The 179,525-nt window shown below is 59.9% G+C and carries 170 protein-coding genes, 1 tRNA gene and 1 pseudogene; 79 read left to right on the forward strand and 93 right to left on the reverse strand.

Features of this window, described 5'->3' with window-relative positions; translation table 11 throughout:
- Positions 1-100: 100 nt before the first annotated feature.
- From C5748_RS28215 to C5748_RS14510, 7 genes are all read right to left on the reverse strand, one after another.
- Entirely contained in the window at positions 101-244 is a 144-nt protein-coding gene (locus C5748_RS28215) for a hypothetical protein (protein ID WP_158259863.1), read from the reverse strand.
- A complete protein-coding gene (locus tag C5748_RS14485) occupies positions 245-1,261 on the reverse strand; it encodes an ABC transporter ATP-binding protein (RefSeq protein WP_105742652.1) in 1,017 nt (338 codons plus the stop codon). It lies immediately after the preceding gene.
- Positions 1,262-1,289: 28 nt separating this feature from the next.
- The gene (locus C5748_RS14490; RefSeq protein ID WP_105742653.1) at positions 1,290-2,360 is read right to left on the reverse strand and encodes a Gfo/Idh/MocA family protein; all 1,071 of its coding nucleotides are present in this window, start codon (positions 2,358-2,360) and stop codon (positions 1,290-1,292) included.
- Entirely contained in the window at positions 2,357-3,196 is an 840-nt protein-coding gene (locus tag C5748_RS14495; RefSeq protein ID WP_105742654.1) for a carbohydrate ABC transporter permease, read from the reverse strand. Before C5748_RS14495 ends, C5748_RS14490 begins: the two co-directional genes overlap by 4 nt.
- Before the next feature lie 10 nt (positions 3,197-3,206).
- Positions 3,207-4,136 (reverse strand): carbohydrate ABC transporter permease, encoded by a 930-nt coding sequence (locus C5748_RS14500; protein ID WP_105742655.1) that lies wholly within the window; start codon positions 4,134-4,136, stop codon positions 3,207-3,209.
- Between the two features lie 273 nt (positions 4,137-4,409).
- A complete protein-coding gene (locus tag C5748_RS14505; RefSeq protein WP_105742656.1) occupies positions 4,410-5,669 on the reverse strand; it encodes an ABC transporter substrate-binding protein in 1,260 nt (419 codons plus the stop codon).
- A 76-nt stretch (positions 5,670-5,745) separates the two neighbouring features.
- On the reverse strand, positions 5,746-6,669 hold the full coding sequence (locus tag C5748_RS14510) for an N-acetylmuramic acid 6-phosphate etherase (protein WP_105742657.1): 924 nt from the start codon (positions 6,667-6,669) through the stop codon (positions 5,746-5,748).
- A 167-nt stretch (positions 6,670-6,836) separates the two neighbouring features.
- Between C5748_RS14510 and C5748_RS14515 the strand changes: the two genes are divergently transcribed.
- From C5748_RS14515 to C5748_RS14535, 5 genes are all read left to right on the forward strand, one after another.
- Positions 6,837-7,742 (forward strand): glucosamine kinase nucleotide-binding domain-containing protein, encoded by a 906-nt coding sequence (locus tag C5748_RS14515; RefSeq protein WP_105742658.1) that lies wholly within the window; start codon positions 6,837-6,839, stop codon positions 7,740-7,742.
- Positions 7,735-8,535 carry a GntR family transcriptional regulator gene (locus C5748_RS14520; RefSeq protein WP_105742659.1) on the forward strand — a complete coding sequence of 267 codons (801 nt, stop codon included), beginning with the start codon at positions 7,735-7,737 and terminating at the stop codon, positions 8,533-8,535. The genes C5748_RS14515 and C5748_RS14520 overlap by 8 nt, the downstream gene beginning before the upstream one ends.
- Complete coding sequence (locus tag C5748_RS14525) at positions 8,532-9,563, forward strand: SIS domain-containing protein (protein WP_425350254.1); 1,032 nt, start codon at positions 8,532-8,534, stop codon at positions 9,561-9,563. Before C5748_RS14520 ends, C5748_RS14525 begins: the two co-directional genes overlap by 4 nt.
- Entirely contained in the window at positions 9,560-10,729 is a 1,170-nt protein-coding gene (nagA, locus tag C5748_RS14530) for an N-acetylglucosamine-6-phosphate deacetylase (RefSeq protein ID WP_105742661.1), read from the forward strand. The genes C5748_RS14525 and nagA overlap by 4 nt, the downstream gene beginning before the upstream one ends.
- A 121-nt stretch (positions 10,730-10,850) precedes the next feature.
- The gene (locus C5748_RS14535) at positions 10,851-11,285 is read left to right on the forward strand and encodes an RrF2 family transcriptional regulator (protein WP_105742662.1); all 435 of its coding nucleotides are present in this window, start codon (positions 10,851-10,853) and stop codon (positions 11,283-11,285) included.
- Between the two features lie 69 nt (positions 11,286-11,354).
- On the opposite strand, the gene C5748_RS14540 is transcribed toward C5748_RS14535, so the two are convergent.
- Positions 11,355-12,428, reverse strand: a complete 1,074-nt coding sequence (locus C5748_RS14540; protein ID WP_105742663.1) for a zinc ABC transporter substrate-binding protein — start codon at positions 12,426-12,428, stop codon at positions 11,355-11,357.
- Positions 12,429-12,545: 117 nt separating this feature from the next.
- On the opposite strand from C5748_RS14540, the gene C5748_RS14545 reads away from it, so the two are divergent.
- From C5748_RS14545 to C5748_RS14565, 5 genes are all read left to right on the forward strand, one after another.
- Positions 12,546-13,403, forward strand: coding sequence for an ATP-binding cassette domain-containing protein (locus C5748_RS14545; RefSeq protein WP_105742664.1), 858 nt, complete (start codon positions 12,546-12,548; stop codon positions 13,401-13,403).
- Entirely contained in the window at positions 13,396-14,208 is an 813-nt protein-coding gene (locus C5748_RS14550; RefSeq protein WP_105742665.1) for an iron chelate uptake ABC transporter family permease subunit, read from the forward strand. The genes C5748_RS14545 and C5748_RS14550 overlap by 8 nt, the downstream gene beginning before the upstream one ends.
- A 4-nt stretch (positions 14,209-14,212) precedes the next feature.
- Complete coding sequence (locus C5748_RS14555) at positions 14,213-14,611, forward strand: Fur family transcriptional regulator (RefSeq protein ID WP_105742666.1); 399 nt, start codon at positions 14,213-14,215, stop codon at positions 14,609-14,611.
- Between the two features lie 243 nt (positions 14,612-14,854).
- On the forward strand, positions 14,855-15,457 hold the full coding sequence (locus C5748_RS14560) for an acyl-homoserine-lactone synthase (RefSeq protein WP_105742667.1): 603 nt from the start codon (positions 14,855-14,857) through the stop codon (positions 15,455-15,457).
- Positions 15,458-15,515: 58 nt separating this feature from the next.
- Positions 15,516-15,851 carry a PilZ domain-containing protein gene (locus tag C5748_RS14565; RefSeq protein WP_105742668.1) on the forward strand — a complete coding sequence of 112 codons (336 nt, stop codon included), beginning with the start codon at positions 15,516-15,518 and terminating at the stop codon, positions 15,849-15,851.
- Between the two features lie 22 nt (positions 15,852-15,873).
- On the opposite strand, the gene C5748_RS14570 is transcribed toward C5748_RS14565, so the two are convergent.
- From C5748_RS14570 to C5748_RS14740, 35 genes are all read right to left on the reverse strand, one after another.
- Entirely contained in the window at positions 15,874-16,353 is a 480-nt protein-coding gene (locus C5748_RS14570; RefSeq protein WP_105742669.1) for a hypothetical protein, read from the reverse strand.
- Entirely contained in the window at positions 16,350-16,763 is a 414-nt protein-coding gene (locus C5748_RS14575) for a flagellar protein FlgN (RefSeq protein ID WP_245581811.1), read from the reverse strand. The genes C5748_RS14570 and C5748_RS14575 overlap by 4 nt, the downstream gene beginning before the upstream one ends.
- A 34-nt stretch (positions 16,764-16,797) precedes the next feature.
- A complete protein-coding gene (locus tag C5748_RS14580; protein ID WP_105742671.1) occupies positions 16,798-17,385 on the reverse strand; it encodes a rod-binding protein in 588 nt (195 codons plus the stop codon).
- Between the two features lie 47 nt (positions 17,386-17,432).
- Complete coding sequence (locus C5748_RS14585; protein ID WP_105742672.1) at positions 17,433-17,804, reverse strand: hypothetical protein; 372 nt, start codon at positions 17,802-17,804, stop codon at positions 17,433-17,435.
- Positions 17,805-17,839: 35 nt separating this feature from the next.
- Positions 17,840-18,610, reverse strand: a complete 771-nt coding sequence (gene fliR, locus C5748_RS14590; RefSeq protein ID WP_105742673.1) for a flagellar biosynthesis protein FliR — start codon at positions 18,608-18,610, stop codon at positions 17,840-17,842.
- A 12-nt stretch (positions 18,611-18,622) separates the two neighbouring features.
- Positions 18,623-20,713, reverse strand: coding sequence for a flagellar biosynthesis protein FlhA (flhA, locus tag C5748_RS14595; RefSeq protein WP_105742674.1), 2,091 nt, complete (start codon positions 20,711-20,713; stop codon positions 18,623-18,625).
- A gap of 71 nt (positions 20,714-20,784) precedes the next feature.
- On the reverse strand, positions 20,785-21,051 hold the full coding sequence (gene fliQ / locus C5748_RS14600; RefSeq protein WP_105742675.1) for a flagellar biosynthesis protein FliQ: 267 nt from the start codon (positions 21,049-21,051) through the stop codon (positions 20,785-20,787).
- A 21-nt stretch (positions 21,052-21,072) separates the two neighbouring features.
- Positions 21,073-21,483 (reverse strand): flagellar hook assembly protein FlgD, encoded by a 411-nt coding sequence (gene flgD, locus C5748_RS14605; protein WP_105742676.1) that lies wholly within the window; start codon positions 21,481-21,483, stop codon positions 21,073-21,075.
- Positions 21,480-21,938, reverse strand: coding sequence for a flagellar biosynthesis repressor FlbT (gene flbT, locus C5748_RS14610; RefSeq protein WP_105742677.1), 459 nt, complete (start codon positions 21,936-21,938; stop codon positions 21,480-21,482). Before flbT ends, flgD begins: the two co-directional genes overlap by 4 nt.
- A gap of 2 nt (positions 21,939-21,940) precedes the next feature.
- Complete coding sequence (gene flaF, locus C5748_RS14615) at positions 21,941-22,285, reverse strand: flagellar biosynthesis regulator FlaF (protein ID WP_105742678.1); 345 nt, start codon at positions 22,283-22,285, stop codon at positions 21,941-21,943.
- A 75-nt stretch (positions 22,286-22,360) separates the two neighbouring features.
- Positions 22,361-23,410 carry a flagellar hook-associated family protein gene (locus tag C5748_RS14620; RefSeq protein ID WP_105742679.1) on the reverse strand — a complete coding sequence of 350 codons (1,050 nt, stop codon included), beginning with the start codon at positions 23,408-23,410 and terminating at the stop codon, positions 22,361-22,363.
- Positions 23,411-23,412: 2 nt separating this feature from the next.
- The gene (gene flgK / locus C5748_RS14625) at positions 23,413-24,885 is read right to left on the reverse strand and encodes a flagellar hook-associated protein FlgK (RefSeq protein ID WP_105742680.1); all 1,473 of its coding nucleotides are present in this window, start codon (positions 24,883-24,885) and stop codon (positions 23,413-23,415) included.
- Between the two features lie 32 nt (positions 24,886-24,917).
- Positions 24,918-26,168 carry a flagellar hook protein FlgE gene (locus tag C5748_RS14630; RefSeq protein ID WP_105742681.1) on the reverse strand — a complete coding sequence of 417 codons (1,251 nt, stop codon included), beginning with the start codon at positions 26,166-26,168 and terminating at the stop codon, positions 24,918-24,920.
- A gap of 131 nt (positions 26,169-26,299) precedes the next feature.
- On the reverse strand, positions 26,300-26,983 hold the full coding sequence (gene ftcR / locus C5748_RS14635) for a flagellar transcriptional regulator FtcR (RefSeq protein ID WP_105742682.1): 684 nt from the start codon (positions 26,981-26,983) through the stop codon (positions 26,300-26,302).
- Positions 26,984-27,218: 235 nt separating this feature from the next.
- On the reverse strand, positions 27,219-27,689 hold the full coding sequence (locus C5748_RS14640) for a transglycosylase SLT domain-containing protein (protein WP_245581807.1): 471 nt from the start codon (positions 27,687-27,689) through the stop codon (positions 27,219-27,221).
- A gap of 55 nt (positions 27,690-27,744) precedes the next feature.
- Positions 27,745-29,079, reverse strand: a complete 1,335-nt coding sequence (gene fliK, locus C5748_RS14645) for a flagellar hook-length control protein FliK (RefSeq protein WP_105742684.1) — start codon at positions 29,077-29,079, stop codon at positions 27,745-27,747.
- Positions 29,076-30,347 carry a chemotaxis protein MotC gene (locus C5748_RS14650; RefSeq protein WP_105742685.1) on the reverse strand — a complete coding sequence of 424 codons (1,272 nt, stop codon included), beginning with the start codon at positions 30,345-30,347 and terminating at the stop codon, positions 29,076-29,078. The genes fliK and C5748_RS14650 overlap by 4 nt, the downstream gene beginning before the upstream one ends.
- Entirely contained in the window at positions 30,344-31,543 is a 1,200-nt protein-coding gene (locus C5748_RS14655) for a MotB family protein (protein WP_105742686.1), read from the reverse strand. The genes C5748_RS14650 and C5748_RS14655 overlap by 4 nt, the downstream gene beginning before the upstream one ends.
- Complete coding sequence (locus C5748_RS14660; protein ID WP_105742687.1) at positions 31,540-32,199, reverse strand: hypothetical protein; 660 nt, start codon at positions 32,197-32,199, stop codon at positions 31,540-31,542. Before C5748_RS14660 ends, C5748_RS14655 begins: the two co-directional genes overlap by 4 nt.
- On the reverse strand, positions 32,196-33,929 hold the full coding sequence (fliF, locus tag C5748_RS14665) for a flagellar basal-body MS-ring/collar protein FliF (protein WP_105742688.1): 1,734 nt from the start codon (positions 33,927-33,929) through the stop codon (positions 32,196-32,198). Before fliF ends, C5748_RS14660 begins: the two co-directional genes overlap by 4 nt.
- Before the next feature lie 157 nt (positions 33,930-34,086).
- Complete coding sequence (locus tag C5748_RS14670) at positions 34,087-34,932, reverse strand: flagellin N-terminal helical domain-containing protein (protein ID WP_105742689.1); 846 nt, start codon at positions 34,930-34,932, stop codon at positions 34,087-34,089.
- Between the two features lie 220 nt (positions 34,933-35,152).
- Positions 35,153-35,890 (reverse strand): flagellar type III secretion system pore protein FliP, encoded by a 738-nt coding sequence (gene fliP, locus C5748_RS14675; protein WP_105742690.1) that lies wholly within the window; start codon positions 35,888-35,890, stop codon positions 35,153-35,155.
- Positions 35,887-36,399, reverse strand: coding sequence for a flagellar basal body-associated FliL family protein (locus C5748_RS14680; protein ID WP_105742691.1), 513 nt, complete (start codon positions 36,397-36,399; stop codon positions 35,887-35,889). The genes fliP and C5748_RS14680 overlap by 4 nt, the downstream gene beginning before the upstream one ends.
- Before the next feature lie 10 nt (positions 36,400-36,409).
- Entirely contained in the window at positions 36,410-37,126 is a 717-nt protein-coding gene (flgH, locus tag C5748_RS14685) for a flagellar basal body L-ring protein FlgH (RefSeq protein ID WP_105742692.1), read from the reverse strand.
- The gene (locus tag C5748_RS14690) at positions 37,123-37,677 is read right to left on the reverse strand and encodes a MotE family protein (RefSeq protein WP_342588361.1); all 555 of its coding nucleotides are present in this window, start codon (positions 37,675-37,677) and stop codon (positions 37,123-37,125) included. Before C5748_RS14690 ends, flgH begins: the two co-directional genes overlap by 4 nt.
- Entirely contained in the window at positions 37,677-38,861 is a 1,185-nt protein-coding gene (locus C5748_RS14695) for a flagellar basal body P-ring protein FlgI (protein ID WP_199194803.1), read from the reverse strand. Before C5748_RS14695 ends, C5748_RS14690 begins: the two co-directional genes overlap by 1 nt.
- A gap of 32 nt (positions 38,862-38,893) precedes the next feature.
- Positions 38,894-39,355 (reverse strand): flagellar basal body P-ring formation chaperone FlgA, encoded by a 462-nt coding sequence (gene flgA, locus C5748_RS14700; RefSeq protein ID WP_105742694.1) that lies wholly within the window; start codon positions 39,353-39,355, stop codon positions 38,894-38,896.
- Between the two features lie 38 nt (positions 39,356-39,393).
- Complete coding sequence (gene flgG / locus C5748_RS14705) at positions 39,394-40,182, reverse strand: flagellar basal-body rod protein FlgG (RefSeq protein WP_105742695.1); 789 nt, start codon at positions 40,180-40,182, stop codon at positions 39,394-39,396.
- 54 nt (positions 40,183-40,236) lie between these two features.
- Entirely contained in the window at positions 40,237-40,590 is a 354-nt protein-coding gene (gene fliE / locus C5748_RS14710; RefSeq protein WP_105742801.1) for a flagellar hook-basal body complex protein FliE, read from the reverse strand.
- Positions 40,591-40,592: 2 nt separating this feature from the next.
- Positions 40,593-41,009, reverse strand: a complete 417-nt coding sequence (gene flgC / locus C5748_RS14715; RefSeq protein WP_105742696.1) for a flagellar basal body rod protein FlgC — start codon at positions 41,007-41,009, stop codon at positions 40,593-40,595.
- Positions 41,010-41,012: 3 nt separating this feature from the next.
- Complete coding sequence (gene flgB / locus C5748_RS14720) at positions 41,013-41,393, reverse strand: flagellar basal body rod protein FlgB (RefSeq protein ID WP_105742697.1); 381 nt, start codon at positions 41,391-41,393, stop codon at positions 41,013-41,015.
- 99 nt (positions 41,394-41,492) lie between these two features.
- Positions 41,493-42,068 carry a hypothetical protein gene (locus tag C5748_RS14725; RefSeq protein ID WP_245581808.1) on the reverse strand — a complete coding sequence of 192 codons (576 nt, stop codon included), beginning with the start codon at positions 42,066-42,068 and terminating at the stop codon, positions 41,493-41,495.
- Positions 42,065-43,453 (reverse strand): flagellar protein export ATPase FliI, encoded by a 1,389-nt coding sequence (fliI, locus tag C5748_RS14730; protein ID WP_105742698.1) that lies wholly within the window; start codon positions 43,451-43,453, stop codon positions 42,065-42,067. Before fliI ends, C5748_RS14725 begins: the two co-directional genes overlap by 4 nt.
- Entirely contained in the window at positions 43,453-44,178 is a 726-nt protein-coding gene (gene flgF, locus C5748_RS14735) for a flagellar basal-body rod protein FlgF (RefSeq protein WP_105742699.1), read from the reverse strand. The genes fliI and flgF overlap by 1 nt, the downstream gene beginning before the upstream one ends.
- A gap of 7 nt (positions 44,179-44,185) precedes the next feature.
- On the reverse strand, positions 44,186-44,974 hold the full coding sequence (locus C5748_RS14740) for a DUF1217 domain-containing protein (protein ID WP_105742700.1): 789 nt from the start codon (positions 44,972-44,974) through the stop codon (positions 44,186-44,188).
- 188 nt (positions 44,975-45,162) lie between these two features.
- Between C5748_RS14740 and motA the strand changes: the two genes are divergently transcribed.
- The 7 genes from motA (at position 45,163) to C5748_RS14775 (ending at position 50,479) form a co-directional block, all read left to right on the forward strand.
- Positions 45,163-46,035: a flagellar motor stator protein MotA gene (gene motA / locus C5748_RS14745; RefSeq protein WP_105742701.1), complete on the forward strand. Its 873-nt coding sequence runs from the start codon at positions 45,163-45,165 to the stop codon at positions 46,033-46,035.
- Between the two features lies 1 nt (position 46,036).
- Positions 46,037-46,975 carry a FliM/FliN family flagellar motor switch protein gene (locus tag C5748_RS14750; RefSeq protein WP_105742702.1) on the forward strand — a complete coding sequence of 313 codons (939 nt, stop codon included), beginning with the start codon at positions 46,037-46,039 and terminating at the stop codon, positions 46,973-46,975.
- The gene (locus tag C5748_RS14755) at positions 46,956-47,438 is read left to right on the forward strand and encodes a BAB2_0123 family type IV secretion system effector (protein ID WP_105742703.1); all 483 of its coding nucleotides are present in this window, start codon (positions 46,956-46,958) and stop codon (positions 47,436-47,438) included. Before C5748_RS14750 ends, C5748_RS14755 begins: the two co-directional genes overlap by 20 nt.
- Positions 47,439-47,461: 23 nt before the next feature.
- Positions 47,462-47,800, forward strand: a complete 339-nt coding sequence (gene fliN / locus C5748_RS14760) for a flagellar motor switch protein FliN (protein ID WP_105742704.1) — start codon at positions 47,462-47,464, stop codon at positions 47,798-47,800.
- 5 nt (positions 47,801-47,805) lie between these two features.
- Positions 47,806-48,849: a flagellar motor switch protein FliG gene (locus C5748_RS14765; RefSeq protein WP_105742705.1), complete on the forward strand. Its 1,044-nt coding sequence runs from the start codon at positions 47,806-47,808 to the stop codon at positions 48,847-48,849.
- Between the two features lie 28 nt (positions 48,850-48,877).
- Complete coding sequence (locus tag C5748_RS14770) at positions 48,878-49,951, forward strand: EscU/YscU/HrcU family type III secretion system export apparatus switch protein (protein WP_105742706.1); 1,074 nt, start codon at positions 48,878-48,880, stop codon at positions 49,949-49,951.
- Between the two features lie 90 nt (positions 49,952-50,041).
- Positions 50,042-50,479, forward strand: coding sequence for a hypothetical protein (locus tag C5748_RS14775; protein WP_105742707.1), 438 nt, complete (start codon positions 50,042-50,044; stop codon positions 50,477-50,479).
- Positions 50,480-50,512: 33 nt separating this feature from the next.
- Here C5748_RS14775 and C5748_RS14780 read toward each other — a convergent pair whose 3' ends face one another.
- On the reverse strand, positions 50,513-51,304 hold the full coding sequence (locus C5748_RS14780) for a helix-turn-helix transcriptional regulator (protein WP_105742708.1): 792 nt from the start codon (positions 51,302-51,304) through the stop codon (positions 50,513-50,515).
- A gap of 253 nt (positions 51,305-51,557) precedes the next feature.
- Positions 51,558-52,283 carry a TetR/AcrR family transcriptional regulator gene (locus C5748_RS14785; RefSeq protein WP_105742709.1) on the reverse strand — a complete coding sequence of 242 codons (726 nt, stop codon included), beginning with the start codon at positions 52,281-52,283 and terminating at the stop codon, positions 51,558-51,560.
- A 129-nt stretch (positions 52,284-52,412) separates the two neighbouring features.
- Here C5748_RS14785 and C5748_RS14790 point away from each other — a divergent pair, with 129 nt between their 5' ends.
- The 6 genes from C5748_RS14790 (at position 52,413) to C5748_RS14815 (ending at position 59,576) form a co-directional block, all read left to right on the forward strand.
- Complete coding sequence (locus tag C5748_RS14790; RefSeq protein ID WP_105742710.1) at positions 52,413-53,702, forward strand: HlyD family secretion protein; 1,290 nt, start codon at positions 52,413-52,415, stop codon at positions 53,700-53,702.
- Between the two features lie 56 nt (positions 53,703-53,758).
- Positions 53,759-55,333, forward strand: a complete 1,575-nt coding sequence (locus C5748_RS14795; RefSeq protein WP_105742711.1) for a DHA2 family efflux MFS transporter permease subunit — start codon at positions 53,759-53,761, stop codon at positions 55,331-55,333.
- A gap of 316 nt (positions 55,334-55,649) precedes the next feature.
- Positions 55,650-56,753 carry an ABC transporter substrate-binding protein gene (locus C5748_RS14800; protein WP_105742712.1) on the forward strand — a complete coding sequence of 368 codons (1,104 nt, stop codon included), beginning with the start codon at positions 55,650-55,652 and terminating at the stop codon, positions 56,751-56,753.
- Positions 56,754-56,821: 68 nt separating this feature from the next.
- Positions 56,822-57,718 carry an ABC transporter permease gene (locus C5748_RS14805; protein WP_105742713.1) on the forward strand — a complete coding sequence of 299 codons (897 nt, stop codon included), beginning with the start codon at positions 56,822-56,824 and terminating at the stop codon, positions 57,716-57,718.
- On the forward strand, positions 57,715-58,503 hold the full coding sequence (locus tag C5748_RS14810; protein WP_105742714.1) for an ABC transporter permease: 789 nt from the start codon (positions 57,715-57,717) through the stop codon (positions 58,501-58,503). Before C5748_RS14805 ends, C5748_RS14810 begins: the two co-directional genes overlap by 4 nt.
- A gap of 11 nt (positions 58,504-58,514) precedes the next feature.
- A complete protein-coding gene (locus tag C5748_RS14815) occupies positions 58,515-59,576 on the forward strand; it encodes an ABC transporter ATP-binding protein (protein WP_105742715.1) in 1,062 nt (353 codons plus the stop codon).
- Between the two features lie 58 nt (positions 59,577-59,634).
- Here C5748_RS14815 and gndA read toward each other — a convergent pair whose 3' ends face one another.
- Together gndA and C5748_RS14825 are read right to left on the reverse strand one after the other, a co-directional pair.
- Complete coding sequence (gene gndA / locus C5748_RS14820; RefSeq protein WP_105742716.1) at positions 59,635-61,053, reverse strand: NADP-dependent phosphogluconate dehydrogenase; 1,419 nt, start codon at positions 61,051-61,053, stop codon at positions 59,635-59,637.
- Positions 61,054-61,202: 149 nt separating this feature from the next.
- A complete protein-coding gene (locus C5748_RS14825) occupies positions 61,203-62,054 on the reverse strand; it encodes a MurR/RpiR family transcriptional regulator (RefSeq protein WP_425350255.1) in 852 nt (283 codons plus the stop codon).
- Between the two features lie 149 nt (positions 62,055-62,203).
- Between C5748_RS14825 and C5748_RS14830 the strand changes: the two genes are divergently transcribed.
- The 5 genes from C5748_RS14830 (at position 62,204) to C5748_RS14855 (ending at position 68,932) form a co-directional block, all read left to right on the forward strand.
- On the forward strand, positions 62,204-62,968 hold the full coding sequence (locus tag C5748_RS14830) for an N-formylglutamate amidohydrolase (RefSeq protein ID WP_105742717.1): 765 nt from the start codon (positions 62,204-62,206) through the stop codon (positions 62,966-62,968).
- Positions 62,969-63,034: 66 nt separating this feature from the next.
- Entirely contained in the window at positions 63,035-64,561 is a 1,527-nt protein-coding gene (locus tag C5748_RS14835; RefSeq protein WP_105742718.1) for an amino acid permease, read from the forward strand.
- Between the two features lie 175 nt (positions 64,562-64,736).
- Positions 64,737-66,104 carry a glutamine synthetase family protein gene (locus C5748_RS14840; protein WP_105742719.1) on the forward strand — a complete coding sequence of 456 codons (1,368 nt, stop codon included), beginning with the start codon at positions 64,737-64,739 and terminating at the stop codon, positions 66,102-66,104.
- Between the two features lie 231 nt (positions 66,105-66,335).
- On the forward strand, positions 66,336-67,733 hold the full coding sequence (locus C5748_RS14850) for an aldehyde dehydrogenase family protein (protein ID WP_105742720.1): 1,398 nt from the start codon (positions 66,336-66,338) through the stop codon (positions 67,731-67,733).
- Between the two features lie 26 nt (positions 67,734-67,759).
- Positions 67,760-68,932 carry an iron-containing alcohol dehydrogenase gene (locus C5748_RS14855; RefSeq protein ID WP_105742721.1) on the forward strand — a complete coding sequence of 391 codons (1,173 nt, stop codon included), beginning with the start codon at positions 67,760-67,762 and terminating at the stop codon, positions 68,930-68,932.
- A 45-nt stretch (positions 68,933-68,977) separates the two neighbouring features.
- Here C5748_RS14855 and C5748_RS14860 read toward each other — a convergent pair whose 3' ends face one another.
- Entirely contained in the window at positions 68,978-69,562 is a 585-nt protein-coding gene (locus C5748_RS14860) for a GNAT family N-acetyltransferase (RefSeq protein WP_105742722.1), read from the reverse strand.
- Positions 69,563-69,734: 172 nt separating this feature from the next.
- Entirely contained in the window at positions 69,735-70,868 is a 1,134-nt protein-coding gene (odc2, locus tag C5748_RS14865) for an ornithine/lysine decarboxylase (protein ID WP_105742804.1), read from the reverse strand.
- Positions 70,869-71,484: 616 nt separating this feature from the next.
- On the opposite strand from odc2, the gene C5748_RS14870 reads away from it, so the two are divergent.
- The 3 genes from C5748_RS14870 to C5748_RS14880 all read left to right on the forward strand — a co-directional run bounded on the left by C5748_RS14870 (position 71,485) and on the right by C5748_RS14880 (position 74,304).
- Positions 71,485-72,384 carry a LysR family transcriptional regulator gene (locus C5748_RS14870; protein WP_105742723.1) on the forward strand — a complete coding sequence of 300 codons (900 nt, stop codon included), beginning with the start codon at positions 71,485-71,487 and terminating at the stop codon, positions 72,382-72,384.
- An 81-nt stretch (positions 72,385-72,465) separates the two neighbouring features.
- Positions 72,466-73,155, forward strand: coding sequence for a DUF1007 family protein (locus C5748_RS14875; RefSeq protein ID WP_105742724.1), 690 nt, complete (start codon positions 72,466-72,468; stop codon positions 73,153-73,155).
- A gap of 21 nt (positions 73,156-73,176) precedes the next feature.
- Positions 73,177-74,304 (forward strand): nickel/cobalt transporter, encoded by a 1,128-nt coding sequence (locus tag C5748_RS14880; protein WP_105742725.1) that lies wholly within the window; start codon positions 73,177-73,179, stop codon positions 74,302-74,304.
- A gap of 25 nt (positions 74,305-74,329) precedes the next feature.
- Here the strand turns inward: C5748_RS14880 and C5748_RS14885 are convergent, their stop codons facing one another.
- The 8 genes from C5748_RS14885 to trhO form a co-directional block, all read right to left on the reverse strand.
- Entirely contained in the window at positions 74,330-74,536 is a 207-nt protein-coding gene (locus C5748_RS14885; protein WP_105742726.1) for a hypothetical protein, read from the reverse strand.
- Entirely contained in the window at positions 74,514-75,566 is a 1,053-nt protein-coding gene (locus C5748_RS14890; RefSeq protein ID WP_105742727.1) for a cation diffusion facilitator family transporter, read from the reverse strand. The genes C5748_RS14885 and C5748_RS14890 overlap by 23 nt, the downstream gene beginning before the upstream one ends.
- Positions 75,567-75,582: 16 nt before the next feature.
- Entirely contained in the window at positions 75,583-76,266 is a 684-nt protein-coding gene (locus C5748_RS14895) for a GNAT family N-acetyltransferase (protein ID WP_105742728.1), read from the reverse strand.
- 85 nt (positions 76,267-76,351) lie between these two features.
- Positions 76,352-77,449 carry a molybdenum ABC transporter ATP-binding protein gene (modC, locus tag C5748_RS14900; RefSeq protein ID WP_105742729.1) on the reverse strand — a complete coding sequence of 366 codons (1,098 nt, stop codon included), beginning with the start codon at positions 77,447-77,449 and terminating at the stop codon, positions 76,352-76,354.
- Complete coding sequence (modB, locus tag C5748_RS14905; RefSeq protein ID WP_105742730.1) at positions 77,446-78,138, reverse strand: molybdate ABC transporter permease subunit; 693 nt, start codon at positions 78,136-78,138, stop codon at positions 77,446-77,448. Before modB ends, modC begins: the two co-directional genes overlap by 4 nt.
- An 11-nt stretch (positions 78,139-78,149) precedes the next feature.
- Entirely contained in the window at positions 78,150-78,902 is a 753-nt protein-coding gene (modA, locus tag C5748_RS14910) for a molybdate ABC transporter substrate-binding protein (protein ID WP_105742731.1), read from the reverse strand.
- A 257-nt stretch (positions 78,903-79,159) separates the two neighbouring features.
- The gene (locus C5748_RS14915; protein WP_105742732.1) at positions 79,160-79,858 is read right to left on the reverse strand and encodes a tellurite resistance TerB family protein; all 699 of its coding nucleotides are present in this window, start codon (positions 79,856-79,858) and stop codon (positions 79,160-79,162) included.
- 96 nt (positions 79,859-79,954) lie between these two features.
- Positions 79,955-80,872: an oxygen-dependent tRNA uridine(34) hydroxylase TrhO gene (trhO, locus tag C5748_RS14920; RefSeq protein ID WP_105742733.1), complete on the reverse strand. Its 918-nt coding sequence runs from the start codon at positions 80,870-80,872 to the stop codon at positions 79,955-79,957.
- A gap of 116 nt (positions 80,873-80,988) precedes the next feature.
- Here trhO and C5748_RS29320 point away from each other — a divergent pair.
- From C5748_RS29320 to C5748_RS14930, 3 genes and pseudogenes are all read left to right on the forward strand, one after another.
- Positions 80,989-81,576, forward strand: a pseudogene (locus C5748_RS29320) (N-acetylmuramidase family protein); the annotation flags it as partial.
- Positions 81,577-81,594: 18 nt separating this feature from the next.
- Positions 81,595-81,966 carry a peptidoglycan-binding domain-containing protein gene (locus C5748_RS29325; protein ID WP_342588362.1) on the forward strand — a complete coding sequence of 124 codons (372 nt, stop codon included), beginning with the start codon at positions 81,595-81,597 and terminating at the stop codon, positions 81,964-81,966.
- Between the two features lie 36 nt (positions 81,967-82,002).
- Positions 82,003-82,641, forward strand: a complete 639-nt coding sequence (locus C5748_RS14930; protein WP_105742735.1) for a 2-dehydro-3-deoxy-phosphogluconate aldolase — start codon at positions 82,003-82,005, stop codon at positions 82,639-82,641.
- Positions 82,642-82,724: 83 nt separating this feature from the next.
- Here the strand turns inward: C5748_RS14930 and C5748_RS14935 are convergent, their stop codons facing one another.
- Together C5748_RS14935 and C5748_RS14940 are read right to left on the reverse strand one after the other, a co-directional pair.
- On the reverse strand, positions 82,725-84,617 hold the full coding sequence (locus C5748_RS14935; protein WP_425350256.1) for a peptidoglycan L,D-endopeptidase MepK: 1,893 nt from the start codon (positions 84,615-84,617) through the stop codon (positions 82,725-82,727).
- Between the two features lie 161 nt (positions 84,618-84,778).
- Positions 84,779-86,377, reverse strand: a complete 1,599-nt coding sequence (locus C5748_RS14940) for a sigma-54-dependent transcriptional regulator (protein ID WP_105742736.1) — start codon at positions 86,375-86,377, stop codon at positions 84,779-84,781.
- A gap of 171 nt (positions 86,378-86,548) precedes the next feature.
- On the opposite strand from C5748_RS14940, the gene C5748_RS14945 reads away from it, so the two are divergent.
- The 7 genes from C5748_RS14945 to hemH all read left to right on the forward strand — a co-directional run bounded on the left by C5748_RS14945 (position 86,549) and on the right by hemH (position 95,848).
- A complete protein-coding gene (locus tag C5748_RS14945) occupies positions 86,549-88,408 on the forward strand; it encodes a M3 family oligoendopeptidase (RefSeq protein ID WP_105742737.1) in 1,860 nt (619 codons plus the stop codon).
- Positions 88,409-88,564: 156 nt separating this feature from the next.
- The gene (locus tag C5748_RS14950) at positions 88,565-89,761 is read left to right on the forward strand and encodes an aminodeoxychorismate synthase component I (protein WP_105742806.1); all 1,197 of its coding nucleotides are present in this window, start codon (positions 88,565-88,567) and stop codon (positions 89,759-89,761) included.
- Positions 89,710-90,369, forward strand: a complete 660-nt coding sequence (locus C5748_RS14955; protein WP_105742738.1) for an aminotransferase class IV family protein — start codon at positions 89,710-89,712, stop codon at positions 90,367-90,369. Before C5748_RS14950 ends, C5748_RS14955 begins: the two co-directional genes overlap by 52 nt.
- Before the next feature lie 178 nt (positions 90,370-90,547).
- Positions 90,548-91,993, forward strand: coding sequence for a homospermidine synthase (locus C5748_RS14960; protein ID WP_105742739.1), 1,446 nt, complete (start codon positions 90,548-90,550; stop codon positions 91,991-91,993).
- 194 nt (positions 91,994-92,187) lie between these two features.
- On the forward strand, positions 92,188-92,568 hold the full coding sequence (gene omp10, locus C5748_RS14965) for an outer membrane lipoprotein Omp10 (protein WP_105742807.1): 381 nt from the start codon (positions 92,188-92,190) through the stop codon (positions 92,566-92,568).
- 160 nt (positions 92,569-92,728) lie between these two features.
- Positions 92,729-94,633, forward strand: a complete 1,905-nt coding sequence (locus C5748_RS14970; RefSeq protein ID WP_105742740.1) for a bifunctional metallophosphatase/5'-nucleotidase — start codon at positions 92,729-92,731, stop codon at positions 94,631-94,633.
- 150 nt (positions 94,634-94,783) lie between these two features.
- Positions 94,784-95,848, forward strand: coding sequence for a ferrochelatase (hemH, locus tag C5748_RS14975; protein ID WP_105742741.1), 1,065 nt, complete (start codon positions 94,784-94,786; stop codon positions 95,846-95,848).
- A 113-nt stretch (positions 95,849-95,961) separates the two neighbouring features.
- Here hemH and C5748_RS14980 read toward each other — a convergent pair whose 3' ends face one another.
- The gene (locus tag C5748_RS14980) at positions 95,962-96,957 is read right to left on the reverse strand and encodes a KpsF/GutQ family sugar-phosphate isomerase (protein WP_105742742.1); all 996 of its coding nucleotides are present in this window, start codon (positions 96,955-96,957) and stop codon (positions 95,962-95,964) included.
- A gap of 129 nt (positions 96,958-97,086) precedes the next feature.
- On the opposite strand from C5748_RS14980, the gene C5748_RS14985 reads away from it, so the two are divergent.
- The gene (locus tag C5748_RS14985) at positions 97,087-98,826 is read left to right on the forward strand and encodes an outer membrane beta-barrel protein (RefSeq protein WP_245581809.1); all 1,740 of its coding nucleotides are present in this window, start codon (positions 97,087-97,089) and stop codon (positions 98,824-98,826) included.
- A 28-nt stretch (positions 98,827-98,854) separates the two neighbouring features.
- On the opposite strand, the gene galU is transcribed toward C5748_RS14985, so the two are convergent.
- Positions 98,855-99,751 (reverse strand): UTP--glucose-1-phosphate uridylyltransferase GalU, encoded by an 897-nt coding sequence (gene galU, locus C5748_RS14990; RefSeq protein ID WP_105742743.1) that lies wholly within the window; start codon positions 99,749-99,751, stop codon positions 98,855-98,857.
- A gap of 305 nt (positions 99,752-100,056) precedes the next feature.
- Here galU and C5748_RS14995 point away from each other — a divergent pair, with 305 nt between their 5' ends.
- Positions 100,057-101,253 carry a lytic murein transglycosylase gene (locus C5748_RS14995; RefSeq protein WP_425350257.1) on the forward strand — a complete coding sequence of 399 codons (1,197 nt, stop codon included), beginning with the start codon at positions 100,057-100,059 and terminating at the stop codon, positions 101,251-101,253.
- An 89-nt stretch (positions 101,254-101,342) separates the two neighbouring features.
- On the forward strand, positions 101,343-102,614 hold the full coding sequence (locus tag C5748_RS15000; protein WP_245581810.1) for an SGNH/GDSL hydrolase family protein: 1,272 nt from the start codon (positions 101,343-101,345) through the stop codon (positions 102,612-102,614).
- A gap of 20 nt (positions 102,615-102,634) precedes the next feature.
- Here C5748_RS15000 and C5748_RS15005 read toward each other — a convergent pair whose 3' ends face one another.
- The gene (locus C5748_RS15005; RefSeq protein WP_105742745.1) at positions 102,635-104,089 is read right to left on the reverse strand and encodes a glutamate synthase subunit beta; all 1,455 of its coding nucleotides are present in this window, start codon (positions 104,087-104,089) and stop codon (positions 102,635-102,637) included.
- Positions 104,090-104,309: 220 nt separating this feature from the next.
- Complete coding sequence (gltB, locus tag C5748_RS15010; RefSeq protein WP_105742810.1) at positions 104,310-109,070, reverse strand: glutamate synthase large subunit; 4,761 nt, start codon at positions 109,068-109,070, stop codon at positions 104,310-104,312.
- A gap of 589 nt (positions 109,071-109,659) precedes the next feature.
- On the opposite strand from gltB, the gene C5748_RS15015 reads away from it, so the two are divergent.
- A complete protein-coding gene (locus tag C5748_RS15015) occupies positions 109,660-110,709 on the forward strand; it encodes a threonine aldolase family protein (RefSeq protein ID WP_105742746.1) in 1,050 nt (349 codons plus the stop codon).
- Positions 110,710-110,766: 57 nt separating this feature from the next.
- Here the strand turns inward: C5748_RS15015 and C5748_RS15020 are convergent, their stop codons facing one another.
- On the reverse strand, positions 110,767-111,237 hold the full coding sequence (locus C5748_RS15020; RefSeq protein ID WP_105742747.1) for an Hsp20 family protein: 471 nt from the start codon (positions 111,235-111,237) through the stop codon (positions 110,767-110,769).
- 73 nt (positions 111,238-111,310) lie between these two features.
- Between C5748_RS15020 and C5748_RS28220 the strand changes: the two genes are divergently transcribed.
- The 3 genes from C5748_RS28220 (at position 111,311) to C5748_RS15030 (ending at position 113,106) form a co-directional block, all read left to right on the forward strand.
- Positions 111,311-111,487 carry a hypothetical protein gene (locus C5748_RS28220; RefSeq protein ID WP_158259864.1) on the forward strand — a complete coding sequence of 59 codons (177 nt, stop codon included), beginning with the start codon at positions 111,311-111,313 and terminating at the stop codon, positions 111,485-111,487.
- Between the two features lie 46 nt (positions 111,488-111,533).
- Positions 111,534-111,929 carry an antifreeze protein gene (locus C5748_RS15025; protein WP_105742748.1) on the forward strand — a complete coding sequence of 132 codons (396 nt, stop codon included), beginning with the start codon at positions 111,534-111,536 and terminating at the stop codon, positions 111,927-111,929.
- Between the two features lie 187 nt (positions 111,930-112,116).
- Positions 112,117-113,106 carry an alpha/beta fold hydrolase gene (locus tag C5748_RS15030; RefSeq protein ID WP_105742749.1) on the forward strand — a complete coding sequence of 330 codons (990 nt, stop codon included), beginning with the start codon at positions 112,117-112,119 and terminating at the stop codon, positions 113,104-113,106.
- Positions 113,107-113,114: 8 nt separating this feature from the next.
- Here the strand turns inward: C5748_RS15030 and hisN are convergent, their stop codons facing one another.
- A complete protein-coding gene (gene hisN, locus C5748_RS15035; protein WP_105742750.1) occupies positions 113,115-113,906 on the reverse strand; it encodes a histidinol-phosphatase in 792 nt (263 codons plus the stop codon).
- Between the two features lie 327 nt (positions 113,907-114,233).
- Positions 114,234-115,124 carry an N-formylglutamate amidohydrolase gene (locus tag C5748_RS15040; RefSeq protein WP_105742811.1) on the reverse strand — a complete coding sequence of 297 codons (891 nt, stop codon included), beginning with the start codon at positions 115,122-115,124 and terminating at the stop codon, positions 114,234-114,236.
- A gap of 348 nt (positions 115,125-115,472) precedes the next feature.
- Between C5748_RS15040 and cpdR the strand changes: the two genes are divergently transcribed.
- Both cpdR and C5748_RS15050 read left to right on the forward strand, forming a co-directional pair.
- Positions 115,473-115,835 (forward strand): cell cycle two-component system response regulator CpdR, encoded by a 363-nt coding sequence (gene cpdR / locus C5748_RS15045; protein ID WP_068882823.1) that lies wholly within the window; start codon positions 115,473-115,475, stop codon positions 115,833-115,835.
- 108 nt (positions 115,836-115,943) lie between these two features.
- Positions 115,944-116,018 (forward strand) — tRNA-Val (locus C5748_RS15050).
- A 60-nt stretch (positions 116,019-116,078) separates the two neighbouring features.
- On the opposite strand, the gene C5748_RS15055 is transcribed toward C5748_RS15050, so the two are convergent.
- Positions 116,079-116,990 carry a LysR family transcriptional regulator gene (locus tag C5748_RS15055; protein ID WP_105742751.1) on the reverse strand — a complete coding sequence of 304 codons (912 nt, stop codon included), beginning with the start codon at positions 116,988-116,990 and terminating at the stop codon, positions 116,079-116,081.
- A 307-nt stretch (positions 116,991-117,297) separates the two neighbouring features.
- Between C5748_RS15055 and C5748_RS15060 the strand changes: the two genes are divergently transcribed.
- The 9 genes from C5748_RS15060 (at position 117,298) to C5748_RS15100 (ending at position 126,397) form a co-directional block, all read left to right on the forward strand.
- Positions 117,298-118,506 (forward strand): ABC transporter substrate-binding protein, encoded by a 1,209-nt coding sequence (locus C5748_RS15060; RefSeq protein ID WP_105742752.1) that lies wholly within the window; start codon positions 117,298-117,300, stop codon positions 118,504-118,506.
- A 10-nt stretch (positions 118,507-118,516) separates the two neighbouring features.
- The gene (locus C5748_RS15065; RefSeq protein ID WP_105742753.1) at positions 118,517-119,332 is read left to right on the forward strand and encodes an ABC transporter ATP-binding protein; all 816 of its coding nucleotides are present in this window, start codon (positions 118,517-118,519) and stop codon (positions 119,330-119,332) included.
- Positions 119,325-120,035, forward strand: a complete 711-nt coding sequence (locus C5748_RS15070) for an ABC transporter ATP-binding protein (RefSeq protein WP_105742754.1) — start codon at positions 119,325-119,327, stop codon at positions 120,033-120,035. Before C5748_RS15065 ends, C5748_RS15070 begins: the two co-directional genes overlap by 8 nt.
- Positions 120,036-120,040: 5 nt before the next feature.
- A complete protein-coding gene (locus tag C5748_RS15075) occupies positions 120,041-120,928 on the forward strand; it encodes a branched-chain amino acid ABC transporter permease (protein WP_105742755.1) in 888 nt (295 codons plus the stop codon).
- 1 nt (position 120,929) lies between these two features.
- Positions 120,930-121,922: a branched-chain amino acid ABC transporter permease gene (locus C5748_RS15080; protein WP_105742756.1), complete on the forward strand. Its 993-nt coding sequence runs from the start codon at positions 120,930-120,932 to the stop codon at positions 121,920-121,922.
- 4 nt (positions 121,923-121,926) lie between these two features.
- Positions 121,927-123,522 (forward strand): GMC family oxidoreductase, encoded by a 1,596-nt coding sequence (locus tag C5748_RS15085; protein WP_105742757.1) that lies wholly within the window; start codon positions 121,927-121,929, stop codon positions 123,520-123,522.
- 197 nt (positions 123,523-123,719) lie between these two features.
- Positions 123,720-124,556 carry a MetQ/NlpA family ABC transporter substrate-binding protein gene (locus C5748_RS15090; RefSeq protein ID WP_105742758.1) on the forward strand — a complete coding sequence of 279 codons (837 nt, stop codon included), beginning with the start codon at positions 123,720-123,722 and terminating at the stop codon, positions 124,554-124,556.
- Positions 124,557-124,737: 181 nt separating this feature from the next.
- Positions 124,738-125,751: a methionine ABC transporter ATP-binding protein gene (locus C5748_RS15095; RefSeq protein WP_105742812.1), complete on the forward strand. Its 1,014-nt coding sequence runs from the start codon at positions 124,738-124,740 to the stop codon at positions 125,749-125,751.
- Positions 125,732-126,397, forward strand: a complete 666-nt coding sequence (locus C5748_RS15100; RefSeq protein WP_105742759.1) for a methionine ABC transporter permease — start codon at positions 125,732-125,734, stop codon at positions 126,395-126,397. The genes C5748_RS15095 and C5748_RS15100 overlap by 20 nt, the downstream gene beginning before the upstream one ends.
- 1 nt (position 126,398) lies before the next feature.
- Here the strand turns inward: C5748_RS15100 and C5748_RS15105 are convergent, their stop codons facing one another.
- Positions 126,399-127,433 carry a sugar-binding transcriptional regulator gene (locus C5748_RS15105; RefSeq protein ID WP_425350258.1) on the reverse strand — a complete coding sequence of 345 codons (1,035 nt, stop codon included), beginning with the start codon at positions 127,431-127,433 and terminating at the stop codon, positions 126,399-126,401.
- Between the two features lie 273 nt (positions 127,434-127,706).
- Here C5748_RS15105 and C5748_RS15110 point away from each other — a divergent pair, with 273 nt between their 5' ends.
- Positions 127,707-128,501, forward strand: coding sequence for a hypothetical protein (locus C5748_RS15110; RefSeq protein WP_146119529.1), 795 nt, complete (start codon positions 127,707-127,709; stop codon positions 128,499-128,501).
- A gap of 14 nt (positions 128,502-128,515) precedes the next feature.
- Here C5748_RS15110 and ptsP read toward each other — a convergent pair whose 3' ends face one another.
- From ptsP to C5748_RS15135, 5 genes are all read right to left on the reverse strand, one after another.
- Positions 128,516-130,483: a phosphoenolpyruvate--protein phosphotransferase gene (gene ptsP / locus C5748_RS15115; RefSeq protein WP_105742762.1), complete on the reverse strand. Its 1,968-nt coding sequence runs from the start codon at positions 130,481-130,483 to the stop codon at positions 128,516-128,518.
- A 45-nt stretch (positions 130,484-130,528) separates the two neighbouring features.
- Entirely contained in the window at positions 130,529-130,909 is a 381-nt protein-coding gene (locus tag C5748_RS15120) for a PTS glucitol/sorbitol transporter subunit IIA (RefSeq protein ID WP_105742763.1), read from the reverse strand.
- A 66-nt stretch (positions 130,910-130,975) separates the two neighbouring features.
- Complete coding sequence (gene srlE / locus C5748_RS15125) at positions 130,976-131,989, reverse strand: PTS glucitol/sorbitol transporter subunit IIB (RefSeq protein ID WP_105742764.1); 1,014 nt, start codon at positions 131,987-131,989, stop codon at positions 130,976-130,978.
- 74 nt (positions 131,990-132,063) lie between these two features.
- Positions 132,064-132,837 carry a PTS glucitol/sorbitol transporter subunit IIC gene (srlA, locus tag C5748_RS15130; RefSeq protein ID WP_105742765.1) on the reverse strand — a complete coding sequence of 258 codons (774 nt, stop codon included), beginning with the start codon at positions 132,835-132,837 and terminating at the stop codon, positions 132,064-132,066.
- Positions 132,838-133,011: 174 nt separating this feature from the next.
- On the reverse strand, positions 133,012-133,449 hold the full coding sequence (locus tag C5748_RS15135; protein ID WP_105742766.1) for a transcriptional regulator GutM: 438 nt from the start codon (positions 133,447-133,449) through the stop codon (positions 133,012-133,014).
- Between the two features lie 305 nt (positions 133,450-133,754).
- Here C5748_RS15135 and C5748_RS15140 point away from each other — a divergent pair, with 305 nt between their 5' ends.
- On the forward strand, positions 133,755-134,390 hold the full coding sequence (locus tag C5748_RS15140) for a hypothetical protein (RefSeq protein ID WP_105742767.1): 636 nt from the start codon (positions 133,755-133,757) through the stop codon (positions 134,388-134,390).
- 42 nt (positions 134,391-134,432) lie between these two features.
- Here C5748_RS15140 and C5748_RS15145 read toward each other — a convergent pair whose 3' ends face one another.
- The 3 genes from C5748_RS15145 to rpsU all read right to left on the reverse strand — a co-directional run bounded on the left by C5748_RS15145 (position 134,433) and on the right by rpsU (position 136,187).
- Positions 134,433-134,891: a VOC family protein gene (locus tag C5748_RS15145; RefSeq protein WP_425350259.1), complete on the reverse strand. Its 459-nt coding sequence runs from the start codon at positions 134,889-134,891 to the stop codon at positions 134,433-134,435.
- Between the two features lie 81 nt (positions 134,892-134,972).
- Entirely contained in the window at positions 134,973-135,821 is an 849-nt protein-coding gene (locus C5748_RS15150) for a tetratricopeptide repeat protein (protein WP_425350260.1), read from the reverse strand.
- A gap of 132 nt (positions 135,822-135,953) precedes the next feature.
- Complete coding sequence (gene rpsU, locus C5748_RS15155) at positions 135,954-136,187, reverse strand: 30S ribosomal protein S21 (RefSeq protein ID WP_105742769.1); 234 nt, start codon at positions 136,185-136,187, stop codon at positions 135,954-135,956.
- A gap of 380 nt (positions 136,188-136,567) precedes the next feature.
- On the opposite strand from rpsU, the gene C5748_RS15160 reads away from it, so the two are divergent.
- From C5748_RS15160 to C5748_RS15185, 5 genes are all read left to right on the forward strand, one after another.
- Positions 136,568-137,821, forward strand: coding sequence for a sarcosine oxidase subunit beta (locus tag C5748_RS15160; protein ID WP_105742770.1), 1,254 nt, complete (start codon positions 136,568-136,570; stop codon positions 137,819-137,821).
- A gap of 232 nt (positions 137,822-138,053) precedes the next feature.
- The gene (locus C5748_RS15170; protein WP_105742771.1) at positions 138,054-138,437 is read left to right on the forward strand and encodes a sarcosine oxidase subunit delta; all 384 of its coding nucleotides are present in this window, start codon (positions 138,054-138,056) and stop codon (positions 138,435-138,437) included.
- 5 nt (positions 138,438-138,442) lie between these two features.
- Complete coding sequence (locus tag C5748_RS15175) at positions 138,443-141,469, forward strand: sarcosine oxidase subunit alpha (RefSeq protein WP_105742772.1); 3,027 nt, start codon at positions 138,443-138,445, stop codon at positions 141,467-141,469.
- Positions 141,462-142,037, forward strand: a complete 576-nt coding sequence (locus tag C5748_RS15180; protein ID WP_105742773.1) for a sarcosine oxidase subunit gamma — start codon at positions 141,462-141,464, stop codon at positions 142,035-142,037. Before C5748_RS15175 ends, C5748_RS15180 begins: the two co-directional genes overlap by 8 nt.
- Positions 142,038-142,313: 276 nt before the next feature.
- The gene (locus tag C5748_RS15185; protein WP_105742814.1) at positions 142,314-143,504 is read left to right on the forward strand and encodes an alpha/beta hydrolase; all 1,191 of its coding nucleotides are present in this window, start codon (positions 142,314-142,316) and stop codon (positions 143,502-143,504) included.
- Between the two features lie 101 nt (positions 143,505-143,605).
- Here C5748_RS15185 and C5748_RS15190 read toward each other — a convergent pair whose 3' ends face one another.
- Complete coding sequence (locus tag C5748_RS15190; protein WP_105742774.1) at positions 143,606-144,079, reverse strand: MaoC family dehydratase; 474 nt, start codon at positions 144,077-144,079, stop codon at positions 143,606-143,608.
- A 492-nt stretch (positions 144,080-144,571) separates the two neighbouring features.
- Here C5748_RS15190 and C5748_RS15195 point away from each other — a divergent pair, with 492 nt between their 5' ends.
- The 4 genes from C5748_RS15195 to C5748_RS15210 all read left to right on the forward strand — a co-directional run bounded on the left by C5748_RS15195 (position 144,572) and on the right by C5748_RS15210 (position 149,413).
- Positions 144,572-145,891: an NAD(P)H-dependent oxidoreductase gene (locus C5748_RS15195; protein ID WP_105742775.1), complete on the forward strand. Its 1,320-nt coding sequence runs from the start codon at positions 144,572-144,574 to the stop codon at positions 145,889-145,891.
- Positions 145,892-146,010: 119 nt separating this feature from the next.
- A complete protein-coding gene (locus C5748_RS15200) occupies positions 146,011-147,054 on the forward strand; it encodes a thiamine pyrophosphate-dependent dehydrogenase E1 component subunit alpha (RefSeq protein ID WP_105742776.1) in 1,044 nt (347 codons plus the stop codon).
- Position 147,055: 1 nt separating this feature from the next.
- A complete protein-coding gene (locus C5748_RS15205; protein WP_105742777.1) occupies positions 147,056-148,054 on the forward strand; it encodes an alpha-ketoacid dehydrogenase subunit beta in 999 nt (332 codons plus the stop codon).
- A 3-nt stretch (positions 148,055-148,057) separates the two neighbouring features.
- Complete coding sequence (locus tag C5748_RS15210) at positions 148,058-149,413, forward strand: acetoin dehydrogenase dihydrolipoyllysine-residue acetyltransferase subunit (protein ID WP_105742778.1); 1,356 nt, start codon at positions 148,058-148,060, stop codon at positions 149,411-149,413.
- 187 nt (positions 149,414-149,600) lie between these two features.
- Here C5748_RS15210 and C5748_RS15215 read toward each other — a convergent pair whose 3' ends face one another.
- The 9 genes from C5748_RS15215 to C5748_RS15255 form a co-directional block, all read right to left on the reverse strand.
- Positions 149,601-150,998, reverse strand: coding sequence for an NAD(P)(+) transhydrogenase (Re/Si-specific) subunit beta (locus C5748_RS15215; RefSeq protein ID WP_105742779.1), 1,398 nt, complete (start codon positions 150,996-150,998; stop codon positions 149,601-149,603).
- An 11-nt stretch (positions 150,999-151,009) separates the two neighbouring features.
- Positions 151,010-151,429: an NAD(P) transhydrogenase subunit alpha part 2 gene (locus C5748_RS15220; RefSeq protein WP_105742780.1), complete on the reverse strand. Its 420-nt coding sequence runs from the start codon at positions 151,427-151,429 to the stop codon at positions 151,010-151,012.
- Entirely contained in the window at positions 151,429-152,706 is a 1,278-nt protein-coding gene (locus tag C5748_RS15225) for a Re/Si-specific NAD(P)(+) transhydrogenase subunit alpha (RefSeq protein WP_105742781.1), read from the reverse strand. Before C5748_RS15225 ends, C5748_RS15220 begins: the two co-directional genes overlap by 1 nt.
- 178 nt (positions 152,707-152,884) lie before the next feature.
- Complete coding sequence (locus C5748_RS15230; protein ID WP_105742782.1) at positions 152,885-153,106, reverse strand: aa3-type cytochrome c oxidase subunit IV; 222 nt, start codon at positions 153,104-153,106, stop codon at positions 152,885-152,887.
- Between the two features lie 126 nt (positions 153,107-153,232).
- Positions 153,233-153,379, reverse strand: a complete 147-nt coding sequence (locus C5748_RS15235; RefSeq protein WP_105742783.1) for a DUF3096 domain-containing protein — start codon at positions 153,377-153,379, stop codon at positions 153,233-153,235.
- Between the two features lie 94 nt (positions 153,380-153,473).
- Positions 153,474-154,223 carry an N-acyl amino acid synthase FeeM domain-containing protein gene (locus tag C5748_RS15240; protein WP_105742815.1) on the reverse strand — a complete coding sequence of 250 codons (750 nt, stop codon included), beginning with the start codon at positions 154,221-154,223 and terminating at the stop codon, positions 153,474-153,476.
- A 161-nt stretch (positions 154,224-154,384) separates the two neighbouring features.
- On the reverse strand, positions 154,385-156,694 hold the full coding sequence (locus tag C5748_RS15245) for a putative bifunctional diguanylate cyclase/phosphodiesterase (protein ID WP_105742816.1): 2,310 nt from the start codon (positions 156,692-156,694) through the stop codon (positions 154,385-154,387).
- Positions 156,695-157,022: 328 nt separating this feature from the next.
- Complete coding sequence (locus C5748_RS15250; RefSeq protein ID WP_105742784.1) at positions 157,023-160,493, reverse strand: indolepyruvate ferredoxin oxidoreductase family protein; 3,471 nt, start codon at positions 160,491-160,493, stop codon at positions 157,023-157,025.
- A 268-nt stretch (positions 160,494-160,761) separates the two neighbouring features.
- Positions 160,762-161,520 (reverse strand): SDR family NAD(P)-dependent oxidoreductase, encoded by a 759-nt coding sequence (locus C5748_RS15255; protein ID WP_105742785.1) that lies wholly within the window; start codon positions 161,518-161,520, stop codon positions 160,762-160,764.
- A 257-nt stretch (positions 161,521-161,777) separates the two neighbouring features.
- Between C5748_RS15255 and ilvD the strand changes: the two genes are divergently transcribed.
- The 3 genes from ilvD (at position 161,778) to C5748_RS15270 (ending at position 166,034) form a co-directional block, all read left to right on the forward strand.
- A complete protein-coding gene (ilvD, locus tag C5748_RS15260) occupies positions 161,778-163,451 on the forward strand; it encodes a dihydroxy-acid dehydratase (protein ID WP_105742786.1) in 1,674 nt (557 codons plus the stop codon).
- A 224-nt stretch (positions 163,452-163,675) separates the two neighbouring features.
- A complete protein-coding gene (locus C5748_RS15265) occupies positions 163,676-164,257 on the forward strand; it encodes a TRAP transporter small permease subunit (protein ID WP_105742787.1) in 582 nt (193 codons plus the stop codon).
- Positions 164,250-166,034, forward strand: a complete 1,785-nt coding sequence (locus C5748_RS15270) for a TRAP transporter large permease (RefSeq protein ID WP_105742788.1) — start codon at positions 164,250-164,252, stop codon at positions 166,032-166,034. Before C5748_RS15265 ends, C5748_RS15270 begins: the two co-directional genes overlap by 8 nt.
- A gap of 56 nt (positions 166,035-166,090) precedes the next feature.
- Here the strand turns inward: C5748_RS15270 and C5748_RS15275 are convergent, their stop codons facing one another.
- Positions 166,091-167,197 carry a TRAP transporter substrate-binding protein gene (locus tag C5748_RS15275; RefSeq protein WP_105742789.1) on the reverse strand — a complete coding sequence of 369 codons (1,107 nt, stop codon included), beginning with the start codon at positions 167,195-167,197 and terminating at the stop codon, positions 166,091-166,093.
- Positions 167,198-167,454: 257 nt separating this feature from the next.
- Here C5748_RS15275 and C5748_RS15280 point away from each other — a divergent pair, with 257 nt between their 5' ends.
- Positions 167,455-168,234, forward strand: coding sequence for a gamma-glutamyl-gamma-aminobutyrate hydrolase family protein (locus C5748_RS15280; RefSeq protein WP_105742790.1), 780 nt, complete (start codon positions 167,455-167,457; stop codon positions 168,232-168,234).
- Positions 168,235-168,238: 4 nt separating this feature from the next.
- Here C5748_RS15280 and C5748_RS15285 read toward each other — a convergent pair whose 3' ends face one another.
- The 4 genes from C5748_RS15285 to C5748_RS15300 all read right to left on the reverse strand — a co-directional run bounded on the left by C5748_RS15285 (position 168,239) and on the right by C5748_RS15300 (position 171,457).
- Positions 168,239-168,700, reverse strand: coding sequence for an AprI/Inh family metalloprotease inhibitor (locus tag C5748_RS15285; protein ID WP_146119530.1), 462 nt, complete (start codon positions 168,698-168,700; stop codon positions 168,239-168,241).
- A 93-nt stretch (positions 168,701-168,793) separates the two neighbouring features.
- Positions 168,794-169,768, reverse strand: coding sequence for a 2-hydroxyacid dehydrogenase (locus tag C5748_RS15290; protein WP_105742792.1), 975 nt, complete (start codon positions 169,766-169,768; stop codon positions 168,794-168,796).
- Positions 169,769-169,815: 47 nt separating this feature from the next.
- Positions 169,816-170,835, reverse strand: coding sequence for a LacI family DNA-binding transcriptional regulator (locus tag C5748_RS15295; RefSeq protein ID WP_105742793.1), 1,020 nt, complete (start codon positions 170,833-170,835; stop codon positions 169,816-169,818).
- A gap of 133 nt (positions 170,836-170,968) precedes the next feature.
- Positions 170,969-171,457, reverse strand: coding sequence for a MarR family winged helix-turn-helix transcriptional regulator (locus C5748_RS15300; protein WP_105742794.1), 489 nt, complete (start codon positions 171,455-171,457; stop codon positions 170,969-170,971).
- 161 nt (positions 171,458-171,618) lie between these two features.
- Here C5748_RS15300 and C5748_RS15305 point away from each other — a divergent pair, with 161 nt between their 5' ends.
- The 5 genes from C5748_RS15305 to C5748_RS15325 all read left to right on the forward strand — a co-directional run bounded on the left by C5748_RS15305 (position 171,619) and on the right by C5748_RS15325 (position 177,640).
- Entirely contained in the window at positions 171,619-172,956 is a 1,338-nt protein-coding gene (locus tag C5748_RS15305) for an 8-oxoguanine deaminase (RefSeq protein WP_105742795.1), read from the forward strand.
- Position 172,957: 1 nt separating this feature from the next.
- The gene (locus C5748_RS15310) at positions 172,958-173,707 is read left to right on the forward strand and encodes a creatininase family protein (protein ID WP_105742796.1); all 750 of its coding nucleotides are present in this window, start codon (positions 172,958-172,960) and stop codon (positions 173,705-173,707) included.
- A gap of 17 nt (positions 173,708-173,724) precedes the next feature.
- On the forward strand, positions 173,725-175,035 hold the full coding sequence (locus C5748_RS15315; protein WP_105742797.1) for an O-antigen ligase family protein: 1,311 nt from the start codon (positions 173,725-173,727) through the stop codon (positions 175,033-175,035).
- Between the two features lie 511 nt (positions 175,036-175,546).
- A complete protein-coding gene (locus C5748_RS15320) occupies positions 175,547-176,662 on the forward strand; it encodes a CobW family GTP-binding protein (protein WP_105742798.1) in 1,116 nt (371 codons plus the stop codon).
- A 3-nt stretch (positions 176,663-176,665) separates the two neighbouring features.
- The gene (locus C5748_RS15325) at positions 176,666-177,640 is read left to right on the forward strand and encodes a WD40 repeat domain-containing protein (protein ID WP_105742799.1); all 975 of its coding nucleotides are present in this window, start codon (positions 176,666-176,668) and stop codon (positions 177,638-177,640) included.
- Positions 177,641-177,844: 204 nt separating this feature from the next.
- Here the strand turns inward: C5748_RS15325 and C5748_RS15330 are convergent, their stop codons facing one another.
- Positions 177,845-178,960 (reverse strand): alkene reductase, encoded by a 1,116-nt coding sequence (locus C5748_RS15330; protein ID WP_105742817.1) that lies wholly within the window; start codon positions 178,958-178,960, stop codon positions 177,845-177,847.
- Between the two features lie 25 nt (positions 178,961-178,985).
- On the reverse strand, positions 178,986-179,279 hold the full coding sequence (locus C5748_RS15335; RefSeq protein WP_105742800.1) for an ArsR/SmtB family transcription factor: 294 nt from the start codon (positions 179,277-179,279) through the stop codon (positions 178,986-178,988).
- Between the last annotated feature and the right edge of the window lie 246 nt (positions 179,280-179,525).

Raw genomic sequence — 179,525 nt, forward strand, 5'->3', positions numbered from 1 at the left:
AAGTCGAAAACTCAAAGCCTGTCTCGAGGGCGAACTCTGCAACCGCCAGCGGCGCGCCGCCCTCGTTGTGGCGCTATATACGGCCCCCAATCCCAAACTGTCAACTCCATAAAACCGCTTTTTTCCAGTTTTTTTCTTCCACCGGGAAGATCGGCTTTTTGAAAGCCGGGTAATGAAAACGGACGGGCGCTGCCGCCCGTCCGTTTTTCGGCAACCCACCCGGCGAATCCGCATCGAGTTGCAATCAGGCCATGACCTGGCCCGCCGCATCGAAGCGGTAGGTCTTGGCAGGATCAGGCGTAGCGTAAAGCAGTGCTCCCGGCTCGGTCCTGTACTCGCCGAAAATCCGGATGGTGATGAGCCCGGCTTCCTTGCTGTCGAGATAGAGATTGGTATCGGCACCCAGATGCTCGACATGCATGACGCTGCCTTGCCAGGTGCCTGCCTTCGGGTCGACCGTGATGTGTTCCGGCCTGACGCCGATCGTCTTTACCCCATCCTGCCCGAAGCGATCATGTTTAAGACGCGCCGCATCGACGAAATTCATCTTCGGCGAACCGATGAAACCGGCGACGAACAGATTGGCCGGCGAATTATAGAGCTCCATCGGCGCGCCGATCTGCTCGATCCGGCCATTGTTGAGCACCACGATCTTGTCCGCGAGCGTCATCGCCTCCACCTGGTCATGCGTCACATAGATCATGGTCGCCGACAGCTCCCGGTGCAACCGGGCGATTTCGAGCCGGGTGTTGACGCGCAACGCCGCATCGAGATTGGAAAGCGGCTCGTCGAACAGGAACAGTTTCGGCTCGCGCACCAGAGCGCGACCGATGGCGACGCGCTGGCGCTGGCCGCCCGAGAGTTCCGCCGGGCGGCGTGCCAGATAATCGTCGAGCGACAGCATGGCCGATGCCTTGCCGACTCGTGTGGTGATCTCGTCCGCTGGCATTTTCGCCTGCTTGAGGCCGAGGCCCATATTGTCGCGAACCGTCAAATGCGGATAGAGCGCATAGGTCTGGAACACCATGGCGATGCCGCGTTTGGCCGGCGGGATATGGCCGGCAGCCTCGCCGTCGATCAGCACCTCGCCTGAGGTGGCGTCCTCTAGCCCTGCGATGATCCGCAGCAACGTCGACTTTCCACAACCCGACGGCCCGACGAAAACCACCAGCTCGCCATCCTTCACATCGAGGTCGATCCCCTTCAGCACATCGACCGAACCGAAGGACTTGCGGATATTTTCCAGTTTCAGCGTACCCAAATCGATATTCCTGTCTCTAAATTCGCTTTCAGGCGAGAATGACGGCCTTGCCCGTGCGCACGCTTTCATCCGCAGCCAGGCAGATGTTGAGCGACTGCACCGCATCGTCCATATGGCGGGTGAGATCGATATTCTCGCGGATTGCGCGCAACACATAGGCCTGTTCGAGATCGCAAAGCCCCTGATGGCCTGGCTCGCCCTCCATGGAGAGAAGCCGGTCGGCTTCCGCCGGTTTTCCCTCGGCGTCAAGCTTCGCCGAATGCACGCGGATGACGGAGGTCTTCGTATGCGTGTCGATATCGGCGGATTTGGCGCTCTCGTCCACCACGATGGAAACGCAGCCATTGGGCGAGATCACATCTTTTACGAAGAACGCCGTCTCCGAGATCATCGGCCCCCATGCGGCCTCATACCAGCCCACCGAGCCATCATCGAACAGCACCTGCAGATGGCCGTAATTATACATCGATGGGTCGATTTCGGCCGAAAGCCGCAGCCCCATGCCGCGCACCTCGACCGGCTTCGCGTCCGTGATCTGGCACATGACATCGAGATAATGCACGCCGCAATCGACAATCGGCGAGGTCGTCTCCATCAGCTTTTTGTGCGTTTCCCAGTGGTCGCCGCTCGATTGCTGGTTCAAATTCATGCGGAAGACATAAGGGCCGCCCAGCGCCCGCGCCTCGGCAATCAACCGCATCCATGAGGGGTGATGGCGCAGGATATAGCCGACCACCAGTTTGCGTCCCCTCGCCTTCGCCATTTCGACGACGCGCCTGGCATCCGCGACATTGGTCGCCAGCGGCTTTTCCACAAACACATCCGCGCCCGCTTCCATCGCCATCACCGCGTAATCGGCATGGCTGTCGGAATAGGTGGCGATGCAGGCGAGATCGGGTTTGAGCTTATCCAGCGCTTCTTCAAACGCGTTGAAGAACGGATAGCCCCTGAGCGCTTCAGGCAAATCAATCTTGGAACGATTGACGAGACCGACGATCTCGAAGCCCGGATTGGCGTGATAGGCGAGTGCATGGCTCAATCCCATATGCCCAAGTCCGGCGACCATGACCCGCACGGGCTGGAAATTCTTGTCGCTCATTTGACCGCTCCTGCCGTGATCCCGCGGATAAGCTGGCGGGAAAAGAAGAAATAAAGGATGAGCACGGGCAAGATCGCCAGCGACAGCGTGGCCAGCACCGCGTTCCAGTTGGTGACATATTGGCCGATGAACATCTGCGCGCCGAGCGTGACTGTCTTTGTCTCTTCGGACGGAGCGAGGATCAGCGGGAACCACAGATCGTTCCAGATCGGGATCATGGTGAACACGGCGACCGTCGCCATGGCGGGCCGGACCAGCGGCAGCACGAGGCGGAAGAAGATGCGGTATTCGCTCAGGCCATCGATGCGCCCGGCATTCTTCAGATCGTCGGACACCTGCTTCATGAACTCCGACAGGATGAAGACGGCAAGCGGCAAGCCTTGCGCGGTATAAACGAGGATCAACGCCGTCAGCGTGTCCACCAGTCCGCCCGCGACCATCAATTGCAAAATGGAAATCGTGCCCAGCCGGATCGGGATCATAATCCCCAACGCCAGATAAAGCCCCATCAACGTGTTGCCGCGAAAGCGATATTCCGACAGCGCAAAAGCAGCCATCGCGCCGAACACCAGCACCAGCGCGATCGATACCACCGTCACGATCAGGCTGTTCTGGAAATAGAGGAAGAAATTGCCCTGCTCGATGACGGTCTTGTAGCCGATCAGGCTGAAGGTCTCCGATGTCGGTATTTGCAGCGGCGACCGGAAGATCGCATTGCGCGACTTGAACGAGTTGATGACGATGATGGCGACTGGAAACAGCGCGATCAGCGTATAGGTGATGAGGATCGCGTGGGCGGCGACGGTGCGAGACCAGGATTGCGTGGCGCGGCTCATTGGGGCTTCCTCAGAACTGATAGCGGCGCATCCGCCGCTGGATGCCGAAAAGATAAAGGCAGACGCCGATGAGGATGATGAAGAACATCACCGTCGCGATTGCCGCGCCCATATTGCGGTCGCCGACCTGCAGCTGGAAACCGAAGAACGTCCGGAACATGAAAGTGCCCAGGATATCGGTCGAATAGTTCGGCCCGGCCAGCGCCCCTTGCGTCGTGTAGATCAGGTCGAACGCGTTGAAATTGCCCACGAAGGTGAGGATCGAAATGATGCCGATGGAAGGCAGGATCAGCGGCAGCTTGATCTTCCAGAACTGTGAGGCGCCGGTGATGCCATCGCATTCCGCCGCCTCAATGATCTCGTCAGGAATCGACAGCAGTGCGGCATAGATCAGCATCATCGGGATGCCGATGAACTGCCAGACGGAAATGAGGCTGAGCGCGGTGAGCGCATATTGTTCCTGGCCGAGCCAGGGCGCGAACAGGCTTTTCAGCCCGACCGCGTCGAGCATGTTAGGCGCGATGCCCCATAGCGGGCTCAGGATCAGCTTCCATGCGAAACCGACGATGACGAAGGACAGGATCGTCGGGATGAAGATCGCCGTCCGGTAAAAGGTGCTGAACCGCAATTTCGGATGGCTCAGAAGCGCGGCCAGCAGAACGCCGATCGGGTTCTGCACCAGCATATGGACAATGAAAAACCAGACATTGTTCTTGAGCGCATTCCAGAAGCTCGCCGCCCAGCGCGGATCGCCCAGCAATGTGCGGAAATTATCGAGGCCGACGAAAGCCGATATCTGGTTCTCGACCCGGAAGAGCGACAATTGCATTGTGCCGAACAGCGGCAGGATCATCACCGCCGTATAGATCAGCACTGCGGGCGCGAGGAATACCGCGATATGCCATCGCACGGGCCTGCTCTTTGCGGTGGTTGTGGTCATTCTTCGGTCAGCCTTTTAAATTCTTCACCGGGCGGGCCGCCCTCGCCCTTCGAGGCTCGCTTCGCTCACACCTCAGGATGAGGGCTACTGAAGCGTCGCGCCCTGTCACGCGTGGGGGGCGGGGCGGAGCCGGCAATCACCTACCTCTCAGAATGAGGAACGGTAGGTTCATCCCTCATCCTGAGGTGCGAGCGAAGCGAGCCTCGAAGGGCGAGGGATGAACCTAGCGCCAGCCAAAAATCCCGACCCGCGTTCGCGAGCCGGGACCATTGCTCACTTCGCCGGCTTGTACCAGCTATCGAGACCCTTCTGCAGCTTCTCGCCCGCCTGCTCCGGCGTATCCGTGCCGTTGATCACATTCGCCGACTCAACCCAGGTCTCATTCTCGAGATTGGGCGTTCCGCGCGACAATATCTGATACGTCGAGCGAATGGTCGACTGGCACTTGTCGCGCCATGAGACGAACTCCTGGGCCAGCGGGTTCTGCATTTTCACCTTTGCAGGCGACAGGCTGAAGAAGCCCGGCAGCGCATTGGAATAGATCTCCGCGAATTCGGGCGACGCCACCCATTCGAGGAACTTCTTCGCCGCTTCCGGATGCTTCGTCTTGGCGTTCATGCCGATGCCCAGATCGGTATGGTCCGAGATATAGCAGGTGTCGCCGGCCTTCTTCACCGGCGGCGGGAACGCGCCCATCTTGAACTGCGCCTGCGTCTCGAAGCCGGAGATTTCCCATGAGCCGGCCGGATAGATCGCCGCGCGGCCAAGCGTGAACAGGTTCTGGCTGTCGGGATAGGTCTGCGCCTCGAAGCCGTCGCCCAGATAATCCTTCCAGCGCGCCAGCGTCTTGAACGGATCGACCCACTCAGGATCGGTCAGCTTTTCCGTGCCTGCGATCAGCGCCTTGCGGCCTTCCTCGCCCTTCCAGTAGTTCGGGCCAATATTCTGATAGCCCATGGTCGCGGCTTCCCAGAGATCCTTGGTGCCCATCGCCATTGGAATGTAGGTGCCGTTCTTCTTGATCGCGTCGAGCACGGCGAAGAATTCGTCTTCCGTCTGCGGCACTTTCAGGCCCAGTTCTTCGAACGCATCCTTGTTGTAGATGAAGCCATGGATGACGGACGCGACCGGCACGCAGAAGGTGGTCTTGCCGTCATCCGTTTCCCAGGCCGACTTGGCGACCGGGCTGAACTCTTTCATACCGGGCAGATCGTTGAGCGAGGCAAGCTGCCCCTTCTGGAAAAGCGCCAGCGACTTGTCGAACGGGCGGCAGGTGATGATGTCGCCAGCCGTATTGGCATCGAGCTTGGCGCCGAGTGCTGCGTCATATTCGGTGGGCGCGGAAGGATTGAACTTGAGCTTGATGCCCGGATTAGCCTTCTCGAAGGCGGGGATCAGCTTTTCGTTCCAGATCGGCAGATCGTCATTGCGCCAGCTCTCGATGTTCAGCGTCACATCTTCCGCGTAAGCCGCCCCGGTCGAGCCGAGAACGCTTGACGCGAGCAACACTGCGATCATTGTCTTGCTCATCATGATAACTCTCCCCTTTGCGCCTTCAGGCGCGTTGTTCCTGCATAATCCCAAAAAGTTGCAGACTTTTTGGATAAGATTATGCAGATCTCAAATGGGAGCCGAAGCTCCCTTCCAATTCGACCAGCGCCGGACGCAGTTTCTGTCCGTTGCTATCGAGAAGCCGTAACGCAGCCGTCAGATCCACCGCGCCAGCCGCCAGAAGAACCGCCGGCTTGACCGAACCGCCGGCCTGTTCAAGACAGGCCCGCGCGCGTTCCTCGCTGCAATTCGTGATGGACGCCACGATATGCGTCGCCCGCGCCTTCAACTTGGCGTTATCGGCATGGAGATTGACCATGTAACCATCATGGACATGCCCCAGCCGGATCGCCGCCAGCGTCGACAACAGGTTCAGCGCGATTTTCTGGGCGGTTCCCGCGCCCATGCGGGTTGACCCCGCTATGATTTCCGGCGGCGTCGCCAGCAGGATACCGATATTGGCCAGCTCCAAAATGGGCGCGCCCGGATTATTCGCCATGGCGATGGTCTTGAGGCCACGGCTCTTGGCTGCGTGCAAAGCGCCCACGGCATAGGGCGTCGAGCCACTGGCCGAAATGGCGATCAGACAATCGTTTGAATTGAGATTTGCGGCAGTAACGTCGCGTACGCCATGCTCCGCATCGTCCTCCGGCGCGCCGGTCAGATGCGTCAGGCTTTCTATGCCGCCCGCAAGGAGAACGACGATGCGATCACGCGCAATGCCGAACGTGCCGGGCAGTTCCAGCGCATCGGCCAGCGCCATCAGCCCTGAGCTTCCCGCCGCCGCATAGACAAGCCGCCCGCCCTGCTCCAATGCGCTCGCAGCCAGATCGGCGGCGCACGCGATATCGGCGGATACATGAGTCACGACAGCGGCGGCCTCACCTTGAGCCTTGGCAAGGAGGGCTGCGATTTGGTGTGGCGGCTGATGATCGAGGCCCCTCGCCTCATCATGCAGCTGTTCGGTCCGATTGACGGCCATTGTCTTGTTCTCCCACTTTCTCGATAATGCCAAAAAAATACCACTTGTCCAGAGACCTTAACGATTTCTGTCATCAAATTTCCACAACAATGCAAATCTCCTTATTTCCCCGCATATTTTGAATTTGGCGGTTTTGCCCTCTTGGCTATTGGTGCTTTATTGGTATCATGATCGCGAGGAGACATAATCGCGTGGAATATCTTCTGGGGATTGACGGCGGCGGCACCGGATGCCGCGCGGCGCTTGCCGACAGGGCGGGCAGGATCATCGGTCGCGGCAAAAGCGGCTCCGCCAATATCATGACGGATATCGAGACGGCGCGGGCCAATATCCTGTCCGCGACCGGTCAGGCATTGCAGGAAGCTGGTCTCGACATAAGCGCGACAAGCGCGATCTCGGCAGTGCTCGGTCTTGCCGGCGCCAATGTGAACAACAATGGCGCGCGCCTCGAAAAGCTTCTGCCCTTTGCGCGAGCAGCCGTGAAATCCGATGCGGCCATCGCGCTCCAGGGCGCCTTGGGCGACGACGACGGAACCACCGTCATTCTCGGCACCGGCTCGGTGTTCATCACCCGCGAGAAGGGCCATGTCCGCACCATCGGCGGCTGGGGTTTCAGGGTGAGCGATCTGGGCGGCGGCGCGCGTCTGGGCCGCGACCTGCTCGAAGAGGCGCTGCTGACGCATGACGGCGTCCATCCCTCCTCAGCCCTGGCGGAAAAGACCATGGCCATGTTCGGCAACGATCCGCACAGGATCGTCGCCTTCGCGCATGACGCCAGGCCAAACGATTTCGGCACTTACGCGCCGCTGGTCTTCGAATATGCCGACAAGGGCGACAGGCTCGCCCTGCTACTCATCGACCGATCGGTCAAGACCATCGAGGAAGCGCTCGACGCGATCATGCCGCCGGAGCAGGACAGGCTCTGCCTGATCGGCGGCCTTGGCCCACTCTACACATCAAGGCTCTCGCCGAAATACCGCGCCCGCCTCCACCCGCCCTTAGGCGATGCGCTCAGCGGCGCCGTCAAGCTGGCGGTCGAGCTCTTTGCGCCTGAGGAGGCGGATCATGGCTGATCTCATGCAGACCATCTTCGCCGATATTGCGGCGCAAACATCGGGCGGCGGCCCGCTTTATGTCAAGCTCAAGCGGATCATAGAAAGCGCCGTCGCCCGCGGCATCCTCAAGCCAGGCGATGCCCTGCCGCCGGAGCGCGAGATCGCCAGCATGGCGGATGTCTCGCGCGTCACGGTGCGCAAGGCCGTTCAGGAACTGGTGAAGGAAGGACTGCTTGTCCAGCGCCATGGTTCGGGCACCTTCGTCGCCCCACGGGTCAAGCCGGTGGAACAATATCTGACCCAACTCACTTCCTTCACCGAGGATATGGCGCGGCGCGGCATGATCGTGCGCTCGGTCTGGCTTGACCGGGGCATTTATGCCCCCTCGCCCGAGGAGATGGTGACGCTGGGTCTTACATCAGGCGAAAAAATCGCCCGCATCAGCCGCCTGCGCGTCGCCAACGAGACGCCGATGGCGATCGAGCGGGCAGCCCTTGCGGCAAGTGTCCTGCCCCGCCCCGAAGATGTGACGACATCGCTTTACGCGGTTCTGGCCGATGGCGGAAATCGACCGGTCCGCGCGATTCAGCGTATTTCCGCCGCCATTTTGAAGGAGAATGATGCGCGTATTCTCGATGTGCAGCCAGGCTCGGCGAGCCTCAACATCGAGCGCATCTCCTATCTGGAATCCGGCAAGGTGATCGAGTTTACCCGCTCGATCTACCGGGCCGACGCCTATGAATTCATCGCCGAACTGCGCCTCAGCGGACCATCGGGACAGTCGGCGGAATCAGCGGGAGCCGTTCTTTGACCACACAACCCAGTCTCATGCATGCCGAGATCGCCTCCATTCCGGATGTCGTCGCGCGTCTCCTCGACGAATCGAGCGATGTCTTGCGCAAGGCAGGCAACTTGCTGCGCGAAAAGGATCCAGCTTTTCTCGCCTCGATCGCACGTGGATCGTCGGATCATGTGGCGACTTTTCTCAAATATGCGACCGAATTGACCGCCGGCGTTCCCGTCGCCTCACTCGGTCCCTCCGTCGCTTCGATCTATGGCGTTCAGCTCAAGCTTGCCAACGCCGCCTGCATTGCGATTTCCCAGTCTGGGAAAAGCCCTGATATCGTGACGGTGGCCGAACTGGCGCGCGAAAGCGGCGCACTGACATTCGCCATCAGCAATTCGCCGGATTCGCCCTTGGCAAAGACCTGCGATTTCCCGATCGATATCCTCGCCGGCCCCGAAAGAAGTGTCGCGGCGACAAAGACATTCATCGCTTCCGCCGTGGCGGGCCTCGGCCTCCTCGCCTACTGGACCAACGATACGGATCTTCTTTCCGCCCTCGATCAACTGCCGCGATGCCTCGCCGACGCGCTCACCTGCGATTGGTCGCCTCTGGCCGATGCACTGGAAGGCCGTGATTCTCTCTTCGTCCTGGGGCGCGGCCCGTCCACCGCGATCGCCAGCGAAGTGGCGCTCAAATTCAAGGAAACCAGTTCGATCCACGCCGAAGCCTATAGCGCCGCCGAGGTTCTGCACGGCCCGGTAGCCATCGTCGGCGAAGCCTTTCCCGTGCTTGCGCTGACCGCCCGCGATCAGGCGGAACAGTCGATCATCGAAACCTGCGACCGGATTGCCGCGCAAGGCGCATCGGTTTTCGTGACGTCGACCGCCAAGACCGCGGCGACAAACCTGCCCTTCATCGCCACACCGCACCGCCTGACCGACCCCCTGGCGCTTCTGGTCTCCTTCTACGGCTTCGTCGAAGCCCTGTCGCGTCATCGCGGCTTTAATCCGGACCAGCCGCCCCATTTACGCAAAGTGACCGAAACCATATGAGCGAACAATTCGCCGTAACCGCGCCGCGTATTTTCGATGGCGAACAATGGCTGCACGATGCAGCGCTGATTCTGCGCAGCGGCCTGATCGAGGCCGTCGTTGCCCAAAATGACATTCCCTCAGCGATACGCATAGTCTCTATGCATGACGGGATGATCGTACCCGGCTTCATCGACGTGCAGGTCAATGGCGGCGGCGGGGTCATGCTCAATGAAAAACCCGATGTCGATGGCATACACGCAATTTGTGCTGCGCATGCCCGGTTTGGCACGACCGGATTGCTGCCGACGCTGATCACCGACACGCGCGAGATAACGGCCGCCGCCATCGCCGGCGGTAAAGAGGCTGAGCGCACAAAGGTGCCGGGCTTCCTCGGCCTGCATCTCGAAGGACCGCATTTGTCGGTGAAGAGAAAGGGCGCGCATGATCCAGCCCTCATCCGCCCCATGGATGACAGCGATTTCGCACGGCTGGTCGAGGCGCGAAAGCATCTTTCCGTCCTGCTGCTGACCGCCGCTCCGGAAAGCATCACCAACGAACAGATCAGGATGCTCGTGCAGGCCGGCATCATCGTCAGCCTCGGCCATTCCGACAGTTCTTATGCCGTCGCTTCGCAGGCTGCAGCATCAGGCGCCTCGATGGTGACCCATCTCTTCAACGCGATGAGCCCGCTTGGTCATCGTGAGCCGGGCATGGTCGGCGCCGCCCTCGGTATCGGCAGCCTCAATGCCGGTTTGATCGCCGATGGCCTCCATGTCGATCCCGCGGCCATCGGTATTGCGCTGCGGGCAAAGACCGGCCCCGGTCATATCTTTCTCGTTACCGACGCCATGTCGACGATCGGTACGGATCTGACGAGCTTCACGCTTAATGGACGCACCATCTACCGCACCGATGGCCGGCTGACGCTTGAGGACGGAACGCTTGCCGGCGCCGACCTCGACATGATCTCGGCGGTCCGCTTCATGCACCGGACGATCGGCCTGCCGCTTGACGAAGCCTTGCGCATGGCATCGCTTTATCCCGCCAACAGCATCGGGCTTGGCGATCAGCTTGGCGCACTGCGCGAGGGAATGCGCGCCAGCTTCCTGCATCTCGACAACGGGCTCGACATCAAGAGAACCGTCATCGACGGAGAAATCGTCTTCGGGAATCCTTTCGACTAGGAAAATGCTTGCCGTGCGGCGAGTGAATTCTTAATTCTCATGGGGATAAGAACGCACAGGCGTGAAGACCGTCGTCCCACGACGGCCATAAGAAAGATCGCATATTGTCCCAGGAACGGCCATGCTGACCAAGAAGGGAAAATACGGTCTCAAGGCAATGGTTCACCTGGCCGAGATCGAAAAAGGCGAACTTGCATCGGTCAACGCGATTGCGATTGCACGGCAAATTCCGCGAAAGTTTCTCGACAATATCCTGACCGAATTGCGCAATGCCGGCTTCGTCCACAGCCGCAAGGGAAAAGGCGGCGGCTTCTGTCTGGCGAAGCCCGCCAATGAGATCCGTATCGGCAATATCATCCGCATCCTCGACGGACCGCTTGCGCCGATTTCCTGCGCCAGCAAGACGCGTTACCGCCCATGCGACGATTGCAATGAAGAAAATTGCGAGGTCCGGCTGATGATGCTCGATGTGCGCGAGGCGATCGCAACGGTTCTCGACAACAGAACGCTTGCGGAAACCGGCGCACCCGTCATGGACGAGCTCTTGAAGATATAAGGCGCCGCTCTCTGGACGCCGCTTGCATGATATGGCGGGATCAGCCACGCCATATCATGCCAAGGATTTTCAGCTCGCCTCCGAGAGGCAGGCTTTCAACGAGCCCGCCAGATTGCGGATAAGCTGCGGATAGAGATCGGGACCGTCCTTCAGCGATGCCCCGAGCGGATCGAGCACACCGGATTTTGCCGTTGTGCCTTCGGTGACCGTCTTGACCAGGCGCGGCTCGAACTGCGGTTCCGCAAAGACGCATGTCGCGCCGAGCTGCTTCACCTTTTCGCGGATTTCCGAAACACGCTGCGCTCCAGGCACGTTTTCGGGGCTGACGGTGATCGAACCCACCGTGTTCACGCCAAACCGCTTTTCGAAATACTGATAGGCATCGTGGAAGACGATGAAGGGCTTGTCCTTGACGGGCGCAAGCTCAGCGGCGATGTTCTTCGTCAGAGTGTCGAGTTTCGCCGAATAGGCTTCCGCATTGCTCTTGTAACGTTCGGCATTGGCGGGATCGGATTCCGACAGCGTCTCGGCAATGTCCTTTACGAGAACCTCAGCATTTTCCGGGTCGAGCCAGAAATGCAGATCGTACTCGCCATGCGCTTCATGGTCGTGATGCTCATGGCCTTCCTCATGCCCGGCTTCCGCCGCATGATCATGCTTGCTCTCCGCACTATCGTGGGCATGCCCTTCGCCCTCCGCATGGCCATGCCCGTCATGGCCTTCCTCATGCGCATGATCATGGCCTTCTTCCGCCTCATCATCATGCTTGTGCGCTTCGAACGCACCGCCTTCACGGAATTTGAGCTTCGTCAGACCGGGAGCATCTTCCAGCGTCACGATCTCCGCGCCGGTTGCAAGCGTCTCCAAAGGCTTTTGCAGAAAGGTCTCCATTCCAGGCCCGGCCCAGAAAATAACCTTGGCGTGCTCGATTGCCTCCGCATCGGAAGGCCTGAGGCTGTAGGCATGCGCCGAACCGGTGCCCCGAACGAGGAGCGTCGGCTCGCCGACGCCCTCCATCACGGCGGCGACCAGCGAATGGATCGGCTTGATCGAGGCGACAACACCTTCCCTGTCCGCGGCAAAGGCAGATCCCGCACATGCAACAACGACGGAGGTGAGCAGAAGGGAGCGGAGAATTTTCATGGTACCTCTCATTGAATTCGGATGTACGGCAACTGATATGTTATCTTATTACATAAGTTGCGTAACCCTATACCGTCTGCCATAAGGCATGACAAGTGCTCACTGGAAAATATCGATATGCCGACCGGCCAAACGGCCCCAGCGCCTCTCATAGAAATCAGAAATGCCGGCGTCTTCCGGGGTGGCAAATGGCTTGTCCGCGATATCGATCTCGAATTGAGACGCGGCGAGATCGTCACCCTGATCGGGCCGAACGGATCGGGCAAGAGCACGACGGCCAAGCTGGCGATCAAGGTTTTGAAGCCGGATGAAGGGCGGGTGATCCACGCGCCTGATCTGCGCATCGGCTATGTGCCCCAGAAACTGGCGATCGACTGGACGCTCCCGCTTTCCGTCGAGCGGCTCATCACGCTGACTTCGCCACAGAAGAAACAGGATATTCTACAGGCGCTCGAGGCTGTCGGCATTCCCCATCTTGCAAAGGCGGAGATGCGCCATCTCTCCGGCGGCGAGTTCCAGCGCGCGCTGCTCGCCAGGGCCATGGTGCGCAAACCGGACATTCTCGTTCTCGACGAACCCGTGCAGGGTGTGGATTTCATCGGCGAAGCAGCACTCTATGAACTGATTGAGAAACTGCGCGACACGGCCCATTGCGGCGTGCTCTTGATCTCGCACGACCTGCACCTAGTGATGGCCGCAACCGATCGCGTCATCTGCCTCAACGGCCATATATGCTGCAGCGGCACGCCAAAGGACGTCGCGTCAAGCGAGGAATATGCAAGGCTCTTCGGCCCACGGGCCAGGGGTCCGCTTGCCGTATATGAGCATCGTCACGATCATACCCATCTTCCCGACGGGCGTGTCCGCCATGCGGACGGATCCGTCACCGATCACTGCCATGAGCATGACGGCCATCATCATGACCATGACCACACACAAACCCTGAAGGCGGGAGGAGAAAGCACCCATGCTTGATGATTTCTTCACCCGCGCGCTTGTCGCCGGCGTTGGCCTCGCGCTCACCACGGGGCCGCTCGGCTGCTTCATCGTCTGGCGGCGCATGGCCTATTTCGGCGATACCATGGCCCATTCCGCCCTTCTCGGCGTCGCATTGGCCTTCTTTTTCGAGATCAATGTCATGATCGGCGTCTTCGCCGTTGCCATGATGATTTCCGGGCTCCTCCTGCTTCTGCAGCGCCGCGATTCGCTCTCCACAGATTCGCTTCTCGGCATTCTTTCCCACTCGACCTTGGCTCTGGGATTGGTCATGGTCGCCTTCATGACGTGGATACGTGTCGACCTCCTGGGTTTTCTGTTCGGCGACATTCTCGCCGTTTCGAAAACCGATATCGCCTTCATCTATGGCGGCGGTCTGGCCGTCCTGCTGGTCATGCTATGGCTTTGGCGCCCCCTGCTCGCCGCGACCGTCAATGAAGATGTGGCAAAGGCGGAAGGCCTCCACCCGGAGTTCTCGCGCATCGTCTTCATGCTGCTCATGGCCATCGTCATCGCCATCGCGATGAAGATCGTCGGCATACTTCTGATCACAGCACTCCTGATCATTCCGGCCGCAACCGCCCGGCGCCTTTCGGCAACGCCGGAACAGATGGCGGTTTTTGCGTCTCTCATCGGTGCGGCCGCGGTGGTGGCCGGCCTTTTCGGATCGCTGCGCTTCGACACCCCATCCGGCCCGTCCATCGTCGTTGCCGCTTTGGGGGTTTTCATTTTGAGCCTGTTGCCACTACATATGTTCCAGCCATCAACCGCGCGCGGACGCTAAGCCAATGACAGCCACTCACGAGCTCACCCGCAATCAGGCCCTTGTCTTCAACGCTCTGACGAAAGCCGAAAGCCCGTTGAGCGCCTATACCATCTTGGACCGGCTACGCGACGATGGCTTCCGCGCGCCGCTACAGGTCTATCGCGCGCTCGATAAGCTCCTGGACTACGGCATGGTTCACCGGCTCGAAAGCCTCAACGCCTTCGTCGCCTGTGCACATCCTCATTGCGGGGAACACGGGCTGATTGCATTCGCCATTTGCGAAAAATGTGGTCAGGTATCGGAATTCTCGGATGTCGTCATTGAAGAACAGGTTAGAGACTGGACCGGCCAGAATGGATTCAAACCCTCCAAGACAACGGTAGAAATCCGCGGAACCTGCGCTAGTTGCTTAAACAGTTGATATCCTCGCATAGTGTCGCATTGAAAACTTGCAACTCATGCGCGAAATGCGCTACAAAACTATTTTTAGTCGTTACAATCTTTAAAAGATACAACTCTAACTATTAACTTAAATCTCTTTTCACATTTGCCCTGCAAATATCCGCACATGGCGGACGGACCGGCGCTTTGTTCGGAATTGCGGTAGGCGGGGCTCGTCAATTTCGCCTCAACCATCTTGCTTAGGCGAATAAGGGGGACAATCATGCTTCACTATATCCATCCGCAACAAAGGCCACAATACCGTTCGTTGCTTGACGATTATTTTCGTCTGCGCAAAACGATATTTCACGACAAGCTCGGCTGGAGCGTGAACGTCACCGGAGATACCGAAAGAGATATCTACGATACGATGGACTGTATGTACATTCTGTCGACTACGGCGGACGGTCAACTGCTCGGCGGCCTTCGCCAGATGGTCACGACAGGTCCAACCCTGACATGGGAAGTCTTTTCCGATCTTATCCCGGATCGCACCAGCATCATGTCGCCGCGTGTATGGGAGACGACACGTTTCTGCGTTTCCCCCTCCGCCTCACATCTTAAGTTCAACAGCGGCATCAATCGCGTGGCCATCGAACTCTCGCTCGGCGCCATCGAATATGGCATCCAGCAGGGCGTCAACCGTCACATCGCTGTCTGCGAGCGCACAGTATTCGAATTGTCCCGTTCGCTGCGGGTCCCCTCCGAAATTCTCGGCTCGCGGATCGAACCTAACGGTTCCGAAATCCTTTGTGTGGCATGGGAAGTCAACGAGGAATCCGCGGCGAGGCTGAAATGGGCAGGATCGATGACGCAAGTGGCGTAACGGGATATTCCGGTAAAACGGAAGGCCCCGCCAGTCTCGATCTTGCAGGTTTTTGCCGATGACCGGCCCTGCTTCTGTGCCAGAGAAACGTGGCTCCGAGCGCCGCCGCACACGGCTGCGTTCGGGAAAGCTCGTGAATATCGATGGTCATTTCCTGATCGAATGCCAGCTGCACGATATAGCCGGAGGCGGTGCGAAGATCCGCGTCGCCGATCCGCAGGGCTTGCCCGACCGCTTCTGGCTTTTCGACGACCGCCACAACCAGGCGCTCATCGCTGAAGTCGTCTGGCGCGACGGCCTGGAGCTGGGCGTCAGATTTTGCCATGATCCCACCGTTCAGCCGCTGGGCAACGCGCGCCTTTCGGAACTGGCCAGCAAATATTATTCCCTTTGATCCGTTGTCATGACCTGAAGAGCTATTTTCCTCCGGTGCCCTTCAAGTTCATTTCGCGGATTTCGGCGGCCGAAATATAGCTGAACTGTTCGACCAGGAGATCCTGGATCACCGGTTCGGGGAACCGCTGATTGATACCATCGATCACGGATTTTCGAACCATCTCGAAATTCACCTTTTCGACCTGCCGCGTATCGGAATAGCTCCCGTAGAACTGCCGGAATATCTCGTCATTGATGAAATATTCCAGCGGAACAGTGAGCCGTGACTTCGCATTCGAATCGATGGTGTAGACCAGTTGCGCGACGATATAGCCGGCCACCGAACCGCCGGTCATGATCGGCACGCTGAACACGTCGGTTTTGACATAGTCCATCCCGCCGAGATAACTCGCCTGCCCGCCCTTTTCTGTCGATGCGGGCGCGTGACCACGCACCGCGATAAACAGCGAACCGAGAGCGACGGCGCAAATCCACAAGCCTATCAGGACAATGCGGATCATAGGGCGTGACCGGCCCGTGCATGCTGCATGCTGTAGGTGCCGTCCGCCTCCTGCGTTTCGAGCGCCGTGCGGATGATGTCGGAGAGTTCACCGACAGCACGCAGATGCAGTTGCAGCGCCTCACAATTGCGTTCGAGCTTCTGCTTCAGCCGGTCGAGCAGCGGCTGAAGCGTCCTGAGCGCCGCTGCGTCGGCAAGCGCCCCCGCCTTGTTCATCGCCCGGGTAAAGTCATAGAGCCCCCTGCTCTTGCGGGCATTGATCTCGCCGAGATCAGGATTTGCGCCGTCGAGCAGGAGTTGCGTCTCCGTTTCGACCACATTCTCCAGACGCTGTATCGCAAGCACGACCGGCTTCAGGATGGCTTCCTTACCACCCTTGGTTGATGAGCCGGCTTCCGGCGTGGAAGGCATTTTTTCGGAAGAATTGGATGTCATTGGGGGTTCCTCAGGATGTGTGCGGGTTCGGATCCGTATCCGCATCGGTATTATTCAATTGTTGCTGTATGAGCTGGCGTTCGGCTTGACGGAGAATATCCGTGGAGAGAGATTGCGTGTCTCCCGATCCGGCCTCCAGCGATTTCACATTCATCAATGTGGCTGTAACGGGCATATCGGCCTGGGCGAGCCGCGTGCTTTGCGCCTGCAGCATGCGGGCAATGCCGATCCCGCCAGCATCGGCCATTTTCTGCGCTATTGCCTCCGCCATCATCGATTTCCAGTATTCGCCGGAAATGCCCTGCCCGAAAACCGCATTCGTATCCTCGGAAAACATCGACTGGACGAAAGATTGCAGCATGAAGGCTTCGAACTTCGTATAGGCAGGACTGTACCCGGTGCCCTTTGATACCGCTCTGTCCAAAGGAGCGGCCTCGACCGAAAAAGCTTCCTGCGCGGATGATGAAACGCTCGACGCCCGTGACGACACTTGTGACGACCCAAGCAAACGCAGCCGCTCGACGGAAGCCCTGAGTTTTTCAGGATCAGCCGCATTTGCAACATCGAGCACAATGTCTGACGGCGGATTTATCGCCATGTCGATGAATACCCTTTCTTATTCCAACTCACTTTATCCTGCCAAACTTACGGCAAGCTTGAGCCGAAACGCATTTTGCCGGCTATCAATTCCTCGATGATGTCAGTTTCAGCTTTTCTTTCCCGCTCTCGCCTGCAATCGGATATCCTGCTTTCCAGCACATCCAGCCTGCGCGACGCCTGAAGCAGAGCCTGCCGCTCGGCAGCAAGCTCATTTTCCAGCTGTGTCTTGCGGCGCATATTGGCATTGAGCCGCGCCAGGATTGCCGCTGCATCCACGAAAGCCGCACCACCCTCATAACGGCGATCCTGCATCGCGAATAATTCGCCGTTTTCGGCTGCGATCTCCGCCAGACCGGCGGCAAGATGAGAGATCGTCATCTCCAGCCGCGCTTTCAGCAGCGACTGAACGGCGGTCATTCTCTTCAAGCTCCCGATATCCTGCATGCAGACCCCTAAAAGCTGCGCAGATGAACGCCGACTTCCGAAATGAAGAAGCTCAGCAGCTCCGGCAGCAGGAAATAGATCAGCACCATGCCACCGGCCAGCACGAACGGCAGCGAAATGAAATAAACCGGGATTGTCGGCGTCAGCTTGTTGATGAGGCCGATCGCGATATTGACCAGGATCGCGAAGACAAGGAATGGCGCGGCGATCCGCAAGGTGCCGGTGAAAGCGTTGGAGAAGGCATCGGTTATATCCACCAGCGCCGCATCGGGCCGCAAACCGCTATCGATCGGGATAACGGAATAGGAGGACAGCAGCGCCCGCAACACCTCCTGATGCAGATCGGTCACGAAGAACAGGAAGAGTGCGGAAAGCGTGATGATGCTGGCGACGATCGCCTGTGGTTCAGACTCCTCGATCGTTCCGCCCGGCGAACCGGTATAGCCGATCGCCATGGCGATGACACCAGCCATGAATTGCAGTGCCCAGAAATAGATCCGCGCCAAAATGCCGATCAATCCGCCGACAATGCTTTCCGTCACGATCATCCGCAATATCGTCCATGACTGCGCGTTCTCAAGCGTGGTCTCCAATCGCGGCTGAACCAGTGGAACGACCATCAGCGAACAGGCAAGCGCCAGAAAAAGCCGGACAGGCATAGGAATGCGCGGGCTCGAAATCCCGGGCATCACCATCAGGCAGGCTCCCACCCTGGCAAAGACCAGAAATGCGGTCAGCACCATTTCATTGAGCGGTACCGAAAGCGCTGATAACAGCATGCCGCCGCGCTCTTACGAAATTGTCCCGAGCGACTTCACCTCGACGCCGCGCGCGATTTCCACATGGGACAGCACGGAAAGCGTGGCGAAGAGCCGCTCGATAATCATGCGGATATAGGGCCGCGCCTCGGGCGAAGCCACCAGCACGAAGCGCTCGCCGCTGTCCAGATGCTTGCGGATCGCCGTGCTCGCTTCGGTGCCGAACTGTTCGAGCAGACGCGGATCGATATCGAATTCGATCACCTCGCCCTTGGCATCCCGCTTGAGGCTCTGGTGGAAGACCAGATCCCAGCGATTGCCGAGGCGCAGCACATTGAGAATTCCGTCCTCCGAAAGATCGCCGCATATCTGCTGCGCCATGCGCATCCGCACGTGTTCGACGATCAGTTCGGAGCGCCGCAGATGCGGTGCGATCTCGGCGATGGCTTCCAGAATGAGATGAAGATTGCGGATCGAAACCCGTTCCGCGAGCAGGAGTTTGAGCACCGCCTGAAGCCCGGAATAGGAAAGGTGGCCGGGGCAGATATCGTCGAGAAGCTTGCGATATTCCGGCCCAAGCCTGTCGAGCAGGATGCGCATGTCCTTGTAGGACAGAAGCTGCGCCAGATTGTTGCGGATGATTTCGCTCAAATGGGTCAACAGGACGGAAAGATTGTCCACCGTCATATAGCCATCGCGCTTCAGCTCGGCCGCGAACGTCTCGGGCACAGAATAGGCCCTCATGCCGAAAGCCGGCTCGCGAACTTCCTCGCCCGGCACGTCGGGCGGCGTGCGCTCGCCGAGCACGACCAAGGTCTCGCCTACGCGCAATGCATTCGAGGCGACGGCGGTGCCGTGAATTTTGATCCGGTAAGCCTTGGGCCCGAGTAAGATATCATCCGTGACCTTGATCTCCGGAATGACGAAACCGTATTCGAGAGCGAACTTCTTGCGCATCTTGCTGACGCGATGAGCGAGCTCTTCCTGCGAGGCGAGAAGCCTTGTCGAGAGCTGCTTGCCGAGACAAAGCTCTATCTGGGCCGTCTCCAATGACGCCTTGACCGAATTTCGCTCCTCGTCCTCCGCCTTCCGCTGCTTTTGCGCCGCTTCCGCTTTGTCCGCCTCATGCTGTTTGGCCAAACGGCGCGGAACGGCAAAGCCGACGAAAGCCATGCTCGCGGCAAGCCCAAAGAACGGGAGGGCCGGAAGACCGGGCAGGACGCCCAGCACGAAAAGCAGAAATGCCGCGATGAACAGCGCCTTCGGGTAAGCGCCAAGCTGGCCGAACACCGCCTGGTCGGTCGAGCCGCGCGTGCCGCCCTTGGAAACCAGAAGACCAGCGGCGAGCGAAACGATCAGAGCAGGTATCTGCGTTACCAGGCCGTCGCCGACGGAAAGCTTGGTGAACACGTCGGCAGCCTGCGAGACATCCATTCCGTGGCGGGTGACGCCGATGATGATGCCGCCGAAGATGTTGACGGTCGTGATGATGAGACCGGCAATGGCATCGCCGCGAACGAATTTCGACGCACCGTCCATGGAGCCGAAGAACGAGCTCTCCTCCTCCAGCTCGCGGCGGCGGTGCTGCGCCTGCTTCTCATCGATCAGCCCCGAAGAGAGATCCGCATCGATCGCCATCTGCTTGCCGGGAATGGCATCGAGCGTGAAACGTGCGCCCACCTCGGCGATACGGGACGCGCCCTTGGTGATGACAAGGAAATTGACGATGATGAGAATGCAGAAAACGACAATCCCGATGACGAAATCGCCGCCCATGACGAATTGCGAGAAGCCATGGATGACGTGTCCCGCCGCCGTATATCCCTCATTGCCATGCGTGAGGATCACGCGCGTCGTGGCGATGTTGAGCGACAGGCGCATCATCGTCGCGATCAGGAGCACGGTCGGGAAGGCGGAGAAATCGAGCGGCCGCTGGATCCACAGCGAAACCATCAGGATCAGCACCGAGAAGGCGATCGAGAAGGCAAGGCCGATATCGAGGACCACCGCCGGCACCGGCAGGAACAGAACGGTGAGAATGATGACGATGCCGGCCGCGAAACCTATGTCGCTTCCCGTCAGGAATCCTTTGTCGCCGAATGATTTTGTCGCGCTCTGCTGCACACTGTTCTCCCACGATATTCGGGGAGACTAGACTACGAAGCTTGCGCGAGGGATTTGCTCACAAACGCTCCTCAAAACCCCTTTTCGATGCGCGAATAGGTGAGAAGCGTGAATGCGTTGATCTGCGCTCCGACGAATGGCGCGGTAAAGGCCAGGACGACGAATATCACCACGATCTTCGGCACGAAGGTAAGCGTGATTTCCTGCACCTGCGTCAGCGCCTGGAAAAGCGCAATGCCGATGCCCGCGACCATCGCGGCCAGGACGGCAGGACCGCTGGCGGCGAGAATCGTCCAGATCGCCGAATTGATGATATCGAGCGCATCGGCTTCGTTCATCGCCCGCCCCTTTCGCCCAACTCAGCTTATGGTGACGCCGGTCGTGATCGCCAGTTCGCTGCCGTCGGCAAGCTTCGCCACCATGCCGTCCTGCAGGATGCGTACGGATTCCACTTCGCCACTGATCGTTCCATCGGCGCTCGTGACGGTGCGGCCGATCAGACCGTCGGCCTGGGAAAGCGAGAAACTGCCAAGCAGTTGCTCAAGCTTGCTGTTCATCTGAACCGCCTGCTCGACATTTGAAAACGTCGCCAGCTGCGATACATATTGTGTCGAATCCATCGGCTCTGTCGGATCCTGGTTCTTCATCTGCGCGACAAGCAGTTTCAGGAAGGACTGATAATCCGCCGATGCCGCACTCGCGGTCGTGGAAGTCGTGGGCGATGTGTTGGTGTTCGTCGTCTGGTTGGAAACGCTCGGTGTCGTCGTCATGCCATGGCCTCCGAAGGCTGGGTCAGAATTGCTGGTTCACATCCAATACCGCCGCCGTCCATGATCCTTGCCTCGCCGGGATAAAGGCCACGAAGGGTTTTCAGCGCTTCGAATACACGGCCCTGGTGCACGAGTTCGTCGACGAGCTTCAATCCTTTCAGGATATCGGCATCCTCGAACGTGTTCAGCGTCGTCTTCAGCATCTTCTTGAATGTTTCGCGGGCTTCCGCGCCGATGGACGGATTGATGAGCATGATCTGGGCGGCGAAATAAAGCTGGCGCAGCGGCGTCGTCGTCTGCTCGGGCTGCAGGACATGGCTTTCCAGAAGAAAGGTGGCGTCGTTCAAAAGCTCGAGGGAAACCTTACGATCGGCGCGAAGTACCGCGCCATTGATGTAGATCTTCTCTCCCGCACGAAGCGAAAGACGAATGGTGTTTTTAGACGCCGGTGCCATATCTAAAGACTGTCCCTGATCGTGCGGGTGATATCGATGATGGAATCATAATCGTCGGATTGGCCCTGCCTTATCCGTTCCATTTCCTTGAGAATGAAAATGCCGATGGAAATGATCGCAGCCTTGAGTTCCTCCGGCAGTGCATTTTCGGCGCTGCCGAGATCCTCGATCAGCGTCGTCCACAGCCGCATCGTGAAATAGCCGGCGTTGATGCCTTCCCGGGAGGAGGCGCCATGTTCGCGCGCGGCCAAGAGCAGATCGATGGATCGATCGAAGAGCAGGCCCTCGCGCTCCTTGGCGCTTGCCGCATCTTCACTCATCACATCTTCATAGCGGATTTGATACATGTCATCTCCAGGGGTATTAAAGGCAAATGAATTCTCAAGTTTTACTTTAAATTCCCGAATCTTTACTTCAAATGATTACCTCAAGTAATTGAGGAGACTCATATTCATAAGCCTGACGGTCATCGCGTAGGAGGTCTCGATCTGCGACGTCAAAGCGCTGACCCGCGTCGCTGCCTCATAGGGATCGACGGCTTCGAGATCGAGAACCGAGTTGTTGAGAATATTGAGCTGCGCCGCAATGCGCGTATTGGCACTTGTCGTGCGGGCCTCGGCGATTCCGAGCGTCGACTGCGATTGCGAAACCGATGTGATCGCCCCGGTTGTCGTGGCAAGGGCCTTGTCGATCAAGGCGGAAAAGGCATTGTCATTCAGACCGATATTGCCAAACTCGGCGACCATGGTGAAGCTCATCGCCACCTTGCGGAAGCCCTCTCCATTGGCACTGACCGATGTCTCGGCGAGTTCGGTCGGCGCGATACGGCTCTTGACGACCGTGCTCGAAGCCGAGGACCAGTTGTCGCTCCAGTTCGTGCTGCTGAATTCATCGGCGAATGTCGTATCGAGGAACACCTCCATATCCGAAGCGGTGATGTCCGCGACCTGGGGATCATCCATCGCAAATCCGAAATGATTCTCGAACGCGGTTTGAATGGCCGGCCTGGCGGTGCTGTCGTCGGCCAAATAGTCGCCGACCGGCTTCACATCGGTGTTTACCCCGGCAAAGATATACTCGCCCGCATAGCTGCTGTTGAGGAGGCCCGTCGCCGTCTGAAGCGCTGACTTTGCACTCTGGACGATCGTGTTTTTTCCTGCCTCGGTCGATGTTGCGCCTGTCAGATTGGCCAGGAAATCCTGGGCCCCATCTATGATGCCGCTGATCGCCGTCTGTGACGTCTTCATCCGCTGGGATATGAGATTGTTCGTGTCGGTCAGCGATGACAGCCTGTCATATTCCTTGCGCAGCGAAATGGTCTGGCCGGAACGTGCGCCTAAGGCCAGCCCCACGTCGAATACCGCGCCTGTGCTTGCTTCCTGTTGCGCTTTCAATAACTCCGTCTGCGCCTTGGAAACGACTGAACGCAAGGCATTTGAAAGTGCGTAGGACGAGACAGATTGAGCTTTCATGATTACCTTACCGCAGCGAGAAGATCGTCGAGCATCGAGCCGACGGTTGACAGAACCCGGCTTGACGCCTGAAAGGATTGTTCGAGTTGGAGAAGGAGCGCCATCTCTTCGTTGATATCGACGCCCGAGGCATTGGAAAGTGCCTGCTCGGCACGCGATGACACGGTCGAATTATAGTCTTTGTTGGCCGATGCGGTCTGGCGCTTGCCTTCAAGCCAGCTTGTCGAAGCACTGCTGTAATCGATGACGCTGAGGTTCGTTCCGCCACCCGCGGCAGGATCATAACTGCGCGGTTCGCCTATGGACCCGATCAGTTGCTGTAACCGGTCCGAAAATCCGGCGGAATTCTCGCTGTTGTAGACATAGGCTGGGTCATTGTCCGGCCCACCTCCGTCACGCAATAACTCGGAGCTACCGCCTTCGGAACGGATATAAGCTGAAGAGATGCGGATCGTTCCCGCGATGCCGGGCAGAAGCGTTCCATCAGCCGGCACATCTGGCGAGCCCGAATAACTGAAAAGCCCCGTGATGGCGGGCAGACCGGAGGATGTCTGATCCGTCTCCGAAAAGAGGGTGACAAGACTTCTGGCGATTTCATCGAGCTGGCTTTGATAATCCGGGGCGACCTGATCGCGCAATTGCAGCAAGCCGCTCAGACGCCCGGTCCCATAAGGCTGCTCGAAGGTACTGTGCGATAGCGGCACCCCGTCCACATAGACATTGTTGCCGCTCGTTCCCGTGGCAAAAGCCACCGTTGGTTCGAAGCTCACCTTGCGCGCGGTCTTTTCGAACAGCGTCACGCCGGTTTCGGCAAAGATCACCATGTCGTTGTCGGCCCGGGACATGGTGGTGATGCCGATCTCACCTGACAATTGTTTCAGTATCGAATCCCGCTGATCGAGAAAATCCGATACATCGGCGCCGGATCGAGTGCCATTGACGATGCTGCTGTTGACCTGCTCGAACTTCGCCAACAAATCATTGATGCTATCGACCGAGGCGGCGATGTCAGCGTCGGCATCGGCGCGTAGCGTCTGGATCTGCGAGGTGCCCTCATTGAGCGCATTAGCAAGTCCCACGGCCTTGTCGACGACCGTATCACCGGCTGTCGTGCTCTGGCCGGGCTGAGCGGCGTATGTCTGCAGCGCATCGCGCAGATCGCCGATGAGGGCCGCGGGCGAGCCCGAATAATCATCGGCCGAATAGAGCGAGGATAAACGATTGAGCCCGGTGGTGAGTATGTTCGACGATGCGCTCTGGCTGTTTGTCTGGATATAACGTGTCAGCAGCGCCTCGTCAGCCGACCGGCTGACGTTCACATAGACCGAGCCGTAGGCGCCCGACACCAGCGACGCTGTGCGCTTGACATAGTTTGGATCGCTTGCGCCGGCTATGTTTTTCGATATCAACGCCGTTTGCTTCGACGTAGCCGAAAGAGAACTCTGGGCCGTAAGCAATGCAGAACTTAGTGACATCCTCTATCCAATCCCGCCCGCATCAAAAAGGGCTATCTTTTCAGGTTGACCAGCACATCCATCAAATCCGCGCCCGTCTGGAAGGCCTTGGAATTGGCGGTGTAGCTGCGCTGCGCTTCGATCATTTCGGTAAGCTCTTCGGCGATGTCCGCATTCGATTCCTCCAATGCGCCGGAAGAAATGCTGCCCATCCCGCCACTGTTGGGAAAGCCAAGCTGGACATCGCCAGATTTGCCGCTTGGCGCGAACACATTGCCACTCAACACGTCCATCTGGTCCGGGCTCGCCACATTGCCGAGAGCGATGCGATAGATTTCCCGCTGGGTGCCGTTCTCGTAACGGGCAACGACCGAACCATCGGCGCCGATATCGACGCTTTCGATCGCACTCGGCGACCGTCCATCGATATTCGCCTCGTAGACCGTGTAGTCGCCGGCAAGCTGCTTGGTCGCCGAAAGGTCGAGATCGAGCGTCTGGCCGTTCGGAATGGCGATCGCCAGATTGCCGGCCGATGTCAGCGCACCCGTCGTCGCGTCGAATGTCATGGTGGACGTGGTGAGCGGAGCCGACGCATAGGGGAAGCCGCCATTTGCGGCCCGCCCCGCGGAATCATAGACCGCAACCTGCCACTCATTATCGGCCGTCTTTGAGAAATAGACGTCGAGGACGACGGGATTGCCGAGATTGTCGTAGGAAACCAATGAAGTCTTGGCGGTATATTGCGAAGCCACATCATTGGCTGCAGGCAGCGGGGCGGCCACGATCTCGGCATTTGCCGGAAGATTGACGGTAAACTTGCCGGTTCGGCTCGGATCGGCAACGAGATCCATCTGATCTATGTTGATTTTCTCCAGCCCCTGAAAGCCGTTGGCCACGGTATTCACCTGGCCGTCGACGACGGGATAACCCATCAGATAATAGCCTGACGTGTTGACGAGATTGCCCACGGAATCCTTCACGAACGACCCGGCACGGGTCAGGTAGGACGTTCCGTCCGCATTGCTGACGACGAAGAAGCCGTTTCCGTCGATGGCGAGATCGGTCGATGATGCCGTGGAGCGAATGCCGCCCTGGTCGGAAATCCCGTAACGCACGTCGGTCTTGACGCTTCCGGAATTATATTGCCCCTCGGAGCTCGACAGCACGAGCGAGGAAAACTGCGTACTGGCGCGCTTGTAACCGACGGTGCTGGCGTTGGCGATGTTTTCCGCGACGGCCGACAGGCGGTTGACCTGAGCGTTCATGCCTGAAACACCGGTACGCATCATCCCATAAAGGCTCATTTCCATCTCCTGATGTGAGGATTCCGGAATCGAGGCTAGTTCACGATCCTTGCGTGAACCTGTCGCTCTGAAATCATTCGTGATTTTCTAGGGAAGCAAATATGACCGGCGGAGGCGCCGGTTGGATTCGATTACTCGATATTGATGCAGTAGCCGAGGAAGCGTTTTGAATCGACGGGATCGTAACCCAGCGCTTCCCTCAGTTTCTTACGCAGTTTGCTGATGTGGCTTTCCACGACGTTTTCCTCGGCTTCGCTGTCGAAGATTCCGTAAATTGCATTGAATATCTGCGTCTTGTTCAGCCTGCGGCCACGATTGGCGATGAGATATTCGAGGATCCGCCGTTCGCGGCGCGGAAGCAGAAACTCCACGCCATTGATCTGCGGATCACGCCCATCCGAGAAAACCCGGATTGGACCGACGTCGGTTCCCGCCTGGGCGCCGGAGACATCCGCACCGGCACGACGGCGGATGGCATTGATGCGCGCGAGGATCTCCCGCACATGAACCGGCTTGCGAACCACATCGTCGACACCCGACTGGAACAGTTCCAGCGTATGTTCCAGCGACTGCGTCTCGTTGACTGCGATGACCGGAGCCGAGCAGCGTTCACGTATCTTGATAGGAAGATGATTTCGATTGGAACATTCACCAATCAGAAAGGCTTCGACAGCCAGAATATCACTATGGGCGACCGTATCGACCCAATCGCCGAAATCCGCCGGAGAGAAGCCGGTTGTCGAAATCCCTTCGCGCCCAAACCACGCAGAATACCCACTAGTTACAAGATTGCGTTCGTCCACAACCACAATCATCGGCCCGCCTCCGAATCAGTATGTTACCCCGTGGGAACAATAACTAACTGGCGCGATGACTCGGCGACAACCCCAATTTACAGGGGGCAATTAATTGGGATGCACATTAGAAATGTCTAAATGAAAAACATTGAAAATTCAACGGATTACGCTTGTTTCACTAATAGATATGCAAAGCTTTAGAAAACGTTAACAGCGCTTCGAATTTCACAATTCATAACAATATGTTACACGATTATGCGCCGCAGAAATTGCGGGCCTGGGGCGTCCAGTTTCCGAAGCCTGTCGCGACCATATTTGCCATTACCCGGCAAACATATTTCTTCTGGGCGGGATCGTTATTGGGCCCTGCGTGATAGCGGGCCACCGCAAGCGTCCAATTGCCTTCGCGGGCACGAAGCTGTTTCAGGAAGCGCGCGGCGTAGTCGACATTCGCGCTCGGCAGCAACATTTTTGCGACCGAGGGAAACTCCTTGCCATGGAAATAATGGTTGATCTGCATGCAGCCAAGATCGATCAGCTTGGCCCCCTGACGCCTTGCCCGCTCGAAGCCCGACAATGCCGCGGCGGCTGTCGGGAAGAATGCCGCCTTGCCCTCGATGTTCATCGCATAGGGCTGCAGCGAGTTCTTGCGCCCCGTTTCCGTCAGGCCGACAGCATAGAGAATGCCGATCGGGATGCCGTATTTGGTGGCAGCCTTATGCATCTCCCGTTCACAGACGTTCTCCGCCCGCGCAGGCGTGCTGCCAAGCGCAAGGATGCTAGACGATAATATCGCGAGACAAACGGCGGTCGCCACGCGCGTCGGCAGGCGAAGGCGGAGCGCTCCCTTGCGCCTGTTCGTCCGGCGTCCACGCTCCGCGCTGATCGCGATTGCCATTCCCCTCTCCTTGCATATGGGTATGCGGTTGCCCTCCATTGCGCCCGCCCGATTGATCCTGTGCAGCGAAATTCTGCTGCCCCGTCTGGCCGCCTGTGGCATTTGCCGTGGAGGTCCCTCCGCGCTCGGTCACAGTGATGGCCACGACAGCATGATCGCTCAGCCCCGCCGACTGTAGAGCTTTGCCGAGCAGATCCCGGTCGGCCGAAAGCCGCTCCGCGGTCTCTCGCCGGTCGGCCACCAGTTCCACCTGCATGCCGTTGGGGACGAGCCGCAGCCTGGCGGTCACGGTTCCAAGTTCGATCGGCTCCAGCCGGATATTGAGGACCTTCGCCACTCCGTAGCTGCGCTCCGAGACGATTTGCACCTCAGCGATATGGATAGCCGGCCTGGTCGAGGGAGCGGCGACATTCGTCGAACCGGCCGGATTGCTTGCCCCGGCGGCCCGACTTTGCGTATTTGGCAGGACTGCGCCGGCGTTGGGAGCATCGCTGCTGCGTGGCTTGGCCGTGCCGTTCACATCCGGCTGCGTGGATGTTTTTGGATCGTTGTCGGTGGTCTCTTGATTACGAATTTCCCCACCACCTGCAGATAATGACGACTTACCGTCGTTGGCAACGGGCGTTGTGTTGTCAGCGTTCGGCTTGGCGATCACATCCGAAGCCGGGCGATCAAGCTTCTGCCGGGTTGCGGCAGGGTCGGCCGGCGGAATGGTCTGCTTTGGCGCGTTCCCATCTGTTTTGGGTCCGTCCACCTCCATATTGCCGTTTTCATCGAACTGGGTTTCAGCAAAAATGCTCGAAAGGCCCGCCCCTTGCTTTCCGATTTCTTCAGTATCGGCGCCAGAACCGCCCGCCTTGCTGCCGGCGGCACTCGCCGTCTCGGCCTGCTTGATACGCAAGGGATCGAACGCAAGCATGGCCTGGGCGGTCATCGTTGCAATGGAACCAGGTTCCTTGGCAGCAGGCATCGCATTGTCTTTTTCTTGTTCGGCATCGGGGTCTTCAGCATTCGATGTCCGGCTGCTCCGCTTTTCCGCCTTGCCGCCGCTCTCCCCAAACTCCTTGACCAGCGTTTCGAAGTTTGCCGCAGCAGATTTCATATCGGCGGCATCCTCCCCCACCGAGAACGGTGCAGATTTGGACCTCAACGCCTGCGCGTGCGTCGCGCGAGCCGAGGGGTAAACCGCCTGAGCAAGGGCATCCTTGATCGTCATTGCGTCGCCTTTCCCAGCAATTGGTCGATTTCTGCCAGCTTCTTCTTCGTATCGTCCACCGTCTCCTGCAATGCCGAATCCGGCACGGAATCCGGCTCGCTGTGCGACCGTGTCCACGATGGGTCATTCTCGCTGCTCGCGGGGATGGGCACCACTTCAGCCTTGGACGGCATGGGAGGATCGGAGGCCGGCTGCGCCGGCTCCCGGAGGACACGCCCGGCCATGGCTTCGGCAGCATCGAGCAGTCTTTTATCGCGTTCGTGCAAACGTTCCCTCGGTATCTCCGACAGTGTGCGGATAGCGTCTCGCGCACGCATTGAACCGGCCTTGCTCGCGGCGGAATAGAGCCTGGCCTGCGTGCCGTCCAGATGCAGCTCAGCTGCCAGTTCAGCGGCCTTGGCCGAAATGAACCGGGCACGTTCCATTTGCCCGTCCAGAAGAGCGCCGCGCGCCACACGCAGGTAGAAGGTGTGCTGTGCCGCCGGCTTGGCGAGTTGCGCCAGTTCCGCTATTTCATCATTGCCGATCTTGTCCTTCAATTGCAGAACCGCATCGACGAACTGCCGAAAGAAATCCTCGGCATAGGGCGAGCGGGAAAAGCGCTGGAGATAATTTCGCGCCAGCACTTTCACCTTAGCCGCGTCGCCGAGCCGTGCCGCGATCCTGAGACTGCGCCGGATCGCCGCCTCCTCGAACAACGAGCCGGGCACGGAAACGCGCACCATATCGAGGCGTTTCATCGCCATGGACGGATCCGACACGGCCACCTGAGGTGCGGTCACCAGATAGATCGAGGCTAAAAGCTCGTTCGGAATTCCCGGTGGCAGCGGATCGGAGAACTGCTGCACGGCTTCCGCCGAATTGGCATCCGCATAGGCCAGGGCACCCGCGACAAGGCGGGGCGGCAGGGCCTCGGGCGGCGCGGCCGCTAGTATAGCTCGCACGACATCGGGATTGCCGCCGTTCAGGAGGTAAATGACCGCCGCATGAAGATTTACCGTCTTGGACCAGACATCAGGCGGACCTGCCTGCAATTGCTGCGCGATACGCGCCAGGACGCGGTTGAGCATGGCAAGCGCCTCCGGCTTGCCGCTAACTACCTGGTCCTGCAGCATCCGCAACGAGCGAACGAGCTGATAAGGCTCCAGCACCGGCAACGACGACGCCGCGGCTGCTCCCGCGCAGAACGGACCGCCCGACGCCATAATGATCGGCGGAGCCAACGCAAGCATCGCTGCACGCAAGGAGCGTCGGAAATCCCTCATCATGGGGCCGTTTTCAGGAAGATATCGATGCGACGGTTCTCCGCGGCATAAGCATCCTCCGGCTTCTTCGGCTGCCGGTCCGCATATCCCTCGACGCGCAATACCCGCTTTTCATCAAGACCGCCGCGCACCAGCATGTAGTAAGCCATCTGCGCGCGCGCCGACGAAAGCCGCCAATTATCATAGGAATCACTCTTGAACGGCCGCGCGTCCGTATGTCCGCTGATGATGACGCTGCCTTGCCTGCCGGCGATGATCTTGGCGATCTTTTCCAGAACCTCGACCACACGCCGGTCCGGCTTGGCCGAGCCGATGGCGAACATGCCGTAATCGATCTTGTCAGTCAGTTGAATCATGACGCCGCCATCGGCAGGCACGACGGTGATATCGGGACTGTTCGGCTCTTTTGCCGCCGCTGTCGCCGCGCGGATTTCCCGCGCCAGCTTTTCGGCTTCAGCCAAATCCTTCTCCTCGGGCAGGCTTTCGGCTTTTACGGGTGCGCTGTTGGATTTCTCCGCCTGATCCGTTTTGTCATCAGCCGATGCTTTTCCAACCTTCGCTGTGTCGGAAGCTTGTGTCTCGGGCCCCGTTTCCTTTGCGTCCGTGCTTGGAGAGAGAGGTGGCGTAACCGGTCCCGCCGTCACGGGAAACAGCTCGTCATCGACGCGGTTCGACCAATAATCCGGATTGAAGGGATCGCGATATGCCTCGCCGCCCTCCGAACCGGTCAACGGGCCAGCAGTGGCGGCCCCGCCCTCGCCGGCTTTCGACTGATTCTGCATAATTCCGGTCTCATTGGCGATCTCGGCCAGCACGGCATAAGGCTCCTTGAACATCAGCCGCTCTTCGCTTTCGGACGGCGTCTGGGCCTTCTTGTCATTGATGACCTTGGCGCCCTCTTCCGTGGCCTTGTCGCTCTCGAAGCGCACCTTGCCCTCGTCCAGATCGATCTCCTCCACGCCTTTGCGGCTGCTGTGCCTGTCGATCAGCTTGACCGGATTGAAATAGCTCGCCACCGCCGCCTTGGTTTCCTCATTGGTGGCATTGATCAGCCACATCACCAGGAAGAACGCCATCATCGCGGTCATGAAATCCGCATAGGCGATTTTCCAGACGCCGCCATGATGCTCTTCATGGTCGTCGCCATGGCCGCGACGCACGATAATGATTTCGCGGTGGGTCTCGGGATCGATACTCATCGGACCAATGCCTTCAATTCGGCGAGCAGGGGTGAAAGCCGGGTTTCGACAATCATTTCACCGAGCTTCATGCTGAGTTCCGCCTGCTCCGCCTCGACAAGCACGAACTGCTCAGGCGCAAATCCCTCCTGGCGCCGCAGCGCGTCGAGCAGGTCGTGCGGGCCTCGTATTTCAATGGCCCCATCCGCCGCGTTCCGAACGAGAGACGCAACCTCCCGGGCAAAATCAGCGACCGCGTTTTTGGCGACGCTTTCGGCGACGAGCGGCTCAATGAGGTGGGTGACCTGCTGCGAGAACGACTCCTCGAGCGAAGCGAGCCCTTCGCTTAACTGCATTACCAGGCGATCGGCGGTTTCGTTCATGACGGATGTCCTGACCGAGCCGATTTCCTCCTCGTGCACGCGCTGCATGCGCTGCTTTTCGGCTTCATAGAGCGCATCCGCTTCCGCCCGGCCCGCTTCACGTCCTGCCTCGAAAGCCTGCTTCACCTGAAGTTCGATATCGACAGCCTCTTCGAAGGCCTGTTCCGCAGACGCCTCTTCTTCCGGCTCGTCCTCCTCGGAGGACGCGGGGAGAATGATCACCCGCTCGTCGGGAATGCGACGCGGCGAAAAATCGGAAAGAAAGCTGGCGATGGAAAGATCGCTCATGGTCATGCGGCCCTGCGTTCCGCCTCTTGGCCGGCAAAGCCATCCGCTTCGGTCGGGACCTGGATTTCTTCATGGACCCATTGCTTGAGAACCGCCGCGACACGCTCCTCGTCCATCTCGATCATCTGCTCCAGCCGGTAGCGAGCAGGTGCACGCATTCGCTGGCGAAGATCGCCGAGGCTCTCCTGCGCCTGTGCCGCATAAGCCGCGGCTCCTGACAGAGCTGTTTCGCCGGAAGCCTCGACATTCGCCAACTGCCCCGTCCCGGTGAAATCCGGAATGGCAATCTCGCCTGCTTCGCGCTCGCCTGCCAGTTCAGCCACTCGATTGCCGGCGATTTCGCGCATGAGCGGTCTGGCGCCGAACCAGATGATCAGCACCACTGCGCCGATCAGCGCCGCAGCGTTGATCAGGCTGCCGGCCTGGCGCAGGATCAGTTCCGATATCGGCGTGGAAGCAGGCTGTATCTCGTCGCCGGCAGGATCCATGAAATTCAGCGCCGTGACGTTGATCACATCGCCACGATCGGCATTGAGCCCTGCCGCCGTCGAGACGAGGTCGCGGATTTTAGCCACCTGTTCATCGACGAAATTCGCCGGAGGCGGCGTCGTTCCCGCCGAAGCGAGGAGCCGTGCCTGATCGATGACCACGGCGATCGACAGATGCTTGACCGAATAGCCGTCGCTTACCGTCGAAACGGTCTTGCTGCTCATTTCGTAATTGGTCAATTCCTCGCGCCGCTCGGTCTTTTCGGAGGAACTTTCTCCATTTCTGCTCTGGATTTCCTCCTGCGGAATATTCTGCTCGACACCTGTCGCGTTATCGTCCTTCGAGTTTTGCGAGGCACCGTTTTCACGCACCACGCGGACCGATCGCTCGACCCTGGACTCGGGATCGAACACCGTCTCGTTGATCTGCCGTCGATCCGTATCGAGCGCCACCTGCACGCTGGTCTGGAAATGGCCAACGCCCAGATAGGGCGCGAGAGCCTTGCGGATATTGTCGTCGATCGAGGCCGATACTTGGCTTTCCAGCGTCGCCGCCATCACCGCCGCGCCATTGGCGCGGTCGCCGCTCGATGCGAGAAGCCGGCCATTGGTGTTCATGACGGTCACCGAGGCCGCGTCGAGGGCGGGAACGGCGGCCGCCACAAGCTGGCGGATGGATTGCGCCGATTCGACCGCAAAACCACCCTCGGTCCGGATGACGACGGAAGCCGAAGGCTTCTGGTCGCCGCGCCGGAAGCTCCCCTTCTCAGGGAGGACGATGTGGATGCGCGCGGCCTTGATGCCCCTTATCGCCTGGATGGTCCGGGCAATCTCACCTTCGAGGGCGCGTACGCGGGTGATCTCCTGCATGAAGGAGGTAAGTCCCAGCGATCCCATATTGTCGAAAAGCTCGTAGCCGGCATTGTTGCTTGTCGGCAGCCCCTTTTCTGCCAGATGCATGCGCGCCTGTTCGGCCTTCCCGTAGGGAACGAGAATGGAAGTGCCGTCCGATTTCACGTCGAATGGAATACCGGCCTCGCCGAGTGCCATTCCCATGCGATTGACGTCGTCGCGGTTCAGCCCGACATAGAGCGTTTCATACGGCGGCCGGCTGAAATAGAAGCTCGAGAACAGGATCGTGCCGAAGAGCGCCACGCCCATGAGCCCGAGCGCAACCAGCCGCCTCGTGCCAAGCCTGGCCAACGCACCTGAAAACTGTTCGAGAAATTGCCGGAAATTCTTCTGCATCGCACCCTGCCGCCATCATTTCACGGGCGACCATAGCGAGCGAAGCTTGCGCGAAGTTAGAGTGGTGAACCGCTGTTTTATCGAACTGCGGCGCAAACGCAGCAAGGGACCGTGCCCCCCGCACGGTCCCCCGGCCCCCCACCTTTTTAAACGCCGCTTATCCGCGGAACAGCGAGAGGATGCTCTGGTTGCTCGAGTTGGCGATCGACAGAGCCTGAACACCAAGCTGCTGCTGAACCTGCAGAGCCGACAGACGCGCCGATTCCTTGTTCATGTCGGCATCGACGAGAGCGCCGACGCCCTTGTCGATCGAGTCCTCCAAGCCGGAAAGGAAGCTCTTCTGGCTGTCGATCTGCGACTTGGCAGCACCAAGCGTAGCCGCGCCTGTTACGAGGTCAGCCAGAGCCCCTTCCACTGTATCGAGAAGACCGCCGATATCAGCGTCCACCGTCGCTGATGTGAAGAAGCCATCAGCAACAATGGCCGTAACCATGGTTGCAGCATCCGTATCCGCAGCTGCAACCGTGATTTTATCGACCGTCACGGTCGCACCCGAACGATTGTAGGACGAAACGACTTCAAGATCGTCCGTAGGGCCATTGAGAAGATTCGAACCAGCGTAATTTGCATTGCTGAGTGCCGAATTAATATTCGAAACGATCGACTTGACTTCGGCTTCGATCTTGCCCTTGTCTTCGGCGCTTGCGCCAATTGCTGAAATCAGCTTGGTTTTAATGTCATCGACCGAATCCTTGATCTTGTTGATCGCGGAATAGGCCGTATCGACCTTGCCGGCACCGAGAGCGAGCGAGTCCTGAACAGCCGAATTGGCCTTGTTGTCGGACTTCATCGAGGTCGCGATGGACCAGTAGGCCGCATTGTCCGAGGCTTCGCTGATGCGCAGGCCGGTGGAGATGCGGTTCTGTGTGGATTCCAGCGCCTTGTTGGTGGACGAAAGCGTCTGAAGCGCGGTCATAGCCGCGGAATTGGTCAGAAGACTCATTGGGTATTGCCCCTGTTCAAGGCATGACGCCGAAAAGCCAAGGCTTTTCAGACAAGATCATGCAGCATATTGAATGATTTTTTCGGGACAGGCCGGACTGAAACCGGCATGGCGGAGCGGCATCATGCCTATTGCCAGCAGTTGTGGCAAATCCGTCATGCCGTGATCCTTACATAGCAATTGCTACAAATGTGTTAACGGCCGTAAAAAATTTCGCAGATCATGAAAAAGAGCGGATGAGGCTGCCGACAAGAATGTTCCAGCCGTCGATCAGAACGAAGAACAGAATCTTGAACGGTAGCGACAAAACCGTCGGCGGCAGCATCATCATGCCCATCGACATGGTGAGCGTAGCGACCACAAGATCGATGACCAGGAATGGCAGAACGATCAGGAAGCCTATCTCGAAGCCGCGGCGCAGTTCCGAAATCATGAAAGCCGGAACCAGAATGCGCAGATCGACCACACCATCATCGCCAGTGCGGAAGGAGGGATCCGCCAGATCCTCGAACAGCCGCAGATCCTTGTCGCGCACCTGGCGCAGCATGAATTCGCGGAACGGCGATGCGATCTCGCGCAGTGCCGCATCCTGCGCGATCTCATTGCGCATCAGCGGCTGCACACCGTTCTGCCACGCCCGATCGAAGGCCGGCGCCATGACATAGAAAGTCATGAACAGCGCGAGGCTGACCATCACCAGGTTAGCCGGCGCGGTCTGCAACCCCAGCCCCGAGCGCAGCATGGAGAAGGCGATGGCGAAGCGCGTGAAGCTCGTCACCATGATCAGAAGGCCAGGCGCGATCGAAAGCACCGTCAAAAGTCCGAGGAGCTGGACGATCTGCCCGCTCGCAGCACCACTGCCGGCAGGAATCAGGCCGTCGAGCGAAAACGTCTGCGCCGCCGCTCCATGGGCGGTAACGAGAAGAACCGCCGCGATGAGAAAAAGGCGCTTGTTCATTCCACCACCAGCGACGAAATGAACACCCGCTCCACCTTGCCCTCGGAGCGCAGTTTGGCGCGTTCTTCCAAATCGGCGCGCAGATAGGCGAGGCCCGTCGCGCCCTGCAGTTGCATCAGGCTGACGCTGCGCAGGAACGCCATGAAATCATCGGAAATATTCATCGCCATTTCAGGCGCGATTTCCTCGCCAGGCTTGGCAACGAGCGCCGATTCCAGACGTATCCACGTCGTGGACGGCACGGCGAGATTGGTCAGGATCGGCTTCAGCGCAACCACATTGCCGAGAGGCTGGGCTTCGTGTCCCTTGCCCGGCTCTTTGCTCGCAGACGCACTTTCCGCGGTGTGGTCGATCGCTGGTTCCGTTCCGCTTATGTAGCCCCCGAGAAGCCACCCGCCGCCGCCTGCGACAACGGTTAGCATCGCGACGGCGGCGATCGTGCCCACCAGCGAGCCGCCTGCTGCCTTGCCTGCCTCGCGATCTCCAGAGGATTTCGTCGCGTCGCTCATGCCTGCCCACTCAAAACGGAGAAACCTGGTCGAGGATCTGCTGGCCATAGGGCGGCTGCTGGACCTCGCTGATGCGCCCACGCCCGCCATAGGAAATGCGTGCTTCGGCGATTTTGTCGTAGGAGATCGTATTATAGCCCGAAATATCGCGCGGCCTCACCACGCCGGCGACGTTGAGAACGCGCAGTTCATTGTTGACGCGCACTTCCTGCGAACCGCGGATCACCAGATTGCCGTTGGGCAGGATATCGGTGACGATGGCAGCGATGGAAAGCCTGATCTCCTCCTTGCGCTCGACCACGCCCTGCCCCGTCGAGCGGCTGTCGGAATTCGTGTTGAGCGAGCCGGAAAAATCGCCCGCCGAACCGCTGCTTGTCGAAAATTCGCCGCCCAATCCGTAAAGTGAGGACGACACGCGCTGACGGCCGCTTTTGTTGTCCAGATTGGCTTTATCGTTGATCGCGATGTTGACGGTCAGGACATCGCCCGGACTGGAAGCTCGCGGATCGCGGAAGAAGCTGGTCGAACGCTTTTCCCACAGTGAATATTTCCGATTTTCCGGGCGCAGCGGATATTGCGATGCATCGGTCATGCCATAGGATGACCCGATGTCGGTTCTGACCGGCGACAGATCAGGCGTGCGGTTGACCTCCTGAAGCGGGCTGGCGCAGCCGGAAAGGCCGAGCAGCCCGATCATGGCCCCGGCGATGCAAATGGTCCTGTTCATTGAATCTGGCCCGCCGCTCTCGCCTTGCGGCCCGATTGACCAACCGATTGCGCGCCGACGATGACGCGGGCCAGCTGCGCAGATTTCTCGGGCGGCATTTCGTTGAGGATCACGCTCGATGTCCGCGGCTTGAGCTTGAGCAGAAGCGCGGCGGCAGCCTCGTCGCCGATCAGCGCCATCTGCGCCGCCGCGGCGTCCGGCTTCATCTTGGAGATGATATCGACCAGTGAATCCTGGGCTTTGCCGATGAATTCATTGCGCCGCTGCAGCCAGACTTCATACTCTTTGCGCTTTTCCTCGAGCGCCTTGACGCGCTGATCGACTTGCGCGCGCAACTCGGAGAGCTCCTTGGCCTGGATCGCATAGCGTGCGTCTGCGGCATTATCGGTGATATTGCTGCAATATTTCTGGATTTCCTCGATGTCGGCGGGCGATTGCGGCACAATCGCTTCCGTTTCCTGCGCCAGCGATATCGTTGTCGACAGCGCCAGGTACAGCGCCGCCGTCGCAAGATTCATCGCAAGGGAGGGGGATTTGTTTTGCTGCCTCATCATTGCACCACCAGTTCGGCGTGCAGTGCGCCGGATGTCTTGATCGCCTGCAGAATCGCGATGATGCCCGTCGGCTTCATGCCGATCTGGTTGAGCCCATTGACAAGGTTCTCCAGATTGGTGCCGGAAAGCACCCCGATCTTCGATCCCTGTTCGATAGCCGCGATATCGGTTGTCGGCTCTACGGCGGTCACGCCGTCGGAAAATGGCTCGGGCTGCGAAACCACCGGCGTTTCGGTGACGCGCACAGTCAGGCTGCCATGGCTGATGGCGACTTTCGAGATGCGCACCTTGTCGCCGATGACGACGGTGCCAGTGCGCTCGTCGACGACGACACGGGCGATCTCGTCGGTCGCCACCGGCAGGCCTTCGAGTTCTGCCAGGAAACGGGCAGCGGTTATGTTCTTCGGCTTGCGCAGTCGGATCGATTTGGCGTCACGCTCTTTCGCTACCGCCTGGCCGTAGCGGCGCTTGGCGAAGATGTTGATCGTATCGGTGACGCGGACAGCCGTGGTGAAGTCGGGATCACGCAGTTCGACGACGAGATCGCGGTCTTTACCGAAGTTACCCTTCACCTCGCGTTCCACCAGCGCCCCGTTCGGAATGCGTCCGCTGGTCGGCACGCCTTGCGTCAATGTTTCTGCCTGGCCTTCGGCGGAGAAGCCGGAAACAATCATGTTGCCTTGCGCGACGGCATAGATTTCACTGTCCGCGCCCGTCAGCGGCGTCATCACCAACGTCCCGCCCTGCAGCGACGAAGCATCGCCAAGCGAAGAGACCGTCACGTCTATGCGCGAACCAGCACCTGCGAACGCCGGCAGATTGGCGGTAACGATGACGGCTGCGGTATTTTTGGAGCGCGTCGCGCCACTCGGCGCGCTGATACCCAGATTGTCCAGCATGGCGCGCATCGACTGCTCGGTGAACGGCGAGTTGCGCAGGCTGTCGCCGCTTCCCTGCAAGCCGATGACGAGACCATAGCCGACAAGCTGGTTTTCGCGCACACCCTGGATGGTGGCGATATCCTTCAGCCGGGCCACGACACCGCCCTTGCCGAGATCGGAATAGGCCATTCTCGAAGGACTGCCGCCCGAGCCCAGCCAGTCGGCGTCGGCCTCGGCAGCGGAGGAAAAATCCTTGGTATTGCGCGAGGCTTCGTCCGCCAGCAGCGGCGACACATTCATCAAAAGCGCAACAAGGACAGAGATGGTCCGCTTCACTGCATTCCCACCTGTATCTTGCCGTCGGCCAGGATCGTTCCGGAAACGATCAGGCCGCTATCGGCATTGCGCACCTTGATGAAATCACCGGCTGAACCCGGCTCCAGCGGCGTTCCCATCGCAGTGATGGTCAGTCCGCCAGCCGTATAGACCAGGGGAGCGGGCACGCCGCGCTTGACCAGCGAGGGTTCGCCGAGCGCCGCGATCAGGATCGGCTTTCCCGGCAGCAGCGTGCGTCGTGCGATCTTCCCCGTCACCTGGTCCGACGTCAGCGCATATTGCCCCGCTATATCGGGCTTGGCGATGAAACGCTTTTCCAGAAGTGCGGTATCGCTTACGATCTGGCCGGGATAGATGACGGCGGACGGCACCACGAACGAGATCCGGTCCGCATGGGCGGCGGATGCGCAGGCAAACACCGCGATGCCTGCCAATGCAGCGGTCCTGAGCCTTGCCATTTTATGCCGCGCCCTTGCCCAAGCCATATTCACCCCCGTCAGCGCAGATTCTTCGAAACGACGGCAGCCATTTCGTCCGCCGCCTGGATGACCTTGGAGTTCATCTCATAGGCGCGCTGCGCCGTGATCAGGTCGGTGATCTCCTTGACCGGATCGACATTGGATGCTTCGAGATAGTGCTGCGTCAAAGTGGCGAAGCCCGGATCGCCGGGAACGCCGACGATCGGTGCGCCGGAAGCTTCCGTCTCGCGGTAGAGATTGTCGCCCAGCGGTTCGAGGCCTGCCTCATTGGTGAAATTGGCGAGCGTCAGCTGGCCGAGATCGACCTGCTGGATCTGATCCTGCAGCTTGGCGAAGACCTGGCCGGATTCTGAAATCGTCACCTCCACCGCATCGGCTGGAATAATGATCGCGGGTTCGACCGGACTGCCGTCTATGGTGACGAGTTGCCCGTCGGCATTCTTGTTGAAGGAGCCGGCCCGCGTATAAAGCGTCTCACCCGTCGGGCTCTGGATCTGGAACCAGCCATGCCCGGTCAGCGCCACGTCGAGCGGATTGCCGGTCTGCGACAGGCTGCCCTGGATATGCAAATTGCGCACAGCCGCCGTCTGCACGCCGAGCCCGACCAGCGCACCTTCGGGCACGATGTTCTGGTTGGCGCGGTTGGGCACGCCCGCCGTCCGCTCCGCCTGGTAGATGAGATCGGAAAATTCAGCGCGCGCACGCTTGAACCCTGTTGTGTTGATGTTGGCGATATTGTTGGCGATGACTTCGAGATTGAGCTGCTGGGCATTCATGCCGGTTGCGGCAATGGTGAGCGCTTTCATGATATCTCCCTGGAAGTGGTGTTTCTGATCCGGCGACGCACCCAGCCCAACGGGCTAGATCTGCATGCGGCTGATCTCGAGATAGGCCTGGACGATCTTGTCGCGAATGGCGATGGCGGTCTGCAGCGACTGCTCGGCCTCCATTACGGAGCTGACGACTTCGCGGGTCGGCACGTCACCGGTCATGCTGGAAATCGACATCGCTTCGGCGTTTTTGAGCTTGTCGCCCACCGATCCCGTCAATTGCGACAGCACGTCCCCGAACGAGGCGTCGCCGACGGAAGACTGACCGGCGGCAGAGGGATTGACGGGAGCAGCGGCGGCACCGGCCGAACCTGCACCATCAACGATTTCGGATAGGTTCGACAGGGCGTTACGGGTGGAAACACTCAACAGAGAATCGATCATCATCAGTTCCTCAAAAGGTCAATGGTCATGGCGATCATTTCGCGCGCCTGCTTGATCACCTGGAGATTGGCTTCATACGAACGGTTTGCTTCCCGCATGTCGGCCATTTCGACCACCATGTTGACGTTGGGATATTTGACGTAGCCTCTCGTATCCGCTGCCGGATGGCTCGGATCGTATTGCTCGACGAAAGGCGCAGAATCGGTGCCGACTTTCGCAACCCGAACCTCCTGCGTTCCCGTCGAGCGATCGAGCTCGGTGCGGAACGAGACGGTCTTGCGCCGGTATGGATCGGCATCGGACGTCTTGCCCGTCGATTGCGCATTGGCCATGTTCTCGGCGACGATGCGCAACCGCGTCGATTGCGCGTCGAGACCCGACGCCGCCACCTTCAATGCGCTGATGATGGGATCGGCCATGGTCTACCCCTTCACTGCAGCCAGCATCATGCGATGAAACGCCTTGACGATGCTGGTATTGAGAGAAAAATCACGGTTCACTTCGCCGGCTTTCATCATCTCCTGTTCGAGATTGACGGTGTTGCCGGAGTGGGTTTTCTCCGTGATGTTCTCCTGGCGCATCTGTACGGCGGTAATGCCGGTCGCGTCGACTTCCAGATGATGCGGATTGGTCGCCGCCATGCTGAGCTGCGTCTTTTCCATGACGTCGCTGAATGCATCGACGTCCCGCGCCTTGAAGCCGGGCGTATTGGCATTCGCCACATTGCTCGAAATTGCCGCTTCCTTCACGGAAAGCCATTGCGCTTGCCGCGAAGCCAGATCGAAGAGATGGATCGGCCCCATGATTCTATCCGCCTGCCTTGCCCCGTTTAACTTTCGTTAATCTATGCGCCGAATCTTGCGCGAGACTTGTGCCGGATCATAATCCTGAAGCAGGCGCTTCTATTGGGTCTGCTCGATAACATCGCCTGTGGAAGTCTTGAGCTGCCATGTGCCGGCCCCGTTGCTGCGGCTGAGCGCGATCAGCTTGCTGCCATCAGGCAGAAGCGAGCCTTTTTCGACAAACCAGTAACCCGAGCCGTCTTCGATCATCGCCATGCCGCCAACCACTTCGCGCAGCAGGAATACCGGCTTTGCCGGAAAAGGCTGCTTGTCGGGCGATACTTCATCCGCCGCATCAGTGCCGGGCTGCCCCTTGCCGTTCGACATGGTGGCGCCGGTCGGATTGGGATCGAGCTCAGACTTGGCCGCAACGGTATCGGCTGGAGCGAACGGATTCATCCTGCGAAAGATCGTCTGTTGCGATCTGTCCAACGGATCACGGACATTGTTTTGCGCCGCACTTTGCGGCGGCGGATCGGCGCGCTCGAGATAAACGACGAAGGGCAGCATGGCGCATCCGGCGGCAAGCGCCACGCCGGCAGCCTTGAGATAGCCATCGAATTTTTTTGCCGGCGCTTGCGGCCAGGATGTGGACTGAGCGACAGGTGAGGTATTCTTCCGTTCTTCGCGGCTCATGTATTCTCCTTGCGCAGGGCGGCTGCAAGATCATTGTACGGATCGGTGGAAACGGGCATATCCGGCGTCTGCTGCATGACCTCGTAGATCTTCGGGACCAGCGTGACCGCCTGATCGAGGAAGCTGTCATTGCCCGCCTGGTAGGCGCCGATGGCGCGCAGGTCTCGCGTTTCCTCGAAACGTGCGATCAGTCCGCGCAACTGCGTGACGAGTTTCTTCTGCTCCGGCGTCCAGCCATGCTGTGCGAGCCGCGAAACCGAGCCCGGAATATCCACCGCCGGAAACCGGCCCTGCGCCGCGATGCCCCGGTCGAGTACGATATGCCCGTCGAGAGTACCGCGAATGGCGTCCGACACCGGATCATTGTGATCATCGCCATCGACCAGAACCGAATAGATGCCTGTGATCGTACCGCCGCCCTCCAGCCCTGGTCCGGCCCGTTCGAGAAGACGCGGCAATTGGCTGAAGACGCTGGGTGGATAGCCGCGCGAGACGGGCGGCTCCTCAGCAGCGATCGCCACCTCGCGCGCCGCATGGGCGAAACGCGTGATCGAATCGACGATAAGAAGAACGTTTTCGCCGCGGTCGCGGAAATATTCGGCAATCGCCGTCGCTGTATTGGGTGCGAGCCGGCGCATCATCGGGCTCTCATCACCGGTTGCGACCACGGTGACCGTCTTCTCGAGCTTGCCGGCCATGGTGTCTTCGAGCATGTCGCGCACTTCGCGCCCGCGCTCCCCGGCAAGCGCCAGAACCACAGTGTCGAAATCCGTGGCCTTGGTCATCATGGCGAGCAGCGTCGATTTGCCGACGCCCGATCCGGCGAAGATGCCCAGACGCTGGCCGAAGCACATCGGCACGAAGATGTCGATGACATTGACGCCGGTGCGCAATCCCTTGTCGACCCGCGCACGGCGCATCGCGGCCGGCGGCGGGCGATCCGCAGGCATAGACTCGCATCCAGGCATCAGCGGCCCTTTACCGTCGAGTGGCATCCCCAGCGCATCGACGACCCTGCCCTTCCAACCGGGCGAAGGCGCGATGCGCAATGTGCCATCGGGAAAGACCGGGGCGCCAAGAGCCGGCACCGCGCGATCGTCGAACGGTTTGATCAGCACGTGGCTTTCCGCCACCCGGATCACCTCGCCGCGATAGAACCCGTCGCCACAACGCATCAACACGCCGTCGCCGAGCATGGCCGTCTGCGACATGCCGCGCACTGCGATCACCGAGCGCGAGACATCGCTGACCGTGCCGCCGACACCGACAACCGGTGATGGAGCAGCGCATTCGCGGCGAACGAATGCCGCAAGCCGCTCCAGAGCATGATGCCGGGCGATGGGGGAAGAACCCGTCTCGGCCAGCACGTCGGCGACTGTCGCCATCACGCTTTCGAACCAAGCGTCTTGACGGCTTCGGTGAGCATGTTTTCCTGCTGCCGCAGGAGCGCATCCACCTGCTCGAAGGCGCGGCTGACGCTGATGAGCCGTGTCATCTCGGTCACGCCGTCGACATTGGAGCCTTCGATCGCACCCTGTACCACGCCGACGCTGACATCATCGACCACCGGCTGGGCCGGAACATTGGGAATGACGGCGGAATTTCCCGCATAGGTCAGCTTGGCGTCGGGCGCGATCGAGAAGAGCCCGATGGCGCCGACCTGTGCACCGTTCTGATAGATCGCACCGTCGGAGGAGATTTTCGGTGCGCCGCCGTTCGGATTGATGATGAGAGGCTGGCCGCCCGCATCGAGCACCGGATGCCCCATGACGGAACGCAATTCGCCCTCCGGCGTCATCTGCATGCGACCGTCGCGCGTATAGACCTGTCCCTGCGGCGTGGCGAGCGACATCCATGCCTCACCCTTGACGGCAACATCAAGGGGATTGTCCGTCTGGGTGATCGGGCCGGATTCGGTGCGGATGAAGCTCTTTCCGGCCGATGCGAAATGCACGTCGTCGCTCGCCTTGCTGGAAACGAGCGTATCGAATTTCGTGCCCTCGCTGCGGAAACCCGGCGTCGACATGTTGGCGACATTGTTCGCGATGGCGTCGAGCCGACGCTCAAGCGTTATCTGCGAGGAAAGCCCGACATAGATGGAATTCTGCATCGTAGGATTACCTGCCACCTGGTTTGAAGGATTGAAGGGTCGTCAGGATGTCGGTGGAAATCCCCACAGACGACGTGCCGCCCAGAAGCAACGAGGCAATCGAGGATGCGCTGCCCATCGAGGGATTGCTTATCTCGTACATGGCCGTGAAGCGGGTCATGAACTTCGCCAGTTCGTCCGGATCGGAAAGCGCAGAAATATCGAGGCGCTGCTCGATCATCTGCGCCTGCTTGTCGATATCGGCATAAGACACTGCCGACGGTATGCCGAGTGCCGTCTGCACCACTGTCAGGAGCGCCTTGTCGCCAAGGATTTCATAGGCATTGGTCAGCCCCTTGGCCTTGCGCTCGAAATAGAGCGCCAGCCGCACGCCCTCGTTCTGGTCGCCGGCTTCCTCTTCCAGCGTCTGGCGGACATATTTGTCTACCGTGCCCTGCTTTGCCTGATCAAGACTGGTCGTCGTCTCGCCGAGGGCCGCGAAATCGAATGTGGTGGCCAATTCCTTGTAGCGCTTGTCGGTCAGTGTATTGGCAAAGCTCGAATCATCGCTCACGCCTTCGGTGAGGATCTTGCGAACGAATGCCTTGGCATAGGCCATGTCCTCCAGACCGTGAGCCTTCATGGCATATCTGTAGAGACGATCGTCGGCCATGAAATCGTCGATCGATTTCACCTTGCCGATATTCTCCAGATAATATGCGGTTTCCCGCTCGACCAGCGGTTCTTGCGATACCCGCGTCAAGGATCGCGTCATGTTGGACGCAATCATGCGATAGCTCGTCAATGTGTCGACCATGCCCCTGCCTCTCGAACTTGCCCCTTGAATTGCCCTTTGATTGCCAAGCAATGATGGCAGTATCTATCGCCCTGGAAGCTTGCCCGAAGCTGGCTTGCCCCAAAGCCACTGCTTCAGCACGAGGCAAGCTTCGCACAAGCCGCCCGCTCTATTGCTCTCATCGAATATGTCAGCAGGAGAAGAATGCTTTGGGCATTATCATCGGCCTCGTCGTCACCCTCGGTTGCATGCTTGGCGGCTTCATTGCCATGGGCGGCCATGTCGGCGTTCTTGTCCAACCGTGGGAATTCGTCATCATCTGTGGCGCCGCACTTGGTACATTCCTCGTCGCCAATCCGTTTTCGGCGGTCAAGGATACCGGCCGCGCCTGCATGGAGGCGTTCACCAACGCCGTTCCCAAGCAGCGCGATTATCTCGATATCCTCGGCGTTCTCTACAGCCTGATGCGCGAATTGCGCGCAAAATCGCGCAACGAGGTCGAGGTTCATGTCGATAATCCGCAGGAATCGCCCATCTTCCAGGCCTTTCCCAGCGTATTGAAGAACCAAGATCTGACCAGTTTCATCTGCGACTACTGCCGCCTCATCATCATCGGCAACGCCCGCTCGCATGAGATCGAGGCGTTGATGGATGAGGAAATCCATACCATCGCGCGTGACAAGCTGAAGCCCTACAACGCCATGGTCGCCGTCGCCGACGGTCTGCCGGCACTTGGCATCGTCGCCGCCGTCCTCGGCGTCATCAAGGCGATGGGCGCGCTCGACCAGGCGCCGGAAGTGCTCGGCCATCTGATCGGTGCGGCACTTGTGGGAACCTTCGCCGGCATCTTCTTTTCCTACGCCGTTGTCGGTCCGATCGCCACGAAGATAAAAACCGTCCGCGAAAAGAAGAACCGGCTCTATATCATCGTCAAGCAGACGCTGCTCGCCTATATGAATGGCGCGCTGCCGCAGATCGCCCTCGAATATGGTCGCAAGACGATTTCCGCCTATGACCGCCCGTCGATCGACGTGGTCGAGCAGGAAACGCTGACCAGCGTGCCGGCGCAGCAGGCGGCATGAGATGACCGCTTTCGCTCAAGAGAAGAAGCCCGACGTTCTGGCCGAAAGCATCCTGCGCGCCGCCGGAATGTCGGTGGACGATCTGAAATCGCTCGGCCACGTCTTCAAGGATGCGGCAGCCACTTTCTCTGCCCGCTTCAAAGAGCTTACCCCGGTTGTCGTCGAGACCGAGGTTTCCGGCATGGAACCCGTTGACAAAGCCCGGATGGAATCCCTCCTTCCCCATGACGGCATGATCGCTCCCGTCCAGGTCGACAGATGGGGCAGCACCATCCACATGGTTGCCGACCGCGCCTTTATCTTTTCCGGGCTGGAGGCCCTGTTCGGGGCCGGCGCGAATTTCGGCGCATTCGCAACCGCCAATGCTTTCACCAGCGTGGAGCGCAAGATCGCAGGCGAATTGTTCGCTCACATGGCGGCAGCCCTCGACCATGTTTTTGCGGCCGGAGAGCAGCAGATATTCAATGTCGGCGAACCGCAGGAAACCACACAATTCGATCTTGAGAAACTGGATCAGTCGCGCCTTTTCTCCTGCAACCTCATCATCAGGGCAGCAGGCAAAACGGGAACGATCCGTCTTTTGATGCCACGCACCTGCCATCGCCCGATGCAGGAGGCGATCGCCCATCTGCTGCGCCAGCCATCGGCCCATTCGGACCCGGCATGGGCCAAGAAGATAAGGCTTGAGGTGAGCCGCGCCAAAATCGGCATCGAGGCCTTCATCCATCAGGGCACGATGACGCTCGGCGAAATCGCACAGCTTCAACCCGGCCAGGTGCTGAAGCTACCGGAGAACGCCATCGAGCAGGTGCGACTGCGCAGCGGTAGCCAGGCACTTTTCAAATGCACGCTCGGCAAGGCGGGCATCAATTTCACCGTGCGGATCAGCGATCCCGTCAGCGAAGAAGAGGATCTTATCGATGAACTTGCTGCTGGTTAATGTGATTTCGGCGGTGCTTTCGCTCGTTTCGATCGGCATTGTCGTTGTGGCGCTGCGCAGGGCGGCGGAAATGATCCGCCTCGGCAAATCCATGGCCGAACAAATCGCCGCATCCTCCGCCAATCTGGAACAGGCGCTTGCCGCCCTCAAGACCGAACACGACGACTTCCGCGATGAGAACAGGAAGCTCGATGCGCGCCTGGAGGAATCCGCCAGGGCACAGCGTGATATCGCTCGTTCGGTCGATCTGATGGGGCGCATCCGCACCGAATTGCAGGGCGATATCCGCGCATTGCACACCTCGATTTCCGCCCGCAACACGGCTGCGGCGACAGTCGCCCCACAGGCCGCGTCCGCGCCGGCAAAGGCCCATATACAATCAAAATCGTCCAAGCTGCCGGTTTTCGTGCGGCGCACGGTGGCAAGCGCCACCGTGACCGATAACACGGCCGCCTTTTCGTGATCATGTAGGCAAAGGGAATAGCAATGGAAAATGAACTCGACGAAGCGATCGAAGCTCTCAAAAGCGATGAGCCGCGCGCCAGCCGTCAGACGAGTACAGCCCAAACAGGTTCCGGAAAATCGAACCTTGACCTGATCATGGGCATTCCGGTCGATGTACAGGTGGTGCTCGGCGGCACCAGCATGCCCGTCGCCAATCTGATGAAGCTCGGGCGCGGCGCGGTCGTCACTCTCGACAAGCAGATCGGCGATCCCGTCGATATCGTCGTCAATGGCCGGGTCATCGCACGCGGCGAGGTGATCGTGCTGGAAGATGATTCCTCCCGCTTCGGCGTCAGCCTGACCGAAGTCATCGGCAAATAAGCGATATGATCGAAAAACAGACGCAGATGGCAGACGAGGAAGAAGCGCGCGGCATCGAGGCGCTGTCCGGCCCGCAAAAGGCGGCAGCACTTCTGGTTGCGATCGGGCGGCCTGCGGCGGCGCGTCTCCTCAAGCACTTCCAGGCCGACGATCTGCGCCTGCTCGCCAGCCAGGCCCGCAAGCTCGACCCGATCTCGCCCACCGATTTCGAGGAACTGGTCAAGGAATTCGAAGACGCCTTCGCCGACGGTGCATCGCTTTCGGAGGCCGGCCTACGGTTCGAGGGGCTTTTGCGGGAAACGCTGCCGCAGGACGAGGTGGACGCGCTGTTCGATGATCGCCCCCGGCAGATACTGGTGCAGGAATCGGTATGGGACCAGCTTACCCGCGTGCCGATCGAGACCCTGCAGGCATATCTCGCCGAACAGCATCCCCAGATTATCGCCTATATCATTTCAAAGCTGCCCTCCGATGTCGCCGCTCGCCTTTTCATCGGCCTGCCGGGCGATCTGCGCAGCGTCGTCGTCCAGCGTACGCTCCATATACGCACCGTCACGCCGGCGGTATCGGAAATGCTCGAAGATGTCCTGCGGCGCGAAGTGACCGGCAAGACCGATAAAGGCCCACAGCAGGCCAATCACGGCCAGATCGCCAATATCCTGAACCAGCTCGACAAGTTCGAGATCGACGACATGCTGGACAGTCTGTCCGACCTCAATACCGATGATCTGACGCGGATCAAGGCGAAGCTCTTCACCTTCGATGATATCGTGCGGCTTTCGCAGCGTGCACGCCTGCTCCTGTTTGATGATATCCAGACGGAGCAGATCACCACGGCATTGCGCGGCGCGGACGCCAAATTGCAGGAACTGGTCCTCTCTTCGCTCTCCGCGCGCGGACGGCGCATGGTGGAAACCGAACTTGCAGCCGGACAGGGAAACACGACGGCGCAGAACATCGCAGATGCCCGCCGCGCCATCGCCCGCACAGCCATCGCCCTGTCGGACCGCGGCCTGATCGATCTCGAAGCGGAAGGCGCGGCCGCCTGACCGGCGGCTGTCCCCGTTCGGCCGCATCATGTCTGAAGCCCCCGATAAAGAAAGCAAAACAGAAGAAGCCACTGAGCAGAAGATCCGTAACGCAGTGGAGAAAGGCAATCTGCCCTTCTCCAAGGAAGCACCGATCCTCGCCTCGGTCATCGCCTTTCTCCTCATCGCGGTCTTCATCGCCACGCCCAGCGTCGCCAAACTCACCTTCTTCCTGGCTGAACTGATCGACCGTCCCGAAGATTGGCTGCTCAACAGCAGCGAGGACATCGGGCAACTTTTCCAGGTCCTGGCGATGGCGGCCGGCAGCGCTCTCCTGCCCATATTGGTGATTATACCCTTGGCCGGCATCGCCGCTTCCGCGCTCCAGAACGCACCGCGCTTCGTCGGCGAGCGCATCCGTCCGCAGGCTTCACGCATTTCGCTCGCGAAGGGCTGGACGCGGATATTCGGCCGGTCGGGTCAGGTCGAGTTCCTGAAATCCCTGTTCAAGCTTTCCGCCACGAGCCTCGTAGTCTTCTTCGTTTTCTTCAAGAGCAATTCCCTCTTCACCGAGGCTATCGCCAGCGACCCCCGCGCGCTTCCCGAATTCATCCGCCAGAACGTGGTCCGCCTGCTGGCCGCCAACGCAGTCGCCATCACGTTTCTCGCAGGTTTCGATCTCGCCTGGTCGCGCTTTCACTGGCGCAGCGAATTGCGCATGACCAAGCAGGAGATCAAGGACGAGCACAAGCAGTCGGAAGGCGATCCGCTGGTGAAGTCCCGCCTGCGCTCGCTGGGACGCGACAGGGCACGGCGGCGCATGATTGCATCGGTCCCGACCGCAACGCTGATCGTCGCCAATCCGACACATTTCTCCGTTGCACTGCGTTACCATCCCGCGAAGGATGGCGCCCCTGTCGTGGTTGCCAAGGGGCAGGATCTCATCGCGCTGAAAATTCGGGAGGTCGCAGAGGAAAACGGCATCCCCATTTTCGAGGATGTGCAACTTGCAAGATCACTGTATAAGCAAATGCAGGTTGATCAGATGATCGCACCGGAATTCTACAAAGCAGTCGCCGAACTTATACAGTTCATCAATTCACGCCAGAGGCATATCTCATAGGATGGATCAAAAAATACCAAGAATAACAAAGACTAACCTATCAGGAAATTGTCGAGCAATCTGGTTTGTCAATCGTGAAGCGGTGAAAGCATGAGAAGCACGCAATATTCCCAGACGCGCGAATCGATCATCGCCGCGCATATGAGCGAGGTCATCCGCGATCTCCGGCTTGTCGATGTCGCCGATTATATCGCGTTCATACGCTACGAGCTCTTCGCCAACATCGCCGATATCGTCAACTCGGCGACCGAGTTGCACTATTTTCCGCAGACCCTGCAGTTCGGCCACGGCGGCGAATATGAGCTGGACTGGGACCGCCACCCCCGCATCATCCTCGACATGGAGTTCCGCAATATGGGTGTCTACGCCTATTTCCGTGTGCTGATCGATGCGGAAGGATCGCAGATCGATCTCAATCACATCACCTTCGACCAGGCGAGCAAAAGCCCAACGCATAACACCGAGCGTCTTGCCCTGGCCTTCGAGGATGCACGCATTCCGGGGTCGCCGAGACAGGCGACAGGCTGAAGGCGTGATGCCGTCGCCTGCCGCCTATTCTCATCACGATTGTAGATGCGTCGAGTCCGGCATGTCGATAATGCCGAGCGACAAAGCCGTCGCCACCGCCGATGTGCGGTTGGAGCAACCGAGCTTGATCTTGGCGTTCTGCAGATAAGTCACCACCGTCCAGCGGGCGATGTTGAGGATCTCTGCAATCTCACCATCCGTCTTGCCGCTGGCAGCCCAGCGCAGACAGTCGACCTCGCGCCGGGTAAGCAGGCTTGCGGCGGCGGCACTGACGACGCCTTCCCTGCTGCCATAGAGCGAATTATGGATCAGGCTCGATGCGCTCAAGAGACGCGGGCGCATCTTTTCGATGAATTTCTCCTTGTCGGCATCGCCCACCTCTATGGTGAACAGGGTCGAGCCGGGGAACCCATGCGCATTGGTAGCTCCCACGGCAACGAAGAGGTTGCCGAGGCCGTGCTTTTGTCCGTCCCGGATAAACTCCCTTACTGCGGGTGATTCATCCGCATCCAACTCAAGATTACGCAAGGTGCCGGCAGCATCGTTGCGCAGTAGCGGTGAGTCATCCTGCACCATGGGATCGACACTGAAATAATTTTTGGCGGAATATCTTAAAATCCAACTTGTGGGAAACGTCATGACGACAGACAGGTCCGACGGATTGCTCCTGACCGTTTCGTCAAGCCTTGTACGCGAAACATGCGAAATATGCTGACAGCCTATTTCATCACGAACACGGCAAAGCAGTTCCAACGTGCCACTCTTGGAAGAAGAGCCGAAAAAGCCCTTCTTGAAGTTGGGAAAATGCACAAGATCGAGGCTCATTGTACGTCCTTAGCCATTGAAAGACCGTTGGAAAATAAACGGTCATCTTTCACAAGCCGTTCCATAAACGGCATCGCGTCTATAAGCGAGTCGAATATTCGACATAGCTACAAGACGCTCAAATGGCGCAAAAAGAAACCAGTGTTACAAGCGGATTCAACAACTTCCGTAGCTTTATGCACAAAATACAACGGAGTTTGTCATTCGGTTGTATCGAAACAGCCAGCCCTAGTTGCAACAGATTGTAAAATCCTCATTTATCTTCAGATTTTCCATTCTGATACCGCCGTGGCCCGTAGGCAATAAAAAAGAGGTCGACCGCCGCGATGACGTTCTTGCGGATCAGTTCGGCGGACGGCTCCTCGGGCATTGCGGCAAATAGGCGCTGGCGATAGATGCCGGCCAGAAACAGTTCAGACAATTGATGGGCGGCGAGCTCGGTATCGGGTATGTCGAGATGCCCAGCCGCAACCTGTTCGTCAAGGAATTCCTTGAGCAGCGCCTTCCCCCGCTTCGGTCCCCGCTCGTAAAAACGCGCTCCGACTTCCGGCATCCGGTCGGCAACGCCGATCACGATGCGCTGTGCGCGGATAACCGGCTCCGACGTGATGAGGGTCACAAGCGAAACGCCGAACTTGACCAGGGCGTCGCGACCCGAAAGCCCATGCTCGATATCGGCCATGAGGTCGGCAAACATCGAAGCGCGATAATCCTCGCACAATGCCTCGAACAGCTCTTCCTTGCCGTTGAAATAGACATAGATCGTGCCTTTGGAGACACCCGCCTCGCGCGTTATGTCGTTGACGCTGGCCGCATCGAAGCCCATGCGCATGAAAACCCGACGTGCGCCTTCGAGGATCTGCTTGCGCTTCGCCGGATCCTGCCCGGCGCCGAGCCTTTGCGGGCGCAGGCATGCAACTTCGCCGCACTCCTCGGCCTTATCGGAGAGGCCCGGTTCGGCCTTATTTTCGCGAGTCATTTCTTTCACTCTTTACTATTCTCGAACCAATCGGTTCGATCCCTCTTGATATGGCGTTTGCTCTGATCTAAGTCAACATCGAACCGATCGGTTCATTACCGATGAGATCTACAGAAAGCCATCGTTCCTATGTCGATATCCAGATCCGCTTCAAAGTCCGACGAAGGCGGCGAGGTCCGCCCCTTTCCTGTGCTGAAGCAGGGACAGCCCGCGGAAGATCCGGCTCGGGTAGAACCGGCCCCGGAGCCTGCCCGTGCCGAGCAGCCGGCGCCGAAGGAATATCCTCAGGGATCGCCCACCGCGAAGCCGCAGATCGATGCCGGCGAGGACAGATCATCCAAATCGGGCGGAAAGAAGAAGGGCATCGGCAGGCGTATCGTGCTGCCGGTCCTGCTTTTAGCCGCTCTCGCCGGCGGCGGCTGGTATGGCTACGATTATTGGACCGACGGGCGTTTTCTGGTGACCACCGATGACGCATATGTGCAGGGCGACATCGCTGCCATATCGCCGAAGGTGACAGGCTACATCGAGAAAGTCCCGGTTGCCGCCAACCAGATGGTCAAGGCGGGAGACGTCATCTTTCAGCTCGATGCCGGCGACTATCACATCGCCGAGGAGGAAGCCGAAGCCAAGATCGAAACCCAGCGCCAGACGCTGGCCAGCATCGACGCCCAGATCAAGGCGGCGCGGGCATCGCTCCAGCAGGCCGAAGCGCAGAAGCTCGCGGCCAGCGCCGTCGCGACCAATGCCAAATCGACCATGGCGCGCGCCCAGCAACTGCACACCACGCGCTTTGCCTCGCAGTCCGATCTCGACAATGCCACATCGGCGCTCAATCAGGCCGATGCCAATCTGGCAGGCGCCGACGCGCAGATCGCAACCGCCAACGCCAATATCGGTGTGCTGCAGGCGCAGTATAAAGAGGCCGAAAGCAGCATGCGGTCGCTCGAACTTGCCCGCGACAAGGCGGCGCGCGATCTTTCGTTCACCACGATCCGCGCCCCCTTCGACGGCGTCATCGGCAACCTCTCGGGCAAGCTGGGTGATCTCGTCAGCGCCGGCCAGAGGATAGCGGCGCTCGTGCCCGTCGATCACCTCTATATCGATGCCAATTTCAAGGAAACGCAGCTTATCGACCTGAAGCCCGGCGAGAAGGTGCGTATCTCCGTCGACGCGATGGATGGAGAAACCTTCGAGGGGACCGTGGCTTCCATCGCGCCCGCTTCCGGTTCGGTCTTCTCGCTCCTGCCGCCCGAAAACGCCACGGGCAATTTCACCAAGGTTGTCCAGCGTGTTCCGGTCCGCATCTCCATTCCGCCCGAGGCGCTTGCCACCGGCAAGTTCCGCGCCGGTTTGAGCGTCATCGTCAGCGTCGATATCCGCACTGCGCCGGACGAAAACACGGTGGCGGCGAAATAGGGCCACCGCTCCAGCAGCCAGTTTCAATGGCCAAAAATTAAATGGAATGAGCCGTCATGGCCACCACCACAGCCGACATGCCGGCACCTGTCGATGAACGCATCGATCCTAAAAAGGCCATTGCCTTCCTGGCGATGGTCTTCGGCATGTTCATGGCCATTCTGGACATCCAGATCGTCTCGGCATCCCTGGCGGAGATTCAGGCGGGGCTGAGCGCGAGTTCCGATGAAATATCCTGGGTCCAGACCTCCTACCTGATCGCGGAAGTCATCATGATTCCGCTTTCCGGGTTTCTCGGACGGCTTATGTCGACGCGCGTGCTGTTTACCATATCAGCGGCGGGCTTTACGCTTGCCAGTGTTCTCTGCGCGACGGCGACCACCATAGATCAGATGATCGTATACCGCGCGATACAGGGTTTTATCGGCGGCGGCATGATTCCCAGCGTGTTCGCGGCCGCATTCACCATCTTTCCTCCATCGAAGCGCTCGATCGTCTCGCCGATGATCGGCCTTGTCGCCACACTCGCTCCGACCATAGGCCCGACGGTCGGCGGCTATCTGAGCGACGCCTTTTCCTGGCATTGGTTGTTTCTGGTAAATGTCGGCCCCGGTATTCTCGTGGCGACGGCTGCCTGGAACCTCATCGATTTCGATGAAGGCGACAGTTCGCTTCTGAGCAAATTCGACTGGTGGGGCCTGGCCGGCATGGCCGCCTTCCTCGGCTCGCTCGAATTCGTTCTAGAGGAAGGCCCGCGCAACGATTGGCTGCAGGATGAAACGATCCTGTTGTTCAGCATCGTTCTCGCTGTCGGCGCAATCGTCTTCTTCTACCGCGTCTTTACCGCCGAAGAACCGATCGTCGATCTGCGCGCCTTCAGCAATGTCAATTTCGCCTTCGGCTCGGTTTTCTCGTTCGTCATGGGCGTCGGCCTCTATGGCCTGACTTATCTCTATCCGCTCTATCTCAGTCAGATCCGCGGCTATGACGCGCTAATGATCGGCGAAGCGCTGTTCATCAGCGGCCTCGCCATGTTCATGACCGCGCCGGTGGCGGGCTTTCTGTCCAACCGGATGGACCCGCGCCTGATGATGATGATCGGCTTCTTCGGCTTTGCCGCGGGCACATGGACGATGACCGGGCTGACCGCGGATTGGGATTTCCACGAGCTGCTGCTGCCGCAGATCCTGCGCGGCTGCTCGCTGATGCTCTGCATGGTGCCGATCAACAATCTGGCGCTCGGCACATTGCCGCCGTCGCGCCTGAAGAATGCTTCCGGCCTGTTCAACCTGACACGCAATCTCGGTGGCGCCGTCGGCCTGGCCGTCATCAATACCGTGCTCACCCAGCGCGCCGACATGCACTATGCCCGCTTGTCGGAGCATATCAGTTGGGGCAATCGCGAAGCTGAGGACATGCTCGCCAGCATGGCGGCCAGGTTCAACGCCAGCGGCATCGACGGCAATACCGCCGCTCTCGCCAGAATGGCCGGCATCGTCCGCCAACAAGCCACGCTGATGTCATTCATAGATGTGTTCTTCATCCTGACGGTGCTGTTCGCATCCCTCGCAATATTCGCCATCCTCCTGCGCAAACCGGGCAAGCCGGCAGGCGGCGGTGGCGGTCATTAAGTCGAAGCGCACCCGCGACGCCCCCAAGAAATAGGGGCGAATTTTGGAGGATTGGCGCTCGCACGCGGCAACTGGTCGCTTTCCAGTGGGTGTTTTTCATTGCGTCACAGACGTGAAATATTTTTGTCATGTATCGCTAATTAGTAAAACGGATCAATTGCTAAGCCCCCGGAAAAGTGTTTCACTTCCTGCCGCTACGAATTCCAGCACACGCTGCGACTGTCATCCAATTGTCATTGGACGAGACTATCGGGAGGACGCGGATGCTGGAATTGAGCCAAGGGCGTTCGCTGTTCCAAACAGGGGAGTTACATATATGCTTGGGTATTCAGCACGTTTGCTGTCTCTATCGACTGCTCTCGCCATCGTCGGCACGTCTGTCGCTGCCGCGGAGCCATCCGCCGAACTTATCGCCGCCGCCAAGGCCGAGGGTCAGTTGACCACCATCGCGCTGCCCCATAGCTGGTGCGGCTATGGCGACATGATCGCCGGCTTCAAGAAGAAATACGGCATCGAGATCAACGAACTCAACCCGGATGCGGGCTCGGGCGATGAGATCGAGGCGATCAAGGCCAACAAGGACAACAAGGGCCCGCAAGCACCCGACGTCATCGACGTCGGCTTCTCGTTCGGCCCCACCGCCAAGGCCGAAGGCCTGACGCAGCCCTACAAGGTCTCCACTTGGGATTCGATCCCCGACGATGCCAAGGATGCCGATGGCCACTGGTACGGTGACTATTACGGCGTCCTCTCCTTCGAGGTGAACAAGGACATCATCCAGAACGTGCCCGCCGACTGGTCGGATCTGCTCAAGGATGAATACAAGAACGCCGTGGCGCTCGCAGGTGATCCGCGCGCATCGAACCAGGCCATTCTCGGCGTCTACGCCGCCGGCCTTGCAACAGGTGCCGAAGCGGGAACGAAGGCCGGCGAAGCTGGGCTCGATTTCTTCAAGCAGCTGAATGCCAAGGGCAATTTCGTGCCCGTCATCGGCAAGGCCGCGTCTCTGGCTCAAGGCTCCACGCCCGTCCTGATCCGCTGGGACTACAACGCCCTTGCCGATCGTGACACGCTGAACGGCAATCCCGCCGTGGAGGTGGTCGTGCCGAAGTCGGGTGTCGTCGCCGGCGTTTATGTTCAGGCGATCAGCGCCTATGCGCCGCATCCGAACGCCGCCAAGCTGTGGATGGAATATCTTTATTCCGATGAAGGTCAGCTTGCTTGGCTGAAGGGCTATTGCCATCCGATCCGCTTCAACGACCTCGTCAAGAACGGCAAGGTCCCGCAGGAGCTTCTCGACAAGCTGCCGCCGGCGGATTCCTATGAGAAGGCCGTCTTCCCGACGCTCGACGATCAAAAAGCGTCCAATGAAGCGATCACCAAGTCTTGGGATAGCGTCGTCGGCGCAAACGTCCAGTAAAGAGCTCTTTTGTCAGGTGGCGTGTTTCGCAAGACGTCACGCCACCTGGCGGAAGGTCATATTGCCCCATGAGCAGCATCCCGGACGCTTCCCCGACCACCCTTACGCCATCGCTTGCGCGGCGCCTGCCGCTCGAATGGCTGGGCGTCGTACCGTTTTTCCTTTTCGCCATCATGTTCCTGGTCTGGCCGACGCTGTTTCTGATCGTCGGTGCGTTCAAGGACCAGGCGGGCAATTTCACATTCCAGAATATCATCGATCTCTTCCAGCCTTCGATTATGAGCGCCTACTGGATTTCGATCCGGATCAGCCTTGCCTCGGCGCTCGGCGGTGCTCTCATCGGCTTTTTCCTGGCCTGGGCGATCGTGCTCGGCGGCCTTCCCCAGTGGATGCGGCCAATGGTTCTGACATTTTCAGGCGTGGCCTCGAACTTCGCCGGCGTTCCCCTCGCCTTTGCCTTTCTCGCGACGCTCGGCCGTACCGGTCTCGTCACCGTGTTGCTCAACAAATATCTTGGCTTCAATCTCTATTCGACCGGCTTCAATCTTCTCAGCTTCCTGGGTCTGACGCTCACCTATATGTTCTTTCAGATACCGCTGATGGTGCTGATCCTCACGCCCGCGCTCGACGGCCTCAAGAAGGAATGGCGTGAAGCCGCCTCCATTCTGGGCGCCACGCACATGCAATATTGGCGTATGGTGGCCTTTCCAATTCTTTGGCCGAGCCTGCTCGGTACCAGCCTGCTTCTCTTCGCCAACGCCTTCGGCGCCATCGCCACGGCCTATGCGCTGACCGGCAGCTCCCTCAACATCGTGCCTATCCTGCTTTATGCGCAGATCCGCGGCGACGTCCTGCACAACGAGAATCTCGGCTATGCTCTGGCGCTTGGCATGATCTTCATAACAGGGGCTTCCAATGTGCTTTATATCTGGCTGCGAATGCGCGCGGAAAGGTGGCAGAAATGAAGTCCCAGCGCATCGGAGCATGGATCGCATTTGCCATCGGCGCGATCTATTTCCTCGTGCCGCTGATCGGCACGTTCGAGTTCTCGCTGCGCATGCGGCGCGGCGAATATTCCTTCGACGCCTATCGCGTCGTCTTTGCCGATCCGAACTTTCAGGCAACCTTCGGCTATTCCACGCTGATGGCCCTGATGACCATCGTCTTCGGCGTCCTGCTCGTCGTGCCGACTGCATACTGGATCCGGCTACGCCTGCCGCAGCTTCGCCCCATCGTCGAATTCATCACGCTGATGCCGCTGGTGATACCAGCCATCGTCATCGTCTTCGGCTATCTCAGGATCTATAATTCGTCGTCCATTCTACCTTTCACCGGGTCGCGGCGGATGACCGACCTGCTCCTGATGTTCGGCTATGTGACCCTGTCGCTACCCTATATGTACCGCGCCGTCGATACCGCCATGCGCGCCATCGATGTGCGCACATTGACGGAAGCCGCCGAGAGCCTCGGCGCCGGTTGGCCGACGATCCTGTTCAAGGTCATCTTCCCCAATGTGCTTTCCGGCGTTCTGAGCGGAGCCTTCATCACCTTCGCCATCGTCATCGGCGAATTCACGCTCGCCTCGCTCCTCAACCGCCCGGCCTTCGGTCCTTACCTCCAGCTCGTCGGCGCCAATCGCGCCTATGAGCCGTCCGCCCTCGCGGTCATTTCCTTTGCGGTGACATGGATGAGCATCGCACTGCTCCAGCTCGTCTCGCGTCTCAATAAATTCAAATCACCCAGCGCTTGAGAACGGTTCCCATGGCTTTCCTCGAAATATCGCACCTGCAAAAAAGCTTCGGAACCAACAAGGTCGTTCAGGACTTCAACCTGACGATCAAAAAGGGCGAATTCGTTTCCTTCCTCGGGCCTAGCGGCTGCGGCAAGACCACCGTTTTGCGCATGGTGGCGGGATTTGAGATTCCGACCTCGGGCATCATCAGCATCGACGGCCAGGATGTCGTCAACCTGAAACCTAACCAGCGCAATATCGGCATGGTATTCCAGGCCTATGCGCTTTTCCCCAACATGACCGTGGCGCAGAACGTCGCCTTCGGCCTTCGTGTCTCCAAAAAGCCGAAAACCGAAATCGATGCGACGGTGGCGGAAATGCTCGACCTCATCCGGCTCGGGCATCTGGGCGACCGCTATCCCTACCAGTTGTCGGGCGGCCAGCAGCAGCGCGTGGCGCTGGCCCGCGCGTTGGCGACCAAGCCGCAGGTGCTTCTCCTCGACGAGCCGCTCTCCGCGCTCGACGCCAAGATCCGCGTCTCCTTGCGCCAGGAGATACGCGCCATCCAGCAGAAGCTCGGCATCACCACCATCTTCGTGACGCATGATCAGGAAGAGGCGCTGTCGATCTCCGACCGTATCGTTGTCGTGTCGGAAGGCCGCGCCGAACAGATCGGTAGCCCCTTCGATATCTATAACCGCCCGGCCTCGCGTTTCGTCGCCTCCTTCGTCGGCACGCTCAACGTGCTTGAAGGCAAAGTGGACGATGCCGAAGCAGGCGTCGTCGATCTCGACGGCAACAGGATAACGCTGGCGCAGCCGCTCTCCGGCTATAAGAAGGGCGAGATGCTGGCCTTGGCGCTGCGCCCTGAAGCCGTAACCATAGGCCGGCAGAATGGCCACGATACGGCGGTCGAAGGCACGATCAACGACGTGCATTTCCTGGGTTCGGTCATCCGCACGCGCGTCTCGCTCGGCAAGAACAACATCTCGCTGGACATGTTCAACGATCCGAGCTCCCCGCCGCCGGGGCGCGGCGAGAAGGTCAAGATCGGCTTCGCCGCCAAGGATCTCCTGGTTCTGGGCGAATAAGTCCAGGAGAAGCGCGAGCCGCCCCTGCTAGGGACGGCTTGATCATTGCATCACCGACTCAGCCCATATCCGACCAGGGACCATGGAAATCGCCCTCCCGGTCAAGCCGCTTGAAGCCATGTGCGCCAAAGAAATCGCGCTGCGCCTGAATGAGATTGGCCGTGCCGCGCGCTTGGCGATAGCCGTCGAAATAGCTGAGCGCGGAGCTGAGAGCCGGCACCGGCAGCCCCGAGAGCGCGGCGGTGGAAACGACGTTGCGCAGCGCCGCCGAACCCTTGGTCATGCGCTCGATAAAGGCCGGCGCAAGCAGCAGATTTTCCGGCGACCCCTTGTCGAATGCCTCGGCGATAACGTCGAGGAACTGCGAGCGGATGATGCAGCCGGCACGCCAGATGCGGGCGATGGTCGCCAGCGGCAGGTCCCACTCATATTCCTTCGAAGCACCCGCCATCACCGCGAAACCCTGCGCATAGGCAGCGATCTTGCCGGCAAGCAGGCCCTGCTCGAGATCATCGATGAAACGGGCGCGATCCTCAGGCGAGAGAGCGGCGGCACCTGAGGGGTAAGCCTTCTCCGCAACTTGGCGCTCCGACTTGAGCGCTGAAAGCGAGCGCGCGGCGACGGCGGCTTCGATGCCGGTGGCGGGAATGCCCAGCATCTGCGCCTCGATGGCCGACCAGCGCCCCGTTCCCTTCTGCCCGGCCGAATCCAGAATGACATCGACCGCCGCCTTGCCCGTATCGGGATCGACGGCGAGCAGCACCTTGGCGGTAATCTCGATCAGGTAGGAGTTGAGCGGACCGTCGTTCCATTTGGAAAAGACGCTGCCGATGGCGGGGGCCGACAGACCGAGCCCGTCGCGCAGGATGCCATAGACCTCCGCGATCATCTGCATATCGGCATATTCGATACCGTTATGGATGGTCTTGACGAAATGGCCGGCGCCGTCGGGTCCGAGAAGCGCGCTGCAGGGTTCGCCCTCATATTTAGCGGAAATTGCCGTGAGAACCGGAGAGATGCGGTCATAGGCTTCCTTGGTGCCGCCGACCATGATCGACGGGCCGTGACGAGCGCCCTCCTCTCCACCGGAAACGCCCATGCCGACAAAGGTCGGATCATCAGCGCCGAGGCTGTTCAGGCGACGGACCGTGTCATGGAAATTGGCATTGCCGGCATCGATGATGATGTCGTCACGCATCAAGAGCGGCTTTAGCGCTTTGGTCTCCTGATCGACCGGATCGCCGGCCTTGATCATGAGAATGATCGGCCGCGGCGCGCGGATGCTGCCGACGAGCTGCTCCAGCGTATCGCACGGAATGATCCGCTCCTTGAACTCCCCGGCATTCTCATGGAACTCGTGGGTCTTCTCGGTCGTGCGATTATAGACAGCGACGCGGTAGCCTTTTTCGGCGATGTTGAGCGCGAGATTCGCTCCCATGACACCAAGACCGATCAGTCCGATATCCGCTTTTTCCATGACGCTTCCTTTCGGGGATATGTAACAGGAGAGATTGGCGGCACGCCCGTGCCGGAATCAGATTTAGATTATTGTCTCAGTCTATCGATTTTATTGTGGCAGACAAAGATATCTGGGAAGCTGCAGCGGCAAATTGAAGAGGCCCGCGCCTACTCCCCACGCAATTCCTCCATTTCCCGGATCCGCTTGCTGGCCGTCTCCTCGGCGTGACGCGTGATCTCTGCGATGAGCGTTTCGGCAACGACGAAAAGAGCCGCCGTTGAATCCCACGCCGACGGGACGGCGGTGCGCCCGGCAAGCACATGCCGGGCAAAGCGGGCGATGGGCGAAAGCCACTGGTCGGTCAGGAGCACGATCTCGACACCGCGCGCTTGCGCCTTTTCGGCAAAGCGGATCAGGCTTTCCTGGTAACGGCGTATGTCGAAGATCACCAGCACGTCACGCTTGCCCATGTCGATCAGCCGATCGCGCCAATTGCTCTCCTGCCCGTCGAGATGAACCACATCGGGGCGGATGATCTGCAAATGTGCCGCCATGTAACGGGCGATCGGATCGGTAAACCGTCCGCCGATGAGATGGATGCGGTTGCGTGGCCGGCTGAGCAGGGCAACGATTTGCACGATCTGTGCCTCGGGCAGATGGCTGAAGGTTTCGCGGATATTGTCGAGCGTGGCGTCGACCTGCGCAAAGGCGCTCCGCGGCCGGGTGGACGGCGATGCCAGATTGCGCGTCAGCGGCGATTGTATCTGTGCTGCCAGTTCCTCCTGCAGGGCTGCCTGGAATTCGGGATAATTGGAAAAGCCGAGCCTTGCCACGAAGCGCAGGATGGTCGGAGAACTCACGCCCGCCTGTACCGAAAAATCCGCGACCGTTTTCAGGCCGATCAGCGGATAGTGAGCGACCAGCGTCTGCGCCGCCTTGCGCTCGCTGGCGGACATCGAAGCGATCTTCTCACCAATCAGTTCGGATATGCTTGCTTTCATTTCCTTCGCCTGTTCCACCCGCGGTTTTCTTTTCGTCTTACAGCATATGCATCGAAACGGTCGGAAAAATTCATATTTGACAAATTTGCCGGATATGTATCAAATCATACGAGAATGGAAATTAAAATAGATGCTGTAACAAACAGTACACTCCTCGGGAACACGAAATGGTTGACGCGATCACGGCTGCTGACGTTGAGAATCCGGTCAGGATTACGAACAGGCACGGCAAAAGCCCGATGCTGCTGCTCTGCGACCATGCGTCGAACCATATCCCCGCCGGCTTTGACACGCTCGGACTGACGCACGAGGAACTTCAACGCCACATCGCGTGGGACCCTGGCGCCATAGGCGTGGCCCGCGAAATGAGCCGCCACCTCGACGCTCCGCTGGTCGAATCCTGCATCTCCCGCCTCATCATCGATTGCAATCGGCCCCTCGATGCGCCTGATCTCGTCCCGGGCTCGAGCGAACTGACCGCCATTCCGGGCAACCAGAGTTTGAGCGCCAATGAGATCGCCGAGAGAGTGGCCCTGTCGCACGCGCCCTATCATGCAGCGGTCGAAGCTCTGATAGCGTCGCGCGTCGCAGCCGGCATCGCGCCGGTTCTCATCGCCATCCATACGTTCACGCGCGTCTATCGCGGCAGGGAACGCCCCTGGCATATCGGCATCATCCATGACGACGATATCAGGCTCGCCAAACCCGTCATTGCCGGACTGCAGGCGGAAGCAGGCCTTTGCGTCGGGATAAACCAACCCTATTCGCCGGCTGATCGGGTTTACTATACGCTGGAGCGCCACGCACGGACCAACGGCCTGCAGGCGGTCATGATCGAGATCCGCAACGATCTCGTGACGACTGAGGAAGAAGAAAAACAATGGGGCGAGAGGCTCGCCCGCATCCTGGGAGAGACACAAGGAGAAATTTGATGCCGCCGTATCAGGCGGACGCGAATGCACTGAAGTCAACCAAGCAAATTGACAGGGGAAACCAAAATGGCAAGTGCAGACAAGAAAGTCGTCGGCAGCGTCGCTTATCAGACGCGCGACAAGAATTATTTCGAGAGCCGGCAGCTCATACGCCACGCCAATGTATGGCACCTGTGGGCGCTCGGCGTAGGCGCGGTGATATCGGGCCATTTCTCCGGCTGGAACGGCGGTCTGCTGCAAGGCGGCTGGGGCGGCATGTTCATCGCCACAATCATCATCGCCATCATGTATCTGGGGCTGACCTTCGCCATCGCGGAAATGTCGCCCGCTTTGCCGCACACGGGTGCGGCCTATTCGTTTGCCCGCACATCCATGGGCCCATGGGGCGGCTTCGTCACAGGGCTGGCGGAAAATGTCGAATATGTCCTGACGCCTGCCGTCATCGTCTTCTTCATCGGCTCATACCTTACGGGCATTTTCGGCACCTCGGCGGAATTCCAGCCGGTCTGGTGGATCGCCGCCTATATCGTCTTCCTCGGGCTCAACATCTGGGGCGTCGCGCTGTCCTTCCGCGTGACGCTTGTTGTGACCCTTCTGGCGCTGCTCTGCCTCGTCGTGTTCTGGTTCTCGGCGCTCAGTCACATGGATTTCTCACGCTGGGCGCTCAATATCGGCCCCGGCGGCGTCGAACTGCCCGAAGGCAACGGACCGTTCCTCCCAAACGGCATCGGCGGCGCGCTCGCCGCCCTGCCCTTCGCCGTCTGGCTGTTTCTCGCCATCGAGCAGTTGCCGCTGGCCGCCGAAGAATCGATCGACCCGAAGCGCGACATGCCGAAGGGCATCATTCTGGGCATACTGACGCTGATCGTCTCGGCCTTCGCCATCCTGACGCTCAACCCGTCGGTGATCGGCATCGGCTCGTTTGCGCTCGGCTCATCCGGTGAGCCGCTGCTCGATGGCTTCAAGGCGATCTATGGCGAAGGCATCGCCAAGGGGCTGGCGCTGGTCGCAGTGCTGGGCCTCATCGCCTCGTTCCACACCATCATCTTTGCGCAAGGGCGGCAAATCTTCTCGCTGAGCCGCGCCGGCTATTTCCCGACCTTCCTGTCGGTCACGCACGGCACACGCAAGACCCCGCATGTCGCCATGATCGGCGGCGCGCTTCTGGGGCTGGCGGTGATCCTCACCCTCTGGTTCCTGCTCGGCTCGGAAAGAGGCGGCGCGGCCATCGGCTTCACGCTGCTCAACATGGCGGTGTTCGGCGCGATGCTCAGCTACATCATGCAGGCGGTGTCCTTCATCCTGCTGCGCCGGAACCAGCCGAACATGCAACGGCCCTTCCGCAATCCGTTCGGCATACCCGGCGCGGTGCTCACCATCGTCATCGCCTTCGTCACGCTCTATTTCCAGCTCGCTGACCCGGTCTACCGCCAGGGCATTCTCGGCGTCGCCCTCTGGTTCGCCGTATTCATCGCCTATTTCGCCCTCATCGGTCGTCACAAGCTGATCCTGTCGCCGGAAGAGGAGTTCGCGCTGGAGCACGGGGCAGCCGCCAAGGCCGTACCGGAGGCTACGGGTCAAGTCGCGTCCTAAGCGTAGCGCCCTCCTTCCCCCTTGCGGGGAAGGTGCCCGCGTTAGCGGGCGGATGGGGGTGGTGACGATTGTGTTCAATACTGCACCACCCCCACCCGGCCCTACGGGCCACCCTCCCCGCAAGGGGGAGGGAAAGCGCAGCACCTAAAATCCATCCCATCCGCCGGAGACAGCAATGCCTGGAAATCTCACCTTCAAAGAACTTAAAAAACAAGTCGCGGATGGCGCCATCGACACCGTTCTCGCCTGCTTCGTCGATATGCAGGGCCGGCTGATCGGCAAGCGATTCCACGGCAGCTTTTTTCTTGAATCGGCCCATGACGAAACCCATGGCTGCGATTACCTGCTTGCCAACGATATCGATATGGAGCCGGTGCCCGGCTACACGGCGGCAAGCTGGAAGAAGGGCTATGGCGATTTCGTCATCAAGCCGGATCTCTCGACCATCCGCCGCATTCCATGGCTCGAAAAGACCGCGCTGGTTCTCTGCGATGTGCTCGACCACCACCACCACGAAGACCTGCCGCATTCGCCGCGCGGCATCCTCAAGCGGCAATTGGTGCGGCTGAAAGAACGCGGCTACCTCGCCTATTTCGCCTCCGAGCTTGAATTCTACCTCTTCGACGAGACCTATGAGAGCGCGCGGTCCAAGCACTGGCAGGGAATGGCGACCGCCTCGCCCTATATCCAGGATTACGTGATCCAGATGACCACCAAGGAAGACGCGGTGATGCGCGCCATCCGCAACGGGCTTTTCGATGCCGGCATCCCGGTCGAGAACTCCAAGGGCGAATGGGGTCCGGGCCAGGAGGAAATCAACGTCCGCTACTCGGAAGCGCTGGAGATGGCCGACCGTCATGTGGTGATGAAAAACGGCTGCAAGGAGATCGCCACCCAGATGGGCAAGGCCATCACCTTCATGGCGAAATATGATTATTCACTCGCCGGAAGCTCCAGCCACATCCACAATTCATTGTGGAGCGCCGATGGCAAGACATCGCTTTTCCACGATCCAAAGGCCGAACACGGCATGTCGGCGCTCATGCGCTCATGGGTGGCGGGGCAGTTGAAATATGCTGATGATTTCACCCTGCTGCTGGCGCCCTATATCAACTCCTACAAGCGTTTTCAGGTAGGCACCTTTGCGCCCACCAAGATGGTCTGGAGCCGCGACAACCGCACGGCGGGCTTCCGCCTTTGCGGCGAAAACTCGAAGGCCATCCGCATCGAATGCCGCATCGGCGGCGCTGATTTGAACCCCTACCTCGCCTTCGCCGGCCTGATCGCGGCAGGATTGGCCGGTATCGATGAGAATCTCGAACTGGCCAAGCCCTTCGAGGGTGACGCCTATGGCGAGCAGCTTCCTGAAATTCCCAAGACGCTGCGCGAGGCAACCGATATATTCGCCAAATCGGAGATACTGAAATCCGCATTGGGCGAAGAGGTGATCGAGCATTATGTTCACACAGCCCGCTGGGAACAGCTCGAATACGACCGCCGCGTCACGGATTGGGAACTGCATCGCGGATTTGAGCGGTATTAGAGGAGTGTCTGATTTAATGGAATCGCGAGGCACCCCCCTCTCTGCCTTGCCAGGCATCTCCCCCACAAGGGGGGAGATTGGCTGACACGACCATGCTACCCAATCTTCAACATCTGCGATTGGTGCCAACGCTTATGAAGGCGTAATCTCCCCCCTTGTGGGGGAGATGGCTGGCAAGCCAGAGGGGGGTGTTCTGTCCCGCCAGCGGTAAAATGAAAGGGAAAAAACAAAATGACCGAAACGGTGAAGATCGTCTCACCCATCGATGGCTCCATCTATGCGGAACGCCCAGTCGCCAGCGACAAGTCGCTCGACGCGGCGGTGGAAGCTGCGCGGAAAGCTCAAGGTCCATGGGCTGAAACGCCGATGCTTGAGCGCGGACGTTATTGCCTCGCCGCCCTCGAAGCGCTCATAGCCATGAATGACGAGATCGTGCCGGAACTTAGCTGGCAGATGGGCCGCCCGGTGCGCTATGGCGGCGAGAAGGGCGGCCTCGAGGAACGCACGCGCTACATGGTGCAGATCGCCGAAGACGCGTTGAAGCCCGTCATCGCCCCCCTCATATCCAATGACAGGCCCGGCTTCCGCCGCTATGTCAAGCATGTGCCGCTGGGCATCGTCATGGTCATCGCGCCATGGAACTACCCCTATCTCACTGCCATCAACACCATCATGCCGGCGCTGATTGCCGGCAATACCGTGCTCTTGAAACATGCCGCCCAGACGCTTCTGGCGGGCGAGCGTTTCCAGCAGGCCTTCGACAAGGCTGGCCTGCCCAAGGGTGTCTTCCAGAATATCGTGCTCAACCACGGGCAGACGGAAAGACTGCTCGCCTCTGGCCGCATCGATCATGTGAATTTCACCGGCTCGGTCGGCGGCGGCAAGGCGATTGAAAAGGCCGCAGCAGGCACTTTCATGACGCTGGGGCTGGAGCTTGGCGGCAAGGATCCGGCTTACGTCCTGCCCGACGCCGATCTCGACCACGCGGTCGCCAATCTGGTCGATGGCGCGTTCTTCAACACCGGCCAGTGCTGTTGCGGCATCGAGCGCATCTATGTGCATGAGGATGTCTACGACAAATTCGTCGATGGTTTCATCGACCTTACCCGGCAATATGTCATCGGCAATCCGCTCGATCAGGCCACCACCATGGGACCGATGGCACAAACCCGCTTCGCCGATCTGATCCGCGAGCAGAAGGCGGAAGCGCAGCACTTGGGCGCCAAGGCGCATATCGACATGAGATTGGCCGAGGACAGGCCGGGCTCGCCCTATCTCGCGCCGGACGTGCTGACCAATGTCGATCACCAGATGAGCGTCATGCGCGAGGAAAGCTTCGGCCCCATCGTCGGCATCATGAAAGTGCGGGGTGACGAGGAAGCGCTGGCGCTGATGAACGACAGCCCCTACGGCCTCACCGCCTCGCTATGGACCGCCGACACCGACCACGCGGCGCTGCTCGGCGACCGGATCGAGACCGGCACGGTGTTCATGAACCGCTGCGACTATCTCGACCCCGCATTGGTCTGGACCGGCGTCAAGGACACCGGCAAGGGCGCCGCCCTCTCCGCCATCGGCTTCGCCAACCTCACCCGCCCCAAATCCTATCATTTGCGCGAGACGATCTGAAAGCCAACCGCCTGAAAGACAAGTGCATGACCAAATTCTTCTCCAAATGGAACTACCCCACAACAGTGCTTTTCGGCGAGGGGCGCATCGGGGAACTGCCCGATGTCCTCGCCAGTGCGGGCATCGCCAATCCTCTGTTCGTCACCGACCCCGGCCTCGCAAGGCTGCCGGTCGTCGCGAGCACACTGAAGATTCTCGACGATTCCAGCGTATCCTACGGTGTCTTTTCCGAGGTTAAGCCCAATCCGGTGGAATCCAATCTCAACGCCGGCGTGAATATCTTCCGGGACGGCGGACACGACGGCGTGATCGCCTTTGGCGGCGGTTCGGCATTGGACCTGGGCAAGCTCGTCGCCTTCATGGCCGGTCAAAGCCGCCCGGTCTGGGATTTCGAGGATGTCGATGACTGGTGGACGCGCGCCGACGCCAGCGCCATCGCGCCTGTTATCGCCGTGCCGACCACCGCGGGCACCGGATCGGAAGTCGGCCGTGCGGCGGTCATCACCAACGAGGCGACCCATACGAAGAAGGTCATCTTCCATCCGAAGATGCTGCCGGTAACCGTCATCGCCGACCCCGAACTCTCCATGGGAATGCCGCCTTTCGTCACGGCTGGAACCGGCATGGATGCATTCGCCCATTGCCTGGAAGCCTATTGCGCGCCGGGCTACCATCCGATGGCCGACGGTATCGCCGTCGAAGGCATGCGCCTCGTCTTCGAAAACCTGCCCAAGGCCTATGCGGACGGCAAGGATCTGACGGCGCGCGCCAATATGATGAGCGCCGCCGCCATGGGCGCCACCGCTTTCCAGAAGGGGCTCGGCGCGATCCATTCGCTGTCGCATCCCATCGGCGCTCTCTACGACACGCATCACGGCATGACCAATGCGGTGTTCATGCCCTATGTGCTGGCCTTCAACCGCGACGTCGTCGAGGAACGCATTATCCGCCTGTCGCGCTATCTCGGCATCAAGGGCGGCTTCAACGGCTTTGCCAAGGCCGTCCTGAAACTACGCAAGCAGCTGAAGGTGCCGCACAAGCTGCCGGGGCTGATCAAGGGCCTGGAGATGGACGACAAGCGGAAGGCGCTGATCGCCGACATGGCGGTGGTCGACCCAACCGCCGGGGGCAATCCGGTGCAACTGACGAAGAAGAACGTCCTGGAACTGCTGAACGCTTCCATCGAGGGGAAGCTCTGAAATACTGAGGGCGCGGAAAGGGAATTTCGCGCTCTCGTATGATTATCAGGCGGAGAGGCGAAGCGCCTCTTGTCCACTGGCCATACGGCGACCGGATGGCGTGAGAATCCCCCGCGCGCCGTCGAGATGGCCGGGCTTCAACTCCAGTGCCAGAAAACGACGCCGCTCGACCGGACCGGGCATCGCCAGAGCTGCAACCTTATCGCCGGAAAAGCCGAACCGCGCGTAATATTCAAGGTCGCCGACCAGCAGGATCGCGCCAGCCCCAAGCCGTGCCGCCTCGCTAATCGCCTGGCGCATCAGCGCCGATCCGATGCCCAGCCCTTCGGCCGACGGGTCAACTGCCAGCGGGCCGAGCAGCAGCGCCGGCACATGAGCGCCCGATCCATCACGCCCCGCACGGATATCCCAAAGTCGGACGGTTCCAAGCAAAGTGCCGTCTGGCCCACGCGCGGCAAAGGCCAGCCCGGCAGCGGGAATCCGCCCGCGCCGCAGCTTTTCGGAGGATTTGCGGTGGCGGCCCTCGCCCATCGCGCGGTCTAGCAGCGCCTCGCGGGCAGCCACATCAAGCGCCGCCTCGGCGTGGATGACGAAGGGCTGATTGTCGATCTGGGAAACTGTCGCGTTCATTGTCGTGACCATCGGTCTGGAGCAGTTTGGTTTTGATGGAGTTGCGTGCAAGTTGCCCCTCACCCTTACCCTCTCCCCGCAAGCGGGGCGAGGGGGGCATCGGCGTTGCCGCTTCGCCCTTCTCCCCGCGTGCGGGGAGAAGGTGCCGGCAGGCGGATGAGGGGCTTTTCGCTTAGATGACGTAGGATCGGAGCGGCTCGAAGCCGTTGAATGCGACCGAGGCGTAGGTGGTGGTGTAGGCGCCTGTACCCTCGATCAAAAGCTCGTCGCCGATGGTAAGCGATACCGGCAGCGGATAGGGCGTCTTTTCATACATCACATCGGCGGAATCGCAGGTCGGTCCGGCGAGGATGCACGGCTCGGTGCGATCGCCGTCGCGCGGCGTGACGATCTGGTAGCGGATCGCCTCGTCCATCGTTTCGGCCAGACCGCCGAACTTGCCGATGTCGAGATAGACCCAACGGACATTGTCGTTATCCGCCTTCTTTGAAACCAAGACCACCTCGGTTTTGATCACGCCGGCATTGCCGACCATGCCGCGGCCCGGCTCGACGATCGTCTCGGGGATGCGATTGCCGAAATGCTTGCGCAGCGCATCGAAGATAGCGCGTCCATAGGCCTGCGCAGTCGGCACGTCGCGCAGATAGCGCGTCGGGAAACCGCCGCCCATATTGACCATCTTGAGCGTGATGCCTTCCTCGGCAAGCGCCGCGAAGACGCCCCTGGCATCACCCAGCGCGCGATCCCATGCGGAAAGATCTGTCTGCTGCGAACCGACATGGAACGACACGCCATGGGCGTTGAGACCAAGCGACTTGGCGCGGCGCAGCACATCGACGGCCATGGCAGGCACGCAGCCGAACTTGCGCGACAGCGGCCATTCCGCACCCTCGCCATCGGTCAAAACGCGGCAGAAGACGCGAGCGCCGGGCGCTGCACGGGCGACCTTCTCGACTTCCTCGACGCTATCGACGGCGAAGAGACGGATGCCGAGCTCGAAGGCGCGCGCGATGTCGCGTTCCTTCTTGATGGTATTGCCGTAGGAGATGCGCTCCGCGGGTGCGCCGGCATCGAGCGCCATTTCGATCTCGGTGACCGAAGCGGTGTCGAAGGACGAGCCGAGCGAAGCCAGGAGGCGCAGGATTTCCGGCGCAGGGTTGGCCTTCACCGCGTAGAAGATGCGCGAGTCCGGCAGAGCCTTCTCGAAGCCGATATAATTTTCGCGCACGACATCGAGGTCGACCACGAGGCAGGGACCGTTCAGACGTCGGGTGTTGAGGAAATCTATGATGCGCTGCGTTGCCATAATAATCTCCTGTTCCAGCGGCCGGAGGCCGCTTTCGCAAAGGCTGCGGCTTGCCGGCTGCCCGCCGGTTTGCTGCCGCAAAGGGACAAAGTGCATAAAGCCATCCACCGCGTAGCCAGCCTTTGGAGGTGCTGGAAACATGCGAAGGTTTCATGCGGCGATGGAACAACGCTAAAGCGCGCGTTATTCCGCTTTGTCTGCCTTGGCTTGGAATTGGGAGAACCGCATCCGCACTGCCGGCAATGAAGGTGTGCCTCTTCAGTAATTTCGGTTTTTGGACAACCGAAAGACACCAGAAAGGCCCGCACCGTCGTTGCTTCAAGATGTCCTCGGATCTGGCGGTTGGCCGACAGACCGACTGGAGGGGTTAGTTCCAGGTACCTTACCGTTTACCCTCACCATTCGAGGGTCGGCGGACACCCACAGGCACGTGCGACTTTGGGCAAGCGCGATATAAGGTGAAATTTGTGTCCAATCAATGACAAATCTGCATTACGGCAAAGTTTTTTATATACTGAACAACGGGGCCAAATCATCTACAAGAGGTGAACAACGGCAAACTGGCGGCAAGGCCGGAAATGCATAGGTTTCGAACTGGACTGGAGGACCGCTGTTCATGGATACGCTTACCCGGATGCGCGCCTTCATAGAGGTCGTGGAAGCCGAGGGGTTTTCCGCGGCCGCACGCAAGATCGGCAGGTCCAAGGCGCTTCTCTCCAAATATGTGCGCGAACTGGAAGACGAACTGGGCGTATTGCTGCTCAACCGCACGACACGGCAATTCTCCATGACCGAAACAGGACATACATATTATCAGCGTGCCTCGGAGATCATCCGCGATATCGACAGCCTGCAGGATTCGGTCAGCGAAACGAGCGGCGACGCCCGCGGACGCATCAAGCTTTCCGCGCCCCGCACTTTCGCCGACGCGCCGATCGGTCTGTCCCTGATCGATTTTTGCGCGGAGCACCCCGACATCGTCCTCGATATCCGCCTCGACGATCGCTTCGTCGATCTGGTTGAGGAAGGCTTCGATCTGGCGGTTCGCATCACCCGGCTCCAGGATTCTTCGCTCATCGCCAAGCGCCTGACGCCATTCCACCTCGTGCTATGCGCATCTCCCGAGCTCATCGCAAAAGTGGGGATGCCCGACAGGCCGGAGGGGCTGCACGACCGCCCCTGCATCATCGACACCAATGCCCAGTCCCGCAACAACTGGCATTTCCGCAATACCGACGGATCGCTGCTCACCGTTCCCGTCAGCGGCCCGATCGAGGTCAACAGTCCGCTGACGACCATGGCGGCGGCGGTCAAGGGGTTGGGCTTCTGCATTCTTCCGCGCTTCATAGCCGAGCCGGAGCTCGAAAGCGGCAGGCTGATCGCGGGTCTGGACGAGTTCACCATCAAGGATGGCGGCATCTATGCCGTTTATCCCCATCGCCGATATCTCCCCGCCAAGGTGCGCGTCCTGGTGGATTATCTCGCAAAATGGTTCAAGGAGCGGAACAATTCATAATGATCCGCCTCTTCGGATGCCGCCGGTCCCACTTTCGCCAAGTTCACCGATTGAATTGCCAGGAATCACAAGGATTGAATCATGCCTCGAACTGAGGATCGTTTGACGAAGCGCCAATTCAGGCAAACGGTTGCGCTGGCGCTTGCCGCCCTGGCGGTGGCTTCATTGCCCTCGCCGGCGCGCGCCCACCCGCATGTCTTCGCCGACGCGCGCCTCGAAGTCACCGTCGCGCCGGACGGAACCGTCGAGAGGCTCGCCCATGTCTGGCGCTTCGACGACATTTTCTCCAGCACTGTCCTGATGGAATTCGACAAGAATGGCGATCTGAAGCTCGATCAGAGCGAGTTGGATACGCTGAGCCAGACGATCAACGATTCCATCGCCGAGTATAAATATTTTCAGACCGTTCTTTCCGACGGAAAGGAAGTGCCGATGATAAAGCCGGCGCATCTGATCGCCGATTTTCCTGACAATCAGCTTCTGATCATGTTCGAATCCAAACCGGAGAAGCCCCTGAAAGTCGACCACAAGGTAAGCTTCGGCGTCTATGACCCAACCTTCTACACCGCGATCGATTATCCCGACGATTCCGACATGCATATATCTGGTGTGCCTAACGGCTGCGCGTCCAAGGTCGTGCGGCCCAATCCCGACGAGGCGATCGCCGCCAATCAGACGACCCTGACCGATGCCTTCTTCAACGATCCGACCGGCAATGACATGTCGAAAATTTTCGCAACCCGCCTCGAAATCACCTGCGGCCAGAGCTGACCGAAACGACAGGAACAACGCATGAAAAAGCCGGACTTCCTGGCAAGCCCGATCTTTTTGGCAAGTGTGACGGCCGGTCTGATATTTACCGGACATGCCTGGGCTCAATCCTCGCTCGGCATCGGAGCAAATGAGGTGGCCATGCAGCCGGTCGGCCCCTTTGCCCATGTCATCCAGTGGATCATGACGGAGCAGCGCAATTTCTATCTGGCCATGACGGGCGCTCTGAAGGCGATGCGCGAGGACCCGTGGCAGGCTGCCATCCTGATCGGATTGTCGTTCGTCTACGGCATCTTTCATGCTATCGGACCCGGCCACGGCAAGGCGGTCATCTCTTCCTATATGATCGCCAACGAGACGGCGTTGAAGCGTGGCGTTTTCCTGTCCTTCGTTTCCTCCATCCTGCAGGCATTCTCGGCCATCCTGGTCGTCGGCTTGGCCTGGCTCGTGCTGCGCGGCACCAGCGTCTCGATGAAGGATACGGCGCGTTACATGGAACTCGCGAGCTACGCCCTCGTCATTGTCTTCGGCCTATGGCTGCTCCGGCGCAAGGTGCCGCTCCTCTTCGCCGCGCGATCACAGGAGGCGAACGCAGCCGAGCCCTCCGGAGGTTTTGCGGTGGAAGCGCTCGCCTTCTCGTCTCCGGGCGTATGGGAAGGCGCTGTTTCCGAGAAATCGCGCGGGCTGACCAATGGCCGCGGCAAGCGCCTCAATTACAATCGTGCGCTGCCGGCAGGAGCGATGCCCGATCATGCCTATCAGGGGACGGGTGAAACCTGCGCTGCCTGCGGAAACAACCATGCCCCCGATCCCGCGCAGCTATCGGGAGATTTCAATTGGAAGACGGCCTGGTCCGCCATCATGGCGGTCGGCCTTCGCCCATGCTCGGGCGCGCTCATCGTGCTCACCTTCGCTCTGTTGAACGGTCTCGTTCTGGGCGGCATTCTCTCGGTCTTCGCCATGGCGCTCGGAACCTTCATCACCGTCGCGGCTCTTGCCACAATGGCGGTGATGGCGAAAAATCTCGCGCTGAAATTCGCGGGCAGCGGCGTCATGTCGGTCAAGCTTCAGGCAATCATCGAAATCGGAGCCGCACTCTTCATCGTTCTCGTCGGCGTGCTGCTTTTCACGGCGGCCCTGACGATCTGATCGTCGATCTGATTCCGAACGAACGTCAATCCTTGCGCTTCTGTTGACGCGCACGCAGCCAGAAGACGCCGAAGAACGCCAACACGAACAGCGTGGCGAACAAGCCAGCCAACAACGGCGATTCCGCACCGAGCGCCAGCATGATGCGCGGCATCAACAGCCAGATAACGCCGAAACCCAGAAGGATGGCCCCGGCGGCGATCACTGCATTACGCGTTTTTGGATCTTGCAATACCGTGCCCCTTTTTGTGCGCCGACTTCTTTGCCTGCGCCGACTTCTTTGCCTGCGAATGACCACGAGCCGCGGGCTCCCCGGCCATGTCGCTACCATGATTCCCATGTCCGTCAGCACACGGGCCGGATTCGGTTTCGACTGTGGCATGGGTGATTCCGTGCGTGGAGGCAAGCCTTTGCTTGACCAGCCGGGTAACCGCCTCCGCATCGCCGCCATCCGCCAGCCGCGCATGCAGCGTGGCAAGATTGCTTTTGCCGTCGAGCGACCAGACATGCATGTGATGGACGTTCTCGATCCCCGGCACGGTCTTTTCCAGATCGCGTGCGATATCGTCGCGGTCGAGCACGTCGGGTGCGCCCTCGAGCAATACCTGCCCCGCATCGCGCGTGAGCCGCCATGCGCTCACGAACAGCAGCACCGCCACCAGCCCCGAAAGGATCGGATCGATCGGATACCAGCCGGTGGCGAGGATGACGAGGGCAGCGGCGATCGCGGCGATGGAACCGAGCAGGTCGCCCATCACATGCAGGATAGCGCCGCGCATATTGAGGTTTTCCCGGTCGCCGCCATGCAAAATGAAAAAGGCGACCATATTGACCAACAACCCGGCTATGCCGACGGCGAGCATCGGCCCGCCAAGCACCACCGATGGCTGCTCGAACCGCTCCCAGGCCTCATAGACGATCCATGCGCCCACGACGAATATGGCAAGGCCGTTCGTATAGGCGACCAGCGTCTTGACCCGGTCGAAACCATAGGTATGCCGGTTCGTCGCCGGGCGCTCCGCCAGATGAAAGGCATACCAGGCAAGCCCGAGCGACACGGAATCGGTCAGCATATGTCCCGCATCCGCCAGCAGCGCCAGCGAACCGGTCCAAAGGCCGCCCATCGCTTCCACCACCATGAAGCCCGCCGTCAGGACGGCAGCGATGAGAACTCGCCGCTTGTCAAGGCCGCTGTAATCATGATCATGATCGTGGCGGTGATCATGTCCGTGGTGATCGTGATGGGTATGGTTCTGTGCCATCGGTTCTTGCTTTCACTCAGCTGGAGAGTTCTGCACGCAGATCTTCCAGCCGCTTCTTCTGGTTGCCATCGGCATCGAAATTATCCGGTGACAGCCATTTCTCATAGGCCTGTCTGAGCGCAGGCCATTCGCCGTCGGTGATGGAGAACCACGCCGTATCGCGATTTTTGCCCTTCACCACCAGATGCTGGCGGAAAACGCCTTCGAACTGGAAACCGAAGCGCCGCGCCGCCCGCTTCGACGGTTCGTTTTCATTGTTGCACTTCCATTCGTAACGGCGATAGCCGAGCTCGTCGAAGACCATGCGGGCAAACAGGAACTGCGCTTCCGTCGCCGCTGGCCTGCGCGCAATGAGCAGCCCCCAATAGATATTGCCGATCTCGATGGCGCCATGCTCCGGATCGATGCGCATCAGCGCCTGACGCCCGGCGACCTTGCCCGTCGCCTTGTCGATGACCGCGAAGAACAGCGGATCGGCGCTGGCTTCAGCTTTTTCGAGCCATGGCTGAAACGCTGCCCGGTCGGCAGGCGCATCCTCGAAGAGCCAAGTGAAACGTTGAGCCACATCAGGCACGGACGAGGCTTCGAAGAGCCCGTCGCCATGTTTCGCCGCATCGAGCGGTTCGAGCCGAACGTAAGTCCCTTCGAGAACCTTGCGTTCGGGCAAGGGTCGCACCGTCCAATGTTTCAGATCCGCCATTCTTTCCTCCAGTGGTCTTTGGGCGCCACAGGAGCACAAATCAGATGCAACTGGAACAGGTCGGAATACGACGGGGATAATATTTCTACCCGTCCTTTCCGAACCGCATCGAACTGCGATCGACCGAAACCGCCTTGACGAGGGCGAATGCCTCCTCACCCGGCTTCAATCCGAGATCGGCCACCGATTTCCGCGTCAGCCTCGCCCGCAGCAGCTGCGAAGCGAATGCAAGCTCGACTTCCGCGAAGGCGGCACTCTCGCCACTGATCGCGACGATCCTGACCGGCAACACATTGCGAATGCTGATTGCCTCGGGCGCATGGCGGGCAAGCGATACGTCGCGGGCGCGGACGCGCAAGCGCACCTGCATGCCCGGACGCAGCATCTCATCGACGATCTGGAAGGTTTCGCCGCCTAGATCGATATAAGTCACCCTATATTCGACATCATGCCCGGTCACATGGCCCTCGATGAGCGCACCCACATCCTCGCCTGCGCTGCCGATGCCATCGATCCTGGCGAAGACCTCCGCCACTGGGCCGCTCGCCACGACCCTCCCCTCCGCCAGCACGACAAGCGTATCGGCAAGCCGCGCCACCTCATCGATTTCGTGACTGACATAGACGATCGGCAGGCCGCTCTCGTCGCGCAGACGCTCCAGATAAGGCAGGATTTCCTGGCGCCTCGCATGATCGAGCGAAGAAAGCGGCTCGTCGAGCAAAAGCAATGCCGGGTTGGAAAGAAGCGCCCGCCCGATGGCGACGCGCTGGCGCTCGCCGCCCGATAGCGTGACAGGCCTTCGCTCAAGCAGCGCGGCCAACCCCAGGAGATCGACCACCTCCGCGAAAGGCCTTCCCGCCCGACGTCGCCCCGCCCATAATGCATAGGTCAGATTGTGTCTGACCGACAGATGCGGGAACAGCCGGGCATCCTGAAAGACATAGCCGATATGCCGCTTTTCCGGTGCAAGATCGATACGGCTTTCACTGTCGAAGAGCACATGTTCACCGATGGCGATGCGCCCTTTCTGCGGCGAAAGCGTCCCGGAAATCATCTTCAGAAGCGTTGTCTTGCCCGCGCCCGAATGTCCGAACAGCGCCGTGACGCCACGCAATGCCGTGAAATCGGCGCTGACGGAAAAGCTGCCGCTTCTGCCCGAAATGGAAACCACGAGCTCGCTCATCCGGATCGCCCCGAATCGAGCCGGCGTTGCAGCCATTCTGAGAGGATGACAGCCACGACCGACAGAAAGACGGAAACCAGGATAAGCTTGATCGCCGCGCTGTCACCGGCGGGCGTCTGCAGAAAGGAATAGATGGCGAGCGAAAGCGTCTGCGTTTCGCCTGGAATGTTGGAGACGAAGGTGATCGTCGCGCCGAATTCGCCCAGCGCCTTGGCAAAACCCAACATCGCACCGGCGATGACGCCGGGCAAAAGCATGGGCAGCGTCACGGTGAAGAAGGCGACGATACGCCCTGCGCCGAGCGTCCGTGCCGCTTCCTCGAGGCCACGGTCGATATTCTCGATCGAAAGACGCATCGGCCGCACCAACAGCGGAAAGGCCATGACGCCGGCGGCGAGTGCCGCGCCGGTCCAGCGGAAGGCGAACCCTATCCCGAACCATTCGCTGAACGGTGCGCCGAGCGCACCGCGCGTCCCGAACCATAAAAGAAGCAGATAACCCGTCACCACCGGCGGCAGGACCAGCGGCATCGTCACCATCGCCTGCAGCAGGCTCTTGCCGGGAAAGGAATAACGCGCCAGCACCCAGGCGACTGCAAAGGCGAGCGGCAGCGCAAAAAGGATGGCGACGAACGCGATCCGCAGCGACAACAAAATGATGCCCCAATCCGCCTCTGTCAGCCCAAACATGCCGCTTCCCGTCAATTGCCGACCTCCGCGGCGGGCACGAAGCCTTTCGCCCGGATGATCGCCTGCCCTGCATCACTGGCGAGGTAATCGAGGAAGGCCCTGGCCTCCGCCGACCCCTCACCGACCAATGCCGCCGGATAAAGGATCGGCGAATGGCTCGACGCGGGAAAGCGATATGCCTCGGCCAGGCCAGACGCTGCGGCTAGATCGGAAGCATAGACGATGGCCGCATTCACTTCGCCGCGATTGACATATTGCAGCGCCACGCGGACATTTTCGGCAAAAACCGCGTTCTTCTCGACCTCCGTCCAGATGCCGAGCTTTTCCAGCGCCGCCTTGCCGTATTTTCCCGCCGGCACGTTGGAGGGGTCGCCCATCGCAAAACGCCCTGCCCCCAGAATATCGATCGCTTCGCTTCGCTCCCCGCCTGCCTGCGTTACAATGACAAGCGCATTGCCGGCAATGACCCTGCGCGACGGAACCGAAATCAGCTGACGCTCCTGAAGATAATCCATCCAATCCTCATCGGCGGAAATGAAGATCGAGGCGGGCGCGCCGGCCTCGATCTGCTTGGCGAGTACCGAGGACGCCGCGAATGAAAAGGTCACATCCGCCCCATGCGTGATCTTGAACTGCGCAGCCGCCTCTTCGACCACGTCCTTCATGCTGGCGGCGGCGAATACCGTCACCTTCTCGGCGGCGTTTGCGCTGGCGCCCACACCGAGACTGAAGGCAAACAAAAGGGATAAAAAGAGCTTTTCCATCAGACCATCCTGCCCACACGAACATGCAACATCCAGCCGGAAATTCTCCCGGCGGCTTTTCGTTTGACGTGACGGTGGGAATGATGGTGGCAAACGCGGCCCGGTTGCCGTCAAACCCTTGACGCAAAGGCGGCCATCCTCGAGCCGCCCTTCATCGCCACACCACTCATCGCTCACATGGAGGAGTGGAAAGGCTTGGCCAATTTAGCCGCCGGTTCCGGTTTTGACCAGAGCCAAACCGGAACCGGCGGCGAAACTCAGACTTTCGCGTTCGAGACAGTCGCCTCGATATGATCCACCAGCGCATCCGGCAGCTTCAGCCGTCCGGCCAAAAGATCGAGATAGCCACGTTCGGCACGTGTCTCCGGCTCGATGGTGAGACGCGAAGCCGTATAGAGCTCGACCTTCTGCGCCTCGGTTTTCGCTTCATCGACCAAGGCATCGATATCGACGGGAGCAGCAAGCTCCTTGGCGATGAATTGCTGTGCCTCGGCGCTCAAACCCACCTGCCCCATCCGCTCGGCGATCTTCGCCTTCTCGGCCTCGTCGATGTGACCGTCCGCTCTCGCCGCAGCGATCATCGCGCGCACCAGAACCAGCGCGAATTTCTGCTCGCCTTGCGGTGCGGTAGCGGGATTGAACCTATCTCCGGCTGGCGGCGGCAGAAGCTCCGGCTCCTTGGTCACCGGCTGCTCGGGCGCCTTTCCCGTCTGGTAGTTCTGGTATGCCTTGTAGGCGAGCCCGGCAATGGCCGCGAGGCCGCCGATCTTGACCGCTGAGCCCGTGATCGAGCGTCCAGCGCCCGTTCCCAGCAGAACCGCGGCAAGCGCGCCCGTCGCCAGCGGATTGTCCTTCGCGAGTTGCGTCACCCTGCCCACACCGTCACTGACGGTGGATTGCGAACCGGGCACCTTCGAGCCCAGAAGATCATCGAGCAGTTTCTTTGGATCGAGCATCAGTGTTCCTCTTCTCACGGTTTGACCGACTGTGGGGAGTTAGGAACGCCATGAGGCCGATACAATGAGGGTTGGAAAGATTTGGCTGGCCTGACCCTAATCCCCGATATGCCGCTTCCGACCGTGCTGCTCCGCAAGCAGCACCTGCCGCTGGCGTTCCGCATAGCGCGCCCGGTCCTCATCGCTCCTTTGATGATAGCAATGCGAACAGGAGACGCCTTCCTGATAGAATTGCGAAAGGCGCTCCTGCGGCGTGATCGGGTGACGACAGGCGCGGCAAAGCTCTATCTCACCCTCCTGAAGACCGTGGCCGACCGAAACCCGCTCGTCGAAAACGAAGCATTCGCCGTTCCAGCGGCTTTCGCCAGACGGAACGTCCTCGAGATACTTAAGAATGCCGCCCTTCAGATGATAAACCTCGTCGAACCCAAGCCCCTTGACGAAGGCCGTCGCCTTTTCGCAGCGGATGCCGCCGGTGCAGAACATGGCGATTTTCTTGCCCTCGAGCTGCTCGCGGTTTTCCTCGAACCAGGTCGGGAACTCCCGGAACGTCTTGGTCTGCGGGTCGAGCGCACCACGGAACGTGCCGATCGCCACCTCATAATCGTTGCGGGTGTCGATCACCACCGTATCGGAACTGGAAATGAGACCGTTCCAGTCCTTCGGCGCGACATAGGTGCCGACGCTTTTCAGCGGATCGACCTCCGGCACCCCCATGGTGACGATCTCTTTCTTGAGCTTCACCTTCATGCGGTGAAACGGCATCTCGTCGGCATAGGAATATTTGAGTTCCAGGCCTTCGAGTTCCGGCTCCGACTCGATCCGCGCAATCAGCTGCTCGATCGCCTCGGTGCTGCCCGCCACCGTGCCGTTGATGCCTTCGGCGGCAAGTAGCAGCGTTCCCTTGATACCCTGGCGACAGCAAAACTTCGCCAGCGGCTCACGCAGCGCTTCATAGTGCGAAAGGCGCGCGAAACGGTAAAGGGCTGCTACGGTGAAAGATGCATCGGTCATGACGGATCGAACTAATCCTGGTGCGGGGCGATTTCAAGCCATGGCATCGCTGTTTGTCCAACAGACATCAGGTGAAGCGACAATAGCGGCAGGAATCCGATTTGAAGGAAGCTTGCATGTTCGAGACACAGACCATCAGAGAAATCATTGCCGCCGCCAAACAATCGGGTGTCGAGCCCGCCGCCCTTCTCGCTGTGGCGCAGGTGGAAAGCGGCGGCCGCGCCACGGCACACGTCAACAGCCGGGATGAGCCGCTGATCCGTTTTGAAGGGCACTATTTCGACCGGCGGCTCGTCGGGAAAAAGCAGGCCGAGGCGCGGCGACTGGGATTGGCCGCGCCGAAAGCCGGTGGCGTCAAGAATCCTGCGGCTCAATCCGGACGTTGGCAGCTTTTGGCACGCGCCGCACGGATCGACAAAAACGCCGCGCTCGAATCCGTTTCGTGGGGGCTCGGACAGGTCATGGGCGCACATTGGCAATGGCTTGGTTATGAAAATGTCGAGGCGCTGGTTACTGAGGCGCGCAGCTCGGCTGCAGGACAGATACGCCTTATGCTGCGCTTCATCGAGAAATCCGGCCTGGTTGGGATGCTGAATGAGCATGACTGGGCAGGTTTTGCCCGCCGCTACAATGGTCCACTCTATCGCAGATATGGTTATGACGGGAAAATGGCCGAAGCCTGGAAAAGCTACCGCGAACGCCTGCTTCTCGATAGCGAGGACATGGGGGAGCAATCCGCCCTGCTTACGACCAAGGCAACGCTGCTTCGCACAGGGGCCAAAGGCGATGCTGTCCGCGAACTGCAACAGATGCTGACTTCCTTAGGCTATCCCGCAACACCAGACGGAGATTTCGGCCCAGCGACTGCGCGTGCCGTCAGCCGGTTCCAGAATGATCATGGACTTGAGCCCGACGGCATCGCCGGTCCCATGACGTTTACTGCACTCGAACGGGCGCTTCCGCCGGCTTTTCCCGACGAACATCGATGGGACAGAGTTTTGCGGCTTCTGTCATGGGCAGCCAACATTCTGCGGCCCGGCTTCCACCCTCGAATTACCGGCCGCGCGGTGGACAAACTGATATCGCAGGACTAAATCCACGGAACATTCAAACAAGCGGAGACATCATCCATGGCCCAGAGAACCGACCTTTTGCTTCCGATCCTCAAGGGCCAGCCGGTCATTCCGGTCTTGCTGATCGACAAGGCGACAGATGCCGTTCCACTGGCGCGGGCATTGGCGGCGGGCGGACTGCCCGCCATCGAGATCACGTTGCGGACCAGTGCTGCGCTTGATGCCATCCGTGCGGTTGCCGAAGAAGTACCCGAAGCTATCGTCGGTGCCGGCACCATCCTCAACGCGCGCCATTATGAAGAAGCATCGAAAGCCGGTTCGCGCTTCATCGTCAGCCCGGGCACGACCCAGGAAATCCTCGATGCGGCGCGCGACAGCGACGTGCCGCTCCTGCCCGCCGCCATCACACCGAGCGAAATCATGGCGATGCGCGAGGAAGGCTATACACATCTGAAATTCTTCCCGGCCGAGCAGGCCGGCGGCGCGGCATTTCTCAAGGCGCTTTCCTCACCTCTCGCCGGAGCCGTCTTCTGCCCGACGGGAGGCATCGGTCTCGGCAATGCGAAAACCTATCTGTCTCTGCCCAATGTCATCTGTGTTGGCGGATCATGGGTTGCCCCGAAAGAGCTCGTCGAGGCAGGTGAGTGGGAAAAGATCACCGCGCTTGCCCTGGAGGCATCCAAGCTGTCCGCTTGAGCAAACATCGTTCTATGAAAAGGGGGGGCCGCACAGGCCCCTTTTTTTGCACAGAAAACGGCTCTCGCTTCCCTGGATTTGCCCTAATTGGTTGCCGAGAATTTGGCGATCGACAGGAATGTCACGGCATTGCCCGAGAATTTGTTGGCGTTGTCCGAGGGAAGTTCCCGCTGGAAGCCCGCGGTATAGACCGTCGTCGGCGCCGAACGCAGGGCATCACTGCGCAGGATGGGGCTCGTAACCGGCACGGCGCGTGAAACCGACGTGCTGGAGATCGCCATCTGCGGCATAGGCGCGCTCGCCGGCTGGACGATCGCTTCCGGTTCCCTGGCTTCGCCCCGATGCGGTTTGGCGCCTTTTGCCGTCGTCCGCACGCCCGTATCGATCGCATTGATCGGCTGGCCCTTGGCCGCGGCATCGAGCAGGGCCTTACGCGGCGAGGTAGCACTGGCCGGCGATACGGATGCAACCATATCGGGCGAAGTCTCCGGCTCTTCCGGTATGACAAGCGCTACCTGCTGGCTCCTCGGCGGCGGCGCGCTCTGCGGCAGCGGGAATGCGGGCGTGTCCATATTCGCTTCCACCACATCCGCGATCTCGTCGCGTTTCGGCTCTGCCGCACGGGCAAGCGCTTCGGCGTCCGCAGCGGCAACGAAAACACCTGTTTCAGGCCGCGGGTCGGGAACGACGGCGGAAGCCAGCAATACGCTCGGATCGGTATGCTCGGGCTTGTTCAACGGCACCGGCACGAAGCCATTCATTGAAGGATTTGGTACACCGGCGTCGGCAATCCTGGCGGAATTGGCATCGACGGCCGCATTGATGGCCTCCGCACTGCTGGCCGGAACGTCAACCGGCGGCGTGGGTACGTCCGCAGGTGGTGCGACCATGGCGATCGCGGACTGGGGTTTGCGCCCCGGCACGGGCACGGCAAAGGCAAGAGCCGCCTGTCCCTCGGGCGTCGCCTCGGCAAGCGACGCCGCCGGACGCGGCGCATCGAGCGGACGCGGAACCTCACGCGGCGGCAGAGCCGCAACGATTGCTGCGGGTTGGGGCTGTGGTTCTGGTTGGGGTGCCCGAGCTGGAGCCTCCGGGGCTGCGACTGGGGCCCTGGGAACGGCGCGCGAAGGCTTGGCAACAGAAGCCACCGCAACCGCTCTGCGGGATTCGCCACCGGATTCGCTTGTATCCTCTTCCTCGTCGGCGCCGCCGCCGAAGAGAGCCGCGAACAAGGTCTTGCTCTTGCGCGGCTTGGCACTCGCCACCGCGATCGACCCGCCCCTCGCCTTGCGGGCTTCATAGGCGGCAAGCGCCTGCTCGTAACCCGGCAACGGCTTACCGTCCGTTGGAACATGCAAGGTCTTGCCATTTGGGAAGACAGCCAGCAATTCCTTGCGGCTCATGCGCGGCCAGTGGCGGACATTGCCGACATCCATATGTACGAAAGGCGAACCCGATCTGGGATAATAACCGACGCCACCGGCCTGATAGCGCATGCCGATATAGCGCAGCTTCTTGAGCGGCACACCGGGGATAAAGAAATCCATCGCCTTGCCGAGTGTGTGCTGGCTCCGTTTGGCGACACCGCGCGAACGCGAACGCAACATCGAGTTGGTCGCGGGTGAACGGTAGGCGGACACGACATGAATGTAGTCACGCGCGCCACTGGCCCGATAAACCTGCCAGACAAGGTCGAACAGGCGCGGATCCATCTTGGTCGGTTCGTTGCGCCGCCAGTCGCGCAGGAAACGGTTGAGCTGCGCAAGACCGCTGGACAGATAGCGCCCGTCCTTCTTGAACGCGATCTCGGCCTTCTCCTTGGTATGGACGAAGTAGAGCTTCAGCGTCCGCGTCTCAGCCGATGCAAGCGAGGGAGCAAGGATGATCGGGGCAGCCACGGTAAGAATGACAATCCATAGCATATGCCGCGCCAGCGCCGCTGCGGAAATCACTTTGAATGCCGAAATACAGTTCATCAATTCGTGTAGCCTTGCCGTTTTTAGCAGTCCCCGAAGGCTCCGACTATCGGTTTTAATGGTTAATGGACATTTATTGAAGAACAAATACGTTTATAGAATGGCAAAAAAGGCACACCGAATCACGCGTTAATGCCATGGTAAATGGCTTATTAACAAGCTTAGTGAGCCGATTTCCGAATCGTACGGGATATATCGGAAAATTCCGCGTCGTTCTCGCCATCCGGCTTGTCCGTTTCCACGCCTCTCCCCTTATCTCCCCCGACATCTCCCACAGCATCAATGCCGTAATCCTTCAACTTGCGATAAAGGGTGGAGCGTCCTATTCCAAGGCGGCGTGCCACCTCGCTCATCTGCCCGCCATAATGGGAAATCGCGAGACGGATCATGGCTTCCTCGATTTCGGCCAGCGAGCGTACCTGCCCCTGCCCGTCAATGCCTCGCAACTGCCCGAAACGATCGGACATCATCTGGCTGTCCGGTATGGCGACATCCGGTTGCTGGACGAAATTGTCTTTCCGGTCGGGCGTCAACTGGGGCACTCTTACGTCATCGACCGGACCATCGACCCCCATCTCTTTTGCCTGTGCCTGGATCTGCGGGAAATCATCCACCGTCAGCTCCGTCCCCTCGCACAAGACGACCGCCCGGAAAACGGCATTCTCGAGTTGCCTTATATTGCCAGGCCAATCGTAGACGCCGAGCATGGCGAGCGCGGAAGGCGTAATGCTCTTGATCTGCGACCTGCCTTCCTCGGCGGCAAAACGCGCCAGAAAATAACGGACGAGCACGGGGATATCTTCGCGCCTTTTCCGCAGGGGCGGCAGGGAAATCGGAAAAACATGCAGGCGATAGAACAGATCCTCGCGAAATTGGCCGTTCTTCACCAGATCGAGCAGATTGTGATTGGTCGCCGATATCAACCGTATATCGACATTGACGGGCTTTTTCGCGCCGACGGGATCGACTTCGCCCTCCTGCACCGCGCGCAGGATCTTGACCTGGATTTCGGCCGGCAAATCGCCGACCTCGTCCAGAAACAGCGTACCCCCATCAGCCTCGACGAATTTGCCGACATGCTTTTCCGTCGCGCCGGTAAAGGATCCTTTTTCGTGGCCGAACAGGATGCTTTCCGCCAGATTATCCGGGATCGCACCGCAATTGACCGTGACGAAAGGCTTGCCGCGTCGTTCGCCGGAGCCCTGGATCGCCCGCGCCAGCATCTCCTTGCCGACGCCGGACTCGCCCTCGATGAGAATGGGTATGTTCGAGGCCGCCGCCTTCTGACCAAGTTTGATCACCCGTTCCATCGCCTCGCTGCGCGTCACGAGATCGCGGAAGGTGAGCCTGCCTTCGGCCGAGTGGCGGATACGTTTGATCTCACCTTCCAATGCCCCGAGCTTCAACGCATTGGAGACCGACACCTGCAGGCGCTCAGGCGAAACGGGTTTGACCACGAAATCGAACGCACCGAGCCGCATGGCCGTGATAACCGTGTCGAGACCGCCCTGCGCCGTCTGTACGATGACGGGAACCGACGTCCCCGTTTCGCGCATCCGTTTGAGGATGGTGAAGCCATCCATATCGGGCATAACCAGGTCGAGAATGACGAGCGAAATCTCTTTGCGGCTGCGCAACAGCGCCAGCGCAGAATGTCCGCCGTCTGCAAGAACGGTCCTATGCCCCATCCGAAGCACTGCGGCTTCCAGCAGGCGGCGCTGGACCGGATCGTCGTCAACGATAAGAATGGGACCGGTCATCGAATATGTTTTCATCTGACTTAAATCTGAACTGGATCAGGATGACGTAAGATTCTAAATAAAGGCTGCTGATCACAGTCGACATTTGAATAAAATGCGATCGGCATCCGGCAGATCGTCGAAAGTGAAGCATAATAGCATAATATGGAATGTGAATTTAAGGAATCTCTTATGAACGGCCCTCTGGATACCACCCATCGTTCCGCACCAATACAGGAGAGTGCAATCGCCGGAGGGCAGGAAGCTGGCAATCTGGATGGCCTGCCGGAGTGGAACCTGAGCGATCTCTACCCTTCCATCGATGCTCCCGAGCTTGCCGCGGATATGGAAAAGGCAGCGCGCGACGCCGTCGCCTTCGAGGACCGCTGGAAAGGCAAGCTGGCGGAAGAGGCGGCCAAGCCGAATGGCGGCGATCTCGCCAGCGCGATCATTGCATGTGAAAGGCTGGAAGAACTGATGGGCCGCATCTTCTCCTATGCCGGCCTCCTCTATGCCGGCGACACGTCGGATCCCAAGCGCGCCAAGTTTTATGGCGACGTGCAGGAGAAGCTGACGGACACCAGCACCCATCTGATCTTTTTCGGTCTCGAGCTCAACCATATCGACGATGAGGTGATCGAGGCGGCGATGAATGCCAATCCGGCAATAGGGCATTACCGGCCCTGGCTCGCCGATCTGCGCATGGACAAGCCCTATCAGCTCGAAGATCGCATCGAGCAGCTCTTCGCCGAAAAATCGGTGACCGGTCGCGGAGCATGGAACCGCCTGTTCGACGAGACGGTGACGGCGCTGCGCTTCACCGTCGATGGCGAGCAATTGCCGCTCGAACCGACGCTCAACCTGTTGCAGGACGCGAACCGCGCCGTCCGCAAGAAGGCCTCCGACGCGCTGGCCGAAACCTTCAAGGCGAACTTGAGGACCTTTACGCTCATCACCAACACGCTGGCCAAGGATAAGGAGATTTCCGACCGTTGGCGCGGCTTCAAGGATATCGCCGATTCCCGCCATCTCGCCAACCGGGTCGAGCCCGAGGTGGTCGATGCGCTGGCGAAGGCCGTGCAGGATGCCTATCCCCGCCTGTCGCATCGCTATTACGCGATGAAGGCCAAATGGCTTGGGCTGGACGTTCTCGAAAACTGGGATCGCAACGCGCCACTTCCCGAGACGCCGCAGACGGTCATTCCCTGGAATGAGGCGAAAGAAACGGTGCTATCGGCCTATGCCGGCTTTGCCCCCGAAATGGCGGATATCGCGCGCGACTTCTTCGATCGCGACTGGATCGACGCGCCGACCAGGCCCGGCAAGGCGCCAGGCGCCTTCGCACATCCGACCGTCCCCTCCGTCCATCCCTATGTGCTTCTCAACTATATGGGCAAGCCGCACGACGTGATGACGCTTGCGCATGAACTGGGCCACGGCGTCCATCAGGTGCTGGCGGCGCGGCAGGGTGTGCTCATGGCCTCGACGCCGCTGACGCTCGCCGAAACCGCCTCGGTGTTCGGCGAGATGCTGACCTTCCGCTCCCTGCTGGAACGCACGACCGACAAGCGCGAGCGAAAGGCCATGCTGGCGCAGAAGGCCGAGGACATGATCAACACGGTCGTGCGCCAGATCGCCTTCTATCAATTCGAGCGGCGGGTTCATACCGAAAGGCGCAACGGCGAACTCACTGCCGAGCGCCTCGGCGAAATCTGGCTCGAAGTGCAGAAGGAAAGCCTCGGACCGGCTGTCCGGCTCAATCCGGGATATGAGACCTTCTGGAGTGATATTCCGCATTTCATCCACTCGCCATTCTACGTATATGCCTACGCCTTCGGCGATTGTCTGGTGAATTCGCTCTATGCCGTCTACCAGAATGCCGAAAAAGGCTTTCAGGAAAAATATTTCGATCTTCTCAAGGCTGGCGGCACCAAGCACCACAAGGAACTTCTGGCACCCTTCGGGCTCGATGCCTCGGATCCCGGCTTCTGGCAGAAAGGCCTTTCGGTCATCGAGGGCATCATCGATGAGCTGGAAGCGATGGAAGATTGATAGGTGCTTGTGCCTGAACGCACCCCCCTCTGTCCTGCCGGACATCTCCCCCTCAAGGGGGGAGATTACGCCTTCATACACGCTCGGTACCAATCGCAGGCCTTGAAGGGTGAGAGGCTCAGTCCGCATCAGCCAATCTCCCCCCTTGAGGGGGAGATGCCCGGCAGGGCAGAGGGGGGTGTATCCAAAAACCACACCCTCGACCCCGCCTCCCCCTTCATTCTCTTCCGGGACGACAAGGCGCAACGCGAGATCCTCTTCGCCGAACCATCGCAAATCATCCTCGCCGAACACCCCGCTGATTTCGAAGATGCCTTCGCAGCCGTTCAGTCCGCCCATGACCGGGGCAAATGGCTGGCCGGCTATCTCTCCTATGAAGCTGGATTCCTGCTCGAACCCAAGCTTAAACCGCTCCTGCCCGCGAACCGCCGCGTGCCGCTTCTCTGTTTCGGCGTGTTCGACGGCCCGTCGGACTTTTTTCTGCCTGACCGCATTCGACTTCCACAGGACGAGCCCATTCTCAAAGCCCCCCGCGCCGCCTGGAACTTCGAGGAATATGAAAAACGCTTCTCGCGATTGCACCGCCATCTACGCGAGGGCGATTGCTATCAGGGTAATCTGACCTTTCCCGTCCATACCCGCTGGTCTGGCGACCCGCTCGCCGCCTTCGATGCGCTGACCTCGCGCCAACCTGTGAAATACGGCGCACTCGCAAAACTGGGCGGTCCCATCATCCTGTCGCGCTCGCCCGAACTGTTCTTCGATGTGGATGCCGACGGCTGGATCGAGACCCATCCGATGAAGGGCACGACACCACGTGGGCTAACCCCGGAAGAGGATGACCGTCTCAGGGATTTCCTGATCAACGATCCGAAAAGCCAGGCGGAAAACCGCATGATCGTCGATCTCCTGCGCAATGACATATCGCTGATCAGCAAACCTGAAACCCTCGACGTGCCGGAACTCTTCAAGGTCGAGCGCTATCCCACGGTGCATCAGATGATCAGCCGTGTCCGCGCCCACCTCAATCCCGGCCTCGCGCTCAGGGAGATTTTTGCGGCGCTGTTTCCCTGCGGTTCGATCACGGGCGCACCGAAGATCCGTGCCATGGAAATCCTGCGCACGCTTGAAGGTGTGCCGCGCGATATCTATTGCGGCTCCATCGGCTGGATAGCGCCGCAGGGCCGGATGCGTTTCAACGTCGCCATCCGAACCATCTCGCTTTATCCGGACGGCCATGCCACTTTCAACATCGGCGGCGGTATCGTTTTTGATTCCACCGCAGAGGCGGAGTATGAGGAATGTCTTCTGAAAGCCCGGTTCGCGACGGGGATGGTCCCGCTTACGAACTGATCGAAACACTGCGCTGGGAGCCTCTGTCCGGTTTTCTGCGGCTGGAGCTCCATCTGGCCCGGCTTGCACGCTCCGCTCTCGTTCTGGACTTCCCGCTGGATGAAGCGCTCGTCCGCACGAAGCTCGATGAAATAGCGAATGGCGGCACGGCCTTGCGCGTTCGGCTGACGCTGGATCCCGAGGGCGTCATCGATGTGGCGACACAGCCCTTTATCCCGCTTCCGCAAGATACGGTTTGGCGGCTCGCCATCGCCCACACACATCTCGACCGCGATGATCCGCTCATACGGCACAAGACGACGCGGCGGCAGGTCTATGATGCCGCACGGGCCGAATTCGCCCGCGACGAGGTCGATGAGGTGATCCTGCTCAATGGCGAAGGCCAGGTCTGCGAGGGAACGATCACATCGATCTTCGTAGATCAGGGCGGCGCTTTCTGCGCCACCCCGGCGCTTCGCTGCGGGCTTCTGCCCGGCGTCTTGCGCGAGGAACTGCTCGCCGACGGCGTTGTCTCGGAAACGGACCTGACGGTCGATGACCTGCGAAAGGCCGGGAATATCCTGGTCGGCAATTCGCTGCGCGGGCTTGTCCGGGCGCGGCTGCTCTGAGACATCACTTTGAAATAATGCACAGTTTTACTCCTCAACCATTTCCGGTTTAAGGAGGTATTATGCGGTAACGCTTTATTGTGACAGAAATCTATGGTTTAGCCGGGATGGGTTATTGACCGCACCCAACGAGGAACAAACCGCACCGAACATCGAACCCTGATTGGAGATACAGGAAATGGCGAAAGCGAACTGGCCGATTTACGGCGAAATTACCGGCCCCATAGTTATGATCGGCTTCGGGTCGATCGGGCGCGGTACCCTGCCGCTGATCGAACGCCACTTCAAATTCGACAAGTCGCGCATGGTCGTCGTCGACCCCAGCGACGCCAACAAGAAAATTCTCGATCAGAAGGGCATCCGCTTCGTTCAGGAGGCGATCACCCCTGATAATTACCAATCCGTTCTTCAGCCGCTGCTCAGCGAAGGCGACGGACAGGCATTTTGCGTCAATCTTTCCGTTGACACCTCATCCGTCGATATCATGCGCTTCTGCCGCCAGGTGGATGCGCTTTATATCGACACCGTGGTCGAGCCATGGCCCGGCTTCTATTTCGACGAAAAGACGGATAACGCCGCCCGCACCAATTATGCCTTGCGTGCGACGGCCCGCGCCGAGAAGAAAAGAAGTCCCGGTGGCACCACCGCCGTCTCCTGCTGCGGGGCCAATCCGGGCATGGTTTCCTGGTTCGTCAAGAAGGCGCTTGTCGATCTGGCCCAGGAACTGGAGCTCGATTTCGCCGAACCCAAATTCGGCGACCGCGACGGTTGGGCCAAGCTGATGAAGAAAGTCGGCGTGAAGGGCATCCATATCGCCGAGCGCGATACGCAGAGCGCCAAGAAGCCGAAGCCGCTCGACGTTTTCTGGAACACATGGTCCGTCGAAGGCTTCATTTCGGAAGGTTTGCAGCCGGCTGAACTTGGCTGGGGCACGCATGAGAAATGGATGCCCAAAAACGCTCGCGAGCAGAAGAAGGGTCACAAGGCGGCCATCTTCCTCGAACAGCCTGGTGCCAATACCCGCGTACGCAGCTGGTGCCCGACGCCCGGCCCGCAATATGGTTTCCTCGTCACCCACAATGAATCCATCTCGATAGCGGAATTCTTCACCGTCAGGGACAAGAAGGACAAGGTCACCTACCGCCCGACCTGCCATTATGCCTATCATCCATCGAACGACGCCGTTCTTTCACTCAACGAGATGTTTGGCGCAGCCGGCAAGCCGCAGCCGGTCCAGCACGTTCTCGAAGAAAACGAACTGGCCAACGGCATCGACGAATTGGGCGTCCTGCTCTACGGCCACAAGAAGAATGCCTATTGGTACGGCTCGCAGCTTTCCCTGGTGGAAGCGCGCAAGCTCGCGCCCTACCAGAACGCGACCGGGCTGCAGGTGTCCTCTGCCGTGCTGGCAGGCATGGTCTGGGCGCTGGAAAATCCGAAGGCCGGCATCGTCGAGACCGACGAGATGGATTACCGCCGCTGCCTCGAGGTACAGCTCCCCTATCTCGGTCCGGTGAAGGGCTATTACACCGACTGGACACCGCTCGCCGGACGTCCGGGCTTCTTCAAGGAAGATATCGACGTCAAGGATCCCTGGCAGTTCCGTAACATTCTGGTGCGCTAGCACATCGGATGAAACCGGAACTGATTTCCCCCGGAGAAGCAGATTGCTTTCCCCTCCAACGGCGCCTTCGGGCGCCGTTTTCATGTGCGGCATAAACGCAACACCTCCCCTCTTCTTCCCCAATGTGGGGCTTGTTTTCACAAAGTTTTGGATACATCACAAAGGAAGCCGAAATTGAACGGGAGACCAAAGACATGAAACGCTTCGGACCAGCGGCAACACTTGCAGTGGTTTCCATGGCGCTTGCGGCCTGCCAATCCGCAGGGCCCCTGGGTGGCAATGTTCCAGTCGTTTCGCGGGGCGGCGGCGGCATCGAAGGCAATTGGGTCGATGCCAACGGCATCACCTCCAGCTTCAATTCCGGTGTATTCGTGACCCGGACGACCGATACGAACGAGAAGCTCGCGGAAGGCAATTACCGCTATGAATCGCCGCAGCTCGTCGCCATCGACCTGCGTTCCCTGGTTCGGGGCACCACCTCGCGCGTCAATTGCGCCGTGGTCTCGCCTTCCCAGCTCAATTGCACCTCGTCCGCTGGATCGCAGTTCACGCTCACGCGCAGAGCTGCCGGATAGGTTTTCAGACGATTACTTGGCTGATCGCGCCGCATTCATTCCCTGCCGCATGATGATGGAAAGCCGTGTTCGTCGAGACGGCTTTCCATCTTGCTTATCGGCCTGCAAGGTGTGACCATTTCATTCTTCGAATGGGCAGGCAGCAGGGAGACAAGCCACGATGTCCAGATTCTTCACCCGTGCATTTCTTTGTTCTTCGATTCTCGCATTCTCAGCGGGAACGGCCTTCGCCGACTACACGCTGAACATCCTGCACATCAACGACTTCCATTCGCGTATCGAGCCGATCAACAAATATGATTCCACCTGTTCCGCCGAGGAGCAGCAGAATAACGAATGCTTCGGCGGTGTGGCGCGGGTCAAGGCGGCCATCGACCGGGAACGCGGCAGGATTGCGCAAAACGGCGGCAATGTTCTCGTGGTCGATGCAGGCGACCAGTTCCAAGGCTCGCTTTTCTATACCACCTACAAGGGCGAAGACACGGCGGAATTCATGAACGGCATCGGTTTCGATGCGATGGTGCTGGGCAATCATGAATTCGACGACGGCCCCCAGGGATTGGCTGCCTTTCTGGATAAAGTGAAATTCCCGGTGATTTCCGGCAATGTCACCGCCGATGCGAAATCGCCGGTCGCCGGAAAATACAAGCCCTACATCGTCAAGGAGATCGGCGGCCAGAAGATCGGCATCGTCTCCGTTCTGGCGACCGACACGCAGGAAACCTCCTCGCCCGGTCCCGATATCCATTTCGAGGACGAGATCGCCTATCTCAAGGGCGCGGTCGCCGATCTGCAGAAGCAGGGTATCAACAAGATCATCGCCGTCACCCATGTCGGCTATCTCCGTGACAAGGCGATTGCGGCGGCTGTCGACGGTATCGACGTGATCGTCGGCGGGCACAGCCATACGCTTCTGTCCAACACAGATTCCAAAGCTCAAGGCCCCTATCCCACGCTCGTCAGGAATCCGGCTGGCAAGGACGTGCCGATCGTCACCGCCTATGCCTATTCCAAATATCTCGGCGATCTCACCGTCACCTTCGACGATGCCGGAAATGTCGTCTCGGCCAAGGGCGATCCCATTCTTCTCGGTTCCACCATCACGCCGGACGCAGCCTTCGCGGCCCGTGTGGCGGAATTGGCCAAGCCGCTTGAGGAACTGAAGAACAGGGTCGTTGCCCGGACGGAGACCCCGATCGACGGCTCGCGCGAAACCTGCCGCGCCATGGAATGCCCGATGGGCAATCTCGTCGCGGATGCGACACTCGATCGCGTCAAGGACCAGGGCATCACCATTGCCATCATGAATGGCGGCGGTCTGCGCGCCTCCATCGACCAGGGCGAGGTGACGATGGGCGAAGTGCTGACGGTGCTGCCGTTCCAGAATACGCTTTCCACCTTCCAGTTGAAGGGCGCGGATGTCGTCACCGCCCTTGAAACCGGCGTCGGTCAGGTCGAAGAAGGTGCAGGCCGTTTCCCGCAGGTGGCGGGTCTCAAATTTGCCTTCGACAGGTCCAAGCCGGCCGGCAGCCGCATTTCCGATGTGATGGTGAAGGATCCGCAGGGCGGATGGAAACCCATCGATCCAGCCGCGACCTATGGCGTCGTCTCCAACAACTACCTGCGCGGCGGCGGGGACGGCTACAAGATCTTCGCCACCAATGGCATGAATGCCTATGACTACGGGCCAGGCCTTGAAGAAGTCGTCGCCGAATATCTGGCGAAGAACCAGCCTTACAAGCCCTATACCGATGGCCGCATCCAGGCCGTCAGCATGACGGGCGGGACGGAGGCTCCAGCCGCAGAGGCGCCGACACCAGCCCAGACGGGAACCGTGGCGCCGGCCAAGCCGAGCGCACCCGCGGCAATGGAAAAACAGCCCATGGCATCACAAATGCCGGCGGCGGGTGAACCCTATATCATCAAATCAGGCGATACCTATTGGGACCTGGCGGAAAGCTTCTATGGCGAGCCGACCAAATGGCGCAAGCTGCACAATGCCCACCCGTCCTATCACCCCCGCCGCTTGCCGATCGGCGGAGAACTGACCGTTCCCGCCGAATAGGCGCTGGGCCCTATCGCGGATGTAACTGAGGCGGCGCTCGTCATCGCGCCGCCTGCGCGCTTTCGTATCATTGAAATCCTACCCCGAAACTCTATTTTTCGAGCGCGTTTGAATTACGCATTAAGCGCCGCCAAGGAGAAAAAGACCAAAATGAATGCAACGGGTAGGACGAGGGCAAAGAAGGCGGCTGCTACAGAAGCGCTGCCGGCGAACCATATTGCTCTTTCAGCACCGAAAGTCGGCGTGCTCCTGGTCAATCTCGGTACCCCCGACGGAACCGACTTCACCTCCATGCGCCGTTATCTCAGGGAATTTCTCTCCGACAAGCGTGTCATCGAATGGCCGCGCGCCATCTGGTATCCGATCCTTTACGGCATCGTCCTCAACACCCGGCCGAAAAAATCGGGCAGCAATTACGAACGCATCTGGAACAGGGAAAAGAACGAATCGCCGCTGCGCACCTTTACCCGCTCGCAGGCGGAAAAACTGTCGGAGACGCTGAAGGACCAGCCCAATGTCGTGGTTGATTGGGCCATGCGCTACGGCCAGCCCTCCATCGAAACCGTACTGACGCGCCTGCGTGAACAGGGATGCCAGCGCATTGTCATGTTCCCGCTCTATCCGCAATATTCCGCGACCACCACGGCCACGGTCAACGACAAATTCTTCGAGGCGCTGATGGAGACGCGCTTCATGCCCGCCGTGCGCACCGTCCCTTCCTATGAGGACGAACCGGCCTATATCGAAGCGCTTGCCCGCTCCATCGAGAAGCATCTGGCGACGCTCGATTTCGAACCCGAAATGGTGATCGCCTCCTATCACGGGATTCCGCAGAGCTATGCCAAACGCGGCGACCCCTACCCGTCTCACTGCCTGACCACCTCGCACCTTTTGCGCCAGCGGCTCGGCTGGGACGAAAAGAAGCTTCTTACCTGCTTCCAGTCACGCTTCGGCCCGGAAGAATGGCTCCAGCCATATACCGACAAGACCATCGAGCAACTAGCCAGAGACGGTGTCAAATCCATCGCCGTCTTCAATCCGGGTTTCGTCTCGGATTGCCTGGAAACGCTCGACGAGATCGGCAACGAGGCAGCTGAAAGCTTCCATGAACATGGCGGCGTCAATTTCAGCCATATCCCCTGCCTCAACGATTCCGAAGAAGGCATGAGCGTCATCGAAACGTTGGTGCGCCGCGAATTGCAGGGCTGGGTTTAGCTCCGCTTATATCCGCTCGCAGTGGATTTCAGTTCACCCCCCTCTGGCCGGCAGGCCAGAGGGGGGTAAGAAACGCCGGCCTGTCCGATTTGCCGGAATCGGAATGACCGCCCTCAGGCAACGCCGATGCGCAACAGATCGTGGAAATGGATCAGCCCCACAGGGCGGCTTTCCTCGGTAACGATCAGTGCGCTGATATTGTGTTCGTTGAGAAGGCTCATCGCCGCGCCGACCAGCATATGCGGCGCAACGGTCTTCGGCCCGAACGTCATGATATCGTCGACCCTCAACTCACCGAGATTGCGGTGAAGATTGCGCGCGAGATCGCCGTCGGTGACAATTCCGACAAGGTTTCCATCCGCGTCGGTGACGCCGACACAGCCGAAACGCTTGTGTGAAAGGACCTGCATTGCCACGGGCATGGACGTGCCGAGCGGCACCAGCGGCAATTCGTTGCCGCGATGCATGATATCGCGCACATGGGTCAGGCTTGCTCCCAGCGAACCGCCCGGATGGAACGTCCTGAAATCGCCGGCAGTAAAGCCGCGTGCTTCGAGCAGCGCCACGGCGAGCGCATCGCCTATGGCAAGCTGCACCAATGTCGACGTTGTCGGGGCCAGGCCATGCGGGCAGGCTTCATCCGTCCGCGGCAACAGCAGCACGATATCTGCCTCGCGCCCGAGCGTCGAATGTTCGCGCGACGTCAGCGCAATCAACGGGATGCGGAAACGCCTGGAATAGCTGACGATGCCTTTCAGCTCAGCCGTTTCTCCCGACCATGAATTGGCGAGAATGACGTCGTCGCTGCCCACCATTCCGAGGTCGCCATGATTGGCTTCGGCCGAGTGGACGAAGAAGGCGGGCGTTCCGGTGGAGGCGAGCGTGGCGGCGATCTTCGAGCCGATATGGCCGCTCTTGCCGACGCCCGTCACGATGACGCGCCCGGTGCTGCCGGCGATGCGTTCAACCGCATCGGCGAAGGGTTTGGCAAGACCGTTCTGAAGCGCTTCTTCGAGCGCGGTCAGCCCGGCCTTTTCCGTTTCGATCGTGCGCAATGCGGAATCAATTGCCGCTTTTGCGTCCGCTTTCTTGTCTTTGACGTCCTGCATGGGCGAAAGCGTTAGCGCTTTAGCGCACATCTGTCCAATCTTTGTTGTCCGAAAACGCCGCAACCCCTCTCTATAAAGCGTTAAAGAAACCAAGCATTAACCATGTGGATTTACGTTCGGTGAACCACGTTGCAACCGGTTCCATTCCTGATCATGCATAAAGCCGCCTCGCCTCCCGGCAACCAGCCGCGTATAGTTGCCAAGCGCAGGCTTGCCGGGCTGCTGCTGGCCGGCGTTGCCGTCGGCGTATCGGGTTTTCCGGCCCAGGCGCAGGAAGCCGGTCTTCGCGGCTCCGTGCCGGAAGATGTCCTCGGCACGTCCGCGGCGACGCCTCTGTCGGCGCAATCGAGGCAACAAAGACGGCCAAACGCCACGACAACCACACGCTCGACTTCACCCGCCTATGAGCCGGCGAGCCCCGGCGCACTTTCGGAAGACGATTCCGGCGCGGATACCGATGCCGGCGATGCAATGGTGGACAACGGAGAAAATCCGGATGATGCGACGCTGGCGGGCCGGCCTATCGAGCCCGCCGGCCTGCCGTCTCCCCCCGCTTCCAGTCAAAGCACGACCGCCAGCGCTGCAGCTGAGACGGATGACAATCAACTGGCTCCCGTCGACTATCTGCGCACCGGTACGGTGGACGGCGAAGAACAAAACGGCACCGGCCGCGCAATACCCGAAAACGAGAGGCAGTCGACGATCGAGAACCGACCGCCCCCGAGGGTGGAACAGGACCCTTTCGCACCCATCGGCTTGCGCCTGGGATCATTCCTCCTGCGTCCGACCATTGAACAGGGCATCCGTGCCACCAGCAATGCCGACAACAGCTCCACCGGATCAAGCGCTGTGCTTTCCGAAACCACACTGCGGCTCAACGCCCAGTCGGACTGGTCGCGCCATCAGGCCACCCTCGATGCTTCCGGCACCCTTGCCAGAACGATTTCCGGTCAGGACGTATCCGAGCCGCGTCTCGACATCGAAGGCGGCCTAAGGCTGGATCTCGGTGATCAAACGACGCTTAACACCAGCGCCGGATACCATCTTCGTCGCGAAAGCGCCTCCAATCCGTCTGGCGTGGTCGGCGCGTTGAAACGTCCGATCGTGCAGACGCTCAACGGCAGTCTCGGCTTGGAACGTGAAATCGGACTTCTCTTCGGCGGTGTAACGGGCCGTGTCGAGCGCTCGGTCTATGGTGACGCGGAGCTTTCGTCCGGTGGCGAAGTCAGCCAGAAGGACCGCGACAACACCTTTGCAAGCGTCACCCTGCGCGGCGGCTATCAACTCTCCGCCGCAATAAAGCCATTCGCCGAAATCGAAGTCGGCAAACGCGTCTATGATGAAAAGCGGGACAGCAATGGCTATGAGCGCGGCGCCACACGGCTTGGCGCACGCGCCGGCGCGATGCTCGATATGGGCGAAAAGCTCAATGGCGAACTTTCGCTCGGCTATCTGCGCGAAAACATCGAGGATGAGCGCCTCGGCGATATCAGCGGCCTATCGGTCAATGCCGCCATGAATTGGTCGCCCGAACGTGGCACCGATGTCAGGCTGGCGGCGCAGACGATCGTCGAAGGCGCGACCGCGCCTGGCGAAAGCGGCTCCGTCCTCTATCTCGCCAATCTCGATCTCAAGCGTCTGATCCGCGCCGACCTCACCCTGGATGCCGGACTGGATCTCACCGTTCGCGACAATCGCGATGGGTCGGGCCTTGACTACGGCCTTGGCGCGGAACTCGGTGCCACCTATTGGTTCAACCGCTTTGTCGGCGTCAATGGCAGCCTGCGCCATGAGTTCCTGAAAAGCGATATCGCCTCGCGTGAGTACACGTCCAACAGCGTCTATCTCGGCGTGAAGATGCAGCGCTGATCCCAGCGCTGCACTTCCAATTTCAAGCTCAATCTTCAGGCTTGATGGTTCGCAGCAATTCGCCAATCGAATATTCGACATTCGGTCGGATATCCTTGCGCCAGAGCGCAAAAGCAACATTGGCTTCGATAAAGCCCTCCTTCGAACCGCAGTCGAAGGTCCGCCCGGTATAGTGGAAGCCGTAGAAGGCCTGCTCCCTGGCCAGTTTCAGCATCCCGTCGGTCAGCTGGATCTCGTTGCCGGACCCCTTTTCCTGGCTGGCGAGAATATCGAAAATCTCAGGCTGGAGAATGTACCGTCCGTTGATGTAAAAATTCGATGGGGCAGTGCCCTTGGCCGGCTTCTCCACCATGCTGGTGACCTCGAAACCCGAACCGATCGGCTCACCGCATCCGACGATCCCGTATTTATGGGCTTCCGCCGGATCGCATTCCTGAACGGCGATGACATTGCCGCCGCTCTGTTCATAGAGTTCCACCATCTCCGCCAGACAGCCTTTCTTCGACTGCATGATCATATCGGGCAAAAGCAGCGCGAACGGTTCGTCGCCCACCAGCTCGCGCGCGCACCAGACGGCATGGCCAAGCCCCAGCGGCACCTGCTGGCGGGTGAAGCTCGTCGTCCCCGGCTCAGGCTGAATGCTCTGCAGATGCTTGAGCTGCTCATGCTTCCCGCGTTCGGCAAGCGTCGTGTAAAGCTCGACCTGCGCGTCGAAATAATCCTCGATCACCGCCTTGCTGCGGCCCGTGACGAAAATCAGATGCTCGATTCCCGCCTCGCGCGCCTCGTCCACGACATATTGGATGACCGGTTTGTCGACGACGGGAAGCATTTCCTTGGGTATGGATTTGGTGGCAGGCAGAAAGCGGGTTCCGAGACCTGCCACGGGGAAGACGGCCTTGCGGATCTTTTTCTTTGAACTCATTCCTCTTTCGAACTCCATTATCCATGAGAGGTTGATGACGAAGGCCCAACCTGTTGTCGATCGTGGCAGTATAACGATGAACATCGGAAAAAATGCCTAACGCGACACCAGCACCGATCACGTTGCATATCGGCATAAAATGCCGGTTGAATCAGACAGGCAGGCCTCTATTGGCGAACTGCAAGCGCATGGTAAACTAAATGCTAACCCCAGGACGGTACATTCCAGTTTGCAGAAGAGATGTGCAAGTCTTCAAGGAGAAAAGCATGGGAACGCGCTCAGCTTCGATCGGGTGGATCGGGAAAATGATTGCGAAAACAGCAGTCGCCGCGACATTATTGTTTACCCTGGCGACAGGCAACGCATTCGCCGATGCGAAGTTCCAGCGCTGGATCGCGGATTTCCGCTCGGTCGCGCTCAAAAGCGGCGTTTCATCCGCGACCTATGCCAAGGCATTCGCCGGCATTACCGCGCCCGATCCTGAAGTGCTGCAGAAGGCACGCTATCAGCCTGAATTCACCGCGCCCGTCTGGGATTATATCGACAATCGCGTCAACGAGAACTCGATTGCCGCCGGACAGGCCATGGCGCGCAAATGGGGTCCATGGCTTTCGCGCATCGAAAAAAGCTTCGGCGTCGATCGCAGCGTGCTTCTCGCCATCTGGTCGATGGAATCCAATTATGGCGAAATCCTCAAGCGCGATGATGTCATGCGCGATGCGATCCGCTCGCTGGCGACGCTTGCCTATGGCGACAAGCGGCGCGCCAAATATGCCCGCACGCAGCTCATCGCCGCGATGAAAATTCTCCAGACCGGCGATATCGATCGCAGCCATTTGACCGGTTCCTGGGCCGGTGCGCTGGGCCACACACAGTTCATCCCGACCAGCTACCAGGCCTATGCGGTCGATATGGATGGAAACGGCAAGCGCGACATCTGGACATCCATACCCGATGCGCTGGCGACAGCGGCCAATCTCCTGAAGCGGAATGGCTGGCGGTCGGGCGAGACCTGGGGCTACGAGGTCGTCCTGCCCGCCGGACGCAAATTCCCCGCCGGTTCGCTCAGCCTGGCCAAATGGCAGAAATTGGGCGTGGTTCGTCCCAATGGAAAGCCGTTTGCACGCCCTTCGGAGAAGGCGACACTGAAGGTGCCCGATGGGCGCGGTGGCCCGGCCTTCCTGATGATCAAGAATTTCTTTGTCCTCAAGCGCTATAACAATGCCGATAAATATGCGCTTGGGGTGGGGCTCCTGGCTGACCGGATCGCCGGATATAAGGGCCTCGTGCAGGACTGGAACCGTCCTTTCACGCCCATCACCATGAAAGAGCGCGAGGAGTTGCAGCACCATCTCCAGGCGCTCGGCTATTATGATGGGAATATCGACGGCAAGATCGGCTCCGGCTCACGCGCGGCCATCGAGGCTTTCCAGAAACGCAACGGCCTGTCGACGGATGGACATCCGAGCAAAGAAGTGCTTTCGGTCTTGCGCCGCCGCTGACCTGCTGACTGGCCGATTTTCATGGAATTGCGTGACAAAACGGCTCTTCTGCGCTCAAATGGCGGCGCGGGAGAGTTTGAGGAACTGGTGTGAAGCAGACTACCAATCCAGTCGCATCGTTTCTGAAGCTGCTGCCAGTGCTTTTGCCGGCCGCAGCCATAGCTCTTGTCGCGGTCATACCCGACGCTTCAGCGCAAGGGCGGCCTAAAACGCTGTTTGATTTGCTTTTCGGCAAACGGGAAGCCCCTCCCGATTATTCCGCCCGGCCGGCGCGCAGAGCCACCCGCCGGTCAAAGGCCCCGCCGGCAGCCCGGCGTCGTTCCAATTCCGACAGTTCCACGCGTTCGCGAGCGCCAGCCGCTGCGGATGTACCATCGCGTCCTGCCGCACCGCCGTCGGTCGAGAAGAGCCCCGATGCGAAAAATGTGGTCGTCGTAGGCGACTTTATCGGCGGGGGGCTTGTCGAAGGTCTTGAAGAAGCGCTCGCTCAGAACCCGGATGTGCGCGTTGCAAACAGGATCAACGGCTCCTCGGGTTTCGTGCGGACCGACCATTACGATTGGCCGGCGAACATCAAAGGCATTCTCGATGAGGAAAAGCCCGCTGTCATTGTGGTCATGATCGGCGCTAACGACCGCCAGCCGATCACGATAGATGGCATGTCCTATGCTCCGCGCTCACCGGAGTGGACCGCGGAATACACGAAGCGCATCGATCATTTCGTCAACACGATCAAGACAGCGGGTTACCCCCTTGTCTGGGTAGGACAGCCGCCTTTCAAGCCGCGCGGCATGTCGCAGGACATCTTGGCATTCAACGAGATCTACCGGAACGCCGCCGAAAAGGCCGGCGGCAGTTTTGCCGATGTATGGGACGGCTTTGTTGATGAGGCGGGCAATTTTGCCCTCTCGGGATTCGACATCAATGGCCAGACGGCCCGGCTGCGCGCCAATGACGGTATCAACATAACCCGGGCAGGGAAGCGCAAGCTCGCCTTCTATGCCGAAAAGCCGCTGCGACAATTGCTGGGCGGCGCCATGTCGCCGGACGCGGCACCCAAGGCAGGCGATCTGCCCCAACAGGCTCCGGCCGAAACAGCCAAACCGCCCGCAAGGATCGATCGCGTCGCGCCCGTCAGTCTCAACGACCTCGATCTGGACGGCGGCAATGAATTGCTCGGCGCAAATCTCGGGAAAACGCCTGCAGCGATCAAATCGGCCCGCGATCTCCTGGTCATCGATGGCGTGGTGGCAAAGCCCCAACCAGGAAGGGCCGACGATTTCACCTGGCCGCGCAAACCGATCCTCACGGCAAAGCAGCCATTGCCGACGGACCCCACGAAAACCGGCACGACGCCCTAACGTGCAACTTTATCCACCGATCAGCGCGGCAGGACGGATGATCCCATCAGATGCTCGTCGACGGCACGCGCCGCCTGACGGCCTTCGCGGATCGCCCAGACCACCAGGGACTGGCCGCGGCGCACGTCGCCCGCCGCGAACACCTTGTCGATGCTGGTGCGGTAGTCACCATCGTTCGCCTCCACCGAACGGCTTCCGCGCCGGTCGCTGGCAATCTTCAGCTCGTCGCCCAATTCCTTGATGAGGCCATCCTCGAGCGGACCGGAAAAGCCGATCGCGATAAAGGCGAGATCCGCCTTGATGAAGAATTCCGTGCCTTCGATCGGCTTGCGCCTCTCATCGACCTCACAGCACTTTACATGGGTAAGCCTGCCATCCTCGCCGATGAATTCGAGCGTCGCCACCTGGAACTCGCGCTCCGCCCCTTCGGCCTGGCTCGAGGAAACCCGCATCTTCGTTGCCCAATAAGGCCAGACGGTGAGCTTGTCTTCCCTTTCGGGCGGCTGCGGGCGGATATCGAGCTGCGTGACCTTCACCGCCCCCTGCCGGAACGCCGTGCCGACGCAATCGGAGGCCGTATCGCCGCCGCCAACCACCACCACATGCTTGCCGCCGGCGAGGATGGGCGCGGACGGCCATGCGACCGAATCGATATTCTCGCGCCCGATGCGGCGGTTCTGCTGGACGAGATAATTCATCGCATCATGCACGCCGTCGAGCTCCGCGCCGGGGATACCGGCCGGACGCGGCGTCTCCGAGCCGCCGCAATAGAGCACGGCGTCATAGCCGTCGATGAGTTCCCTGACCGGCTTGTCGACGCCGACATTGACGCCGCAGAAAAAGGTGACGCCCTCGCCCTGCATCTGCGTCACGCGACGGTCGATGAAGTGCTTTTCCATCTTGAAATCGGGAATGCCGTAGCGCAGCAGCCCGCCGGGCCGGCTTTCGCGCTCATAGACATGCACCTCATGGCCGGCGCGGCCAAGCTGCTGTGCCGCTGCTAGACCTGCCGGGCCGGAACCGATGACTGCCACTTTCTTGGCCGTCTTGACCGCAGAGGGCTGCGGAACGACATAGCCCATCTCATAGGCCTTGTCGGCGATCGCCTGTTCGATCGTCTTGATAGTAACGGGCACGTCTTCCAGATTGAGCGTGCAGGCTTCCTCGCATGGCGCGGGGCAGATACGGCCCGTGAATTCCGGAAAATTATTGGTCGAGTGGAGGTTGCGGATCGCCTCCTCCCAATTGTTATTATAGACGAGATCGTTCCAGTCCGGGATCTGGTTGTGGACGGGGCAACCCGTCGGTCCATGGCAGTAGGGGATGCCGCAATCCATGCATCGCGTCGCCTGCTTCCGCACCTCACCATCCGTCATCGGAATGGTGAACTCGCGAAAATGCCTGATGCGGTCGGACGCCGGCTGATACTTCGCCACCTGCCGGTCGATCTCCAGAAATCCTGTAACCTTACCCATGAACCTTTTCTCCTCCCTGCCGGGCGACTTTCAAAGCCAGCGACACGAACAGGGCTAGTTGATAATTAGCTCCCAGCGCCCAGAACGTCATCCTCGGGCCTGTCCCGAGGATCTGCGGCGGAACATTTCAATCAGGACGGCCATCGCCTTTCCTTCTTCTTATGGCAGATTCTCGGGACAAGCCCGAGAATGACGGCCTGAGATGTCGAGAATGAAGGACTCATTCCGCTGCGATGCCGATGCGCATGCGCTCCATTTCCTCGAGCGCGTGTCGGTATTCCACCGGCATGACTTTCACAAATTTCGGGCGATAGGCTTCCCAATTGTCGAGAATATCCTTGGCCCGTGCCGAACCCGTGTAGTGCAGATGATTCGATATCAGCTGGACCAGACGCTCCTCGTCATGACGCGTCATATTGCCGGATACGTCGACGCGGCCCTTGTGCATCAGATCGCCGCCATGGTGGTGCAGCTTTTCGAGGATGTCGTCCTCTTCGGGAACCGGCTCCAGCTCGACCATCGCCATGTTGCAGCGCTGCGCGAAATCGCCGACTTCGTCGAGCACATAGGCGACACCGCCGGACATGCCGGCCGCAAAATTGCGGCCCGTCTGGCCGATGACGACCACCACGCCACCGGTCATGTATTCGCAGCCATGATCGCCGACACCTTCGACGACCGTCACCGCGCCGGAATTGCGCACAGCGAACCGTTCGCCGGCAACGCCGCGGAAATAGCATTCGCCCTCGACGGCGCCGTAGAGCACGGTATTGCCGACAATGATGGACTCCTCGGCGATGATCTTGGCGTTCTCGTCGGGCCTGATGACGATGCGCCCGCCGCATAGGCCCTTGCCGACATAGTCATTGCCGTCACCGATGAGGTCGATGGAAATGCCGCGCGCCAGAAACGCACCGAACGACTGACCCGCCGTGCCGCGAAGGGTGATGGCAATGGTATCGTGGGGCAGCCCCTTGTGCCGATAGCGCTTGGCAACCTCCCCGGAAAGCATCGCGCCCACCGAGCGATCGACATTCTTGATCCCAAGTTCGATCTTGACGGGCGTCTTGTTTTCAAGCGCCGGCATTGCCAATTCGATCAGCTTGCGGTCGAGAACATCGTCGATCGGATGATGCTGCCGTTCTGTCCAGAAGGTCTTTTCCTTACACGCATCGGGCTTATGGAAGATGCGGCTGAAATCGAGGCCACGCGACTTCCAATGGCTGATCATCGCCTGCTTTTCTAACAAGTCGGTATCTCCGATGATCTGTTCCAGCTTGGTGTAGCCCATTTCGGCCAGGAACTGACGAACCTCTTCCGCCAGGTAGAAGAAGAAGTTGACGACATGCTCCGGCGCGCCCTTGAAGCGCTTGCGCAAGACCGGATCCTGCGTCGCGACGCCGACGGGACAGGTGTTGAGATGGCACTTGCGCATCATGATGCAGCCCGCCGCGATCAACGGCGCGGTAGAGAAGCCGAACTCATCCGCGCCCAGCAGCGCCCCGATGATGACATCGCGCCCGGTCCGCAAGCCGCCATCGACCTGCAGCGCCACTCTGCTGCGCAGGCCGTTCAGCACCAGCGTCTGATGCGTTTCGGCAAGCCCCATTTCCCACGGGGATCCGGCGTGCTTCAGCGAGGTAAGCGGCGAAGCGCCCGTTCCGCCGTCATAACCGGAAATGGTGATGTGATCGGCGCGCGCCTTGGCGACGCCCGCGGCCACCGTGCCGACGCCCACTTCCGAGACCAGCTTGACGGACACATCCCCCGCCGGATTGACGTTCTTCAGATCGTAGATGAGCTGCGCCAGATCCTCGATCGAATAGATGTCGTGATGCGGCGGCGGCGAAATCAGGCCGACGCCCGGCGTTGAGTGGCGCGTCTTGGCGATGGTCGCATCCACCTTGTGGCCGGGCAACTGACCGCCCTCGCCGGGCTTGGCGCCCTGCGCCACCTTGATCTGCATCATGTCCGAATTGACGAGATATTCCGTCGTCACGCCGAAGCGGCCGGATGCAACCTGCTTGATCGCCGAGCGTTCGGGGTTCGGTTTGCCGTTCGGCAGTGGGTAGAAGCGGTCCGGCTCCTCGCCGCCTTCACCGGTATTCGACTTGCCGCCGATGCTGTTCATGGCGATGGCGAGCGTCGTATGCGCCTCTCGGGAAATCGAGCCGAACGACATAGCGCCGGTCGAGAACCGCTTGACGATCTCCACTGCCGGTTCCACCTCGTCGATCGAAACGGGCTTCAGCCCGCGCTCCTCAGCCGACTTGATGTGGAACAGGCCGCGAATGGACTTCGCCGCCGCCGTCTCCCCGTTGACGAGGTCGGTATATTCCGTGAACGTCCCAGGGTTTTCCGTGCGCACCGCGTGCTGCAGCTTGGCCACGGCATCGGGCGACCACTGATGCGCCTCGCCGCGTATGCGGTAGGCATATTCGCCGCCGACATCGAGCGTCGTCAAGAGCACCGGATCGTTGCCGAAGGCATCGGTATGGCGGCGCGTCGTCTCCTCAGCGATCTCTTCCAGACCGACGCCCTCGATGGTCGTCGCCGTGCCGAAGAAGAACTTGTCGACGAATTCGGACTTCAGCCCCACCGCATCGAATATCTGCGCGCCGCAATAGGACTGATAGGTCGAAATGCCCATCTTGGACATGACCTTGAGGATGCCCTTGCCGAGCGATTTGATATAGCGATAGACGACCTCATGCGCATCCACCTCCGGCGGGAATTCACGCCGCCGGTGCATGTCGAGCAGCGTATCGAAGGCAAGATAAGGGTTGATCGCTTCAGCGCCGTAGCCCGCCAGGCAGCAGAAATGATGCACCTCGCGCGGCTCGCCGGATTCGACGACCAGGCCGACCGAAGTCCGCAAGCCCTTGCGGATCAGATGATGGTGCACAGCCGCCGTCGCCAAAAGCGCCGGGATCGGGATGCGGTCCGGCCCGACCTGGCGGTCCGACAGGATGATGATGTTATAGCCGCCATGAACGGCGGCCTCCGCGCGGTCGCAAAGCCGCTCGATGGCGCCATGCATGCCAGCCGGGCCCTCGCCTGCGCCATAGGTGATATCGAGCGTCTTGGTGTCGAACCTGTCCTCTGTGTGGCCGATGGAGCGGATCTTTTCGAGATCGGCATTGGTGAGGATCGGCTGGCGCACTTCGAGACGCTTGCGCCGCGAGGTGCCGACCAGATCGAAGATGTTTGGACGCGGGCCGATGAAGGAGACGAGACTCATCACCAGCTCCTCGCGGATCGGATCGATCGGCGGGTTCGTCACCTGGGCGAAGTTCTGCTTGAAATAGGTGTAGAGCAGCTTCGACTTGTCCGACATCGCCGAAATCGGCGTATCGGTACCCATCGAGCCGATGGCCTCCTGGCCGGTCGTCGCCATCGGCGCCATGAGGATCCTAGTATCCTCCTGCGTGTAGCCGAAGGTCTGCTGGCGGTCGAGCAGGCTCACATCCTTGCGCAGCGCGCGAGGCTCCACGGTATTGAGGTCTTCCAGGATGAGCTGCGTGTTTTTCAGCCACTGCTTGTAGGGGTGACGCTGCGCGATCTCGGATTTGATCTCCTCGTCCGAAACGATACGGCCCTGCTCCATGTCGATCAAAAGCATGCGGCCCGGCTGCAAGCGCCACTTCTTGACGATCTTGCCTTCGTCGACCGGCAGGACGCCCGCCTCCGACGCCATGATGACGAAATCATCGTCGGTAACGATGTAGCGCGCGGGACGCAAACCATTGCGGTCGAGCGTCGCGCCGATCTGCCGGCCATCGGTGAAGGTGACGGCTGCAGGGCCGTCCCATGGCTCCATCAGCGCGGCGTGATACTCGTAGAATGCCCTGCGTTCCTCGCTCATCAGCTTGTTGCCCGACCATGCCTCGGGGATCAGCATCATCATGGCATGCGCCAGGGGATAACCGCCCTGGAACAGGAATTCGAGCGCATTGTCGAAGCAGGCCGTGTCGGACTGGCCTTCGTAGGAGATCGGCCACAGCTTGGAGATGTCGTTGCCGAAGAGTTCGGAATCGACCGAAGCCTGGCGCGCCGCCATCCAGTTGACATTGCCGCGCAGCGTGTTGATCTCGCCATTATGCGCCACCATGCGGTAGGGATGCGCGAGCTTCCACGACGGGAAAGTATTGGTCGAAAATCGTTGGTGCACGAGGGCAACCGCGCTCTCGAAGCGTGGATCCTTCAAATCCCGGTAATAGGCGCCGACCTGATAGGCCAGGAACATGCCCTTGTAGACGATGGTGCGCGACGACATCGAAACGATATAGAAGCCGTTGTCCCGACCATCGGTCTCCTGGAATATCCGGTTGGAGATGACCTTGCGCAGGACGAACAGGCGGCGCTCGAAATCATCGTCGGTCTCGATATCGGGGTTGCGCCCGATGAAGACCTGCCGGTGATGAGGCTCGGTCGCCGCGATATGCGGCGCCTTGGACAACGATGAATTATCGACCGGAACGTCGCGGAAGCCGATCAGCGCCTGCCCTTCGGCGGCGATCACGTCCTCGATCACCACTTCGATATGCGCCCGCTGCTCCGCATCCTGCGGCATGAAGAGATAGCCGACCGCATATTGCCCCACCGGCGGCAAGTCGATGCCCTGCGCCGCCATTTCCTCGCGGAAGAAACGGTCGGGGATCTGCACGAGCATGCCGGCGCCGTCGCCCATCAAAGGGTCGGCACCCACCGCGCCGCGATGCGTGAGGTTTTCCAGCATCTGCAGGCCGTCACTCACCACCTGATGCGACTTCACGCCCTTCATATGCGCGATGAAGCCGACGCCGCACGCATCGTGCTCGTTGCGCGGGTCGTAAAGTCCCCGGCGCACAGGGAAACCTGCCGGAAATGATCCTAATGGCGCTGATTCCGTCGGGATTCGTGACGTTTTCGCGGTTTTGACCGCGCGATTCTGTACGTCCTGGCCAAGCTCAGTCGTTACAGATGGCGTCAATTCCGTCATCGTCATTTCCTCCTTATGGGCCCACATAGGGCGGTCATTCTTTTTCGGGGAGGGAATACTGTTGATTCCACCCCGCGTCCATGCGGCATATAACTGCAAGAGCATTTGCGACGCGGGGGATGTCATGATGCTCACCCCGCATACCCTGCGCTTTTGCGCCAGCAAGTCGGCACCGGGCCGCTTGTTCACCCGGGCTGTCCGCCTTGCAGACCCTGTCCGCGACAAAACCCGGATAGACACGATAGCATGTCTGCATCCTAGGTTAAGCCAGCTAAATAAGACAGCAGTACTGTCCTATATTCTATGACAGAAATTATGCCCCACCACAAGATGGAAAAGCAAAATAAATTCGCTCTATCCGAAATATTATTGCGCAAGCATGCGTTAATTATTGCTAAAATTGCGATGGCGGGGGTTTTCACCGAGATTTCGCATCTTCATAGAGGGATTATCCAGCCTCGATGCTTGCAATCCGATGATGCGCATTTATGAACCGTGTGGACAATGAATCTGCCTGCTTTCATATAGACAGCCGGCTGCGCCGCAGTGCACAAGAGCACGCCATGAGACTGCTATGCGGAGAAACCGAATGAATTTCGCATCCGACAATTGGGCGGGCGCCCATCCGAAGATCGCCGAAAGCCTGACCCGCCATGCAGGAGGCTTTGCCGCCTCCTATGGAGCAAGCGAGTTCGACCGCGCCGTGGAAATGCGCTTCAACGAGATCTTCGAGCGCGAAGTCGCCGTTTTCTTCGTCGGCACCGGAACCGCCGCCAATTCGCTGGCGCTGGCGAGCGTCAACCGTCCGGGTGGCGTCTCCTTCTGTCACCGCGAGGCCCATGCCATCGAGGACGAATGCGGCGCGCCGGAATATTTCACCGGTGGCGCCCGCCTGCACCCGGTGGACGGCGCGCTCGGACGCATCGATCCGGTCAACCTGACGCGGGAATTGAAGCGTTTCAACCCGGCTTTCATCCACGCAGGCCAGCCGATGGCCGTCTCGATAACCCAGGCGACCGAAGTCGGCACGCTCTATAGCCTCTCCGAGATCGCCGGCATCTCCACCGTCTGCCGGGAGCATGATATCCCGCTGCATCTCGACGGCGCACGCTTTGCCAATGCGCTCGTTTCGCTCGGCGTCTCCCCGGCTGATATGACGTGGCGGCAAGGCGTCGACATTGTTTCCTTCGGCGGCACGAAAAACGGCTGCTGGTGCGCCGAAGCGCTGGTGTTCATGGATCCTTCGCACGCCAAGGATCTGCCCTTCATCCGCAAGCGCGCTGCCCAGCTCTTTTCCAAGACCCGCTTCATCGCCGCCCAGTTCGACGCCTATCTCGACGACGGCCTCTGGCTCGAACTCGCGACACATGCCAATGCGATGGCGGCCCGGCTTGCCGGTCACATCCGCGCATCCGAACGCATTCGCCTCGCCTGGAGCCCGCAGGCAAATGAAGTCTTCGCGATCATGAAGAAAAGCGTGAGTGAAAAACTGCAGCAACAGGGTGCCGTCTTCTACGACTGGAACCCACCGCATTCGGAAACGAACCGCGTCGAGGAGGAGGAGATATTTACCCGTTTCGTGACCAGCTTCGCCACATCGCAGGATGAAGTGGACCGGTTCGGCGATCTGATCGCCTGAATGACCCAATAAGAACGGCGCCCGGAGGCGCCGCTCTCATTCTCAGCAGCAGAACGGTTATTCCGCCGCCTTGGTCTCGATCTGCTTGGCCTTTTCGGACGAAACAGCCGTCACAGCGATCTTGCGTGGCTTCAGCCCCTCGGGGATTTCGCGCTTCAGATCGATGTGCAGCAGGCCGTTCTTCAAGCTTGCCCCGCTGACTTCAACGAAATCGGCAAGCTGGAAACGGCGCTCGAAAGCACGTGCGGCGATGCCGCGATAAAGCACTTCGCTGCTTTTATCGGCACTTTCGTCGGATTTCTGGCCCTTGATGGTCAGTTGGTTGCGGTGAGCCTCGATCTCGATCTCATCTTCCGCGAAACCCGCAACGGCCATCGTGATGCGATAGGCGTTCTCGCCCGTCCGCTCGATATTATAAGGCGGATAGGTCGGCGCGCCTTCCGGCTGCGCGAGCGAATCAAGCATGGTGAAAAGCCGATCGAAGCCGACGGTGGAACGGTAGAGCGGTGAAAAATCAACGTGACGCATGGTAAGCCCTCCTTCAGAGCGACAATGTTTGCGTTTTGGCCGAAGCGAAAATTCCCGATATCGGCGAATTTTCTTGAGCCAGCAGCCCCTTTTGGCGGCTGCAACCATGATTTGGGGGCGTTATTTTACGATTTCAAGGGGATGGCCGGGAGATGGATTGCGCCTGAAACGACAACTGAATTTTGCTGTGGGCATCGCTGAACGCCAGATGAATGCCGCCTTCGGCCTCTATTCAGCTTGCGGGGATTAATCTCCAATCATGTCGGAACGTTCCGGCACTCAACAGGAATAGGTCAATGAAAAAGGCTATTCTAGCCATCACCGCAACGCTTGCGATCGGCTTTTCCGCCCCTGTTTTTGCCGCTGAACAACCGAATATCATCATGGCCCAAGGCTGGAACGATGACTACCGCGATACCCCTCCGCCGCCGCGCGGCTATGAAATGGAACGCCGCGACCGTCGCTATCGCGGTGAAGTCATCAGCCCCCGCCGCGTTGCCAGAATGTTGGAACGACGCAGCTACGAGGTCCGTGATGTCGATCTGCGCCGTAGCCGTTATTTCGTCCGCGCCATACGGCCGAATGGGCGCCGCGTGATGCTTGTCGTCAATGCCCGCAACGGCCGCATCCTTGACGAACGGCGGGCTGGTGGTTCGCGCCGCTCGGGCTTCAGCATCGAAATCAATCCTTAGTACCAAACGCCTGCCGGATGTAACGTCCCTTCCAGACGGCAGGTTAGCCGGAGGTTCCGCCAGGAACTTCCGGCTCACATTTTCGCAGTCCCCCGCGCCTCACCCGTGGCCCTGTCATTTGACCTTTCCTATGGGGCGGCCTATCGATGGATGATCGTGTCAATCCCGGACGTTGTTGCCACCTAGCATGACTGATCTTCTCTTCGAGACCGATGCCAACCAGATCCCTGCCAGAACCCATTCCGGCATGCTGGAGATGCGGGATGGCAAGGCGCTGCGCTATGCGGTCACGCAGGCTGCCAGTCGGCCGCAGCAAGGTACGGTGCTCGTTCTGCACGGCCGCAACGAATGCATCGAGAAATATTTCGAGACCATTGCCGATCTGGCCAGGCGCGGTTTCACCGTCGTGTGTTTCGACTGGCGCGGTCAGGGCGGCTCCAGCCGCATGATTCACGATGCGATGCGCGGCCATATCGATCGCTTCGATGATTACGTCTCGGACCTCGACCAGGTCTTCCGCGAACTCATCCTGCCCGATTGTCCGCCGCCATTTTATATCCTTGCCCATTCAGCCGGCGCGCTTGTCTCGCTTCTCGCAGCACCGGTGCTCGCCAACCGCGTCCGCCGCATGGTGCTGGTCGCTCCGTTCGTGGGTCTCCCCGGCTCGCGGCTGGGCGTCAATGGCATTCGCTTCGCCACCAGGACGTTGGGCCTGATCGGACTTGGCAGGCGTTATGCAGTCAAAAACCGATATCAGGCCGGCGGGCGGCCTTTTGCCGATAATCCGCTGACCAGCGATCCCGGCCGCTACATGCGAAATGCCGAAATCGTGCGCCATCAGCCGCAGCTTGGGCTGGGTGGACCGACGGTGCGCTGGGTTTCGGCCTCACTGAACGCAATCGACCGGGTCAACGACCCCGATTTCATCACAAACATTCGCATCCCGACACTCATCATAGCCGCAGGCGCCGACAGCGTCGTCTCGACGGCAGCCATCGAGCGTTTCACCACGCAATTGCGCAACGGCACGCTTCTGATCATCGATGGCGCGCGTCATGAAATCCTGCAGGAAGCCGATTTTTACCGTGAGCAACTGCTTGCTGCCTTCGACGCATTCGTACCGGGCTCGGACGAACCGGAAACCACCATCGCAACCGAACCTGCGGAAACGGCCTGAAAGCCGGATCAGCCCCCGTTCAGCAGATCGAGTGCGATCTTATGGAGTTCCGGCGTGGCTGCGGCAATGATATCGCCACCCTTTTCAGCCGGACCACCATCCCAGCGCGTCACCACCCCACCGGCCTTCTCGATGATCGGGATCAACGCCACGATATCATAGGGCTGCAGATCGGCTTCGACCGCAATGTCGACGAATCCGGCGGCCACCATCGCGAACGCGTAGCAATCCACGCCGTAGCGCGGCAGGCGTACCACCGCCTCCAGGCGGTTATAGGCAAGGCGCTTGGCGCCCTTGTAAAGGGCGGGCGTGGTAGTGAACAAGGTGGCATCGGCAAGCGCGACGGTGCCCCGTGTTTTCAGGCGCCGCGGCTGCCCCGTTTCGCCGGCGCATGTGCGCTCGTAATAGGCCCCCTCGCCGTCGCTATAGAACAGTTCGCCGGTGAATGGCTGGGACATCAGCCCTGCCTCGGCCTTTCCGTCGATGGTAAGCCCCACCAGCGTTCCCCAGACCGGCAGGCCGGAAATGAATGCACGCGTCCCGTCTATCGGATCGATCACCCATATGTGGCTGTGGTCGAGATTTTCCGCGCCATGCTCCTCTCCCAGGATGCCGTGATCGGGATGGGCGCTGCGGATCACCGAGCGGATCGCCCGCTCCGCCTCACGGTCGGCTTCCGTCACCGGATCGAATCCCACCGCATATTTGTTGTCCACCGACACGGGACTGCGAAACCGCGGAAGGGTTTCGGCTGCGGCAGCCGCCGCAATCTGCACAAGGAATGACTTTTCAACGACCAAAATGGCCTCCAGATATAATGTAAATGACCGCGATCAAGGCAAACGCCGCAAAAAGAGCCTGAAGTTTAGGCATATGCAAAAATGCACAAATTATCAGTTTTTGGCTTGACCGTTTGTGCATCGCAGCATAAAGTAAGCATCAGACAGGGGTTCCTGTCTATGCCCTCCTTGGGCGTTTCCTCCCTAGACTTCAGGCCGCCCACGGGCGGTCTTTTTTTCTGTATCATCCGTATCATTGGCACAGCCGAGCGGGCCTTGCGCCAACGGATTGCACAGCACGGTGGTTACAGCAATATCTTGAGAAGCGGAATAGCGGGCCTGTTCAGATCATTCCGCGGCAAGCGGTGGCATGCCGAAATGATAATCCGGCAACGATGACAGATCCGCCAGGAACATATCCAGATCATTGCGAAGCCGGTCGAAGCCGGAATGCTTTTCGAATGTGCGTTCATTGAGATAAAGGCCGCGATTGACCTCGATCTGCAGCGAGTGGAATCCTCTCGCCGGTCTGCCGTAATGTTCGGTGATGTAGCCGCCCGCATAGGGTTTGTTATGGGCCACCGCATAACCAATATCCTGCAAAAGCTCGATTGCCGTGGCGGAAAGGGCATCACTGCACGACATGCCGAAACGATCCCCGACAATGAAATCCGGCCGCCCGATACCATCGCCCACCCGTATGCCCGCCGGCATGGAATGGCAGTCGATCAGGACGCAATAGCCGAAGCGGCGCTGCGTATCCGCGATCAGCCGACTCAGAACCGCGTGATAGGGCTTGTAGAGTGTTTCGATCCGCCCGAGCGCTTCGGCGAGCGGCAATTTTCCGGGGTAGATATCCTGGCCTTCGCCAACCAGGCGCGGCACCGTGCCGAGCCCGCCCGCCACCCGCGCCGACTGCGCATTGGCATAAGGCGGCAGCGGCTCGTTGAACATGCGGGGGTCGAGTTCATAAGGCTCCCGATTGACATCGAGATAGGCGCGCGGGAAATGCGCCAGAAGCATCGGCGCCCCGAGCGCCACGGCGCCACCGAAGAGCTCCTCGACATTGCAGTCTTCCGAGCGTCGGATCGCGTGCGCATCCAGCCTGGAGGAGGCAAGGAAGCGGGGCGGGTAATAACGGCCGCTATGCGGTGAATTGAATACGAAGGGGATGCGTTGATCCGCCGGTGCCCGAATCTCATGCGGCGGAACCATAGAAAATTCGCACTCCAAGGTCATCGGCCCACCATTATCGCTCGCCATTACCGCTCGATCGTCATCCATGGCATCACAACGAGGCCCGACCGTTCGGAACGGAAATATCATCAGGAGAAAGTGCCAGCAGAACGCCATGCTGTCCAGCCCTTGGGCGGCGAGCGGCCCACCGTTCTCGCCAATATGGCCATCCGCACCGTCTCTGGCGGGCGACAACCCCACCCCCTCGACAAGCGGTCGGCTTTGACCCTATTGTCAAGGTCTGCATTCATTCGATATTTACCAAAAAGGCGTTTCTTGAAACGGGTTGAGTCGCCCGCTGCACTATGTGAACAGGCAGGCAGCAAAGCGGCCAGGAATTCGGACGGACCAATGAAAAGAATCCTTCTTGCGGAAGATGACAATGATATGCGCCGCTTTCTGGTGAAAGCGCTGGAGAAGGCGGGCTATCATGTAACCCATTTCGACAATGGCGCCAGCGCCTATGAGCGGCTTCGCGAAGAGCCGTTTTCGCTGCTTTTGACCGATATCGTCATGCCGGAAATGGACGGGATAGAACTGGCGCGGCGCGCCACCGAGATCGACCCGGACCTCAAGGTCATGTTCATCACTGGCTTTGCCGCAGTCGCGCTCAATCCGGATTCGAACGCGCCCAAGGATGCGAAGGTCCTGTCGAAGCCATTCCATTTGCGCGATCTCGTCAACGAGATCGAAAAGATGCTGGTCGCGGCCTGACCGGGACCGCCTTATGGCGCCCCGCCGGGTAGCAGATGAAAAACCGGCGGAAGTGCAAAATCAGCATTGACGGGCGCATGCCGATATGGTGTATGCGCCTCCACGGATGGGCGTGTAGCTCAGCGGGAGAGCACTGCATTGACATTGCAGGGGTCACAGGTTCAATCCCTGTCACGCCCACCATCCTTTCAAAGACTTAGCAGCGATTTACATAGTTCCCGATAGGCTCAATGGACCGCCGCTTCAGTCCAGCAGCGCCTCCCCCAGAAAATGCGTCGAAAAGCTGCGCGTCTCGCGCTTGATGAAATCGGTCAGAACACGGACCCGCGGCGCCGCGACGACGTCATCGTGACAGCTCAGCCAATAATCGCGCACCAGATGCATTTCCCCAGGCAATACCGGCACCAGAGAGTCATGTTTGCTGGCGATATAGTAAGGCAGCACACATAGGCCATAACCGGCCAACGCCGCGCTCAACTGCGCGTGGATGCTGGAACTCTGGTAGGCAGGTCGCAGGCCTGGCAGTATCTCGCGCATGTAATCGAGCCCCGGTGTGAACACCATGTCCTCGATATAACCGATGAAGGGGTGAGTGGAGAGATCCTTACGCTGCCGGATCGGCATGTGGCGCGTGAGATAGTCGCGCGAGCCATAGATGAAAAGGCGGTAGGAGGTAATCTTCTCATGCTGGTAGGCCCCGGTGCGTGGCGGATGCAGCGTAATGGACAATTCCGCCTCGCGCCGCGACAAAGACACGATCTGTTGGATGGTGACGACCTCCACCGACAGCCCGGGATAGGCCTGCGCCATGACCGGCAGACGTTCGGCCAGAAAGAAGTTTCCGAACCCCTCGAGCGTGCTTAAGCGCACCACACCGGAAAGCGATGCCATATTGCCGGAAGCTTCCGTCTGGAATTTCGCCGCCTCGCGCTCCATGAGCTCTGCCGGCTCCATCAGCCTTTCGCCAAGCGGCGTCAGCATATAGCCACGCGGATTGCGCTCGAAAAGCTTGGCCGACAGCGCCTGCTCCAGGCGGTCGATCCGCCGGGAAACGGTGACATGGTTCGTCCTCAGCTTACGCGCCGCCGTCGATAACTGCCCCGTGCGCGCCACAGCCAGAAAATATTGCAGATCGTCCCATGTGAACTGCCGCACTGCGTCCCTCCTGCAAATTTGCGCCCCAGCTTCGGTTAGCCTAAAATCAGATGTACGTATTTGTACAGAACCTGTTCGAAAATTGTTGTTCTTGTACGCATTTGTCAATGCTACGTTTTAAGAACACGTGATAGCCGAGAATAAGAAAAACGGCCTATGATGTGGGAGGAGCCATCGCACGCGAGCTCCACGGCAGGGAGCGCCGTGGAACTCGCGGAACTATCATGACACAATCGAGACTATCCGGCCGCTGAAACCGGAGCCAATCCCGTTTCAACGAGCGCCGCATCATTGGGAGGAGACCAAGATGAAGCTATTGGCAATCGCATCCGCCGCCTTGTTGGCCGCGTCAGTCATTCCGGCACAGAGCGCCGAGATCTCCGACGGCAAGGTCAAGATCGGCATCCTTAACGACCAGTCCGGCGTCTACGCCGATTTCGGCGGTAAATGGTCTTATGAAGCCGCCAGAATGGCCGCGGAGGATTTCGGTGGCAAGGTTCTCGACACCCCGATCGAGATCATCACCGCCGACCACCAGAACAAGGCGGATATCGCGTCGAATATTGCGCGCCAATGGTATGATACGGAGCAGGTCGATTCCATCATGGAGCTGACCACCTCATCGGTAGCTCTCGCTGTTCAGGGACTTTCCAAGGAAAAGCAGAAAATCACCATCTCCACTGGTCCCGCCACGACCGAACTGACGGGAAAGCAGTGCTCGCCCTATGGCTTCCATTGGGCCTATGACACGCATGCGCTGGCCGTCGGCACCGGTGGCGCGCTGGTCGAGCAGGGCGGCGACACCTGGTTCTTCCTCACCGCCGACTACGCCTTCGGCTATTCGCTCGAGGACCAGACTTCGCAATTCGTCAAATCGAAGGGCGGACAGGTGCTCGGCGCCGTCAGGCATCCGCTCGCCACAACGGACTATTCGTCATTTCTGCTGCAGGCCCAGGCTTCCGGCGCCAAGGTGATCGGTCTTGCCAATGCCGGCCTCGACACGGCGAACGCCATCAAGCAGGCCTCCGAATTCGGCATCGTTGCCGGCGGCCAGCGTCTTGCGGCCCTTCTTTTCACCCTTTCGGAAGTCCATGGCCTCGGCCTCGAGGCAGCGCAGGGTCTGACGCTGACCGAAGGCTTCTACTGGGATCGGGACGATGAATCGCGCGCCTTCGGACGCAAGTTCTTCGAGCGCACGGGCCGCATGCCCAACATGATCCATGCCGGCACCTATTCGGCGGTGACGCAATATCTGAAAGCCATTCAAGCTGCGGGCACCGACGAAACAGAGGCCGTCGCCAAGAAGCTTCATGAAATGCCTGTTGAAGACGTCTTTGCGCGTGGCGGCAAGGTCCAGGTGAACGGCCGTATGGTCTACGACATGTATCTGATGGAGGTCAAAAAGCCGGACGAAAGCAAGGAACCCTGGGATTATTACAAGGTTCTGGCAACCATTCCCGGCGATCAGGCTTATCTGACCGCACAGGAAAGCGGCTGCCCGCTGGTTTCGCAATAAGGGCCCTGGGATGACAGTGGCAATCACGGCTGGCACGGCGAATGCGAAGGCTTCACCGGGTTCCGATGACGAAGGTGCGCGGGTGGTTCTCTCCGCCCGCGGCCTGCGTAAGGATTTTGGCGGCTTCAACGCCGTCAACAATGTCGATCTCGACGTGCACCATGCCAAGGTGCACGCGCTGATCGGTCCGAATGGCGCGGGCAAGACCACGGTCTTCAACCTGCTCACCAAATTCCTGCAACCGACCAGCGGCACGATTACGCTTCTCGGCGAAAACATCACCAGAATGCCGCCGGCCAAGGTCGCGCGGATGGGGCTCGTTCGCTCCTTCCAGATATCGGCAATCTTTCCGCACCTGACCGTGCTTGAGAACGTCCGCGTCGCGCTGCAGAGGCCGAACGGGCTCGCGGTACAGTTCTGGCGGCCGATGAGCGCGCTCGATGAGCTCAATGAACGGGCGATGCAGTTTCTCGAACAGGTCGGACTCAACGACGCTCGCCACGCGCTTGCTGCGGATCTTTCCTATGGACGCAAACGCGTGCTCGAAATCGCCACCACGCTAGCGCTCGATCCGAAAGTCCTTCTTCTCGACGAGCCGATGGCCGGCATGGGCCAGGAGGATGTCGGCAATGTCGCCCGTCTCATCAGCAAGGTGGCGCAGGACCGCGCCGTGCTGATGGTCGAACACAATCTGAGAGTCGTCGCCGACATATGCGATCACGTGACGGTACTGCAGCGTGGTGAAATCCTCGCCGCCGGCGACTACCGTACCGTCAGCCAGGACGAGCGCGTCCGCATCGCCTATATGGGAACTGAGCATGAGTGAGGGAAAACCACTGCTCGCTGTCCGCGATCTCAACGCCTGGTATGGCGAGGGCCACGCGCTGCATGGCGTCAACCTCGACATTCATCAGGGAGAAACCGTGACCCTGATCGGCCGCAACGGCGTCGGCAAGACCACGACGCTGCGCGCCATCATGGGCATCATCCGCAAGCGCACCGGCTCCGTCACCTTTGACGGCCACGACCTCATGCGGCTTCCGCTGCACAGAACGGCTCATACCGGCATCGGCTTCGTGCCGGAGGAGCGTGGCATCTTCGCCAGCCTCAGCGTCGAGGAAAATCTGCTGCTGCCGCCCGCCATTGCAAAAAATGGCATGTCGGTCGCGGAAATCTTCGACCTGTTCCCCAATCTGAAGGAGCGGCGCAACAGCCCCGGCACCAAGCTTTCCGGCGGTGAGCAACAGATGCTGGCGATCGCCCGCATCCTGCGTACCGGCGTCAAGCTGCTGCTGCTCGACGAACCGACAGAGGGACTTGCGCCCGTCATCGTCCAGCGCATCGGCGAAGTGCTGGCGACGCTGAAGAAGCGCGGTATCACGGTGCTGCTCGTCGAACAGAATTTCCGCTTCGCCGCCAAGGTCGCCGACCGCTTCTACGTCATGGAGCACGGTCACGTGACCGAAAGCTTCGATGTGGCGGAACTGCCGCAGCATATGCCGATGCTCAACGAAGCACTGGGAGTGTAACGGTCATGATCATGATCTTCGGGATACCCGTCCAGGCCCTGCTCGGACAATTGCTGGTCGGCCTTATCAACGGCTCCTTCTATGCCATGCTGAGCCTTGGCCTCGCCATTATCTTCGGGCTCCTGCGCGTCATCAATTTCGCCCATGGCGCGCAATATATGCTGGGCGCATTCGTCGGCTATCTGCTCCTGACGCAACTCGGCATCGGCTATTGGCCGGCCCTGGTCCTCGCGCCCCTCATCATCGGGCTTGCCGGAGCCGTCGTGGAACGGACGGCGCTGTCGCGTCTCTACAATCTCGATCCGCTCTATGGGCTCCTCTTCACCTTCGGCCTGGCGCTCGTCATCGAGGGCACCTTCCGCTATTATTACGGCGCGGCCGGGCAGCCCTATGCCGTGCCGCCTTCGCTGGCCGGCGGACAGAATCTCGGCTTTATGTTCCTGCCCAACTATCGCGCCTGGGTGGTCGTCGCCTCGCTCATCGTCTGCCTCGGAACATGGCTCCTGATCGAGAAGACCAGACTTGGCGCCTATCTGCGTGCCGCAACGGAAAACCCGACGCTGGTCAAGGCCTTCGGCATCAATGTGCCGCTGCTCCTCACCTTTACCTACGGACTCGGCTCCGCGCTCGCCGGTCTCGCGGGCGTCATGGCAGCCCCGATCTATCAGGTCAGTCCGCTGATGGGCTCCAACATCATCATCGTCGTCTTCGCCGTGGTCGTCGTCGGCGGCATGGGCTCCATTCTCGGCGCCATCGTCACCGGCTATCTGCTCGGCCTGTGCGAAGGGCTGACCAAGGTTTTCTATCCCGAGGCGTCCAATATCGTGATCTTCGTCATCATGGCGATCGTGCTCTTGATCCGCCCAGCCGGACTGTTCGGAAAGGAGGCGTAAGATGGCCGAAACCGCTCTCACATCATTGGCAAGACGGGACGGGAAATCCGGCGCGAATTTCCTGCAGATTGCCCTGATCGTCATCTGCATCGGTGCGCTCGTTGCCGCCCCCTTCTTCTTTTATCCGATCTTCATCATGAAGGTGCTGTGCTTCGCGCTCTTCGCCTGCGCCTTCAATCTGCTCCTCGGCTATACCGGGCTTCTGTCCTTCGGCCATGCCGCCTTCTTCGGCGGAGCGGCCTATATCACCGCGCACGCCGTCAAGGAATGGGGCCTTCCCCCTGAAATCAGCATCCTGATCGGTGTTGTCGGGGCAGCGGCTCTGGGCCTGGTGATCGGCTTTCTCGCCATTCGCCGCCAGGGCATTTATTTCGCCATGGTAACGCTGGCGCTGGCGCAGATGTTCTATTTCTTCTGCCTGCAATCCGATTTCACCAAGGGCGAGGACGGCATCCAGGGTGTTCCGCGCGGCCATCTCTTCGGCTTCATCGATCTCAACGTGCCGATAAACATGTATTACATGGTCCTCGGTATATTCCTGATCGGTGTCTTCGCCATCTGGCGCATCATCAACTCGCCCTTCGGCATGATTCTTAAATCCGTGCGCGAGAACGAACCCCGCGCCATTTCGCTCGGCTATTCCGTCGGCAAGTACAAGCTCGCCGCCTTCGTCATGTCGGCAGCACTCGCCGGCCTCGCAGGCGCGGTCAAGGCGCTGGTCTTTCAGTTCGCCACGCTTACCGACGTATCCTGGCAGATGTCGGGCGAGGTCATCCTGATGACCCTTCTCGGCGGCATCGGCACGCTTATCGGCCCGATCGTCGGCGCAGCCCTGGTCGTGACGCTGCAGAATTATCTCGCGACATCGGATTTTCCCGTCACGGTCGTCACCGGCGCGATCTTCATGATCTGCGTGCTGTTGTTTAGGCGCGGCATCATCGGAGAGCTCTATGCATCGCGGCTTGGCCGCAAGCTGATGATGAAACGCGATTGACGCCATGGCCGACAGCTACGATTACATCATCGTCGGTGCAGGCACCGCCGGCTGCGCTCTCGCCAACCGTCTCTCCGCGGATCCCAATATATCAGTCCTGCTGCTGGAAGCCGGCGCCAAAGACAATTACCCCTGGATCCACATTCCGGTCGGCTATCTCTATTGCATCGGCAATGCGCGCACCGACTGGTGCTTCATCACCGAGCCGGAGCCCGGGCTCAACGGCCGCGCCCTCGGCTATCCCCGCGGCAAGGTGCTGGGCGGCTGCTCCTCGATCAACGGCATGATCTACATGCGCGGTCAGGCGCGTGATTATGATCTGTGGCGGCAGGCGGGCTGCACCGGCTGGGGCTGGGACGATGTCCTGCCCTATTTCAAGAAATCCGAGGATTATTACGCCGGCGCAGACGAAATGCACGGCGCGGGCGGCGAATGGCGCATCGAAAACGCCAGGCTGCATTGGGATATTCTCGATGCTTTCCGCGATGCGGCGGAGGCCGCCGGCATCCCGCGTACCGATGATTTCAACCGCGGCGATAATGAAGGCTCCTCCTATTTCAAGGTCAACCAGAAACGTGGCATCCGCTGGAACTCCGCGAAGGCCTTTCTGCGTCCAGCCCTGGGCAGGCGCAATCTCAAGGTGGAAACAGGCGCGCATGTCCGGCGCCTGCTTCTCGAAGGGCTGAAAGCGGCAGGCGTCGAGTTCGACCAGAGGGGCGGTACACGCAGTATCCACGCACGGCGCGAGATCATCCTTTGCGCCGGCTCGGTCGGCTCACCGCATATTCTGGAACTCTCCGGCATCGGCCGGGGTGATATCCTGCGTAAGGCTGGCATACCACTCGCTCTGGAGCGTAAGAACGTCGGCGAAAACCTCCAGGATCACCTGCAATTGCGCTGCGCCTATAAGGTGACCGGCATCCGCACCTTGAACGAACAGGCGAACCGGCTGACCGGCAAAGCAGCGATCGCGCTCGAATATCTGCTCAAACAGTCCGGCCCGATGTCGATGGCCCCAAGCCAACTCGGCATCTTCACCCGCTCCGATCCCTCGTTCGACACGGCCAATCTGCAATATCATGTCCAGCCGCTGAGCCTTGAAAAGTTCGGCGAGAATGTTCACCCCTTCCCCGCTTTCACCGCCAGCGTCTGCAATCTGCGCCCCGACAGCCGCGGTTCGATCCATGTCCAAAACCCTGACTACCGGGTGCAGCCTGCGATCCGGCCGAACTACCTCGCCACCGAAGGCGACCGCCATGTCGCCGCCGATGCGATCCGCATCACCCGCCGCATCGTTGCGCAGGAACCGCTGAAGAAATATGCTCCGCAGGAATTCAAGCCGGGTCCGCACTACCGGACCGAGGACGAATTGATGAAGGCCGCCGGCGAAATCGGCACGACGATCTTCCACCCGGTCGGAACCTGCCGTATGGGCATCGATCCCGATGCCGTGGTCGATCCACAACTGCGCGTCAACGGCATTGAAGGGCTGCGCGTCGCCGATGCCTCGATCATGCCGACGATCACATCAGGCAATACCAATTCGCCAACGCTGATGATCGCGGAAAAGGCTGCCGACATGATCCTCCGACGAGCCTGACATGCAGCCCGTCATTGAGAAGCGGATTCCCGCCAAAAGAGCCTGTCGGAAATCTTGTGCCGGACTTGCCGCACAAACGGAATAATATTTCTTGTTTATCTTTGGCCCCGCAGAAATTATGAAGCCCCATAAAGGTGGGAGCAATGGACTGCCTCTGCCTGTACGATTTCGAAATCCGAGACCCCAAGGAAACAAGAATGACACGCTCCTCTCCCAAATCGCCGGCACGCCGCGCAGGCCTCAAGGCGCTGCTCTTCTCGGCCATTGCTCTGACCGTCGGTTTCGCCGCGCCCGCATCCGGCCTTGCCCAGGAAAAGACGATCAAGGTCGGTATCATGGGTGGACAGGATGAGGAGATCTGGAAGGTCGTCGCCGCTGAGGCCGCCAAGAACGGACTAAAGATCGAGACCGTCACCTTTGCCGACTATACCCAGCCGAACGAAGCGCTCGAGCGCAAGGAAATCGACGCCAACGCCTTCCAGCACAAGCCCTATCTCGATGCGCAGATCGAGCAGCACGGTTACAAGATCGAACCCGCCGGCTACACCGCCGTCTTTCCGATCGGTGTCTACTCGCGCAAGGTCAAAAGCCTGAGCGAGTTGAAGGACGGGGCCGTTGTAGGCGTGCCGAACGACCCTTCCAACGAGGGTCGTGCCCTGCGGGTCCTCGAAACGCAGGGCCTGATCAAGCTTAGGGATGGCGCTGGCGTCCTCGCCACGCCGATCGACATCGTCGAGAACCCGAAGAACCTTGAAATCAAGGAGCTTGATGCTGGCGTCGTCGGCCGATCGATCGACGATCTCGATGCAGCCGTAGTCAACAATGACTGGGCGCTGAAGGCCGGCCTCGATCCCATAAAGGACGTGATCGCCCGTGAATCGAAAGAGAACAATCCGTATAATAATTTCATCGCGATCCGCACCGAGGACAAGGACACCCCTTGGGTTAAGACGCTCGTCGCCGCCTTCCAGAACGATGCGGTCAAGGATAAGCTTCTTGAAATCTACAAGGGAACGGCACTCCCTGCCTGGTGAAAACGCGCCAATCCAGGCTGAGCAAGTTTACAGCCAAACGGTTCGGATATCCCATATCCGGACCGTTTGTGCTTAAATGACGCGCCATGCGACGAAGTTCGAGGCAGATGTGAACACCCAGGCACTCAACATTCCCGCGCAGTCCACCAAAGACGCGCAGCCCGAGGCGGCGTCTGGCGACATGATCGTCAAGCTGAGCGATGTGCGGCGCTCCTTCGGCGACACACCGGCGATCGACATGGTCTCGCTCAGCGTGAAGCGTGGCGAAATCCTTGGCATCATCGGCCGCAGCGGTGCTGGGAAATCAACGCTGATCCGCTGCCTCAACGGGCTGGAACGTCCTGATTCCGGCTCGATCCAGGTAGAGGGACTGGAAATCACTTCGCTCGACGAACGCCGCCTGCAGCCGGTGCGCCGCCGCATCGGCATGATCTTCCAGCATTTCAACCTGCTTTCCGCCAAGACGGTGGAAGACAATATCGCGCTGCCGCTTAAGATCGAGGGCCAATCGCGCGCTCAACGCAAAAAGCGCGTCGCCGAGCTTCTTGAACTCGTCGGCCTTTCGGACAAGGCGAAGCACTATCCAGCACAGCTTTCCGGCGGTCAGAAACAGCGTGTCGGCATTGCCCGCGCGCTTGCCGCAAAGCCATCCCTGCTTCTCTCCGATGAGGCCACTTCGGCGCTCGACCCTGAAACCACACGGTCTATTCTCGCCCTTTTAAAGGATATCAACCGTCAGCTCGGGCTGACGATCCTGCTGATCACCCATGAGATGGAGGTCATCCGGCGCGTCGCCGACCGCGTCATCGTGCTCGATCGCGGCCGAATCGTCGAGGAAGGCCCAGTCTGGCAGGTTTTCGCCAATCCGGCAGCCGAGACGACGAAAAGCCTGTTGCAGGTGCTGACGCCGGAATTGCCGCCGACACTGCGCGAGCGGCTGAACCCGGCATCAGGCGACGATGCCGTGGTCAAGGTCCAGCTTTCAGGCGAGGCCGCGCGGCGACCTTTCCTCGCCGAATTGATTGGCGCCCGGCTCCTGCATGGCGGTATCGACACCGTGCAGGGCGAGCCGGTCGGCACATTGTTCCTCGGCATCCCGGCGCATGACAAGGCGGCGTTGGAAAAGGCCGTGCAATATCTCAAGTCCAATGCGGACCATGTGGAGGTGCTGGGCTATGTCTCAGGCGATGCTTGATCTTCTCTGGCGCTCCTTCTGGGAAACCATCACCATGACCGGCTTTTCCGGCCTGATCTCGCTTGTCGCGGGACTGCCGCTGGCGCTGATCCTCATCCTGACGGATCGCGGAGGTCTGGCCGAGAACCTCTGGATAAACCGCAGCCTTGGCGCCGTCATCAACGGCTTCCGCTCCGTCCCGTTCATCATCCTGCTCGTCGCCCTCATCCCGGTGACACGCTTCATCGTCGGCACCTCGCTCGGCACATGGGCGTCCATCGTGCCGCTTTCGATCGCGGCGACGCCCTATTATGCCCGTATCGCCGAAGTCTCGCTGCGCGAGGTCGACCGCGGATTGATCGAGGCCGCCCGCGCTATGGGCGCGACACGCTGGACAATCATCCGCGAGGTGCTCGTCCCCGAAGCCATGCCCAGCCTGGTCGCCGGCTTTACCGTAACGCTGGTGACGCTCGTCGGCGCATCCGCTATGGCCGGCGCCATCGGTGCCGGTGGTCTCGGCGATCTCGCGATCCGCTACGGCTATCAGCGCTTCGAGACGGAAATCATGGTCGCTGTCGTCGCGATCCTGATCGTCCTCGTCTCAGGCGTTCAGTGGATCGGCGACCGCCTCGTCGAACGGCTGGACCATCGCATCGTCAAGCGGTAACTCACTCCGCGGCTGAGACCTTTTCCAGCATGCGGGCCGCACTCTCCTCGTCGGTGATGAAGACCGTCGGGCGGATCAGCTTCATTGCGCCGAGCAGCGCCGCGATCTTTTCCGGCCCGCCTGAGGTCAATATCCGGGCCGGCGCCTTCTGAAGCGTTCCGACGCCCACCGACATCACGCCGTCCTGGATGGGATGGTCGACCAGCTTTCCCTCGATGTTATAGAAATGATAGAGGAGATCGCCGACGGCGCCCTTGGCCGCAAGCGAATCCCGCTGCTCTTCTGTGATATGGCCGACGCGATAGGAAGTCGTAGCGCTTTCAATGCCGCCGACGCTGAGAAGCACCAGATCGAGGTTTTCGGCCATTTCGAAAACATATTTCAAGCCGCAGCGCTCGATCAGCGCGCGTTTCGTTTCGATGCTGTCGACAAGCGCCGGCGCCGGGATCAGATATCCCTCGCCCTGGAATATCTCCGCGAACTGCCAGGCAAACTCCGCGGGATTGAAGCGGCGCGGCTGGCTGATGCCGCCAAGAAGCGAAATGACCGTGAGATCGTTGAGCGAGCGCGCATTGATGAAGGACAGCGTGTGGAACAACGTACGTCCCCAGCCGACGCCAACCCGCATTCCATGGCGTATCACCTCGGAGAGATAGTTTCCCGTCGCAGCAGCGATCGCGCTGATCGGATCGTTTCCGGGCGCTGAGAGCGGCGCGACGATGGCCCGCTCCAGTCCGAACGCCTTCTCGAGTTTCCGTTCCAGACCGATGAGTTCTGAAAGATTGCTGTCGATCGAGATCTTGACCTCGTTGCGCGCCCGCGCCTCTGCCAGAAGGCGAACGATCGTCACCCGACCAACGCCCAGAACATCGGCGATATCGTTCTGCGTCATCTGCTCGATGTAATACATCCACGCCGCGCGGGTTCTCAGCCTGTCGGTCCGACTTTCTCCCGATACGGTACCCGGCGCAATCTCACCAGCCTGGCGACTGCTGCCATGTGCAGCCCTGTTTCTTCCGGTTTGCCGTTCCGCCAAGTGTCGTCCCTCCTCATTCGCCCTGGCGCATCGGCGCGAAAGCCGGAATCGGTTTTCGGAAAGCACGATACGCAGGTTCAATAACTTACAGCGTCCTTTTCGCGTCATATGACGCACAGCGCTGTAATGCTGATTCATTTCCCGACGACAGACGGAACCTATTGATTTTAGTTCCGTCCCGAAACAAGATTCTGGCATGATCGTCCTACACGCAACACGCGCAAATGGTCTAGGTCGAAAAACTGGAGATAAACGGTTAGGATGCTCAACCATTTGAACGATGATATCGCTGTCAATCTGAAGGACCGCTTGCGCGATGTCCGCCATGCCATCCGCCAGGTCGGCTCCATCAGGCATGATCGCCTGCTGACGAACTTGCGTCCGAGAACCCCGGCTGAACTGCCTGAAATGCTCTTGGGAACAGCCGCGACTTTCGTCGATACGGTGCTAACGGTTGCAGAAACCATCTCTATTTCTCTGATTTCCGATGATCCGAAGGCGCATGGCCGCGCCAACGGGATCGGCAGCCTCAAGCTCTATTTCTCCCATCCCGATGGCAGGCGCCTGTTCCACCGCGACATGTATTACCTCACCAAGGAGGTGCTACGCCGCTGTGGCAGAAACGACGCTTTCATACATGAAGCTGCATTTGCCGATGTTTATCTGCGCCTGACGCGTGATCACAAAAATGTGTTCGCCCGCGCTCTCGTCCCGGATGCCTCCGCCTCTGATATCGCCAGGGCCTGCGCCGCGCTTGCCATCGAATCGGTGCGCCGTCACCCGGTCAGGATCATCGAGACTGCCTCTCCCCTGCCAGCCAGCGCGGCCCTGCAACCCAACGTGGAAATAACAATCTTTTCCACGATCGGTCTTGCATGCGCTCTCGCCACGACGCAGCCGCAAGATGCGCTGTCCGCTACCGCCCTGGATGACGTGCCGGACCTGCTTGAGAGCGCCTTCCTCGCGGTTTCGGCGCGGGAAGAGCGGTTTGCCGCAGCCTTTGCGTCAGAACACCCGTGCAGCGCATTGGCAAAAGCCTTTTCACACCTGATCGCTTATTTGCCCTGACATCGCTCCTCCGGTCAGGCGCTGGCCAGTTCCGCTATGCATTTCTTTGCACGCTGGATGGATGCGGGGCTCATGCTGAGTTCCGTCAGTCCCATGCGGATGAACTCCGGGATGAGGTCCGGGCGGCCCGCCGCCTCGCCGCACATGCCGACCATGATGCCCGCCTCGACACCAGCCTTCGCCGTCATCTCAATCGCCGCCATGACGGCGGGATTGGCGACATCGTTCAATGAGGCGACCGTCGGATTGAGCCTGTCCGCCGCCATCACATACTGCGTCAGATCGTTGGTGCCGATGGAGAAGAACGCGACTTCTTTGGCCAGCATCGGCGCGATCAACACCGCCGCCGGCGTCTCGATCATCACGCCGAGATCGAACGAACGATAATCCCGTCCCTCGGCCTTCAACTCGGCTTCGCATTCCTTAATCAGCGCCCGCGTCCGCACCACTTCCGAGAGTTCCGAGACCATCGGCAGCATCACCTTCAGCCTGCCGTGAATGGCGGTACGCAACAGGGCGCGCAATTGCGGCTTGAAGATATCCGGCCTGTCGAGGCACATGCGGATGCCCCGCCAGCCCAAGAAGGGGTTCTCCTCATCCGGAAAATCCACACCGGCGACGGGTTTGTCGCCGCCGACATCGAGCGTGCGCACGATGACCGGATGCGGCGCGAATGCCTTCGCCAAGGTCGAATAGATTTCCGTCTGCATATCCTCGGAAGGCAGATGCATGTGACGCATGAACAGAAGCTCGGTACGAAACAGCCCTATACCCATCGCACCGGCGTCCTGCGCCGCCTCGATCTCTTCAAGCGACCCTATATTGGCTGCCACTTCGATGACAACGCCGTCGGAGCGCTTCGGCACGACATCGCGGAACACCTTCAAGGCAATGCTCTCTTCAGAGGCCTGCCGGATACGCGCTTCGAAGCGGGCCTTCGTCTCGCCATCGGGATCGGCGAATATCTCCCCCGTGCCGCCATCGAGCGCGACATGCCCTGCCATGCGCAACTGCTCGACCTGATAGCCAAGCCCCAGCACCGCTGGAATACCATGCGCACGCGCGATGATCGCCACATGCGAGGTCGCCCCACCATGGCCACAGATCACGCCCTTGATGCGCTTCAACGGCGCACGCGCCAGATCCCACGCGCCTATATCCTCGGCAATCAGGATCGCGCCTTCAGGAATACCCTCGAGCGAGCCTTCCTCGCGCCCGAGCAGCGCCAGGCACAATTGACGGCCGACGGCATGCACATCGTCGGCGCGGGCGTTGAGATAGGGATCGTCCATCTCGCCGAACTCAGTGGCGAGCTTGGAAGCCGCGCCGAACACGGCGGTCACCGCATCCATACCGCCGCGGATGAGCGCGATGGCCTCGTCGGCAAGCGTATCATCGGCCGCGATATCCTTCAGCGCCGCGATGATGCCTCTGTCGCTTTCAGCCAGATTGCCGGCGGCGAGCGAGGCATCCATCCGCTTTTGAACAATCGTCACCGCATTGCGGAACCGCGCCACCTCCGCGTCGATTTCATCCGGCGCGAGCTTTCGGCTTTCGGGCTTTATCTCATCCGGGAAATAGGGATAGGCAAGCCCGAGCGATACGCCCTCGCTGGCGCCGACACCTTTCAGCCTGCCTTCGACAGCCAACGGCACGGCGACAGCATCGATCTCGTCCTCAACTGCCGCAGGCTTGTCTCCGCCTGTCTGCTCATCTTCATCAACACCGGATTTCGGGTTCTCCAGATAGCCGATCAACGCTTCGACGGCCTCGATTGCATCGGCCCCCTCCGCCCGGACAATCACCTCGTCATTTTCCTTCACGCCGAGCAGCATCAGCTTGACCGAACTCTTGGCGCTGACCGACTTCTCCCCCTTCACCAGATCGATATTCGATTCGAAGCTCTTGGCGAGCTTGACGAACCGGGTGGCGGGACGTGCATGAAGGCCCTCATGCACTCTGACGATGGTCGAGCGTTCCATGATCGTCTTTCCAGATAGCCTCTACATCTCTATGGAAGCTGAAATTCAATTGCCGATAGTGATGATCGCATCCGTCTTCAGCGCTGTCACCAGCACCTCCGGATCGATCATGGAAGCCGCGATCTCGCCGGGACGCTCGGCTTGGGCAGCGCCGTTGAAATTGATCACCACATGGCCGATATCGTGCACTTTCTGCCATGCATAGTCGCCGATAGCGGTGATTTCGGCTGAAAGATCGCCGATCCTGATCGGTGTCCCGACAGAGGGAACGATATCACTCGGACCATCTTCGACGACATGCAGGATCGAAACCTCGGCCAGCTCCGGCGGCGCGCCGTCGGCGAACAATATGACCACGCCTCCTTCCGCCAGATCCGCCACCTCAGGACCGATTGCGGTGATCCGCGTTTTCAGGAGAACCGACATGATGGCGTACCTTTCTTTATGGAACGCGGAGACACCGCTTAAGCGGCGCCCCCGTTGTTGATTTTCTCAGAATACCACGAGGCTGACGGCCCAGGCGATCAGCACCGAAACCGGACCCATGATCTGGCGGCTGAACAGAACGGCAGGAACGCCGATCTCGATGGTCTTGGGCTTGGCTTCACCCAGCGCCAGACCGACCGGGATGAAATCGCAGCCGACCTGCGTGTTGTAGGCGAAGAGCGCTGGCAGCGCCATCGCAGGCGAAATCGTGCCATTGGCGATCTGCGGGCCGATGATGGCGACGCCGATCACCTGTGCGATCACCGCGCCCGGCCCGAGAATCGGCGACAGGAACGGCAGGCCGCAGATGGCCGAGATGATCAATAGGCCGACGATATTGTTGGCGAGTGGTCCCATGGGCTGCGCCAGGATATCGCCGATGCCCGTATAGAGGATCAGGCCGATCAGCATGGTGACGAACGCCATGAACGGCAGAACGTTGCGGATGACCTGATCGATGGTGCGGCGGCCGGCATTGAAGAAAATACCGACGACGCGGCCCATCACGCGGCCGATGGTACTGATGAAGCCGATCATGCCGCCTTCGCCGTTGGAGGCTTGCGCCGCGGCAGCGCTCGACGCGGATGCTGTCGACGTCGTATCCGCTGCGGTGGCGGTGCCCGCGATCGTTGCCGCTTCCGAGCCATCCGCAGGAACGATGTTCTCCGGCTTGACGCCCGAGACATAGATGTCTTCGGTGATGAATTGCGCCAGCGGCCCTGCCTGGCCGACAGGCGTCAGGTTCACGGTCGGAATGCGTTTGCGCGGATAGACGCCGCAACGCGCCGTGCCGCCGCAATCGACGACGACGACAGCCATTTCGCCTTCAACCGGCGGAGCCCTGAAGCCGTCCACGGCTTCTCCGCCCGTCAGTTCCGCAATGCGATGCGCCACCGGATGAATGCCACCTCCGGTAACCGAAACGATCTTGTTGCGCTGTGCCGTCAGCTCGATGACGAGTGGCCCGCCCCAACCGCCGGAGCCCCTGGAAATCTTTACGGCTTTATATGATTTGACCATTTTTCTGTCCTCCCTACGCATGATCCCGAAAAGTTGCAGACTTCCAGGTAAGATCATGCGGCTAATACAAGGCCTCAAAGCTCGATGCCCTGACGGCGCGCCATGATTGCGGTGATGCGCTCCGTCAGCATGCCCTTGAGCAGGATGACGACGAGACCGACGAGCGCGTACCAGATCGCCACCTGGATATGATAGCCACTGGCGACAGCGCCCTTCTTCTCCAGTTCGAGCAGGGCAACCAGAATGCCGCCCCAGACGAAATATTCGCCCGGATTGACATGCGGGAACAGGCCGAGCGGCGGGTGGACATAGGAGACGGCCGCATCATAGAAGGCCGGCTTGTGCTTCTCCTCCAGGAAAGAACCGAAGGTATAGGCCATCGGATTGGTCAGGAAGAACACCGCCAGGACCGGCAGGACGGTATAGCGCGTCAGCGCAATGCGCCCCGCCCCGCGCGCGATGCCGTGAACCCGCTGTTCGCCGACGAGTTCCGTCAGCGCGTAGAACGCGGTCATCAGCACCACCAGCGTCGGAATGATGCCGATCACGAAGCCGGCGAACACCTCGCCGCCCTTCTGGAAGATGCCGATGAAATATTTGCCGATATTGGCAAGCCAGCCGAGTTGCTCCTCCTGTTGGACATTCTGCAGTCTCTCGCGAAACTGGTCGACCGTCAGATTGTCACCGCCCGCCTGGGCAAGAATGACGAGATCGCTGCCTGCCTGCTGGCTGGCATTGAGGGCGGCATGTTTCCCGTGCAAAGCTGCATCGGAGACCAGGGCACCTGCCGACGACAGGTGCTGCATGGTCACGTCGGCGTGTTGCGCCAACATTGCGATTATGGACATTGTGCTCCTCCTCGAGCCATCGGCGAAGCTCCCCGCTTCCCGGCGTTTATCTAGAGCGGTTCCTGCTCGATGGAATCGGGGAACCGCTCTATTCCTTTGTTTTACGCAAGTCCGCAGGAAAAACAGGTCCTGTTTTTTCCGGGAAAACCGGTTCGCACTTTTCCTGGACTTGCTTTAAGCGCCTACTGTTTTCAGGCCGGCAAGGCCCGGCTTTTCCTTAGGCTCGGACCGCATCCGGTCGATCTGTTCGATCGCCTTCTTGATGGCCTCCGCCACGCCCGGTTTCGCCTCTCCCAGCGCTTTGGGATCAGCCCGGAGAGCATCGAGGGTCATGCCCTCGAATTCCTCGCGCCTCCTGAATTTTGCAAATACCGATCGTCCGCTCATTTCCAGAAGCCGTCGCACCACGAGATCGGGTGTCACGACGATCAGCACGATCACGCCCTTGCCGAAACGCCCCCGGCAATTTCCCGCACCGACAAAGCCATCGGCATATTTCGATGTGACCCCCTTGAGGACATCCGAATAGTGCCGCATCTGAAACCAGACACCGAGCGATTGCAATGCCCAGACGACCGCCAGAGCCAGCAAACCCCATTGCCATATTGCCATAAGGTTCCCTCCCTAACGGCGTGTCATGATCCGTCTGAAAGCGCGCCTCGCGGAAAGAGTGACAGACTTTCCCGGCAAGACAAGCGCTCCAATAATGGCTGACGCATATATCCTCCAATCGCTGTGGTTCCTGCGAACCCCAACATGCGCCACCACATTATCGACTGACATTTACAGAACATTTGTTTTCCTTAATGTCAATATGTATCCTTACAGGATCCATCAATCATTCGCGAGATGACACCCTATTTCTTGGGAAGAACAGACGAATATGATAGGTTATGTCTGGAGAAATGGCGGCGGTAATGAAGATACTTCTGGAGAATGAACTCGTTTCGGTGCCGGACCTGCGTCACCGCTTGCGCCAGTTGCGCTGGTTTAGGGCGTCGTTCCGCACCAATGCGCGGCTCGTAACGGAAAACTATGGCGTGCCCTTCGAGATCGACGAGAAGAAGCTGACGCGTGCTTTTCTAAGCTGGGTCGAAACCGTCAACGCCCAGAAGGACTATGCCGGCATCGACCGCAAGGATTTCATCGTCTTCGCCGCAGGCCTGGTCCTGTGCGAATTGATACGCGAGCAACCCGCCAAAGCGCTGCAGCGCCGGCTCGGTGCTAGGCCCGTCGACATATCCATGCGCGAGATCGTGGATTTCTGGCCGGAAGGTTTTCTCTACACCAATTTCTGCATCGGCGCGGTCGCGGCCGTCTTCCAGCAGGAGTTCGGTGAAGCAAGGTCCATCGACAAATGCGCCGACGAACTGCGAACTTGGTGGTCGTATAAGGAGAACATCGCGGAAATGCCGAGCTATGCAATCGCCTTCCTCGACAAGTTTCTCGGAATGGAACCGAATTGGCTCGTACCCGACATCGCCTCCGCCAGAGCGGCGATCCGCAAGGCGCTCGGCGAGGGACGGCCGAGTGAGGCGCTCGGCGGGCTTTAGAGCAAGTTCAGGAAAAGTGGGAATGGCCTTCCCAAAATAAGATCAGCCCCGCCTTTCCCGGAATCCGACTTCTATCGTATTGCCATCCGGATCGAAAACGAGCGCCGCGTAATAGCCCATCTCTTCAGGCCCCTGATAACCAGGCGGCCCGCTGTCGATGCCGCCAAAGGCGAGTGCAGTCTCATGGAAACTCTCTACCGCATCGCGGCTCAAGGCCGCGAACATCAGATGCAGATGATTGCCCGGATTTTCAGGCGTGACTGGCGGCGTCATCGCCGCTGTGACCCAGATGAACGGAACCGGTGCCCTCTCGCCGCCGCTGACGAAAAACGAGGTGTCGGCATTGCGTATCACCTCGAGCTCCAACGCAGGCATGCAGCCCGCATAGAAATGCAGGGAGCGGCGCAGATCCGGAGTGTGGAAGCCGATGTGATCGAAAAGCGACATGAAGCCAGTATAGGCTGTGCGCTGTGGCGAAGGAAAGGCGTTCCTTTTCAGCACATGGGCGTATGGTGAACCCAGACTTTTATCCCCTCCGGCCTCCCGAAATTACCGGGAAGCGGCCAGAGGGGCGTGCAGGGATTAGCCGCGCGTGCGCGCGAGCCCATCCTTGGCCGGCTGATATTTCGGATCGAGCTGAACCGCCCGCGCATAGGACTTCGATGCGCGTGCCTTCTCGCCACGATGCTCATAGACCAGCGCCTGATTGGCCCAGCTCTCCGCAACATTGCCGTCAAGATTGATAGCGGTGTTGAAATCATCGAAGGCATTGTCATAATCGCCAAGCGCGACATAGGAAATGCCGCGGCCATTATAGGGCTCCGGCGCCCTCGGCTGAAGCGATATGGCGGTCGAGAAATCCTCGATGGCGAGCTTATGCTGGCCGCGCGCCTGATAGATCAATCCTCGATTGTGGTAGGCTCGCCCATCTGTCGTATCGAGCTGGATGGCGCGCTGGAAATCGTTGAATGCCTCATTCAGGCGGCCCGCCTGCCTATAGACATTGCCGCGCCCGATATAGGCCACGTCATATTGCGGGTTGATCTGGATAGCGCGGTTATAATCGTTCACCGCTTTGACGTTTTCGTCCATGAAGCGGTAGATCAGCGCTCGGTTGGCATAGGCTTGATAAAAGTTCGGGTTGAGCTGCAGCGCCGTATCGAAATCCTTCAGCGCCTCGCGGTAGCGCCCTGCCTTGCCATAGGCCGAGCCGCGGACATTGTAGCTTTCCGGATCACGCGGATTGCTCTGGATGACGGAGGTGAGCGAACTGATGTTCTCGCTCGACCCTTGCGCCTTGTCGATGGGCGCCAGAATATTGGTCGAACTGGTCTGGCAACCTGCAAGCGCCAGCATCGCAACAGATGCGAATGCGAGGAATTTGGGGCGGAAGATACCGGTCGGCTGGGCGGCGGTTATAAAGTGGCGCATCGGCAGTTCCATTATTCCTTCTAAAATCCCCCAGCCCATAAAACAGCAAAAAAGGTGGCGGTGACAATCATCACCCCACCTTCAGCTCGATCTCAGTCCTCAGCGCAAGCCGAGAGCGCCGGGATATGCCAATCAACGGGCAGGAGCTACGCGACCGCCCGCGACCAGACCTTCGCGCTGGGCACGCTTGCGTGCCAGCTTGCGAGCGCGGCGAACGGCTTCCGCCTTCTCGCGAGCACGCTTTTCAGACGGCTTTTCATAATGGCCGCGCATCTTCATTTCACGGAAGATGCCTTCGCGCTGCATCTTCTTCTTGAGAGCGCGGAGAGCCTGATCGACATTGTTATCGCGGACGAGTACCTGCACGTGTGATCCCGTTTTCAGTTAGAATTTCGATTGAGCCAAGGTCGAATGATCGGTTCCAAACATCCGAGAAACCAAGGCTTCGCAACGGATATCCGAAGCAAATTGGAGTTGGCTGATAGCAGAAACCTGAGCCGATGTCCACACTGCAGCGCGTCAATTCTCATCGCTGTCCCGCCCGGAATGAGGCGGCAGCGCGAATCACGGCCAATGGACGATCTCACTATAATGATAAATATGGGATCCTATGGAAGCGAAACGCCATGGTTGGTCGCAAAATGGCAAAATATCGAAGCCGTGATGGTCTAGTGATAGGAAGAGAAGCTATTTCGCTGGCGCGTTGCGGCCAGTTACACAGCAAGTCACCCAAAAAAGGGAAAAACATGCGCAGATACTCGATTTTCGCCATCGCCCGCGAAGCGATGCGCGGGGGAAAAGGCTGGGAACAGCAATGGACCTCGCCGAAGCCAAAGTCGGAATATGATGTCATCATCATCGGCGCCGGCGGTCATGGCCTGGCGACGGCCTATTATCTCGCCAAGGAACACGGCATCACCAATGTCGCCGTTCTGGAAAAAGGCTGGCTCGGCGGCGGCAATACCGGCCGCAACACCACCATTATCCGCTCCAACTATCTCTATGACGAATCGGCGGGCATCTACGAGCACGCCGTGAAGCTGTGGGAAGGGTTGAGCCAGGATCTCAACTACAACGTCATGTATTCGCCGCGCGGCGTGATGATGCTTGCCCACAACGTCCATGATGTGCAGGTCCTCAAGCGCCATATCCACGCCAATCGCCTGAACGGCATCGACAATGAATGGCTGACGCCCGAACAGGCGAAGGAATTCTGCCCGCCGCTGAATATCTCGCAGACGGCGCGTTACCCCGTGGTCGGCGCCTCGCTGCAGCGGCGCGGCGGCACGGCGCGCCATGACGCGGTGGCTTGGGGCTATGCCCGCGCGGCTTGCGCTCGCGGCGTTGACATCATACAGAACTGCGAAGTCACCGGCATCCGCCGCTCACCGACCGGCGCGGTAACCGGCGTCGAGACGACGCAAGGCTTCATCGGCGCAAAGAAGGTCGGCGTCGTTGCTGCAGGCCATACGTCTGTGCTGATGCAGATGGCCGGTGTCCGCATGCCGCTGGAAAGCTACCCGCTCCAAGCGCTGGTTTCGGAACCCGTGAAACCGGCTTTCCCATGCGTCGTCATGTCGAATACCGTGCACGCCTATATCTCGCAGTCGGACAAGGGCGAACTGGTGATCGGCGCCGGCACCGACCAGTACACCTCCTATTCCCAGACCGGCGGACTGCACATCATCAATCACACGCTCGACGCGATCTGCGAGATGTTCCCGATCTTCACGCGCATGAAGATGATGCGCTCCTGGGGCGGCATCGTCGACGTGACGCCCGACCGCTCGCCGATCCTCGCCAAGACGCCCGTTTCCGGCCTCTACGTCAATTGCGGCTGGGGAACCGGCGGCTTCAAGGCAACGCCCGGCTCCGGCAACGTCTTCGCCCACACCATCGCCCGCGATGAGCCGCACCCGGTCAACGCGCCCTTCACGCTGGACCGCTTCCGCACCGGCCGCCTGATCGACGAAGCGGCAGCGGCGGCGGTGGCACATTGAGGGGGAGATTTATTTCGATGACATCGCAAGACACCCCCCTCTGCCCTGCCGGGCATCTCCCCCACAAGGGGGGAGATTGGCTGACACAACTCTCCGCCTTCAATCGGCAACATTGGCGATTGGTTCCGTGCATTCATGAAGGCGTAATCTCCCTCCTTGTGGGGGAGATGCCCGGCAGGGCAGAGGGGGGTGCTGCCGCCCCACAAGCGTCTCTGTTCCAGGAGCCAACCCCATGCTTTTGATCTATTGCCCCTATTGCGAGGAAGAGCGCCCGGAGATCGAGTTTCGCCATGCCGGCCAAGCCCATCTCGTGCGCTCACCCGATATCGCCGATCAGGGCGAACCGGAATTCGAAGCCTATCTCTATCTGCGCCAGAACCCCAAAGGCATTATTGCCGAACGCTGGCGGCATATCCATGGCTGCGGCAGGTTCTTCAATGCCATACGCGACACGGTGAGCGACCGCATCCTCGCCGTCTATAAAGCAGGCGAGCCGCTACCGGATCTCGATGCCGTCATCGCCAATGCCGCCAATGTCGCCCATTCCGGAAAGCCGCTGACGCCTCCGGCGAGTGCAGCGGCCAAGTCCGCGCCCGCCCGCAAATCAAAGGCCTGATTCCCATGTCCTTCAATTCCCAGTCAGGCAATTCCAAGTCAGGCAGCAACCGCATCGCCGACGCCGGTCGCCTCACCCCGGCAAAATCCGTCCGATTCACCTTCGACGGCGAGCATTTCACTGGGCTCGAAGGCGACACGCTCGCCTCGGCGCTTCTTGCCAATGGCGTGCATCTCATCGGCCGTTCGTTCAAATATCACCGTCCGCGCGGTATTCTCTCCGCAGGAGCTGAGGAGCCCAACGCGCTGGTCGGCATCGAGCGCGACCGGACGCGCAGGCAGCCCAATGTCCGCGCCACCGTGCAGGAGGTCTATGACGGGCTGAAGGCCGTTTCGCAAAACCGCTGGCCGTCGCTCGGTCTCGATATCCGCTCCATCAACGACATGCTGTCGCCGCTGCTCACGGCCGGCTTCTACTACAAGACCTTCATGTGGCCGAAGGCTGCGTGGAAGAGCCTTTACGAACCCAATATCCGCGCCGCGGCCGGTCTCGGCGAAGCGCCCGACGAAGCCGATCCCGATCGCTATGACAGCCGGTTCGCCCATTGCGACGTGCTAATTGTCGGCGCTGGCGCAGCCGGTCTCGCGGCAGCCCTTGCCGCGGCGGAAACCGGCGCACGGGTCATCCTCTGCGACGAGCAGGCGGAAGGCGGCGGCGCGCTGCGCTATGAAAGCGGTGCCGTCATCGAAGGTCAGCCCGGCTATGAATGGGCGCAGGAAACCGCTGCACGACTTGCAGCGATGGACAATGTCCGCGTGCTCACCCGCACCACCGCCTTCGGCTATTACGCGCAGAATTTCGTCGGTCTGGTCGAGCGTATCAGCGATCATATGGCGCGTCCGGTCAGCGGCCTGCCGCGCGAAAGGCTTTGGCAGGTGCGCGCCAGGCGCGTCATTCTCGCCACCGGCGCCATCGAGCGGCATATGGTCTTCGCCGACAATGACCGCCCGGGCATCATGCTTGCCGCCGCCGCACGCACTTATCTCAACCATTACGGCGTCGCGGTCGGCCGCAAGGTCGGCGTTTACACCGCCCATGATTCGGCTTACGCGGCAGCGATCGATCTGAAGCGCGCCGGCATCGACGTCCCTGTCATCGTCGATCTGCGCGATGCCCCCTCCTCCGATCTGGTCGAGGAAGCGCGCAGCCTCGGCATCGAAGTGCTTGCCGGTCATGCCGTGCAGAAAATCGGCGGCACGCGCCGCATTTCCTCGATGACGGTAGCACCGAAGAACGGCGGCAGCAGCCGTTCCATTGCCGTCGATGCGCTGATCAACTCGGCGGGATGGACGCCATCCGTGCATCTCTTCTCGCAATCGCGCGGCAAGGTGCGCTGGGACAAGGAAAACGAACGCTTCCTGCCCGGCACCTATGTCCAGGATTGCGTCTCCGTCGGCGCCTGCAACGGCACGGATGGATTGCAGGAAACGATCGATGAGGCGCTTGCGGCAGGCGAACGCATGGCCCGCGAAACAGGCATTGCCTCCAAGGCCAAAGGCACCAAACTCGCGGCCTCCGGCGGGGCCTCCTGGACAGGCGGCATGATCGGTGCGGCGCCGGGCGCCGGCGCTGATACCACCGTCAAAGCGTTCATCGATTTCCAGAACGACGTCACCGCCAAGGATATCCGCCAGGCGGTGCGCGAGGGCATGCATTCGATCGAGCACGTCAAGCGCTTCACCACCACAGGGATGGCCACAGATCAGGGCAAGACCTCCAATCTGCATGGCCTGGCGATCGCCGCCGAAACGCTGGACCGTGAGATCCCCGAGGTTGGGCTGACGACGTTCAGACCGCCCTATACGCCGGTGACTTTCGGCGCCATCGTCAGCCATGCGCGCCATGAGCTTTTCGATCCGACACGCCGCACACCGATCCACGCCTGGCATGAAGCGCATGATGCTATCTTCGAGGATATCGGCCAGTGGAAGCGCCCGTGGTATTATCCCCGTCCCGGCGAGGACATGCACAAGGCGGTCGACCGCGAATGCGTGGCGGTCCGCAACGCCGCCGGCATCTTCGATGCCTCGACGCTGGGCAAGATTGAGATCGTCGGCCCCGATGCGGCGAAATTCCTCGCGCTCCTCTACACCAACCCCTGGGCAAAGCTCGGCGTCGGACGCTTGCGTTACGGCGTGATGCTGCGCGAAGACGGGTTCATCTATGATGACGGCGTGGTTGGCCGGCTGGCGGAGGATCGTTTCCATGTGACGACGACCACGGGCGGCGCACCGCGCGTCATGCATCATATGGAAGACTATCTGCAGACCGAGTTCCCGCATCTCGATGTGTGGATCACCTCGACGACCGAACAATGGGCGGTCATCGCCGTGCAGGGACCCAAGGCGCGCGACATCATCGCCCCGCTGGTCGAGGGCATCGACCTTTCGACCGAAACCTTCCCGCATATGAGTGTGCGCGAGGGCAGGATCTGCGGCGTGCCCACAAGGCTGTTCCGCATGTCGTTCACCGGCGAGATGGGCTATGAAATCAACGTGCCCGCCGATTACGGCCAAGCCGTCTGGGAAGCGATCTTCGAAAGCGGCAAGCCGCACGGCCTGACCCCATACGGCACCGAAGCCATGCACATTTTGCGCGCCGAAAAGGGCTACATCATCGTCGGCCAGGACACCGACGGCACGGTGACGCCGCATGATGCGGGGCTGAGTTGGGCCATCGGCAAGAACAAGCCGGATTTCGTCGGCATTCGCGGTTTGATGCGGCCCGATCTCATAGCGGAAGGCCGCAAGCAGCTTGTCGGCCTCAAGACGAAAGACCCGAAGACGGTGCTCGAAGAAGGCGCGCAGATCGTCGCCGATCCGAAGCAGGCCATACCGATGACCATGATCGGCCACGTCACCTCGTCCTATTGGTCGCAGAATTGCGGCCGTTCCATCGCGCTGGCGCTTGTCGTCAACGGCTCGAAGCGCATGGGCGAAACGCTTTACGTGCCCATGCCCGATGGCGTGATCGAGATCGAGGTGACGGGCGCCGTGTTCATCGACGAAAAAGGAGAGCGCCTCAATGGCTAGGAATCCAGTATCTGCCAGAGCGGTCGCAATTGCCGAACGCGTGCTTCCGCTGGCCGGCCGCCATGCCAGTTCGGGCATCGTCTCGATATTACCCGCCGAACCAGCGTTCCGCACCGCATTGCGCGCCCGGCCCGATGCGCTGAACGTACTCTCAAGAGCACTAGGCGTAACACTTCCGGTGAAGCCGAAATCATCCACGACCAAGGGCGCGCGCACTGCCTTGTGGCTCGGCCCCGACGAATGGCTGGTGATCGATACGGGCGGCAAGGATCCCACAACTGATCTGGCTGATGTGACGGTGCTGCATTCCGCGGTCGATGTCTCCCAGCGCAACACCGCCATCCTCGTTTCCGGCCTAGGCGCCGAAGCGGTGATCAATGCCGGCTGCCCGCAAGACCTTTCGCTTGCCATTTTCCCCGTAGGAGCGGTCTCCCGGACGCTGTTCGGCAAGATCGAGATCGTCTTGTGGCGCACCGGCGAGTACGCCTTCCGCATCGAATGCTGGCGCTCTTTTTCCGATTATGCGTTTACCTTTCTGAGCGAGGCGGCACGGGATGCTGTTCTGTAGAGTGGTTCCCTGTTTTGACGGAAGCGCGAGGCAACCCCCCTCTGCCTTGCCAGGCATCTCCCCCACAAGGGGGGAGATTGGCTGACACGACGCTCCGTCTTCATTCTGCAACGTTTGCGATTGGTGACATGCCTTCATGAAGGCTAATCTCCCCCCTTGTGGGGGAGATGTCCGGCAGGACAGAGGGGGGTTACTGCCCCGCCAGCGTTTCCAACTGAAAATGAAATGCTCTATTCCCTTGCTCCCCTACTCCCTATTCCCTATTCCCCATTTCCCATGATCGTCAAAAAGCGTCTCGTTCTCAATTTCACCGGCTATGAGGGCCTGCATCCGGGTGCCGTGCGCGGCCGGCATATGCAGGCTATTGCCGATTTCGACCGCCTCTGGCATGCGCGCACGAGTGCCACTCCCATGCAAACCGGCGATGCCGGCTGCGGCGCGATGCAATTCACGACGCAAGGCGCTGACTGGCAAACAGAGGTCGAGTTCTGCCAGTTCGGCACCGCCGACATCTTCGATGATTACGCCAAACGGCCCACATTGGTCCGGCTTCTGACCGGGCTTCGCGCTTTTCTCGATATCCTGCTGACCGGCACGCTCTGGCGCTATGCCAGGACGAGCTGGCGTTTCGTCCTGTTCTTCCTCTGGCCTTTCGGGATGACGCTCGCCCTTGTCGGGCTTGCCGCCCTTGTTGCCGCCATCCCTTTCATTCTCGGTCTTGGACCCTTGCACCTGATATGGTCGCTGCCGCTTGCCGTCATCGCCGGTGCCGTCCTCATGCGCTGGCCGGGCAAGAAATTCTTCCTGTCCTATCTCTTGGACGATTGGTCCGCCGCCTATGATCGCATCCACGCCGGCAATCCCAAGCTCAACGCCCGCCGACAGGAATTCGCCGCCATTCTTGCGCAAAAGCTCAAAGAAACCGATGCCGATGAGGCCGTCATCGTCGGCCACAGCCTCGGCACGGTGCCCGCCGTCGAGGCTATCGCCCAAGTCAGGCGTGAACATCCCGAGCTCTTAGAAAAGCAACCGGTTTCCCTGCTTTCCATCGGCTCATGCCTGCTGATGCTCGCCTTCCATCCGAAAGCCAAAAGCCTGCGCGAGGATATCCGCACGGTTTTGCAGGAAACGCCGGTTCTCTGGGCGGAATTCCAGACGCTGACCGACATCATCCATTTCTACGGTTCCGATCCCGCAGAGGCGCTGGCGATCACGCCTACAAATCCGCCCGTCATTTCGCGGATAAGGTTCAAGAACGTACACAACGAAAGCCGCTACAAACGCGCCAAGGGCAATTTCTTCAAGATGCACCTCCTGTTTCTCAAGGGGGCACAGAAGCGCAATGCCTATGATATCGGCATGTTTCTGCACGGCCCCTTCGCGCTCAGCGAGCTGGTAACGGCGCACAAAGGAAAAGCCGCCCCTCTCGATGAAGAAGGACGGCTGAATAGGGCAGTAGGGCAGTAGGGCAGTAGGGCAGTAGGGCAGTAGGGCAGTAGGGCAGTAGAAGAAACATTGAGCACATAGGCAAAGGCAATATAAACATACTGCCCTATTCCCTTATTCCCCTACTCCCCTACCTCCACCACCGCGATCGTCAGCCATGTCGCCGTCAAGGCAGGCTTGAGCGAATTCTCGATCTCCAGCGTCACCTCGTAATGGTTGACCACCCGGCCCGAAGGCCGGATGTCGGCGTCCGCCAGCTTGAAGCGCGCCCGCACCCGCGCGCCGCTTTTGACCGGTGCCATGAAGCGCACTTTGTCGAAACCGTAATTGATACCCATCGTCGCGCCCTTGATCATCGGCAACGCCTCGAAGGCAAGCGTCGAAAGCAGCGAGAGCGTCAGGAAGCCGTGGGCGATGGTGCCGCCGAACGGCGTTTCCTTCGCCGCCCGTTCCGGGTCCACATGAATGAACTGATGATCGTCGGTGGCATCAGCGAATTTGTCGATCATCTCCTGCGTCACCACCCGCCACTCGGAACAGCCGATCTCCGTTCCGACGGCTTCTCTCACCTGGTCCAGTGTAATTGCTTCTTTCATGTCGCCGCTTCTCTCATGGGCGGAGCCGTAGGGCTCCTCTATGAACTTTCTAATCGCTGTTTAATAATTTGCCATGACATGACAAACGTCCTGGCCTGATAAAGCGAAAAAGCCGCGCCACTGTGGCAATTCAGCCAATCACATATCGGCCTACTTCATGCCGACACCATGCACCGCGATCCCATAGGATATCGGCATTCCTTTTTTCGCGTAGACATTGTGATAGGCAAGAGCTGCGAGTGGTTCGCTATCCCCACGCCACCGCAATCGAAAATCACCAGATCGAAAGGATTGAGCCCAGTTTTCCCAATTATCCCAGTTTTCATCGAGACCCCCATACATGAATTCTTCGTGACATCGCCCGTATTCCGACTCCAGAATGGACATAGGTATTGACAAAGATACAAATGTTCAGTAGGCGATTGTATCAACAAGGCAGCGGCAATGCCCGCGCATAGATCGAGCGCAACCGGCGTCTCGAGGAGGAACCAAATGGCAACCAACGTAGCATTGACTGGCCTGGCACGTGACATGCAGGCGCGCGCCGACAGTGGAAAGCCGATCCGCATCGGCCTGATCGGCGCGGGCGAAATGGGAACGGATATCGTCTCCCGCGTTGCGCACATGCCCGGCATCGAGATCGGCGCGATCTCCGAACTGCGCGTGCCCAATGCGGTCAAGGCCGTCGAGATCGCCTATCAGGAAGAAGGCCATGCGAAGGAAGTTTCCAACGCCTCCGACCTGACCAGGGCAATGGAGAGCCACAAAGTCGCCGTCACGGACAATGCCGACCTGATCCTCCAGAACGATTTGATCGACGTGGTGATCGACGCGACCGGCGTGCCCGCCGTTGGTGCCGAGATCGGCCTGCGCGCCATGGAGCATGGCAAGCATCTCGTCATGATGAATGTCGAAGCCGACGTGACCATCGGCGCCTATCTCAAAAGCGAGGCCGACCGGCTGGGCGTGACCTATTCGCTCGGCGCCGGCGATGAGCCGTCCTCCTGCATGGAACTGATCGAATTCGTCACTGCCATGGGGCATCCGATCGTCGCCGCCGGCAAGGGCAAGAACAACCCGCTCAACATCGACGCCATCCCCGACGACTATGCCGAGGAGGCCGAACGCCGCAACATGAATGTGCGCATGCTGGTCGAGTTCGTCGACGGCTCCAAGACCATGGTGGAAATGGCGGCGATCGCCAACGCCACCGGCCTCGTCCCCGACAAGCCGGGCATGCATGGCCCTACGGCCACGGTGAGCGAACTCAACAAGACACTGATCCCGGTAAAGGATGGCGGCGTGCTGTCGAAGGTCGGCGTCGTCGATTATTCGATCGGCAAGGGCGTGGCGCCCGGCGTCTTCGTCATCGCCGACATGTCGCATCCGCGCATTCGCGAGCGCATGGAAGATCTGAAGATGGGTCACGGCCCCTACTTCACCTTCCACCGGCCCTACCATCTGACCTCGCTGGAAGTACCGCTGACCTGCGCCCGCGTCGTGCTCTACGGCAAGCCCGACATGGTGCCGCTGGCAAAGCCCGTTGCCGAAGTCTGCGCCGTCGCCAAGAAGGATTTGAAGCCCGGCGACAAGCTCGATGCCATCGGCGAATATTCCTATCGCGCCTGGATCATGACCGTACCCGAAGCCCGCGCCGCCAAGGCCATCCCCTGCGGCTTGCTGGAACGCGGCTCCGTCACTGCGCCGATAAAAAAAGGTGAACTCATCACCTACGAGAACGCCGCCGTCATGCCGGGATCGAAGATCGCCGAACTGCGTTCCCGCCAGGACAGGCTGGTGGACGGGGGCTAGCGGTTTGCCAACCGTCCTAGCCCCGTCATCCTCGGGCTTGACCCGAGGATGACGACGGGAGGGATGGCCAGAGGAGCGCTGTCGCCAGCGCTTCTATTAAAGTGAGGGAGCGCCTCGACATGGGTGATAAGATCATCGCACAAGCAAAACCGAAGGCCGAGGAAGGAAGGCATAATCTGCCCTTCGCCTTCCGGCACTATTCGCCCGGTGAGCTCGGGCAAGCGCTGCGCAAGATGTATCTGATCCGCCGCTTCGAGGAAGGAGCTGAGGAAAGCTACACCCGCGGCCTCATCCATGGCACGATGCATCTTTCCATCGGCCAGGAAGCGAGCGCCGTCGGCATCTCGCTTCCCCTCACTGATGACGACATGATCACCTCCACCCATCGCGGCCACGGCCATTGCATTGCCAAGGGGGCGGAAGTCTCCAGGATGTTCGCCGAATTCTTCGGCAAGGAAACCGGCTATTGCCGTGGCCGCGGCGGATCGATGCACATCGCCGACGTGTCCAAGGGCAATCTCGGTGCCAACGGCATCGTCGGCGGCGGCATTCCCATCGCCGTCGGCGCCGCCCTTTCGATGAAAAAACTGAAAACCGGCCGCGTCGTCGTCTCCTATTTCGGCGACGGAGCCAACAATGAAGGCGCGTTCCACGAAGCGCTGAACATGGCGTCGGTCTGGAAATTGCCGGTCATTTTCGTCTGCGAGAACAATGGCTACGGCATGTCCACCTCGACCAGGCGCTCCACCGCCGTCGCCAATGTCGCGGACCGGGCCGCAGCTTACGCGATGCCGGGCGTCATCGTCGACGGCAACGATCTGTCGGATGTGGCCGAAGCCTCCCATGCGGCGGTCGAGCGCGCCCGCCATGGCGAAGGCCCGACCCTGATCGAATGCAAGACCTATCGTCATCGCGGCCATTCCAAGAGCGACCGCAACCGCTATCGCACCAAGGAGGAGATCGAGGATTGGATCGCCAATCGCGACCCGATCCAGCTCTTCGAAGCGCAGATGCAGGAATATGGTGTCATCGACGCAGCCGGGATCGAGGCGATCCGCACCGATGTCGAACGCGAGATCGAAGCGGCCATCGAATTCGCCAAGACGAGCCCCGCCCCCGACCTCGCAGGCCTGACCCGCGACGTTTATACGGACCTTGCCTGAAATGGATACGACGATCCGCGAACTGAGCTACGCCCAGGCCATTCAGGAAGCCATGGCGATTGCCATGGAAAGGGACGAGCGCGTTTTCCTGATGGGCGAGGATATCGGCGTCTATGGCGGCGCTTTCCAGGTGACGGGTGATCTTGTCCATCGTTTCGGCGAGGACCGCGTCATGGACACGCCGATCTCCGAGCTCGGCGGTGCCGGCGTCGCCGTCGGCGCGGCGCTAACGGGCATGCGTCCGATCTTCGAATTCCAGTTCTCCGATTTCGCCGCGCTCGCCATGGAGCAGATCGTCAACCAGGCCGCCAAGATGCGCTATATGCTGGGCGGCGCGGTCTCCGTTCCTCTGGTCATGCGCTTTCCCGCCGGTTCAGGCACGGGTGCTGCGGCACAGCACAGCCAGAGCATCGAGGCATGGCTCGGCCATGTCCCGGGCCTGAAAGTCGTGCAGCCGGCAACACCGCACGACGCCAAGGGCCTGCTGCTCGCTGCCATCGAGGACCCCGATCCCGTCATGATCTTCGAGCACAAGCTGCTCTACAAGATGAAAGGCCCGGTGCCGGAAGGCTATTACACGACGCCGATCGGCAAGGCCGAGATCCGCCGCGAGGGCAAGGACGTCACCATCGTCGCCACCGCGATCATGGTCCATAAGGCGCTGGAAGCAGCGGAAACGCTCGCCTCTGAGGGCATTGCTGCCGAGGTGATCGATCTTCGCACCGTACGCCCGATGGACCGCGAGACGATCATCGCAAGCGTCAAGAAGACCTCGCGGCTGATCTGCGTCTATGAGGGCGTCAAGACGCTCGGCGTCGGCGCGGAAGTCAGCGCCATGATCGCCGAGAGCGATGCCTTCGATTTTCTCGACGCGCCGATCGTGCGCCTCGGCGGCGCGGAAACGCCTATTCCCTATAACCCAGAGCTGGAAAAGGCCGCGGTGCCGCAGGTGCCGGATATCCTCAAGAGCGCCCGCGATCTCGTCAACGGAGTGCGCTGAGCGATGCCCGTCGAAGTCATCCTCCCCAAGGTCGACATGGATATGGAGACCGGCCGGATTTCCCGCTGGTACGCTCACGATGGCGATGCGGTGACCAAGGGCCAACTCCTGTTCGAGATCGAGACCGACAAGGCGGCCATGGAGATCGACGCCCCCGCCAGCGGCATCTTGCGCGACGTCTCCGCCGCCGAAGGCGCGACGGTGCCGGTCGGCCAGGCCGTGGCATGGATTTTTGCCGAGGGCGAGGAATACAGCCCGGTATCCCCCTCTTTGACAGAGCCACTGCATTCGGCAGGGAAGCCCCCTTCATCCGACCCTTTGGGCCACCCTCTCCCCGCTGGGGAGAAGGGAATTGACGGAGATGGCAACATCCCCTCTCCCCGGCGGGGTGGCTCGCAGAGCGAGCCGGGTGAAAAGGAAGCCCCGCGCGCCACGCCGCTTGCCCGCCGTCTTGCTGCCGATGCCGGGCTGAAGCTTTCCGAAATTTCCGGTAGCGGGCCGAAAGGCCGCATCACCCGCAAGGATATCGAAGCAAATATTGCCATGTCGGCGCCATCCGCCAAACCTGAGGCTCCAGCGGCAGCCGCACCCCTCCACGCGGCATGGCTGCGCCAGGGCAGAGGCGCGGCTCCGGCAATGCCTGTCGTGCTCATCCACGGCTTCGGCGCGGATCTCAACAGCTGGCGCCCGCTCCTCGCCGGCGTGCAGCTCGACAGCCCCGTTCTGGCGATCGACCTTCCCGGTCATGGCGGCTCGCCGCGCGATATCCCCGAAAGCCTCGGTGCCATCGCCGAAGCGGTCGAGCGCACGCTGGAGGCCAACCAGATCGGCTCCTTCATCCTCGTCGGCCATTCCTTCGGCGGCGCAGTCGCCGCAACGCTTGCCGCGCAGAGCAATGCCGATATACGCGGGCTGGTGCTGATCTCCCCCGCCGGTCTCGGCCCTGAAATCAACGGCGCATTCCTGGAAGGCTTCGTCAGGGCGAGAAGTGAGGCGAGCCTCATGCCCTGGCTGAAGCAACTCGTCGCGGACGAAAGCCAGCTCACCAGGCCCTTCGTCAACGCCACGCTCGCCCAGAGCGCCGACGAGGGATTGCGCGCCGCGCAGAAGGCGATCATCGACAGCTATTTCGCCGACGGCACCCAGACCTTCGATATCCGCCCGGCCCTCGCCTCTCTGCGTCTCCCGGTACGGGTGATCTTCGGCGCGGCCGACCGCATCATTCCGGCCACGCATACGGCCGGCCTCCCCGGCGAGATCGCCGTCCACATCTTCGCCGCAACCCGCCACATGCCGCAGCTCGAACGCCGTGAACAGGTCTTGAAGATCATCCAGGAACTCGCCCGCGCCGCCGGGTAAAGCTCAACCATTCTACCCCGAGAGACTTGCCTCGCTCTATGCGGGGCTTTTTTGGCCATAGCGCCAAGCGCCTTCACACTCATGCTGAGATGGGAAACGCAGCCTCGAACCGCGAGGACGAAGGCCCGTCAGCAAAAAGGCGGCCCCATGGAGACCGCCTTTCATAAGCTGGAAGGTCGCCAAACCCTCAGTGATCCAACGCCTTGACGATGTTCTCCACCATCTTCTTGGCGTCGGCAAACAGCATCATCGTATTATCGCGGAAGAACAGTTCGTTCTCCACGCCTGCATAGCCCGAGCCCATGCCGCGCTTGATGAACAGCACCGTACCGGCCTTGTCCACATCGAGGATCGGCATGCCGTAGATCGGTGATTTCGGGTCGGTCTTCGCCGCCGGATTGGTCACGTCATTCGCGCCGATGACGAAGGCGACGTCGGCCTGCGCGAATTCCGAGTTGATGTCTTCCAGCTCGAACACCTCATCATAGGGCACGTTGGCTTCCGCCAGGAGCACGTTCATGTGGCCGGGCATGCGGCCCGCGACCGGGTGGATGGCGTATTTGACTTCGACGCCTTCCGCCTTGAGCTTGTCGGCCATCTCCCGCAGCGCGTGCTGCGCCTGCGCAACCGCCATGCCGTAGCCGGGCACGATGATGACCTTGGAAGCATTCTTCATGATGAAGGCCGCATCCTCGGCCGAGCCCTGCTTGACCGGACGCTGCTCGACCTCGCCCGCCGGGCCGGCGGTTTCGCCGCCAAAGCCGCCGAGGATGACCGAGATGAACGAGCGGTTCATGCCCTTGCACATGATGTAGGACAGGATGGCGCCCGACGAGCCGACCAGCGCGCCGGTGATGATCAGCGCCAGATTGCCCAGCGTGAAGCCGATGCCCGCCGCAGCCCAGCCCGAATAGGAGTTGAGCATCGAGACGACCACAGGCATGTCCGCGCCACCGATCGGCACGATAATCAGCCCGCCCAGCACCAGCGACAGGATGACGATCAGCCAGAACACCGTATGGCTTTCGGTATTCACAAGAATGGCGACCAGCACGACGATGGCGATGGCCAGCGCCGCATTGACGATGTGCCGGCCGGGCAGGATGATCGGCTTACCGGACATGCGACCGTCGAGCTTGAGGAAGGCTATGACCGATCCGGTGAAGGTGATCGCGCCGATGGCCACGCCGAGCGACATTTCGATCAGCGCTTGGCCATGGATCGAGCCGACTTCGCCGATGCCGAAGGAGTGAGGCGTGTAAAGTGCTGCCGCCGCAACCAGAACGGCGGCAAGGCCGATCAGCGAATGGAAGGCCGCAATCAGCTGCGGCATCGCCGTCATGGCGATGCTTCTGGCGATATAGGCACCTGCCGAGCCGCCGATGGCGATCCCGAGCACGATCAGGCCAAGCCCGCCGAAGCTCGGCTTCGCCAGCGCAAGTGTGGTGATGATCGAGATACCCATGCCGATCATGCCGTAGAGATTGCCCTGACGGCTGGTCGTGGGATGCGAAAGGCCGCGCAATGCCAGAATGAAAAGCACGCCGGAAACGAGATAGAGGAAGGCTGCCAGATCGACGCTCATGTTTCAGCCCCTCACTTTTCTTTTTTCTTGTACATGGCGAGCATGCGCTGGGTGACGAGAAAGCCGCCGAAGATGTTCACGCTGGCGAGCACCAGCGCGATAAAGCCGAAACCCGTCGCCATGCCGCTGGCCGATAGGCCGACCGCCAGAAGTGCGCCCACCACGATGACCGACGAAATGGCGTTGGTGACGGCCATCAGCGGCGTGTGCAGTGCCGGCGTCACCGACCAGACGACGTAATAGCCGACGAAGATCGACAGGATGAAGATGGCGAAGCGGAAAACGAATGGATCGACCGCGCCGCCCGTCGCCGCATGGGCAACGGCGCCTGCCGCATCGGCAACGCCGGGTGCGCTTTCCGCCGCCTGGCGAACGGCTTCCACAGCCTGGTTGAGCCCGTCGAGGGCTTGATCGAGTGCCGTATCGGCCATTATGCCTCTCCTCCCGTCTTCGGTGCGGCAGGTTTTCTGCCCTTCTTCGCGGGCGCCTTCGCCGCGTCAGTCCCTGATGCCGGCTTTGCCGCAGCCTTGCGCGCCACGGGCTTTTTCGCAGCCGCTGCGGCTGGCTTGGTATCCGACGCCCCGGCGAAAGCCGGATGCACCACTGCACCGTCACGGGTAAGCAGCGTTGCCTTGACCAGTTCATCGTCGAAATTGATCTTCAGCGTCTTGCTTTCCTTGTCGACCATCGTATCGACGAAGGCGACGAGATTGCGGGCATAGAGCTGCGATGCCGTTGCCGCGATGCGTCCCGGCACGTTCAGATGGCCGATGATCTTGACGCCACCGATTTCCGCCACCTTGCCCGGTTGCGCACCCTCGACATTGCCGCCGCGTTCGACCGCCAGATCGACCACGATGGAACCCGGACGCATCGACGCCAGCATTTCTTTTGAGACCAGGCGTGGCGCCGGGCGGCCTGGAATGAGCGCGGTGGTGATGACAATGTCCTGCTTGGCGATGTGGTCTGCGACGAGCGCCGCCTGCTTCGCCTGATATTCCCCGGACATCTCCTTGGCGTAGCCGCCTGCGGTTTCCGCCGCCTTGAACTCGTCGTCCTCGACCGCGACGAATTTCGCGCCGAGAGATGCGACCTGTTCTTTTGCAGCCGGACGGACATCCGTCGCGGTGACGATTGCGCCGAGACGACGCGCGGTCGCGATGGCCTGAAGACCGGCGACACCGGCGCCCATGATGAAGACCTTGGCCGCAGGCACCGTGCCCGCCGCCGTCATCATCATCGGCATGGCGCGGTCATATTCCGCAGCCGCATCGATCACCGCCTGGTAACCTGCGAGGTTCGCCTGGCTCGACAAGACGTCCATCATCTGCGCACGCGTGATGCGCGGCATGAATTCCATCGTGAAGGCAGACAAGCCCGCCGAAGCGAGCGCACGCACTTCCGCCTCATTGCCGTAAGGGTCGAGCATGGCGATGAGCACCGCGCCCTTCTTATAGCCCTTGAGTTCGGCGGGGGAAGGACGGCGAACCCTAAGGATCACATCCGCCGATTTTGCGTCACCGGCAATACCCATCTTTGCCCCAGCCGCCTCGAACTCGCTATCGGGAATGCGCGAAAGTGTTCCAGCACCTTTCTCCACGACAACGGAGAAACCGAGGCCGATGAACTTCTTCACCGTTTCCGGCGAAGCCGCGACGCGCGGTTCGGCTGGATCCGTTTCTCTGGGAATGAATATCGTTTGAGCCAAGCCCGTCCTCCCTCTTGCCGGTTCATGCGCGCCCGGATTTTCGGGCGGCGGATATGGATTTTCTAACGCGTCGGCCCGAAACCGGAATTGTTTCCATCGGACTTGCGCAAAGACAATGGATGAGAGCGGTTCTCCGATTCAAACCGCCCTGGAAACCCGTCGAAACGGACAGACCGTTTTAAAGTAAAAACCAGGCAGCAAGGCAGATCAGGATGAAAAGAACCGTCCCGGAGAAGAAACCGCCGACAAAGAACCCGAATGCCATTGCGATAAGCACGGCGATGACCGCTACCGAGCCCCATTTGGCGACCGCCAGGAAACCGGAATAGGTCTTTTCGTGCTCAGCGTAATCCATGGGCGCGCCCAGTTCCGCCGGTGCGGTGTCGTGATGTTCAGCCATGTGTTCAAACCCTTCAGAAATCGTGAGAACGCAATAGCGAAAAGCCCGCGCAAGTGCAATGCGACGGGTAACCGCGCCCGCCTTTTCTTGTTACTGAAAACGGATTCCGGCTTTCGGGCCGATACGCTAGCTGAAAAGCTGTGGAAACAGGCCGACAAGGCCGATGAGGATGAGATAGAAAGCCACAATGTAATTGAGGAATCGCGGCATGATCAAAATGATGATACCGGCGATCAGGGCAATCAGCGGTGTGATGGCGAGTTGGGAAATCATGGTCTTCTCCTTATTACGTCGAACGCCGCTCCGACAAGCGCCAGCGGCGCGCAATGGATAAACGAAATACGGCCACAGTGCCGAATCTTCCGACTCAGGCACCGAGACCTGTATACTTTGCTGTAGGCAGAATTGTGAGAGGAACGGTTCCGGCTTTTTCAAGGCTTGCGAACATGTTGCGGCGTTCGTGCAACTGAGACTTGAAGAAGGGGTAGCGGACGGCCACCGCATCACGGATCGCCCTGATGGGCGCACCGCCTAGCCCAACCGGGATGCCATATCCCTCATGTTGCCTCGGCTCCGCCATCACCTGCGAACCGAATATCCGTTTATAGAACGCCGCGTGCTCGGGCTTGACGGCGGCAAGGCAGTAATCGGCGCCGAAATATTCAGAAGCCATGGCGGCGATGCGCAATGTCAGATAGGGGATTGCCGGAAATTCGCTCAAGACCGCGGGCTCGGCGGCAAAGCGGGTCGGGTCCACGAAGCTCATCCCCTTGTCGAGCATGGGTCCAAGAACATCGGGAAACAGTTTGTAGCTGGTGCCTTTGCGGTGGTCCGGGGTGATATGATGAATGCGCAAGGTGCTGACGAGATATCGGTCGATATACATGCCATAGACATAGGCATGGCTGTCGCGGTCCAGATCGTCGATGATGGCGCCGTCGAATTCATCGTTCATGACGTTACGCGTCATGTAGGAACGGTAGCGCAGCCGCCCGATCTCCTCGAAATCTTCCGCGCCTACGACGCGGCGATACTCCACCCTGTCGAGAAAATTCAGAAGCTGCCGTGCAAAGTTCGAAATTGGCGGACTATCCGCCGAAATAGCTGTTGCGTTCATCGTCCACCCGAGCCCCACCGCGGACCAAATCAGTGGAGAGGATAAGCAGCTTTTCCCCGCTGTAAAGAGTTCTGAATAATTTGAGTTGTTCTTCAATAATTCATGAAAGATATGGGAAAGCGACGACCGGGAAAGAACCTCCCAATTAATAGGGGCCTGCATTACATGGCTGTCGGCATCAAATTCCTGCCGCCGTCCGGCAACGGAAAACTCTTGTCGATGAGTGTCGAAATGGCATTGGCGGGCAGCGGCGCGCCGAGCAGATACCCCTGAACGAGATCTGCGCCCGCAGCACCTCTGATGAGAGCAAGCTGCTCCTGCGTCTCCACCCCTTCTACCGTAACGCCGAGCCCCATCTCGTGAGAAAGCTGGGTCACGCCGCGCAGCAGCATAAGCGAGCGCCGATCCGTCGTGATGTCGCGGACGAAGGAACGATCGACCTTGACTTTCGTGAGTGGCAGCGTGTTGAGATAGCTGAGGCTCGAATAGCCCGTTCCGAAATCGTCGAGTGCTACGTTTATGCCGGCATTTTTAAGTTGCTGAAGCACGTTGCAGGTCTTGTTGCGATCGCTGATGATCGCGCTTTCCGTCACCTCGACCTCCAGAAGATTGATCGGCAGGCCTGAATTCCTCAAGGCGGAGGCGATGATGTGGGTGATTTCGCTGTTCTTCAGGTCTATTGCCGAAAGATTGACCGATACGCCGATGCGGTCGCCCCAGTTCCGGCAATCGACGCAGGCTCTCTCCAGCATGAAGCGCGTGATCTCGGTGATGATCCCCATCTCCTCGGCCAGCGGAATGTAATCGGCGGGCGAGATCGGGCCGAGTTCTGGATGATCCCAGCGGGAAAGCGCCTCGCAGGAGACGATGCGAAGCGACTGGGCGCTGACGATCGGCTGGTAGACCACCTTGAGCGAACCGCTGGCAATGGCGCCACGCAAATCATTTTTCAAGCGCTGACGGCTGCGATATTTGACATCCATCGCCTCCTCGAAAATCGCCCAGACCCTGTCCTCGCTTCCCTTGGCCTCGTACAGCGCCAGGTCGGCCTTGATATGCAGGCTCTGGAGATCGAAGCGCGCGGCCGGAGCAAGTGCTATGCCGGCATTCACTTCGACCTGCACACGGTGATCCGATAGCCGGTAAGCTCCGGTTATGGCTTCCAGCAGTTGGTTCATCATCGGCGCTATATCGGTTTCCGATCCGACATCCGGAACGAAGATCACAAACTCGTCGCCGCCGAAGCGTGAAGGAATGAAACGCGTCGGATCCATCTCCCCGAGACGTTCCGCCAGCATCTGCAGCAATTGATCGCCGACATGATGGCCAAGCGTGTCGTTGACATGTTTGAAGTCATTGATATCGAGCACGAGGAGAGCCATTCGCGTGCCGTGCGCCTTGCGCGAAAGCAGGGATTTCACCAGAGATTCGAAATGCATCCTGTTCGGCAGGCCGGTAAGCCCGTCATAGCGGGCCATATGCTGAATTTGCGCCTCGGCTTCGATACGCTGGGTGACGTCTTCGAAGATCAGAACCGCGCCCTCATCGCGGCGCTGGTTGCAGCTGAATTCGATATATCGGCCATCGGCAAACTGGAACAGGTCGCGCTCGCGCCGCCCGGCCAGGAGATCGTCAACCAGCGTCCGGATATTCTGCAGTTTGGAGCGCGGGAAAAGCCCGTGCAACGAGCAGTAACGCAAGACGGTTTGAAGCGAGCGGCCCGCAAGATCGGTATCGGGCGATATCTGCAGAAGCGACACCGCTTTATTGTTGACGACGACAAGCTTCCCGTCCCCGTCGAACATGATCAGGCCCTGCGGCATATTGTTGAGCGCCGCATCGAAACGTCCCGCCACCACCGATAGATCGCGCCGCCCCAGGACCGCGGCAAAAAGGAACTCCCGCAGGCCGTTCGCCATCTGAATATTGCTCAGGAAGTAGGGAATGAGCAGGAAACCGATGATCATGTGGAATGTACTGCCCGCCAGCACAAACCCTGCCAGAACAGGAATGAGGCTGCATGCCGACATGACGATGACGGCGGCGCGCGATGCATAATTGCGGCCGACGATCGAAACAACGGACGCCAGCAGGATTGAAAGGCTGGCAAGCTCGGCGAATGAATCCTTGACGACGTAAGTGCTGAAAAAGCACATCGTCCCCAACAGGGTACATACGGCCGAGGCGCCGAGAAGATAGCGTAATTCCCACTTGTTGAGCTGCTCATGCGTCGGATTGGTCAGAGATGCCCGGTCGAACCGGCTCATGTCGAAAAGACGCGCGAGGGCTACGGCCGTGAATATGCCGGCAAAGACGATGAACGAAGCATTGCCGGTCTTCAGATAAATGACCGCGCAAGCGATCACATGGGCAAGCATTCCGAACCACAGCGTTGCGCGATTTCCGTAGAGCGATCGCACAAAGGAGAGACGGATATCAGGTGGAATTTCTGTTCTGCGGCGGCCAGCCATATTCGATATACGTCCCTTTCCTCGGAACATTATTACAGCAATGGCTTAATAATATATTTCTCAAAAATGAACCATAAGTTGCAAATGACTGCCACCAAGAATTGAATATGGCTATACTTTGCCATCCCTATAATGCCCCAATATACTATTGCAGCATACAGCCCCTCTGGCAACGTCCAAGCTTTTGCCAACAACTACCAGTGGGTTTTTGGATTTCCACAGCGGAACCCCCGATTGCGACGCAACCGGTGAGGCTCTCTAACCCTTTAATTTCAAATGGAAAACCGGTCAGGTTCACCGGCGGAATCCCGATCGAGCGAAGAGGGACCTATTCCGCCGCCACGGCAATCGGCGCCGTTTCCTTCGCGCGCCCCTGCAGGAAATCATCACGCACACGCATGACATGCTCCAGGCTCTTCTGCTTGATATGCCCGAAGCCGCGAATAGCTGATGGATAGGACGCGAAATCGCTGAGCTCATTCAGATCGCGCTTGCCGATCCATCCTTTGATCATCGCGAGATCGGCTTCGTATTGCACCAGCAATTCGCGTTCCATCTTCCGCTCTGCGAGATAGCTGAATGGATCGAAGGCTGTGCCCCTCAACCGCCTCAGCCGGGCAAGCAGCGAAAAGGCACGCATCATGTATGGACCGTAGCGCAACTTCACCGGCTCGCCCTGTGCATTTTTCCCTGCCAGCAATGGCGGCGCCAAATGGAACTCCAACCGGTCGTAGCTCTCGAATTCACGTGAAAGCTGTTTTGCGAAGGAACCGTCGGTATAAAGCCGCGCCACCTCATATTCGTCCTTGATCGCCATCAGCTTGAACAGATTGCGGGCGACGGCCTCGGTAAGGACGGTCGAGCCCGGCTCGGCCGTCGCCTCGTGCCGACGCAGATCCTCGACCTGGTCCAGATAACGCTTCGCATAGGCCGCATCCTGATAATCGGACAGGAAAGCGGCACGCCGTGCAATGATCTCGTCGAGCGTCTGCGCCGTGGGCTGGTCCTCCCCGCCCTTCACCTGGTCGATCAGTTTCTGCACGCTTTGCGGATCATGCGCCGCGCGCCGTCCCCAGCGGAATGCCGCGATGTTCATGTCGACGGCCTGGCCATTCATCCGCACCGCCTGTTCAACGGCATCGGCCGAGATCGGCAGGCCGCCCTCCTGGCAGGCAAAGCCCAGCATGAACATGTTGGCGCCGATGGCATTGCCGAACAATGCGTTCGCCGCCTTCGTCGCATCGAAGAAATGCGCCTTGTCATCGCCCGCGGCGTCGCGGATCGCCCGCTTCAGCCGCTCGACCGGCAATGAGAAATCGGCATTGCGGGTAAATTCGCCGGGCATGATTTCGGCGGTGTTGACGACGAAGATGGTCTCGCCGCGCCGCACGCTCGCCAGAACCTTTTTCGCGCCCGATACCACGAGATCGCATCCGAGAATCAGATCGGCCTTGCCCGCCGAAACCCGGATCGAATGGATATCCGCAGGCGACTTGGCGATGCGGACGTGGCTGAAGACGGAGCCGCCTTTCTGGGCGAGGCCGGCCATGTCGATCATGCCGCAGCCCTTGCCTTCCAGATGCGCCGCCATGCCGAGAACGGCTCCGACCGTTACGACACCTGTGCCGCCGACACCGTCGATGATAGCGGCCCAGCCATGCCTGAGATCCGCCATCCGGGCAGGCGGCACGCCTTCCAACGGATCGGCATCGCCGACAGTGCCTTCCGCCTTGCGCAGTTTCGCCCCATGCACGGTGACGAATGACGGGCAGAAGCCGTTGACGCAGGAAAAGTCCTTGTTGCACCCGGACTGGTCGATGCGGCGTTTGCGGCCGAATTCGGTCTCGGTCGGCTGGATGGACACGCAATTGGATTTTACACCGCAATCGCCGCAGCCCTCGCAGACAAGCTCGTTGATGATGACGCGCTTGTCGGGATCGGGATAGGTGCCGCGCTTGCGGCGTCTGCGCTTTTCGGCGGCGCAGGTCTGGTCGTAGAGCAGCACCGAAACGCCCTTCACCTCGCGTAAGCTCCGCTGCACCGCGTCGAGATCGTCGCGATGATGGATGGTCATCCCGTCAGGGAAAACGATGGAACGGTCGTATTTGCCCGGTTCGTCGGTAACGAGCGCAATCCGCTCGACGCCTTCGGCGCGTACCTGCCTCGCGATGGCATCGACCGTCAGCCCACCCTCATGCGGCTGACCGCCGGTCATGGCGACCGCATCATTGTAAAGGATCTTGTAGGTGATGTTCGTGCCCGCCGCGAGCGCAAAGCGAAGCGCCAGAATGCCCGAATGATTGTAGGTGCCGTCGCCAAGGTTCTGGAAAATATGCGGACGTTTCGAGAATGGCGCCTCGCCGACCCAGTTCGCGCCCTCGCCACCCATCGCGGTAAAACCGACCGTCTGGCGGTCCATCCACAGCGCCATGATGTGGCAGCCGATACCGCCCGAAGCGCGCGACCCTTCGGGCACCACGGTCGAAATGTTATGTGGGCACCCCGAGCAATAATAAGGCGTGCGCCCTGCAATGTCCTTGGTATCCGCAAGCATCGCCTGGAACTGCCGCAATCGCGAAATCCGGTCGGCGATCTCGTCGGAATGGCCGATCACCTTGAGGATGCGTTCGCCGACCGCGATGGCGATGTCATTCGGGTCGAGAGCCCCTTTCACCGGGAAAAGCCAGGCGCCGCGTTCGTCCTTCTTGCCCACCACCGTCGGCTGCATGGCGGTGCCGTAGAGATCCTCGCGAACCTGCACCTCGATCAGCGAACGCTTCTCCTCGACCACGATGATGGTTTCGAGCCCGCGGGCGAAATCCTTGATATGTTCGAGATCGAGCGGCCATGGGCATGCAACCTTGAAAAGCCGGATGCCCATTTGCTGCGCGCGATGCTCGTCGACACCCAGATCGTCGAGCGCCTGGCGTACGTCGAGATAGCTCTTGCCGACCGTGATGATGCCGAGCTTGGCTTTGCGCCCGCCTGAATAGATGATGCGGTTCAGCTTGTTGGCGCGGACGAAAGCCGCCGCCGCGCCACGCTTATATTCATGCAGCCGAGCTTCCTGCGCCAGGAAATCGAGTTCGTTGCGGATATTGAGACCGCCTGACGGCATGTCGAACTCCGGCAGGATGATATTCGTGCGCTCAAGCGAGACATCGACCGACGCCGTCGATTCGATGTTGTCCTTCACGCATTTGAACGCCGTCCATGTCCCCGCGAAACGCGATAGCGCTATGCCGTAAAGTCCATAGTCGATGATTTCCTGGACACCTGCGGGGTTGAGGATGGGGACCATCGTATCGACGAAAAGGAATTCCGTCTGATGCGCATTGGTGGAGGATTCGGCGGTGTGATCGTCGCCCATCAGCGCCAGAACGCCACCATGTCTGGCGGAACCCGCAAGATTGGCATGGCGGAACACGTCGCCTGAACGATCGACGCCCGGCCCCTTGCCGTACCAGACGGAGAACACCCCGTCATGCTTGCCCTCGCCCGTGACATTGGCCTGTTGCGTGCCCCAGCAGGCGGTCGCGGCCAATTCCTCGTTCAGCCCCGGCTGGAACAGGATATCGGCTTTCTCCAATTGCTGGCGCGCTTTCCAGAATTGCTGGTCGAGACCGCCCAGCGGCGAACCGCGATAGCCCGAGATGAATCCTGCCGTGTTCAATCCGGCGAGACGGTCGCGTTCACGCTGCATCAGCAGCATACGGATGACCGCCTGCGGACCGGATACGAAAATGCGCTCCCGCGTCAGGTCGTATTTGTCGTCTAGCGTTATGTCATGCATGGTCATCGGCGTTCCTCCATGCCCGACGACCGATGCCTGAAAGGCCGGTCCGGGCGGGCGCCGGCGGCACCTCCCGAATATCGCCCGTGCCGCCATCCATAATATCAATGTTGGTGTGCCGAGCCCTCGCGTCAAACAAATTCGTTTGTGCAGCGCAATAGCGAAAGAAGCGCCATTTTCTGGAGCTTTTCCGGTCAGTTTACGTCTTGAGAAGGCGTTCAAACGCAACGGCGTTACGCCGGCGTTTTCACCCGATTTTCAGGCGATTCGTAAATCAGCCCTGGAGGCTGTGCCCGCCATCGACGGTGATGATCGTCCCGGTCATGTAGCGGCTCGCATCGGAGGCGAGCATCAGCACCGCACCATCGAGATCCTGCGTCTCGCCGAGCCTGCGCATCGGGTTGCGTCCTTTGAGGAAGCCGCTGGCCGGCCCTTCGAGCACCGCTTCGTTGATCCGGGTCGGAAACCAGCCAGGTGCGATCGCATTGACGCGGATATCATGGCAGGCCCATTCGAGCGCCAGCGCCCGCGTCATCTGTGAAATCGCGGCTTTGGACATCGAGTAGGCGGCAGCCCCCTTCAACGGCCTTTCCGCGAGAATGCTCGTCATGTTGATAATCGTCCCGCCGCATCCCGCGGCGATCAATCGTCTGGCGGCTTCCTGCGCCACGCAGAATGCCCCGGCGACATTGACCTCGAAGACACGTTCGAGCATTTCCCGCGTCGTATCGAGTGCCCGCGCCATCTGCGCCACGCCGGCATTGTTGAAGACGGCCGTCACCGTCCCGAGCTGCGCTTCCGCTTCGTCGAAGGCGCGCTTCACCTCGTCGGCACATGTCACATCGGCCATGATATCGATGATCTCGCCGCAACCCGCCAGGCTGTGGCGCACGGGTGCCTGCGTGCGGGAAATCGAGATCACATTGGCGCCACGCCTTGAAAGCACCTCGACCATCCGCAATCCCAGGCCTGAAGAACCGCCCGTCACCGCTATGGTTTTCCCGGCAACGGAAAGAAGTGCTTCATCGGTCATGAACGGTCACACGCTTGAAAATTCGAGGCTCGACTGAAGGATTCACGAATCCATTCTTAGAGGCTGCAATCTATCGTGACAACTGCAAGGCGCCGACCTTTGCCGGACCATGCGGAGATAGTTCGGTCTTTCCCCGGCATAACTATTCCCTGCTGACGGAATGGCGAGACTGCATCGGTATAGTTCTCTATGATGACAGATAAACTGACGCACGGCCCGTCAAACGGCCTCGTAACGGATGAGGAAGGAGCCGGCTCATGCCTTACAACGAGCGATCGAAGCACATAACCGAGGGCGTGGCCCGATCACCCAATCGGGCGATGTATTATGCCCTGGGCTATGAGAAGGCCGATTTCGACAAGCCGATGATCGGCATCGCCAACGGGCATTCGACGATTACGCCGTGCAATGCGGGTCTGCAGCCGCTGGCCGATGTGGCGGTCGCCGCCGCCAGGAAGGCCGGCGCCAATCCACAGATATTCGGAACGCCCACCATCTCCGACGGCATGGCCATGGGCACGGAGGGTATGAAATATTCGCTCATTTCCCGCGAGGTGATCGCCGACTGCATCGAAACCTGCGTACAGGGCCAATGGATGGACGGCGTGCTCGTCCTGGGCGGCTGCGACAAGAATATGCCCGGCGGCATGATGGCGATCGCACGCACCAACGTTCCGGCCATCTATGTCTATGGCGGCACCATCAAGCCCGGCCGCTGGAAGGGGAAGGATCTTTCCATCGTCTCATCCTTCGAGGCAGTGGGCTCCTATATGGCTGGCCGGATGAGCCAGGAGGATTTCGAAGGCATTGAACGCAATGCCTGCCCGTCGACCGGCTCCTGCGGCGGCATGTATACCGCCAACACCATGAGCTCCTCTTTCGAAGCCCTTGGCATGTCGTTGCTCTATTCCTCGACCATGGCCAACCCCGATCCCGAAAAGATAGAGAGCACGGCGGAATCCGCGAGAGTGCTGGTCGAGGCCGTGAAAACGGGCATCAAGCCACGCGACATCATCACCCGCAAATCGGTCGAGAACGCCGTGGCGCTGATGATGGCGACAGGCGGTTCCACCAATGGCGTGTTGCACTATCTCGCCATTACGCATGCGGCGGAAATAGAATGGACGCTGGACGATTTCGAGCGCATGCGCCGCAAGGTTCCCGTCATCTGCGACCTCAAGCCCTCCGGCAGCTATATGGCGGTCGACCTGCACCGGGCGGGCGGCATTCCGCAGGTGCTGAAGATCCTTCTCAATGCCGGTCTCCTGCATGGCGATTGCCTGACCATCACCGGACGCACGCTGGCCCAAGAACTCGAGCACGTGCCGGATGAACCATCCGCCGATCAGACGGTGATCCGCCCGATAAGCGAAGCGCTCTACAAGGAGGGGCACCTGGCGATCCTCAAGGGCAATCTCGCAACGCAAGGCGCGGTTGCCAAGATCACCGGACTGAAGAGCTCCGTCATCAGCGGTCCGGCGCGGGTCTTCGACGACGAGACCTCGGCAATGGACGCCATCCTCTCCGACAAGATCAGGCCGGGCGACGTGCTGGTGCTGCGCTACCTCGGACCGAAGGGCGGCCCGGGCATGCCGGAAATGCTCAGCCCCACCTCGGCGATCATCGGGCGCGGCCTTGGCGACAGCGTAGGCCTCATCACGGATGGCCGCTTTTCGGGCGGCACGTGGGGCATGGTCGTCGGCCATGTCACGCCGGAGGCCTTTGAAGGCGGCACTATTGCACTTGTCAGGGAAGGCGACACCATCACTATAGATGCCAAAAAGCAACTTCTGCAGCTCGAGGTCGACGAAGCCGAGATCGAACGCCGGCGCGGAGAATGGCGGCAGCCGCCGCCGCGCTATATCAGAGGCGTGCTGGCGAAATTCGCGCAACTGGCAAGGCCCGCCAGCGAGGGCGCCGTTACCGGTTAGGGCCAAAGGAGACGGTAAACGCAACAATGCGCAATAAAATTGTCTCGATCCAAAGTGTTATTGCTTACAAGGTTGATGGAACTGACCTTCGCTGTTATCGAAGCATCAAAACGGATCGACGAGACGTTGGCGGTCGAACGATGACAGGAAGATCATCGGGCTGGCCAAGCCTATAAGGGAAAGCGCCGCATATCCGTCGGGTGGAGTTCTTGGGGAGGAAATCAATGACACTTCTGCTCGGCCTGTCTGGGCTGATCGACCGCGTCAATGAATTCGTTGGCAAAAAGGTCGCTTGGCTGATTTTCCTGGCCGTTGTCGTTAGCGCCACCAACGCCGTGGTGCGCAAGGCGTTCAATGTATCCTCCAACGCCTGGCTGGAACTGCAATGGTATCTGTTCGGCGCGGCCTTCATGCTCGCCGCCGCCTATACGCTGCAGCAGAACGAGCATATCCGCATCGATATCCTCTACGGCAGCCTCAAGCGCCGCACCCAGCACTGGGTCGACCTTTTCGGCCATATCTTCTTCCTGATGCCCTTCGTCATCCTGATGATCGTCTACTTCATTCCCTATGTCAGCCTCTCCTACCGCTCAGGCGAGATGTCATCGAGCGCCGGCGGGCTCATCCTCTGGCCGGCGAAATCGCTTCTCCTCATCGGCTTCCTGCTGCTCGGGCTCCAAGGCATCTCCGAGATCATCAAGAAGATCGCCATCATGCGTGGCCTCATCGACGACCCCACTCCGCATCAGACCAAGGAAGCAATCGTCGAACAGGAAGTCGCGATTGCGGAGAACCGCAATGATTGAATTCATTGCGCAGAACCTTGCGCCGATCATGTTCGCTTCGCTGGTGGTCTTCCTCCTGATCGGCTATCCCGTCGCCTTCGCGCTTGCCGCCAATGGCCTGCTGTTCTTTTGCATCGGCGTCGAACTGGCCCCGTTTTCGAACGGCTCGGTCACGCTGTCATGGCCGCTCCTCTACGCCTTGCCCGAGCGCTTCTGGGGGACGATGTCCAATGACACGCTATTGGCCATCCCCTTCTTCACCTTCATGGGCATCATCCTCGAACGATCCGGCATGGCCGAAGATCTGCTCGATACCGTTGGGCAATTGTTCGGCCCCATCCGCGGCGGGCTCGCTTATGCGGTGATCATCGTCGGTGCGTTGCTGGCCGCCACGACAGGCGTCGTCGCCGCCTCGGTCATCGCCATGGGACTGATCTCGCTGCCGATCATGCTGCGCTACGGTTATGACCGGCGCGTCGCCACCGGCGTCATCGCCGCATCGGGCACGCTGGCGCAGATCATACCGCCCTCGCTGGTGCTGATCATCCTCGCCGACCAGCTCGGGCGCTCGGTTGGAGACATGTATCGGGGTGCGCTGATCCCCGGCATGGTGCTCACCGGACTTTATCTCGGCTATGTCCTTCTGATGTCTGTCTTCTTTCCCAAAACGATGCCTGCTCTGCCGAAAGAGGCGCGCACGCTCGGATCAGGCGTCACATCGCTGTTCGCCGCATCCGTCGTGACCGGCGCCATCGTCTATGGCGCCTATATGCTGCTCATGGGGCACGGCATAGCCAATGCCGGCGTTTGGGCCGCGACCATCGGCATCGTCACCGTCTATGTGGCTACGCTCATAGACAGGAATCTGGAGCTTGGCCTGATGTCGCGGCTTGCACAGCAGGTCGTCATCGTGCTGATCCCGCCGCTGGCGCTGATTTTCCTGGTGCTCGGCACCATCTTCCTCGGCATCGCCACGCCGACCGAGGGCGGCGCCATGGGCGCGGTCGGCGCGCTGCTGATGGCCGCATCGAAGCGCCGCCTCAACATGAGCGTGATGAACCAGGCGCTTGCCTCGACGACGCGGCTTTCCGCTTTCGTCATGTTCATCCTGCTCGGCGCGCGCGTCTTTTCGCTGACCTTCTACGGCGTCAACGGCCATTTATGGGTCGAGCATCTCCTGGTATCGCTGCCCGGCGGCGAGGTCGGCTTCCTGATCGCCGTCAACATTCTCGTCTTCATCCTGGCGTTCTTCCTCGATTTCTTCGAGCTCGCCTTCATCATCGTGCCGCTTCTGGCGCCGGTCGCCGACAAACTCGGCATCGATCTCATCTGGTTCGGCGTGCTTCTCGGCATCAACATGCAGACGAGCTTCATGCATCCGCCCTTCGGCTTCGCGCTGTTCTACCTCAGGTCGGTCGCCGCCAGGGTGCCTTATCTCGACAAGATCACCGGCAAAAAGATCGAACCCGTCAAGACGAGCCAGATCTATTGGGGAGCCGTACCCTTCGTCGTCATTCAGATCGTCATGATTACGCTGACCATCATGTTTCCGCAGATGGTCATGCATTATAAGGGTCCGGTGGTCGATCCGAATTCGATTGATATCCAGATGCCTGAAATGCCTACCTTCGGCGGAGGCGGGCTGGGTCTGCCGCCGATGGACGACCAGAATGGCGGCAGTTCGGGCAACGGCCTCGGCCTCCCCCCGCTCGGCGCGCCCGATACGCAGCCTCCTGCTCCGTCACAGCCTGCCAATCCCGCGCAGCCGGATCTGAACCAGCCGCCGCAATTCGATTGAAGGCACAAAAAAGCCCCGATGCGATGCCGCATCGGGGCTTTTAAAAACAAACCAGCTTAAAGCTTTTTGTTGCGCTGCTGCACCATCATGAACGTGTCGAAATTATATTCCGAGATCTGCTCATAGAGGAAATATTGATCCCGGAAGGCCTTGACCGATTCCCATACCTTCTTGAACTCGGCATTATCGGCCATGATCTCGTCATAAACCTCGTTGGCCGCGTCGAAGCAGGCTCCGAGAATCTCCTGACTGAAGGGACGCAACTTCGCGCCCGATGCCACCAGCCGCTTGATGGCGCCCGGATTGAGATAATCATATTTCTGGAGCATGTCCGCATCGGTCGCTTGCGCGGCCGTCCGCACCAGCGATTTATAGTTCTCCGGCAACGCGTCATACTTGGCCTTGTTGAACATGAGATGGACCGTCGGACCGCCTTCCCACCAGCCGGGATAATAATAATAGGGCGCGACTTTCTGGAAGCCGAGCTTTTCATCGTCGTAAGGACCGACCCATTCGGCGGCATCGATGGTGCCCTTTTCCAATGCCGGATAGACATCGCCACCGGCGAGCTGCTGCGGCACGACGCCGAGCTTTTCGACAACCTTGCCGGCGAAACCGCCGATACGCATCTTGAGCCCCTTCATATCGGCAACCGTGTTGATCTCCTTGCGGAACCAACCGCCCATCTGCACACCGGTATTGCCTGCCGGCAGCGCATGCAGGCCCTGCTTATGGAAGAACTCGTTCATCATATCGATGCCGCCGCCATGATACTGCCAGGCGTTGCGGCCTCGCGCGTTCAGCGAAAAAGGAACGTCGGAGGCAAGTGCCCATGTGGGATCCTTGCCCCAGTAATAATAGGCGACGGTATGACAAAGCTCGACCGTACCGGCAGCCGCGGCATCGGCCGCCTGCAGGCCGGGAACGATTTCACCGGCGGCGAAAACCTGGATCTGGAAATTGCCGTCCGTGGCTTCGGACACATGCTTGGCAAAAACCTCAGCCCCGCCATAGATCGTGTCGAGCGATTTCGGAAACGATGACGTGCAGCGCCAGGTGATTTTCGGATTTGACTGCGCGATGGCCGGTGCGGCCAATGTCGACGCTGCGGCCGCGCCTGCGCCGATAAAGCCGGCATTCCTGATGAACGAACGACGATCCATATACTTCCTCCCAATTATCCCGATGCGAATTACCGATGCCGGACATGAGCGATTTCATGCCCCCTCCGGCCATCGCGGCTTAACATACATGCTCGCATCACGCTGTCCACATTCGCTTGGCGCGATATCATACTTTCGTGCTGGACAGCCTCATCGTCCAGCGACGCGCTCCCCATTGGAAAAATGCCGCTGACAGCTTAAGTTAAGCGAAGTGGAACAATGGTCTGCCTGCGGGCAGGTTTCGGAAAAAGCCGGTCATGTCAAACTCATCGAGACCCCTCGTCGCCGTCACCTCCGATGTGCGTTCTTTTGAAAACTACACCTGGCACGCCGTGCCGGAACAATATCTCACGGCCGCCATCGAAGGTGCCGAGGTCACGCCGCTGATCGTGCCATCCTATGGCGCCGCGCTCGACCTCGATGCCATTCTCAGGTCCGTTGACGGCGTGCTCGTGACAGGATCGAAATCGAATGTGCATCCCTTGCTCTATGGCGCGGAACCGACCGAAGCGCACGAGCCTTTCGACCCCGCGCGCGATGCAACGTCGCTGCCGCTCATCCGCCGCGCCATCGAATTGGGCGTACCGCTTCTGGCGATCTGCCGCGGCATCCAGGAACTCAATGTCGCGCTCGGCGGAACGTTGGCCACTGAAATCCAGGAACTGGCCGACCGCATCGACCACCGCGCACCGCAATCGGACGACCAGGCGGAACGCTTTGCCATCCGCCATCCGGTGCGCATAAAGCCCGGCTCATGCCTTGCTTCCATCATGGAGGCGGACAGTATTCAGGTGAATTCGGTGCATCGGCAGGCGATCGACAGGCCCGCACCGCGCCTCGAAATCGAAGCGACGGCTGAAGACGGCACGATTGAAGCCGTGTCGGTGAAGGATGCAAAGGGCTTTGCCGTCGGCGTCCAGTGGCATCCGGAATATTGGGTTCGCACAGACAGCCCGTCGCGCAAGGTCTTTGCGGCTTTCGGTGACGCTGCGCGCGCCCATAGGGCGGCACGCGACTGTCTGGCCGCCGCCGAATAAAGAGCTAGTTCGCCGCGCCGAGCGCCGACATTGACACCGGCGCCTCGCCGGGTTCGATCGATTCATACTGCAGGCCGTCGCCTTCGGCGAACTCTATCACCGTGCGGCCCTGCCGGTCGGCGAAGACGATGCTGCCATCATCCTGGCGCTGCCACACCACCGCTTGCAGGAGTTGAGGATAGACTGCAAGGCAATCGGCTTCGACGCTGAGCGCGCCGCTTCGGCCGGCAGCACGTTTTTCCGCATGAGCGACGCAAATTCTTTCCTCGCCCGCTGAAGCAAGCACGAACGTTTCGGGGTTAAGCGATGCACGCTGCGTCTCCTGCGGCGCAATCGCCGCAGTCGTCAGCCGATCGACACCCATCTCGGCAGCGCCCTCGTGTGAAGAAAACAAGCCGGACCGGGCAACGCCAGCAAGAAGAAGCACGATGGCCACACCGCCTAATGCAACATTGCGATACATCATTGCCTTCACCCATCTCTTTCTTCGCCGGATCGGGAATGGCGACTTCATAAGAGATGGTAAACAGACGTGGTAAACGCTGCGTTAAGAATTTGCTCAAATACGGCGCTTGACGTTGATCGTCTCCCGCACCGGCGTCAGCGGAGCACCATCCCTGAACCAGGCGACGAGATTATCCACCACGAGATTGGCCATCGCGCGGCGCGTCGCCTGCGAGGCGGAACCGACATGCGGCAGAAGCGTGGCATTCGGCAGATCGATCAGCGCCTGCGGCACATGCGGCTCATCGGCGAAGACATCGAGGCCGGCGGCGGCAATTGTGCCGTTGCCGAGCGCCTTGATCAGCGCATCCTCGTCGACGACGCTGCCGCGCCCGATATTGATGAGAACCCCATCGGGGCCAAGCGCCCGGAGCACGTCCGCATCGATGGATTTCTCCGTTCCGGCGCCTCCCGGCGCAACCGCGATAAGCGTGTCGACCGCCTCGGCCAGAGCCAAAAGAGTGGGATAATAATCATAAGCCACGCCATCGACTTTGTTACGGTTGTGATAGGCGACCGGCAGGCCGAACGCCTCGATCCGCCGACCAATGGCCTTGCCGATCCGCCCGAGCCCGAAAATGCCGATGCCGCGGCCGCGCAGCGACAGTTTCGTCAGCGGATAATTGCCCTGGCTCTCCCACTTGCCCGCCCGCAGCCATGCCTGCGCCTGGGGCAATTCCCTCACCGTATCGAGCAGCAGGCCCAATGCCGTGTCGGCGACTTCCTCGGTCAAAACATCGGGCGTGTTGGTGACCATTACGCTGGCGGATTCGGCAAAAACCGCATCCACCTTGTCGTAGCCGACGCCGAAATTGGCGATGATCTCCAGATTGGGCAGCGCGTCTATGAACGGACCGTCGATCACGGCACTGGCGGCAACGCCGCGCACCCGTGCCGCAAGCTCGGGCGTGACCAGCGCCGGATCGCCCTTGTCCAGTGTCTCGATCCTGAACGCTTTGCCGATGCCGTCGACAGCGTGAGGATGAAGTGCACCGACTACGAGTATCGTCGTTTCATGCGTTCCGGTCATGATTGTTCAATCCTCCCTGACTTTAAGAATCCAGTTGGTATTCAGTTTTACCGGCTTTTCGGCTTGGCTGTCGATTGCCGGATGCGCAGTTCCGGCTTGATGAGTTCCTGGCGCGGCGGTGCGCCCACGCCGTTCAATTGATCGAGCAGCGCGCGCGCCGCCCGCAGGCCTACCTCGCGCTGGCCGTTCCATACGGTGGTCAGCGCCGGGGTGGCGATCGCCGCTTCCTCGAGATCGTCATATCCGGTCACCGAGATATCCTCGCCTGGCACCAGCCCCGCCCTTGCGATCCCGTTCATCAGGCCGATGGCGGTCAGGTCGTTCCAGCAGACAGCAGCCGTCGGCTTGTCGATCAGCGCCAGGAATTGCGGTGCGACCTCGAAGCCGCCCTGCTTGGTGCGCGGTCCCGGAATCCGCCATTCCGGGCTGACAGGCAGTCCGGCCTTTTCCATCGCCACGACATAGCCATGATACCGGTCGCGACCGGTCGAGGTCTGGTCGGTACCGCCGATCATGGCGATCCGCGTGTGTCCGAGCGAAATCAGATGATTGGTGGCAAGCCCGATGCCATAGGAATCGTCGCCGCGAAAAACCGGGACATTGGCCTCCTCGACGGTACGCGCGATCAGCACCACCGGAAGCCCGTTATCCTCGGCAAGCTGGATATCGGCGGCGGGCGTGCCGATGGCAGGCGACATGATCACGCCATCCGCGCCCAACTGCAGAAGCGTGTCGATGAAGGTGCGCTGTTTTTCGAGCTGATCGTAATGGTTCGACAGGATGAAGGTCTGCCGCGACCGGTCGAGTTCCGATTCGATCGACCGCAGGATCTCGGCGAAGAACGGGTTCATGATATCGTGCACGACGACACCGACAATGCCCGAGCGCGATGTCCTCAAACTGGCCGCACGGCGATTATAGATATAGCCTATGGCGCGGGCATGTTCCTTGATCTTGTCCCGGGTCTGGTCGGCCACCAGAGGACTGTCGCGCAGAGCCAGCGAAACTGTTGCGGTCGAAACACCCAGCGCATCCGCTATGGTCGAAAGCTTGATCTTCTGGGCCAACGCGCCTTCCGGACCTTTCCTGAACCGATTTCAAAACAAATCGATTGAATTATTATGCGGGATTTATGCCACCCCGGTCGGGGAAATGAAAGGTTTTTTGCTGTGGCGAAAACCGGGAGAACAGCAAACGGCTCTATGCCACATCCTCTTCGTCCGCGGTCTCATCGGCACCATCCGCATGACGGGCGAGTTCGCGTGCCGACAGATTGATTTCAAGCCGGTTAAGCAATTTCAGAAACGTCTTGCGTTCCTTCTTGTCCAGCCCGCGCAACGCTTCCTTTTCCGTCTTGCGGATGGACTTCTCGATGGTCTTGATGACATCGCGCCCGCTCTCCGTGAGAAAGACATGCGCCTGCCGCTGATCCTTCTCCGACGCCTGTTTGGTGACGAAGCCCTGCGATTGAAGGCGGGCAATGGTCTTGGTCACAGTCGGAGGACGCACGCCCAGACGCTGCGCCAGAATACCCGGAGGCAGCCCGTCTTCCGCGGCCAGCTGTAGCATGATGGCATCTTGTCCGGCGTAAAGCCCATGTTCCAAGAGCCTCGTCGCGAGCGAAGTACGCCCCAATCTTGCGGCCGATTGCAGCCGGTACAAGATGGCCGGTTTCCGTTCCTTGGTCATGCGATCTCCCCCTATAAGCCAGACTCCACGAAGCTGAGCTTCGTCGGATCATAAGTCGGCTTTCCCCTCAGGGCAAATACTTCCGGACAAGTTTTGGCTGTGTCCTTGCCGCCCCATGCCTGCTTCGCTACGCTGGCTTAGGAATGTGACGGGAGAATAACATGCGACTCTGGATACGCGATCCCCTCGCCATCATGGCGCAGTCGGCCGGCGGCGGCATCGTCGTCGAAGACGGCAGGATCGTCGAATTGGTGGCAAGCGGCGACAGGCCGAAAAGCCATGACCGGATCTTCGATGCCAGCCGCCATGTCGTGCTTCCCGGCCTCATCAACACCCATCACCATTTCTACCAGACGCTGACCCGCGCCAACCCCGCAGCCATCAACAAGGAGCTTTTCCCATGGCTGAAGGCGCTCTATCCCATATGGGCAAAGCTGACGCCGGAATCGCTCCGGCTTGCCACGCGCCTCGCCCTGACCGAGCTGATGATGTCAGGCTGCACCACCGCCTCCGACCACCAATATGTTTTCCCGCGCGGACTTGAGCATGCGCTGGACATCCAGGCGGAGGAAGCGCTTGCCCTCGGCATGCGCATGACGCTCAATCGCGGCGCGATGAACCTTTCCGTCAAGGATGGCGGCCTGCCGCCCGACAGCGTCGTGCAGGATGCCGACACGATCCTTGCCGATTGCGAGCGCGTCATCGCCAGATATCATGACCCGTCGGAAGGGGCGATGCTGCAGGTGGCGCTTGCCCCCTGCTCGCCATTCTCGGTGACCAGGGAATTGATGGCCGGAACGGCGGAACTCGCCAAGCGTTGCGGCTGCCGGCTGCACACCCATCTCTCCGAAACGAATGATGAGGACGCGTTCTGCCGCGCGACCTTCGGCTGTCGTCCCGTCGATTATCTCGAAGATGTCGGCTGGCTGGCGGACAATGTCTGGCTGGCGCACGGCATCCATTTCGACGATGGCGAGATGAACCGCCTGGGCAAGGCCGGTGTCGGCGTCGCCCATTGTCCGGCATCGAACATGCTGCTCGCCTCCGGCCAGTGCCGAACACTGGAACTGGAAGCGGCGGGCGTCACGGTCGGGCTCGGCGTCGATGGTTCCGCCTCCAACGACAATTCCAACATGATGGAGGGAGTGCGCCAGGCTCTGCTCGCCAACCGGTTGCGCTATGGTGCTGCCGCCGTCACCCACCATGATGTCCTGCGCTGGGCGACGGAAGGCTCGGCCAGTTGCCTCGGGCGCAGCGATATCGGCCGGATCGCCATCGACATGCAGGCCGATCTCGCGCTCTTCACCCTCGACGAGTTGCGCTTCTCCGGTGCGGGCGATCCGTTGGCCGCCCTGGTGTTGTGCGGCGCGCATCGTGCCGACCGGGTGATGATCAAGGGTAGATGGACGGTCGAGGACGGGATGCCCGCCGGCATCGACGTGGCAAAGCTTCGCCATGAGCATGGCGCAATCGCCAAACTCTTTGCGGAGGCCGTGTGAGATGACCGACAGTAAAACGATCGTCGTCCTGCCGCTTGGCGCCCATGAACAGCATGGGCCGCATCTGCCCTTCGAGACCGATACCATCATCGCCAATGGCATTGCTGCGCGAACCGCCGCAGCCCTCCCTCCCGGTCTCGATGTCCAGTTTCTGCCCGCCGAACCAATCGGCTACTCCATCGAGCACATGGATGTACCCGGCACCAGAACGCTGGCTTTCGCCGAAGCCGTGAACCACTGGATCGGCATCGGCGAAAATCTCCATGCGACGGGCACCCGAAAATTCGTGCTCTTCAACGCCCATGGCGGCAATTCCCCGCTGATGACCATCGTCGCGACCGAACTGCGCGTCCGCCTAAACATGCTCGCCGTCGCCACCAGTTGGACCCGCTTCGGCCTGCCCGAAGGTTTGATCGATCCGCAAGAAAAAGCCCTCGATATCCATGGCGGCTTCATCGAGACCTCGGTGATGCTGGCGCTCAGGCCGGATCTGCTCACCATGGAAAAAGCCCGTGATTTCCCCAATGCGCAGAGCCAATTCGCCAGAGATTTCCGCTATCTGCGCGCCTATGGCCCACACGCCTTCGGCTGGAAAATGCGCGACCTCAACCCCGATGGCGTGGCGGGCAACGCCGCCCGCGCCAGCGCCGAAGCTGGCGAAAAGCTGATCGCCCATGCGGTGGCGGAATTCATCGATCTCTTGCGCGATGTCGACCGCTTCGACTTAGCTCTTTTCCAAGACAATTCTTGATTAGATAGGCAAACGGAATGCGCCTCAGCCGAAGCTTCTTTTTCCTCGCGGTCTTCGCTCTGTTCTGGGTGACGACTATCCCCTTCATCGATCTCGGCAATCGTGATGTGCTGCTTGCTCAGGAAGGCGGAAACGTCAATCACCAGATCGCGGTCCTGCTGCTGCTTGCGATGTCGATCGGGATATTTTGGCAAAATGGAAGGGTTGCGCTTTCGACTATTTCAGCAGCGATGATTTGTGTGCTCCTGTGGCAGTTTTTTACAGTCATCACTTCCAATCATCCTGATCTGTCCATTCGCCGCTACATCCTCAACCTCGCGGTAACAATTATCACGTTCGCCTGGATCCTGTCGCCCGTGGATACGGCGCAATTCCGCCGCCTATTATGCTACGGGGCTGCCTTTGTCCTGGGGCTTGCCTATTTCGGCGTTATGTTCCTGCCGGATCTTTCCATCCACAACATGAGCGATGTTACCGAGCTTAACACCGCCGGATCCTGGCGAGGCCATTTCGTCCATAAGAATATCGCCGGCCCAGCCATGGTGGTTATGATCCTGTATTGGCTCTATCTTGCCGGAACGACGGAAAAACCCTTCGCCCGGATCGCCTATTGGGTCTGCGCTGCCCTTTCACTGAATTTTCTCTTTCATACCAACAACAAGACTTCGATTGGCCTCCTCGCCGTCATGTTTTTGCTGGCGGCCCTTATCCGGCGCGTCAAATCCTTCCCTTTGCAGATGATGCTGGCCTTCGTTCCCATTGCGCTGATGGATTTACTGACCCTCGGATCGGTTATCTTCAAACCCATCGGCGATTTGGTGGCCACCACCTTCACGAACCGGACGGAAATCTGGCGCTTCGCTATAAATCGGCTCCAGGAGCATCCTCTGATGGGTTACGGCTTTGAGGCCTTTTGGGCGACATCCGATCTTCGGGGCGCTTTCCAGGAGACATGGGCGGCCGAGGCCGGCCATGCTCACAATGGCTTGCTCAACGTGGCGATGTCGAGCGGCCTTATCGGCGTGATTTTGACCCTCTGGTGGGTCTATCTTAACCCCTTAAGGGATTTCAATAAGAGCCAGAAGACAGATAACGACCCTTACTTGGCGCTGCTTTATCTCAGAATCTGGCTGTTCATGATGCTCTACGCCAATCTGGAGTCCCCGTTCTTCGTGGGACGAGGCCCGATCTGGTTCGCACTCTTGGGAGCGATGCTCGGCTTGAGCCTCCATGCAAGAACGCGTCAAGTCACCGATCAAGCGCCCATTAAGCTTCCAGTGACCGGCAGGGGGAAGGAGCCCATCCTATCCGAACGAGCTGCCAGGTGAGATAAGCCCCCCGGCTGCGAAGACGTTTATTGTTCATGTTCGTAAGCACCGCGATCAACAGTCGTTCCAATGACGCGGGGATTCCCCACATAGTCAATAATGCTGGCCGTGGGAATCCCCAGTGCGGCATCGAAATGGCCGCTACCAAGACGGATCTTTGGACTTGCGCGGATTGGAATGATCGAAGAACAGCATGGAGTTTCCCTCTGAAACATCAATTCTAATGATCTTCCTCGAATGAGGTCGGTCACGAACAATGCAAACTGGATTCCAGCAAGGGGGGATAAACTCGTCCCCTGCGTCCATGTAGCCTGGTTTTAAGGAACCATGCCGGCGCCTTCTTCCGCAGATCTTTATAACTATCCTGGCACTGCGGCTGGCATGAATGTGATGAGAGGGAGCGTAATATTATAGCATTGCATATGGCATTCGCCCTGCCCTTCCCTTATATGAATTCTCCAATCCTGAGCATTTTCCAGTCAGGCGTCGCAACGCCAAAGAGGCCAAGAGAATGAGCCAAGCCCAAACAACGCAATCCGCCGCCGACACCGCCACGCAGGCGGTCGCCCAGATCCCCGTCACCGTCATCACCGGCTATCTCGGTTCCGGCAAGACGACGCTTTTGAACCGTATCCTCACCGAGAATCACGGCAAGCGCTATGCGGTGATCGTCAATGAGTTCGGCGAGATCGGCATCGACAATGATCTGATCGTCGAGTCGGATGAAGAAATCTACGAGATGAACAATGGCTGCATCTGCTGCACGGTGCGCGGCGATCTGATCCGTGTCGTCGAGGGCCTGATGCGCCGCCCCGGCCGCTTCGATGCGATCATCGTGGAGACGACCGGCCTTGCCGATCCGGTGCCGGTCGCCCAGACGTTTTTCATGGATGACGACGTTCGCACCAAGACCGTGCTGGATGCCGTCGTCGCCCTTGTCGATGCCAAGCATTTGCCGCTGCGCCTGAAGGACAGCCGCGAGGCGGAAGACCAGATCGCCTTCGCCGACGTGGTTCTCCTCAACAAGACCGATCTCGTCACGCCGGAGGAACTGGCGGATGTCGAGGCGACGATCCGCGCCATCAACCCCTATGCGGTCATCCACCGTACCGAGCGCGCCAACATCCCGCTCGACCGGGTTCTCGACCGCGGCGCCTTCGATCTGAAGCGCGCGCTGGAAAACGATCCGCATTTCCTCGATCATGATCATCCCGATCATGTCTGCGGCCCGGATTGCGACCATGATCATCATCATGACCATGGGCACGATCATCATCACCACGATCACCATGCGCATAGCCACCATCATCATGACCATGCCTCGCCCATCCATGACGTGACCGTCACCTCGGTTTCTCTGCGCTCCGGCGAAGTCGATCCGGAAAAATTCTTCCCCTGGATCCAGAAGATCACGCAGGAGCAAGGGCCGAACATCTTGCGCCTCAAGGGCATCATCGCCTTCAAAAACGACGCGGACCGCTATGTCGTGCAGGGCGTCCACATGATCATCGAGGGCGATCACCAGCGCGCCTGGAAGGACGGCGAAAAGCCAGAAAGCCGCCTCGTCTTCATCGGGCGGGAACTCGACCACGATGCCCTGAAAGCCGGCTTCGAGAACTGTAAATAAAACATGCCGACAGTAGCCCCGCTTGACCTGACCGGCCATTGCGTTTCCACACGCTTTATATCCGGCATCCCTTTCTACGCGCTTGCCGATGGAACCATCCACCGCCTCGACAATGGCCATAAGGTCACGGAAGCCCATGACGGGCTTCTGTGCGCCACCCGCGAAAACGATGGAAAATCACTGCTGACCGGCGGCGAGGATGGCCGCATCTGCCGCACCGGAGCGGACGGCGAAGCGGAGGAACTGGCATCCGTTCCGCGCAAATGGATGACCTCAGTCGCATCGGGACCACAGGGCGCCGTCGCCTTCGCTTCGGGCCGCAACGCCTGGGTACGTGAAGCGGATGGCAAGGTCAGAGAGTTCCAGCATCCGCGCAGCGTCGAGGGCGTCGCCTTTGCTCCGAAAGGCATGCGGCTCGCCATCGCCCGTTACAATGGCGTAACGCTGCACTGGGCGGCCACCGACAGCAAACCGGTGGAGCTTGAATGGAAAGGCGCGCATACCGGCGTGATGTTTTCCCCCGATGGCCGTTTCCTCGTCACCGCCATGCAGGAAAACGCCTTGCATGGCTGGCGGCTCGAAGACAACCGCCATATGCGCATGACCGGCTATCCCGGGAAGGTCAAGGACTGGTCGTGGAGCGTCAAAGGCAAATGGCTCGCGACCTCAGGCGCACCTGCGGCGGTCGTCTGGCCGTTCTCCGGCAAGGATGGCCCCATGGGCAAGGCGCCGATGGAACTAGGCTTCCGCGCCGACGCCATGGTGAGCGCGGTGGCCTGTCACCCCTCGGAGGACATCGTCGCGGTGGGCTATTCCGACGGCATGATCCTCGTCATCCGCTTCGCCGACCAGAAGGAAGTGCTGCTCCGCCGCCCCGGCAAGGGCGCGATCACCTCAATGGACTGGGACGAAACCACCCGCCGGCTGGTATTCGGATCGCAGGCGGGCGATTGCGGCGTGGTGGATATTACGGTTTAGAAGGGGCTTGGTTAAAACAGAGCCAAGCGCCCTCGCCCTTCGAGGCTCCGTTCCGCTTCGCTTCACTACGCACCTCAGGATGAGGGCTACTGGAGCGCCGACGCCCCTTCACCCTCATGGTGAGGTGCGAATGAAGCGAAGCGGAATGAGCCTCGAACCACGAGGGTGAAGGGGAGCATGCTTGGCGCATACTCCCCTAACCAACTACACCAACGCTGGATAATCAATATACCCCTTGGCCCCGCCGCCATAGAACGTCGTGTTATCAGGCGTATTCAGTTCCGCATCTTCCTTGAACCGGCGCACAAGATCCGGATTGGCGATGAACGGCTTGCCGAAGGCGACGAGATCGGCGCGGCCTTCCGCGACCACTTCTTCCGCCAGCTTCCTGTCATAGCCATTGTTGACCAACCACGCGCCCGTGCCGCCCGCATCGCGGTAAGCCGCCTTGAACGCCGCGTAGTCGAAAGGCTTGTCGCCTTGGCTGTAATCGCGCGGACCGCCGGTCGCCCCTTCGATCACATGCACATAAGCCAGACCGTAGGACGCAAGTTTATAGGCCACATAGTCGAAAAGCGGCTGCGGGTCCGGATCGGATGCATCATTGGCAGGTGTGACTGGCGAAAGGCGGATGCCGGTGCGGCCCGCTCCGATCTTGCTCGCAATGGCATCGACCACCTCAAGCAGGAAGCGGGCGCGGTTCTCGATCGAGCCGCCATACTCGTCGGTGCGGTGATTGCTGCCCGAGCGCAGGAACTGGTCGATCAGATAGCCATTGGCCGCATGGATCTCCACCCCGTCGAATCCGGCCTCTTCAACAGCGGCTCTTGCCGCTTGGGCGTAATCCTCGACGATGCCGGGCAGTTCGCTCTTCTCCAGAGCGCGCGGCTCCGATGTCTCCGTAAACGAGCCATTGCCCTCGGCGTCGATGAGATAGGTCTTCGACTTTGCACGGATTGCGGAAGGCGCAACCGGCTTGTCCCCGCCGGGCTGCAATGAATCATGCGAAATGCGCCCGACATGCCAGAGCTGCACGACGATTTTGCCATCAGCGGCATGAACCGCGTCGGTCACTTTTTTCCAGCCCGCCAGCTGTTCGGGTGCATAGAGGCCCGGCACATCGGCATAGCCCTGCCCCTGCTGGGTGATGGCCGTAGCTTCGGTGATGAGCAGCCCTGCCGTCGCGCGCTGCTTGTAATAGGTGACGCTCATATCGGTCGGCACGGCGTTGGGCGAACGGTTGCGCGTCAGCGGCGCCATGACAAGGCGGTTGGCAAGCGCGAGATCGCCGGCTTTGATCGGGTCAAACAGTGTGGTCATCGATATGCCTTTCATGAGGAGAACTTCAAAGGTCGGAGAGCGAGTCGAGAAAAGCCGCTATGGTTTCCTCGTTGCGTTTGTAGAATATCCATTGCCCGACGCGGCGCGTGGTCACGAGTTCGGCGCGGGCAAGCGTCGCCAGATGCGCCGACACCGCCGATTGCGACAGCTCGCAACGCCGTTCGATCCCGCTGGCGCATACGCCCATTTCGAACGGATGCTCCTGGGTGAAATGCTTCTCCGGCTCCTTCATCCAGTTCAGCATGTCGAGCCGGACGGGGTGCGCCAGCGCTTTGAGGATTTCATCGCGGTGTGTCATGGTTCATCTGCATTCATCGGGTTCATTCGATATATATATCGCGCCAACCCGATATGAAGGGCATCCGTTCTCACATTGCCGTGAAGGAAAGCACGGCGTGTCCCTGAGCTTGTCAGAACTAGGCTCAGGACCTATTAATTTTCTTGCGGATCGGTTTTCGGTGTGATTCACAGTCTCCATTGAAGGAGGCTGCGATGGGTGATTTGTTTCTGCTGAGCGAGCGCCAGATGGCGCGGATATCGCCGC

Source organism: Phyllobacterium phragmitis, from assembly GCF_002980495.1.
GTDB classification, from domain to species: domain Bacteria; phylum Pseudomonadota; class Alphaproteobacteria; order Rhizobiales; family Rhizobiaceae; genus Paramesorhizobium; species Paramesorhizobium phragmitis.

What these genes read in the sequence shown, in the direction of transcription:
- C5748_RS14490 (WP_105742653.1), bottom strand. Translation starts at nt 2,360, where the DNA reads ATGAGCGACAAGAATTTCCAGCCCGTGCGGGTCATGGTCGCCGGACTT.
- C5748_RS14495 (WP_105742654.1), bottom strand. Translation starts at nt 3,196, where the DNA reads ATGAGCCGCGCCACGCAATCCTGGTCTCGCACCGTCGCCGCCCACGCG.
- C5748_RS14500 (WP_105742655.1), bottom strand. Translation starts at nt 4,136, where the DNA reads ATGACCACAACCACCGCAAAGAGCAGGCCCGTGCGATGGCATATCGCG.
- C5748_RS14505 (WP_105742656.1), bottom strand. Translation starts at nt 5,669, where the DNA reads ATGATGAGCAAGACAATGATCGCAGTGTTGCTCGCGTCAAGCGTTCTC.
- C5748_RS14510 (WP_105742657.1), bottom strand. Translation starts at nt 6,669, where the DNA reads ATGGCCGTCAATCGGACCGAACAGCTGCATGATGAGGCGAGGGGCCTC.
- C5748_RS14515 (WP_105742658.1), top strand. Translation starts at nt 6,837, where the DNA reads ATGATCGCGAGGAGACATAATCGCGTGGAATATCTTCTGGGGATTGAC.
- C5748_RS14520 (WP_105742659.1), top strand. Translation starts at nt 7,735, where the DNA reads ATGGCTGATCTCATGCAGACCATCTTCGCCGATATTGCGGCGCAAACA.
- nagA (WP_105742661.1), top strand. Translation starts at nt 9,560, where the DNA reads ATGAGCGAACAATTCGCCGTAACCGCGCCGCGTATTTTCGATGGCGAA.
- C5748_RS14535 (WP_105742662.1), top strand. Translation starts at nt 10,851, where the DNA reads ATGCTGACCAAGAAGGGAAAATACGGTCTCAAGGCAATGGTTCACCTG.
- C5748_RS14540 (WP_105742663.1), bottom strand. Translation starts at nt 12,428, where the DNA reads ATGAAAATTCTCCGCTCCCTTCTGCTCACCTCCGTCGTTGTTGCATGT.
- C5748_RS14545 (WP_105742664.1), top strand. Translation starts at nt 12,546, where the DNA reads ATGCCGACCGGCCAAACGGCCCCAGCGCCTCTCATAGAAATCAGAAAT.
- C5748_RS14550 (WP_105742665.1), top strand. Translation starts at nt 13,396, where the DNA reads ATGCTTGATGATTTCTTCACCCGCGCGCTTGTCGCCGGCGTTGGCCTC.
- C5748_RS14555 (WP_105742666.1), top strand. Translation starts at nt 14,213, where the DNA reads ATGACAGCCACTCACGAGCTCACCCGCAATCAGGCCCTTGTCTTCAAC.
- C5748_RS14560 (WP_105742667.1), top strand. Translation starts at nt 14,855, where the DNA reads ATGCTTCACTATATCCATCCGCAACAAAGGCCACAATACCGTTCGTTG.
- C5748_RS14565 (WP_105742668.1), top strand. Translation starts at nt 15,516, where the DNA reads ATGACCGGCCCTGCTTCTGTGCCAGAGAAACGTGGCTCCGAGCGCCGC.
- C5748_RS14570 (WP_105742669.1), bottom strand. Translation starts at nt 16,353, where the DNA reads ATGATCCGCATTGTCCTGATAGGCTTGTGGATTTGCGCCGTCGCTCTC.
- C5748_RS14575 (WP_245581811.1), bottom strand. Translation starts at nt 16,763, where the DNA reads ATGCCTTCCACGCCGGAAGCCGGCTCATCAACCAAGGGTGGTAAGGAA.
- C5748_RS14580 (WP_105742671.1), bottom strand. Translation starts at nt 17,385, where the DNA reads ATGGCGATAAATCCGCCGTCAGACATTGTGCTCGATGTTGCAAATGCG.
- C5748_RS14585 (WP_105742672.1), bottom strand. Translation starts at nt 17,804, where the DNA reads ATGACCGCCGTTCAGTCGCTGCTGAAAGCGCGGCTGGAGATGACGATC.
- fliR (WP_105742673.1), bottom strand. Translation starts at nt 18,610, where the DNA reads ATGCTGTTATCAGCGCTTTCGGTACCGCTCAATGAAATGGTGCTGACC.
- fliQ (WP_105742675.1), bottom strand. Translation starts at nt 21,051, where the DNA reads ATGAACGAAGCCGATGCGCTCGATATCATCAATTCGGCGATCTGGACG.
- flgD (WP_105742676.1), bottom strand. Translation starts at nt 21,483, where the DNA reads ATGACGACGACACCGAGCGTTTCCAACCAGACGACGAACACCAACACA.
- flbT (WP_105742677.1), bottom strand. Translation starts at nt 21,938, where the DNA reads ATGGCACCGGCGTCTAAAAACACCATTCGTCTTTCGCTTCGTGCGGGA.
- flaF (WP_105742678.1), bottom strand. Translation starts at nt 22,285, where the DNA reads ATGTATCAAATCCGCTATGAAGATGTGATGAGTGAAGATGCGGCAAGC.
- C5748_RS14620 (WP_105742679.1), bottom strand. Translation starts at nt 23,410, where the DNA reads ATGAAAGCTCAATCTGTCTCGTCCTACGCACTTTCAAATGCCTTGCGT.
- flgK (WP_105742680.1), bottom strand. Translation starts at nt 24,885, where the DNA reads ATGTCACTAAGTTCTGCATTGCTTACGGCCCAGAGTTCTCTTTCGGCT.
- C5748_RS14630 (WP_105742681.1), bottom strand. Translation starts at nt 26,168, where the DNA reads ATGAGCCTTTATGGGATGATGCGTACCGGTGTTTCAGGCATGAACGCT.
- ftcR (WP_105742682.1), bottom strand. Translation starts at nt 26,983, where the DNA reads ATGATTGTGGTTGTGGACGAACGCAATCTTGTAACTAGTGGGTATTCT.
- C5748_RS14640 (WP_245581807.1), bottom strand. Translation starts at nt 27,689, where the DNA reads ATGCATAAGGCTGCCACCAAATACGGCATCCCGATCGGCATTCTCTAT.
- fliK (WP_105742684.1), bottom strand. Translation starts at nt 29,079, where the DNA reads ATGACGATCAAGGATGCCCTTGCTCAGGCGGTTTACCCCTCGGCTCGC.
- C5748_RS14650 (WP_105742685.1), bottom strand. Translation starts at nt 30,347, where the DNA reads ATGATGAGGGATTTCCGACGCTCCTTGCGTGCAGCGATGCTTGCGTTG.
- C5748_RS14655 (WP_105742686.1), bottom strand. Translation starts at nt 31,543, where the DNA reads ATGAGTATCGATCCCGAGACCCACCGCGAAATCATTATCGTGCGTCGC.
- C5748_RS14660 (WP_105742687.1), bottom strand. Translation starts at nt 32,199, where the DNA reads ATGACCATGAGCGATCTTTCCATCGCCAGCTTTCTTTCCGATTTTTCG.
- fliF (WP_105742688.1), bottom strand. Translation starts at nt 33,929, where the DNA reads ATGCAGAAGAATTTCCGGCAATTTCTCGAACAGTTTTCAGGTGCGTTG.
- C5748_RS14670 (WP_105742689.1), bottom strand. Translation starts at nt 34,932, where the DNA reads ATGAGTCTTCTGACCAATTCCGCGGCTATGACCGCGCTTCAGACGCTT.
- fliP (WP_105742690.1), bottom strand. Translation starts at nt 35,890, where the DNA reads ATGAACAAGCGCCTTTTTCTCATCGCGGCGGTTCTTCTCGTTACCGCC.
- C5748_RS14680 (WP_105742691.1), bottom strand. Translation starts at nt 36,399, where the DNA reads ATGAGCGACGCGACGAAATCCTCTGGAGATCGCGAGGCAGGCAAGGCA.
- flgH (WP_105742692.1), bottom strand. Translation starts at nt 37,126, where the DNA reads ATGAACAGGACCATTTGCATCGCCGGGGCCATGATCGGGCTGCTCGGC.
- C5748_RS14690 (WP_342588361.1), bottom strand. Translation starts at nt 37,677, where the DNA reads ATGAGGCAGCAAAACAAATCCCCCTCCCTTGCGATGAATCTTGCGACG.
- C5748_RS14695 (WP_199194803.1), bottom strand. Translation starts at nt 38,861, where the DNA reads ATGAATGTGTCGCCGCTGCTGGCGGACGAAGCCTCGCGCAATACCAAG.
- flgA (WP_105742694.1), bottom strand. Translation starts at nt 39,355, where the DNA reads ATGGCAAGGCTCAGGACCGCTGCATTGGCAGGCATCGCGGTGTTTGCC.
- flgG (WP_105742695.1), bottom strand. Translation starts at nt 40,182, where the DNA reads ATGAAAGCGCTCACCATTGCCGCAACCGGCATGAATGCCCAGCAGCTC.
- fliE (WP_105742801.1), bottom strand. Translation starts at nt 40,590, where the DNA reads ATGATCGATTCTCTGTTGAGTGTTTCCACCCGTAACGCCCTGTCGAAC.
- flgC (WP_105742696.1), bottom strand. Translation starts at nt 41,009, where the DNA reads ATGGCCGATCCCATCATCAGCGCATTGAAGGTGGCGGCGTCGGGTCTC.
- flgB (WP_105742697.1), bottom strand. Translation starts at nt 41,393, where the DNA reads ATGGGGCCGATCCATCTCTTCGATCTGGCTTCGCGGCAAGCGCAATGG.
- C5748_RS14725 (WP_245581808.1), bottom strand. Translation starts at nt 42,068, where the DNA reads ATGAGCCGCGAAGAACGGAAGAATACCTCACCTGTCGCTCAGTCCACA.
- fliI (WP_105742698.1), bottom strand. Translation starts at nt 43,453, where the DNA reads ATGGCGACAGTCGCCGACGTGCTGGCCGAGACGGGTTCTTCCCCCATC.
- flgF (WP_105742699.1), bottom strand. Translation starts at nt 44,178, where the DNA reads ATGCAGAATTCCATCTATGTCGGGCTTTCCTCGCAGATAACGCTTGAG.
- C5748_RS14740 (WP_105742700.1), bottom strand. Translation starts at nt 44,974, where the DNA reads ATGGTCGACACATTGACGAGCTATCGCATGATTGCGTCCAACATGACG.
- C5748_RS14750 (WP_105742702.1), top strand. Translation starts at nt 46,037, where the DNA reads ATGACCGCTTTCGCTCAAGAGAAGAAGCCCGACGTTCTGGCCGAAAGC.
- C5748_RS14755 (WP_105742703.1), top strand. Translation starts at nt 46,956, where the DNA reads ATGAACTTGCTGCTGGTTAATGTGATTTCGGCGGTGCTTTCGCTCGTT.
- fliN (WP_105742704.1), top strand. Translation starts at nt 47,462, where the DNA reads ATGGAAAATGAACTCGACGAAGCGATCGAAGCTCTCAAAAGCGATGAG.
- C5748_RS14765 (WP_105742705.1), top strand. Translation starts at nt 47,806, where the DNA reads ATGATCGAAAAACAGACGCAGATGGCAGACGAGGAAGAAGCGCGCGGC.
- C5748_RS14770 (WP_105742706.1), top strand. Translation starts at nt 48,878, where the DNA reads ATGTCTGAAGCCCCCGATAAAGAAAGCAAAACAGAAGAAGCCACTGAG.
- C5748_RS14775 (WP_105742707.1), top strand. Translation starts at nt 50,042, where the DNA reads ATGAGAAGCACGCAATATTCCCAGACGCGCGAATCGATCATCGCCGCG.
- C5748_RS14780 (WP_105742708.1), bottom strand. Translation starts at nt 51,304, where the DNA reads ATGAGCCTCGATCTTGTGCATTTTCCCAACTTCAAGAAGGGCTTTTTC.
- C5748_RS14785 (WP_105742709.1), bottom strand. Translation starts at nt 52,283, where the DNA reads ATGACTCGCGAAAATAAGGCCGAACCGGGCCTCTCCGATAAGGCCGAG.
- C5748_RS14790 (WP_105742710.1), top strand. Translation starts at nt 52,413, where the DNA reads ATGTCGATATCCAGATCCGCTTCAAAGTCCGACGAAGGCGGCGAGGTC.
- C5748_RS14795 (WP_105742711.1), top strand. Translation starts at nt 53,759, where the DNA reads ATGGCCACCACCACAGCCGACATGCCGGCACCTGTCGATGAACGCATC.
- C5748_RS14800 (WP_105742712.1), top strand. Translation starts at nt 55,650, where the DNA reads ATGCTTGGGTATTCAGCACGTTTGCTGTCTCTATCGACTGCTCTCGCC.
- C5748_RS14805 (WP_105742713.1), top strand. Translation starts at nt 56,822, where the DNA reads ATGAGCAGCATCCCGGACGCTTCCCCGACCACCCTTACGCCATCGCTT.
- C5748_RS14810 (WP_105742714.1), top strand. Translation starts at nt 57,715, where the DNA reads ATGAAGTCCCAGCGCATCGGAGCATGGATCGCATTTGCCATCGGCGCG.
- C5748_RS14815 (WP_105742715.1), top strand. Translation starts at nt 58,515, where the DNA reads ATGGCTTTCCTCGAAATATCGCACCTGCAAAAAAGCTTCGGAACCAAC.
- gndA (WP_105742716.1), bottom strand. Translation starts at nt 61,053, where the DNA reads ATGGAAAAAGCGGATATCGGACTGATCGGTCTTGGTGTCATGGGAGCG.
- C5748_RS14830 (WP_105742717.1), top strand. Translation starts at nt 62,204, where the DNA reads ATGGTTGACGCGATCACGGCTGCTGACGTTGAGAATCCGGTCAGGATT.
- C5748_RS14835 (WP_105742718.1), top strand. Translation starts at nt 63,035, where the DNA reads ATGGCAAGTGCAGACAAGAAAGTCGTCGGCAGCGTCGCTTATCAGACG.
- C5748_RS14840 (WP_105742719.1), top strand. Translation starts at nt 64,737, where the DNA reads ATGCCTGGAAATCTCACCTTCAAAGAACTTAAAAAACAAGTCGCGGAT.
- C5748_RS14850 (WP_105742720.1), top strand. Translation starts at nt 66,336, where the DNA reads ATGACCGAAACGGTGAAGATCGTCTCACCCATCGATGGCTCCATCTAT.
- C5748_RS14855 (WP_105742721.1), top strand. Translation starts at nt 67,760, where the DNA reads ATGACCAAATTCTTCTCCAAATGGAACTACCCCACAACAGTGCTTTTC.
- C5748_RS14860 (WP_105742722.1), bottom strand. Translation starts at nt 69,562, where the DNA reads ATGAACGCGACAGTTTCCCAGATCGACAATCAGCCCTTCGTCATCCAC.
- odc2 (WP_105742804.1), bottom strand. Translation starts at nt 70,868, where the DNA reads ATGGCAACGCAGCGCATCATAGATTTCCTCAACACCCGACGTCTGAAC.
- C5748_RS14870 (WP_105742723.1), top strand. Translation starts at nt 71,485, where the DNA reads ATGGATACGCTTACCCGGATGCGCGCCTTCATAGAGGTCGTGGAAGCC.
- C5748_RS14875 (WP_105742724.1), top strand. Translation starts at nt 72,466, where the DNA reads ATGCCTCGAACTGAGGATCGTTTGACGAAGCGCCAATTCAGGCAAACG.
- C5748_RS14880 (WP_105742725.1), top strand. Translation starts at nt 73,177, where the DNA reads ATGAAAAAGCCGGACTTCCTGGCAAGCCCGATCTTTTTGGCAAGTGTG.
- C5748_RS14890 (WP_105742727.1), bottom strand. Translation starts at nt 75,566, where the DNA reads ATGGCACAGAACCATACCCATCACGATCACCACGGACATGATCACCGC.
- C5748_RS14895 (WP_105742728.1), bottom strand. Translation starts at nt 76,266, where the DNA reads ATGGCGGATCTGAAACATTGGACGGTGCGACCCTTGCCCGAACGCAAG.
- modC (WP_105742729.1), bottom strand. Translation starts at nt 77,449, where the DNA reads ATGAGCGAGCTCGTGGTTTCCATTTCGGGCAGAAGCGGCAGCTTTTCC.
- modB (WP_105742730.1), bottom strand. Translation starts at nt 78,138, where the DNA reads ATGTTTGGGCTGACAGAGGCGGATTGGGGCATCATTTTGTTGTCGCTG.
- modA (WP_105742731.1), bottom strand. Translation starts at nt 78,902, where the DNA reads ATGGAAAAGCTCTTTTTATCCCTTTTGTTTGCCTTCAGTCTCGGTGTG.
- C5748_RS14915 (WP_105742732.1), bottom strand. Translation starts at nt 79,858, where the DNA reads ATGCTCGATCCAAAGAAACTGCTCGATGATCTTCTGGGCTCGAAGGTG.
- trhO (WP_105742733.1), bottom strand. Translation starts at nt 80,872, where the DNA reads ATGACCGATGCATCTTTCACCGTAGCAGCCCTTTACCGTTTCGCGCGC.
- C5748_RS29325 (WP_342588362.1), top strand. Translation starts at nt 81,595, where the DNA reads ATGGGGGAGCAATCCGCCCTGCTTACGACCAAGGCAACGCTGCTTCGC.
- C5748_RS14930 (WP_105742735.1), top strand. Translation starts at nt 82,003, where the DNA reads ATGGCCCAGAGAACCGACCTTTTGCTTCCGATCCTCAAGGGCCAGCCG.
- C5748_RS14935 (WP_425350256.1), bottom strand. Translation starts at nt 84,617, where the DNA reads ATGAACTGTATTTCGGCATTCAAAGTGATTTCCGCAGCGGCGCTGGCG.
- C5748_RS14940 (WP_105742736.1), bottom strand. Translation starts at nt 86,377, where the DNA reads ATGACCGGTCCCATTCTTATCGTTGACGACGATCCGGTCCAGCGCCGC.
- C5748_RS14945 (WP_105742737.1), top strand. Translation starts at nt 86,549, where the DNA reads ATGAACGGCCCTCTGGATACCACCCATCGTTCCGCACCAATACAGGAG.
- C5748_RS14950 (WP_105742806.1), top strand. Translation starts at nt 88,565, where the DNA reads ATGCCCGGCAGGGCAGAGGGGGGTGTATCCAAAAACCACACCCTCGAC.
- C5748_RS14955 (WP_105742738.1), top strand. Translation starts at nt 89,710, where the DNA reads ATGTCTTCTGAAAGCCCGGTTCGCGACGGGGATGGTCCCGCTTACGAA.
- C5748_RS14960 (WP_105742739.1), top strand. Translation starts at nt 90,548, where the DNA reads ATGGCGAAAGCGAACTGGCCGATTTACGGCGAAATTACCGGCCCCATA.
- omp10 (WP_105742807.1), top strand. Translation starts at nt 92,188, where the DNA reads ATGAAACGCTTCGGACCAGCGGCAACACTTGCAGTGGTTTCCATGGCG.
- C5748_RS14970 (WP_105742740.1), top strand. Translation starts at nt 92,729, where the DNA reads ATGTCCAGATTCTTCACCCGTGCATTTCTTTGTTCTTCGATTCTCGCA.
- hemH (WP_105742741.1), top strand. Translation starts at nt 94,784, where the DNA reads ATGAATGCAACGGGTAGGACGAGGGCAAAGAAGGCGGCTGCTACAGAA.
- C5748_RS14980 (WP_105742742.1), bottom strand. Translation starts at nt 96,957, where the DNA reads ATGCAGGACGTCAAAGACAAGAAAGCGGACGCAAAAGCGGCAATTGAT.
- galU (WP_105742743.1), bottom strand. Translation starts at nt 99,751, where the DNA reads ATGAGTTCAAAGAAAAAGATCCGCAAGGCCGTCTTCCCCGTGGCAGGT.
- C5748_RS14995 (WP_425350257.1), top strand. Translation starts at nt 100,057, where the DNA reads ATGATTGCGAAAACAGCAGTCGCCGCGACATTATTGTTTACCCTGGCG.
- C5748_RS15005 (WP_105742745.1), bottom strand. Translation starts at nt 104,089, where the DNA reads ATGGGTAAGGTTACAGGATTTCTGGAGATCGACCGGCAGGTGGCGAAG.
- gltB (WP_105742810.1), bottom strand. Translation starts at nt 109,070, where the DNA reads ATGACGGAATTGACGCCATCTGTAACGACTGAGCTTGGCCAGGACGTA.
- C5748_RS15015 (WP_105742746.1), top strand. Translation starts at nt 109,660, where the DNA reads ATGAATTTCGCATCCGACAATTGGGCGGGCGCCCATCCGAAGATCGCC.
- C5748_RS15020 (WP_105742747.1), bottom strand. Translation starts at nt 111,237, where the DNA reads ATGCGTCACGTTGATTTTTCACCGCTCTACCGTTCCACCGTCGGCTTC.
- C5748_RS15025 (WP_105742748.1), top strand. Translation starts at nt 111,534, where the DNA reads ATGAAAAAGGCTATTCTAGCCATCACCGCAACGCTTGCGATCGGCTTT.
- C5748_RS15030 (WP_105742749.1), top strand. Translation starts at nt 112,117, where the DNA reads ATGACTGATCTTCTCTTCGAGACCGATGCCAACCAGATCCCTGCCAGA.
- C5748_RS15040 (WP_105742811.1), bottom strand. Translation starts at nt 115,124, where the DNA reads ATGACCTTGGAGTGCGAATTTTCTATGGTTCCGCCGCATGAGATTCGG.
- cpdR (WP_068882823.1), top strand. Translation starts at nt 115,473, where the DNA reads ATGAAAAGAATCCTTCTTGCGGAAGATGACAATGATATGCGCCGCTTT.
- C5748_RS15060 (WP_105742752.1), top strand. Translation starts at nt 117,298, where the DNA reads ATGAAGCTATTGGCAATCGCATCCGCCGCCTTGTTGGCCGCGTCAGTC.
- C5748_RS15065 (WP_105742753.1), top strand. Translation starts at nt 118,517, where the DNA reads ATGACAGTGGCAATCACGGCTGGCACGGCGAATGCGAAGGCTTCACCG.
- C5748_RS15070 (WP_105742754.1), top strand. Translation starts at nt 119,325, where the DNA reads ATGAGTGAGGGAAAACCACTGCTCGCTGTCCGCGATCTCAACGCCTGG.
- C5748_RS15075 (WP_105742755.1), top strand. Translation starts at nt 120,041, where the DNA reads ATGATCATGATCTTCGGGATACCCGTCCAGGCCCTGCTCGGACAATTG.
- C5748_RS15080 (WP_105742756.1), top strand. Translation starts at nt 120,930, where the DNA reads ATGGCCGAAACCGCTCTCACATCATTGGCAAGACGGGACGGGAAATCC.
- C5748_RS15085 (WP_105742757.1), top strand. Translation starts at nt 121,927, where the DNA reads ATGGCCGACAGCTACGATTACATCATCGTCGGTGCAGGCACCGCCGGC.
- C5748_RS15090 (WP_105742758.1), top strand. Translation starts at nt 123,720, where the DNA reads ATGACACGCTCCTCTCCCAAATCGCCGGCACGCCGCGCAGGCCTCAAG.
- C5748_RS15095 (WP_105742812.1), top strand. Translation starts at nt 124,738, where the DNA reads ATGATCGTCAAGCTGAGCGATGTGCGGCGCTCCTTCGGCGACACACCG.
- C5748_RS15100 (WP_105742759.1), top strand. Translation starts at nt 125,732, where the DNA reads ATGTCTCAGGCGATGCTTGATCTTCTCTGGCGCTCCTTCTGGGAAACC.
- ptsP (WP_105742762.1), bottom strand. Translation starts at nt 130,483, where the DNA reads ATGGAACGCTCGACCATCGTCAGAGTGCATGAGGGCCTTCATGCACGT.
- C5748_RS15120 (WP_105742763.1), bottom strand. Translation starts at nt 130,909, where the DNA reads ATGTCGGTTCTCCTGAAAACGCGGATCACCGCAATCGGTCCTGAGGTG.
- srlE (WP_105742764.1), bottom strand. Translation starts at nt 131,989, where the DNA reads ATGGTCAAATCATATAAAGCCGTAAAGATTTCCAGGGGCTCCGGCGGT.
- srlA (WP_105742765.1), bottom strand. Translation starts at nt 132,837, where the DNA reads ATGTCCATAATCGCAATGTTGGCGCAACACGCCGACGTGACCATGCAG.
- C5748_RS15135 (WP_105742766.1), bottom strand. Translation starts at nt 133,449, where the DNA reads ATGGCAATATGGCAATGGGGTTTGCTGGCTCTGGCGGTCGTCTGGGCA.
- C5748_RS15140 (WP_105742767.1), top strand. Translation starts at nt 133,755, where the DNA reads ATGAAGATACTTCTGGAGAATGAACTCGTTTCGGTGCCGGACCTGCGT.
- C5748_RS15150 (WP_425350260.1), bottom strand. Translation starts at nt 135,821, where the DNA reads ATGCGCCACTTTATAACCGCCGCCCAGCCGACCGGTATCTTCCGCCCC.
- C5748_RS15160 (WP_105742770.1), top strand. Translation starts at nt 136,568, where the DNA reads ATGCGCAGATACTCGATTTTCGCCATCGCCCGCGAAGCGATGCGCGGG.
- C5748_RS15170 (WP_105742771.1), top strand. Translation starts at nt 138,054, where the DNA reads ATGCTTTTGATCTATTGCCCCTATTGCGAGGAAGAGCGCCCGGAGATC.
- C5748_RS15175 (WP_105742772.1), top strand. Translation starts at nt 138,443, where the DNA reads ATGTCCTTCAATTCCCAGTCAGGCAATTCCAAGTCAGGCAGCAACCGC.
- C5748_RS15180 (WP_105742773.1), top strand. Translation starts at nt 141,462, where the DNA reads ATGGCTAGGAATCCAGTATCTGCCAGAGCGGTCGCAATTGCCGAACGC.
- C5748_RS15185 (WP_105742814.1), top strand. Translation starts at nt 142,314, where the DNA reads ATGATCGTCAAAAAGCGTCTCGTTCTCAATTTCACCGGCTATGAGGGC.
- C5748_RS15190 (WP_105742774.1), bottom strand. Translation starts at nt 144,079, where the DNA reads ATGAAAGAAGCAATTACACTGGACCAGGTGAGAGAAGCCGTCGGAACG.
- C5748_RS15195 (WP_105742775.1), top strand. Translation starts at nt 144,572, where the DNA reads ATGGCAACCAACGTAGCATTGACTGGCCTGGCACGTGACATGCAGGCG.
- C5748_RS15200 (WP_105742776.1), top strand. Translation starts at nt 146,011, where the DNA reads ATGGGTGATAAGATCATCGCACAAGCAAAACCGAAGGCCGAGGAAGGA.
- C5748_RS15205 (WP_105742777.1), top strand. Translation starts at nt 147,056, where the DNA reads ATGGATACGACGATCCGCGAACTGAGCTACGCCCAGGCCATTCAGGAA.
- C5748_RS15210 (WP_105742778.1), top strand. Translation starts at nt 148,058, where the DNA reads ATGCCCGTCGAAGTCATCCTCCCCAAGGTCGACATGGATATGGAGACC.
- C5748_RS15215 (WP_105742779.1), bottom strand. Translation starts at nt 150,998, where the DNA reads ATGAGCGTCGATCTGGCAGCCTTCCTCTATCTCGTTTCCGGCGTGCTT.
- C5748_RS15220 (WP_105742780.1), bottom strand. Translation starts at nt 151,429, where the DNA reads ATGGCCGATACGGCACTCGATCAAGCCCTCGACGGGCTCAACCAGGCT.
- C5748_RS15230 (WP_105742782.1), bottom strand. Translation starts at nt 153,106, where the DNA reads ATGGCTGAACATCACGACACCGCACCGGCGGAACTGGGCGCGCCCATG.
- C5748_RS15235 (WP_105742783.1), bottom strand. Translation starts at nt 153,379, where the DNA reads ATGATTTCCCAACTCGCCATCACACCGCTGATTGCCCTGATCGCCGGT.
- C5748_RS15240 (WP_105742815.1), bottom strand. Translation starts at nt 154,223, where the DNA reads ATGAACGCAACAGCTATTTCGGCGGATAGTCCGCCAATTTCGAACTTT.
- C5748_RS15245 (WP_105742816.1), bottom strand. Translation starts at nt 156,694, where the DNA reads ATGGCTGGCCGCCGCAGAACAGAAATTCCACCTGATATCCGTCTCTCC.
- C5748_RS15250 (WP_105742784.1), bottom strand. Translation starts at nt 160,493, where the DNA reads ATGACCATGCATGACATAACGCTAGACGACAAATACGACCTGACGCGG.
- C5748_RS15255 (WP_105742785.1), bottom strand. Translation starts at nt 161,520, where the DNA reads ATGACCGATGAAGCACTTCTTTCCGTTGCCGGGAAAACCATAGCGGTG.
- ilvD (WP_105742786.1), top strand. Translation starts at nt 161,778, where the DNA reads ATGCCTTACAACGAGCGATCGAAGCACATAACCGAGGGCGTGGCCCGA.
- C5748_RS15265 (WP_105742787.1), top strand. Translation starts at nt 163,676, where the DNA reads ATGACACTTCTGCTCGGCCTGTCTGGGCTGATCGACCGCGTCAATGAA.
- C5748_RS15270 (WP_105742788.1), top strand. Translation starts at nt 164,250, where the DNA reads ATGATTGAATTCATTGCGCAGAACCTTGCGCCGATCATGTTCGCTTCG.
- C5748_RS15275 (WP_105742789.1), bottom strand. Translation starts at nt 167,197, where the DNA reads ATGGATCGTCGTTCGTTCATCAGGAATGCCGGCTTTATCGGCGCAGGC.
- C5748_RS15280 (WP_105742790.1), top strand. Translation starts at nt 167,455, where the DNA reads ATGTCAAACTCATCGAGACCCCTCGTCGCCGTCACCTCCGATGTGCGT.
- C5748_RS15285 (WP_146119530.1), bottom strand. Translation starts at nt 168,700, where the DNA reads ATGATGTATCGCAATGTTGCATTAGGCGGTGTGGCCATCGTGCTTCTT.
- C5748_RS15290 (WP_105742792.1), bottom strand. Translation starts at nt 169,768, where the DNA reads ATGACCGGAACGCATGAAACGACGATACTCGTAGTCGGTGCACTTCAT.
- C5748_RS15300 (WP_105742794.1), bottom strand. Translation starts at nt 171,457, where the DNA reads ATGACCAAGGAACGGAAACCGGCCATCTTGTACCGGCTGCAATCGGCC.
- C5748_RS15305 (WP_105742795.1), top strand. Translation starts at nt 171,619, where the DNA reads ATGCGACTCTGGATACGCGATCCCCTCGCCATCATGGCGCAGTCGGCC.
- C5748_RS15310 (WP_105742796.1), top strand. Translation starts at nt 172,958, where the DNA reads ATGACCGACAGTAAAACGATCGTCGTCCTGCCGCTTGGCGCCCATGAA.
- C5748_RS15315 (WP_105742797.1), top strand. Translation starts at nt 173,725, where the DNA reads ATGCGCCTCAGCCGAAGCTTCTTTTTCCTCGCGGTCTTCGCTCTGTTC.
- C5748_RS15320 (WP_105742798.1), top strand. Translation starts at nt 175,547, where the DNA reads ATGAGCCAAGCCCAAACAACGCAATCCGCCGCCGACACCGCCACGCAG.
- C5748_RS15325 (WP_105742799.1), top strand. Translation starts at nt 176,666, where the DNA reads ATGCCGACAGTAGCCCCGCTTGACCTGACCGGCCATTGCGTTTCCACA.
- C5748_RS15330 (WP_105742817.1), bottom strand. Translation starts at nt 178,960, where the DNA reads ATGACCACACTGTTTGACCCGATCAAAGCCGGCGATCTCGCGCTTGCC.
- C5748_RS15335 (WP_105742800.1), bottom strand. Translation starts at nt 179,279, where the DNA reads ATGACACACCGCGATGAAATCCTCAAAGCGCTGGCGCACCCCGTCCGG.